The sequence below is a fragment of the Vreelandella sp. V005 genome (assembly GCF_052645115.1).
Genome location: NZ_JBQXYA010000006.1, coordinates 56,902 through 226,586 on the forward strand (window position 1 = coordinate 56,902; position 169,685 = coordinate 226,586).

Annotated in this window: 161 protein-coding genes (1 of these 161 running past the window's edge); 92 read left to right on the forward strand and 69 right to left on the reverse strand. The window is 54.0% G+C overall.

Annotation, left to right across the window (positions count from 1 at the left end; translation table 11 throughout):
* Both hemJ and ACUN8H_RS13910 read right to left on the reverse strand, forming a co-directional pair.
* Nucleotides 1-344, reverse strand: the 5' portion of a protein-coding gene (gene hemJ / locus ACUN8H_RS13905) for a protoporphyrinogen oxidase HemJ (protein WP_445532674.1). 88 nt of this gene lie to the left of the window's left edge; the window shows 344 of its 432 coding nt (coding positions 1-344); its start codon is at nucleotides 342-344; the stop codon falls past the left edge of the window.
* 18 nt (nucleotides 345-362) lie between these two features.
* Complete coding sequence (locus ACUN8H_RS13910) at nucleotides 363-2,189, reverse strand: chloride channel protein (protein WP_445532675.1); 1,827 nt, start codon at nucleotides 2,187-2,189, stop codon at nucleotides 363-365.
* A gap of 193 nt (nucleotides 2,190-2,382) precedes the next feature.
* On the opposite strand from ACUN8H_RS13910, the gene argC reads away from it, so the two are divergent.
* From argC to mgtE, 19 genes are all read left to right on the forward strand, one after another.
* Entirely contained in the window at nucleotides 2,383-3,417 is a 1,035-nt protein-coding gene (gene argC / locus ACUN8H_RS13915; RefSeq protein ID WP_445532676.1) for an N-acetyl-gamma-glutamyl-phosphate reductase, read from the forward strand.
* A gap of 103 nt (nucleotides 3,418-3,520) precedes the next feature.
* Nucleotides 3,521-3,874 carry an iron-sulfur cluster insertion protein ErpA gene (gene erpA, locus ACUN8H_RS13920; RefSeq protein WP_008959085.1) on the forward strand — a complete coding sequence of 118 codons (354 nt, stop codon included), beginning with the start codon at nucleotides 3,521-3,523 and terminating at the stop codon, nucleotides 3,872-3,874.
* A gap of 148 nt (nucleotides 3,875-4,022) precedes the next feature.
* A complete protein-coding gene (locus ACUN8H_RS13925) occupies nucleotides 4,023-4,799 on the forward strand; it encodes a transporter substrate-binding domain-containing protein (protein WP_445532677.1) in 777 nt (258 codons plus the stop codon).
* Nucleotides 4,800-4,915: 116 nt separating this feature from the next.
* Nucleotides 4,916-5,587, forward strand: coding sequence for an amino acid ABC transporter permease (locus ACUN8H_RS13930; protein WP_445532678.1), 672 nt, complete (start codon nucleotides 4,916-4,918; stop codon nucleotides 5,585-5,587).
* An 11-nt stretch (nucleotides 5,588-5,598) separates the two neighbouring features.
* Nucleotides 5,599-6,369: an amino acid ABC transporter ATP-binding protein gene (locus tag ACUN8H_RS13935; protein ID WP_445532679.1), complete on the forward strand. Its 771-nt coding sequence runs from the start codon at nucleotides 5,599-5,601 to the stop codon at nucleotides 6,367-6,369.
* Between the two features lie 578 nt (nucleotides 6,370-6,947).
* Nucleotides 6,948-8,852 carry a tRNA uridine-5-carboxymethylaminomethyl(34) synthesis enzyme MnmG gene (gene mnmG, locus ACUN8H_RS13940; RefSeq protein WP_445532680.1) on the forward strand — a complete coding sequence of 635 codons (1,905 nt, stop codon included), beginning with the start codon at nucleotides 6,948-6,950 and terminating at the stop codon, nucleotides 8,850-8,852.
* A complete protein-coding gene (gene rsmG, locus ACUN8H_RS13945) occupies nucleotides 8,849-9,508 on the forward strand; it encodes a 16S rRNA (guanine(527)-N(7))-methyltransferase RsmG (RefSeq protein WP_445532681.1) in 660 nt (219 codons plus the stop codon). The genes mnmG and rsmG overlap by 4 nt, the downstream gene beginning before the upstream one ends.
* A 27-nt stretch (nucleotides 9,509-9,535) precedes the next feature.
* The gene (locus tag ACUN8H_RS13950) at nucleotides 9,536-10,303 is read left to right on the forward strand and encodes a ParA family protein (RefSeq protein WP_445532682.1); all 768 of its coding nucleotides are present in this window, start codon (nucleotides 9,536-9,538) and stop codon (nucleotides 10,301-10,303) included.
* A gap of 60 nt (nucleotides 10,304-10,363) precedes the next feature.
* Nucleotides 10,364-11,293, forward strand: coding sequence for a ParB/RepB/Spo0J family partition protein (locus ACUN8H_RS13955; RefSeq protein ID WP_445532683.1), 930 nt, complete (start codon nucleotides 10,364-10,366; stop codon nucleotides 11,291-11,293).
* Nucleotides 11,294-11,543: 250 nt separating this feature from the next.
* Nucleotides 11,544-11,936 (forward strand): ATP synthase subunit I, encoded by a 393-nt coding sequence (locus ACUN8H_RS13960; RefSeq protein WP_445532684.1) that lies wholly within the window; start codon nucleotides 11,544-11,546, stop codon nucleotides 11,934-11,936.
* 33 nt (nucleotides 11,937-11,969) lie between these two features.
* Complete coding sequence (gene atpB, locus ACUN8H_RS13965) at nucleotides 11,970-12,797, forward strand: F0F1 ATP synthase subunit A (protein ID WP_290694021.1); 828 nt, start codon at nucleotides 11,970-11,972, stop codon at nucleotides 12,795-12,797.
* A 76-nt stretch (nucleotides 12,798-12,873) separates the two neighbouring features.
* The gene (gene atpE / locus ACUN8H_RS13970) at nucleotides 12,874-13,101 is read left to right on the forward strand and encodes a F0F1 ATP synthase subunit C (protein WP_022521051.1); all 228 of its coding nucleotides are present in this window, start codon (nucleotides 12,874-12,876) and stop codon (nucleotides 13,099-13,101) included.
* A gap of 76 nt (nucleotides 13,102-13,177) precedes the next feature.
* Complete coding sequence (locus ACUN8H_RS13975) at nucleotides 13,178-13,648, forward strand: F0F1 ATP synthase subunit B (protein ID WP_022521052.1); 471 nt, start codon at nucleotides 13,178-13,180, stop codon at nucleotides 13,646-13,648.
* A gap of 11 nt (nucleotides 13,649-13,659) precedes the next feature.
* Nucleotides 13,660-14,196: a F0F1 ATP synthase subunit delta gene (locus ACUN8H_RS13980; RefSeq protein WP_445532685.1), complete on the forward strand. Its 537-nt coding sequence runs from the start codon at nucleotides 13,660-13,662 to the stop codon at nucleotides 14,194-14,196.
* A 16-nt stretch (nucleotides 14,197-14,212) separates the two neighbouring features.
* Entirely contained in the window at nucleotides 14,213-15,757 is a 1,545-nt protein-coding gene (gene atpA, locus ACUN8H_RS13985; protein ID WP_176302935.1) for a F0F1 ATP synthase subunit alpha, read from the forward strand.
* A gap of 68 nt (nucleotides 15,758-15,825) precedes the next feature.
* Nucleotides 15,826-16,713, forward strand: a complete 888-nt coding sequence (atpG, locus tag ACUN8H_RS13990; protein ID WP_445532686.1) for a F0F1 ATP synthase subunit gamma — start codon at nucleotides 15,826-15,828, stop codon at nucleotides 16,711-16,713.
* Nucleotides 16,714-16,786: 73 nt separating this feature from the next.
* A complete protein-coding gene (gene atpD, locus ACUN8H_RS13995; protein ID WP_290694014.1) occupies nucleotides 16,787-18,166 on the forward strand; it encodes a F0F1 ATP synthase subunit beta in 1,380 nt (459 codons plus the stop codon).
* Between the two features lie 24 nt (nucleotides 18,167-18,190).
* Nucleotides 18,191-18,619, forward strand: a complete 429-nt coding sequence (locus tag ACUN8H_RS14000; RefSeq protein ID WP_445532687.1) for a F0F1 ATP synthase subunit epsilon — start codon at nucleotides 18,191-18,193, stop codon at nucleotides 18,617-18,619.
* Between the two features lie 159 nt (nucleotides 18,620-18,778).
* Entirely contained in the window at nucleotides 18,779-20,155 is a 1,377-nt protein-coding gene (gene mgtE / locus ACUN8H_RS14005; protein WP_445532688.1) for a magnesium transporter, read from the forward strand.
* Nucleotides 20,156-20,176: 21 nt separating this feature from the next.
* Here mgtE and ACUN8H_RS14010 read toward each other — a convergent pair whose 3' ends face one another.
* Nucleotides 20,177-21,370, reverse strand: coding sequence for a cation diffusion facilitator family transporter (locus tag ACUN8H_RS14010; protein WP_445532689.1), 1,194 nt, complete (start codon nucleotides 21,368-21,370; stop codon nucleotides 20,177-20,179).
* 296 nt (nucleotides 21,371-21,666) lie between these two features.
* On the opposite strand from ACUN8H_RS14010, the gene ACUN8H_RS14015 reads away from it, so the two are divergent.
* The 5 genes from ACUN8H_RS14015 (at nucleotide 21,667) to nhaD (ending at nucleotide 28,692) form a co-directional block, all read left to right on the forward strand.
* On the forward strand, nucleotides 21,667-22,467 hold the full coding sequence (locus ACUN8H_RS14015; RefSeq protein WP_445532690.1) for an undecaprenyl-diphosphate phosphatase: 801 nt from the start codon (nucleotides 21,667-21,669) through the stop codon (nucleotides 22,465-22,467).
* A 121-nt stretch (nucleotides 22,468-22,588) separates the two neighbouring features.
* Nucleotides 22,589-23,707 carry an FAD:protein FMN transferase gene (locus ACUN8H_RS14020; protein ID WP_445532691.1) on the forward strand — a complete coding sequence of 373 codons (1,119 nt, stop codon included), beginning with the start codon at nucleotides 22,589-22,591 and terminating at the stop codon, nucleotides 23,705-23,707.
* Nucleotide 23,708: 1 nt separating this feature from the next.
* On the forward strand, nucleotides 23,709-25,079 hold the full coding sequence (gene glmU, locus ACUN8H_RS14025; protein ID WP_445532692.1) for a bifunctional UDP-N-acetylglucosamine diphosphorylase/glucosamine-1-phosphate N-acetyltransferase GlmU: 1,371 nt from the start codon (nucleotides 23,709-23,711) through the stop codon (nucleotides 25,077-25,079).
* Between the two features lie 162 nt (nucleotides 25,080-25,241).
* Nucleotides 25,242-27,068, forward strand: a complete 1,827-nt coding sequence (gene glmS, locus ACUN8H_RS14030; protein ID WP_445532693.1) for a glutamine--fructose-6-phosphate transaminase (isomerizing) — start codon at nucleotides 25,242-25,244, stop codon at nucleotides 27,066-27,068.
* A gap of 157 nt (nucleotides 27,069-27,225) precedes the next feature.
* Entirely contained in the window at nucleotides 27,226-28,692 is a 1,467-nt protein-coding gene (gene nhaD / locus ACUN8H_RS14035; protein WP_445532694.1) for a sodium:proton antiporter NhaD, read from the forward strand.
* Between the two features lie 121 nt (nucleotides 28,693-28,813).
* On the opposite strand, the gene ACUN8H_RS14040 is transcribed toward nhaD, so the two are convergent.
* From ACUN8H_RS14040 to ACUN8H_RS14050, 3 genes are all read right to left on the reverse strand, one after another.
* The gene (locus ACUN8H_RS14040; protein WP_445532695.1) at nucleotides 28,814-29,413 is read right to left on the reverse strand and encodes a CBS domain-containing protein; all 600 of its coding nucleotides are present in this window, start codon (nucleotides 29,411-29,413) and stop codon (nucleotides 28,814-28,816) included.
* Nucleotides 29,414-29,534: 121 nt separating this feature from the next.
* Nucleotides 29,535-30,920 (reverse strand): ATP-binding protein, encoded by a 1,386-nt coding sequence (locus ACUN8H_RS14045; RefSeq protein ID WP_445532696.1) that lies wholly within the window; start codon nucleotides 30,918-30,920, stop codon nucleotides 29,535-29,537.
* On the reverse strand, nucleotides 30,917-31,597 hold the full coding sequence (locus ACUN8H_RS14050) for a response regulator (RefSeq protein ID WP_445532697.1): 681 nt from the start codon (nucleotides 31,595-31,597) through the stop codon (nucleotides 30,917-30,919). Before ACUN8H_RS14050 ends, ACUN8H_RS14045 begins: the two co-directional genes overlap by 4 nt.
* Before the next feature lie 143 nt (nucleotides 31,598-31,740).
* Between ACUN8H_RS14050 and ACUN8H_RS14055 the strand changes: the two genes are divergently transcribed.
* Both ACUN8H_RS14055 and ACUN8H_RS14060 read left to right on the forward strand, forming a co-directional pair.
* Nucleotides 31,741-32,691 carry a GNAT family N-acetyltransferase gene (locus ACUN8H_RS14055; RefSeq protein ID WP_445532698.1) on the forward strand — a complete coding sequence of 317 codons (951 nt, stop codon included), beginning with the start codon at nucleotides 31,741-31,743 and terminating at the stop codon, nucleotides 32,689-32,691.
* Nucleotides 32,692-32,880: 189 nt separating this feature from the next.
* A complete protein-coding gene (locus tag ACUN8H_RS14060) occupies nucleotides 32,881-33,744 on the forward strand; it encodes a c-type cytochrome (RefSeq protein WP_445532699.1) in 864 nt (287 codons plus the stop codon).
* A gap of 89 nt (nucleotides 33,745-33,833) precedes the next feature.
* Here ACUN8H_RS14060 and rep read toward each other — a convergent pair whose 3' ends face one another.
* Nucleotides 33,834-35,903, reverse strand: a complete 2,070-nt coding sequence (rep, locus tag ACUN8H_RS14065; protein ID WP_445532700.1) for a DNA helicase Rep — start codon at nucleotides 35,901-35,903, stop codon at nucleotides 33,834-33,836.
* A gap of 99 nt (nucleotides 35,904-36,002) precedes the next feature.
* Between rep and ACUN8H_RS14070 the strand changes: the two genes are divergently transcribed.
* A complete protein-coding gene (locus tag ACUN8H_RS14070; RefSeq protein ID WP_445532701.1) occupies nucleotides 36,003-36,473 on the forward strand; it encodes a tRNA (cytidine(34)-2'-O)-methyltransferase in 471 nt (156 codons plus the stop codon).
* On the opposite strand, the gene pyrE is transcribed toward ACUN8H_RS14070, so the two are convergent.
* Nucleotides 36,474-37,139 (reverse strand): orotate phosphoribosyltransferase, encoded by a 666-nt coding sequence (gene pyrE / locus ACUN8H_RS14075; RefSeq protein ID WP_445532702.1) that lies wholly within the window; start codon nucleotides 37,137-37,139, stop codon nucleotides 36,474-36,476. It abuts the gene before it with no gap.
* A 140-nt stretch (nucleotides 37,140-37,279) separates the two neighbouring features.
* Here pyrE and ACUN8H_RS14080 point away from each other — a divergent pair, with 140 nt between their 5' ends.
* Nucleotides 37,280-38,047 carry an exodeoxyribonuclease III gene (locus tag ACUN8H_RS14080; RefSeq protein ID WP_008959049.1) on the forward strand — a complete coding sequence of 256 codons (768 nt, stop codon included), beginning with the start codon at nucleotides 37,280-37,282 and terminating at the stop codon, nucleotides 38,045-38,047.
* Nucleotides 38,048-38,148: 101 nt separating this feature from the next.
* Here the strand turns inward: ACUN8H_RS14080 and rph are convergent, their stop codons facing one another.
* Entirely contained in the window at nucleotides 38,149-38,871 is a 723-nt protein-coding gene (gene rph / locus ACUN8H_RS14085) for a ribonuclease PH (RefSeq protein WP_445532816.1), read from the reverse strand.
* A gap of 159 nt (nucleotides 38,872-39,030) precedes the next feature.
* Between rph and ACUN8H_RS14090 the strand changes: the two genes are divergently transcribed.
* Together ACUN8H_RS14090 and ACUN8H_RS14095 are read left to right on the forward strand one after the other, a co-directional pair.
* Nucleotides 39,031-39,909, forward strand: a complete 879-nt coding sequence (locus ACUN8H_RS14090) for a YicC/YloC family endoribonuclease (RefSeq protein WP_445532703.1) — start codon at nucleotides 39,031-39,033, stop codon at nucleotides 39,907-39,909.
* Nucleotides 39,910-40,154: 245 nt separating this feature from the next.
* Nucleotides 40,155-41,378, forward strand: a complete 1,224-nt coding sequence (locus ACUN8H_RS14095; protein ID WP_445532704.1) for a tyrosine-type recombinase/integrase — start codon at nucleotides 40,155-40,157, stop codon at nucleotides 41,376-41,378.
* Between the two features lie 173 nt (nucleotides 41,379-41,551).
* Here ACUN8H_RS14095 and ACUN8H_RS14100 read toward each other — a convergent pair whose 3' ends face one another.
* From ACUN8H_RS14100 to ACUN8H_RS14125, 6 genes are all read right to left on the reverse strand, one after another.
* A complete protein-coding gene (locus ACUN8H_RS14100; RefSeq protein ID WP_445532705.1) occupies nucleotides 41,552-42,112 on the reverse strand; it encodes a manganese efflux pump MntP in 561 nt (186 codons plus the stop codon).
* A gap of 252 nt (nucleotides 42,113-42,364) precedes the next feature.
* Complete coding sequence (locus tag ACUN8H_RS14105) at nucleotides 42,365-42,733, reverse strand: hypothetical protein (RefSeq protein WP_445532706.1); 369 nt, start codon at nucleotides 42,731-42,733, stop codon at nucleotides 42,365-42,367.
* 75 nt (nucleotides 42,734-42,808) lie between these two features.
* A complete protein-coding gene (locus tag ACUN8H_RS14110) occupies nucleotides 42,809-44,476 on the reverse strand; it encodes a phosphoethanolamine transferase (protein ID WP_445532707.1) in 1,668 nt (555 codons plus the stop codon).
* Between the two features lie 24 nt (nucleotides 44,477-44,500).
* On the reverse strand, nucleotides 44,501-45,187 hold the full coding sequence (locus ACUN8H_RS14115) for a phosphatase PAP2 family protein (RefSeq protein ID WP_445532708.1): 687 nt from the start codon (nucleotides 45,185-45,187) through the stop codon (nucleotides 44,501-44,503).
* On the reverse strand, nucleotides 45,169-45,546 hold the full coding sequence (locus tag ACUN8H_RS14120; RefSeq protein WP_445532709.1) for a diacylglycerol kinase: 378 nt from the start codon (nucleotides 45,544-45,546) through the stop codon (nucleotides 45,169-45,171). The genes ACUN8H_RS14115 and ACUN8H_RS14120 overlap by 19 nt, the downstream gene beginning before the upstream one ends.
* A gap of 74 nt (nucleotides 45,547-45,620) precedes the next feature.
* On the reverse strand, nucleotides 45,621-46,814 hold the full coding sequence (locus ACUN8H_RS14125; protein ID WP_445532710.1) for a glycosyltransferase family 9 protein: 1,194 nt from the start codon (nucleotides 46,812-46,814) through the stop codon (nucleotides 45,621-45,623).
* 292 nt (nucleotides 46,815-47,106) lie between these two features.
* On the opposite strand from ACUN8H_RS14125, the gene ACUN8H_RS14130 reads away from it, so the two are divergent.
* From ACUN8H_RS14130 to ACUN8H_RS14165, 8 genes are all read left to right on the forward strand, one after another.
* A complete protein-coding gene (locus tag ACUN8H_RS14130; RefSeq protein WP_445532711.1) occupies nucleotides 47,107-47,769 on the forward strand; it encodes a response regulator in 663 nt (220 codons plus the stop codon).
* Nucleotides 47,766-49,166 carry an ATP-binding protein gene (locus tag ACUN8H_RS14135; RefSeq protein WP_445532712.1) on the forward strand — a complete coding sequence of 467 codons (1,401 nt, stop codon included), beginning with the start codon at nucleotides 47,766-47,768 and terminating at the stop codon, nucleotides 49,164-49,166. Before ACUN8H_RS14130 ends, ACUN8H_RS14135 begins: the two co-directional genes overlap by 4 nt.
* A gap of 263 nt (nucleotides 49,167-49,429) precedes the next feature.
* Nucleotides 49,430-50,335: a cation diffusion facilitator family transporter gene (locus tag ACUN8H_RS14140; RefSeq protein WP_445532713.1), complete on the forward strand. Its 906-nt coding sequence runs from the start codon at nucleotides 49,430-49,432 to the stop codon at nucleotides 50,333-50,335.
* A 137-nt stretch (nucleotides 50,336-50,472) separates the two neighbouring features.
* Complete coding sequence (locus ACUN8H_RS14145) at nucleotides 50,473-50,811, forward strand: hypothetical protein (RefSeq protein ID WP_445532714.1); 339 nt, start codon at nucleotides 50,473-50,475, stop codon at nucleotides 50,809-50,811.
* An 87-nt stretch (nucleotides 50,812-50,898) separates the two neighbouring features.
* Nucleotides 50,899-51,867: a DUF932 domain-containing protein gene (locus tag ACUN8H_RS14150; RefSeq protein WP_445532715.1), complete on the forward strand. Its 969-nt coding sequence runs from the start codon at nucleotides 50,899-50,901 to the stop codon at nucleotides 51,865-51,867.
* Between the two features lie 120 nt (nucleotides 51,868-51,987).
* Entirely contained in the window at nucleotides 51,988-52,158 is a 171-nt protein-coding gene (locus ACUN8H_RS14155) for a hypothetical protein (protein ID WP_445532716.1), read from the forward strand.
* A 22-nt stretch (nucleotides 52,159-52,180) separates the two neighbouring features.
* Complete coding sequence (locus ACUN8H_RS14160; protein ID WP_445532717.1) at nucleotides 52,181-52,936, forward strand: ERF family protein; 756 nt, start codon at nucleotides 52,181-52,183, stop codon at nucleotides 52,934-52,936.
* Nucleotides 52,937-52,969: 33 nt separating this feature from the next.
* The gene (locus ACUN8H_RS14165) at nucleotides 52,970-53,581 is read left to right on the forward strand and encodes a lambda exonuclease family protein (protein WP_445532718.1); all 612 of its coding nucleotides are present in this window, start codon (nucleotides 52,970-52,972) and stop codon (nucleotides 53,579-53,581) included.
* 223 nt (nucleotides 53,582-53,804) lie between these two features.
* On the opposite strand, the gene ACUN8H_RS14170 is transcribed toward ACUN8H_RS14165, so the two are convergent.
* From ACUN8H_RS14170 to ACUN8H_RS14185, 4 genes are all read right to left on the reverse strand, one after another.
* Nucleotides 53,805-54,599, reverse strand: coding sequence for a hypothetical protein (locus tag ACUN8H_RS14170; protein ID WP_445532719.1), 795 nt, complete (start codon nucleotides 54,597-54,599; stop codon nucleotides 53,805-53,807).
* Entirely contained in the window at nucleotides 54,599-56,014 is a 1,416-nt protein-coding gene (locus ACUN8H_RS14175; RefSeq protein ID WP_445532720.1) for a hypothetical protein, read from the reverse strand. Before ACUN8H_RS14175 ends, ACUN8H_RS14170 begins: the two co-directional genes overlap by 1 nt.
* Before the next feature lie 8 nt (nucleotides 56,015-56,022).
* A complete protein-coding gene (locus ACUN8H_RS14180) occupies nucleotides 56,023-57,465 on the reverse strand; it encodes an HsdM family class I SAM-dependent methyltransferase (protein WP_445532721.1) in 1,443 nt (480 codons plus the stop codon).
* A gap of 177 nt (nucleotides 57,466-57,642) precedes the next feature.
* Nucleotides 57,643-58,053 (reverse strand): type I restriction enzyme HsdR N-terminal domain-containing protein, encoded by a 411-nt coding sequence (locus ACUN8H_RS14185; protein WP_445532722.1) that lies wholly within the window; start codon nucleotides 58,051-58,053, stop codon nucleotides 57,643-57,645.
* Nucleotides 58,054-58,636: 583 nt separating this feature from the next.
* Between ACUN8H_RS14185 and ACUN8H_RS14190 the strand changes: the two genes are divergently transcribed.
* Complete coding sequence (locus ACUN8H_RS14190; RefSeq protein WP_445532723.1) at nucleotides 58,637-59,326, forward strand: hypothetical protein; 690 nt, start codon at nucleotides 58,637-58,639, stop codon at nucleotides 59,324-59,326.
* A gap of 1 nt (nucleotide 59,327) precedes the next feature.
* Complete coding sequence (locus ACUN8H_RS14195; RefSeq protein WP_445532724.1) at nucleotides 59,328-60,533, forward strand: helix-turn-helix domain-containing protein; 1,206 nt, start codon at nucleotides 59,328-59,330, stop codon at nucleotides 60,531-60,533.
* A 98-nt stretch (nucleotides 60,534-60,631) separates the two neighbouring features.
* On the opposite strand, the gene ACUN8H_RS14200 is transcribed toward ACUN8H_RS14195, so the two are convergent.
* From ACUN8H_RS14200 to ACUN8H_RS14220, 5 genes are all read right to left on the reverse strand, one after another.
* Complete coding sequence (locus ACUN8H_RS14200) at nucleotides 60,632-62,248, reverse strand: UvrD-helicase domain-containing protein (RefSeq protein WP_445532817.1); 1,617 nt, start codon at nucleotides 62,246-62,248, stop codon at nucleotides 60,632-60,634.
* 53 nt (nucleotides 62,249-62,301) lie between these two features.
* The gene (locus ACUN8H_RS14205; protein WP_445532725.1) at nucleotides 62,302-64,206 is read right to left on the reverse strand and encodes an ATP-dependent nuclease; all 1,905 of its coding nucleotides are present in this window, start codon (nucleotides 64,204-64,206) and stop codon (nucleotides 62,302-62,304) included.
* Nucleotides 64,207-64,556: 350 nt separating this feature from the next.
* Complete coding sequence (locus ACUN8H_RS14210; RefSeq protein WP_445532726.1) at nucleotides 64,557-65,210, reverse strand: inovirus Gp2 family protein; 654 nt, start codon at nucleotides 65,208-65,210, stop codon at nucleotides 64,557-64,559.
* 313 nt (nucleotides 65,211-65,523) lie between these two features.
* Nucleotides 65,524-65,721: a helix-turn-helix transcriptional regulator gene (locus ACUN8H_RS14215; protein WP_445532727.1), complete on the reverse strand. Its 198-nt coding sequence runs from the start codon at nucleotides 65,719-65,721 to the stop codon at nucleotides 65,524-65,526.
* A gap of 82 nt (nucleotides 65,722-65,803) precedes the next feature.
* Entirely contained in the window at nucleotides 65,804-67,438 is a 1,635-nt protein-coding gene (locus ACUN8H_RS14220; RefSeq protein ID WP_445532728.1) for a MarR family transcriptional regulator, read from the reverse strand.
* Nucleotides 67,439-67,651: 213 nt separating this feature from the next.
* On the opposite strand from ACUN8H_RS14220, the gene ACUN8H_RS14225 reads away from it, so the two are divergent.
* Entirely contained in the window at nucleotides 67,652-68,374 is a 723-nt protein-coding gene (locus tag ACUN8H_RS14225) for a hypothetical protein (RefSeq protein ID WP_445532729.1), read from the forward strand.
* A gap of 247 nt (nucleotides 68,375-68,621) precedes the next feature.
* Here ACUN8H_RS14225 and ACUN8H_RS14230 read toward each other — a convergent pair whose 3' ends face one another.
* Both ACUN8H_RS14230 and ACUN8H_RS14235 read right to left on the reverse strand, forming a co-directional pair.
* On the reverse strand, nucleotides 68,622-69,920 hold the full coding sequence (locus ACUN8H_RS14230; RefSeq protein ID WP_445532730.1) for a type II toxin-antitoxin system HipA family toxin: 1,299 nt from the start codon (nucleotides 69,918-69,920) through the stop codon (nucleotides 68,622-68,624).
* Nucleotides 69,921-69,939: 19 nt separating this feature from the next.
* Nucleotides 69,940-70,251, reverse strand: coding sequence for a helix-turn-helix domain-containing protein (locus ACUN8H_RS14235; protein WP_336274268.1), 312 nt, complete (start codon nucleotides 70,249-70,251; stop codon nucleotides 69,940-69,942).
* 212 nt (nucleotides 70,252-70,463) lie between these two features.
* Between ACUN8H_RS14235 and ACUN8H_RS14240 the strand changes: the two genes are divergently transcribed.
* Nucleotides 70,464-70,601, forward strand: a complete 138-nt coding sequence (locus tag ACUN8H_RS14240; RefSeq protein ID WP_445532731.1) for a hypothetical protein — start codon at nucleotides 70,464-70,466, stop codon at nucleotides 70,599-70,601.
* Nucleotide 70,602: 1 nt separating this feature from the next.
* Complete coding sequence (locus tag ACUN8H_RS14245; RefSeq protein ID WP_445532732.1) at nucleotides 70,603-71,649, forward strand: helix-turn-helix domain-containing protein; 1,047 nt, start codon at nucleotides 70,603-70,605, stop codon at nucleotides 71,647-71,649.
* A gap of 412 nt (nucleotides 71,650-72,061) precedes the next feature.
* On the opposite strand, the gene ACUN8H_RS14250 is transcribed toward ACUN8H_RS14245, so the two are convergent.
* From ACUN8H_RS14250 to ACUN8H_RS14270, 5 genes are read right to left on the reverse strand one after another with little or no spacing between them, the layout of a single operon-like run.
* Nucleotides 72,062-72,844, reverse strand: coding sequence for a DUF3800 domain-containing protein (locus ACUN8H_RS14250; RefSeq protein ID WP_445532733.1), 783 nt, complete (start codon nucleotides 72,842-72,844; stop codon nucleotides 72,062-72,064).
* Nucleotides 72,845-72,859: 15 nt separating this feature from the next.
* Nucleotides 72,860-73,552, reverse strand: a complete 693-nt coding sequence (locus ACUN8H_RS14255) for a M48 family metallopeptidase (protein WP_445532734.1) — start codon at nucleotides 73,550-73,552, stop codon at nucleotides 72,860-72,862.
* Nucleotides 73,549-76,866 (reverse strand): type I restriction endonuclease subunit R, encoded by a 3,318-nt coding sequence (locus ACUN8H_RS14260; protein ID WP_445532735.1) that lies wholly within the window; start codon nucleotides 76,864-76,866, stop codon nucleotides 73,549-73,551. Before ACUN8H_RS14260 ends, ACUN8H_RS14255 begins: the two co-directional genes overlap by 4 nt.
* Before the next feature lie 20 nt (nucleotides 76,867-76,886).
* Nucleotides 76,887-78,167: a restriction endonuclease subunit S gene (locus ACUN8H_RS14265; RefSeq protein WP_445532736.1), complete on the reverse strand. Its 1,281-nt coding sequence runs from the start codon at nucleotides 78,165-78,167 to the stop codon at nucleotides 76,887-76,889.
* On the reverse strand, nucleotides 78,157-80,673 hold the full coding sequence (locus ACUN8H_RS14270) for a type I restriction-modification system subunit M (protein WP_445532737.1): 2,517 nt from the start codon (nucleotides 80,671-80,673) through the stop codon (nucleotides 78,157-78,159). The genes ACUN8H_RS14265 and ACUN8H_RS14270 overlap by 11 nt, the downstream gene beginning before the upstream one ends.
* Before the next feature lie 280 nt (nucleotides 80,674-80,953).
* Between ACUN8H_RS14270 and ACUN8H_RS14275 the strand changes: the two genes are divergently transcribed.
* The 3 genes from ACUN8H_RS14275 (at nucleotide 80,954) to ACUN8H_RS14285 (ending at nucleotide 83,615) form a co-directional block, all read left to right on the forward strand.
* Nucleotides 80,954-81,526, forward strand: coding sequence for a histidine phosphatase family protein (locus tag ACUN8H_RS14275; RefSeq protein WP_445532738.1), 573 nt, complete (start codon nucleotides 80,954-80,956; stop codon nucleotides 81,524-81,526).
* Between the two features lie 59 nt (nucleotides 81,527-81,585).
* Nucleotides 81,586-82,626, forward strand: coding sequence for a zinc-dependent alcohol dehydrogenase family protein (locus ACUN8H_RS14280; RefSeq protein ID WP_445532739.1), 1,041 nt, complete (start codon nucleotides 81,586-81,588; stop codon nucleotides 82,624-82,626).
* 113 nt (nucleotides 82,627-82,739) lie between these two features.
* Nucleotides 82,740-83,615 (forward strand): pirin family protein, encoded by an 876-nt coding sequence (locus ACUN8H_RS14285; protein WP_445532740.1) that lies wholly within the window; start codon nucleotides 82,740-82,742, stop codon nucleotides 83,613-83,615.
* A 146-nt stretch (nucleotides 83,616-83,761) separates the two neighbouring features.
* Here the strand turns inward: ACUN8H_RS14285 and ACUN8H_RS14290 are convergent, their stop codons facing one another.
* The gene (locus ACUN8H_RS14290) at nucleotides 83,762-84,373 is read right to left on the reverse strand and encodes a DNA-3-methyladenine glycosylase family protein (RefSeq protein WP_445532741.1); all 612 of its coding nucleotides are present in this window, start codon (nucleotides 84,371-84,373) and stop codon (nucleotides 83,762-83,764) included.
* A gap of 184 nt (nucleotides 84,374-84,557) precedes the next feature.
* Between ACUN8H_RS14290 and ACUN8H_RS14295 the strand changes: the two genes are divergently transcribed.
* Both ACUN8H_RS14295 and ACUN8H_RS14300 read left to right on the forward strand, forming a co-directional pair.
* Nucleotides 84,558-85,769: an MFS transporter gene (locus tag ACUN8H_RS14295; RefSeq protein ID WP_445532742.1), complete on the forward strand. Its 1,212-nt coding sequence runs from the start codon at nucleotides 84,558-84,560 to the stop codon at nucleotides 85,767-85,769.
* 99 nt (nucleotides 85,770-85,868) lie between these two features.
* Entirely contained in the window at nucleotides 85,869-86,120 is a 252-nt protein-coding gene (locus ACUN8H_RS14300; protein WP_445532743.1) for a hypothetical protein, read from the forward strand.
* 59 nt (nucleotides 86,121-86,179) lie between these two features.
* On the opposite strand, the gene ACUN8H_RS14305 is transcribed toward ACUN8H_RS14300, so the two are convergent.
* The gene (locus tag ACUN8H_RS14305; protein ID WP_445532744.1) at nucleotides 86,180-86,875 is read right to left on the reverse strand and encodes an extensin-like domain-containing protein; all 696 of its coding nucleotides are present in this window, start codon (nucleotides 86,873-86,875) and stop codon (nucleotides 86,180-86,182) included.
* Nucleotides 86,876-87,012: 137 nt separating this feature from the next.
* Between ACUN8H_RS14305 and gmk the strand changes: the two genes are divergently transcribed.
* The 4 genes from gmk to ACUN8H_RS14325 all read left to right on the forward strand — a co-directional run bounded on the left by gmk (nucleotide 87,013) and on the right by ACUN8H_RS14325 (nucleotide 90,675).
* A complete protein-coding gene (gene gmk / locus ACUN8H_RS14310; protein WP_290701205.1) occupies nucleotides 87,013-87,645 on the forward strand; it encodes a guanylate kinase in 633 nt (210 codons plus the stop codon).
* 119 nt (nucleotides 87,646-87,764) lie between these two features.
* Nucleotides 87,765-88,022 carry a DNA-directed RNA polymerase subunit omega gene (rpoZ, locus tag ACUN8H_RS14315; RefSeq protein ID WP_290701208.1) on the forward strand — a complete coding sequence of 86 codons (258 nt, stop codon included), beginning with the start codon at nucleotides 87,765-87,767 and terminating at the stop codon, nucleotides 88,020-88,022.
* Nucleotides 88,023-88,054: 32 nt separating this feature from the next.
* A complete protein-coding gene (locus tag ACUN8H_RS14320) occupies nucleotides 88,055-90,187 on the forward strand; it encodes a RelA/SpoT family protein (RefSeq protein WP_445532745.1) in 2,133 nt (710 codons plus the stop codon).
* A 98-nt stretch (nucleotides 90,188-90,285) separates the two neighbouring features.
* The gene (locus tag ACUN8H_RS14325) at nucleotides 90,286-90,675 is read left to right on the forward strand and encodes a RidA family protein (protein WP_290701214.1); all 390 of its coding nucleotides are present in this window, start codon (nucleotides 90,286-90,288) and stop codon (nucleotides 90,673-90,675) included.
* Between the two features lie 10 nt (nucleotides 90,676-90,685).
* On the opposite strand, the gene ACUN8H_RS14330 is transcribed toward ACUN8H_RS14325, so the two are convergent.
* Entirely contained in the window at nucleotides 90,686-91,567 is an 882-nt protein-coding gene (locus ACUN8H_RS14330; RefSeq protein WP_445532746.1) for an SDR family oxidoreductase, read from the reverse strand.
* Nucleotides 91,568-91,742: 175 nt separating this feature from the next.
* On the opposite strand from ACUN8H_RS14330, the gene ACUN8H_RS14335 reads away from it, so the two are divergent.
* Both ACUN8H_RS14335 and recG read left to right on the forward strand, forming a co-directional pair.
* Nucleotides 91,743-92,672, forward strand: a complete 930-nt coding sequence (locus ACUN8H_RS14335) for a hydrogen peroxide-inducible genes activator (protein ID WP_445532747.1) — start codon at nucleotides 91,743-91,745, stop codon at nucleotides 92,670-92,672.
* Entirely contained in the window at nucleotides 92,669-94,747 is a 2,079-nt protein-coding gene (recG, locus tag ACUN8H_RS14340; RefSeq protein WP_445532748.1) for an ATP-dependent DNA helicase RecG, read from the forward strand. Before ACUN8H_RS14335 ends, recG begins: the two co-directional genes overlap by 4 nt.
* On the opposite strand, the gene yccS is transcribed toward recG, so the two are convergent.
* Nucleotides 94,738-96,948, reverse strand: coding sequence for a YccS family putative transporter (gene yccS, locus ACUN8H_RS14345; RefSeq protein ID WP_445532749.1), 2,211 nt, complete (start codon nucleotides 96,946-96,948; stop codon nucleotides 94,738-94,740). The two genes, recG and yccS, sit on opposite strands and share 10 nt — an antisense overlap.
* A gap of 171 nt (nucleotides 96,949-97,119) precedes the next feature.
* Here yccS and ACUN8H_RS14350 point away from each other — a divergent pair, with 171 nt between their 5' ends.
* From ACUN8H_RS14350 to ACUN8H_RS14370, 5 genes are all read left to right on the forward strand, one after another.
* On the forward strand, nucleotides 97,120-97,938 hold the full coding sequence (locus tag ACUN8H_RS14350) for a DUF3100 domain-containing protein (RefSeq protein WP_445532750.1): 819 nt from the start codon (nucleotides 97,120-97,122) through the stop codon (nucleotides 97,936-97,938).
* Nucleotides 97,925-98,419 carry a hypothetical protein gene (locus ACUN8H_RS14355; protein WP_445532751.1) on the forward strand — a complete coding sequence of 165 codons (495 nt, stop codon included), beginning with the start codon at nucleotides 97,925-97,927 and terminating at the stop codon, nucleotides 98,417-98,419. The genes ACUN8H_RS14350 and ACUN8H_RS14355 overlap by 14 nt, the downstream gene beginning before the upstream one ends.
* 10 nt (nucleotides 98,420-98,429) lie before the next feature.
* Complete coding sequence (locus ACUN8H_RS14360; protein ID WP_445532752.1) at nucleotides 98,430-99,587, forward strand: M20 aminoacylase family protein; 1,158 nt, start codon at nucleotides 98,430-98,432, stop codon at nucleotides 99,585-99,587.
* Between the two features lie 108 nt (nucleotides 99,588-99,695).
* Complete coding sequence (locus ACUN8H_RS14365; RefSeq protein ID WP_445532753.1) at nucleotides 99,696-100,601, forward strand: NAD(P)-dependent oxidoreductase; 906 nt, start codon at nucleotides 99,696-99,698, stop codon at nucleotides 100,599-100,601.
* Nucleotides 100,598-102,163 (forward strand): aldehyde dehydrogenase family protein, encoded by a 1,566-nt coding sequence (locus tag ACUN8H_RS14370; protein ID WP_445532754.1) that lies wholly within the window; start codon nucleotides 100,598-100,600, stop codon nucleotides 102,161-102,163. Before ACUN8H_RS14365 ends, ACUN8H_RS14370 begins: the two co-directional genes overlap by 4 nt.
* Here ACUN8H_RS14370 and ACUN8H_RS14375 read toward each other — a convergent pair.
* The 4 genes from ACUN8H_RS14375 to ACUN8H_RS14390 form a co-directional block, all read right to left on the reverse strand.
* On the reverse strand, nucleotides 102,142-103,086 hold the full coding sequence (locus tag ACUN8H_RS14375) for a LysR family transcriptional regulator (RefSeq protein WP_445532755.1): 945 nt from the start codon (nucleotides 103,084-103,086) through the stop codon (nucleotides 102,142-102,144). The genes ACUN8H_RS14370 and ACUN8H_RS14375 overlap by 22 nt on opposite strands.
* A gap of 65 nt (nucleotides 103,087-103,151) precedes the next feature.
* Nucleotides 103,152-103,508: a hypothetical protein gene (locus tag ACUN8H_RS14380; protein WP_445532756.1), complete on the reverse strand. Its 357-nt coding sequence runs from the start codon at nucleotides 103,506-103,508 to the stop codon at nucleotides 103,152-103,154.
* Nucleotides 103,508-103,780, reverse strand: coding sequence for an HU family DNA-binding protein (locus ACUN8H_RS14385; protein WP_290701245.1), 273 nt, complete (start codon nucleotides 103,778-103,780; stop codon nucleotides 103,508-103,510). The genes ACUN8H_RS14380 and ACUN8H_RS14385 overlap by 1 nt, the downstream gene beginning before the upstream one ends.
* Before the next feature lie 108 nt (nucleotides 103,781-103,888).
* Nucleotides 103,889-105,073 (reverse strand): NAD(P)/FAD-dependent oxidoreductase, encoded by a 1,185-nt coding sequence (locus ACUN8H_RS14390; protein WP_445532757.1) that lies wholly within the window; start codon nucleotides 105,071-105,073, stop codon nucleotides 103,889-103,891.
* A 128-nt stretch (nucleotides 105,074-105,201) separates the two neighbouring features.
* On the opposite strand from ACUN8H_RS14390, the gene ACUN8H_RS14395 reads away from it, so the two are divergent.
* From ACUN8H_RS14395 to ACUN8H_RS14425, 7 genes are all read left to right on the forward strand, one after another.
* A complete protein-coding gene (locus ACUN8H_RS14395) occupies nucleotides 105,202-105,777 on the forward strand; it encodes a chorismate--pyruvate lyase family protein (protein WP_445532758.1) in 576 nt (191 codons plus the stop codon).
* A 35-nt stretch (nucleotides 105,778-105,812) separates the two neighbouring features.
* On the forward strand, nucleotides 105,813-106,703 hold the full coding sequence (gene ubiA, locus ACUN8H_RS14400) for a 4-hydroxybenzoate octaprenyltransferase (protein ID WP_445532759.1): 891 nt from the start codon (nucleotides 105,813-105,815) through the stop codon (nucleotides 106,701-106,703).
* A gap of 124 nt (nucleotides 106,704-106,827) precedes the next feature.
* Entirely contained in the window at nucleotides 106,828-107,517 is a 690-nt protein-coding gene (gene phoB, locus ACUN8H_RS14405) for a phosphate regulon transcriptional regulator PhoB (protein WP_008957133.1), read from the forward strand.
* A gap of 2 nt (nucleotides 107,518-107,519) precedes the next feature.
* Nucleotides 107,520-108,803, forward strand: coding sequence for a phosphate regulon sensor histidine kinase PhoR (gene phoR / locus ACUN8H_RS14410; RefSeq protein WP_445532760.1), 1,284 nt, complete (start codon nucleotides 107,520-107,522; stop codon nucleotides 108,801-108,803).
* A gap of 309 nt (nucleotides 108,804-109,112) precedes the next feature.
* Entirely contained in the window at nucleotides 109,113-109,427 is a 315-nt protein-coding gene (locus ACUN8H_RS14415) for a hypothetical protein (RefSeq protein WP_445532761.1), read from the forward strand.
* A 690-nt stretch (nucleotides 109,428-110,117) separates the two neighbouring features.
* Nucleotides 110,118-110,420, forward strand: a complete 303-nt coding sequence (locus ACUN8H_RS14420) for a hypothetical protein (RefSeq protein ID WP_445532762.1) — start codon at nucleotides 110,118-110,120, stop codon at nucleotides 110,418-110,420.
* 571 nt (nucleotides 110,421-110,991) lie between these two features.
* Nucleotides 110,992-111,318 carry a hypothetical protein gene (locus ACUN8H_RS14425; protein WP_445532763.1) on the forward strand — a complete coding sequence of 109 codons (327 nt, stop codon included), beginning with the start codon at nucleotides 110,992-110,994 and terminating at the stop codon, nucleotides 111,316-111,318.
* Nucleotides 111,319-111,409: 91 nt separating this feature from the next.
* On the opposite strand, the gene ACUN8H_RS14430 is transcribed toward ACUN8H_RS14425, so the two are convergent.
* The 7 genes from ACUN8H_RS14430 to ACUN8H_RS14460 form a co-directional block, all read right to left on the reverse strand.
* Nucleotides 111,410-111,901 (reverse strand): copper chaperone PCu(A)C, encoded by a 492-nt coding sequence (locus tag ACUN8H_RS14430; protein ID WP_445532764.1) that lies wholly within the window; start codon nucleotides 111,899-111,901, stop codon nucleotides 111,410-111,412.
* A gap of 87 nt (nucleotides 111,902-111,988) precedes the next feature.
* A complete protein-coding gene (cysZ, locus tag ACUN8H_RS14435) occupies nucleotides 111,989-112,732 on the reverse strand; it encodes a sulfate transporter CysZ (RefSeq protein ID WP_445532765.1) in 744 nt (247 codons plus the stop codon).
* 79 nt (nucleotides 112,733-112,811) lie between these two features.
* Entirely contained in the window at nucleotides 112,812-113,537 is a 726-nt protein-coding gene (phoU, locus tag ACUN8H_RS14440) for a phosphate signaling complex protein PhoU (protein WP_445532766.1), read from the reverse strand.
* Nucleotides 113,538-113,568: 31 nt separating this feature from the next.
* Nucleotides 113,569-114,384 (reverse strand): phosphate ABC transporter ATP-binding protein PstB, encoded by an 816-nt coding sequence (gene pstB, locus ACUN8H_RS14445; RefSeq protein WP_445532767.1) that lies wholly within the window; start codon nucleotides 114,382-114,384, stop codon nucleotides 113,569-113,571.
* Complete coding sequence (pstA, locus tag ACUN8H_RS14450; protein WP_445532768.1) at nucleotides 114,378-115,802, reverse strand: phosphate ABC transporter permease PstA; 1,425 nt, start codon at nucleotides 115,800-115,802, stop codon at nucleotides 114,378-114,380. The genes pstB and pstA overlap by 7 nt, the downstream gene beginning before the upstream one ends.
* Nucleotides 115,799-116,917 carry an ABC transporter permease subunit gene (locus ACUN8H_RS14455; protein WP_445532769.1) on the reverse strand — a complete coding sequence of 373 codons (1,119 nt, stop codon included), beginning with the start codon at nucleotides 116,915-116,917 and terminating at the stop codon, nucleotides 115,799-115,801. Before ACUN8H_RS14455 ends, pstA begins: the two co-directional genes overlap by 4 nt.
* Before the next feature lie 96 nt (nucleotides 116,918-117,013).
* Nucleotides 117,014-117,919 carry a PstS family phosphate ABC transporter substrate-binding protein gene (locus tag ACUN8H_RS14460; RefSeq protein WP_445532770.1) on the reverse strand — a complete coding sequence of 302 codons (906 nt, stop codon included), beginning with the start codon at nucleotides 117,917-117,919 and terminating at the stop codon, nucleotides 117,014-117,016.
* Between the two features lie 196 nt (nucleotides 117,920-118,115).
* On the opposite strand from ACUN8H_RS14460, the gene ACUN8H_RS14465 reads away from it, so the two are divergent.
* Complete coding sequence (locus ACUN8H_RS14465) at nucleotides 118,116-118,532, forward strand: acyl-CoA thioesterase (RefSeq protein WP_445532771.1); 417 nt, start codon at nucleotides 118,116-118,118, stop codon at nucleotides 118,530-118,532.
* 86 nt (nucleotides 118,533-118,618) lie between these two features.
* Here ACUN8H_RS14465 and ACUN8H_RS14470 read toward each other — a convergent pair whose 3' ends face one another.
* The 4 genes from ACUN8H_RS14470 to hexR all read right to left on the reverse strand — a co-directional run bounded on the left by ACUN8H_RS14470 (nucleotide 118,619) and on the right by hexR (nucleotide 123,634).
* A complete protein-coding gene (locus ACUN8H_RS14470; RefSeq protein WP_445532772.1) occupies nucleotides 118,619-119,713 on the reverse strand; it encodes a TRAP transporter substrate-binding protein in 1,095 nt (364 codons plus the stop codon).
* A 106-nt stretch (nucleotides 119,714-119,819) separates the two neighbouring features.
* A complete protein-coding gene (locus ACUN8H_RS14475) occupies nucleotides 119,820-120,299 on the reverse strand; it encodes a phosphate-starvation-inducible PsiE family protein (RefSeq protein WP_445532773.1) in 480 nt (159 codons plus the stop codon).
* A 62-nt stretch (nucleotides 120,300-120,361) separates the two neighbouring features.
* A complete protein-coding gene (uvrD, locus tag ACUN8H_RS14480) occupies nucleotides 120,362-122,560 on the reverse strand; it encodes a DNA helicase II (RefSeq protein WP_445532774.1) in 2,199 nt (732 codons plus the stop codon).
* A gap of 219 nt (nucleotides 122,561-122,779) precedes the next feature.
* A complete protein-coding gene (gene hexR, locus ACUN8H_RS14485) occupies nucleotides 122,780-123,634 on the reverse strand; it encodes a transcriptional regulator HexR (protein WP_113270140.1) in 855 nt (284 codons plus the stop codon).
* 250 nt (nucleotides 123,635-123,884) lie between these two features.
* Between hexR and ACUN8H_RS14490 the strand changes: the two genes are divergently transcribed.
* Nucleotides 123,885-124,100, forward strand: coding sequence for a PA3496 family putative envelope integrity protein (locus tag ACUN8H_RS14490; RefSeq protein ID WP_008956472.1), 216 nt, complete (start codon nucleotides 123,885-123,887; stop codon nucleotides 124,098-124,100).
* Between the two features lie 48 nt (nucleotides 124,101-124,148).
* Here the strand turns inward: ACUN8H_RS14490 and ACUN8H_RS14495 are convergent, their stop codons facing one another.
* Together ACUN8H_RS14495 and ACUN8H_RS14500 are read right to left on the reverse strand one after the other, a co-directional pair.
* On the reverse strand, nucleotides 124,149-125,492 hold the full coding sequence (locus tag ACUN8H_RS14495; protein WP_445532775.1) for a sodium-dependent transporter: 1,344 nt from the start codon (nucleotides 125,490-125,492) through the stop codon (nucleotides 124,149-124,151).
* 154 nt (nucleotides 125,493-125,646) lie between these two features.
* Nucleotides 125,647-126,501, reverse strand: coding sequence for a DUF72 domain-containing protein (locus ACUN8H_RS14500; protein WP_445532776.1), 855 nt, complete (start codon nucleotides 126,499-126,501; stop codon nucleotides 125,647-125,649).
* 200 nt (nucleotides 126,502-126,701) lie between these two features.
* Between ACUN8H_RS14500 and hglS the strand changes: the two genes are divergently transcribed.
* Together hglS and aroQ are read left to right on the forward strand one after the other, a co-directional pair.
* Nucleotides 126,702-128,063, forward strand: a complete 1,362-nt coding sequence (gene hglS, locus ACUN8H_RS14505; RefSeq protein WP_445532777.1) for a 2-oxoadipate dioxygenase/decarboxylase HglS — start codon at nucleotides 126,702-126,704, stop codon at nucleotides 128,061-128,063.
* A 57-nt stretch (nucleotides 128,064-128,120) separates the two neighbouring features.
* Entirely contained in the window at nucleotides 128,121-128,564 is a 444-nt protein-coding gene (aroQ, locus tag ACUN8H_RS14510) for a type II 3-dehydroquinate dehydratase (RefSeq protein WP_445532778.1), read from the forward strand.
* On the opposite strand, the gene ACUN8H_RS14515 is transcribed toward aroQ, so the two are convergent.
* Nucleotides 128,557-129,336: an IclR family transcriptional regulator domain-containing protein gene (locus ACUN8H_RS14515; RefSeq protein WP_445532779.1), complete on the reverse strand. Its 780-nt coding sequence runs from the start codon at nucleotides 129,334-129,336 to the stop codon at nucleotides 128,557-128,559. The genes aroQ and ACUN8H_RS14515 overlap by 8 nt on opposite strands.
* A gap of 260 nt (nucleotides 129,337-129,596) precedes the next feature.
* Here ACUN8H_RS14515 and ACUN8H_RS14520 point away from each other — a divergent pair, with 260 nt between their 5' ends.
* The 4 genes from ACUN8H_RS14520 to ACUN8H_RS14535 all read left to right on the forward strand — a co-directional run bounded on the left by ACUN8H_RS14520 (nucleotide 129,597) and on the right by ACUN8H_RS14535 (nucleotide 134,026).
* Nucleotides 129,597-130,583 carry a Bug family tripartite tricarboxylate transporter substrate binding protein gene (locus ACUN8H_RS14520; protein ID WP_445532780.1) on the forward strand — a complete coding sequence of 329 codons (987 nt, stop codon included), beginning with the start codon at nucleotides 129,597-129,599 and terminating at the stop codon, nucleotides 130,581-130,583.
* Between the two features lie 73 nt (nucleotides 130,584-130,656).
* Entirely contained in the window at nucleotides 130,657-131,163 is a 507-nt protein-coding gene (locus tag ACUN8H_RS14525) for a tripartite tricarboxylate transporter TctB family protein (RefSeq protein WP_445532781.1), read from the forward strand.
* A 28-nt stretch (nucleotides 131,164-131,191) separates the two neighbouring features.
* Nucleotides 131,192-132,694 (forward strand): tripartite tricarboxylate transporter permease, encoded by a 1,503-nt coding sequence (locus ACUN8H_RS14530; protein ID WP_445532782.1) that lies wholly within the window; start codon nucleotides 131,192-131,194, stop codon nucleotides 132,692-132,694.
* A gap of 105 nt (nucleotides 132,695-132,799) precedes the next feature.
* Complete coding sequence (locus ACUN8H_RS14535) at nucleotides 132,800-134,026, forward strand: CaiB/BaiF CoA transferase family protein (protein WP_445532783.1); 1,227 nt, start codon at nucleotides 132,800-132,802, stop codon at nucleotides 134,024-134,026.
* Nucleotides 134,027-134,037: 11 nt separating this feature from the next.
* Here the strand turns inward: ACUN8H_RS14535 and ACUN8H_RS14540 are convergent, their stop codons facing one another.
* The 7 genes from ACUN8H_RS14540 to ACUN8H_RS14570 all read right to left on the reverse strand — a co-directional run bounded on the left by ACUN8H_RS14540 (nucleotide 134,038) and on the right by ACUN8H_RS14570 (nucleotide 141,524).
* Entirely contained in the window at nucleotides 134,038-134,766 is a 729-nt protein-coding gene (locus tag ACUN8H_RS14540) for an SDR family NAD(P)-dependent oxidoreductase (protein WP_445532784.1), read from the reverse strand.
* Between the two features lie 48 nt (nucleotides 134,767-134,814).
* Nucleotides 134,815-135,765: an AEC family transporter gene (locus tag ACUN8H_RS14545; protein ID WP_445532785.1), complete on the reverse strand. Its 951-nt coding sequence runs from the start codon at nucleotides 135,763-135,765 to the stop codon at nucleotides 134,815-134,817.
* A gap of 77 nt (nucleotides 135,766-135,842) precedes the next feature.
* Nucleotides 135,843-136,721 carry a shikimate dehydrogenase family protein gene (locus ACUN8H_RS14550; RefSeq protein ID WP_445532786.1) on the reverse strand — a complete coding sequence of 293 codons (879 nt, stop codon included), beginning with the start codon at nucleotides 136,719-136,721 and terminating at the stop codon, nucleotides 135,843-135,845.
* Entirely contained in the window at nucleotides 136,718-138,604 is a 1,887-nt protein-coding gene (locus ACUN8H_RS14555) for a bifunctional sugar phosphate isomerase/epimerase/4-hydroxyphenylpyruvate dioxygenase family protein (RefSeq protein WP_445532787.1), read from the reverse strand. Before ACUN8H_RS14555 ends, ACUN8H_RS14550 begins: the two co-directional genes overlap by 4 nt.
* Nucleotides 138,605-138,632: 28 nt before the next feature.
* Nucleotides 138,633-139,898, reverse strand: a complete 1,266-nt coding sequence (locus tag ACUN8H_RS14560; protein WP_445532788.1) for a TRAP transporter large permease — start codon at nucleotides 139,896-139,898, stop codon at nucleotides 138,633-138,635.
* On the reverse strand, nucleotides 139,895-140,392 hold the full coding sequence (locus tag ACUN8H_RS14565) for a TRAP transporter small permease (protein ID WP_290701350.1): 498 nt from the start codon (nucleotides 140,390-140,392) through the stop codon (nucleotides 139,895-139,897). The genes ACUN8H_RS14560 and ACUN8H_RS14565 overlap by 4 nt, the downstream gene beginning before the upstream one ends.
* 85 nt (nucleotides 140,393-140,477) lie before the next feature.
* Nucleotides 140,478-141,524 (reverse strand): DctP family TRAP transporter solute-binding subunit, encoded by a 1,047-nt coding sequence (locus ACUN8H_RS14570; RefSeq protein WP_445532789.1) that lies wholly within the window; start codon nucleotides 141,522-141,524, stop codon nucleotides 140,478-140,480.
* A 168-nt stretch (nucleotides 141,525-141,692) separates the two neighbouring features.
* On the opposite strand from ACUN8H_RS14570, the gene ACUN8H_RS14575 reads away from it, so the two are divergent.
* The 12 genes from ACUN8H_RS14575 to ACUN8H_RS14630 all read left to right on the forward strand — a co-directional run bounded on the left by ACUN8H_RS14575 (nucleotide 141,693) and on the right by ACUN8H_RS14630 (nucleotide 154,122).
* On the forward strand, nucleotides 141,693-142,376 hold the full coding sequence (locus tag ACUN8H_RS14575) for a TetR/AcrR family transcriptional regulator (RefSeq protein WP_445532790.1): 684 nt from the start codon (nucleotides 141,693-141,695) through the stop codon (nucleotides 142,374-142,376).
* Nucleotides 142,377-142,493: 117 nt separating this feature from the next.
* A complete protein-coding gene (locus tag ACUN8H_RS14580; RefSeq protein ID WP_445532791.1) occupies nucleotides 142,494-143,822 on the forward strand; it encodes a class-II fumarase/aspartase family protein in 1,329 nt (442 codons plus the stop codon).
* A 188-nt stretch (nucleotides 143,823-144,010) separates the two neighbouring features.
* The gene (locus ACUN8H_RS14585; RefSeq protein WP_445532792.1) at nucleotides 144,011-144,844 is read left to right on the forward strand and encodes a CoA transferase subunit A; all 834 of its coding nucleotides are present in this window, start codon (nucleotides 144,011-144,013) and stop codon (nucleotides 144,842-144,844) included.
* A complete protein-coding gene (locus ACUN8H_RS14590) occupies nucleotides 144,844-145,617 on the forward strand; it encodes a CoA-transferase subunit beta (protein ID WP_445532793.1) in 774 nt (257 codons plus the stop codon). The genes ACUN8H_RS14585 and ACUN8H_RS14590 overlap by 1 nt, the downstream gene beginning before the upstream one ends.
* A gap of 10 nt (nucleotides 145,618-145,627) precedes the next feature.
* Nucleotides 145,628-146,836: a 3-oxoadipyl-CoA thiolase gene (gene pcaF / locus ACUN8H_RS14595; protein WP_445532794.1), complete on the forward strand. Its 1,209-nt coding sequence runs from the start codon at nucleotides 145,628-145,630 to the stop codon at nucleotides 146,834-146,836.
* A gap of 11 nt (nucleotides 146,837-146,847) precedes the next feature.
* A complete protein-coding gene (locus tag ACUN8H_RS14600) occupies nucleotides 146,848-148,017 on the forward strand; it encodes an alpha/beta fold hydrolase (RefSeq protein WP_445532795.1) in 1,170 nt (389 codons plus the stop codon).
* Nucleotides 148,018-148,049: 32 nt separating this feature from the next.
* Nucleotides 148,050-148,796, forward strand: a complete 747-nt coding sequence (gene pcaH / locus ACUN8H_RS14605; RefSeq protein WP_445532796.1) for a protocatechuate 3,4-dioxygenase subunit beta — start codon at nucleotides 148,050-148,052, stop codon at nucleotides 148,794-148,796.
* Between the two features lie 15 nt (nucleotides 148,797-148,811).
* On the forward strand, nucleotides 148,812-149,456 hold the full coding sequence (gene pcaG, locus ACUN8H_RS14610; RefSeq protein ID WP_445532797.1) for a protocatechuate 3,4-dioxygenase subunit alpha: 645 nt from the start codon (nucleotides 148,812-148,814) through the stop codon (nucleotides 149,454-149,456).
* A 324-nt stretch (nucleotides 149,457-149,780) separates the two neighbouring features.
* Complete coding sequence (locus ACUN8H_RS14615) at nucleotides 149,781-150,812, forward strand: TRAP transporter substrate-binding protein (RefSeq protein WP_445532798.1); 1,032 nt, start codon at nucleotides 149,781-149,783, stop codon at nucleotides 150,810-150,812.
* A gap of 6 nt (nucleotides 150,813-150,818) precedes the next feature.
* Nucleotides 150,819-151,364, forward strand: a complete 546-nt coding sequence (locus ACUN8H_RS14620; protein ID WP_445532799.1) for a TRAP transporter small permease — start codon at nucleotides 150,819-150,821, stop codon at nucleotides 151,362-151,364.
* On the forward strand, nucleotides 151,354-152,643 hold the full coding sequence (locus tag ACUN8H_RS14625) for a TRAP transporter large permease (protein ID WP_445532800.1): 1,290 nt from the start codon (nucleotides 151,354-151,356) through the stop codon (nucleotides 152,641-152,643). The genes ACUN8H_RS14620 and ACUN8H_RS14625 overlap by 11 nt, the downstream gene beginning before the upstream one ends.
* 27 nt (nucleotides 152,644-152,670) lie before the next feature.
* On the forward strand, nucleotides 152,671-154,122 hold the full coding sequence (locus tag ACUN8H_RS14630; protein ID WP_445532801.1) for an aldehyde dehydrogenase: 1,452 nt from the start codon (nucleotides 152,671-152,673) through the stop codon (nucleotides 154,120-154,122).
* On the opposite strand, the gene ACUN8H_RS14635 is transcribed toward ACUN8H_RS14630, so the two are convergent.
* Nucleotides 154,115-155,041 (reverse strand): helix-turn-helix domain-containing protein, encoded by a 927-nt coding sequence (locus ACUN8H_RS14635; RefSeq protein ID WP_445532802.1) that lies wholly within the window; start codon nucleotides 155,039-155,041, stop codon nucleotides 154,115-154,117. The genes ACUN8H_RS14630 and ACUN8H_RS14635 overlap by 8 nt on opposite strands.
* 146 nt (nucleotides 155,042-155,187) lie before the next feature.
* Between ACUN8H_RS14635 and pobA the strand changes: the two genes are divergently transcribed.
* Complete coding sequence (pobA, locus tag ACUN8H_RS14640; RefSeq protein ID WP_445532803.1) at nucleotides 155,188-156,372, forward strand: 4-hydroxybenzoate 3-monooxygenase; 1,185 nt, start codon at nucleotides 155,188-155,190, stop codon at nucleotides 156,370-156,372.
* A gap of 58 nt (nucleotides 156,373-156,430) precedes the next feature.
* Here pobA and ACUN8H_RS14645 read toward each other — a convergent pair whose 3' ends face one another.
* The 7 genes from ACUN8H_RS14645 to ACUN8H_RS14675 form a co-directional block, all read right to left on the reverse strand.
* Nucleotides 156,431-157,099 (reverse strand): nitroreductase, encoded by a 669-nt coding sequence (locus ACUN8H_RS14645; protein ID WP_445532804.1) that lies wholly within the window; start codon nucleotides 157,097-157,099, stop codon nucleotides 156,431-156,433.
* A gap of 65 nt (nucleotides 157,100-157,164) precedes the next feature.
* Nucleotides 157,165-158,385 (reverse strand): ABC transporter substrate-binding protein, encoded by a 1,221-nt coding sequence (locus ACUN8H_RS14650; RefSeq protein WP_445532805.1) that lies wholly within the window; start codon nucleotides 158,383-158,385, stop codon nucleotides 157,165-157,167.
* Nucleotides 158,386-158,480: 95 nt separating this feature from the next.
* A complete protein-coding gene (locus ACUN8H_RS14655) occupies nucleotides 158,481-158,960 on the reverse strand; it encodes a MarR family winged helix-turn-helix transcriptional regulator (protein WP_113270261.1) in 480 nt (159 codons plus the stop codon).
* Nucleotides 158,961-159,031: 71 nt separating this feature from the next.
* Nucleotides 159,032-160,171, reverse strand: a complete 1,140-nt coding sequence (gene aliB / locus ACUN8H_RS14660) for a cyclohexanecarboxyl-CoA dehydrogenase (RefSeq protein ID WP_445532806.1) — start codon at nucleotides 160,169-160,171, stop codon at nucleotides 159,032-159,034.
* A gap of 70 nt (nucleotides 160,172-160,241) precedes the next feature.
* Nucleotides 160,242-161,033 carry an enoyl-CoA hydratase-related protein gene (locus ACUN8H_RS14665; protein ID WP_445532807.1) on the reverse strand — a complete coding sequence of 264 codons (792 nt, stop codon included), beginning with the start codon at nucleotides 161,031-161,033 and terminating at the stop codon, nucleotides 160,242-160,244.
* 34 nt (nucleotides 161,034-161,067) lie between these two features.
* Nucleotides 161,068-161,835, reverse strand: a complete 768-nt coding sequence (locus ACUN8H_RS14670) for an SDR family NAD(P)-dependent oxidoreductase (protein ID WP_445532808.1) — start codon at nucleotides 161,833-161,835, stop codon at nucleotides 161,068-161,070.
* 43 nt (nucleotides 161,836-161,878) lie between these two features.
* Complete coding sequence (locus tag ACUN8H_RS14675; RefSeq protein ID WP_445532809.1) at nucleotides 161,879-163,540, reverse strand: AMP-binding protein; 1,662 nt, start codon at nucleotides 163,538-163,540, stop codon at nucleotides 161,879-161,881.
* A 281-nt stretch (nucleotides 163,541-163,821) separates the two neighbouring features.
* On the opposite strand from ACUN8H_RS14675, the gene ACUN8H_RS14680 reads away from it, so the two are divergent.
* A complete protein-coding gene (locus ACUN8H_RS14680; protein ID WP_445532810.1) occupies nucleotides 163,822-164,643 on the forward strand; it encodes a 3-keto-5-aminohexanoate cleavage protein in 822 nt (273 codons plus the stop codon).
* A 39-nt stretch (nucleotides 164,644-164,682) separates the two neighbouring features.
* A complete protein-coding gene (locus tag ACUN8H_RS14685; RefSeq protein WP_445532811.1) occupies nucleotides 164,683-165,090 on the forward strand; it encodes a nuclear transport factor 2 family protein in 408 nt (135 codons plus the stop codon).
* Nucleotides 165,091-165,103: 13 nt separating this feature from the next.
* Here the strand turns inward: ACUN8H_RS14685 and ACUN8H_RS14690 are convergent, their stop codons facing one another.
* Nucleotides 165,104-166,012, reverse strand: coding sequence for a LysR family transcriptional regulator (locus ACUN8H_RS14690; RefSeq protein WP_445532812.1), 909 nt, complete (start codon nucleotides 166,010-166,012; stop codon nucleotides 165,104-165,106).
* A gap of 200 nt (nucleotides 166,013-166,212) precedes the next feature.
* On the opposite strand from ACUN8H_RS14690, the gene salA reads away from it, so the two are divergent.
* The 3 genes from salA to catC all read left to right on the forward strand — a co-directional run bounded on the left by salA (nucleotide 166,213) and on the right by catC (nucleotide 169,465).
* Entirely contained in the window at nucleotides 166,213-167,511 is a 1,299-nt protein-coding gene (salA, locus tag ACUN8H_RS14695) for a salicylate 1-monooxygenase (RefSeq protein WP_445532813.1), read from the forward strand.
* A gap of 487 nt (nucleotides 167,512-167,998) precedes the next feature.
* On the forward strand, nucleotides 167,999-169,117 hold the full coding sequence (locus tag ACUN8H_RS14700) for a muconate/chloromuconate family cycloisomerase (RefSeq protein WP_445532814.1): 1,119 nt from the start codon (nucleotides 167,999-168,001) through the stop codon (nucleotides 169,115-169,117).
* 57 nt (nucleotides 169,118-169,174) lie between these two features.
* Nucleotides 169,175-169,465, forward strand: coding sequence for a muconolactone Delta-isomerase (gene catC / locus ACUN8H_RS14705; protein ID WP_445532815.1), 291 nt, complete (start codon nucleotides 169,175-169,177; stop codon nucleotides 169,463-169,465).
* Nucleotides 169,466-169,685 lie beyond the last annotated feature (220 nt).

Below are 169,685 nucleotides of genomic sequence, written 5' to 3' on the forward strand. Positions count from 1 at the left end.
TTCGTGCACCGGTCCTGGGCAAACTGCTTCAAATAGATCAAACAAACATGGTGATAAGCGATGAGTAGCGCCACGAGCCCCAGTTTGGCGTGCATCCAACCTTGGCTAAACCATTCGGGTACCAAGTAGAGCATCCAACCACCAAACAGCAGCACCGCAATCATCGATGGCGTCATAATGCCACGGTAGAGCTTGCGCTCCATGGTTTTAAAATACGTTATCGCCTGTTCATCACCCTGGTCGCGCGCTGTCGCGTGGTAGACATACAAACGGGGCAAATAAAACAGTGCGGCAAACCAGGTCACCACTGCCATTAAGTGAATGGCCTTCACCCATAGGTACATTGTTACTCCTTAAAATGATTAATCCTTTTCGCGTGGCTCACTCGCTTGCCGATCATTGTCACGCGTGTCGGCGCCACGAGGGTCTGTGTAGTGATAATAACGCTCAATGGCGCCACGGGTGATAATACCTGAAATACGCTGCTGCTTTGGGCGATAGCCGTGCACCACGTAAAGCGCTCCCAAGGCATTATCCTGAAGTTTCAAGAACGCTTCGGAAAGCGTTGCTTGTAAACCAATCGGCGCCAGTTCTAAGCGCTGCCCAGGAATTTCCAGCAAATCTATCAATTCATCTTCAGGCGGCGCTTGGCCTTGCAGCGCTTCATCATGCTCAAGCAGCCAGCGCGCCAGTTCAACCGCCTTGAGGGCTAACACGGGTTTCTCTTCGCTGGAGCGCTCAATGACCAACCACATCGGGTTCGTTTCTAATAAAAGCCGTGCCTGATTGGGCGTAATCATCCGCTCGGTACGCACCAGTTGACGCTCCATCACCGCTGGCACCGAAACCCGCGAGAGCGCTTGCATCAAGGGTTGCTGAAGCGGGTGCAGTCCATAACGCACCGCGCTAACAAAGAATCCTTCACAGCCCGTCAATTGACGCGAGGTTAAACACGCCACCACCACCGCTAACATACCAGGCAGCATGATACTCGGCGTGTGGGTTAACTCCAAAAGCGCCATCAGCGCGGCAAGGGGGGCTTGTAACACCGCGCCCATCATCGCCGCCATGCCTAACATTGCATAAATTCCAGGATCGGCGGCTTTATCTGACCACAGCCAACCGCCTAGCAAACCAAACAACGCCCCGGTGGCAGCCCCCACGACCAGCACTGGGCCAATGATGCCAATCGGTATGCCACCCGCAACGGTCAGTGCCGTTATCAGCAGTTTGGCGATCATCAATGCCAGTAATACTTTAATTTCGAGTTGGTTATTGAGCGCCGCCGCCACGCTGTCATAACCGATTCCCTGCACCTGAGGAAACCACCACGCGACCGCCCCGGTGGCAATCCCCACTACTCCAAGGCGCAGCCAAAGCGGCCAATCCATAATTCGCTGGCTGCGTGAAATATGAATAAACAGACCGGCCAACAAGCCGATCACCAAACCCGTCAGCACGATCCAAGGCAGATTGATTAGTGACCCCAGGGCTACTTCCGGAATTCGAAATGCCGGTTCATTCCCGTAAGCCAACTGCGCCACCAGCGCACCCATGGTAGAGGCCAGAATGACGGGCATAAAGCTCATCAAGGTGTACTCCATCATTACCACTTCCATGGCAAAGATCACCCCCGCAATAGGGGTATTGAAAGAGGCGGAAATGGCCGCTGCCGTCCCGCAGGCGACGAGTACTCTTAGGCTATTATTGGGCAATCGCATCTGCTGCCCGAGCCCACTGGCTGCTGCTGCACCTAAATGTATCGCTGGTCCTTCACGGCCTGCAGAGAGGCCACCAAGCACGACCACCACCCCGACCCACCACTGGTTTAACCAGTTGCGTAATGGGAAACGGCCTTGGTGATAGGTGAGTCGCTCAATCACATGGCCAACGCCCAGCTTACGCGCTGCCGGTTTTTGCCGGTATAGCAGCACACCGACTATCGTCACCGCCGTAATAGGTAATAGGGCACGTAGCCAAGGCGCCATGCTTTCAAACGCCTCAGGGTCACCATCAGTCATGTACAGTGCGGCGCCTCCTTCCAATAGCAGCCGAAACGCCACCATCACCGCACCAGTAATGATTCCGGAGACAAGGCCCAACAAACAGAGTTGCGGAAGCGCGTCGACGTTGGCCAACTGGCGACGAAAACTCTCTAAGGTAAAATCCGAACGGGTAAAACGCGCCACAGCGATCTGCCTTGTCTTTGGTCTTAGTGTTCTTATCTATTTATCCTCTTGTGTATCATAGCCCGATACACTTCGACAGCCCGAAGCAATCCGCTTAGGCTGATAACACCGCGTGTTGTCATCGCTGGTGGTGCAAATTGTGATGAAATACCTGTTCTGAAAAATGTTTTGCGAAGCTCGCAAGGAGTGATTTGTGATTAAGGTCGGCATTGTTGGCGGTACCGGTTACACCGGCGTTGAATTATTGCGGCTACTCGCCCAGCACCCTCATGTCGAGGTAGCCGCGATTACTTCGCGCTCAGAAACTGGCGTCAAGGTAAGCGACATGTATCCCAACCTGCGCGGCCATTACGACACGCTGACCTTTAGCGAGCCGGATGCCAAACAGCTGGGCGCCATGGACGCGGTGTTCTTTGCCACGCCCCACGGTGTTGCCCACGCGCTGGCGGGCGAGCTTCTCGATAACGGCACGCGGGTGATTGATCTCTCGGCCGACTTCCGGCTGCGCGATGCCGATGAATGGAGCCGCTGGTACGATCAAGCTCACGGCGCTCCCGCACTGTTAGAAGAAGCCGTCTACGGGCTGCCGGAAATGCATCGCGAAAAAATCAAAAACGCCCGGTTAATTGCGGTGCCCGGCTGTTATCCCACGGCGGTTCAATTAGGTTATCTACCCCTGTTGGAAGCAGGCCTCATCGACCCAAGCCAGCTCATTGCTGACTGCAAATCCGGCGTCACCGGGGCTGGCCGCGGCGCTAAAGTGGGTTCACTGCTCGCAGAGGCCAGCGAATCGATGAAAGCCTACGGCGCGTCAGGTCATCGTCATCTGCCGGAAATTAGCCAAGGGCTTCGAGACATCCATCAGTCCACAGTAGGTTTGACCTTTGTACCCCACTTAACGCCGATGATCCGTGGTATTCATGCCACACTTTACAGCCAGTTGACCGCTGAACCGGGCGATCTGCAGACACTCTTTGAGCAGCGCTATGCCGATGAGCCGTTTGTCGATGTGATGCCAGCAGGGAGCCATCCCGAAACCCGCAGTGTCAAAGGTATCAACACCTGCCGCTTGGCAGTTCACCGGCCTAATAATGGCAACACCGTTATCGTGCTATCGGTCATTGATAATCTGGTTAAAGGTGCTTCAGGTCAGGCGATTCAAAACCTCAATCTAATGTTTGGCTTTGACGAGAACACCGGCCTCACCGCCCCCGCGTTAATGCCCTAAACTCTCATTAATTCCCAGCAATAGTTGACCAATTTGCTGGGAATTACCCATAATCACCCCCCAATGCCGATTTATTCGTTCTTTAAGCTCGCGGGAGGTACCCATGAGCGGTGCAGAAGCCTTTGTTCCAACCCCACTACTGCTCTCTGACAGCGCGCGCAAACGCATCAATGCGCTGATCGCAGAAGAAAACAACCCATCCCTCAAGCTACGCGTCTACGTAACCGGTGGCGGCTGTTCCGGTTTTCAATACGGCTTCGACTTTGCCGACAACGTTGCCGATGATGACACTGTGATTGAGTTCGGTGAGGCTGCGCTAGTGGTTGATCCTCTCTCCTATCAATACTTGGTAGGCTCAACCGTCGACTATGAAGAAGGCCTGGCTGGGGCGCGTTTTCGCGTTCAAAACCCCAACGCCACCACTACTTGTGGGTGTGGCGCTTCCTTTATGGTCTAAACAGCGTTGGCCCGCAGCGCTCCCCGTGACTTGACGGCCTGACGGTTTCTCGCCAAGGTTGATAGGTCAATAACGGCTTACCAGCGTGTTCGAGCGGAATATTTCGCTCTGATACTGACGACTAGCCATATAAACCACGGGGAAACTTATGAAAGTTGCATTACCCACCAGCGTTACAAAAACGACACTCGCTCTTGCACTGGGATTGGGCAGCGCTACGGCCGCCATGGCGCAAACGCCCTCGGTGAACGTGGTGACTGACCCAAGCTTTGTGCCCTTTGAGATGATGGACCAAGAAACCGGCGAAATGGTCGGCTTCGACATGGACATCATCAACGAAGTTGCCAAGCGCGCAGGCTTTGAAGTCAACCTCACCACCATGGAATTTGCCGGCATCATTCCTGCCGTGCAAACCGGTAGCCAAGAGATTGCGATTGCCGGCACTACCATTACCGAAGAGCGTGCTGAAATCGTTGATTTCTCTGACCCCTACTACGATTCCGGGTTAAAAATCATTGTTCGTGCCGACAACGACGATGTTGAAACCATCGACGACCTCGCCGATCTCTCCATCGCCACACGGATTGGTTCCACAAGCTACGACTTCCTACAGCAAGAACTGGGTGAAGACGCCGATATTACGCCTTACCCCGCCATGAGCGATATGTACATGGCGCTTCTGGGCCGTAACGTCGATGCTGTCTTTTACGATGCCCCTAACGTCTCCTACTTCGCGCAAACCCGCGGTGAAGGGCGTACAAAAGTCGTCGGCCCGCTTTATGAAGGCCAGCAGTACGGCATCGTTTTTCATAAAGGCAGCGAATGGGTAGAACCCACCAACGAAGCGCTGGCTGCGATGAAAGAAGACGGCACCTACGATGAGATTTATTCAAAATGGTTTGGTGAAGCGCCTAGCGAAGAGTAAGCCTAACCTGCTAACAGCATAACGCGATGACAGGGCCGGGCGGCCACAACCCCCGGCCCTGCTGCGTTTGTTAAATGCTTTTGCTCATCGTCTCTCTTTGATTCAGGAGTCACCGCGTGGACGTCAATTTTCAGTTTGATTGGTCGGCAGCGTTTGGGTCTATTCCCTACCTACTACCAGGGATCCCCTGGACGTTACTGATCTCTTTTGGTGGCCTCGCCATCGGTTTTTTTATCGGCATTTTCTTTGGTCTGTTGCGCATTAGCCGCCTGCGCTGGCTACGCTGGCCTGCAATTTTTTACATCGAAGTATTTCGCGGCACGCCCATCCTGGTTCAAGTGCTGTTTATTTTTTACGGTTTACCGCAGTTGATTGGATCACCGATTAATCCTCTAGTGGCCGGTATTGCCGCCATTGCGGTTAACTCAGGCGCTTATATCTCTGAAATCGTTCGAGGCGGTGTACAGTCGATTGAGCGCGGTCAAGGCGAAGCATCGCTTTCCTTAGGCCTCTCACGGACACAGTCCTTTCGCTATGTGATATGGCCCCAGGCCTTTCGCCGGATGATTCCCTCACTGGGTAACCAGGGCATTATTAGTATCAAAGACACCTCACTATTCTCAGTGATTGGCGTCGGTGAGTTGGTGCGTCAGGGGCAAATTTATATCTCCACCACTTTCACCGCTCTGGAGGTCTACTTCATGGTGGCGTTGATGTATCTAGCCATCACTTGGACACTTTCCATCATCCTTCGCCAGCTTGAAATTAGAGGCTTGGCCGGACAATAAGGACACGCGCAATGAGCGATACAATGGACAACGCAACCCAACCCATTGTGCGTATGCAGCAGCTCAATAAACACTTTGGCGCTCTGCACGTACTTAATGGCATTGATTTAAAAATTATCCCAGGCGAAGTGGTGGTGATTATTGGCGCCAGTGGTTCAGGGAAATCCACGCTAATTCGCTGTATTAATGGCCTAGAAGAGTTCCAATCAGGCAGTTTGGTGGTCGACGATAACGAGTTGCTTCCCTACGGTAAAAGTACGCAAGCGCTGCAAACGATCCGCACCGAAGTGGGCATGGTGTTTCAGCAATTCAATCTATTTCCCCATCTCAGCGTTATCGACAACGTCACCTTAGCGCCGGTTAAAGTGCGCGGTTTAAGCCTTGAAGACGCCAAGAATAACGCTAAGCGACTGCTAGACAGGGTCGGTATTGCCGACCAGGCTGATAAGTATCCTAATCAGCTCTCAGGAGGGCAGCAGCAGCGTGTGGCGTTGGCACGCGCCTTGGCCATGGAACCACGGCTAATGCTGTTTGACGAGCCCACCTCGGCGCTTGACCCAGAAATGATCGGTGAAGTGTTGGATGCCATGCGTGAGTTGGCTAAAGAGGGCATGACCATGGTCATTGTCACCCATGAAATGGGCTTTGCACGTGAAGTGGCTGACCGAGTGATATTTATCCATAAAGGCGAAATTACCGAGCAAGGACCGCCTGAAACGCTATTCGATTCACCACAACATGAACGCACCCAATCCTTCCTAGCGCGCGTGCTCAAACATTAGAACAACGGGTTCATAGCGCTATAAATTGTCTTTAAATCGTTTTTAAGTACCGGCCTGTCGACACGACAGGCTTTTTTTTGCCTGTGGATAAACTTTTTTTACTTAACGCCTCTTTACCCTTGTAAGGCTTGCCATAAGCGCCGATTGCCTTTTATAGAGCCTATGACTCGCTTGTACACAGGTGTGGTAACAACACAGGTACTGGCCAGTGGATAAGCCGTGCTTAAATGTATCTGTGGATAAAGCCCTATTCCATCCACAGGCTTAGCACTCCTTCTGCCCAGGCACTCCCGCTTTCAAACACGTAAAAGTCAACAATATAAGCTGATGAAAGTAATGGTAATAATTAGCTTATACACAGAATTTGTCCACACTAGTAGTTACAACATTTACAGAACTTCTCTTATTTTATATTTATGTTGTTATTAATAGAGGCTGTTAAGCCATTCGAAGTGTGGAAAAACCTGACGGTTACCCACAGGGGGTTTATACTTGCCGGCTCATTGATCTAAGCTGGCTACGTCAACAACTGCACTGGCCATCACATCCGTGCCGATGGGCACAAGACGAGGTGTCTTTTGAATTACCCTGACCGCTTTGACGTGATTGTCATCGGCGGTGGCCATGCGGGAACCGAAGCCGCATTGGCCTCTGCTCGCATGGGCTGTCAGACCCTGCTGCTTACCCATAACATCGAAACCCTGGGACAAATGTCGTGTAACCCCGCCATCGGCGGCATCGGCAAAAGCCATTTGGTCAAAGAGATCGATGCGCTGGGCGGCGCCATGGGACTTGCCACTGATTTGGGTGGTATCCAGTTTCGTGTGCTCAACGCCCGCAAAGGGCCAGCGGTCAGGGCAACTCGGGCCCAAGCGGACCGTATTCGCTACAAAGCTGCTATTCGCGGCATATTAGAAAATCAACCCAACTTGACGATTTTCCAGCAGGCTGCTGGTGATCTCATTGTGGATAACGACACCGTGCGTGGTGTAGTGACGGAAACCGGAATACGTTTTCACGCTCAAAGCGTCGTGCTGTGTACCGGTACTTTTTTGGGTGGTGTGATTCACATTGGTCTGGATCAAAGCAAAGGCGGTCGAGCGGGTGATCCGCCTTCCAACGCGCTGGCTGAACGTCTGCGTGCGCTGCCGTTTCGCGTTGACCGCTTAAAAACCGGCACGCCGCCGCGTATTGATGCCAAAACCGTTGATTTTTCTCAGTTGGAAGAGCAGCCAGGCGATAGCCCAACGCCGGTAATGTCCTACCTGGGATCGCGGGAGATGCATCCTCAGCAGGTCAGTTGCCACATTGCTCATACTAATCAGCAAACGCATGACCTGATTTTGGCTAACCTTGATCGCTCACCGATGTATTCCGGTGTGATCGAAGGAATTGGGCCGCGTTACTGCCCGTCAATTGAAGACAAAGTACATCGCTTTGCCGATAAATCGAGCCATCAGGTATTTATCGAGCCTGAGGGGTTGGATACCCATGAGCTTTACCCCAACGGCATCTCAACCTCACTGCCGTTTGATGTACAGATTCAAGTGGTTCGCTCAATAAAAGGCCTGGAAAACGCCCATATCACCCGGCCTGGTTACGCCATTGAGTATGATTTTTTTGATCCGCGGGATTTAAAACACTCGCTGGAAACTAAATTTATCCACAGCCTGTTTTTCGCTGGGCAGATTAATGGCACCACCGGATACGAAGAAGCCGGTGCTCAAGGGTTGTTAGCAGGCTTGAATGCGGCGCGACGCGCCCAAGAGTTAGACGCTTGGTACCCACGGCGCGACGAAGCCTACCTTGGTGTACTGGTGGATGACCTGATCACCATGGGCACCAAAGAGCCTTATCGAATGTTTACGTCGCGGGCCGAGTATCGCCTGCTGCTACGTGAAGACAATGCAGACTTGCGCTTAACCGAAGCTGGCCGCGAATTAGGCCTCGTCAATGACGAACGCTGGGCCGCGTTTAGTCAAAAACGCGAAGCCATTGAGCAAGAGAGTGCGCGTCTGGATACCATTTGGATCCAGCCTGGTACCCCGGCTGCGGCACAGGTGGCGGAAACTACCGGTGCGGCGCTCACGCGTGAATATCGTCTGAGTGATCTGCTTAAACGCCCTGAGTTGAACTATAGCGACTTGGCCAACCTGCCTGGTATCGAAGGCACGTTGGTTACCGATCCAGCGGTTGCCGAACAGGTACAAATCCAAGCCAAGTACCAAGGCTATATCAATCGCCAGCAGGATGAGATTGACAAGCTCAAGCGCCATGAAGGAACGGCGCTGCCCGCCGAGCTGGATTATTTGAAAATAGAGGGGCTATCCATCGAAATTCGCCAAAAGCTGGCGGAAGCACGACCAGAAACCCTCGCCCATGCAGCGCGTATTTCAGGGGTCACCCCCGCGGCGATTTCAATCCTGTTGGTGTACTTGAAAAAGCGCCGGTTAGTCGCTGCGGCCGATGTGGTAAACGGATGAGCTCGTTGATTCCCCTATTGAAAACGCTGCCTACGAGCGTCGCGCCACGGCTAGATCAAGGGCTTAGCCAGTTGGCTATCAACGTTGAGGACCACCAGCGCGAGCAGCTGCTAGGTTTATTAGCCCTGTTGCACAAGTGGAACCGGGCTTATAACCTCACCGCGGTGCGCGATGTGGATGACATGGTATCGCGCCACGTGCTGGATAGCGCCGTTGCGCTGCCCTATGTACAAGGGCCGAAGCTATTGGATGTGGGGGCGGGCCCAGGTTTACCCGGTTTGGTGTTGGCCATTTTGGCCCCCCAACTAGACGTCACGCTGCTGGACAGCAATGGCAAAAAAGTCCGTTTTCAACGCCAAGCGGTGATGGAATTAGGGTTAAAAAACGTAACCCCTGTTCAGGCGCGGGTAGAGCAGTTTCAAGCCGCCACGTTTGATCAGGTGATTTCGAGAGCGTTTGCCAGCTTGGTGGATTTCGTCACCTTGACTCGCCAGTTACCGAGTCCCGATGGTCAATGGCTGGCCATGAAAGGGCCGGGTGCTGACGATGAGTTACGCGAATTGCCTGCTGGTATTTGTTTACATGAGCGTCACCTGCTGGAAGTACCTTTTGAAACGGCCCAGCGGCAGCTATTAATCTTGAAAGCTGAATGTTGATTCTGACCCCAGGAAGGAGTTGAGTAAGTGAGCCAGATCATTGCCCTGACCAACCAAAAAGGCGGTGTGGGCAAGACCACCTCAGCCGTTAACCTGGCAGCTAGCCTCGCTGGACTCGATCGTCGCGTGCTGCTGGTGGATCTTGACCCCCAAGGCCATGCCAGCATGGGCAGCGGCATCGATAAATACGAGCTCGACAAAAGCGTGCTGGATGTACTGTTAGGCGAAGCAACGGCCGCTGAGACCATCGTTAAAGACCTGGCGGTGAAGTACGATGTTCTGCCGGGTAACGGTGATCTCACCGCCGCCGAAGTCGAGCTACTGGATCGTGATAAGAGCGAGAGCTGCCTAACCAACGCGCTTGCGTCGGTCTCGGGTGCTTACGACGTGGTGCTTATCGACTGCCCGCCCTCTTTGAACATGCTGACGGTCAATGCCTTGACGGCTTCCGATAGTGTGCTGATCCCTCTACAGTGTGAGTTCTATGCCCTGGAAGGATTATCGGCGCTGCTCGATACCGTTGAACAGATTAAGCAGAATGTGAATCCGGATCTAGCGATTGCGGGCATACTGCGCACCATGTACGACAAGCGCACTAGCTTGACCCGGGAAGTGGATAAGCAACTGCGTGATTACTTTGGTGACATGCTGTTAAAAACCACCATTCCCCGTAATGTAAAAGTTGCCGAAGCACCGAGCCACGGATTGCCAGTGACCCAGTATGCTCGGTTCTCCCGGGGTAGCCAGGCCTATCGTGTGTTGGCAAAAGAGATGATTCGTCGTCTTTCACTGTAACCACTCTTCACTTCAACTCTTCAATTCAAAAAAGGGGCGCTGAAAAATGAGGGAAAGCGAATGACGCGTAAACCCGCACTGGGACGTGGCCTGGATGCCCTGATTGGTGCCGGTGCCCGCCGCCGTGACAGCTTGGAACTTGCCGGTAACGGTACGTCCATGGACCTGGCGAGCGAAACAAAAAATAGCGCAGCCGAGGAAATGACCGAAGACCGCCTGGAACGGCTGCCGCTCGGTCAGTTGACCCGCGGCAAATATCAGCCACGCCGGGATATTCAGCCCGAAGCGTTGGAAGAACTCGCTGACTCTATTCGCGCCCAGGGTGTGATGCAGCCCATCGTGGTGCGGCCGATTGGCGTGGATCGCTACGAAATTATTGCTGGCGAGCGTCGCTGGCGGGCCGCCCAGCTTGCCGAGTTGGACGTTATTCCAGCCGTGATTCGCGAAGTTAGCGATGAAGTGGCGCTGGCGCTGGCATTGATAGAAAATATCCAGCGCGAAAATCTCAACGCCGTTGAAGAAGCCATGGCGCTTAAGCGGCTGGGCGAAGAATTCGAGCTGACTCAACAGCAGATAGCGGATGCAGTGGGTAAGTCCCGCACTCAGGTAGCCAATTTATTGCGTCTACTGGCACTTGACCCCGAAGTGCAAACATTACTGGAACGTGGCGATTTGGATATGGGACATGCGCGGGCATTGTTATCACTGAACAGTGCCCAGCAGCGACAAGTCGCCCATGAGGTCGTCAATAACGACATGACCGTACGCGCCACCGAAGCGCTGGTGAAAAAGGTGCAGACCAGCCAGGCGCCGATTACACCCCCTAGCCGTCAAACCAAGCAGCCCGATGTGGCCAAGCTTGAAACGCAACTTGGCGAGCTGCTTGGTGCACCTGTTTCTATTGATCATGGCCAAAAAGGCAAAGGTAAATTAACGATACGCTATACAAGTCTAGAAGAGTTAGACGGCATCTTAAATCATATTAAATAGCAGGCTATTCATTATCGCGTAAGAAGAGACCACGTTTTCCCTCTTTGGTCGCAAATCGACCCCTTAACGTACAAATTCGGTGCGACTTCGGTTGAAGGTGTGATAGCGCTTCCCTATAATCGCGCAAGATTTGTGCAAGTTGCCTGTGTTTGTCGAAGTACGCCGATTTTTTTAGGGCTGGGTATTGGCTCAAAGCGCTATTGCAAGTGCACGTTGTGAGAGTCCGTACAGAGAGCCCATATAGAGAGCTATGCAGCGATACGAAACCCAGCGGCGAAAAGCCTACATCCTTCGGCTTACGATCGTGCAGCTCTCAATGACTCTTTGCGGCATGCTGGCAGCCTATTGGGTGGATGATGTTGAAGGCATGTCATCGGTTTTTAAAGGAGCGCTAGTAGCCTTGCTCCCGCATGCTTTCTTCATCAAGCGAATGGGAGTAATGCGCGCGGGTAGGCCTTCACAGGCAGCGATGCGCTTGTTTCGCGCCGAAGCAGGCAAGTTTGGTTTGACGGTGGCACTGTTCGTTGCTGTGTTCGTGGCAGCGCCCCCTTCAAACCCTACTTTCTTTTTTTATGCTTATGTTGCGGTTGTTCTAACGCATTGGCTTACGCCTTGGTTAATGCCAAAAAACGTCAATGCCTAGAAAATTGCACAATTAAATTGAGGTGACACATCCATGGCCGCAGGAAACGAAGTCTCGACGACTTACTATATCCAGCACCACTTGCAGAACCTGACGTTTGGTAACCACCCCGTCAATGGCTGGTCGCTGGCGCACTCGGCGGAAGAAGCCAGTGAAATGGGCTTTTGGGCCATTCATCTAGACACCATGGGCTGGTCAATTGCCATGGGGCTGCTGTTTATCTGGATTTTCCGTAAAGCGGGAAAAATGGCCACCACCGGTGTCCCCGGCGGTCTGCAAAACGCAGTCGAAATGGTTGTTGAATTCATTGAAGACATGATCAAAGGGACTTTCAAAGGCCATAATCCGCTTATCGCGCCACTGGCCCTGACGCTGTTCGTGTGGATTCTGTTCATGAACACGCTAAAAATTATTCCGGTCGACTACTTCCCTGTGTTGTTCAGCAAACTAGGGGTCGACTACATGAAAATCGTGCCGACTACCGATGTGAACGCTACGCTGGGGTTAGCGTTAGGGGTCTTCGGTCTAATTCTCTACTACAGCTTTAAAGTGAAAGGCGTGGGCGGTTTTGCCAAAGAGCTCTCCCTTACCCCGTTTAATCACTGGGCCCTGATCCCCTTCAACCTACTGTTGGAAATCGTCGCGCTGCTGGTGAAACCGTTCAGCTTGGCAATGCGTCTTTTCGGCAACATGTTCGCCGGGGAAGTGATCTTCATTCTGATCGCCATGCTGCCCTTCTGGGCTATCTGGGTGCTGGATGTACCGTGGGCGATCTTCCATATCCTGATCGTCGTACTTCAGGCCTTCATTTTTACAGTGCTATCCGTGGTGTATCTAAGCGCTGCACACGAACATCACTAATCCGAGCAATGCTTGCAACACATTAACCCTTAACCTCAACCCTCGACCTTAAACTTGAAAAACTAGGAGCATTACCATGGAACTTATCTACATTGCCGCTTCCATCATGATCGGTCTCGGCGCTCTAGGTACCGGCATTGGCTTCGCTATTTTGGGCGGTAAGCTGCTGGAATCTACCGCGCGTCAGCCGGAGCTAGGCGACCAACTGCAAACCAAAACCTTCCTAATGGCAGGTCTGTTGGATGCGGTTCCGATGATCGGTGTTGGTATCGCAATGTACCTGATCTTCGTTGTTGCCGGTTAATGACAGCTCAGCCGAGCGTTAAACGCTCGGTTTTGTTTCACTCCGGTCGCCACGAACTTGTCAGAGGTACATTTCTGTGAATATCAACATGACGCTAATCGGGCAGACGATCGCCTTCGCGATCTTTGTCTGGTTTTGCTTAAAGTATGTGTGGCCTCCGATCAGCAACGCGCTTCATGAGCGTCAGAAAAAAATTGCTGATGGCTTGGACGCAGCCAGCCGCGCTAACCGCGACCTTGAGCTTGCTCAAGAGCGGGCGGAACAAACGCTGCGTGAAAGCAAGGAGCAAGCTTCTCAAATTCTCGAGCAGGCTAATAAGCGCTCTGCCCAGATAGTTGAAGAAGCCCGCGAACAGGCCCGCGCCGAAGGCGAACGCCTTGTAGCGAGCGCACGTTCCGAGATTGAGCAAGAAGTAAATCGCGCTAAAGATGAACTTCGTGCCCAGGTCTCTTATCTCGCCGTTATGGGTGCCGAGCGTGTTCTTGAAGCGTCGGTCGACGAACAAGCCCATCGCAAGTTACTTGATGAGCTTGCTGCTGAACTGTAAGGAGGTGAATCATGGCGGAACTACTGACCGTCGCTCGTCCTTACGCTAAGGCAGCGTTTGAATACGCGCGTGATCATGAGGCGCTTGATAGTTGGTCACAAGCGCTGAGTTTTTTAAGCTTTGCGGTAGCAGACGTTAACGTTCGCCATCGGTTAAGCAGTCCAAAACTAGACAGCGAGCAAAAAGTGTCGCTGCTTGTTGAGCTGATTCCTGAGCAACAAGATGACGCTTTACAGCGGTTTTTGACTGTCCTGGCTGACCAAAGCCGCCTGATGGCGCTGGCATCGATTGCTGAACAGTTCGAGCACCTGCGTGCCGAACACGAGCAGCGGGTTGAAGTGAATGTCACTTCTGCTTATCAGCTAGATAGCGAGCAAGAAACGAAGCTAGCGAACGCGCTTAAAAAACGTCTGAATCGCGAAATCTCTATTACTACTCAAGTGGACAAGTCGCTGATTGGCGGTGTCATCCTACGTGCTGGCGATACCGTTATTGACGGGTCGGTCCGTGGTCGATTGAACCGCCTTTCTGACGCGCTAACCGCTTGAGTCTGAGGGACATGGCATGCAGCAACTGAATCCTTCCGAGATCAGCGACATCATCAAGCAGCGAATTGAAAAGCTTGACGTCGCATCTGAAGCCCATAATCAGGGCACCATCGTCACTGTTTCTGACGGTATCGTGAAAATTCACGGCCTCGAAGACGCGATGTTTGGTGAAATGATTGAATTTCCCAACAGCATTTTTGGCATGGTACTCAACCTGGAGCGCGACTCCGTGGGTGCCGTGGTGCTGGGTGACTACCTGCAGCTCGAAGAGGGCATGACTGCCAAGTGTACCGGTCGTATCCTTGAAGTGCCGGTGGGCCCTGAGCTGATTGGTCGCGTGGTCGATGCGCTGGGTAACCCCATCGATGGTAAAGGCGACATCAACACCACCATGACCGACGCCGTCGAGAAAGTGGCGCCGGGCGTTATCACCCGCCAATCCGTTGATGAGCCGATTCAAACCGGTCTTAAGTCTATCGACGCCATGGTGCCGATCGGCCGTGGTCAGCGTGAGCTGATCATCGGTGACCGCCAGATTGGTAAGTCTGCCATTGCCATTGATGCCATCATCAATCAGAAAGGCAAAGGCGTTACCTGTGTCTACGTAGCGATCGGCCAGAAGCAATCCACCATCGCGAACGTGGTGCGTAAGCTGGAACAGCACGGCGCGATGGAACACACCATCGTCGTGGCTGCGGGCGCTGCCGATCCGGCACCGATGCAGTTCCTGGCACCTTACTCTGGCTGCACCATGGGCGAGTACTTCCGCGACCGCGGCGAAAACTCACTCATCGTGTATGACGACCTTTCCAAGCAGGCCGTTGCGTACCGTCAGGTATCGCTGCTGCTGCGTCGTCCGCCGGGCCGTGAAGCTTATCCTGGTGACGTTTTCTATCTACACTCGCGTCTTCTTGAGCGTGCGGCGCGTGTTAACGTCGACTACGTTGAAAAGTTCACCAACGGTGAAGTGAAAGGCAAGACCGGTTCCTTGACCGCACTGCCGATCATCGAAACCCAGGGTGGCGACGTTTCTGCGTTCGTTCCGACCAACGTCATCTCGATCACCGATGGTCAGATATTCCTGGAAACCAACCTGTTTAACTCCGGTATTCGTCCGGCGATTAACGCAGGTCTATCGGTTTCTCGTGTGGGTGGTTCGGCGCAGACTAAAATCATCAAGAAACTGGGCGGTAGTGTACGTCTGGCACTGGCTCAGTACCGTGAATTGGCGGCCTTCTCGCAGTTCGCATCTGACCTTGATGAAGCCACGCGTAAGCAGCTCGAACACGGTCAACGTGTTACCGAGTTGATGAAGCAGAACCAGTACTCGCCGATGTCGGTAGCTGAAATGGCGCTTTCGCTTTACGCCGCCAACGAAGGTTATCTGGACGATGTCGAAGTAAACAAAGTGTTGGATTTTGAGCGTGCCCTGCACGACTACATGAAGTCCGAACATGCTGATCTCCTCGACAAGATCAACCAGAGCGGCGACTACAACGGTGAGATTCAAGACAGCTTGAAGTCGGGTCTCGAGAAGTTCAAGGCGACTCAGAGCTGGTAATGTCTGGCCCGCCCCTCACGGGTGGGTTTGCATGCTTTCTGAGAGCCACGAACGAAGGGTAGATCGCTATGGCAGCTGCAAAAGAGATACGCACCCAAATCGGGAGCATTAAAAATACGCAGAAGATCACCAGCGCCATGGAAATGGTAGCTGCATCGAAAATGCGTAAAGCGCAAGATCTGATGAGAGCCAGTCAGCCTTACGCTAAGCAGATCCGTAATGTGGTTGGCCACTTAGCCAACGCAAACCCTGAGTACAAGCACGACTATATGGTCGAGCGTAGCGAGGTGAAGCGTGTTGGCTACATTGTGGTATCCACTGACCGCGGTCTGTGCGGTGGCTTGAACCACAATCTTTTCAAACTCTTGCTTAAAGACGCTGCAGGCTGGAAAAAGCAGGGTGCCGAGCAAGATTTCTGTGCGCTTGGCGCCAAGGCGAGCACCTTTTTCCGCAATTACGGCGGTAATTTGGTAGCAGCGAAAAGTGGATTAGGTGAAGCCCCGACGGTAGAAGGCTTGATTGGCAGTATTAAGGTCATGCTCGAAGCGTACGATGAAGGACGTCTCGACCGGCTGTATGTGGTGCACAACGAGTTTGTGAACACCATGACGCAAAAGCCAGTGGTTCGTCAGCTTCTTCCCCTGTCGCCTGATATGGGCGCAGGCGCTGAGCAAGACGACGAAAACGCCCGTCCCGGAAGCTGGGACTACCTGTATGAACCGGATGCCAAGGCGTTGCTCGATAGCCTGTTGGTTCGTTTCATCGAATCGCAGGTGTATCAGGCGGTAGTGGAAAATGGCGCTTGTGAACAAGCCGCTCGAATGATTGCTATGAAAAGTGCCACCGACAACGCAGGCGGCCTGATCGACGATCTGGAGATGGTTTATAACAAGGCCCGTCAGGCTGCCATTACCCAGGAAATTTCTGAGATCGTCGGCGGCGCTGCTGCCGTATAACGCCTAGGGAGCCGACGCTTTTAGCGGCTCCCGGCAGACAGGTTTCATTTGCAGGTTTTAGAGAGGAACCAAGATGAGCGGACGTATCGTACAAATCATCGGCGCGGTGATTGACGTAGAGTTTCCGCGGGACTCTGTGCCCAAGGTCTACGACGCGCTGAAGGTCTCCGATGTTGAGACCATCCTCGAAGTCCAGCAGCAGCTGGGCGACGGCGTGGTGCGCACCATCGCCATGGGCTCCACTGAGGGCTTGAAGCGTGGCATGGCAACGACCAGCACAGGTGCTGCTATTTCCGTACCGGTAGGTAAGGAAACGCTGGGCCGTATTATGAACGTACTCGGTGAGCCGATCGACGAAGCGGGACCGATCGGCGAGCAAGAGCGTATGCCGATTCACCGTAAAGCACCGAGCTATGCGGACCAAGCAGCCTCTAACGAGCTGCTGGAAACCGGTATCAAGGTTATCGACTTGGTCTGCCCGTTTGCGAAGGGTGGTAAAGTGGGCCTGTTCGGCGGTGCCGGTGTGGGTAAAACCGTTAACATGATGGAGCTTATCCGCAACATCGCCACCGAACACAGCGGCTATTCTGTCTTCGCTGGTGTCGGTGAGCGTACGCGTGAGGGTAACGACTTCTATCACGAAATGACGGAATCCAACGTTATCGATAAGGTATCGCTGGTTTACGGTCAGATGAACGAGCCCCCGGGTAACCGTCTGCGCGTGGCGCTGACTGGCCTGACTATCGCTGAGAAATTCCGTGATGAAGGCCGCGACGTACTGCTGTTCGTCGATAACATCTACCGCTATACCCTGGCAGGTACCGAAGTATCGGCACTGCTTGGCCGTATGCCGTCAGCAGTAGGTTATCAACCGACGCTAGCCGAAGAGATGGGCGTTCTGCAGGAGCGTATTACCTCGACGAAAACCGGTTCAATCACTTCCGTACAGGCCGTTTACGTGCCCGCGGATGACTTGACCGACCCGTCGCCAGCGACCACCTTCTCCCACCTGGATGCGACCGTGGTACTGGCGCGTTCTATCGCCGAACTGGGTATCTACCCGGCGATTGATCCGCTCGACTCCACCTCACGTCAGTTGGATCCGTTGGTTGTCGGTGAAGAGCACTACGCTACCGCTCGCGGTGTGCAGAACGTTCTTCAGCGCTACAAAGAGCTTAAGGATATCATCGCTATCCTAGGTATGGATGAGCTGTCGGATGAAGACAAGCTGGCCGTATCCCGGGCGCGTAAAATCCAGCGCTTCTTGTCGCAGCCGTTCTTCGTGGCTGAGGTATTTACCGGTTCACCAGGTAAGTATGTGTCGCTGAAAGACACCATTAGTGGCTTCCAGGGCATCCTTGCTGGCGAATACGACGATATGCCGGAACAGGCCTTCTACATGGTCGGTTCAATCGACGAAGCCGTCGAGAAAGCCAACCAGATGAAGAAGTAATCCCGTCCATTAGGGGGATTCGCTATGGCGAATAGCTTTACTTGCAATATCGTCAGCGCTGAAGCATCGATCTTCTCAGGTACCGTTGAGCAGGTGATTGCTTCCGGGATGATGGGTGACCTGGGCATTTTGCCGGGTCACGCTCCCCTGCTGACTGAGCTTCAGCCGGGTCCGGTTCGCGTGATCTATGATGGTGGCGCAGAAGAGAACTTTTATGTCACTGGCGGCTTCATGGAAGTTCAGCCAGATGTCGTAACGATTCTGGCTGACGCTGCATCGCGTGCCAGCGACCTCAATGAGGCTGCAGCCGAAGAAGCGCGTCAACAAGCGCTGAAAGCCTTTAACGAGAAGTCATCGGAGCTCGACTATACCCGAGCGGCCGCTGAACTTGCCGAAGCCGTTGCACAGCTAAGAACGATTCAACAGCTGCGTAGAAAGGCGGGTAAAGGCTAGTACCCACGCGTTAGGCGTGGTACAGCGCCCCTTAAGCCCGTCATCAGGGTTTAAGGGGCGTTTTTTGTTGGCTAGAAAAAAGAGTAAGAATAATGAGAAAGGCCAGTACAATTGATTAGATCGGCAGCACGGCGCTGGAAAGCGTGATGGGAGATAACCATGGCACTGAATGATGAAAGCTTGCAGCAATTAAAAGCCGAATTGCTCGACGAGTTAGCCAAGGAAGTGCCGAGTAGATCACTGCTCTCTTTGCGTTTGGCCGAAACCCGCTCAGCGGATATCGGTGAAGTGCTCGAAGAGATGATCGAAGATGACGAGGCGTTGCCTGCTGCGCTCTCGTTGCTGGATATTCTCTCTGCCGAGCGGGCTGCTAACGTATTGGGCTATTTGCCCGGCGAGAGTCAGCTTGAGGTGGTAGGTAAGCTGGATGACAGCCAGCTACTGAAACTGTTGGAGGAGATGGGCTCGGATGAACGCGCCGACCTGTTCAATCTACTCAGTGAAGATCGCCGTGAAGCGTTGCTGCGGCGCATGGCCCACCGCGAGCGTGAAGATTTAAAGCGACTTGCCAGCTACGAAGAGGGCACTGCAGGCGCCATCATGACCTCTGACTATGTGTCCATCGCCAGTGGCATGACGGTGTCTAAGGCGATGATGCGGGTACGCCAGACTGCCCCGGATGCGGAAACGGTTTACCAGCTTTATATTCTGGATAGCGATGGGCAACTGATTGGCACCATGTCGCTACGCCAACTGATGGTCGCCCGCCCCGGCGCTATTGTTGATGACATTATGATTAAAGACGTTATCAGCACCCGGGTTGATAACGCTCAGGAAGACGTTGCCCGCATCGTGGCCAAGTATGACTTACTAGCGCTGCCGGTAATTGATGCCGATGACCGCATGGTCGGCATTGTGACCCATGATGATGCAATGGATGTGGCTGAATCCGAAGCAACGGAGGATTTCCACAAGGGGATGTCGATCGGCCAGTTGGAAGACGGTGTGAGCCGTGTGAAGCTCTGGAGCCTCTACCGTAAGCGCGTGTTCTGGCTGGTCCTGTTGGTGTTTGCCAATCTGTTTTCGGGCGCCGGGATTGCCTATTTTGAAGAGACCATCGCCGCCCAGGTAGCGCTGGTGTTCTTTTTGCCGCTGTTGATCGGCAGTGGCGGTAACGCCGGTGCTCAGGCCGCCACGCTGATGGTGCGCGGTATGGCGACCGGTGATGTCGGGGTAAAAGACTGGGGCAAATTACTGGGCCGCGAAATGCTGGTAGCGGGCTCGCTGGGTATCACCATGGCTATCGCGGTAATGCCGATTGGCATTATGCGCGGTGGCGAAGCATTGGCAATTGTGGTGGCCTTTAGCATGGTCACCATCGTGCTGTTTGGCAGCCTGCTGGGCATGTGTTTGCCCTTTGTTCTAGAGCGCTTCAAGGTCGACCCGGCGACGGCTTCGGCTCCTCTGGTGACCACCTTGATCGATGCCTCTGGCGTAGTGATCTATTTCAGTATTGCCACGTTGCTGCTGTCTTAATTTTGGTGAAAGGCCCAAGGCTTAACGCATTGAGCTGCTGGCCGCGCGAGTAATAAACAGTACTTCCACATGCCCCAGCCACTCGATATCGCTAGCTAGCGCTTTTAGCTGGCTGGCAAGGCACTGGGGTGGCTGATGCACCGCATCATCAATGATAAGTGATACTGAGACCTTATCGTCTAAGTAATGCAGCTGAAGTTCATTAAGCGTGCGCCATACCGGGTGCTTATACCAGCGGGCATCGAGTGCCGCTTCCACTTCAGGGCGCAACGGCAGCCCGGGTAAGCGGCTGGGATCGCCCGCACCGGCGTCGTCTTCGGGGTCAACGTGAAAGATGACATCGGTCAGAGCGGGGAACTCGTGGCGCAAGCGGCGACTGACCTCATTGCCGATCTCATGGGCTTCGGAGACGGTAATCTTAGGCCCCACTACTACGTGTAGATCGACCATGACCCAGCCAGCGGATTGGCGCGTACGCAGGTCGTGAACACTATCCACTCCCGGCACACCGCAAGCGACGTCGTGCATTTGATTTTGGACATCCACGGGCAGTGCGGTATCGACCAGCTCGCGCGCTGACTCCCAGAGTAAGTCTAAACCTACCTTACCGACCAATAAGCCTACGATAATAGCCGCCACGGCATCGAGCCAACCTAAACCAAACTGCGCCCCAATGAGTGCCACCAGCACCACGGCGGTGGACAACGCATCGCTACGCGAGTGCCAAGCGTTGGCTTCGAGTAATTTTGACTTTACGCGTTTAGCGACGCGCATGGTGTAGCGAAAAATCCACTCTTTACTCAACAGCGCAATGACCGTAATCACAATGGCTAGCATGCCAGGCGCGTTAACGGCGGTACCGCTAAACAGACGGTCCAGGCTGGACCAGGCAATACCGCCCGCCACGAAAATCAACACGCTTCCCAATAGCAACGTGGTGAGGGTTTCGATGCGTCCGTGGCCATAATGGTGGTCTTTATCGGGTTCCTGGCGTCCGTAATGAATGGCTGCCAGCACAAAACCATCGGTGACTAAATCAGACAGTGAGTGAATGCCATCAGCAATCAGGGCCGCTGAACCGACCATAAAACCGATGGTCACTTTGACGATGCTCAGCAGGGCGTCCAGCCACGCACCAATGTAGGTGACGCGCTTGGCCTCTTGGCTAAGTCGCGCTTGGTCTTGAACCACTGGCGTTTCGATGGTCTGAGTCATGGGTACCTTACAGGCGCATGCATTCGATGGTGCCTATTGTAGCGCACTCCTTATAGCGGCTATAGCGGTCATGTGATTGAACGGCTCATTCATCACATTCGGTAGCGTCAGCATAAATCCGAAATTGCTTCACTGCGTTCGTAATGACAGCGCTTAGGTCATTGTAATGAGCTCATGGTGATGAGCGCCCCAACGCGGCAATTTCAGCAAAAGCAGTGGCGGACAAAGAATAGACGGATGTGTATCCTTAAGCGCCATTGCAACCCATCAATTGTTTTTTATGTATAGGATTTTTTATGGATTGGCTCCAGGTGGTGGTGTTAGCGGTTGTTCAGGGAATTTCAGAATTTTTACCCGTTTCAAGCTCTGCTCACCTGATTTTGGTGCCTGTGCTGACAGAGTGGCAAGATCAAGGCTTGGCATTTGATGTGGCCCTGCACTTGGGCAGCCTCTCCGCGGTGATACTCTATTTCCGGCATGAAATTTGGCAAATGGTTATCAGCAGCTTTGCCGCTTTGTGCGGCAAAGGCGTTAACGACGATGCACGGCTCGCTTTTTGGGTCATGTTAGCGACCATCCCCGTGGGTATTATTGGCTTACTGCTGCATGATGTTATTTCTCACTATATGCGTTCCACACTGATTATCGGCTTCAGTTTAATTGGTTTCGGTCTATTGTTGGGGTATGCCGATTGGCAGAAGCGCGGAACGCGTAGTGAATACCAACTGGGTTTAAAAGACGTGTTGATTATTGGTGGCGCTCAGGCGCTGGCGCTAATTCCCGGTACTTCGCGCTCAGGTATTACCATAACGGCGGCCTTAATGGTGGGCATGAGCCGAGAAGGCGCCTCGCGTTTCTCTTTTTTGCTGTCAATTCCGGTCATCGTGTTGGCCGGCGGTTTAGAGGCATTAGGGCTAATGAACGCCTCGCAGCCAATTGATTGGTCAGCGATGTTGGTAGGTACGTTATTGTCGGGAATAAGTGCGTATTTGTGTATTCACTACTTCCTGGTAATTATCAAAAAGCTGGGGATGCAGCCGTTTGTTATTTATCGCGTCCTGTTTGGCGCTTGGTTGCTATGGTTCTTTCATTTTTAAGCGCTTCACATTAAAAAAATCGTTTTTTTGAGCATCATTTTAAGGCAAGTCAGCTATGAAAAAGTCGGATCAAAAAAGGGGGGCAGGGCATGCGGTTAGGGGGGCGCGCCCGTTAGTCCTCATGAGCGTTTTGCTGTGTGCTCTTCTGGTATTACCTGGCTGTTCAGAGAGTGATCGTCCGCTGGAACCGCCTGTCCGTTTTGAAGGCAGTATTTTTGGTACCTTTTATCAGGTCACCGTTATGGACTCGCTTACTCAAGGCGAGTCGCTTGAATTGGAAGAGGGCTTCAAAGCAGAGCTAGAGAGCGTCGATCAGGCGATGTCCACTTACCGTGGCGATTCCGAACTGATCGCCTTTAACGAGGCACCCTTAGAGGAGTGGCAGCCGCTCTCCAACGAACTGATTGAAGTGTTGGCGATCAGCCAATCGGTGGCTGAAGCTAGCCACGGTGCCTTTGATATTACCGTGGGTGATTTGGTTAATTTATGGAGCTTCGGCCCTGGTGCCAGGCCTGAAGAAGTGCCTGCTGATGAGGTATTGGTCGAGGAGCTTTCCCTGGTGGGCTTCGATGCGGTAGATGTTGATACCCAAGCGATGCAGGCAAGACGTACACGAAACGTATTTGTCGACCTTTCCGGTGTGGCCAAAGGCCATGCTACGGACCGAGTGGCCGCTTACTTGGACCAGCAGGGGATCGAGCATTACTTGGTCAATCTAGGTGGCGACCTGATCGCCCGTGGCGTGCGTGATGAGGACGAACAGACGCCTTGGCGAATTGGCATTGAAGTACCCGAAGATGGCCAGCAGCGTGCTCAGCATATCATTCCGCTAGAGAGCATGTCGGTGGCGACTTCGGGTGACTACCGTCACTATTTTGAAGTGGATGGGCAGCGCTTCTCGCACACTATCGATCCACGAACAGGCCGACCGGTGACCCACCAAGTGGCGTCGGCATCGGTTTTCCACCCTTCCAACGCTTGGGCAGATGCCTGGGCCACAGCGCTGCTGGTGGTGGGTGAGCAAGAGGCCATGCAGATGGCCATCGAAAACGATCTCAAGGTACTTCTTCTGGTTCGTGATGGAGAGCAGTGGCGCAGTGTCGCCTCACCCGAATTCGTTAATTATTTTGGTGCATCGCTGGTGGATGAACTGGGCATTGAGCAATTACCAACCCCTCCCTTACCAGCCTCTAACCCGCCAGCGACCATGCCCGCCGAACAACCGGTAACAGGTGAATAAAATGCAAGAACTGGATATCGTCATTCTCGCTGCTGGCAAAGGCACGCGTATGCGTTCTCAGACCCCCAAGGTACTGCATACCCTGGCGGGTAAACCGATGGTGCAGCATGTATTGGATACTGCATCAGGGCTGCAGCCTGATCGTACCCATGTCGTCATTGGTCATGGGGCTGATCAACTGCGCGAGGCGCTGGCTGACAAAGCGGTGCAGTTTGCCGTTCAGGCCGAGCAGAAAGGCACGGGTCATGCGGTGGCTCAAGCGCTTGATCAGCTCGGTAGCGGTAAGGTGCTTATCCTCTATGGCGATGTTCCCCTGTTACAGCGTAATTCCCTGAAAGAGCTATTAGCCCAGGTGGATGAACAGCACATCGGCCTGTTAACGGTGACGCTGGATGACCCCATGGGCTATGGCCGGATCGTGCGTAATGACGCGGGCGATGCGGTGGCGATTGTCGAACAAAAAGATGCCAGCAGCGCCCAGCTAGCAATTTGTGAATGCAATACCGGCATTATGGCCATGACCAGTGCCCAGCTAAAACGCTGGTTACCGCAACTTTCCGCTGAGAATGCGCAGGGTGAGTATTACCTAACGGACGTCATTGCCATGGCGGCCGATGAAGGCATCAAGGTATGCACTGCCCAGCCGGCCACGGCGGTTGAAGTGGAAGGGGTTAATAATCGTGCCCAAATGGCCCGCCTGGAACGCGCTTATCAACAGCAGTTTGCCGACAAGCTAATGGCGCAAGGGGTGGCGCTTGCTGACCCGGCACGCTTGGATATTCGCGGACGATTAACGTGCGGCCATGATGTCTTTATCGATGTGGGCTGCGTCTTCGAAGGCGATGTAGAACTTGGCGAAGGCGTGCGAATTGGGCCTTACTGCGTGATTAAAAACAGCACCATTGGCGCTGAAAGCGTGGTAGACACCCACAGCGTCATAGAAGGCACCGTGGCGGCGGGCCTCAATCAGATCGGCCCCTTTGCACGGTTACGCCCAGGCACGCGGTTAGCGGTAAAAGCCAAAGTGGGCAACTTTGTGGAAACGAAAAATGCCGATGTGGGTGAGGGCAGTAAGATCAATCACCTAAGCTACGTTGGCGACGCGCGATTGGGGCGTGATGTGAACGTAGGTGCAGGAACGATTACCTGCAACTACGACGGCGCTAACAAGCATCACACCGACATTGGTGATAATGCCTTTATTGGCTCGAACACCGCCCTGGTGGCGCCGGTTTCGGTAGGCAAAGGCGCGACCATAGGAGCAGGCTCCACGATTGCTAAAGACGTGACTGATTACGCCCTGGCGGTAACGCGTAGTCGTCAGTTAGAAAAAATCGATTGGCTACGCCCCAGCAAGCGTAACGAACCATAGTGGGTTAATGCGTTACTAACAGCGCTTAAAGTGGTTTTTTAAATTAGTGCTAAGGATCATTAAAAAGCCGACTTTGTAATCAGTGGCCGTCGCTTTACCGTTCTGGGGTTTGGCTGGGTAGCGTCTGTGAAGTGCTCTGGTGGATCAACGAGGAGATTGATTATGTGTGGCATAGTTGCTGCCGTTGCCGAGCGCAACGTCCAAGAAATTCTGTTAGAAGGATTAAAACGCCTGGAGTACCGCGGCTACGATTCAGCCGGTATGACGGTGTTTAGCGACGGCGCACTGACCCGCCACCGGGCGCTCGGAAAGGTAGCGGCGCTGGCCGCGCAGTTAGCAGAAGCGTCACTGCCGGGGTTTTCAGGCATCGCACACACGCGCTGGGCAACCCATGGCAAACCCTCTGAAGCCAATGCACACCCGCATCATAGTGGTGACGATGTTGCCGTGGTACATAACGGTATTATCGAAAATTACGAATCCATTAAAGACCAACTGCAAGCAAGCGGCTACCGATTTACCTCGGAAACCGATACTGAAGTGATCGCTCACTTACTGGCCGAAAAGCTGGATAACGGATCGAGCTTGTTCGAAGCTACCCAGCAGATTGTCAATGGCCTCGGTGGTGCTTACGCGCTGGGCGTAATGAGTGCCAAGGCGCCTGGCGTAGTGGTGGGCGCTCGCCAGGGCAGCCCGCTGGTGGTGGGCGTGGGCATCAATGAAGCCTTTTTAGCCTCTGACCCGCTGGCGCTGCTGCCGGTCACGGATCGCTTTATTTACCTCGAAGAGGGCGATCTGGTCGAGCTGCGTGAGCAGGGCGCCGTTCGCATTGTGGATCGTCAGGGTAACGACGTTGAGCGTCCTATTCATACCTTTGAGCATGGCGACGGCGCTGCCAGCAAAGGCGAATACCGCCACTACATGCTCAAAGAGATTTTTGAACAGCCGCAAATGATCGAGGCGGTATTAGAGGGCCGGCTAAGTGCCCACAGTGTGTTAGTAGAAAGCTTTGGCCCCGATGCGCAAGCGCTTTTCCAACGTACCCGCCAAGTGCATATTATTGCCTGCGGCACCAGCTATCATGCGGGGCTGGTAGCGCGTTACTGGTTAGAGCGCTATGCCGGCGTACCGGTGCAGGTCGAAGTCGCCTCTGAATACCGCTACCGCCATCCCGTCGTGCCTGAGGGCACGCTGTTTGTGACGCTCTCACAGTCGGGTGAAACGGCTGATACGCTTGCTGCACTGCGCTTTGCGAAAACGCTGGGCTACGTGGGGTCGCTGGCGATTTGTAACGTGCCGGGTAGCTCATTGGTCCGTGAGTCGGATATGTCGCTGATGACCCGCGCCGGCCCTGAAATCGGTGTTGCTTCTACCAAGGCTTTTACTACTCAACTAGTAGCGCTCATGCTACTCACGCTTAGCGTGAGTAAAGCAAAAGGGCAGGTCGAGTATGCGGATATCATCGCCGCGCTGCGCACGCTACCCGAAGTGTGCCAGCGGGTGTTGGCGCTGGACAGCAACATCGAAGCGCTTTCCCAGGCCTTTGCTGAGAAAAACCACGCGCTTTTCTTGGGGCGTGGGGCTCACTACCCGATTGCGCTGGAAGGGGCGCTTAAACTCAAAGAGATCTCTTATATCCATGCGGAAGCCTATCCGGCCGGTGAGTTAAAGCATGGCCCGCTGGCGCTGGTGGATAGTGAAATGCCGGTGATCTCGGTCGCTCCCAACGACGACCTGCTCGAAAAGCTTAAATCCAATCTTCAGGAAGTGCGTGCCCGTGGTGGCCAACTGTTTGTGTTTGCTGACGAAAGCGTGGGTATCGAAGCGCAGAAAGATATTCGGGTATTAACGCTTCCACACGTGCATGAAGCGCTGGCGCCGCTGTTATATACGCTGCCATTGCAGTTGCTGAGTTACCACGTGGCCGTACTAAAAGGGACTGACGTTGATCAGCCGCGCAACCTAGCAAAAAGTGTGACGGTAGAGTAGTCACACTGGCAAACAATAAGTGTCATTAAGCTAATAAAATTGCTTTACAAGGTGCGGCGATACGTCGCATCTTATGCGCAACCGTTGCGTTGCAGCATGTCGTTAGGGTGCTTATGATCGTGGCGGTCTTTCTCCCTCCTGATTGGAAAACATCGCCATGAAACCACCAAACGTCCTCGCAACTCGGCATTACGCTAGCCGAGTCGCTTGGCTGTTGCTCGTCTGCTCGTTTTTACTCTTTCCTTCGCTCTCTTATGCCGCCGCTGGGCCACTTGATCTTACCCTCACGCTAACCGGTATCTCTTCTGTCGTGATCTTCGTGCTCGCCTATGCGTTGGTGATGAGTGAAGAGTTACTGCACATGCGTAAGTCTAAACCTGTGTTGGTGGCAGCTGGCCTTATCTGGGCACTCGTGGCCTGGGTTTATGTGCAAGCGGGTATGCCAGAAGAGGCGGAAACCGCCTTCCGCGAAACGCTGCTCGAATACGCCGAACTGCTGCTGTTTTTGCTAGTCGCGATGACTTACATCAATGCCATGGAAGAGCGCCGCGTGTTTGATGCGCTACGCTCTTGGCTTGTCCGCAAAGGCTTCAGCTATCGCAGTCTGTTTTGGATCACCGGTGTTATGGCGTTTGGTATTTCATCAATCGCCAACAATATGACCACCGCCATGCTGATGTGCGCCGTGGTGCTAAAAGTGGCCGAAGGCGATAACAAGTTTATCGGCCTGTGTTGTGTAAACGTGGTAGTGGCATCCAACGCTGGCGGTGCGTTCAGCCCGTTTGGCGATATCACCACGCTAATGGTGTGGCAGGCCGGCCAGATACCGTTCGAAGGTTTCTTCGTGCTGCTGATTCCTGCGATAGTCAATTTCATAGTGCCTGCGGTGATCATGAATTTCTTTATCGCGAATCGCCAGCCGGCGGCATTACAAGAGAATGTCTGGCTCAAGCGCGGCGCGCGTCGAATTATCGCGCTTTTTTTGATGACGGTGGCTATCTCCGTACTCTGTCACTCGATCCTTTACTTACCGCCTGCCATGGGCATGATGTTTGGCCTAGGCCTGCTGCAGTTCTTTGGTTACTACCTGCGTCGCAGCCTGCCACGTTCGCTGGAACGCAAGCGCGAGCGCTACTCCCGCCGTGGCGATTGGAAAAAGCTCGAACAGCTCGGTAGCGTGGTACCGTTTGATATTTTCAGCCGTATTGCGCGCTCAGAATGGGATACGTTGCTGTTCTTCTACGGGGTTGTAATGTGTGTCGGTGGCCTTGGTTTTATGGGCTATCTCAGCCTGCTTTCCGAAACGCTTTACGGTAACTGGAACCCGGTGTGGGCTAACGTGGTGTTGGGCCTGATCTCGGCGGTTGTCGATAACATCCCGGTCATGTTTGCGGTACTTTCCATGGCCCCCGATATGTCGGAAGGCAACTGGCTGTTGGTGACGTTGACGGCAGGCGTGGGCGGCAGCTTGCTTTCGATGGGCTCCGCTGCGGGCGTCGCACTGATGGGTCAGGCGCGCGGGATTTATACGTTTGCCGTGCACTTGCGCTGGGTGCCGGCCATTTTATTAGGCTATGCGGCGAGTATCGCGGCTCACCTGTGGATTAACGGGGCGATGTTCTAAGCAACACGCTTCAAAAGCACGTTTTTTACATGCGAACGCCCTTCACTGAGACATCGGTGAAGGGCGTTTCTCTTTGCAGTTAATCTGCCTAAAAGCGACGAATGCGGGCTTTGGCGTGATGCTATAAGTCGTGCCCGGTCACTACTTGGCAAATATCAGCGAAGCTCTTCGCCATCGGCACCGGATTAATCTCTTTACCGACAGCATTCTGAATATCGCTGGCAGAAATGAGCCCGCGAATTCTGAGTTCTTGATGATCGTTTTTTTCAGTGATTAACAGATGCTGGTCGGTAACGGCCTCCATCGACAGCACCAAGTCTTCAATCGTCAGCGAGGCCAATTGGGCGACAGGCATGGCGCTGAGTTTGTGCCAGGGTGTCATGATCATTTCAGCCGTGACTTCCGCTCGCGTGAGGTTACGCTGTTGCATGGCTAAGTTAATGCGCCGGGTACCAATCACTTCTTTCGAGGTAATAACGCCAATACAGTGCGCCTGTTTATCCATGACGAATAGCAGCCGTATGCCCCCATGGCGCATTTTAAGGTGTGCTTCATCGATCGACGTATCGGCATCAACGGATTGCGGCATTACCTGTGAAAAATCGGTCAGTACCGTCATGGCAGGGCTAGTGGGAAGCAGCCGCCGAGGAGCAGGCATGGCCAACAGTGGCGTTGAGCTTAACTGTACTAAGGGTTTAGGTGAAAAGGTTACTTGATTCATCAGGGAGCTCCATGTGGAGAAAGGGCGCGCCGTGGGTATCTGGCTCGCCGTGCAACCCCACACTTACATGCAATTCTTATCGCAACCTTAAGAGATACATAAAGCCCCTTAGAAAGAAAAGTTATGGCGAGTCCGTTCGAGGCAACGCAATACATACGCGTAGCCCGCCGCTGGGTGCGTCGTCTAACTGCAGCGTGCCGCCATGGCGAGTGACCAGCCGTTCAACGATGGAAAGCCCTAACCCTGAACCAGCGCTAGGGCCTGCACGCTGGAAGCGCTCGACCACTTTTTTACGCTCATTGGCTGGTATACCGGGCCCTTGGTCATCTACCAGCAGTTGGAAATCTTTTGGCGTTGCGGCTAACGTCACGCTGATGGTGCTCTGGTGAGGCGAGTGCTGGATCGCATTGCCGACCAGGTTCTGTACCAGGGTTTCGATTGCGCCCGGCTCTTCCAAGATCGACCACTCCGCCTGCTCATCTGCGTTGAGCAGCAGCTGATGTTCGCGCTCAGCGGCCAGCGGTGAAAGCTTGGCCAGAGTTTCCCGCGCTTCACTGAGTAGGTTGGCCGGGCGGTATTCAGGCTGCGACTCCTCTTCGGGCTCCAGGCGCGCTAGCGTCAACAGCTGGGTAACCAAGCGTGTGGCTCGGGCAACCCCGTCCCTCAGGTGGTTGAGCGCTTCCTGGCGGTCTTCGAGGTTATCGGCAGCCAGGGCATTCTGGGCGTGCAGATCAAGCACCGCCAAGGGGGTACGCAACTCATGAGCAGCATCGGCAATAAAGCGTTTCTCGCGCACGCGCATGAGCCGCAGGCGTTCTAAAAGCCGATTCAGCGCCCCCGAGATGGTGTCTAACTCCTGGGGCAGCGGGCTAAGCGTTAAGGGCTGCAAATTATGCGGATCGCGATTGCGTATTTGCTCCGCCATGCGCGATAGCGGCGCCAGCCCCCAGCCAATCGACCACCACAACAGAGCGGTAAGCAGCGGTAGGCCAATCAGGTCCGGCATCAGCGTGCGAAGCGCTACCGCTCTTATAATGTCGCCGCGCACGTCTTCCCGCTCGCTAACGATAATGCTTTGATTGGTGGCTCTTATTTCAAGCACATAAAGGCGCCATTGATAATTATCGATCGATTGGCTGGTGAAGCCGGGCGAGTGATCAACCAGGGGCAGCTCAGGCGCATTGGCCGAACGCAACAGCAAATTATCGGCGTTCCAGAGCTGAAAGCCCAGTTGGCTATCTTCGCGGTTTCCTGCCATGCGATGGCGGGAGCTCGCGGCGCTCCCTAGGGTATTTTCGAGACTGCTGAGTAGCACATCGCGAGACGCTTCCGGCAGCGGCGCTTGCAGTAGGCTTTCAAGTAAGCGTGCATTTTGCTCGAGGCTGGCATCGTACAGCGCTTCGATTTCATGGGCGGCGTAGCGGTAGCTGATAAAACCGATCACTAGCATACTGATGCCAAACACCAGCAGTGCAAGCCCCAGCGTGCGTTGGCGAATGGAACTCATGAATGGCCATCCTGTTCGGTTTTATCCATTACGTAACCGATGCCACGCAGTGTACGAATAAACGATGGAAAGAATTTACGACGAAGATGATGCACATGCACTTCAATGGCATTGCTCTCCACGTCTTCATCCCAGCCATACACCAACCGGGTAAGCGTATCGCGGGTGAAAACACGCCCAGGATGACTCATGAATTCTTGCAGCAGGGTCAATTCACGACGTGATAATGCCATGGGTTTACCTTGAAAGCTTACCTGCATGGTTAACGGGTCAAGGTGAATGCCGCGGCACTCCAGGGCACTGTTGACTTGGTCGTTACTACGGCGCAACAGCGCACGCAGGCGGGCTTTTAATTCAGCAACTTCAAACGGTTTGGTTAAATAATCGTCGGCGCCTGCATCGAGCCCCGCGATGCGCTCATCCACGGCGTCACGGGCGGTTAATACCAAAATGGGCACACGGTTGCCTTGCCGTCGAACGGCTTCCAATATTTGCATACCATCCATGCGCGGCAATCCCAGGTCGAGAATGACCACATCAAACGGCTCGCTCTCCTTTAACGCCGCCAGCGCGGTCACGCCATCGCTCAGGTGATCCACCGTGTAGTTCTCGGGTTTTAATGCCAAGCGAATGCCGGAGGCCAAGCTAGGATCGTCCTCTACTAACAAGATACGCATGGCAGGGTAATCACTCCTATGAAGTTGCTGGCCCTTACTGCTTCATCATTTAGTCGCTTAAAAAGTAGCGCTAGCAGGTTCAGACCGTCAGGATGGGCTGAGAATAACTTAGCATGCTTTATCACTGCGTCGGAGTTTCGTCATTGGGTAAACCGCACCAACCTCTTTCAGGCACCCGTCATGTGTCTCCCTGCCCGCCAGGCCAACGAAGAGAAGCGCTACTCTGCTTAGCCGCTGCTCATGACCCTGCCTTGCAATCAGCGCTCAGCGGGGCGGTAAAGGCTATGATGAACGCGCCAGATCAAGCCTGGGAAGGGTTATGGGTAAGTGATACCGCGGGGCAATTAACGGGCGCTATTTGGGTGCAGCCTCTGCCCATGAACATGGCCCAGCTATGGTTACCCAACGCGACAGGCGCGCATGCCCGCGCGCTGCTGCGTGCCGCCCATGCGTGGGTAGAGAAACAGCCTATTCGCCTGTGCCACCTGGAACTATCCCCTCAGGCAGCCGAAACAGAGACGCTACTGCTTGAGCACGGCATGCAGCGCTTGGTCAGCTTGGTGCATCTTATTGGCAGCACTCACTGCCGTTTAGCGATGAAGGAAGCGAGACCGTTAACACTGCAGCCGCTAGGCGCGTTTTCACAAGCGGAACAAATAAATTTACTCGCCGCGGTGGGGCATGATTCGCTAGATAGTGTTCCGCTGCGCGACGTACTCTCGGTAAACGAGTTGCTCGCCGGGTTCCACCAGCAAGACCCCCAGGCCCCGTTACACTGGTACGTCGTTTATTATCAAGACGCCCTTGTCGGTGTTTTGCTGCTGGCGCCGCGTCCGTTGTTAAACCGCTGGGAGCTTATGCTAATGGGGCTTATTCCTGAGTGGCGTGGCATTGGTTTGGGCCGCGCGTTGTTGAATAGCGCGATGGCGGTTGCTCAACAGGCAGGCGTTAAGGAAGTCATTCTAGCGGTAGATGAGGTTAATTTACCGGCCAAACGGCTCTATCAGCAGGCGGGTTTTAGGCAATATGCACAACAGCGTTTATTAGCGTGGAAAGGGGGTGGCGAAAGGAGTGAAGGCCTCATTAATGCCTAAATAGTCGTCATTGGTGGCATAGGCGCGCTTAGTAGCATTTTCTTGCGCTTTGCGTTGCCGTTATACTAGCGCTATACACGCGTCTTGGCGTCTCAGCGGTGCTTTTCAGAGATTGGCGCTGCCGCGCGCAGGGGTTAAGGCAGAAGTTAAGAACAAACGGTTGATGACAATACTCAAGAGGTGGTGAGAGTGAAAGCAAAGCTGATCATGAGCGGGCTGGCGGCCCTCGGCTTCATGGCGGGCACTTCAGGTGCTTACGCTCAAGACGCCGCACGTGATGCGATTGCCGAGCGTTTAGCGCCGGTAGGGCAACTCTGTTTACAAGGCCAAGACTGTGGAACGGCGGCCGCGCCTGCAGGCGACAGCGCTAGCAGTGGCGGTGATATCGACGGCGAAGGTATTTACGGCAACGTATGTAGTGCGTGCCATGAGTCCGGCGCGGCGGGCGCGCCCATCCGCGGCGAGGAAGAAGCCTGGGCAGCGCGTACCGAACAAGGCTTTGCGACACTCGTAGATCATGCCATTAATGGTATTGGCGCGATGCCACCGAAAGGCGGTAACGCCAGCCTTTCCGATCAAGAAGTAGAAGCGGCGGTAGCCTATATGGTTGAACCGGTCATGGAAGTGCCGGAATTAGGTGGTGGCGATGAAGCCGCACCTGAAGAGGCTGCCCCGGAAGAAGGAGCCGCCGAAGAGACCGCCGCTGCGGAAGGTGGCGAAGCCGCTGAAGAAGCAATGGCAGCCAGCGACGATGCTGCGAGTGAAGAAGACGCCTCAGCAAACGAAGAAGCGGCGAGTGGCGGTAGCGACCTGGACGGCGCTGCGCTTTACGCAAGCGTTGGGTGTGCAGCGTGTCACGATAGTGGCGTTGCCGGTGCACCAACCAAAGGTGACTCAGAAGCCTGGGCGGCGCGTTTGGAAAAGGGTGCTGATGAGCTTTACGCCAGCGCGATCAACGGCATTGGCGCTATGCCCGCCAAAGGCGGTAACCCCAATCTGTCCGACGAAGAAGTAATGGCCGTAGTTGATTACTTAATGGCAGAAGCTCAATAACCAGTCGCCAACCGCTAGCATTTAAATAACTTATCCACAGGGCGTTTTGACTACCGCCCTGTGGGCTGTTTTTTCTGTCTAATGGTCGATCACCCTAGCAGTGAGCGTAGCCCGGCAATGGCATCTTTACCACGGGCCTGCTTTTTCTCCGGGTCCTCTTTATCCGCACGGCCTTCCCACTCTAAATCCTCCGCGGGCAGCTCGTCTAAAAAGCGGCTCGGCTGGCAGTCCATCAACTCACCGTAAGCTTTACGTTGCCGCGCCAGGGTAAGCGTTAATGTTCGCCGTGCCCGGGTAATCCCCACATAGGCCAGTCGCCGCTCCTCTTCCACGGTGCCTACTTCAATGGCGTTGCGGTGGGGCAGCAGGTCTTCCTCTAACCCCATCAAATAAACATGCGGGAACTCAAGGCCTTTCGAGGCGTGCATGGTAAGCAGCTGTACTCGGTCAGAATCATCCTCTTCCGCCTGTTGCTCCAGAATATCGCGCAGTACCAAACGTGAAATGGCCGCTTCCACGCCGTCGGTTTCGGTATCGGTGGAGTCGGTACTCTCTTCCGGGTCCCGGTTAAGCGATTTCTCTAGCTGGTCGATCAAAATCCACACGTTGGCCATGCGCCGTTCAGCGACGGTAGGCGCGCTGGCATTCTGATACAGCCACGCCTCGTAATCCATGTCTCGCAGCATGTCGCGAATGGCGGCAATCGCATCGCCCTGATCCATACGTTTACGCACGCCATCAATAAAGTGGGTAAAGCGGCTTAAGCGCTCTGTCGCTCGGGTTGGCAGTACTTGTTCCAACCCAAGCTCGTGGCAGGCGGCAAACAGCGATATCGAGCGTTCGGTAGCGTAGTTGGCGAGTTTCTCTACCGTTCCTGGGCCTACTTCACGGCGCGGTACGTTAACGATGCGTAAAAAGGCGTTATCGTCGGCGGGATTAATCAACAGGCGCAGGTAGGCCATGGCGTCTTTGATTTCGTTGCGCGAGAAAAACGAGGTACCGCCCGAGAGCTTGTAAGGAATCTGATAGTGCTGAAGCTTGAGCTCTAGTAATCGCGCCTGAAAATTACCGCGATAAAGCACCGCAAAGTCGCGCCACTCGGCCTTCTCTTTGATCCTGCGCGTGAGCATTTCGCTGGCGACCCGCTCGGACTCCGCCTCTTCATGACGATTCACGATTACCCGAATGGCCGCACCATCGCCCATGTCGGACCATAGCGTCTTCTCGTAAACGTGGGGGTTATTGGCGATCAGCGTATTGGCGGCGCGCAGTATGGTGGCGGTAGAGCGGTAGTTTTGTTCCAGCTTGATGACTTTCAGGCGCGGGAAATCTTCCCCCAGGGTAATCAGGTTTTCAGGCCGAGCGCCGCGCCAGGCGTAGATCGATTGGTCATCGTCGCCCACCACGGTAAAGGTGGGACGCTCCGCCATCAGCAGCTTCACCAGCAAGTACTGGGAAACGTTGGTGTCCTGATACTCATCCACCAGCATGTAGTGGATTTTGCGCCGCCAGCGCTCTAGCGCTTCCGGATCGTTCTTGAGCAGTACCACCGGCAGCAGAATCAGGTCGTCGAAATCCACCGCGTTGTAGGCTTTTAAATGGCGTACGTAGGCTTCATACACCCGCGCGGCAAAGTGCTCATTTTCATCAGCGGCAAAGGAGAGCGCATCGCTGGGCAATACTAAATCGTTCTTCCAGGTGGAAATTTTGCTCTGCACGGCGTTGATCTGCTCGGCATCCACCTGGGCGTCTTTGTTCATCAAATCCCGTAGCAGCGCCTTGGCGTCTTCTGGGTCGAAGAGCGAAAAGCCCGGCTTGTAGCCCAGCGTTTTAAGCTCGCCACGAATAATATTCAGCCCCAGGGTATGAAAGGTGGAAACCGTCAGCCCGTGGCCCTCTTTACCGTGGAGCATCTGGCCCACACGCTCTTTCATCTCCCGGGCGGCTTTGTTGGTAAAGGTCACCGCCGCGATTTTGCGCGCGCTCATCCCGCACTCTTGCACCAAATAGGCAATTTTGGTGGTAATCACGCTGGTTTTACCGGAACCGGCGCCCGCCAATACCAAGCAAGGGCCATCGATGTAGCGCACGGCTTCCTGCTGGCGCGGGTTTAGCCCTTTAATGCGGCTAAGAATGCTCTTGGGCGTGGCAGGCGTCATGGCGTCGGTCATCCTCTACGAGAGTTGCTAGTCGGTTTCAGGTACGGTTTCAAGTACAATCAGCCGCTTGGCGAAGGCATAATAAACAGGCAGGTGGAGATGTTTGAAGTAGCGCTTTTTGAACCGCGCATGGCGCCCAATACGGGTAATATCATGCGCTTGGTCGCCAACAATGGCTGCCGTTTACACCTGATTGAGCCGCTTGGCTTCGACCTGGAAGAGAAAAAGCTGCGCCGTGCTGGGCTGGATTACCGTGATATTGACAACGTGACCCGCCACGCGGATTTTAACGCCTTTCAGCAGGCCATGCAGGGGCAGCGCATCTGGGCGATCACCACTAAAGGCACGCGCACCTACAGTGATGCCGACTTTGCTCCGGGCGATGTGCTGCTATTTGGCTCTGAAACCGCTGGGCTCTCGCCCCAAGTACACGAAGCGCTAACCGCTGAGCACAAACTGCGCCTGCCCATGCAGCCCAATAACCGTAGTCTGAACCTTTCCAACGCCGTGGCTATTGTGAGCTACGAAGCGTGGCGCCAGCAAGGTTTCACTGGCGCGCTGTCAGTCTAATCAATTGGCAATGCCGTAGCGGTCACGATACGCCCTGATGGCTTCGGCGTAGGCGAGCATTTCCCCACCGGCGTGCTCTTCAAGGTAAGTAAGCACTTGCTCTAAAGTGACGATGCTGACGACCGGCATACCGTATTGAGCCTGTACTTCCTGAATCGCACTTTGCTCGCCCTGGCCGCGCTCTTGGCGGTCTAGCGCAATGATGACGCCGGCGGCGTGAGCGCCACTCTGTTCGATCAGGCTCATCACCTCGCGAATGGCGGTACCGGCGGTGATAACGTCATCAATAATTAAAATACCGCCAGCGAGTTCGGCACCCACGATATTGCCGCCTTCACCGTGGGTTTTAGCCTCTTTGCGGTTAAAGGCATAGGGCATATCCCGGTCGTGATGGTCGGCCAGCGCTGCCGCCGTGACTGCTGCCAGCGGAATGCCCTTATACGCCGGGCCAAACAGCACATCAGCGTTTAAGGCGCTATCGTCAATGGCCTGGGCATAAAAGCGACCCAACTTGGCCAGTGCGCGCCCGGTTTGAAACAGCCCAGCGTTGAAAAAGTAGGGGCTAACACGGCCGGATTTAAGCGTAAACTCACCAAACTTAAGCACACCTTGTTCAATGGCAAAGGCAATGAAATCGCGCTGGTAGGGTTGTAAAGTGGTAGCCACGGCTTTCCTCACTAGGCGGTAGGTTTAAATCGGCACGAAAGCAACAATAAACATGGGTAAATGGCAAGTTTTAGTCGCTGCCTTTACCCAAACGTCTAAACGTCGGGTATCATACAGCAGCGACGCAAAAGGGACGATTTATGAAAATTGCCAGCATCAATGTCAATGGTATTCGTGATGCCGTTGATCGTGGCTTCCTGGACTGGCTGGCTCAGCAGGATGTCGACGTGGTCTGCGTGCAGAACATCAAGGCAAAAAGTTTTGAACTGGGTGACCACATTCTCTATCCGGAAGGCTATGAAGGCTACTTCCTGGATGCCGAAGAGGATGGTTTCTCCGGTGTGGCACTCTATTGCCGCAAAATTCCCAAGGCGATTATGTATGGCCTGGGATTTCCTCAGTGTGATCATGAAGGGCGTTTTCTGCAGGCGGATTATGAACGCTTCAGTATCGTCTCTTTTTTGATGCCCGATGGAAGTGACCAGAAAGCCAAACAGGCGTTCATGGAGCAGTACCAAGAGTACCTCACCAAGATGTCGCGCAAACGCCGCGAATACATCCTCTGTGGTACTTGGCATGTTGCCCATAAAACCGTCGATTTGGCTAACTGGTCGGACAATCAACTGACCTCAGGCTTCCGCCCGGAAGAGCGCGCCTGGATGGATCAGGTGCTTGGCCCCACCGGCTTTATCGACACCTTCCGCGAAATCAATCGCGATGCAGGTGAATATACCTGGTGGCCAAAGCTTGACCAAGATGTACCCCGTGAGCGCCAGGAAGGCTGGCGGATCGATTACCAGTTAGTCGGCCCCAACTTCCGCCGCCACGTGGTCGACGCGTGGATTGATTACGATGCGACCTTCTCCGAGTTCGCACCGCTGATCATTGAGTACGATCTGGCGCTCTAAGCGCTAGGCAACGAACTTTTCCCGCGTCGCCGTCAGTAAGTGGTAATAAGCAACAAGCCGACCCAAGGGTCGGCTTGTTGCTTTGTGGCAAGCGCTAATCTTTAGCCACGAATACCCAGCGCTTCACGCTGATGATCACGTAACGCATCGCCTGCCTTCTCGGCCAAATCGAGCATGCCGTTTAGCTCGGCACGGGTGAAGGCACCTGCTTCGGCGGTGCCCTGTACTTCGATCAGCTCGCCGCTTTCGGTCATTACCACGTTCAGGTCGGTATCGGCTTTGCTGTCTTCCGGGTAGTCCAGATCCAGCACCGGCACGCCTTTATAAATGCCCACGGAAATAGCGCTTACCAACTGCTTGAAAGGGTCGACTTTGATCTTCTTCTCGCGTTGCAGGTAACGGATCGCATCGATCAGCGCCACACAGCCCCCGGTAATCGCTGCGGTACGGGTACCGCCATCGGCCTGGATTACATCGCAATCCACGGTAATGGTGAACTCACCCAGCTTCTTCAAATTCACTGCGGCACGCAGGCTGCGGCCAATCAAGCGCTGGATTTCCAGCGTGCGGCCGCCTTGCTTGCCGCGGGTCGCTTCACGGCCACTGCGGGTGTGAGTGGCGCGGGGCAGCATACCGTACTCAGCGGTGACCCAACCTTGATTCTTACCGCGCAGCCAGCGCGGCACACCGGCTTCTACGCTGGCATTACACAGCACTTTGGTATCGCCAAACTCCACCAGCACAGAGCCTTCCGCATGACGGGTGTAATCGCGGGTCAGGCGAATATCACGGAGCTGGTCGGCTTCGCGACCGCTGGGACGCACAACATCAGGACGCTTAGCGCTGCTCACAAATAGTACCTCTCAATAAACGCACAACTAGGAAAAGCCCTCCATTGTACACGTCTGAGCGTACGCTGATTGGCCTATCGGGTAGACTGTTGGCAATGCTTTATACACCGTTGCTCACTATCAGGATCAAACATGGCCCCTCCCAGCCGCGTACACAGCATGACCGCCTTCGCCCGCACCGAGCAGGCCGCTCCTTTCGGCACCCTGCAGGTGGAAATTCGCTCGGTGAACCAGCGCTACTTAGAGCCCCATTTCCGCCTGCAAGAAAGCCTGCGTGATCTAGAGCCAGTACTGCGCGAAGCGCTGCGCACCCGTTTAGCCCGTGGCAAAGTCGAGTGCAGCGTAAGGTTTGAGAGCGCCGACACTGCGCAAGCGCCTGCGGTGAACGCCCAGCGCCTGAAAGAAATTGCCGATGCACTCGCGGCCATTCAGCAGCAAGTGCCCAGCGCGGTGCCACCCACTACACTCGCGCTGCTCAACCAGCCCGGCGTGATGGAAACCCAGCATCTCGACCCAGACGCCATCAAAGCCGCCGCCAAAGCGCTATTTAACCAAGCGCTGGATGGGCTAATTGATGCCCGCGCCCGTGAAGGCGACAAGCTCGCCGAGATGATCACCACCCGCCTAGACGCGGTGAGCGAACAAGTGACCACCGTACGCAGCCTGCTCCCGCAGATTCTGGAGCGCCAACGCGCCCAACTGCTGGAAAGGCTGGAAGTCGCCAAAACAGAACTCGACCCGCAACGCCTGGAAGCCGAACTGGTGCTGGTGGCGCAAAAAGCCGACGTGGACGAAGAGCTAGACCGCTTGGCTGCGCATATCGAAGAAGTAAGCCACCAGCTCGCCCAGAAAGGCCCCAAAGGCCGCCGCCTGGATTTCCTGATGCAGGAGCTCAACCGCGAAGCCAATACGCTTTCATCAAAATCCGTGGTGGCTGAGACGACCCGCTGCGCGGTGGAGTTGAAGGTGTTGATCGAGCAGATGCGGGAGCAGATTCAGAATATTGAGTAGTATCTATGCTTGTCTAAGAATTCATGTAAAATATTGTTTTTTATATATTTTATATCAGGCGTTGTCCATGCTTATCTACCAAGTTCCAGCTTAAGCCGCTGCCAAGTGGGTAGTAAAATGGGTAGTAAAATGCCATGCTACCCATTAATGAGGCATGATTCTGTTAAATCACTACCCATTTTTGACATAAATTATTGAAAATATTTCGTAAAATGGATAGGTATTGAAGCGTTAGCGGAGGGAGGATGGGAAGCTTTACTGCCAAGAAGGTCCAGTCATTGATCAGAGAATCTAAGCCAGGGCGCTATGGTGATGGCAACGGCTTGTACTTGATGATTCCTAAGGCAGGGGCTGCCTACTGGATGTGCCGCTATACGTTTGCGGGTAAGCGTCGTGGAATGACACTGGGTAAGTATCCCCAGCTATCTCTAGCGGAAGCCCGTGAACAAGTGGTCGAGACCCAGAAAGCTATTCGCAACGGCACCGATCCCCTTGCAGAACGTAGGCGTGATGAGCAAGTAACGATCAGCACTGTGCACGATCTATTCGATGATTGGCATCAGGAATTAGAAAAGCGACTCAAGCATCCCAATATCCCGAAACGCGTATTTGAAAGGGATATTGCCCCCTCCATCGGTTCGCTAACGCTGGATAGTGTTACCCCGATGGATGTACGTGCCATCGTCAGAAAGGTGACGAGTAGCGGTCGGCCAACCATTGCAAATGATGCCTTGATGTATTTGAAACAGCTATTTAACCACGGCATTAAGCTAGGGCTGATTACTTATAACCCTGCCTCAGCTTTTAACGTCAACGATGCGGGTGGGGTCGAAAAAAGCCGAGACAGAGCACTAAGCATCAATGAGCTCAGTAAAGCGTTTACTGTGTTCAGAGAGAACCGTATTAGCTTTACCTATGATAACTACCTAGCTTGCGCACTGCTTGTCGTTTTAGGAGTACGCAAAACAGAGCTGACAGAAGCGAAGTGGTCAGAGTTCGAACTGAACAATGCGAATTGGGATCTCCCTGGCGAACGTAGCAAATCTGGGGTTGGGATAGCGATACCTCTACCTCCCCAAGCTACCGTTTGGCTGAAGGAGCTGAAGGTGCGTGCTTGTGGATCGCCCTATGTGTTTCCTAGCCGCCGCAGCAGCAAGCAGCCCCACATGGGCAAAGACACACTGAATCGCGCCATTGCAAAGCTCTTTGGTAAGGAGCCTGGCAAGCAGAAGCAGCCTGAGAACAAAATGGGCGATCTCACCGAGTTTACCGTGCATGACCTACGGCGTACCTGTCGCAGTCTATTGGCTGAAGCAGGTGTGCCGGGGCATGTTGCTGAGCGCTGCTTGAATCACAAGATCAAAGGAGTGGAAGGTATCTATGATCGGTACGATTATTACGAAGAGCGGAAACAAGCCCTGATTAAGGTGGCAGAGCTGATAAAGTCTGCCATGAAAGTGCATTCTTGAGTAAGTGAAAGATATCATTGAGAGATTGATTTCAGCATTCACTTACGCTCATTATGAAACCCATAGTGCTATTTTAGCTACACTTTATTTTTGTTATTAACTTTAAAAGATACATTTTTTGTCACTTTTTTTTAATATTGAACAATGCAATGAATGATAACGACTTTTTTTAATCATAAGAAGATAGTATGTTCGGCTAACACGCCAAAACCGATGCCGATAAGCACTACCCCACCGATTAGTTCCGCCCAGTGACTAACGTATTTACCAAACTGGTGGCCCAATAGAGTACCAATTGATGCCATGACAGTAGTGGCTAAACCAATAGCTAAGCTGGTAGCGATGATATTGGCATCAATAAAGGCAAGGCTTGCACCAACGGCCATGGCATCAATACTCGTAGCAATAGCCGTTAATATCAATAACCATAGTGTTTGCTTTTCTTGGGCTATTTTGTCTTCTTTGCATAGGCCCGAATACACCATATGTAAACCAATAACCAATAAGATTGAGAACGCAGCCCAGTGATCCCAAGCCTGCACAAAGCGCTGCGATGCTATCCCGGCCAACCAGCCCAGCAGGGGGGTTATGGTCTCGATAGTACCAAATATCAGGCCAATGCTGATGGCGTGCCGAAACGAGGGTTTTTGTAGCTTAGCGCCTTTGCTGATGGAAGCAGCGAAGGCATCTGCCGACATGGAAAAAGCCAAAATCAATATGGTGGCAAATGTCATGGCATCTCTTGCTGAAAACCCGACGCTCTAAACCAAGTCACCCAATATGCCTGCTATACTTGAGTAAATTCGTCGGGTATTAAAAGGCTCCCAACATTATCATTTCCGGCTAGATAAACAAGTCAAAACGTTAAAAATATAGTTCGTCTTGTATAAGATACTTAGCATAGGCTAATCATGTTTCATTAATCTTTATTTTTCCTAGTTGCATTAATAAGTGAATTTTATTTTCAATATTGTACATTAAGTATGTTAACCCAATAAATATAAAATTATTAAGGTTCCAACTCCTGCAGCTCCTAATACTTCGAGCGTATCTATCAAATCATTTTCAACCATTTTCAATACACTGACAGAAAAATGGCGTTCAAGTAACTGTGATATACCATTTGACGTTACACTTAATACGCCGATGATGATCTCGATGTTTTCAATACCGGTTAGCCACAGCAGAGTCGCTAGTAAAGTAATTAAAACAACGCTGGCTCTAAAGGAAAGCCATTTAGCAGAAAGAATAGAGGTATTGACACCGCCTACCAAGCTTCCTGCTGTTGCCTTTTTTTTGGGTAGCAGCCGTCTCCAAAAACCTTGGTTGGAGTCCAATAGAAGCGATAAAACCATGTGCATACACCAGAATAATTGAGCAGAATGGAGAGCAGCTTGCCATGGAATACTTAACGATCACTTAAGCATTCATTAATTGGCGTGGCTCCGGCACGTTTGGCTAATATCTTCTGCCTGTTGATATACGTCCGTTGCTAAGCCAAGCAACCCCAGCACGCTGTGAAATAAGTTATCGTGAGAAGCGGCTTGATCAGAGACTTGCCGTAAGCACTCCGTATCGAGTCCTCGCTGCTTTGAAAATGAGTTGGAAAGCCACCAAACCATAGGCACATGAGTCTGTTCATCGGGAGCAATGGCATAGGGAAGGCCGTGCAAATATATGCCTTTTTCACCCAGTGATTCACCATGATCAGAGAGATAGATCATCGCAGTTGCGTAGTCATCCTGACGCTTTAACATCTCAATCACCTGATCCAACACAGTGTCGGTATACAGAATGGCATTGTCGTAGCTGTTGGTAATGTCGTCTCTTGAACACTTGGCTAAATCAGCGGTGGTGCAAGCGGGAACAAAACGTTCGTAGTCATCAGGGTAGCGTTGGTAATAGCTGGGGCCATGGTTACCTAGCTGATGCAGCACAACCACCTGATCAGCTGAGGTACCGCTAATTTGCGTGGTCAAGGCTTGAACCAGTGCTTCATCCAAGCATCGCCCATCTTGACACAAAGAAGCATACTCCTCTGGCGAGAGCGCTTTTGTCGTCACTCCGTCGCAGACACTTTTACAGCCTGACTGGTTATCAAACCAGGTGACATCTAACCCGGCGTGGGCTAATACGTCCAACAAGGATTCATGTTGCCGAGCATACGATTTAGCGTAATCGGCACGCCCTGGTAATGAAAACATGCAGGGTAATGAGACCGCTGTGCTTGTACCGCATGAGGAAACATCTGAAAAATTGATAACGTCAGGCTGCTGGGCAAGTTTGGGTGTGGTTTGGCGTTCATAACCATTTAATCCCCAATTCGCCGCCCGCACCGTTTCGCCCACCACGATGACGAGCAGTGTGGGTTTGTCACCCGCTTGTGAACTGATACGGGCGTCCTCACCCACCGGGAAACGCACCGTATTCGCGGATGCGTGTTGGTTGGAAAGCGCCTGCGCCATCGAAACAATATAGTTACCTGGGGTCACCAAGTAGCGAAGCTCTTTATTGTTGCGCATGAGTGACGACACTTCTTGGTAAGATAAAAGAATTGCTAACAGCAATATAGCAGTGCAGGCAAGGCAGTAAGCTAAGCGACGCAACACTGCCTTCTTCCAAGTTGACTGTGTGATTTTAACGCGCCAAATCATGATGGTTGGCAAACAGAAAAAGATCATTAAATGAATCAGTAATCCGGATGTAAGAAGCTCCTGTGCCTCGTTAGTATCCGTTTGAAGCACGTTGTCTAACATTGAAGTATCAAAATAGGTGCCGTAATAGCTAGTAAAGTAACTGACGAAAGCGGCAATCAGAAAAAGTAAGGTCAATAATGGCTTTACCAGCGTTCGAAAAGCAATGCTAATGAAGGCTAAATAGTTAAGACAGGTCATCACCAAAAACATAGTGGCAAATGTTAGCCACGTCTGGACGGCAAGAGGGTCATAGCCAGCAAAGGCTTGTTGCCAAAAAGGGACATTGTAAAAAACACTGAATATGACAACTGCCCATAAGACAAGCTGCTCCGTGCTTAATGTGGGGCGATAATGCCAAGCGGTGCCAACAACATTTGAAGGCAGTGATAGCAAAGGACGCATCGAAAGGATCTCTGAATGAAAAGATTAATGAACGCTGGGGTGTAATAAGAATCTTGAAAGGACAAAGCTTACGGTCCAACAAATCATGACGGTCCAGAGGTCGTGGGAGAGAAAGTGCGCCCCGCGGAACTGTTGAGTGATCCCATACGTAAGGCCAAGCCCTAAACCCAGCGAAAGCCCTGCCCATCGCCAATGAGGCTGTATGGCGGCAAAAAAGAAGTAGAGGGCTATCCACGTATAGCCTGCGCTGGCATGACCGGCGGGAAAGCAGGCGGATGCTGGCATTGAGGAAGGCCGTGTATTGAGCAAGCCAATAAAGTCTCGTTCCCCACCATAGCGAACTAAATCCCAAGGGCATTCCATGTTTACAAGGTGTTTAATCGTTGCGACGAGCAGCGTTGAAAGAAGCGTTGCGGAAAAAAGATATAAGAGAGGCGTGCGATACGCTTTAAGACTAGTTACCACGGTGCTTAGTATCAAAAGGAGGAGTGTGACTAAACCCATCGCTAAGCTTAGCCATTTACCGCCTTTGTGAAGAACATCTTGGGTAATCAAGGTATCTTTCCACGCCCAGGCATTACCCTGAAAGCGATATATAAAGTCAGTTATCGTAAAATCTATTTTTAAAATACTGAAGACCGACATGGCGATTAGAAATAAAAGCCATGCGGATGCTACAGGTTTGAGAACATTTAGTAGAGCAGCACGCATAGCCAGACACCCATCATCATAAAAAGGGTCATCATGACGGCGGCAGCTCCCATGTCTTTAGCACGCCCGCTAAGTTCGTTATGTTCTCGTCCGATACGGTCAATGGTGCTTTCGATGGCGGAGTTAATGAGTTCAACTATCACTACAAGGGTGAGTGAAGAAAACAGCAATGCTTTTTCTACGGAAGTGGCATTAACAAAAAATATAAAAGGGTAGAGGACGAGGCATAGCATCACTTCTTGTCTAAAAGCAGACTCATTTATCCAACAAGCTTTTAAACCCGATACTGCATTCATAGAAGCGCGGAAGATGCGTTTGACACCCGTGCCATTAGGTTTTGACGTCGTTGAAATAGGCAAGACAGTACTCTCGATAACGTAACAGTAGGGTCACTATAAAGCGCTAAACTTAACGAACAGTTATGCGCTTTAATTCAGTAGCTAGAATGCAAAGGGGCAGCGCTGGGTGGTGTTCTTACCCACTGTATTGGTTGGTTGGTTGCCGAGGCCGATTGAACGGGAGCCGTTGCGTTTTGTCCGTCAAGGTTATCTTGTATGGCTTCTACTACTGTACTGATCTCTGGGCGCCACAGGATAGTGTCATAGGGTTCTCGTGGTACAAAGGCGAGTGACTTTTTCTGACGTACCAGGGAAATGGTGGCGACATCGAGAGCTGCTGCTAAGTGCATTGGCCCTGAGTCTGGCGTCACGAGTAATTGCGCACGCTCTAGAACGGCGGCAAAATGGCGGATAGGAAGCGGCGGGCATAAGCTACCATACAGCGATGACTTCAAACGCTGCTCAATAGGTGCTAGAAGCTTAAACTCCTCCGGCCCAAGGAATACGACATAACGTATTTCGCAGGCCTCTATGGCATCTATAAGCGTTAGCCAAAATGCCAACGGCCAACGTTTATTTTGATGCCCGCCGACAAAAAGCGCAATAAAGCTAGGACCTGATGAGTGATCGCTATGAGTGCTGACTAGCTGTTGGATCTTCGTCATTGCTTGAAAGTGTTCCTGCTCCGTTAGCTGGAGCAATGGCCGATTACGGCAAGCCACACCGAGCGGGCGTGCTAAATTAACGATGGCATCGTAGGCATGTGGTGATTTCCCTTCAGCCTCAATGCTGTACCACCGCTGGTGACCTTTGTGTGAACCCATGCTGTACCTTGCCCCTATTAACCGAGTCACTATAAAGCCACTCGTTGATCCTCCGCTCACTTGTACCGCTAGGTCATAGCGTTGAGACCTTAGGCGTCGTAATAGCGCCACACACTGCCAAGGTCGAAGAATGGCGGTTCTCGACAGTAAATAAAAATGATCAATAGGACGTTGATGCAACAGTGGCCATGTTTTATCAGTCGCTAAATAGTCTATGCGCGCGGAAGGAAAACGTTCACGAAAAGCATCGATGACAGGGGTACTGATTAGCGCGTTGCCTAGACGAAAATTGGGGCGAATAATTAGAATTTTTTCTATGCCCACAAGGCTGTCAATGGTTTCTGGGGCAGGCGCTTTGAGGATATAACGTATGCCTTCCAGCAAATAACGCTTCATTCTTTTTTCTAAAAAATGAGCCATTATTTTTAAATAAGAGTTTGTTCTAATCAGCATTAGTAATTGCATGCTCTGGCGCTCTGTTCAGTTAATAGAAAATGATCTGCCCACGGCAGGCACAAGGCAGATTCAAAATGACCTCCATTGAAGGCGCTGCTTTGGCTTTGCCCATGGCGAAAGAGGTAGCTTGAGCCTAAGTAACTTAAAGAAGAGTTAAGCTGCGTAAGAGGTTTGTAAAAAAGGGTGGCTGACTTACTGGTTGAATTCAGATGCGTATGCTTTGTGGGGGATACGTTGCCGTATTTAAGAAAAGCTTAAGTTTAGGTGGCGAAGATAGCGGTTTGTAGATTGGGGGAGCAGCATGCGTGCACTGCTAATAGAAGATGATCCCTTGCTTGGGGATGGCATTAAAACGGCGCTGGAACGCGAGGGGTACACGGTCGATTGGTTTATGCTTGGCCGCGAGGCAATCAGCGCTATCGAAAGCGAGACATTCAGTGTGATTATTTTGGATCTTGGCCTGCCTGATATGGACGGCATGCAGGTACTGCATTTACTCCGTCAGCAATCCACTCTACCTATTTTGATTTTGACGGCCCGCGACGCAATGGAAGACCGTATTGGCGGTTTAGATGCGGGGGCGGATGACTATGTGCTCAAGCCTTTTAACTTGAAGGAGTTACTTGCCCGTTTGCGTGTCGTCATGCGACGCGCTGAGGGGCGCGCTTCGCAAGTATTGACACTGGGAGCGCTGAGTATTGATGAGGCGCGTCATGCGGTGAGTTGGCGGGGCAAAGACGTAAAATTGGGTCGACGCGAGTATGCTCTATTGTTAGAGCTAGCCAGGCACCCCGACAGAGTGCTGTCTCGTCCCCGTTTGGAAAATCTGCTTTATGGTTGGGGCGAAGAGGTCGAGTCCAATGCGGTGGAGGTTCACATTCATCATCTGCGTAAAAAGCTTGAAAAGCATCTGATCATTAACGTGCGCGGGATTGGCTACCGGTTGGATAGTCAAGCGCAATGATATCGATACGGCGTTATCTACTCCGCACGCTGGCCATAGCCCTGGTTGTTGCCGGGGGCGTCGCGTTTACCGCGGCCTACTTAATCACAGATCATGAGTTAGAAGAAATTCTTGATACTCAGCTCAGTCTGCATAGCCGGATTGTGGCTGGCCAACTTGATCCAGACGCGACCATTGACGACTATGCTCGCCTAGCTTCGCGCATGGGCCTTCCAGAATATCCGGCTCAGCTATATCGCGACGGTAACTCAGTGCCCGTGAGTATTTCTGAATCAGGCCCCAAGCTTTACCACGAGGAAGAGCTTAAATTAGTACTAGGTTTTTGGAATTCAGATGGCTCACCCAGGCTGTTAGGGGGCAAATGGAATGATGCAGGGCCTTTTCCCGCTCCTTTAGAGGAGGGATTTCGCTGGGAAAGCTACGATGGTCATCGTTGGCGGGTTTTTAGCATGTTCGATATTACCACCGATACCTGGATCAGCATGGGGCTGCGAGGTTCGTTTCATGATGAAGTAGTCGAGCGCATCACCTGGAATAATTTATTGCCGATGCTTTTTTTGCTACCTCTTCTTCTTTGGCTGATGAGCCGTATTATCCGGCGGGGGATTGCGCCTATCCAAGCGCTTTCTAGTCAGGTGCAAGGCCGCTCTTCCCGCGACCTAAGTAAAATCGATAATCCGGTTCCTCAAGAACTTGATGGATTACGTCAATCGCTAAACGACTTTATCGCCCGGTTGAAAGCCACGTTAGAGCGCGAGCGGCGCTTCACTGCAGATGCGGCCCATGAATTACGCACTCCCTTGGCTGCGTTGAGAATCCACCTAGATAATGCGCAGGCAGGGGAAGAGCAATCCTTGCAAAAGGCTTATGTCGGGGTTGAGCGGCTTCAACGGGTGGTAGAACAACTGCTTATTTTGGCTCGGTTGGATCAAGTGGCCACAACCTCACCTACTACTATCGATCTCTATCCTATTATTGCTGAATTAATGGCAGAACTATGGCCACTCGCTGAAGAGCGAGATCAGCACTTGAGGCTAACAGGCTTAAACCAGCTGGAGGTTCGCGCCGACGAAGTCGAGGTGGGCATTCTTTTTCGTAACCTCCTGGATAACGCCTTACGCTATACCCTGGAAGGTGGTCATGTAGAGGTAGAGTTGTCACTAGAGGAAGGAGCCCCTCAACTTATTGTGAGAGACACTGGCCCCGGACTGCCCGAGGCACTACTGGATAAAGTTACTGAACGCTTTAGGCGCGCTTCTGGGCAGAGCACCACCGGCAGCGGGTTGGGTTTATCGATTGTCTCAGAGTTAGTTCAACGCCAACGAGCAATTCTCACCCTCACGAACCGCAAGCCTAGTGGGCTTGAGGTAAGCGTGAGGTGGAAACTTCCTACTTGAACTGGCGTAAAAGATCGCATTTTTCTAGTCAATAGATACCTTGTGAACATTGACAATATTCACACTTATATTGGCGTCCGGATTTATTGAACCACTGCAAAGTTATCTTCGGTCAGCGAGAGAATGCAAATTTAGAGCAGGCCGAAGCGGTTCTGTGAAAGCTTCTTACATAAGTGTCAAAATATATCGACTTAATGGACTAATAGAGAGTGTGTCAATCGGCTAGAGATGAGTCTCGTTGTCCAATCACGAAGGAAGCATTCATGTCAGACCATAATCACAGTCATAATGGTGGCAAAACCTTGTTGTTCGCATTGGTCTTCACTACCGGTTTTGCAGTTGTCGAAGTATTCGGTGGCCTGATAGCTGATTCGCTTGCCTTGTTGTCGGACGCTGGTCACATGCTTACCGATTCACTATCGCTAGGGATAGGCGCCTTCGCAGCCTGGCTGGCCAAGAAGCCTGCATCGCGTCAGCACTCCTTTGGACTCAAGCGCGCGGAAACTCTCGGCGCCCTGTTCAACGTGCTGTTTATGTTCGGGGTGATTGTATTCATTGCCTACGAGGCAATCCGCCGCATGGCAGATACACCATCCGTTGCTGGTGGCATGGTTTTGGCGATCGGCGGGCTTGGCTTGCTAGTGAATATCGTAGTGGCTTGGGTGCTGATGCGTGGAGAACAGACCATAAACGTTCGCGGAGCGCTTCTGCACGTGATGGGAGACTTGCTTGGCTCAGTTGCTGCACTGGTTGCTGGGTCAATCATTTATCTGGGCGGTCCGCCCATTGCGGATCCGATTTTGTCTCTTTTTGTCAGCTTCTTGATTCTTGTCTCCTCCATTCGACTGCTGATTGAGGTGACGAACGTGCTGATGGAAGGCGTACCAAAAGGAGTTAATGCGCATGAAGTCAACACCGCTCTAGTCCGGATCAGCGGTGTCTGTGCTGTTCATGACCTGCATATTTGGAGCCTGTCATCAAGCAGCCAGGCTTTAGCGGCGCATATCGATGTGGAAGCCATGGAGCGATGGGAAGAAATCCTGCCGCAGCTGCAGACGATCTTGCGGGAGCGCTTCGATATTGAACACAGTACTCTACAACCCGAGAATGCCACTATCAACCAAGCTTGCGATGCCGATCCTGATTGTGGAGCTGGTGATTTAAAATAGGGAACAACCGACAGGTGGCCCTGTTTGGCTGCACTTAGCAGCAACAGTATCAAGGTCAACGCCAATTATTTTAAGATCTATATCACTCCTATGAATCCACCCCACGAATCGCTTCGTGACGCATAGGAGTATTGCCAATGCCCCCACCATGTAAACGCTGTGCCGCTACCCGCCTGGTTAATCTTGATACCGCCCAACGCATTGGCGTTGTCAGCGGGTGCCTAGTGGGCGGTGCGATTGGCGCCTTACGTGCTACCGCGGCTACCCAAACGCTTTCACTGGCAACGGCGCGTTTTCCACTCGCTAAACTCCCTGCTGCCATAGTCGGTGCGGTTGCCGGTGGGAAGTCAGGCGTCCGGGTAACGTCGTCTTTATTTGCCCAGTGGCTGCCACCCGGCGCCGGTACCCCCTGGCTGTGCCTTGCCTGTGGGCACATCTTTCGACCGTCCTATCCCCCTTTGGCCGCCGCTCACTGAGTAGCGCCTGTTTGGTTTTGCCTTTTACTTACTCACCCCATAGCGCTGGCTTTTGTCAGCGCTTTTTTTATGTTTGGAGAATTACCCATGGCTCATCTCGTTGAACAAATGGCCTACGTTGGCGCTACCCCTTGGCACGGCCTGGGGCAACAGCTATCACGTCAACAACCGTTAGAAGTCTGGCAGCAACAGGCCGGAATGGACTGGCACATTGAGGAAGCCCCGGTGCGCTTTATTGCCGAGGGTGCCAGCCACCTGGGCAGTATCCACTCGTTTCCTGAGCAGAAGGTGCTCTACCGCTCGGATACCAAGGCGCCGTTATCGGTGGTATCACAGCGTTATAAGGTGGTGCAGCCCGAGGAGATTCTGGAGTTTTACCGTGACCTGACGGAATACGCCGGGTATGAACTGGAAACCGCTGGCGTGCTGAAAGGCGGGCGTAAATTTTGGGCCCTGGCACGCAGTGCCTTAAGCACTTCCCTGAAAGGCCAAGATGAGGTCAACGACTACCTGCTGTTGGCAACGTCCTGTGACGGCACGCTGGCCACCATGGCGACACCCACCACGGTGCGTGTGGTGTGTAACAACACACTGCAGATTGCCGTGGATGGCACGTCGCATGCGGTGAAGGTACCCCACCGAACGGAGTTCGATCCTCGAGCAGTAAAAAGCCAGTTGGGTATTTCTGTTTTCCAGTGGAACGACTTTATGTACCGCATGAAGGCGTTAGCGGAACGTAAGATCGACCACCGCGAAGCTCAGCAGTATTTTCAGTCGGTGCTCTGCGGTATCGATAAACCAATAGACGATCCCTCCAAACTGCCCAATTACCGCGCACTCAACAAGGTGCAGAAGCTCTACCACGGCGAAGGCCGCGGGTCACACCTCGACACAGCCAAAGACACCGCTTGGGGCCTGCTTAATGCGGTCACCGAGTACGTGGATCACGACAAGCGTGCGCGTAGCAACGATACCCGATTGGATTCTGCGTGGTTTGGCCAGGGGGCTCAGCTGAAGCAGGAGGCATTGCAAACAGCCCTTGCCCTGGTCAGTTGACATGCTGTTTCTCATTATTTTACTGCTAATTTTCTTAGTTTTTGTCCTACCTCTCATTGGATAGCGCGATAAGCCCAGCCCCTAACAGGCTGGGCTTTTTGCTTTTACGTGGAGCACATCATGGCCTCTCTTAGCCCCGATTTAGATATCGCATTAACCCAGCTGACGGAACGGCTGCTCACTCAGGAACAAACCTATGCCGAAACCTACGTGATGGCAAAAGGACAGCTGTATCGCACCGAGCTGCACTTATGCCCCGTTCCCCCGCATGAACTTCCCGCCGATCTTTAACCCCTATTGAAGGAGCCTTGTCATGGCCACCAAAGCTAATGTGGTAAATCACGAGACGTCTGCATCCTCTTTACAAGCCGTTCCTGCAGAACCTACTCCCCACCTCACTGAGAGCACGGCTATTATCCAGGTGATTGAGCGTGCCGCACTCAACCCCGACGTCGATATCGACAAGATGGAACGCTTGCTACAGATGCAGGAACGGGTAATGGATCGCCAGGCCATGATGGCCTATAGCGCGGCCATGGCAGCCATGCAGACCGAACTCCCCAGCATTGAGGAGCGCGGGCAGGCTAACAACGGCTGCTATGCCACCTTGGAGGATATCGTCGATACCGTGCGTCCCATTATGCAGAAACACGGCTTTGCGGTGAGTTTTCGTATTCAGACGCAGGAGCGCGGCATAGAGGTGACCGGTGTGCTGATGCATAAGGATGGCCACCGTGAAGAGACCAGCATGCTGCTGCCTGCCGATATAAGCGGTAACAAGAACGCGGTGCAGGCGTTTGGCTCTTCCACCAGCTATGGCAAGCGCTACGTACTATGCGCCCTACTCAACATCACCACACGGGGCCAGGACGACAACGGTAAATCCAGTACTAAATCCGCTACCAAGCTAGTAACACCCTTTCAGGCGGGACAGATCCAGCGGCTGATTAGCCAGTGCCCTGCCACGACTCAGGAATGGTTCAGTGGTAAATACGGTTCAGCCGTGCAAGTCCCCCAGACTGACTTCGACAAGCTACGCGCCTCACTTTCTAAGCGGTCGGTTAAGTAACCAACGCTCTACCCCTTATGGCAGGAGGCATCCATGCAAGTGCTTACCATGGAGCAAGGCACCCCAGAGTGGCTGGCGGCGCGGCTAGGTCGCGTCACCATGTCGGAGCTGAAAGCATTGCTAGTGCAGGGTAAAGGCCCAGGCGGGTTGGGTACTGGGGCGATTACCTACATGCACCAGTTAATCGGTGAGCGAATTACCGGAGAACTGGTCGAGCCGTTTCAAGGCAATGCCCATACCCGGCGTGGGCATACGCTGGAAGGCGTGGCTCGTGCGCTCTACTGCGATACCACTGGCGAACCCAAGCCACACGAAGTGGGCATCATCCTTAACCACAACGTGGGTTACTCGCCTGACAGCTTGGTAGGCGCTAACGGCCTGCTAGAAATCAAAACTAAGCTACCCAAGTTCCAAATCGAAGTGCTGTTGAATGGAGAAATACCCGATGAGCACATACCTCAATGCCAGGGTGGCCTATGGGTCAGCGAGCGGGAATGGATCGACTTTGTCAGCTATTGGCCGGGCATGCCGCTGTTTATCAAACGTGCCTACCGTGACGACATCATGATTCGCACCATCGCCGAGCGGGTCGAGCGATTCCATGAAGAGATGGAACGTCGCATAAGCCAAGTAATGGCGGTATGAGGCGGTGCGTTTACAAGAAGCAGTGGTGCCCGAGAGGGCACCACTGGCAACTTATATTTTTGTCAAAGTAGGCTGCCAAGATTGGAAATTAAGTTATCCAAATATGAAACCAAATTCTCCCTCGATAACTCAGCAAAGTGCATAACTAAAGCCCTCATTAAAATTCGCTTTCAGCCACCACTTCATTGATTGATACCACGCAGAAGATTTTGCAGCGCTTTTTTCATCTAATTGACTGTAGAAAGCATGTGATGATGCGATAGGCTGGTTCGTAGCAGGCCAATACCTGTTCATCGGGATCGACTTCTCCGTGCAGTAGGGCGTTTCGCATGGCATAAAGTGTCTCGACCAGCCCAGCCAAAAGATCTTCGGTGATGCACTGAAACTGCATTGACGATATCTGCAACTGAGGACCGCTACCCTGCACTAGGTCGACCATAGGCCTTGGATTGCAGGCGTCATAGAATTCCCGCAACCGAAGCTGCTGTGCATTCGATAGGTTCGCTGTAAACTGTTGTTCTGCGTAAGCTGTAGCGGGATCATAGCGTTCTTGATGGAAATGAAACTTCACATTACCAGTGCTCAAAGACGTCACTGTGATCTCTATATGCCCGCCTTGTATCTTGCGAGCAAGGAAACGTTGCCCGTTTCGTTCACTTTGCTCGTACTGTAGATGCTTCGGTGCGATACAAACTTCCCGCAGCGATACGCGCTCAATATTGCCCTTGGGCGACACCTCCCACTGGATTGCATCAAGCTGCAACTGAAGGTCGCATATCGCCTGCTTGAGCCGCTCTGCTTCCGCAGTGGTGTTGTTGTTTTCTAGTAGAGGCAAAACCCGGCGCCGCAGACGGCTGTTATTATCATTAATAGCGAAATTGAGCATGGCGCGCTCTTTCGACTGTCCGCTGGCATGTCGATACCAAGCGTTGAACGCAGCCCACGCCTTAACGAAGGGCCCAATGTAGTCGATCTCGGCCCGTTCTAGCCATTCCTGAGCATGTGGTGGAAGAGCCATTAGTCTGCCTCCTCGGCTGCTCCGAGGAATGCCAGTGCAGTGGCTTCGCCGTCCTCAATAGCTATCTCAACGGCACGCTTTGCGGCTTCCAGAAGTTCTTTAGCGCGTCGCTCCTGATTGAAAGCTGACAGGACAGCCTCGCGAATTTCTGTCTGCACGTGATCAGGTGCGTCCCAGAACACTATTTTGGCAATATCATTCGGATAGAGCTCAATTTGCCCTGATGACCCTTTGATGTGTCGCTCGATTTGCAACTGTCCAAGTTGGCTGTTCAGGAACACAGCGAGGTAGATTGGATCGACGCGATCGGAGCGAAGAACAGTCACATGATTGTCAGGCAGAGCCCTTTGATCATGGAGATAGGCGGCGGCTCGACCAATTGTGCCGACACCTGTTCCGTTAAGTAAAACATCGCCCTTTTCGATGACCACGGGTGAGTCAGCCTCCATGGCCATACGGTTTTCATCGTCAATCATCACTTTATTGGTGCGAACGTGTTTCGAGTTAACTACTGACAACCCTTCTTCTGTATATTTTGGCTGCCGGCCTCGACTGTTGATATCTAGAATTTTGCCCAGTTTTACGGCCCTACCGGTCACTGTAAGTCGTTGTTCGACTTCATCGAACAAGGGGCGGAAATATTGTGCATCCCAGCGCCCAGCAGCGAGAGAATCGCTAGCACAGGCGGTATAGCTGAGTGGTTCCTGCGGCGTCCAGTTTTCCAGCCCAAGCGCTGCAAACAAAGTTTCTTCAGCTTTTTGTTGGAAAAAGGCTACATCGTTACCTTTCCTATCGGCATCTACAACAAGTGCGTGTACCCGCTCCTGTAGAGCAATCGAAAATAGTGGAATTCGAATTGCCTTCCCATCCTCAAGAGAAAGGTGCTGTTGTACATTACCTTGAAAACGCCGCTCCATCAGTGCGTAACCGTGACGTGTATTCAAAAAGGAAGAAATGAAGCCTGTGCGGAAATTTTTTTTACCTTCAGCATTTAGTCTAACCGCAATAGTGTCTTGGCTTGTATTGCACTCTGCAATATTTACGAATGCCGCAGCTGGGTAAGCAGTTTTTGACAGCACTAAATCGCCATACTTTAGCGCGGTTTTACGTTCCGTCTCATGTGCTAATCGGTCAATCCATGCAGTTGAAGTCTTACGAATAAGTCCATTCCTCAAGTCACCAATTCGCAAAAACTGAACTCCGCTATGGGGTTCTACATAGGTATCAGCCTTTATATCAAAGATTCCCTTCCGAAAAGTGGATGAGATTTCACCTAATTTACGGTTTGGTAATGCTTCAATCCTCCGCTCTGCAACGATAGCTATCTTTGAAAAATAACCACTGTCAATCCGTGTTTTGCCGTTGTCATGCTCGACATTTGATAAAGAAATTACTGAGGCTTCCAGCCCCTCCAACAGTGCGCTTAGACGGTCACTGTCGAAAGGGCGAGGCGAAAAAAACTGAACTCCTCCTGTGCGGCGAACTCTTGGAAGGCCTCGGCTATTCCATCTTTTGTAAAACCATCATGATTATAGAGGTCATGTGCAACGATGAAGTGTCCATGCGTGTCACGCATTGGCGATCCATCCTCGCGACGCACATAGACCTTTTCGCCCGAATTGTTAACGCTTTCGACCTGCTGTGTGGCGAAGAAGATGTTGTAGTCGTCCACCTTTGGGCAGAGTGGCCCTACGGAGGAATCGTCGTTCCACTTCTGTACGAACAGCACGCTGGTCTTGGTACCAGTGTGTGGCTTGAAGGTATTCGGGTGTAGCCCCACCACCGCAAGAACACGACAGCGTTCCATGATGAACTCGCGCAATCTCTGGTCGGTTGAGTTATTAAACCTGCCCTGCGGCAACACCACGGCCATACGCCCGCCTGGTTTCAAAAAATCCAGATTGCGCTCGACGAAGAGCAGGTCACGGCTCACCGAACGATCCTGCTTGCCCGTCTTCTTATGAGCCAGGTCGTAAGGCGATAACATTTCGGACTGTTTGATATCTCCCGCGAAAGGAGGATTGGCCATCAGGACGTCGAAGCCGAACTGCCGGTAGTCAGTCTGTCTCGCGCTAGCCCGTAGCTTGCGTAGGCGTCGCCAGCCCTCGCCATAGGTATCGGCCCATTCGTCCTGTTTCACCGTCTCGTCCCACTTGGTCCAGTCGAGGGTATTTAGGTGCAGAACGTTGGTTTCGCCATCACCCGCAATTAGATTCAAGCAGCGCGAAACACGGACTGACTTCTCATCGAAGTCAATGGCGAACACTTTACTCCGCACATAGTCTTCGCAGCGAGCAGGTTTCTGGTCCATCGTAAATAGATGGCTTTCTTGCAGCCCCATGTCGGCAATGATATTGCGCCAGACATGAAACATAGCGTGAACTGTGAAGCCTGCTGATCCGCAAGCGGTATCGATTACGGTTTCATGCTCTTGCGGATGGAGCATTTTCACACACATATCGATTACCCAACGCGGGGTGAAGTATTGACCTTTCTCGCCCTTCGAAGATTTGTTTACGAGATATTCAAAGGCGTCGTCAATTACGTCTAGGTTGGAGTTGAATAGCTTCCATTCTTCGAGTGATCCGACGCAGACTTGCAGATGATCAGGCGAAAGACGAATGCGCTCATCTTCAAGGAACACACCGGGCCATTTCAGCTTTGCTTCATCGAACAAGTCTTGTATAGAGCGCTTGAGTTGAGCAGCGGTATTGGTGTTGCGGAAGCGCAGGTATGGATGCTGGCCGCGATGAGTGGCCATTTCATCATAGAGCTTTGTAAAAATTAGCTTGAATACTTCCTCAAAAACATCAACGCCAGCATTGGCCAGCACCTCGTTTTCCATATCCTCGATCAATGCGCGCAACGAGCGAGCCTTTGTACCTTCGCGTTCCCGTTCGTTTTCATTGTCAATTAGGGTCTGAATAGTCCAAGGCTGATCGACGATATCCTCGATCGTTTGGCTCGCTCGCGGTAGATAGTGGATAGGAACGAAGTAATTGGGATTCTTTCGGTGCCAGACTTCGGCGAGGATGCCGTTGCTTCACACCGCTAAGGGCGCGCCGGTGGCGTGGGTGTAGGACCGCAGCTGTTCTTTGCCATCGCGCAGCTTACCCTGCTTCACCTCGATGATGATGTAAGGCACTGTCGGGCGATCGGCATCGAAGACCACGATATCAGCGCGCTTAGAGCTATCGCGACCGAACGTGATCGGGTATTCCACCTGAATGCGAGATGCGGAATAGCCATATTGGTCGATGAGGCGAGCAAGCCAAAGTTGCCGCGTACGCTCCTCCGGCTTCAGTTGTACGTCTTTTTTACGAGCGAGGCAATTAACGAAAACTACCGGCTTGCCTCTGACATCACGTTTAAAACTACGGTTATCAAGTGCCTGGGCTTCTTCCTCAGAAAAAAGCACGAATTCATTAAATTCTTGACCTGTGTTGATGCTCATCTATGTGCCAACCTACTCTGTATCCTGAAATCTTATTAATAGGATTTCAGATATTAGAAACCTTAATCGGTAGAAGTAGAAACAGTGCCGTTATTTTTTCTGTCGCCGCTTAGGTATAATTTTTAACGCGAAATCCGCGCATTCTAGGGCGCATGGGAAAATGCTAACTAGAATCCAGTGCGAATCGTTTCTCATAGTCCGATATCCCTTTTCCTTCTGCCAGAAACGGCCAGTTTGGCGCGTTTTGTTGTACCCACAGATGGATAAGTCGCAGTATGGTCGCGTTCCGAAGAGAAAAGATCAATGCTGATTAGTGGTGTCCCACTTGAGCACCTCAAGAAGTACCAGGCAGTGGGGTTAAATTGAGCTCTTGCCAACCGCTAATGTGCTTAATTGATAGATGACCCAATGCAATGCCCTGTTGCGGGAAGACCGGTAATGATCCAAGGTGCCGAACCTTTCATCAATCAAAGCTAGCAGTACGTACAGCTATATCCTATTGGTTATCCGCTACGGCTGCATGGATAACAGGAAAAAATGGGTCTATAATCTGCTTTACCGAAAAAGTGCCTTGGAGACATTCGTGAGCCAAAAAGAAACGAACAGAGATGAACTGTGCCGCTTTATCTGTCAGCAACTACCTCGTCATCATCTAAATCAATTGCTTGAAAGCATTGAAGTAGCTTTTCAGAATAGCAATAGTCATCTTAAAACCTTCAAGCATGTACCACTGGCCGGCCCAGGGCCGCAATTACATCACTACACGGTGCAAGAGGCGCTTCTTGGTTTGCAGAATGATGAAAGCTTCGACGTTAGCAACTACCCTACTAAACCAGTAGGCGGACACTTTGCTCTAATTAGTGCTGGTTCTCTGCGAATTACCACGAGTGTCATGACGATAGACAAGACACAGCCAAACTCGGCTAAACACCGGCGAGAGTTCAGCGCTATTAACGAAAGGCTGGAAAATCAGCATCCTGACTTATTTCAGTTAGTGACGCCACCTCTCGGACCGAATGATGACTCTCTACATGCTTTATTGCTGCCCTATACGGCTAAATGGTCAGAAAGCGATCACAGCTCCACCTTGGGAGTCGTATTAGCCGTTCCTTATAGTGACCCAAGTAATGGGTTTCACTTGCGAATTAGTACTGATGAGCTTTTACAGTATTACGATGAAATAGATGGTCTCGGTGATGTTGCTTATCCGAAGCTGCGTGCTAGCATGCGTCGCGATGAGGAACGAGACCAAAACGAAGGCGGAAGCGAGTGACATGAGAACAGGGGTTGATGGATTTCAAGGCCAGCGGCTGAGCCAGCTTCGTATGGCCCAAAATTTGACCCTCGCGGAGCTGGGGGAGCAGATTGAGCGCTCTTCCAGCACGATTTCGGCATGGGAAAAAGGTACTCAACTACCTGAGGCTGAGTCCTTTGATCGTCTTTGCCACGTGTTTAATGTTTCCCGTATGTGGTTTCTCAAGCCAATACCGCTAGCTTTTCATAGGGAGCAGCGCCCTCATTTTTTCCGATCTCAAGCATCTGCACACAAACAAGCCCGTGAGCGGTCACAGCTGCATGTGGCATGGCTTCAAGAGATTTCAGACTTCTTTCAGGATGCGATGGAGTGGCCTGAAGTCAATGTGCCTATGCTTGATGCCGATGACTGCCGCCTGATTAGTGATGAAGAAATAGAAGATATCGCGCGCGAATGTCGTGAGGCTTGGAACCTCGGCACTGCCCCAATTCCAAATGTTATCCAAGTAATGGAAAATGCCGGGATCATTTGTGCACGTACGATCCTGGGACATGTCAAAATGGATGGCGTTTCCCATGTCTCTATTTTGGATGGCCGACCATATGTGCTGATCGCTAAAGACAAAGCGAATGCAATTCGTAACCGCTTTGACGCAGCGCATGAACTGGGGCACCTAGTACTACACTCGAAAATTCCGGCTTCGCAATATGCGAAAAATGAGCTCTACGACCTTTTAGAAGGGCAGGCACACCGATTTGCCAGTGCCTTCTTGATGCCTCCGGAGAGCTTTGCGCAGGAGGTTGTATGGCCAACGCTAGATAACCTGCTGTCGCTTAAATCTCGTTGGAAGGTCTCTGTGGCATCAATGATCGTACGCTGTCGTGATCTATTACTGCTTACAGACCAGCTTGAATTAAGACTTTGGAAAGGGCGCTCTGCACGTAAATGGACGAAGGGTGAGCCAGGCGATGATACCTTTAGTTTTGAGCAGCCCAAGCTCATGATGCGGGGCGCTCATTTATTGATTGATAATGGCATATTTGAACGCGATGAGTTGGTCTACCAGCTTGGCTTGCCGCCAGAGATAATAGAGATGCTTTGTAATCTTCGACCTGGCTATCTGAGTGTACAGCCTGAGGCTAATGTCGTATCTCTCAAGCTTAAGGCCACCACTGTAAGGTCTAATCGAACTACACGAGCGGATGTTCTACCCTTCCGCCAATAGCGTAGTGAGAATTTGCCTCCATAGTGGCTCCCTTTGGTATTGTATCCATCATGACGAGTTCTAAAAATAGTTCGTCAGGCATTAAGTGAGCACTTTTCTTATCGTTGTTGCTTCACAAATGGCATGGCGTAACCAAGATATTCATTTTGAGGAGAGCGGCTAACGTCCAATCGCCCGGCTCCTACCGGCCGCTCCCGATGATCAGCGTGGGTGAGAACTAGTCGCCTCTTGGCTCGCGACACACCAACAAAATATGCGCAACGGTTTTCATCTCGGTTGCCAAAGAAAATTTCATTTTCAATAGCCATAATGATTACCGAGTCGAATTCTAACCCTTTACTTTTATGAATGGTCAGAATGCGTACCGCCTGATCGTCTGAAAAACGCTCAAGCGCTCTAGGAACGTTGGCTTCCATATTGAGTAACTCCTCAATACGTACTTTGGTAAGCCGGACTACCTCGTTGAGTCGATCACGGGATTCATAGTCTGGTGACAGGGCTACGAGAGTCTCGATACCGATTTGCTTCAAGAATGTACGAACTAATTCCCACAAGCCAGAAAAAGGAACTGCGATTAAGTTAGCAGTGGCCACCTCTTTGCGTTGTTGCTTGATTAGAAGGTAAAGATCCTTGCGTGAGTTCGACTGAATGTCCTCTTCCGCGAAGGGAACCAGCAGATTTATTAGTCGAATCCAAGCCTTAGGCTCGCGCTGGCCATAGAGGCAAGAAAGATAATCCACTATCAAGCGCGCGATTGGCTCGACTGTGATGTCTTGCATTTGTTGCTCATTGCGGAAAGGTATACCACGGGCCTCCAGTGCAACCATTAGATGGGCGGCGTAAAGATCAAGCTGTTTGGAGACGAGAACCGCAATTTCTGCAGGAGGTAGCTGTTCTGTTTTTATCCAGCCATCAATCAAATCCGCAAGGTACTCTGCTTCATTGAAGCTGTCTATGAAGTGCCAGGCGAAGACCTCTCCTTCATCGCCCGCAAGCTGGTCATCGGGCATAACGGACGCTGGATCAAGCGCACGGATGATTTCGTTTTGCAGGCGCAGCAGACGAGGCTTCGAACGAAAATTGCGATACATGTTGAGAGGTATCGCCGCGAAATCGGCAACGAATGTCTGGAAGATACCGTCCAGGGCGCCCGCCCATCCCATAATTTTTTGTTTAGTGTCGCCCACGGCGGTCAGGCGAGTGCTTGTTCCTTGAAAGGCGAGCTTTAGCAATTCGTACTGCAGATTGGTGCAATCTTGGAACTCGTCCAGAAAAACATCGCTATAGGTCTGACGAATAGCGTTACATGCCATTTGTGATTTCTGCAAAATTTGAATGGCCAACGGCACTAGGTCGGAGAACTCAATCAGGCTGCGTGAGAAGCCTGTTTTTCGATCAGCAATTTTGTACCCAACTTCCAGCGCATATTCACCAGTCAGCACTGGCCTGAAGCGGTCGATAATTCGCTTGGCGAAAGCGTGGAAAGTGTAGCTGTCAAATCGTGATGCCAGTTCAGAACCACAGCGGTGCTTAACCCGATCTTTCAGATTGCTACTTGCGTCGACCTTAAACGAGATAGCCAAAATTCTTTTGGGATAGCGACAAGTGCCTGTGCGCAAAAGGAAGTCTGCTCGCTGGGCAAGCATTTCGGTTTTACCCGCACCCGGGCCCGCCGTGAGGGCTAGGCAGTGCATCTGCTCCCTAGCTGCACGCATAGCGTTGGGTTCAAGTACTAGCCCATCAGCAGGTCGCCATGCTTCAACAGTTATCACTCGGGTACCTCAGCTAGCTTGCTGATTACGGCATCAGCCAAGCGTCTGAAAGACTCAGGCATGCTGGAGAGCAGGTCTTCATCACTTAGCTTGGCGAGAGCATCAATATGCGCTGCTGGTTTGCTGCCAAGCTTGAAGCTGCGGTGATAAGTGCTGAACAAATTCAGTTCATCCTCAGTGTATTGGTTCGCGGCATAATGGCTTTTCCCTAAAACAGCCTTTTTCGTTGCATCATCGGGTTCTTCCTTCACTACGCCGTAGGCGTTGGGGTACGCAAGCAGCATCGCAAAATCGAGGTCCATGGGAAACGAGAAATACACATCTCGCAGTTCTAGCTGAGATCTGTAGTTTTCGTATTTACGGACCTTATAAGTTTCATCATTCCATTTCGGAATAACATAGTTTGCAGGAAGTGTTTTACTTGGTTCGTGCGTTGCCAACTGATCATTGACGTACTTGATTCGTCCCCAACCGGCTTGATGGCGGGCGATATCTAGATCCAACAGCGTCAAATAGGGAATCTGTAGGGCAGACAATAGGCGCCAGAAGTGGTTGACGTGGCGCCCACCCAAAGGCGCTATCGAGACGGCCGACTCGTCAACGGGTGCACCTTTAGCTTTAAGGAGTCGAGGTAGCACTATTTCTTCGCTGTCGCCTTCTCCCAATACCACAAGGCGAGAGAAATAGACTTCCGGATAGGCCTGTACGGCCTCACGTACAAACTTGTGTGCCCCGTCAGCGGAGCTGGGTAGCTGAATATGGGTAACACACGAAATTCTTCCCTCGGATAGACGCAGGTACCGAATACGCTCGGGAGCAACTCGTCGTAGCATTGACGGGGCATGGGTAGCAATTAGGGCTTGCGCATCGCCGTTGCAAGTCATCACATTGAGAGCATTAACAATTCGGCCGAGGTAATGGGGCGAAAGACTGTTTTCCGGCTCTTCGATTGAGACCAGCGTAAAGACAGGTGGGCGCAATTTGTCGACATTGAATGATGTGTCTTCTTCAGCCAGTACAGCGCGACCAATGGTTTGTGATGAAAGCACTAGGGAAAGGTAGAGCATTGATTTCTGGCCATCGCTCAGGCGTGAGAAGTCCACCAATTGTTCATCGTGTCCCGGTGAAAAAGAAACCGACATATGCCTCAATAAGGCTTCAATCTCAGAGGCAACAAAGGTGATCTTCGGATCGATAAAAATACTGCCTTTGTGTAAAGAGCCCCATGCCGCTCTCAAGCTTGTATTAAGTGCATTAACCGATGGGTTAGAAGCGAGACTATCGCTGATTTGGTCAGTGAGCTCCTTTATGGCATCGCGCTCAACATCCCAGTTCACTGCTCGCAACATGCGCCCGAGCAGTGCATTGGCACCGTAGGCTATGTGGTCAGCTGGATCACGGCGGGCTGGCAGGTAGTGGACATGGATATGACTGCGTTCAGCCCGGGGCACTTGCGCTGTACTGAGCGGCGTGCCATCTGTATCAATATCCAAGACATAAACTAATTTTTCTTCAATGTCGCCATCCTGTCCCATGTTAGCACTAAGACGAAAACGCACACGCGGTATGCCATTTTCTTCGTCGAGGCGCATGTGGCCAAAGTGAGGAGCAACGGTGCTATTGTTTTCATCTTCCGCCAGCTCCGGGAATATGAAATCAGCTTCTATCCAGAGTTGACGTTCTTCCGGCACGTTCTCCTCATCGAAGGGGACGTGAAAATCAGACCGCAGGACTCGGCGCAGAGATGGATCAAAAGCAAACAGACGGCACAAAGCCTGGAGCGCCGCAGTCTTACCTGAGCCGTTGGGGCCAATCAGGTAAGTGATTTCTTCCAGTGCGAGCTCTGTAGCTTGTATTCCAAATGACTGGAAATTTGATAGACGAATTGACTGGAGCTGCATATAAAATTTGGATTCTATTGTGTTTATTCGGCGAATGATTTGCCGCGGGGCTCTCACGCAGCGGCTCTTTAAGTGCATCAAATTGTATTTAATATTATTTTTATTCTAGAACTCTAATGGTGATGCTGAGCCATGTAAAACCCGGTTAAAGTCTGAGTTGAGCTGCCGTATAGAAGCAATCTTGCGGCTTCCCAAAAGAAGGATTCCAGCTGTTGCATCGTAACGGTATGGCTCATTATGGGTATGGCTGATACATAGCCCCCACAAAATAGTGAGCCGAGTTTAGCGGTGTGGGGGCATGCGAGCAAAGAGCTGCTTAGCAGCCTTGCTTAATGATCATGATGAGGCTTTCAGTTACGACTGGTTCCAAACGCTCGTAAACCTAACCCGTACTGTTTTGTATCTGCTTTGCAAAGGTAAGAGGCGCGATAGAACGCCTCCTGAAAGCTATTTGGATCATTCCGGTCGATCCAATAGAACGGATGTGCAGGCACATGCACCCAGGGCTCTTGAGGGTTCCAAGCGACCCCTAGCGCGCTATACCAAGCACGTGAGATGCGGCTGATAAGGTTTTCATTGGGAGAGCATGCCTTACCAGGCATGTGATAGGCGTCACGGTTAAGCAGGAGCAATAAGTGGTAGTGCGGCTTACCGTTAATGCCGATTTCCCGGCTCCACACGTATCGCACTTTGGTATCGGGTACCCAGCCATGCTGACGTTTCCGTTCTCGGTCATGTTTGATAATGGCCTTCAAGGAGGCGATGAGCCTTTTGATAAGGCCTTTATGATCCTCTAGCGTCATTCTGCCGCTTATCCCCGTGGGGATGACGGGATCAATTCGGACGGCTAGCACACGTGGGTAGTCATTCAGGGCTTTATGCATTGTGTCGTAAAGGGCCTGAAGGTATTCACTTGCCATTGGCAGGTAGCCCTCTTGGATGCGTAGCCCTTTAAAGACAGGGGCATCGACTGAATGGAGGTTTGAGTTGAATGGATATGACATTTTATGCTCCTTGTTAGAAATGATCACCCATGGCTTCTGAGGAATGGGCGTTTATGACAGGCACAACGAATCCTCCAGCGGGTGCTGGATTCAATGCGGTGATGATGTCTTGGTGATTAGCCTTTCGTTGGCTGCTTAGGTGCGGGGCTTGATGCCCCTCCCATTACTCTTTGATTACGTTAATAATAATTAAACAAGGGTCACAAAGGTTGATGGCAGTTCGACGGATGTAGGCGGGAGCTAGCGGCAGCGAGTAGCGGCTAGTGGAGAATCAACTCTTCAATTAAATTAGCAAAGGCTAAATAGCTTGACCTTAAGCAGCGTCTTCATCTCTACGCCTAATGCTGTCGTTTATCCATGTATCGATTTCACTTTCGACCCAGGCAACGGCCCGTGTGCCCAGTTTGATTGGCTGTGGAAACTGCCCAAGGCTGATGTACTTGTAGATCGTCGATCTAGCCAGCCCTGTGCGTTCCATGACGGCTTTGATGCGGATCAGTTTCACGCTCATGACGAACTCCTGTTATTCGTTCATGACATGAGGAAGCTGAGTATTTTTTAATTGGAGAGTAGCGCTAGCGACTTGAGGCCTATTAGTCGGCAGGCTCCGCAGTGTCTGTCGCTGAGTCATCTGGCTCATCGCTGATGGCTGAAAGGCAATCCTGGTGGTGCGTTTGCCAATATGTTTTTAAATCTTCATCGACAGGGGCCCGGTATAAAATATTTTTTTGTTTATCCTTACGACCTTCAAGTTTTAACCCATACCCACGTAGCTGATACGCAAGCAGTTGCTGTTTGTCAGGTTTTTCAGCGTAAACAGGAACCATCACGTATGTCAGTGCTTCAAAATCGATATCGTCATCAGGACTAAAAGCACCTTGCAACTTTTTAGCTAAGTGATGGGACAGGGCATATATCAATATTGCCAAAGGTGAATAAGCGCTTTGTTTAGCTGGTGAGTCCGCTGTAGTAAGTTTGCTGTTTTTTTCCTCATCCTCATTGCGAGAGCTATGGGTATACTCTTCAGTGACAGCTGCTATTTCATCGGAAGGAGGTTTATCCACTTCGCCTTCAAGTGTAAGTTCTAAACGACGCGCAGCTCCTGCGATGATATCGGCTTGAGGCTGGTCGGGGCCTATCCGCCCTTCTTGCAAATCGAGCCAACATGTTGAAAGCATTAACATGGCATCTGTATGTACACTAGCCAGCAGTTTGTCAGCATTGTCGGTATTGTAGGTGTGAAGTAGCGCTTCGATCCCGCCCTGTAGGTAACGAGTGTTTGGCAACAATGTTAGAGCGCTTTGCATGATATCTTTAGTCTTGTAGTAGGCTTTGGCCAAGCTGGCAGGGTCGTCCTCTGGTGTTATTTCCTCACTAGTGCTTTTTGCCGTATCACTCTCAGCAGCCTCAATAGCATCGTATTTCTTCAGTAGTGCTTCGATTTGTCTGCTACACACCCCAGCGGCCATCACTGCATCAACTATTCCATCCACTAGCTCCGTTCTCTTGTATTTGATGCTTGAGGAGGGCGATAAAATGGATATGGATTCTCTACCTACTTTCCCCATCAATGGGTGCGCAAGATCAAGCAAATAGGTGGAGATCTTGCGAGTACCAGCCTGGGGGGAGTATTGCCCTGGCTGATGGTGAGCAATGAGTCCCAAATCGCTTAGTTTCTTTAACTGACTGGTGATGCGATAACGCGACATCCCGGTCAAACGACGTAAAGCGGATATGCTAAGGCGAGTCACGATCCCCGGCGAATCAGCATGGGCTAATAACACCATCAGCAACCAGCGATTAGATAAAAGCAATCCGGTGCTACGCCTATCAAACAGCAAAGCAATTTCATCTTTCGCAACAGGTAATCGAGTTGTTTTTGCTAGAGAGGCAATTTCTTCAGCATGGTGCTCAGAAGCCGACGGGCTCTTTTGTAATGCCTTTACAAGCTTGGCTGATAAGCGGTAGCGGGATGCTGGACGACCTCGGCCTTTGCTCGGTAGGCGCTCTATCTCAACAAGCTGCTCATGATTTTCGCCCAGTCTTTTGGTTAGTAAATCCCAAGCCCGGCGGCCCTGCGCGTAGGTCATTTTTAAGCTCACAAAGAGAGCTTTAAGAGAACCTTCGTAGCTTTGATCAAGGCCAATTTCCAATGCCCATTTCATCAGCAGCCAACGCGCTTCGGGCGTCAATTTGTCGTTGTGATAAGTGAGTAGCTTTGTGTTCATAGCAAGCAATATACGCAATTATTCAAAGGAATAAAAATCCTATTTCCTGTACTGTATTTGAAAGGATAAAATACATGGTATTTCTACATTGTATATTTACGTAGTAATGTGACAATGTAAGTATACAGGGTAAAAAATGCTCCTGCTGCTGGTTGGGCGAGCGCGTTTTACTCATCACCTTTTTAATTACTCTCTTAGCTTAGGGGGCTGCAGATGACATCGCCGTTTGGTTGGATAGAGATGAGCAATCAAGCTCAGTTGGAATGGATCGGAGAGCACTTGAAGCGTAAGTCTCTAACTAGTTCGGCGTTGTTTTTTTCAGTGAAACACCACGCCGAACATGGTTATCGAGAGATGGCTAAAAGCTTAAAAGCACTTCCGGACGAAGCGGAATATCGGGAAGCTAGCAGGCAGATGAAAGGTGCGTGGTACACGCGTCAATATCGAAAAAAACATGGCAACCCGGTGTCCCTGCAGATGCCTGCAGTCTCCATGAAACAGCTGAAGGCCCTGGCTAACAAACGTAAACAATCTCAGGTTCAAACCCTAAGCCAAATCATTAGTGGTGCCGGAGATGAACAAAAGAAAATAGAGGGACAAGAAGTTAGAAAACAGGAACCATTTTCAGGTACAGGGGAAGATGCCCAGCAAAGAGAACAGCCTTTATATCCCGGTGTTGAGAGTAAATTGCTGGATTTCTTGGCGGACGAGATCGATAGACGTTGTTCTCTTGAGGTTTTCAAAAAGAATACTTTATACCCATCTACGAGTAGCGAATTGGATAAAACGTATCTCGATTTAGTAGAAAGACGTCTTCTAGAGCTTGAGCCGGATATCGGTGATAGTGGGCTTACATTACGCAGGCGGATGGAAGAAAAAGCAAAATACAATAGCCTTGTATACCTCAATGAAGATATACCTGATGACATAATATGAAGCTATGCCGAAGGCTCCTTCTTACAGGCTGAAAGCGCTTAGCATGTTGCTTCTGTTGGTTGCTGCTTCTGTTGGTTGCTGCTTCTGTTGGTTGCTGCTTCCGCCAAGTGGGTAGTGTAGTGGGTAGTTATTTTGTATTTTTAGTATATTTAATAAAATAAAATACTGATTTTTATATCAAATATATTGATAATCAATTTTAAGATTCAGAATATTGAGTGATAATTCTCGCGGCTAACGATCATTGTTAGCCGTTAGGCAGGCGAAAGTCAGTATGTAGGCGCTTCCAATGTTCTCGAAGCGCTTGCTTATGAGGCTCATACATGGGCAACCCTATCAATGCGTTTGGCCACAGGGTGCTCGCTTTATCAAGCGTGTCATCTAGGTGAGGCTTGATTAAGCGCCAAGGAATATCGGCTTTTTTAGCCCATTGCTGAAAGTTTGCCATGGAAGTTTGATACCACGCTTTTTGGCCCGCCAAATTGAGCGCAGTAGTACGCTCGTTTTCCAGATATACGCTGGTGGTCACAATATCGTAAGCGGGTGATAACCGTGGTGTGTAGCGGTCAGCGTACAAAAGGCTCCAGTTTTTTAAGTGCGCATCGCCATTGGCTAGCAAAATATTTACCAGCAGGCGTCGGGCAAATTGCTGGGCATCCGTAATAGCATCACCGGAAAACTGGTACAAAATACGGCCGATTTGCTCATAGTTAGCCGAGCCATACTTCTCATGGGGATATTTCGCTAAGACTTGAGCAAAATCTTCCATATGAACGCGCTCGGTGCCGTGCACTCCGCTCTGACGATCGAAACGCTTGATAGCAAACGCCATAGGCTCTTCTGGTAAACGGATAGCAGGCAGATTGTCTAACGCATCAAGCGCAACCAAGCGAGTTTCGGGCATATCGATGCCTGCCAGGGCCGCCAGTTGCATTGCCGAAAATTCGTTTAAAGGAACGTAAGCATGTTGGGTGGAGGGCGTTTTGATAATCCACTCACCCAACGCCTCATGGCCATCATTTACGGCGCTATGGACTAAGTTATAACGGCCATCTTTCTCCTTCATGGAGAATTTCATCTGTACGCCAGCCAACGAGAATTTATTGCCAGGCGTTAGTATAGGTGGGTATTCAATGGTTTCAGGTCGTGCGTGTGGTAACCGAGCCAGTACTTTTGCCGGGATGTTGTCTGTGGTGAGAGGGCGAGCGATAAGGGCGCCGGGTAGGTCAAGACCAAGCCATGCTAGAAGAGAGAACTCATGGTCAATATGGGTTTTCAAACTATGCGCTAGCAGTTCACGCAGCGCACCTTCAGGCAGCAGGTTAGATAACAGGGGATGCAGCCGTTGGTGTCTTGACCAATCATTCGCTAAGAGTGTTTCAGATTTAGGGAAGTCAGGGTGCGTAATCAGGCTAAGCGTTGGCCGCTCAGGGTTGTGGCGAAACTCATCATCGAACAGCAGGATATTCTTGCCATGGGAGTAACCCGCAAGATGGCCCACCACGCTCCCATGCAGAGAGAGCTGCAGAATACTCAATCGATCCATTTAGCCCGCCTTTAAACGGTTAATCATCCCCTAATAAGCCTTTCCAAGGATTATCGATGACGCTATCGCTGGTATCTTCCTCACTGGGAGCCGCTGCGTCTGCCGTATGGCTCGCGAGTAGAGCCAACACGGCGTCGCGCTTCTCACGGGGGATCAGCATAATCTCGCTATTCAGCCCTTTAGCCACCAGCTCTAACGTGCTGAGGCGCGGGTTACCACTGGCTTCAAGCCGCTGATACTGCTGGCGCGACATTCCCACCCGCATCTGCATGTCACTCTGCTTGAAACCCAGCTCAACACGGCGCGTTTTGATCTGATCCAGTAGCGGCATAGTGATGTCGTCAAATAAGTTGCTTTTTAGTCTATAGCAACACATTAGTTGCTATTTTTTTAAAAAGCAACTTATAAGATGACATATTCTACCGAACTGATAATGAATGCTTTATTGCTACTACACACAACAAAAAGATCAGAAGTGATCAAAGTAGTCCTGTCGGTGTAACCATAGCAGTTCCCTACAGTGACCCTGGGGGAGGGTTTCATTTGTATATGAATGTAGGCCAGCTGTGGCAGTACTACAGTGAAGCAGGCGATGAGGTAGAAGATATTGCCTATCCGACCCTGCGTGATAGGGTGCGTCGCGCCGAGAGTCTGGATCAACGTGAAGGTGGAAACGAGTGACATGAGAACAGGGGTGGATGGCTTTCAAGGTCAGCGGTTGAGCCAACTGCGCATGGCCCAAAATCTGACCCTCGCGGAATTGGGAGAGCAGGTAGGGCGCTCTTCCAGCACGGTGTCGGCCTGGGAAAAAGGCTCCCAGCTACCAGAGGCTGAGTCATTTGATCGCCTTTGCCACGTGTTTAACGTTTCTCGTATGTGGTTCTTAAAACCAGTTCCTCCGGTTATTCAGGAAAGCCAACGACCTTATTTTTTCCGTTCTCAAGCCTCTGTTCATAAACAGGCACGTGAAAGATCACAGCTCTACTTAGCATGGCTACAAGAAATCTCTGACTTCTTTCAGGAGGCGATGGATTGGCCAGACGTTAACGTGCCGATGCTGGAGGCCGACGACTGCCGATTGATTAGCGATGAAGAAATAGAAGATATCGCCAGAGAGTGCCGTCAGGCTTGGAAGTTAGGTTCTGCCCCTATCCCAAATGTTATCCAGGTCATGGAAAATGCAGGAATCATATGCACACGGGCCACCCTGGGGCACGTCAAAATGGACGGTGTTTCTCACGTCTCCGTTTTAGATGGCCGACCCTACGTGTTGATCGCTGAAGACAAAGCCAATGCCATTTGTAACCGCTTTGATGCCGCGCATGAGCTAGGGCACGTGGTGCTGCACTCCAAGATACCGGCTGCGCAATACGCTAAAAAAGAGTTGTATGACTTGTTAGAAGGGCAGGCACACCGCTTCGCCAGTGCTTTCTTGATGCCACCCGAGAGCTTTGCGCAAGAGGTGATATGGCCAACGCTGGATAACCTGCTTTCGCTTAAGTCGCGCTGGAAGGTCTCGGTCGCGTCGATGATCGTTCGTTGCCGAGACTTATCGCTGCTAACGGAGCAGTTAGAGCTAAGGCTGTGGAAAGGGCGCTCGGCGCGTAAATGGACGAAGGGCGAACCAGGTGATGATGCGTTGGCTTTCGAGCAACCCAAGCTGATGATGCGCGGCGCTCACCTTCTGGTAGACAACGGCATCTTTGAGCGAACTGAACTGGTTCACTAGATTGGCCTGCCGCCAGAGACGATTGAGATGCTGTGTAATTTACGCCCAGGTTACCTAAGTATTCAGCCTGATGCTGGGGATAACGTGGTGCCTCTTAAGCTCAAGCGTGATACGGCAAGGACTGATCGATCTCGGCGGGCAGAGATTTTGCCGTTCCAAAAATAGAGATGGGTGTTTGTAATCTATGGCGCAATTTTGCCGCTATGGCTCTATCGGATGAAGTTAGGCTATTGTTATAAAGCTAATCGAACGCGTGCAGAATCAAATTCAGAATATTGAGTAATAACGGTAAAAATTGACTTTAGTGTATAGAGTATCCAAAATGTCCAACAAGTGGACTGGGAGTGCCCGGTCGGCGTCTAAACCTCGGTGAGTTTCATCGAGGTTTTTCGCTATCTGGACGATACAAAAATCAAGGGAAGTGCTTCAGCCCCCATTGATCGTAGCCATTCCCCACCGCCTGTCGTCCGCCTTCGCAGTAAAATTTTCTTCTCAATACATCGAATGCCTGATTCGGCTGCTCTGGATTAAGTACATGTCGGCCGATGGGCCGCGCTACTAAATCTGCCAACTGTAAACCTGCTGAGTTACTCGCTTTTGCAGCCATGCGGATGCTAAACGGTAAGTCTCGCTGATATTTATTATCACCATCGCAAATACGGCGAAACTCCAGTTCCAGCTCGTCGTCTTCCTTTGCACCGCGCTTCTCAACGATGACATGAGTGACGAGATCCTCCTGCTTCTTCTCTTTGACAAAATCAAAGAGCGTCTCTAGGCAGTGGCGTAGCGCCAAGTGATACGGGTTATCCTGCTCATCGCGACTACTCAGTCGATTCTTTTCGATGACGCATGAGGCGAGGATAAAATTGCTGTTATCAATTAACGTGCTTAGGCGCCCCATGAAGGCTTGTTTATCGGCCCTATTCTTAAATAGCCTGAAATCGCCTTTCTCCTTGCGAATTTCGTGTTCATGCAGAATGACTAAATCATGGCCGAAATAATCGAATTTCAGCTGTTGCAGCGCAGGCACGACGCTCGACAGATAGTGCCCCTTGTAGAAAATACAAAAGGCCAGCACGAAGACCGGATAATGGGGGTCGATATTCGCCATACCGTGGTCGCCACTTTCATCGACGTATACGACGAAGTCGCTGAACCTACGCTCTTTGCCAATGGTGGGCGGTACTTGCTTCACAGCTTCTTGTCATGACTAAATCCCTTCAACGTCCATGCCGTGTTCGGCCAGCCACTGCTTGCGGTTCTCATAATCCGGCATGGCACGTTTCAGCCGCAACCAAAACGCCTCGGAGTGATTGGGTTCATGCAGATGGACCAGCTCATGCACTACCACGTATTCAGCGATACGGGCAGGAAGCAGCATGGTTTTCCAGTGAAAATAGAGCATATCGCCCTTGCCGCAGGAGCCCCAGCGATAGCCCAGGTCCTGTACCTTGATGCCGGTGGGCTCGACCTCTAATCGCGCGGCAAACATCCGCACACGCTGCCAGAGCCAATGTTTACCGCGCTCGCTATACCAGCGGATGAAGTGATGCCGGGCATCCGGCCGTGCGTCCCGGCGCAAGTGAAAGCGCCCATGGTGCCACTGAAGCGCGGTCTCCTGTTCATCGACCAGTTTTAGCCGATGATGGCGGCCGAGATACAGAAAACCTTCGCCCTGAACATAGCGCTTTTGGCGGATCTGCTTCTGCATCAGCGCCTTTTCAGCCAGCTTCTGGTAGACCCATGCCTGCTTGCGACGGACGAAGGCTTCTAGTGTGGGCATCCCGACTCCCGGCGGCGTGCTCAATACCAGCGACTGATCGCGCTCGACGGTCAAGCGCAATGTCTTGCGCTGCGCGCTTTCGCGCACGGTAATGATCAGGTCATCCACCTCGAGCGTCATGGCTGCTCCAGCTTATAGCTGTTGGCCCTGGCCAGGTCGCGCAACTTGTCGACCAGCGGTTCTATCTGATCGAACGCCAGCAGCTCGCTATCCAAAATACGCTCGAACAGCGCCTGTTCCAGTGCCTCCTGCATCGGCCGACGGTGCGGTTCCCAGAAGCTCGGCGTTTTCACTTCGTGGCTGATGTGCGCCACCAGATGCTCGGTGAGCTGGATCAAGTCTGACTGCGTGGCGAGATCGGGTTGCGTCCCTCCGCATTTGGCCTCGCGTAGCATGCGGTAGAAGGGCAGGTAGCTCTCTGGCACATCGGGCAGGCCTTCCTCGTGTCGCGTGCTGCCACTATTGACCTCATCGATGATCGTCTGCAGGGCGGCAATCATGGCATCCCACTGGCCGGCCAAGCCTTCCAGAATATCTTTGAGCCGCTCGCTCAACTTGACGTAGTACACCGGGTCTTCGTCCAGCTTTCCGGTGACGTGGCTGCGAATGGCATGCTCCATTTCCGAGGCCACGGCTTTCTTCGCTTTGTTGCCATCCTCTGCGTTGTCGACCCCGTAATGGGCCGCCTGCTCGCGTACTTGATTGAGTTGCTGGCCGAACTGGGCATCGGTCAGGGATACCGGTGCGATCTTCGGGTCGACGCCCAGCGAGATCACATGCTCATCGATCAGTCGGCGCACCTTGGCGCCGACATCCTTGCCCAGCACGGTGCTATCCCGGTAGCGGCGCCGGGCCTGGGCGTAGATCATCGCCAGCGCCTTGGCATCCTGGGTAAACGGCAGCGCCTCCGGGCGCGGCAGCACCGTATCGAGGCTCTGCATGAAGGCCTTCAACTTGACGCCGAACTCCTGGCGCACCCGCTCGCTGTCCAGCGCCTGGACGCAGGTTTCGATATCGTTCAGATCCTCAATACCGCGCGAACGCAGCACATCCACCGCTCGCAGGTGGCGGTCACGCAGCGCCGGAATCTCATCCTTCAGGCTGCGCAGCGCGCCATCGACATCCTCGTCGCTGTAGGCCGCCAGCGCCGACTTGAGGTGATTAGCAACGCCAAAATAATCCACCACGATGCCCACCGACTTGCCGAAGCCAGTACGGTTGACGCGGGCGATGGTCTGCAACAACTCGGCTTCGCGAATCGAGCGGTCGAGATACATCACGCCCTCGATGGGCGCATCAAACCCGGTCAGCAGCATCGATTTGACGATCAGAAATGCTAGCGGATCGGTATTGGCCGTCTGCCCTTCCTTCGGTAGCAAGGGTTTCTTGAAGCGCGCGATGGCCTCGTCCTGACGGGCGCGGTCGGTGTGTGCCTGCCACTCGCTGCCGTCGTTATTGCTACCGGAGACGATCGTCGCGAACTCCAGCTGCGCCAGCAGCTCGCGGTAGCGCCCCGCCTGTACCAGTGCCTGCAGCTTGGGCGACTTGCGCGCCAATGCCTCGTCGTCCAGCGCTTTCATTTCCGGGCTGAGCCGATCGGCGGCCTGCAACAGTTCGTCCCGTGCCTCTTCGAATGCCGTCTTGTAGCGCACCGCCGCCAGACGGCTGTAGCCCACCACCTGCGCTTTGAAACCGTTGGGCAGAATGTGGGTGACGTAGTGGCGCAGCATGTCCCGCGCCTTTTCTTCGATGAGCTTCGTCGCCTCCAGCACGTTGCCTTTGGTGGCGTACTTCTGCTTGATTGCTTCCAGCTCTTCTTGGGGCCTGTCGGCAAAGAAATCCTCGAACAGCTCGTCGAGGCTGCTGCCATCCTTCACCGCGCCCTGGGCCGTCCGCCCTTCGTAAAGCACCGGCACGGTGGCGCCATCCGCCTCGGATTCACGGATGGTGTACTTGTCGATGAACTCGCCGAAAATCTCGTGGGTGCGTTTCTTCTCGCCCATGATGATCGGCGTGCCGGTAAAGCCGATGCGCGCGCAGTTGGGCAAGCCCGCCTGCAGATTGGCGTGCAGGTCCCCCGCTTGGGTGCGGTGAGCTTCATCCACCATCACCAGAATGTCCTGGCTGGTGTTGAGCTGCTCGAAGTCGCTGGCATTGGCCTTGCCCTCGGCGTCGCGGTATTTCTGGATCATCGCGAACACCAGCCCCGGCCCTTCCTGACGCAGGATCTTCTTGAGCGTGGTGGCGTTGTTGGCCACATGGACCAGATCGCCGCTCAGCGCGGCGGTGGCGGCGAGCTGCTTTTGCAGATCGGTACGGTCGGTGACGATGACGATCTTGAAGCGGCGCAGCGCCGGGTCGGTGCGCATGCGGCGCACCAGAAACATCATGGTCAGCGACTTGCCCGAGCCTTGGGTGTGCCAGATGATGCCGCCGCGCCGGTCGTGCTCACCGTCTTCGATTCGCGTTTTGCTGTGCTTGAGCCGGTCGACCGCTTTTACCACGCCGCGATACTGCTGATAGCGGCACACCCGTTTGAGGGTCTGCCCGCCGCTAGTCATGAACAGCGTGAAGTGGCGCACGATATCCAGCAGGTTTCGAGGGGCCAGCATTCCCGCCACGGTGCGCTGCTGGGGCGAAAGCGCAGTCACACCGAGCGCCTTGGCCATGTCCGACTCCTGCTGATGCGGATTCTCCGCGCTGGCCACCGTTTTCCACGGCAAATAGTGGCTGGCGCCCGCGCCAATGGTGCCCACCCGACAGTCGTCGAAGCAGGTGGCGATCAAGAGCTGATTGGTATTGAACAGAGCCGGGGCGCCTTCGTGGTCGCCTGCCTCGCCGCTGGCGAAGCGCTGGTCGCTATAGCGGCGCAGTTGGTCGATGGCCTCCGCCATCGGCTCTGCCAGGTTCGGGCTCTTGCACTCGATCACCACCAGCGGGATGCCGTTCACCAACAGCACCAGATCGGGGACGATATGCTGCTTGGCGGTGTCATGCCCCGGTGGGCACTTCACCTTGTACTGGTTGATGACCGTAAACCTGTTGTTGGCCGGAGCGTCCCAATCGATATAGCGGATCGAGCGCGAACGGCCGCCATCCCAGTCCGGCAGCCCATCGACCACGATGCCTTCGGTGAGCAGCTTGGTGGCGATCCGGTTGGCCTCGATCAGCCCCGGCGCGGCGATACGGGTAAGGGCTGATATCGCCGTGCTGATGCGCTCATCGTCCAGCCACCCGGCACGGGTGCCATCGTCTAGCAGGCGGGTGTTGATCGCCCGAAGCCGCTCGCGCAGCACCTCACGCTGCACAACCTCGGCAAAGCGCTCACGACCGGTCGCCGCCGGGTCATCCAGGCTGCCCTTGATATAGCTCCAACCCATCGCCTCGAGCTGCGCGATCAACGGCTGTTCGCTCAGTTGCCACTCCGGCCCCATCCGGCCTCTCCTTATTCTGGTTAGCTGGCTTGCTGCTGTTCGATTAGCTCGGTGACCCGTACCCGGCCGGTGAGCAGATCGTCCATTAGGCCTGCTTTTTGTTTTTTGAGTTTTTCAACTAAATTTAGCTCTTTTAAAATCCGACTCTCATGACTCTCGATCATCGCTACGCATTTTTCCTGCTCATCAAGATCAGGCTTCGGGCATAAAAGACCTGCTATTCCATCCTGAGATATTGTGGTCATCGTTACTTGCTTGGCATGCTCCATAAAATGCTTCCGCGCAAAATTGCCAACACACCATTCTTTTAAATAACGAGGAAAAACTAAACTTTTCTTAGGTCTAAGCCTCATGACATGGCACTCATACACTGCTGACTTCGCTTCAGAATTGAGATAACTAGTTTGAGCTATGCCTTCTAACTTCAGAGAGCTACGTGTGAAGAATATATCTCCTTTTCGGGCGCCATAACGCTTTACTTCACCAGGAGACGCATCAAAAAGCTCACACCCTTCTAGCGCCAACCGGTCTCCTCTATATAAATCAGCCACATTTACCAGAGGAACCCCTTTCCCCACACGTTTTGGTTCTTTAAATACGCCATTGCTCAAACCGTTTTCTGACAAAGTTGTAAGTCGTAAAACTTCCCACTCCTTCGGAATCCACCCTAACGGCGACGCCTTATACAACTCCGGCGCCTGCTCATAGGGCGGGCGAAGCTGGCCGTTTTCGTCGATACCGCGTGTGAGCAGATCGTGCAGCAAACCCTGCTTTATCTGCTGCAGCTTGGCGATAATTGCCTCGGTCTGACGGATTTGGGTGTCGAGGGTATCGAGGATGTTGGCAATTATAGTCTGTACTTTTTTATCTGGAGTTTTAATTTTAATATTACCAAAAGTATTCTTGTTGACTATTGGTATAGTTGTGGCTCCAGAAATCGCCTTCAGTTTGTTTATATTATGTTTGATGCAATAAAAAACAAATATTGGATCATTGTCTTTATTGCAAATAAGGGCATTTATTTGCTGATTGCATGAAGCTGTTTCAATACAGGATATAGCCATTTTCCCTATGGAGCCGATGCACGTAGTAAGTACTGTGCTTTTAGGAAAGGTTGGTGATATAGCAGCACCTTTACTGCTTAGAGATCTTTCTGTATTAAAAACCTGAGAGATTTCATCAGAAAAATCTGATGGACTAATGAATGGTATTTCTTCACCCCAAAAAAGAGGGTTGCTTGTCGACGGAGTGGAACCAGTTAAGACTTTTCCAAGATCAAAAATTCTTTTTTCAGCCCACATACCCTAGCTCCTTTAGATATCCGGCCAGCGTTTTCGCTGCGCTGTCCCGCGCCTGCTCTATCTCGGTGAGCGTCACCTTGTACTTATCCCACCAATTTTCCACCGCCGCGACGACCTGCTGGCGCTGGTTGCCAATATAACGCTCGACGATGGCGGTCATATCGTGATGCAAAATGGTCAGCAGCAGCTCGGCAGACTGGGCATTATCCAGCGCGTCGACCTTGCCATTCAACTCATCCGGTAGGGTGGCACGCTTGGCCTTGAATTCTTTCGCCAGCGCAGTGCGCTGCTTTTTCCAATCCTTGATCTGTTTTTCCAACTTGGCGCGTTCGATCTCGGAAAGCATCTCCTCGCCGTCGCTCTCATCATCGTCGTCGCTGCCGCCGGGCTTAGGCAACTGCTCCTCGGCGGCCTTGATCTGGCTGTCGAGTTCCGCCTGCTGCTGCTCCAGGATTTGCAGCGCTTCGAGGAAGCCGCCGAGCAGGAACTTCACCAGCTTGTGCTCCAGCGGGTCTTCCTTGTCGAGCTTGTCTTCCAGCGCCGTGACGATGCTGGTTCGCCAGGCATCGACTACGCCATGGGCATCCCGCGCCATCAGGGTGAGGAAGTCGTACTTCTGCTGGTGCCAGAAGCCCGCGATCATGCCGCTGACCTGAAAGTCGTCCAGCAGCCCTATCGGATGCAGGCTTTCGGTGAAGCTGTTGAGCAGTTCTTTCCGCAGTGCGGCGTATTCGCGGTGCTGGGCCAGCGCGGTGATGCTCTGGCGGTGGCGCTGCCACCACGTTTCGAACGCCTCGCGCAGCGCCTGCTCCTGAGCCAGTACCCCGGCGTTCTGCTCGATGGCGGGCTTGATATCAGCCTTGGTGGCGATATGGTCGCGGAACAGCCAATAACCGGGGTCACCGGGCTTGGGCGCGAATACCGCCGCTGGGTCGAGCCCCAGGGCATCGAGCAGCGGCCGTTTGGCCTCGATCTCAGCCTCGGGAATGCCACCAACCAGATGGGCGTGTACGTCGTGAGGCTCCGGCGGCGGGGCGTTGTCGGCGTAACGGCGGATATTGAGGTTGTAGCCGTTCTCTCGCAGCGTCTCGACGCTGACGATACTGGCAAAGCCGGGCACGTCCTGCCCCTGGCCGGCGGCGAACGCCTCGTAGATGGCGGCGATCTTTTCGATATGCTCCGGCATCAGATGATTCTGCGCGCGGCCTTCGAAGTACTCCCGGTCAGCATTGATGAACAGCACCTTGCCCTGGTTTTCTGGGTGCTTGCTGGCGACCTGGTGGGCACCCATGCTGTAACGATGACGCAGGATCAAAATGCAGGCGGGGATGCCGGTGCCGTAGAACAGGTTGGGCGGTAAGCCGATGACCGCTTCGAGAAGGTCATCCTCGATGATACCTTTGCGAATGTTTTTCTCTTCACCGCCACGAAACAGCACGCCGTGGGGCATGACGGTGGCGACCATACCGCCATCGGCACACACCGCCAGCATATGCTGCAGGAACATCAGGTCGGCTTTCTTCGAGCCCAGCGGCACCTCGCCGTACTTGAAACGTTCACTACGCAGTTCAGGCTGAAATACTGGCTGGCCGCTGTCGTCCGTATCTTTGCTGCCGAAGTTATAGGAGAACGGCGGATTGGTCAGAATGCGGTCGAATCGCTGCAATTCGCCGTTTTTCACGTGGCGAGGGTGCTCCAGCGTGTCCTCGTTTTCCAAGCTCGATGACGTGATACCGTGCAGCAGCATGTTCATCTTGGCGATCGACCACACGGTACCGGCGTTTTCCTGGCCGTAGCAATCCAAACGGAAGCCCTCACCGCCGTGCTCGTCGACCCACTCCTTCGAGGCGATCAGCATTCCGCCGGAACCACAGCAGGGGTCGTAAACGCGGTGGTTCTGCTGCGGGTCGAGTAGGCGCACCATCATGCGCACCACCGAGCGGGGCGTGTAGAACTCGCCGCCTTTCTTGCCGGCGGAGTCGGCGAATTCGCCGATCAGGTATTCATAGGCTGCACCGAGTAGATCGGGGAACTCGAAATCCCGGTCACGCAGGCGGTGATTGTTGAAGTGATTGATCAGCGAACGCAACTTGGCATCGGAAATCTTGCTCTGGCCGACCTTTCGGTTGAAATCAATGTGCTCCAGAACGTCCTGCAGGCTGGTATTACCCTGCTCCAGGCCACCTAGGGCGGTGTTGAGAAAATCGCCCACGTTCTTGTGGGCCTCGTTGAGCAGATAGCGCCAGCGCGAGGTTTCCGGCACGTAGAAGCTCGTCTTGTACCAGATGCGATTCTCAGCGATCTGGGTCGCATCTTCCTCGGTTTTGCCCTTGGCCATCTGATCCTTGACGACCTGCGCATAGCGCTCGTCGAACACGTCGGAGCAGCGCTTCAGGAACAGCATTCCGAAGATGTATTCCTTGAACTCGGAAGCGTCCATCTTGCCGCGCAGAATATCGGCAGCGCTGAAGAGATGGCGTTCGAGCTGGGGAAGGGTAAGGGGCATTGCGATATTCCTTAGAGATACAGCAGACTTAGCGTTAGGGCTGAATCTAATGACCGATATATAAATGCTGAATAGTCTAACGAATCACGAACACCTAAGGGGAAAAATTAAGCAGTAACAGGCAGCCATACCTACCCAATTCAAGACGCACTGCGTCGCGAATTGGAAAGCTCTGGTAAAACTGGCGCATATTGCGCAAGTTGAAGATATCAAGCCTTTGCGCAGACAATCGGCGAACGGGCGAGAGCGGTTCTTAGCCATCAATAGAGGACTCTAACCCATGCCCACCCTGCGCCACCTCGCCTTAACCTTACTGCTCACTGTGCTGGGTGCGCTCCCCATCGCTCAAGCAAACGACACAACTTGGCACGCACTCCAAGAAGGCGGCTTGGTGATTCTTATGCGCCACTCCCTGGCCCCAGGTATTGGCGACCCGACGGGTTTTGAGATTTCCCAATGTGATACCCAACGCAACCTTTCGGCCCAGGGTCGCGCCCATGCGCAAGCCGCGGGTCGTGAATTTCGTGCGCGGGATATTCCCATTACGGCCGTGTATTCGTCGCGCTGGTGCCGGGCGCTGGATACCGCGGAGCTGATGGCGCTGGGGCCTGTAACGCCTACTCCCTGGCTGGACTCGTTCTTTCGCGGGCGCGGTGATCAAGCGTCAATTACTCAAACCGCTCAAGAGCAGATCGCTGCCTGGCAGGGGCCGGGCAATTTGTTGTTGATCACTCATCAGGTGAACATCACGGCATTGGTGGGTGGCGGCGTGGGGTCGGGTGAGATGATCGTAGTGCGCCCAACGGGGAAGTCGTTTCGGGTCGTGGGGCGATTAAGCGTTAGCGGCCAGTAAGTTGCGTCTTCTCCGCAGGAGCCGTTAAAAAGTAAAAAGATTTAGGTTAGGGATTCGTTATGAAAGCCGTTGTTTTTGAGCAATTTTCCGCTCCTCCCCGCATTCAGCAATTACCTGATCCCGCCCCTGAGTCGCATGGCGTGGTGGTGAACGTCATGGCGACCGGCGTTTGCCGCAGCGACTGGCACGGCTGGGTAGGGCATGACACGGATATCCAGCTTCCCCATGTGCCGGGGCATGAGCTGGCTGGCGTTGTCGAAGCCGTGGGTAAAGACGTCAAAAAGTGGCGTATTGGTGACCGTGTGACGGTGCCCTTCGTTGGTGGGTGCGGCACTTGCCCTGAGTGCCACACGGGCAATCATCAGGTGTGCGATAGCCAGTTTCAGCCCGGTTTTACTCACTGGGGCTCCTTTGCCGAGTATGTGGGCATTCACTACGCCGACGTCAATTTGGTCGCGCTGCCGGAAACCCTCGATTTTGCCACGGCGGCGAGCTTGGGTTGCCGTTTCGTCACTTCGTTTCGGGCAGTGGTGGATCAGGGCAAAACAGCGGCAGGCCAGTGGGTGGCGGTTCACGGCTGTGGCGGTGTTGGGCTTTCTGCTGTGATGATTGCCAATGCGATTGGCGCCAACGTGGTCGCTATCGATATTTCAGAAGAGGCGCTTAAGCTGGCCCGTCAATTGGGCGCTACTGCCACCGTGAATGCCGCTAAGGTGCCCAATGTGGTGGAGGCGGTGGCGGAGATAACCCGGGGAGGCGCTCATGTATCGCTGGATGCGCTAGGCCACCCAACGACCTGCTTTAACTCCATCAGCAACCTGCGTAAACGTGGTAAGCATGTACAGGTTGGGCTGATGTTAGCCGAGAACAGCACGCCCGCCATTCCCATGAGCAAGGTGATCGCCAACGAACTTGAGATACTGGGTAGCCATGGCATGCAGACACATCGTTATGACGCCATGCTAGCGATGATCGAGTCAGGAAAGCTGGCGCCGGAAAAGCTGATCAGTAAACGGATTACTCTTGAGCAGTCGATTGATGCGCTGATGAACATGGATAAGTTCGAAGGAGCGGGGGTGACGGTGGTGACCGAGTTTTGAGAAAACCGCTCAGCTTGTTAATAACAATTTCCTGCAACGAAACGAGGCAAATTATTCGCTCCTCATCGGCGCGTTGAGGTTTTAGGCTGGTCAGTATTGATAAGGAGTTCGTTATGCCGTTAGACACTACCCCATCAGCACGCCGCGTGATCGCCCAGCATCCAGCCAAGCGCGATGATATTGGCGATTTAGTCACCCGGCGGCCGTTGCCGGGGCCGCAGTTAGAGCAACTCGATCCATTTCTGTTTTTGAATCATCACGGCCCGCAGACGTACCCGGCCAATAACCGTGGATTGCCGTTTGGCCCGCATCCGCACCGTGGGTTTGAAATGGTCACCTTTATTCTGGAAGGCTCGCTGGCGCATGCGGACAGCGCCAGCCATCAAAGCGTGATCCATGCGGGCGGTGTGCAGTGGATGACCGCGGGCAGCGGCATTGTGCATGCGGAAATCTCGCCGCCCGAGTTTCTCCGCGAAGGTGGCCCGCTGGAAATTCTGCAGCTGTGGGTCAACCTCCCAGCGCGTTTGAAAATGAGCGAGCCGCGCTATGTGGGGCTGCAACAGGCGGACATACCTGCCATTGCGCTGCCCGGCGGCGGTGAGCTGAACCTGATCGCCGGTGAGTGGCAGGATCACGTTGGCCCTATCGAGACGCTTACCGGCGTATTCATGTCGACGCTAAGGTTGCCTGCCGGCGCCCAGGAACAGCTGTCCGTTGCCCCTGGGCGGCAGGTATTTCTTTACGTTGTGAATGGTGATGTCGAAGTGGGCGGTGAGCCGGTTCAGTCCCACCGTCTGATCGAAGTGGATCGCGACGGCGATCGCCTAGATATCGAAGCCAGCAGCGATGCGCGCCTACTGTTGGGTCACGGTGATGTGATCGACGAGCCGGTCTACTCCCACGGGCCGTTTGTGATGAATACCCGCGAAGATATCGTGCAGGCGGTCGACGATTACCAGAACGGCAAATTCGGCGGGTTGGATGCCTAGGCTCTGTCTGAAAAGTAGGCGAGCGAAGGCCAGACAAGGCAAAAATCGGTGAAAAGACGGAGTTTACGTTGTGTAAATGAGTACTTTGAGCCGATTTTTAACGCCGTATGGTCGAGCGCAACCAGTTTTCAGACTGAGCCTAGTGTTTAAAGCGGCTCGCCGCGATAGTAGTGCCACAGAAACAGCGAACCCACGCTGCGCCAGGGCGCCCAGTGCTCGACTAGCTGGCGCGCCTGTTTGGGCGTGGGTTTGTCGTCCATGCCTTTAAGGCGGCCTAGCGCCACCCGCAGGGCCAGGTCATCCGCGGGGAAGATATCCGGGCGCTTGAGCGAAAACATTAGGTAGATCTCGGCGCTCCAACGTCCAAAGCCACGCAGCTGAGTGATCGCAGTAATCACTTCCTCATCGCTCAGGTGCTCAAGCCCATCGGCGCTAAAGGTGCCCGCCAGTTCCGCTTCCGCGAGGCCTTTGGCGTACTCGATCTTGCGCCAGGAGAGCCCGGCATCGCGCAGTGCTTGGCTTTCTACTTCCATGACCGCTTTGGCATGCAGCTCGGGCAGTAGTGTATTGACGCGGCCCATAATGGCGCGAGCCGCTTCGGTGGAGAGCTGCTGGCTAACGACGGTGGAAAAGAATGTGGCAAAGCCTTGGTCGCGCTGGCGTGGGCCAGGAGGCCCGACCAATGGGTAGGCGCGGGCAATATCTGGGTCGGCCTGAGCTAACCCTTGCATAGCTTGTTCAATGGTTTCGGGCGTCATCACTGCCTCACGCGTTTAGTAAAAGCCCCACACTAGCAAAGCGAGCGTAGAAGAGGGAAACCGCGGCGCTTATCTTCTTTGTCCGCTAACTTTTTGAGCGCCTTGTGTTTCTACTTTCGTCTAATCCTGCGATCATTTAACGCTAATCGAGATGCCACCAGTGCGATATCCCAAGGAGATAAGCATGCAGGATACGACAGCATCGTCGTCTCAAGGGCTGGCGCGTAACCCGCGTCTGGCCGAGTTTGTATTGGCGTTGGGTGGCTTTGGTATCGGCACCAGCGAGTTTGTCATCATGGGATTGATGAACCGCGTGGCGGGCGATTTAGCCGTGACCGTTCCCCAGGTGGGGTATGCCATCAGTAGCTACGCCCTGGGCGTGGTCGTGGGTGCACCGCTGATTTCAGCGCTGGCTGCACGGGCGCCCAGAAGGCTGCTATTGATTGTGCTGATGTTGGTATTTGCCGTGGGCAATATTGCCAGTGCCATGGCGCCGGGGTTCTGGTCATTTGTGGGCCTGCGTTTTCTGGCAGGCTTACCCCATGGGGCTTATTTTGGCATCGCGGCGCTGGTGGCGGCGGGGGCGGTGCCGGTCGACCAGCGGGCACGGGCTATCTCCCGGGTGATGATGGGCTTGACGGTGGCGATTCTGATCGGGGCGCCGCTGGGCACCTGGACCGGCAATCTATTTGGCTGGCAAATCGCGTTTGTGGGGGTCGGGGGTATTGCGCTGCTCACCGCGCTATTGATCAGGTTTTATGTGCCGGTTCAGCCGGTGGATACGTTTGCGAGCCCGCTACGCGAGCTCTCCGCACTGTTAAAGCAACGCGTGCTAGTGGCGTTGGCGCTTGCCTGCATTGGCTGTGGTGGTATGTTTGCGATTTTTAGCTACGTGATGCCGACGTTGACCCAGCAGGCGGGTATGAGCGAAGCGCTGGGGCCGCTGGTGCTGGTGATTTTTGGCCTGGGTTCCATCGCCGGTAATTTGATCGGCGGACGCATGGCGGATAAAAACCTGATGCGCGCTATTCCGCTCATCTTAGTGTGGTGTGCGGTGGTTCAGGGGCTGTTCTACTTTGCAGCCAATAACACCTGGACAGGGTTACTGTTTGTTGGGTTGGTGGGCACCAGCATGGCGTTGGCACCGTCTTTACAAACCCGCTTGATGGATGTGGCGGAAGATGCACAAACCATGGCGGCCTCACTCAACCATGCGGCCTTTAATGGGGCTAACGCCTTAGGGACGTGGCTGGCGGGGCTGGCTATCAGCGCAGGGTTTAGCTGGTCGAGCACCGGGTTGGTAGGTGCTGGATTGGCATTGTGCGGCTTAGTGATTTTTGCGGCTGGGCGCTGGTTGGAAAAGCGCACCTATGGAGCCGTGGCCCAGCGCGCTTAACGGCGGTCAATGGGGCATCGGTACCAACAGCGTAATTAAATGGCGAATACATCGAAACCTCACTAATGTGTAGAAGCAGTAACCCATAAGGAGATGACCATGCACATGCAGGTAGTGACAATGACCCGAATGATGACCCTAGGCGCAGTGATCGCGTTAACCATCGGTTTGGCAGGCTGCGGTACAACGACTGGTGAGCGCGCCTCTAGTGGCGCTGGCGTGGGTGCGGCCGTCGGCGCGGGTGCCGCTGCCATCACGGGGGGAAGTGTTGTTCAGGGCGCCGTTATTGGTGGGGGTGTGGGCGCTGCCACCGGGGCCGCGACAGATTCAGACGATATCAACCTCGAGTAAGGGCGGTTGATACGTTAGCGGTAGGTTGGTTAATGACGATTTGGTTAACCACAGTTGAGTTATCGACATAGCCGGTACCCGCGCATGCCCATGTGGAAGTGGTCGGCATGCGCGGCGTTGTATTCAGGCCCCAAGACGTTGCCAAAGGTGCCGCAGGCGCCGTCCCGCGCAGCACGCAAAAAATCCCCCATTGCGCCTTCATCATTCCAATGGTTAATCAGCGTAATACGCTGGCCACTCTCGAACTGAAACCCCACCACATCCAGCGCTTCGGCGGTGGCGTGTTCGCTGCGCCTGCCGGTTTCGCGGCCGTAGACATTACGGCAGGCAAAGCTACCCACGTGGTTGACCTGGCTTACCCGGCTGCCCATGATTTCCTCAGCGGCAGGCTGTAGCGCGTGGCGTTCGTACATGACCCACGCCAGGGCCATGGGGCAAGAGGCGACAAAGCTTTGATTAAACGTAACGCCGCTTGACTGCATGCGCACAATATTAGCAAGCGGGCAGCTCGCGGTAGGCGAATAATCGGCCAATGGCGTGTAGCGCAGCTCACCTTCGGGTACGGTAGCTAGCGCCGCTAAACACCCGGCGCGGTCATCGGCCAAGCGGCTCAACTTGAACTGCGTAATGGGCGTGATGGGGTCGTCTACGTGGAGCGGCGCCCAGGGCGCCCACTGGCGCGGTATTTCAATAATGCCTTTTTGCAGGACTACGCCCAGCGCAATAAGCCCGATAATGAAGAGTGTACCGCGCATGCCTACCTCCTTGTATGTCACCGCTAACGCTACAGTCGCAGCGATGGGTGTGCGATACTGCGCAACCTTGCTGTATTGCTGCAGTCGCTCTACTTATTTCCGTTGCCTATTTTTGCTAACTGAAGGGAAAGCGCTTCATGTCCCAAGGTACGCTTTTTATCGTTTCTGCCCCGTCCGGTGCTGGCAAGACTAGCTTGGTCCGTGAGCTAATTGAAAGCCTGGATGGCATTCAGGTCTCTGTGTCGCATACCACGCGTACCAAACGCGAGGGTGAAGTGAACGGTGTTAACTATCACTTTACCGATGTGGCTGAGTTTGAAGCGATGATCGCGCGCGGTGAGTTCTTCGAGTATGCCAACGTCTTTGATAATTACTACGGCACGTCGCGCAGAGCGGTAGAGGTGTTATTGGCCGCTGGCCAGGATGTCATACTCGAGATCGACTGGCAGGGCGCCCAGCAGGTGCGCCAGCAAATGCCCGATGCGGTATCGATTTTTATACTTCCCCCTTCCCGGGACGAGCTGGAGCGGCGCCTGGCCAGCCGCGGCACCGATGAGCATGCGGTGATTGCCCGGCGCATGCGTGATGCGATCAGCGAAATGTCGCATTATCACGAATATGATTACTTGGTAGTGAACGATGATTTCACCACGGCACTGCAAGAGCTGCAGTCATTGGTCATTAGTCGGCGCTTAAGCCGCCCCGTGATGAGCGAGCGGCATGCGCCGCTGTTAGCTGCGCTCTTGTCACAGGCGCCTGCGGTCGAGTAATCTATCCGGTTCTACTACTTTCTATTGCGTTGCACTATTTTTGTCGCACCACTTTTTTCGCTGGGTCGACCCCGTTCTCTACGGTGTCGGCCTGGTTCTGTCATAAAAGGAAGGCTCCCATGGCTCGCGTAACCGTTGAAGATTGTCTTGAGAATGTTGAAAACCGTTTCAAGCTGGTGATGATTTCCACCCAGCGCGCTCGCCAGTTGGCACGCGGCTCCCGCGATGCGCTGCTGCCATGGGAAAACGACAAGCCAACGGTCATGGCGCTGCGTGAAATTGCCGCAGGCCTAGTGGATCACACCGTACTGGACGAGCCTGTTGAAGCCGCCGTGCGTCCCCGCCCGGCGATGACGCCTACTCATATCGACGACTAACGTTTACAACGAAACCGATAGAGGCGCGGTAAATGTTTACCATTGATGACCTGGCCGACCGACTCGGCGGCTATTTACCCCCGGACGAGATCCAGCAGGTCAAACGCGCCTTTTACTACGCTGAGCAGGCACACGACGGCCAGCGCCGGCGTTCCGGCGAGCCTTACGTCACCCACCCACTAGCGGTGGCGAATATTCTTGCCAATATGCATATGGACCATCAAAGCCTGATGGCCGCCATGCTGCATGACGTTATCGAAGATACCGGCGTTTCCAAAAAGGCCCTGGTGGCCCAGTTTGGCAAACCGGTAGCCGAGTTGGTGGATGGGGTTTCCAAACTTACCCAAATCACCTTCGAAGACAAAGCCGTCGCTCAGGCGGAGAATTTCCAGAAAATGGTGCTGGCGATGTCGCGGGATATTCGCGTCATCATCGTTAAGCTGGCCGATCGGCTGCACAACATGCGCACCCTGGGTGCGCTGCGCCCGGATAAGAAGCGCCGTATTGCCCGTGAAACGCTGGAAATTTATGCCCGCATTGCCGGGCGCCTAGGTATCAATACCATCCGCGTTGAGCTTGAAGATCTCTCTTTTCAAGCGATTCACCCCATGCGTGCCGAGCGCATCAAGCGGGCGGTTGCCAAGGCGCGAGGCCATCGGCGCAGCGCCATGCGTGAAATCCAGTCATCGCTGCAAAAAAGCCTGGATGAAGATGGGCTCAATGGCACCGTGATTGGGCGGCAAAAGCATCTGCTGTCGATCTATAAGAAGATGCGCGACCAGCGTAAGCCCTTTGCCGAAATCATGGATGTGTTTGGTTTTCGCATCATCACCGAAGACGTGGCCAGCTGTTACCGTATTTTAGGCGTGGTGCATAACCTTTATAAGCCGGTGCCGGGGCGTTTTAAGGACTATATTGCGATTCCCAAGGCAAATGGTTACCAGAGCCTGCACACCACGTTGTTTGGCTCGCGCGGTATGCCTATCGAGGTGCAGATACGCACCCGTGAGATGGAAGCAATGGCCAATAACGGCATTGCCGCCCACTGGCTTTACAAAGCAGGGCAGACGTCTCACCCGATTGCCGAAGGCAGCCACGCTCGCGCTCGCGCCTGGGTTAAAGGCTTGCTGGAAATGCAGCGCCACGCTGGCGATTCGTTAGAATTCATCGAACACGTCAAAAACGATCTGTTCCCCGACGATATCTACGTGTTTACGCCCAAAGGCGACATTATGGAGCTGCCGCAAGGCGCGACCGTGATCGATTTCGCCTACACCGTGCACACGGATATCGGCAATAACTGCATTGCGTGTCGGATCGATCGCCACTTGGCACCGCTCTCGACCCGCTTAGAGAGCGGCCAGACGCTAGAAATTATTACTGCCCCCGGTGCGCGCCCGAACCTTGCCTGGCTTAATTTCGTCACCACCGCCAAGGCGCGTTCGGCGATTCGCCATGCACTGAAATACCAGCAGCAGACCGAAGCCGTCATGCTGGGTCGGCGGCTGCTCAATAAAGCCCTGGCGCCGTTTGATACCAGCCTCGAAGAGCTTGACGAGAGTACGTTAAAACGCGCCTTCAAAGAATTGGATGTGTCGTCTGAAGAGTCGCTGCTGGAGTCGCTGGGGCTGGGTAACCGCATGACCCACGTGGTGGCGCGCCGCTTGGTTGATGCCGCTCACGGCGATGAAACCTATGAACATCCTGCCGGTATTGAAGGCAGTAAAGCGGTCGTGATCAGCGGTAGTGAAGGCATGGTGACCAACTTTGCGCGCTGCTGCCACCCGCTGCCGGGCGACCCGGTGGTTGGCCATCTTTCGACGGGCAAAGGGTTGGTCGTTCACCGCGCCGAGTGTAAAAATTTTGCCGATAAAAACGACCCCGATAAGCTCTTTGCGCTGGAATGGTCCGACACGATTGATGAGGACTTCCCGGTGGCGCTGCGGATCGAAATTGAGAGCCGCCGGGGCTTGGTCGCTGAGCTTGCCGGCCTGGTCACTGACGCCGATGCCAATATCGAGCGTATTGGCATCGAAGAACGTGATGCCCACCTTTCCACCGTCAATTTAACGCTATCGGTAAAAGGGCGCGTGCACCTGGCACGCATTATTAAACGCATCCGCAATCTTCCCAACGTGGGAAAAATCACCCGACTCGCCAATTAACACTCTATATGACGCCATGCTGATAAAGCGTCGGCAGGGAACACTATTTTTTAGTATTCAAACATTAGGTACTAACCATTACAGGAGCGAGACATCGCATGAGCAATAAGGCTGTTATCAACACCAGCAAAGCCCCCGCGGCTATTGGCCCCTATTCCCAGGCTATCAAAGCGGGTAATACGGTGTATCTTTCTGGCCAGATTCCGCTGGACCCTGCGACCATGACGATTGTGTCTGATGACTTTGAAGCGCAGGCACGCCAGGTCTTCACCAACCTGCAGGCGGTATGTGAGGAAGCGGCGGGCTCACTCAGTGATATCGTCAAACTGAACCTTTACCTAGTCGACTTGGATAACTTTGCGATCGTTAACCAGGTCATGGAAGAGTTCTTCACCGCTCCTTTCCCTGCCCGTGCCGCCGTCGGTGTGAAAGCGCTGCCCAAAGGCAGCCAGGTGGAAGCCGAAGCGGTGATGGTGATTGGCGATTAAGCGGGCCGGGTTAGACGTTATTGACGGCTAAGAAGCCACCCTCTTTCAGTACCTGGGCATACCCTTCACGGTAGCTAGGAAAGCGGAACTGATAACCAGTGCTTACGATGCGCTGGTTATCGCAACGCTTGCTGGCCCGGCGACGTAGCGGTGACTGCATGGTTTCGCTGGCTTCTACTTTTAACTGCTTGGCTAGCCACATCATGACGTTATGCATGGTCACCGGCTCACAGTCGCTACCCAGATAGATATCGGCCAGCGTTTCGCCGCTCTCCTGATAGCGAATCAAGTGGGCGATAATGCCGGTGCAGTCGTCACGGTGAATGCGGTTGGAGTAAACCACAGGGGTGATTGCCGCCACACGGCCTTCAGCCACCTGATGAATAAGGCGATCACGCCCTGGACCGTAAATACCAGAAAAGCGCACGACCGTGCCGGGCAGTGAATGGTTGAGGAGTGCCTGTTCTGCTTCGCACATTAGCGTGCCAGAGAAGCTAGTCGAGTCGGTGGGGCTCTCTTCGTTAACCACTTCGCCTTCCTGCTGGCCGTGTACGCTGGTTGAAGAGACAAAAAATACCCGGCGTGGAGGCGTTTTGTGCTGCTCCATCACGCTCAACACGCGCTTTAACCCTTCTGGGTAGGCGGTTTGATAGGCGCTCTCTTCGAAACGGTCAGCGCTGACGGTATAGACGACGTAGTCGGCGTGGGGAAGGCGGTCGGCATCGGCGTCTTCGAGGTCGTTTAAATCCAGCTTCAGGGGTTTGATGCCGGTGACTTTTAGCGCCTCGACGTTGCGGCGCATGCCAATTACCTCGTGCCCTTCTGCTAGCAACTCGCGCCCAAGGTTGATCCCTATATCGCCACAGCCGATAATCAGTACGGTTAGTTTCACCGTGCTCACTCCTCTTGATTAATATTCCCTATTAGATGCAAAGTCTCTACCAACGGTGACATTGAAATGTGACCTTGTCGGATAAGAGGACGGTTGGCAGAGCTTGCGTGTCCTTTTCCATCCCGCGACAAACCCTAGTCACGAGCTGCTACGAGAGGATGCCACTGGCACCGCTATGACTTTAACAGAACTTCGCTACATCGTAACCCTCGCCCAGGAGCGTCACTTTGGCCGCGCGGCAGAACGCTGCCACGTTTCACAGCCCACGCTCTCGGTGGCAGTGAAAAAGCTCGAGGAAGAACTCGAAACGCCCCTATTCGAGCGCTCTAAATCTACCGTGCAAGTCACCCCGCTGGGCGAAAAGATCGTTGCCCAGGCGCAGCGTGTGCTGGAGCAGAGCACCCTGATTTTCGAGCTGGCCAGTAGCGGTAAAGACCAGTTGGCCAACCCCCTGCGCATTGGCGCGATATATACTATTGGCCCTTATCTATTTCCCCATTTGGTTCCTGCGCTGGCAAGCCTGGCGCCGCAGATGCCGCTGTACATTGAAGAGGGCATGACCGGTACCCTGCGCGCCAAGCTCAGAAGCGGTGAGCTAGACGTGATTATTGTGGCCCTGCCGTTTACCGAAACCGATGTGGTCACTAAACCAATCTACGACGAAGCCTTTGAAGTCCTGATGCCTGCCAATCATGCCTGGGTTTCACGCGAAGCGATCAATAAAGAGGATTTACTCGAAGAGCGCCTGCTGCTGCTGGGTGAAGGACACTGCTTTCGTGATCAGATTCTGGAAGCCTGCCCGGCGATTACCCAAAAGCTCAACAGCCCCAACAACACCTTGATTGCCGAAGGCGGCTCGCTGGAAACTATTCGCCATATGGTCGCTTCCCGGTTGGGCATTACGGTGCTGCCGCAATCGGCGCTAGGCACTAATCAGTATGAAAACGCCATGCTGGTCAGCCGTCCTTTTGTGGCGCCAGCGCCATCACGCACCGTGGCCATTGCTTGGCGGGCAAGCTTTCCACGTCCTAAAGCCATTGAGGCGCTGATTCAAGCGATCAGCCACTGCCAGCAGCCTGCTCAGGCCGTGAACAGCGCCCCATGAGCGATCTCGCCGCGCCCATCACGGCGCTGAAAGGCGTGGGTGAAGCTCTGTCGCTGAAGCTTGGCCGGTTAGGGATAGAGCGCGTCAGTGATCTGCTGTTTCACCTGCCGCTGCGCTATCAGGACCGCACGCGACTGACGCCAATAGGCTTGCTGAGATCGGGTCAAGAAGCCGTCATTGAGGGCGAAGTGACCGCCTGCGATGTGGTAAAGGGGCGCCGCCGCAGCCTGTTAGTGCGTCTGCGCGATGCCAGCGGTATTCTCAGCCTGCGCTTTTTTCACTTTTCGCCCGCTCAGCAGCAACAGATGCGCCCCGGCGCCACGGTGCGTGCCTTTGGCGAAGCGCGCGCCGGTGCCACCGGGTTAGAGATTTATCATCCCGAATACCGCCTTATTGGCGGCAGTGAAACCCCAGTCGAAGAATATTTCACGCCCATTTACCCCACCACCGAAGGCTTGAACCAACCCCGACTGCGCGCCCTGGCGCAGCAGGCGCTCGGGGTGCTGGATAACGCCCCTGAGGCGCTGCCTGATGTTATTCCCGCTACGCTGCTTCAACGCTTTCAGTTACCCGGCCTCCACGCCAGTCTTCACCTGTTACATCAGCCGCCACCCGACGTGAATATCGAACAACTGACCAGCGGCCAGCACCCGGCCACAAGGCGGCTAGCGCTGGAAGAGTTGCTGGCCCATCAGCTCAGCCTGCGCGAGGTGCGCCTGCGCATTCAGGCCGATGGCGCACCAACGCTACCGTCTGGGCGCAGCCTGCAGGCACGCTTTTTGGCTCAACTGCCGTTTGCGCTAACCGGCGCCCAGCGCCGCGTGCTGGAAGAGATCAGCCACGATTTGAGCTGCCCGGCGCCTATGCTTCGGCTGGTCCAGGGCGATGTGGGTTCGGGTAAAACTGTGGTTGCCGCCATGGCCGCGCTGAGCGCCCTGGCAGGCAATTGCCAGGCGGCGATCATGGCACCGACGGAAATCCTCGCTGAGCAGCACTACCGCTCGTTTAAAGCCTGGTTTGAGCCCCTGGGGATCGAAGTGGCGTGGCTGGCGGGCAAGCTCAAAGGCAAAGCGCGGCTGGACGCCAAAGCGGCGATTGCCGATGGGCGGGCGCGGATGGTGGTGGGCACCCACGCGCTATTTCAAGATGACGTCCACTTCCAGTGTTTAGGGCTTGCGATCATTGACGAGCAGCACCGCTTTGGCGTGCATCAGCGCTTGGCATTGCGTGAGAAAGGCGAAGCGGGTGGGCTCACTCCGCACCAGCTGATTATGACTGCCACGCCAATCCCGCGCACCCTGGCCATGAGCGCTTATGCGGACCTGGATGTCTCGGTGATCGACGAGCTACCTCCCGGCCGTACGCCGGTGAAAACCGTGGTGGTGCCCGATGAGCGTCGCCCCGAAGTGGTTGAGCGTATTCGACTGGCCTGTAGCGAAGGCCGCCAGGCCTATTGGGTCTGTACGCTGATTGACGAATCAGAGGTGTTGCAGTGCCAAGCGGCCGAGGTTACTCGTGATGAGCTAACCGTAGCGCTGCCTGAGTTGGCGGTAGGGCTGGTGCACGGGCGCATGAAGTCGAGCGAGAAAGCCGAGGTGATGACCGCCTTCAAAGCGGGCGAGCTAGATCTGCTGGTGGCTACCACGGTGATCGAGGTAGGCGTGGATGTGCCCAATGCCAGCCTGATGATTATTGAAAACCCCGAGCGCTTGGGGCTTTCGCAGCTTCATCAGTTGCGGGGCCGGGTGGGGCGGGGCAGCACCGAAAGCTTCTGCGTGCTGCTCTATCATCCGCCACTGTCGAAAAGCTCGCGCCAGCGCTTGGCCGTCATGCGCGAAACCACCGATGGCTTTCGTATTGCCGAGAAAGACCTGGAAATCCGCGGCCCCGGCGAAGTACTCGGCACTCGCCAAACCGGTTTGGCACAGATGAAAATCGCCGATCTCGAGCGCGATGCCGATCTGCTAGAGCGAGTGACCGCGTTGGCTCACACGCTGCAGAGCAATCCTGATATCACTGCCGTGCTGGTGCGTCGTTGGCTGGGTGAAGCCGCCGGGCGCTATGGTCAAGTGTGAACGCTTGAACTACTGGAAGAGGGCGCTTCGCTGCCGACTAAGCGATTGGCAGCTTCGCCTAGCGGGGCGAGCTGCCCAGCAATGAGGCGTAGTTGGCTCTGGATAGGACGATAGAGTGTCACAGCCTGCTCCGTTGCGTTCACCACACTCTGCTCATCTAACTGGGCGAGCAATGCCGAGGCTTGCTCGGTAAGCGCTGCCACCGATTGGCGTTTATCGAGCTGTTCGGCGATTTGTCCCAGCAGCTCACCAATGCGTTTGGCGACCGGCACCAGCGTGGCATCGTCTTCATCGTCTGCCAGCTGATGACGATGAGCCCCTAGTGCAGAGAGATGGCTAAGCAGGGTGTTGGAGAGCACCAGAAAACGCAGCCCGTTATCCGCATCCAGCTTCCGGTAGTGGCCCGGTTCATGGAGCATATTGGTGAGCAGGGTGGAGAGCGCCGCGTCGGCGTTATGGGCATTGCGCCGCGCTAGGCGATAGGCCAAGTCATCCTGCTTGCCTTCCTCGTACTGGTGGATAATCTCCTCCAGGTAACGGCGGTGGTTAGTCAGCGTATTGGCGGCCTCGCGGTAAAGCCTGCGCCCCTGCCAGTCGGGCAGAATAAAAAATACGGCCAAGCCCGCAATCAGCGAACCGATCAAGGTATCGAACAGGCGGGGCAAAATCAGGTTATAGCCATCGCCCACTTGGTTGAAGCTGCACAACACCAACAGCGTGATCGAAGCGGTGGCGATCACATAGTGCTTTTCGCGGTAAGCGAAGAATGATACGCCAGCAGCCACGGCGATCATGCTCTGTACCAGCGGGTGCGGGAAGAGACTAATGGATGCCCAGCCCACTACTAAGCCCAGGACGGTGCCCATCACCCGCTGCGATAGGAACCGCCGAGTGGTAGCGAAGTTGGGTCGGCAGACAAACAGCGTGGTGAGCAGAATCCAAAAGCCTTGCTCGGGGTCGATCCACTGGAGCAGCCCGTAACCTGCCATTAGTGCAATAGAGAGCCGCACCGCGTGGCGAAAAGTGGGCGAGCCGAGCGTAAAATTAAGCCGAACCCGTTTCCATGCTTCCAGCATGCTGGAGGGCGAGCGGTCATACAGTGAACTATCGCGCCGCTCATCGCTGACGCCGGGGTTATGGGCACTGGCGAGCTGGTTTTCCAAGGTGGCCAGGTTCTCTGCCAGCGCGCTGAGCGGGTAAAGCAGCGGTCGCCACTCGGGTTTGCCGCGGTCACGCAGGTTCTCAATCGAGGCGTGCAGGTCGGCCAGCGCCTCTTCGCTCTGCTGGTGGTCAAACGGGCGGTTGAGTAGCAGCGATTTGGCTAGCTGGCGGCAGGAGCGCCCCTGCTGATCCAGCAACCTTTGACAGCGAAACAGCACATCATGGTGAAAGAACGCTTTACTGAGCGCGCTGTAAGGGTAGTGGGTCGAGCTGGCGCGTTCGTGAATATCCTGGGCAATAAAGTAAATGCGCAGGTAACGGTTGAGCTTTCGATCGCCGCGCTGGCCCTCTAAGCGCCTAAAAATCATCTCTTTGGCTTGATTGAGTGCATCGACCACTTTGCCGTTCTGGCGTGCCAGCGCTACCCGACGGGCCTCCACGTCCACGCCCCGCACTGGCTCGAATAGCGCCGATTTCAGGATCAAAAACTCGCCCAGCGCTTTGTACACCCGCGCCATGCTCTGCTTGACCGGCTGGCGTGAAAACAGCGCGCACCATACCACTGAGATTAATCCGTACCAGACGGCTCCTGCCAACAACAGCAGTTGGCGTGCAGCGACGTCCTCATCCACGCCGCCGTGCTGCTCGATGTTGATCATTGAGTAGATCGACAGTATCAGCGTGCCCGAGGCAATCGTGGCGTAACGCTGTCCAATGGCGCCGAGCATAATCAGGGTAAAGGTTGAAACACCCAGGCCAATGACAAATAGCCACGGCCAGGGAAACAGCCATTGGACAATAAAAGACGCTGAGGTAAAACACACCAGGGTGACCAGCAGGGCTTGAAAACGGCCTTGCCAACTGTCGTCAGTCTCAGACAGCGCACAGGCAATGATGCCCAGAAAGAGGGGGATCACCAGCGCGACATCGCCCATTAAGCCGCTAAACAGCAGCGCACCGCTGAAGGCTATAAACACGCGCAGGCTGTAGGCGAATTTATCCAGCGTCCAAAGGCGCCGCAGCGGTAAAGAAATGGGCATAAAGGCTCTTATAGGCGTTTGTTAGACTTTAGTATAAATGCGTGAGCGTTAGATGTCGCTACCTCGTCTATCAACGGTTGAGTGTACTAAAAAATAGCGCACTAAAGCCCTATGATTGGAACGGCAACCTTTCGATACTCGGAGTGACACTAAAAAAACAGGAACATTCCAATGGATCTCAAGCTGCTGCTGGACTGGCGTCTGCACCTGACGGTGATTGTGACGTCGATGTTTGCCGAGTGGATAGGCATTGTGCGCATTCCACTCGGACCGGGAACACTGCTGTTACTACCGCTGCTTTACGCCTTTATCATTGGCGTTATTTTCAATCCCCACCTTTTTTCGGCCATGGGAAAGGTGATTCCCAAGCCGGTCAGCAATGCGGCTGGCCCTATCATCCTTATCGCCATCCTGCCGTTTATTGCCAAGTTCGGCTCTACTATCGGGCCTGCCATTGAGCAGATCATCGCCGCAGGCCCTGCGCTAATACTCCAGGAGCTGGGTAATCTCGGCACCATGTTGATCGCGCTGCCCTTTGCCGTACTGGTGCTCAAGATGGGCCGCGAAGCGATCGGTGCTACCTACTCCATCGCCCGCGAACCCAATATCGCCATTATTTCAGACCGTTACGGACTAAGAAGCGCGGAAGGTATCGGCATTATGGGTGTGTACGTGGTGGGCACCATGTTCGGTACGCTCTATTTCGCCTTGATGGCGGGCTATATCGCTTCGTTGGATATTCTCGATATCCGCGCCCTGGCCATGGCCTGCGGTGTGGGCAGCGGCAGCATGGTAGCGGCGTGTTCGGCGGCGTTGGCTGAAGCGGTACCGGCTTCCAAAGACGAACTGCTCGCCTTTGCAGGCGCCAGTAATCTGCTCACCTATGCTACCGGTTTGTATGTGTCGCTGTTTATCGCCCTACCGGTGACCGAGTGGATGTACAAGCGCTTAAAAGGCCCACGCCAGGAGGTTCGCCATGAAAACTCATGAGAATTCGGCCAATCAGTTCAACGCTGAAGCGCTTAAAGAGCTGCGTCCTGAAAACCAGTTGGGCAAAACCGCGCTGGTACTGGCAGCGGTGTGTGTGGCGGGGTGGTTTAGCAATATCGTCAACGGTTCGCCTTTATTAGACGCTCTACCCGGCATGCTGATTCTGTATGTAATGGTCATCATCGGTTTGGTGATCGGTCGGGTATGCCCTTTTTACCTGCCCAGTGTGGCCTGGGTATCGCTGATCAGCATTATCGCAACGCTGCCGTTCTTTCCTGGCAATGGGTGGATAATCGCACGGCTTGCCGAGGTGGATTTTCTAGCAGTGGTCACGCCGGTGTTGGCCTATGCAGGTCTGGCGCTGACCGGCCGTGAGTTTGCCATGTTCAAGCAGACCGGCTGGAAGCTGGTGATCGTGGCCCTGCTGGTCTTCACCGGTACCTTTATCGGCTCTGCCGTTGTCGCTCACGTAATGCTTTAAGGATAGGACGATGACTGCCTCAGTACACTTACCCGATAGCGACACATTAAAAGCGTGGCGTCACGATTTCCATCAGCACCCGGAAACGGCCTTTGAAGAGCACCGCACCAGTGCACGAATAGCAGCGCTGCTGAACGAATGGGGCTTTGAGGTCACCACCGGGATCGCTGGTACCGGTGTGGTCGCCACCTTGGATGGCCAGCAGGGTGAAGGCAAAACTATCGGCCTACGGGCCGATATCGATGCTCTGGATATTCGTGAAGAAACACAGCTGGCTTATGCCTCGCAAACACCGGGCAAAATGCATGCATGCGGTCACGATGGCCATACCACCATGCTACTGGGCGCTGCTTGGGCATTGAAGCAGCAGCCGGATTTCAAAGGCCGGGTAGTATTTATCTTTCAGCCCGCCGAAGAGAGTGCCGGTGGCGGGCGCGTCATGGTCGAAGAGGGGTTATTTGAGCGCTTCCCCATGGATGCTGTGTACGGCCTGCATAATTGGCCTGGCCTGCCGGTGGGTGAAGCGGCGGTGCATGATACCGATGTAATGGCCGCTTTCGATATTTTCACCTTAAAACTGATTGGCAAAGGCTGCCACGCCGCGATGCCACACTTGGGCATTGATACGGTACTGGCGAGCTGCCAACTGATCAGCCAGTTACAAGGGTTAGTGAGCCGCGAAACGCCGCCGGATAAATCGGCGGTGCTGAGTATTACCAGCATCCACGCCGGGGATACCTTCAATGTGATTCCCGAGCAGGTCGAGCTGCGCGGCACGCTGCGCTGCTTCGATATGACGTTTAAAGAGCAACTGGAGGCGCGCTTTAAACAGGCGATTGCCAGCCTGGCCGAGTTCCACGGTTTAAGCGTTGAGCTGGATTATCAGCGCTGCTACCCGGCCACTATCAATACCCCGGAACATGCCCAGCACTGCGCCACGGTGTTGGAGCGCTTGCTCGGTAGTGACAACGTCAAGCGCAACCCGCCACCCAGCATGGCCTCTGAAGATTTTTCGTTTCTACTGGCCGAACGACCCGGCGCCTATATCTGGATGGGCAACGGCGAAGATTCTGCCTCGCTGCACAATCCGCGCTACGACTTCAACGACGCGCTGTTGCCGCTAGGAACGCGCTACTGGGTGGAGTTAGTTAGGGCGCTGCTCGACTAACGGATCACCTTCTTCTCAACGATTAGCGATATGCGCTCTCTAATGCCCTCTGGGTAGGGGAGCGTCTACGCCGAACTTCACGTAACAGGACGTTCAAGGGGTTTTACGATGTCTTTTTCAACAGAGTCGTTATCGGTTGTGGTGATTGGCCTGGGACAGATGGGCGGCAACATGGCGCTGACGCTTAAAGCCGCCGGGTTTGCAGTCACGGGTAGCGATGTATTTGAGCAAGCGCGGTCGCGTTTGGCGGCTAAGGGCCTAGCAGTGGTAGCGCCCGATGCCCTACCTGCCAGTGACGTTTACCTGCTGTCGTTGCCCACCTCTGCCCATGTCCGTGAGGTGATCGAGCAATCCCCAGGCTTACTCACGCTGGCACCCAAAGGCAGTGTGATCGTCGATACCTCGACCAGCGACCCCGCGGTGACGCGTGAATTGGCCGAAAAAGTCACCGCCGCGGGCCTGCTATGGTTGGACGCCCCCGTCAGCGGCGGGCCTAAAGGTGCCGCCAGCGGGAAGCTGGGCATGCTGTTGGGGGGCGATGAAACCACCATTGCGCGAGTACTGCCGATGCTGGAGGCGATGTCAGCCAAGCGCACCCATGTGGGCGGCCCAGGCAGCGGCCATGTGGTGAAGCTTGCCAATAACTACCTGTGTGCAGCGCACCTGCTGACGACTGCCGAAGCGGTTGCGATGGCCGCCAAGGCGGGTGTAGCCCCTGCTGCCTGTTTGGCGGGCCTGAATAGCGGTTCAGGGCGCAGCGCGGTTAGCGAAGTCAACTTCCCCGAATGGGTGCTGAGCGAGCGCTTCGATTCTGGCTTTACCACCGGCTTGATGCGTAAGGACTTGCGCTTGGCGCGGGATGCCGCTGAGCAACTGGGCCTGCCGTTACCGCTGCTGCAAGCCGTTGTCGATGCGTGGCACGCGAACCCCGAGCAGCCCACCGATAGCGATGACTTTAACCATATCACTACGCCGATTTTAGCGCGTGGCAGCCAAACGGAGGTCAACCAATGAGCTCACTTAGCCAACATGCCTGTGATCATCTCGAACAACTACTCGAAGGTTTCGGCTTAGCCGCTGCCACACCGTTAAGTAATTGGATTGATGGCGAGTTAGTCGCGGGCGAAGGTGACGACATCACGCTTATAAACCCCGCCTCTGGAGAAACGCTGGTGCGCTACTGTGATGCAGGCGCTGCGCTAATTGAGCGTGCTACTCAAGCGGCTACGCGGGGGCAGCGTGAATGGATGGCGCTCACCGCCAGCGAGCGTGGGCGGCGCATGAACGCGGCGCTGAGTGGACTAGAAGGCCATGAAGAGGCGCTGGCGCAGTTGGAAAGCGTCGTGGCCGGTAAGCCGATTCGCGACTGCCGGGCCGAAGTAGGCAAAGTGCGCGAGATGTTCGAGTACTACGCGGGCTGGTGTGACAAACAGCATGGCGAAGTGATTCCGGTGCCTACTTCGCACCTTAACTATGTACGTCATGTGCCTTATGGCGTGGTGGGGCAGATTACCCCCTGGAACGCGCCGATGTTCACCTGCGCCTGGCAGTTGGCCCCGGCTATTGCGGCGGGTAACGGTGTCGTGCTGAAGCCTTCCGAGCTGACGCCGTTCTCATCGGTGGTGATTGCCAAGCTGCTTGAATGCTCTGGAAACGTCGGTCAGGGGCTGCCTAAAGGGCTGATCAATATCGTCAACGGGTTGGGAAAAACGACCGGCGCCGCGCTGACCGATCATCCCGCCATCAGCAAGCTGGTATTCGTCGGTTCTCCCCAGAGTGGCCGGATGATTGCCGAGGCGGGTGCCCGCAGGCTGGTACCCAGCGTGTTAGAACTGGGGGGTAAGTCGGCCAATATCGTGTTTGCCGATGCCAAGCTGGATGAAGCCGTCGCGGGTGCTCAGGCGGCTATTTTTGCTGCCGCTGGCCAGAGCTGTGTGGCGGGCTCACGGCTGTTGATTGAGCGCTCGGTGTTTGAGCAAGTCACTACTCGCTTGGCGCGGGCAGCGGAGCAGATTGTGGTGGGGTTACCTAGCGATGAAGCGACGCGCATGGGGCCACTACAGAATCGCCGCCAATTGGAGCAGGTCACCCGCATGATTGAGGCCGCCGAAGCGGCAGGCGCGAGAGTGTTAACGGGCGGCAAACGCCCTGAAGGCTTACCTGACGAAGCCCAGGGGTATTTTATCGCCCCTACCGTGCTTATCGATGTCACGCCAGACATGGAAATTGCCCAGCAGGAAGTGTTTGGACCCGTGCTGATTGCTATGGCCTTTAATGATGAAGCCGAGGCTATTCAGCTTGCCAACGAAACCCGCTTTGGTTTGGCCGGCGCCGTTTGGAGCCAGGATGTAGCGCGTGCGCATCGTGTGGCTGGGCAATTGCGTGCAGGCACGGTGTGGATCAATAGCTATAAAGCCATCAGCGTAATGTCGCCGTTTGGGGGCTTTGGCGACAGTGGTTTTGGCCGCTCTAGCGGGTTGGATGGCCTGCGTGAATACACGGTGCCGCAAAGCGTCTGGGTGGAAACGGCACCGGAAGCCAGCGTCGCCTTTGGCTACGGCAGCGGCGTGGGTTGATCGCTTGCGGAGACCGGGTCGCGAAAAGCCTGCATCCAGCGTTGTAAATGGCGTAACAATAGAATGCTGGCCTTGGGCTGTTGGCGGCCCACGCGCGTGACCATGTGGGCCTGGGAGCGCTGAAAAAGGGGATTATCTACCGGGCGCGCTACGAGCGTGCCAGCTTCCAAATCGTGCGCGACGGCAAAGGCGGGCAGTAGGGTAATGCCCATGCCGCTGCGCACATATTGCGCCAAAATTACCATCGAGTTGGTGTTCATCGCCAGGCGCGGGACGATGCGTGATTGCTGAAACGCCTGGTCGACCATTTGCCGAACGCCGTGGCTGGTGTCCCACATGGCCATGGGCTGGCCGCTAAGCTGGGTTAGCGTGAGCGGTGACGTTTGGTTGGTTAACGGGTGGTTGGGCGGCAGAATAGCCATCAGTGGCTGAGGGCTGGAGGCCCAGAAGCGCAGCTGTGGATGGGTACGCTCATGAAACATTAAACCAATATGGCTGTGATCGCCGACAATGGCGTCAATGATGCCCGAGGTACCTGCGATGTGGATGTCGAGTTGGATGCCCGCATAAAGCCGGGTAAATTCATGTAGTGGGGAGGCTACTAGGTCGCTGACAAAGCCTTCACCGACCGTCAGTGATATCTTGCCCGTTTCCAGGCGTTGGTAAGCTTCGAGAGAGGCAATAAAACCTTCATCAAGCGCGCCGCGACGTTCGCAGTATTCAAGCAACATTTCACCCACCGGGGTAGGTGAAATGCCGTCACGCTGACGCTCCATGAGGGTCGCCCCCAGGGCTTCTTCTAGCAATGAAATCTGTCGGCTAACGGCCGAAGGAGCGATATCCAAGCGCGCCGCAGCGCGGCGCACTGAACCAGATTCCAGCGTAACGCGGAAGTAAACCAAGCGTTGATGAGGTATGTCCATCGGTAGCTGTTATACCTCTGACGTGGGCTAGCTTACCCCCGCTACCCTTGGCCAATCGTGAAAGGCTACAAATACTTGAGCAGTTTCTGCAGCTTATTCATATCGGCGGAGTCGCCTACTAAACGCACGTTACCGCTCATCATGCCATCAAGGAAGGCTTGCTGAGTTGGCTTTTTGAGCACTTGTAAGGCGGTGGCTTGGTCTCGGAAACGCAGTTCAAGATCTAAATCGACGGGCAGCCCTTTACCAGTGCTGATGCCTTTTGGCGTCATCCGGTAGTGGCGGGCAATGCTTAGATCTTCCGTCGCAATCCCCCAGTCCAGACCGCGCATGCGTTCTAATTGTTCACGAAAGCGCGGCTTGCGGCGCAGGGCGCGTTTGAGCATGACGCCCAGCAGCCACAGCGTCAGCTTGAGCTTCATTAGGAAACGGCTTCCTTAAGGGCTTTGCCTGGCTTGAAGGCAACATTTTTGCTGGCGGGAATTTGCAATGGCGCACCAGTTTGCGGATTTTTACCAGTACGCGCTGCGCGCTCACGCACGGTGAAGGTGCCAAAACCAATCAAAGCGACATCTTCGCCCTTGGCAACGCTATTGGTGATCTCATCCAAAATAACGTTCAGTACTTGGCCTGCTTTATCTTTAGACAGGTCGGCGCTTTCAGCGATAGCAGCAGCGAGTTCAGGTTTGCGCATAAGGAATCTCCCATTATTAATGTGTCATACGTAAAACAAATACAGGTTGTTAGATGCGTTGCTAAGCATAGGTTAGCTTCTCTAGCCTAGCCTTGAACGCTACGAAAATCAGCCTAGCAGCGTAGGTGCTGCTCTGGAAAGCTCCACTTTCCTTCTCACGCAGCCGCCTGTCAACGCAAAACCAATCAAACGTCCGTCTTTATTTTCGGCCAAGGCACTGATATCGCCGCCTTCACCTTCAATTCGCCATCGTGCTGGCGTCTCTTTTGGCGGGTAGGCAACCACCGGTAGTAGCGGTGTTTTAACCACCACTGGCCAAGTGCCGAAGCTGACCGTTGTGGGGGTGCCCGAAAGTGTCGCCGCCAGGGCTTTGGCACTTGCTTGCAGCGGCTGTACGTACATGGCATTCACGCCATCGACGCATGCCACATCGCCCAATGCGAAGATGTTCTGGTGGGAGGTGCGTAGTTGGCGGTCAACCTTTATGCCACTAGGTGAAACGCTTAAGCCAGCGGCTTTGGCAAGCGCCGTACGCGGCGCTAGGCCGGTGGCCATGAGCACGAAATCAGCACTGATCGTCTCGCCGTTATCCAAACGTAAGACGATACTTTCCCCGTGGCTGCGTGCTATTGAATCAATGGCGCGGCCAAGGTGTAGTCCGATGCCTGCTTCGTTAAAGGCATCGCCCAGGGCGTTCCCCAGTGGCGCGGGAAGCAGGCGGGGAAGCAGTGTCGTTTCCGGCGCGATGATGCTGACGTGATGACCGCCGGCGTGCAGATCATTAGCAAATTCGCAGCCGACCAGCCCGGCGCCAATGATCGCCACCCGCGCGGGGCCTTGGCCTAACGCAGTATGGAAGCGCCGGTAGTCATCAAGGTCATTAATAGTGAAGCAGCGTGGGGCGACACTGGAATCAATACTGAACGGCATTCTGGGCGCCGCACCGGTGGCTAATACCAGGTTGTCGTAGCGAAGCTTTTCAGCGTGGGGTGCTTGTTCAGTGTCGAGCAACAGCATTTGGTTATCCACATCCATTGCCACCACAGGGGTGTGGATAACGATGCGCGCGTTCAACTCGTCGCCAAGTTCGGCAGCGCTTCGCTGTGCTAGCTGGTGGGGCGTTAGCTTTTTAGCGAAGCCGGTGGAAAGCAGAGGCTTGCTATAGTCATCACCACTGTCAGCACTAACCAGTGTCATTGAGCGTTGATCGCCTTGTCGGCGCAGGGCGCGCGCTAGCCCTATGCCTGCCATTCCGGTGCCAATAATTATCAGCTCGGCGTGAGAGGTTGACATTTTCTGCGTCGTTGAAGGTACCTGGGAGGGTGATGCGGGCATGCGGTTACCAAGGGGGTCGCTGAAACAAAAGCCTATCAGGACCCCATGTTACACTAGCCGCCCCGATTATTGTTCTGGAGAACTCGGTGACATCGCCTGCTTTCCCGCAACCCACGCTGTTTCCCTATTGGCGTCCCATTGAAGCAGTGCGGTCTGCCATGGGGATGCCCTGGTGGAGATGGGTTGCTTCGACAGATTCTTTAACCGCCCGTTTAATCGCTGCCGGGGGGGATAGGCCGTTTCGCGTACGCTTACTTTATCAGGGCGTTGGCTGGCCGCGACAGGATGAGGCCCAGGCGCTGGGCATTGGGCTCAAGCGTTATGCCTGGCTGCGGGAAGTAGCGCTATGTATTGATGAAATACCCTGGGTGGTGGCGCGCTCTGTGGCCCCTCTTACACAATTAAAGGGCCAACGAATGGAGCATTTGGGAGAGCGTTCGCTAGGGAGCTGGTTATTTCGTCAGCCAGGTTTAATTCGTGGGCCGCTAGAGGCTACCACGCATCCCCCCGCCTTTGCTCGTGCCAACGGTGTCGTGCCTAACAGCACCTGGGGCAGGCGCTCCGTTTTTCAACTGGGCACTCAGCAAGGCGGGTTAACGTTATTGGTGCAAGAGTATTTTTTGCAGGCGATGGCAGATGACCTTGATCTGCCTTCGCGCTAGGCTAGCGCCTGCATCTTATTTTTCGTGAGGTAAGCATGGATCGTTCACTGTTGCGACCAAAAGGGTTGGTTCGCGTGGCAGATTTTCTACAGCTAATGCGTTTGAATCGACCTATTGGTACGTGGCTGTTGATGTGGCCGACGCTTTGGGCGCTTTGGTTTGCGGCGGAAGGCGTGCCAGGCCGAAATACCCTGCTGATTTTTATAGCGGGTGTTTACGTTATGCGGGCTGCTGGCTGTGTGGTGAATGATTATGCGGATCGTCATTTTGATGGCCATGTAAAACGCACCAAGCATCGTCCGCTGGCGACGGGGCGTATCAGTGAAACCGAGGCCCAACTGCTATTTATTGCGCTGGTGGCCACTGCCTTTATTCTGGTACTGCTGACCAATTGGTTTACGGTGCTGCTGTCGCTGGGTGGCGTATTACTGGCGGTTATTTACCCGTTTATGAAGCGCTATACCCATTTTCCTCAAGTGGTACTCGGCGCGGCGTTTTCATGGGCCATTCCAATGGCGTTTGGCGCCGTGCTGAACCACGTGCCGCTAGAAGCATGGCTGCTTTTCTTTGCCAATGTGCTGTGGACGGTCGCGTACGACACGCAGTACGCCATGGTGGATCGTGACGATGATGTGAAAATTGGTATTAAATCAACCGCCGTGCTGTTTGGTAGTGCAGATCGCTTAATGATTGGCTTGCTGCAGGCGGCGACGCTGATGCTGTTGGCATGGGTTGGTTGGCGAGCCGGTTTAGGTGGGTTCTTCTGGCTGGGGCTTGTTGCCATGGCAGCGACTTTTTTGCACCAGCAGCATTTGATTCGCCACCGTGAGCGGGATGCCTGCTTCCAGGCGTTCCTCAACAACCACTGGTCGGGTCTGCTTGTTTTTGCCGGTATTGCGCTAAGTTGGTGGCCTGCGGTGGGCTAATAACGGCGATTGTCATGTAACTGTCATCAAGTCATGGTGTTATCGTCACTGACATGTCATTGAAGAATTGATCTTTAGACTGGCTTTCTTTGAACTGGCTTTTTGAACACCGTGAGGCTCTGGTATGACCGCCAAGACCGTTCTGATTGTCGATGATGAATCGTCGATTCGCGAGATGATCGCGGTAGCGCTGGAAATGGCTGACTACCGCGTGCTCGAAGCAGATAACGCCCAGGATGCTCATGCCATGGTCGTTGACCATCAACCGGATTTACTGCTGCTCGATTGGATGATGCCCGGCACCAGCGGTATTGAGCTGGCTAGGCGTTTGAAACGCGAAGAAGCCACGGCTGAGATCCCCATTATTATGCTGACCGCTAAAGGCGAGGAAGATAATAAAATTCAAGGGCTTGAAGCAGGCGCCGATGATTATATCACCAAACCTTTTTCTCCTCGTGAATTGGTGGCACGGCTAAAAGCAGTGCTCCGCCGCGCTACTCCTCGTGGCGTTGAAGATCCGATTGAGATTAACGGTCTCTTGCTAGACCCGGTCAGCCACCGAGTTAGTGCTCACGGCAAAGCGTTGGAAATGGGCCCCACCGAGTATCGTTTGTTGCAGTTTTTCATGACCCATCAAGAGCGTGCCTACACACGCAGCCAACTGCTTGACCAAGTGTGGGGTGGCAATGTGTATGTAGAAGAGCGTACGGTTGATGTGCATATTCGTCGCTTACGCAAAGCGTTGGGTGATGTGCATCAAAACCTGATTCAAACGGTTCGGGGCACCGGTTACCGTTTCTCTGCCCGGGTGTAAATGTGCGCCTGTGGAGCCGTGAACTGTGGCGGCTAGCGTGGCTAGCGACGCTGGGGACTTGTCTAGGTTGGCTATTGGGTTCGGCAGGGCTGGGGCTTTCGGTAGGCCTTGCAATATGCCTGTTTTATCACCTGCGACAACTGCGCGAGCTGTACCTGTGGTTAACCCTACACCCTCACGACGAGCCACCTGCTGCACGCGGTATGTGGGGCGAGCTCTTTGATCGCTTGTATCGCTATCAAAAAAGTCAGCGCATTACGCAAAGCCGACTGCGTGCTACTTTAGCACGTATTCAAGAGTCGTCCGAAGCGATGCGTGACAGTGTGGTGATGCTTGACCGGCATGGTGACTTGGAGTGGTGGAATAGTGCTGCAACCGCCATGCTGGGGCTCCAAACCGCCCATGATAGAGGGCAGCATATTACCAACCTGCTGCGTGATCCCAGTTTCATCCGCTACTTCAATGCACGTAACTATAGCGAACCGTTAACGCTCACTTCGCCTATTGATGAGCGGCGTATACTTCAATATCAAATTACGCTCTATGGCGATGATGAACGTCTCGTCATGGCACGCGACATTACCCGCTTGCATCGCCTCGAGCAGATGCGCCGTGACTTTGTTGCCAACGTCTCCCATGAACTGAGAACGCCGCTAACCGTCCTCTCCGGCTATTTGGAAACCTATAGCGACATCGCTGACCAGTTGCCCCCACGCCTTGGTAAAAGCCTTCACCAAATGCAGGAGCAAACGCAGCGAATGCAAAACCTGGTCAACGACCTCTTGCTGCTGTCTCGTTTGGAAATTGATCAGGGCGGCAAAGATCACCATCCGCTAGCGCTGGGGCCGTTGCTACACAGCATTTGTAATGATGCCCTGGCGCTGTCGCATCAGCGCCATACCATTACTGTGAAACTTGAAAGCGATGCACGCTTATTGGGCAGCGAGGAGGAAATTCGTAGCGCCATTTCTAACTTGGCCTTTAATGCTGTTCGTTATACCCCAGCAGGGAGCTACATTACGTTGCGCTGGAAAAGTAATGCTGGTGGCGGTTCAATCGATGTGGAAGATAATGGCGATGGGATCGATCCTGTTCATATTCCTCGGCTGACCGAACGTTTTTACCGTGTTGATAAAGGTCGCAGTACCGCGACCGGCGGCACGGGGTTAGGCTTAGCCATCGTAAAGCACGTATTGCTGCGCCACGACGCACAATTACAGATCGAATCCCACCCTGGCAAAGGCGCGCTATTTCGCTGTACATTTCCCGCTTCGCGGCTTGTTTAATCTTGGCAAGTGATGTCAGCGCACAACACCTGTAGAAGTGTGTCATATTGGCAGTAAGATTGGTAAAAGTTTGCTCATGTGCCATTTTTGCACACCTGATGGCGTGTAAAAAGGACTCTAGCGAGTTGGCTATTGAGCGCCTTTTGTTTTTTAAATTGTTGTTTATTATGTGTTTTATTTTCAATGTCATTTTTTTGGCACATCCGCTGCAACGTTAAGAGTAAGAAAGACGACCGCAGGAAATGCTGGTTTTTAACTAGGCCCTTCTTTCTTAAATAAGCGGTATCAAACAGCGATCGGAGGTGGAATATGATGTCCAAGGATTTTCTCAAGAAAGCTGGCATTTTAGGTGTTTCTTTTGGCCTGATGGCAAGCCCATTGGCGTTTGCCCAAACAGATGAAAATTCTGCTATTGATGAAAACCAAGGAATCACAGCTGATGAACAGCCGATGGATCCCCAAGGTTCTGATAGCACTGGTGGCAACGACACCAAAGACATGACTAATGATCTAACCCATGACGAAGGCGACAATGCTAGCGACATGGAGCCTAATTCTAGCGATCACTCAGATGATGCTGAGTATAGTGATGATGAGCTTGTCAAAGAAAACAGTGGTAGTTAAAAGCTAATTAATTTTTGATATCAAAGAATGCCTCTTCAACGGATGAAGAGGTGATCTACAGGATGTTATAAAGGCTAGGATGCTTTTTAGATTCAAGGATGAATCACTAGGAAATCAATACGTCAGTCAGGGTTAATTCCAAGGTTGGAGTCCCGCACAAGGAGTGGAAGCTGACGTTCGTCATTACCTATCGCCTATTCTGATATCGGGCCCCGCCATGGCGGGGCCTAATTTTTTGCTGTGTGTTTTTTACAAATTTAGGCCTGCCCGCTTCTGATTATCTTTTCCTCATACCTACCTACTTGGCCTTCGCATCTATGCTTGGGAGCAGCTTTTTGGTTAATGCATTTTAACCAAGTAAAACGCTTGCCCTAGCAATTACAAGAAGAACCACCCGTCACTATGCCCAGAAGGTAAAGCAATCGTAAGTGTGTCATAACGATACATACATTTTTTGCGCATGAGTCATTTGTGCACATTATTTTTGCGCTAAATATTGTTTTGCACATTAATTTTGTGCGCAATTAATAGAAAATAAATCGTTGATTTTAAATGTTTTTTCTTAATAAGAAGAAAGTTGGCACCTAATATGCTTTGACAGGGCAGTGAAGTCGCCGCAGTGAGAAGCAAGCCAACTTAACCTTCTTACTTCACTTCAGCGGTATTAACTAGTCATTAGGAGTAATTATTATGTTTAACGTTGTCGCTAAAAAAGCAGCTGTTTTAGGCCTTGCCTTCGGTTTGTTATCCAGCCCACTAGCATTTGCCCATATCTCTATTGAAGCCAATCAAGATTTAGCCGTCGATAGAGAGCCGATTCAAGCCCAATCACAGCGCTCCTCTGATCAAGCTGATTTTAGCCCCTCTGACCTGATGTACGATGAAGGTGATCGTCCTGATATTATCAAGTCAGAATCAAACCGTACTGAGGTCCAAGTGGAATATACGGCGAAAGATCTAACGCACGATGAAGGTGATGGAAACATTTGGTAACAAAAGTTTGCAATTCCGTAGAAATACATTACGATTGGGGTGTGTGTTAAACACGCAGTGTGTATCACACCGATAAGGATGCAGATCGATTCAAGGAACGAATCAAACGGCAATCAATACGTTGGTCAGGGTTAAAAATCCAAGGTTGGAGTCCCACAAAAGGAAAGGAAGCTAACGTTAGTCATTGCCTCTCTCTTGTATCCTTGGGCCCTGCTAATGCAGGGTCTAGTTTTTTGTGTATCAGCGGTTTTTAGCTTTTCTCAAGTTCGCGTTGCCTCCTGTTTGGGAGGAGTGTGCCTACCTATATCCCGCTCATTCTCTACTCCCTACTATTCATGACGTTAAACATCAGCGTTATAGGAATAAACGACACATGTGTAATTATTGCACAAGTATTTTTGACAAAATAAAGCAGCGCTAATTTGTTTTGCGCGCAAATCTATTTCATAGGCAACTGTTTTTATTGGCATGTTGCGTTTATGAAATTTTTTGGCATGCTGCGTGCATTTATAAACCTACTGGCCGTTTTATTGATGAATAAGCGGTATATAGAAATGCTGAGGAGAACGTTATGTTATTGAAAGAAATGGGTAAAAAAGCCGCTATTGTTGCTACTGCTTTTAGTTTGATCGCAAGCCCGCTGGCAATGGCGAACTCATCAATTGAGTTAAACCAAGATCGCTCTGCTGGTCAGGATGTGATCGATAAACCTGAGTCACACAAAACGTCTAATAATGAAGCCAACATTTCGGCTAATGATTTGACGCGTGATGAAGGTGATAGCTTGGATTTCTCACCCACTAGCAGCGGTTCTGATGAAGTTGAGAGCAAAGAACGTGGCGCTACCATCGATCCAGAAGAGTTGACGCGTGATGAAGGCGATAGCACTGATTGGTAAGTAATCTATTAACGGTTACTGCTAGCGTAAGAATTTTTGAAAAACCCCGCTTAAGCGGGGTTTTTTAGGTCAGGGAGCGTGACTATCGTTATTAGTGGTGGTGATGCTGATCTGCGGCATTACTACCCTCCTGAGCGCTTTGTACCCAGACTTCAATAGTCACCTCTTCTTGTTCAGCAAAGGAGAGCGTGAGGGGAAACCGGTCGCCTTCTACTAATGGCTCGGTTAATCCGACCAACATTAGGTGGAAGCCGCCACCGGGACGCATGATGGTCGTCTCCCCAGCGTTAATACGAATCTCGTTCACATGGCGCATCTGCATCATATCGCCGTCCATTCGCATTTCATGTAGTTCGACGGTGTTACTTGCCGGGCTGCTTGCACCAACCAGAGTGGCAGGGGCTGACAAGGCGGTGATATCCACATAAGCAGCGCCGTTGCTAGCCCCCGGAGGGGTTGGTATGGCGAAAGGATGCGTGATACGCATAGCCTCTGTTTGAACGTCGTGCGCGGTTGCTACCGATGCCACCATATAAAGCGTGCTGACTAAGCACGCTCCCAGCCATGCGATGGGTTTGAGCATACGTTGTTCCTTTATTGTTGATTGAATGTGACAACATGATCTAAACGTAAAAGTAGCAAAGTAGTCGAGCACAGGTAATATATGCCTCTACTGCGGCGTGATGCCACGTCCATTGCTGTGCGCGTCTCTGTAATGGTCATCCCAGAGCAGTACGGCCCCGGCGACTGCACCGGGAATCAGAAAGAGATTAGCCAGTGGGATCCAGGTAATGAGGGTGACTAATCCTCCAAAGCTGAGGCTTTGCCACCAGCGTTTCGAAAGCCGCTGGCGCATATCGGCAAACGTCACCTTGTTGTTATCCATTGGGTAGTCTAAATAAGTGATCGCCATGATCCAGGCGGAAAAGAGCGCCCACAGCAATGGGGCAGCTAAATTCAGCCCAGGGATCCAGCTAAGCACAAACAGGGCGGCTGCCCGGGGGAGGATATAGGCGAGCTTGACGAACTCGCGACCAATAGCATCAATGGCTGTTTTCGTAAGGTTACGGTCATCGATGGGTTCGTTGCCCGTGACTTGCGTTTCGACCTTGGCGGCCAAAAAACCGTAAAAAGGGGCGGCGATTAAGCTGGTGACCAGCGTGAAGGTGAAAAACACCACCACTAGCAGGCTAATCACGAACAGAGGCCAAATAAGCCAGGAGAGCCAGTCGAGCCAAGTCGGCACCATGTTCATCCAGTGGGCCAACCACCCATCGAAGCGATTAAGCACAAAGCTGAACATGCTGACATAAACAAGCAGGTTGACCAGAATGGGCAGAAACACATAGCGACGCATACCCGATTGATATACACAGCGTGTGCCTCGGCTAAGCGCAGTGACAGCATCCAGCATGATGGGGAGACTCCTTGTGATTCAAACGTCCAGTCCGCTCAGCGGCCTGGACGTATTGCAGGAGGAAACCCCTTTCAGGTCAAGACTTTTTTAGTACCTGCGGGTCAAGGTTGCCGGGGTCGCTATGGCGAATATCCAACCCTTTGACAAGATAAACCACGTACTCGGCAAGGTTATCAGCATGGTCACCGACGCGCTCGAGTGCGCGCAGAACCCACATGATACTGAGTACAGAGGTAATGGAGCGTGAATCTTCCATCATAAACGTCATAAGTGAGCGCATTGCGCTGCTGTACTCGTCGTCCACCAATTCATCTTCACGCACTACCTGCATGGCCAAGTCGGTGTCAAAGCGGGCAAAGGCGGTGAGTGCATCGCGAAGCATTTTACGCACATGCTCGCTGATGTGCCGCACTTCCACCAAGCCGCGAATGGTGCTGGTGCTTTCACTCAGCAGCAGGGCGTTACGGGCGATTTTACTGGCCTCATCGCCAATGCGCTCAAGATCAGACGTGGCACGGATAACGGCAAGCACCAGGCGTAGGTCGGACGCCGCAGGCTGACGCCGCGCCAGGACGCGTGTGCACTCGTCGTCAATTTGCAGCTGCAGATCGTTGACCTGGCGGTCATTGTCACGCACTTGCTCAGCCAAGCGAGTGTCGCCTTCCAGCAAGGCAAAGACGGCATCCTGTACCTGCTTTTCTACCAGCCCGCCCATGGCCATCAGGTGGGTTTTCAGCTCTTCCAGCTCCTGGTTGAACTGGCGAGAGATATGCTGGCTGTGGGTATCGCTCGTAATATCCATGGAGCACTCCTGACGTTTCAGTCGGTTAGGCCTAGGTGATGCGGCCGGTGATGTAGTTTTCGGTGCGTTGCAAACGGGGATTCGTAAAGACCTGATCGGTAGGCCCGTATTCGATTAGCTCACCTTGATGCAAAAAGGCGGTGTAATCCGATACACGTGCCGCTTGTTGCATATTGTGAGTGACCAGAACGAGCGTCAGCTCTGACTTGAGGTTACGAATCAACTCCTCAATTTTGAGCGTTGAAATGGGGTCTAGCGCTGAGGCCGGTTCATCCAACAGCAGTACGTCGGGCTGTACGGCTAACGTGCGGGCGATGACGAGACGCTGCTGCTGACCACCCGAAAGCTGCCAGGCGGAGCGGTGCAGACGGTCTTTAACCTCATCCCAAAGCGCGGCGGAGGTCAATGCCCACTCGATAATGTCATCCCTCTTGCGCTTGGGAAGGCGCTGCTGCAAGCGCAGCCCAAAGGCAACGTTTTCATAGATCGACATAGGAAAGGGATTGGGCGTTTGAAAAACCATCCCCACTCGCCGTCGCAGTTCGGTCACATTCGTTTGCGGGGCGTGAATATCTTGCCCTTCCAGCGTGATTTTACCGCTATGCGTTACCGATTCATTCAGGTCGTGGAGGCGATTAATGGCTCTTAACAAGGTTGATTTACCGCACCCTGAGGGGCCGATAAAAGCCGTTACACGATGACGAGGAACGCTAAGGGTTAAGTCGCGCAACGCCTCTTTCCCCGCATAGGCGAGGCTCAAGTGATCGATGCTCAGGCAGCTGCTGTCGACTGAAAAGTGCGCCACTGGTGCCTGAGAGGTATTGATTGAATGTGATGGTGCTAGCATTCGCTTCCCCGTTGACGCCTAAGATAATGACGCAGAAATATGGCAGTTAGATTAAGCATCAGCACAATCAACACTAAAAGTAGCGCTGTGGCATAAACTAGCGGTATGGCAGCCTGCACATCTTCACCGTGAAAGGCGGTATCAAATAAATGATAGCCAAGGTGCATGAACTTGCGCTCTAAATGCAGGTAGGGAAAGTCGCCATCAATGGGCATTTGTGGCGCTAGCTTGGCAACGCCTACGAGCATCAGGGGGGCAACCTCGCCGGCAGCGCGGGCAACCGCCAAAATGACGCCAGTCAGCATGGCGGGCGCCGCCATGGGCAGCACGATGCGAGTAAGCATCTCCAAGCGAGTGGCGCCGAGTGCTACGGCGCCTTCACGCTGGGCTTCAGGAATACGCGCCAGCCCCTCCTCGGTTGCCACAATCACAACGGGCAGAGTGAGCAGGGCGAGAGTTAATGAGGCCCATAGCAGGCCGCCGGTTCCGAAGGTGGGCGAGGGCAGCGTGTCACTGAAAAACCATTCATCCAGCGAGCCACCAATGCCATACACGAACACGCCTAAGCCGAAGACGCCGTATACAATGGAAGGCACGCCAGCAAGGTTACGCACACCAATGCGTACCAGGCGGGTCAGCCGACCTTGGTGAGCAATTTCGTTTAAGTAGATGGCCGCCAGCACTCCGAACGGAGTGACAAGAACCGACATCAAAATTACCATCAGCACCGTACCAAAAATCGCTGGCCACACCCCGCCGTGGGTGTTAGCGGCGCGTGGTCCTTCACTGAGAAAGCGCCATACCCCACTGCTCCAGGTGGTGGCTTTCTGCCACCACGGCATGGCGTTGGGCATCTGAGCACTGATCACATTGGCTAACGGTTGACGCAAGGTTTGGCCGTCTACGGTCGTGAGCAGCAGATCGCTCACCTGACGTTGGCTGGCAGGCAGCGCCAAAAGCGTCGTTAGCCGTTGCCAAGCGGCGTCGCCCTCCCAGCGCTGATCGTTTTCCTCGATGGCGACCAAACGGCCGATAAAATCACTCCAGGGACTTCGCTCCAGGCGAATCAAGTCGTCAGGCTGCAAACGCTCGGCAATCTCATCCACGGTCACCCAACGCCAACGCACTCCCGCGATGTCCTGATTGCCGGTAAAGTAGAGGCGTTCATCCCCCGCCTGCTGCGGTAGCGCCACATCACGTACGGCTTCGCCTGCCAAGGTCTCGCCTGAACGGAGCGTCACCTCTTCAAGCGCAGCGGGCCAGAAGTGACCCAGCCCACGTGCTAGCAGTAGCGCCAGTAGCGCACCGAGCATTAATAGGGAAAGCGCCACGCTGGCGGCACATAGCCAGGGCCAAACGTCATTGAGCCAGTGGAAACGAGCGTGGCGAGAGGCGGTGCTAGCGGCGCCAGAGGTCATGACGTGCCTCCCATCTGGCGGTAACGTCGGCGTAAGCGTTGGCGAACTACCTCGGCCAGCGTGTTGACTAGGAACGTGAAAATAAACAGCACCAGGGCAGCCAAAATCAGTAAATGATAGGTGAGCCCACCAGGTGACGCTTCAGGTAACTCAATGGCGATAGCAGCGGCCATGGAACGCATACCCTCGAAGGGGCTGGCGCTAAACAGGGCGGTGTTACCACTCGCCATTAGCACAATCATGGTTTCGCCCACCGCGCGTCCCGCACCGATCATGACCGCTGAGAAAACACCCGGGCCTGCTGCTGCCAAAGCGACTTTCCACAGCGCTTGCCAGCGGCTGGCCCCCAGCGCTTGAGCGCCTTCTATTAAAGTGGCGGGGACATCGGCCAGGGCATCCTCTGCCAAAGAGTAAATGCTGGGGATAACGGCAAAGCCCATGGCAAAGCCCACAATCAGCGCGTTGCGTGTGGCGTAATCCAGACCAAAGCGTTCATCGAGCAACTGGCGTAAATCGCCACCCAGCCACTGTTGCTCGATCCAGGGGGCGAGCCATAGTACGACCGCCACCATCAACGCGAGCCAGGGCACTAGCCAGACACCTGCCCAGGAGAGCGGCAAACGACGGCGCAGGCGTGTTTTGGCCAACTGCCAAAGCCAACCGGCTAGTGCGGCACTTAGTGGCAGCCAAACGATCAGCATTAAAGCGCTGGTGAGATGGCGTTCTACCCAAGGGGCCAAAATGAGCCCAGCAATAAAGCCCACCACTACGCCAGGGATCGCCTCCATCATTTCGAGCGCTGGCTTGATTCGCGCGCGTAGCTTTGCCGACATAAACATCGTGGAGTAGGCAGCCGCACCTAATGCAACGGGAATAGCGAAGAGCAGTGCAGCAAGTGCGGCTTTGAGTGTGCCCCACGCCAGGGGAGAGAGCTTGGCCAGGGCCAAGGTATCGCCAATGGCCAGCAGCGGAAGAGTTTCCCACACCAAAAAGATGCCGATAGCGAGAATTGCCAGCAGCACGCCGACGCCGCCCGCGGTAATTAAACCGGTGGCCACGCGATCTTGCAGCAGCCGGAGCGGCTGCCGAGAAGAGGTTAACCGAGGAGGGGTCATGTCGCTATCATGGCAAAACCAGGGTGGTCACAAAACTGACCAGTGTGCGTAGAACAATGTACATACAGTGATTGCATACTCTAAGACAATAATGTGTCAATTAGATGACAGCCTTTGCTGTGCGTTCAGTGTGTTCTGCGCTAGAGGAACAAAGCCGGACGCGCGCGCTATCTGTTGGCCTTCCTCAGACATAATGAGTGTTAACAGTGCCTGCTCGGCGGCGGGTAATGTCTCGCCAGGCGGTAGGTTTACGTAGAGGTACAGGTAGCGTGATAGCGGATAATCACCGCTCTGTATCGCTGCTTCACCGGGCGCTATCGCGGTGCCATTATCGTTATAAAGACTAACCGCGTGTACGGCGGGGGTGAGGTGGTTAAACCCCGCATAACCCATCGCATTGGCGGATTCACCTACTGCGGCGACCACCGCCGATGAGCCAGGGTGCTCGCTAATGTCGTGGCGAAAGAGCCCTCCGCACAAGGCTCGTTTTTGAAATAGTCCATGGGTGCCCGAGGCAAGGTTGCGCCCATGTAGCGCAATCCTGCCAAATGCCCAGTCCTGTGTAGGTGGTAGCTGATCCCAGCGCCTGATGGGCGCATCGGCACCACAGGTACGCGTGGTTGAGAAGATGGCATCAACCTGCTGGCGGGTGAGTGCACGTAATGGATTATGCCGGTGGACGACAACGATGAGGGCATCACGGGCAACCTTTAGTTCCAGCGGCGGGTAGCCGTAGCGCTCAATAAAGTTACCTCGTTCTTCGGGGGTCATCGGACGCGACATCGGTCCAAGCCGAGTCGTACCGGCCATTAGGGCGGTGGGCGCGCTGGCAGAGCCGCTGGCTTGAAATTGCAGCTTAACGTCTGGGTAGCGGGCGGTCAGCGTTTCACCCCAACGCAGCATTAGCCCTGCCATAGTGTCAGAACCGACAGCCCCTAACGTGCCGCTTATCGGCGGTGATTGCGCCCAAGTAAGCGGCGACACCAGCAGCAATAACGCCATCACCCCCCTTCTCAAAGCGCGCTGTAGCGGTAAGAGGGAGCGCTGATAAGGCGAAAGAGTATGCACAGGAGTATTCAAACAAGCGTCCTCTTATGGTTAACTGAATCCATTCACTTGTGTTGCGATGCAGCAACGCTCCTTGGCAATGTGCCTCACTGCAACGTTTACAACAATAAACTGACTAAGCGACTAACTCATGACTCTTCTGGAAACCGATTTGGATGACGTACCGGCCCCGCAAGGGCAGCTGACTTTAAAATTACTGGCTTCCCGCCAAGATACCAATCTTTACGGCGACATACCCGGCGGATGGCTAGTCAATCAAATGGATCAGGCCGCTGAGCTGGCAGCCTGCCGCGAAGCGGGTGGACGAACGGCCACCGTGGCCATCGAGGCCATGGATTTTTTAAGCCCTGTCCGCGTGGGCTCAATGGTAAGTGTTTACACTCAGGTCCAGGAGATCGGACATAGTTCTATCAAAATCGATGTGGAAGTGTGGGTACGTGCGCCCCATGGGCAGCGGATAGAGGAGCGCCAAAAAGTCACTGAGGCGCGTTTCGTCATGGTCGCCTTAGACGATAATGGACGTATAAGAGCTGTTCATAGCGATTAGCCGCAGTTAAGCGATCCCAGCCTAAAATAGCAAAAGGGCGCTAAGTGCGCCCTTTTGCCGTTACTGCCGCTTATTTGCCTAAATGATTAGGCACGTACGTTGTCCCGGTTCTTGAGATAAGCGTATTCGCCGACATCACTAAACGGACGCACGAGTTTCTGAAACGCTGAGTAGGACTCATACACACGACGAGACTCCTCATCGCTATCGACCTGGCGCTGAATGGCTTCCTGGGAAGAGGTATACAGCGCGGCCATCACGTCTTCAGGGAAGGTGCGCAGCTGCACGCCGTGCTCATCGACCAGCGCTTCCAACGCCTGAGCGTTGCGGAAAGCGAATTCACTGATCATGGCAAGGTTAGAGGCACGCGCGGCTTCGCGGATCACGTCCTGAAGGTCTTCGGGCAGCGCGTTCCACGCGTCCAGGTTGATTGTGCCTTCCAGCACAGCCGTTGGCTCGTTCCACGCCGATGTGTAGTAGTAGTCAGCCACCTGATGCAGGCCGAACGCCAAATCGTTATACGGCCCGACCCAGTCCGCGGCATCCAAAGCGCCGGTTTGCAGCGAGGTGAAAATCTCGGATCCTGGCATGTTGACGGTGCTGACGCCGATACCGTTCATGGCTTCACCCGCAAGCCCTGGCAGGCGTAATTTCAGCCCCTGCATATCTTCCAGCGAGTTGATCTCTTTCTTGAACCAGCCAGCCATTTGCGTGCCGGTATTGCCGACGGCGAAGGGCTTGAGGTTGTGGTTGGCGTAGATTTCATCCCACAGTTCCTGACCGCCGCCATTATATAACCAAGCGTTCATTTCGGTGGTGTTCATGCCGAAGGGTACGGCAGTGAAAAACTGCGAGGCAGCGACTTTGCCGCGCCAGTAATAAGACGCAGAGTGACCCATCTCAGCAGTTCCTGCCGCCACGGCGTCAAACACTTCAAGCGCGGGAACCAGCTCACCCGCACCGTGTACGCGAATCTGCATACGCCCATTGGAGAGCTGCTCGACCCGGCGGGCGAAGTCATTCGCGCCAGTGCCCAGAGCGGGGAAGTTTTTTGGCCACGACGTGACCATGTCCCAGGTATAGGTCTCTTGAGCGCGCGCGCTAGAGGTGGTTACAAAGGGGGCAGCAGCGACACCAGCGGCACCTAGGCCAACGGTTTTGAGGAAGTTACGGCGTTGCATGTAAGCAAAACTCCAGAAGTAATCATACTGTTGTTATAGGGCGCTGAGTGCGCCATGTTCGCTTGTTAGTATGCTTTATAGCGAATTTCGCCCGCAAGCCTTCTGATCAATCATCCGATGCGTCTTTCATGCTATTGCCGTGGCGTACCAGCCAATAGCAGCCGCCTAACGCCAATACCGCTATCGATAGCGCACCAATTTGCCACGGATCAATAACCTCCATATCCAGTACCATAAACTTGCGTACTAGCGCCATAATAGCGATTAGCACCACAATTTCGACGTGGATAAAGCCTTTTCCACTGGTCATCGTGCGAATGATTGAGTTATTGAATTCCATGGCAATCAAGACGGTAAGAATCATATCGAATAGCGCTTGAAAGACACGGTAATCGAAGGGATCACGGCTTTGAATAAATAACAGTTGTACCACGTGAATCACCAGATAATACATGGCCACTAGCACGGCTCCGCCGATGGCTAAAGTGAGCACCATCGAAATTAAACGTTCAAAGCGCTGATAGCCGCTCAATGTTTGCCAGCCATTACTCACTTCGGGAAATAGGCGTTTAAAGCGTTGTTTCATAATGCCTCTCAAAGGCGCCTGAGCGCACAAGCAGGGGTAACTAAGTGAAAGGGGAGGCTTGCTTACAGAGGTGTTAGCTTAGCAAAGCCAAGTACCAACCATTTGACCCCTTCGCCTTCAAAGCTCACTTGCACGCGAGCGCGGGCGCCTTCGCCTTCCGCGTTGAGAATGATCCCTTCGCCGAATACTGGATGTTCAACCCCTTGGCCAACGTGCAGGCTAGGCAGATCGCCGCTGCTCTCGACGCTTTGCTGGGCAAAGGAGGTACGTGAGGCGGTCACCGGGCGTGAAATATGCCCGCGCAAGCGCACTTCTTCCAGCAAATGCGGCGGTAGCTCGCGCAAGAAGCGCGAAGGGCGTGGAAACACCTCTTTGCCGTGCAGGCGGCGGGTTTCCGCGTGGGTCAGGTAGAGTTTCTGCATGGCACGAGTAACGCCCACGTAGCAGAGCCGACGCTCCTCTTCGAGCCTGCCAGGTTCCTCGATAGACATCTTGTGCGGAAACAGCCCCTCTTCAACACCAGCAATGAATACTATCGGAAATTCCAGCCCTTTGGCGGAGTGCAGCGTCATCAACTGCACGCTGTCCTCGAACTCTTCGGCTTCATGGTCGCCTGCGTTAAGGGCGGCTTCTGAGAGGAACGCCTCCAACGCCGCCATGCCTTCGCCCGCTTCAGGAGCTTCAAAGACATCGCCCTGAGTGAAGGCGCGGGCAGCGGTGACGAGCTCTTCCAGGTTTTCGACCCGTGCCTGGCCTTTCTCGCCGCGCTCACTTTTGTGGTGCTCTATCAAACCGGTGTGAACAGTAACGTGATCGATAATTTCATGCAGCGCCATACCCGAGGCATCGTTATCGAGCTGCTCGATCAAGTTGGCAAACGTTTGCACCGCATTGGCCGCGCGGCCTTTCAAGGTACCGTCGTTAATCGCATCGTGGAGCGCCTGCCACAGCGGAATGCCTTGCTCACGGGCGCGCAAGCGCACTATCTCTACCGTGCGGGTACCAATACCGCGAGTGGGGACGTTAATGACCCGCTCCAACGAGGCATCGTCATCGCGGTTGAGCATCAGGCGCAGGTAGGCCAGGGCATTCTTGATTTCCAGGCGCTCGTAGAAGCGGTGACCGCCGTAAATACGGTAGGGCATGCCTTGACGAATCAGCGTTTCTTCGAGCAGCCGCGACTGGGCATTGGAGCGGTAGAGAATGGCAATATCGCGGCGGTTAAAGCCTTCGTCGACCTTCTCTTTGATCGTATCGACGATATAGCGCGCTTCTTCCAAGTCGTTAAACCCGGCATAAATCGAGATCGGCTCGCCTTCGATGCCGTCAGTCCACAGGTTTTTGCCCATCCGCTCGCTGTTGTGGCTGATCAGCGTGTTGGCGGCTTCAAGAATCGCGCTGGTAGAGCGATAGTTCTGCTCTAGACGCACGGTATGGGTTTGCGGGAATTCCTGCTCAAAGCGGCTGATATTCTCCACTTTTGCGCCGCGCCAGCCGTAGATCGACTGGTCGTCATCACCGACGGCGGTCATCGGCGTCTGCATGCCGGTGAGCAGTTTTAGCCAGGCGTATTGCAGGGTATTGGTGTCCTGAAACTCATCCACCAGGACGTGTCCAAAGCGCTCTTGGTAGTGCTTCAAAAGCGCTGGGTTATCGCGCAGCAGCTCAAGGCTTCGCAGCAGCAATTCACCGAAATCGACCAAGCCGCCGCGCTCGCAGGTGAGCTGGTAGCGCTCGTAGAGCTCGACCATTTGGCCCATGTAGCCATCGCCATCGACATTGACTTGATGTGGGCGCAAGCCCTCCTCTTTGCAGCCGGAAATAAAATGCTGCACTTGGCGGGGCGGATAGCGTTCGTCGTCGATCGAGTAATCTTTCAACAGCCTCTTGACCAGGCGCAGCTGATCGTCGGAGTCGATAATCTGAAAATGTTGCGGCAGTCGGGCATCTTGCCAGTGGGTACGCAGCAGGCGATGGGCGATGGAGTGAAAGGTGCCCACCCAAACATGACGCATCGAGAGGCTGAGCAGCGCTTCAAGGCGGGTACGCATCTCTTTGGCAGCTTTATTGGTAAATGTAACCGCCAGCAGTGCGTAGGGAGACAGCCCTTCCGCCTGCATCATCCAGGCGATGCGATGGACCAACACGCGAGTCTTGCCGGAGCCTGCGCCTGCGAGCACCAATAGATTGCCTTGGGGGGCGCTCACTGCTTCGCGCTGGGCGGAGTTGAGCTGATCGAGAATCGCCGTGACGTCGTCCATAGTAGCCGCTGCCGGATCAAAAAATAGGCGGCTAGTCTAGCACAGCCAGCGAACTGGCTGTGTATACAGGTATGGCAATCTTCACGCCTGTGCGTCGAGGGCAGGTTTACGCGAGGGCGCTGTGAACCCATCCGTGGGCGCTACTTTTGACATCCCTGTCAAAAGACCCTCGCTTCAACCTGCCCTCGCTCCCGGCCACTGGGAACGTGTAGGTAAAGACTAAGACTCTTCAGGAAAGCGCAGCGTATTAAGGCTCTTTTTAACCGCTTTGAGCTGTTCAGCGAGTTTCGGGCCGCGGGTTTTGGCCACGCCGACAGCGAGTACGTCAATGAGCACCAGATGGGCGATGCGTGAGCTAAGCGGGGTGTAAATCTCAGTGTCCTCGTGAACATCGATATACAGCGGCAGGCTGACCTCTTCAGCAAGCGGCGAGCCGCTGGGGCATAGCCCAATGACGGTAGCGCCTGCTTCACGGGCCAAGCGCACGCTGGCCACCAGCGCTTTAGTGCGGCCGGTTTGTGAAATCGCTACGACGACATCGCCCTCTTTTAAGGTCACCGCCGACATATTCTGCATATGCGGATCGGCGTAGGCAGAGGTGGAAATTTGCAGCCGGAAAAACTTGTGCTGGGCATCGAAAGCCACCGCACCAGACGCACCAAAACCGTAGAATTCCACACGGTTAGCCATTGCCAGTGCATTCACCGCACGCCCTAGGGATTCATTATCCAGCCGGTCTCGCACCGAGAGCAGCGTACCCACTGTAGAGTCAAAGATGCTATGCGAAAACTCAGCAACAGAGTCGCTATCGTTCATGGAAAACTGAGCGAACTGGCTGCCGCTAGCCAGCATTTGCGCTAGCTGTAGCTTGAAATCTTGAAAGCCGTTGCACCCCAGCGCGCGGCAAAAACGCACCACCGTGGGTTCGCTCACGGTGGCTTCGGTGGCCAAATCCACAATACGCATGTGGATGACCTCTTCGGGGTTGCGCAGTACAAACCGCGCCACTTTTTGCTCGGAGCGTCGGAAGTGCTCCATGCGGCGTCTCATCTCATCGAACAGGGCGCGACTCACGTTCAGCTCCTTGGCTCTCAAACTCACACTTGGCTAGTTCTAGCATTTCGACAGTATGCCTGACTGATAGCGCAAATGGGCATGGAAAGCGGTGTAGGGATTAACGTTTAAAGGCCGTTAGCCCCTTTTTTTAAGATTCGTCATCATTTTGTCAAGTAGGTTATAGTAATAAGTGAAGTGCCGCACTGCATCATACAGTCGTCACGGGTGCAGGTGGACGAAGGCATATTCACCTGGAGGAACGTCGATTATGAGAAACGTCGAACGAATCACCTCGGTTAAAAGCGAATTGCTCGATATCTTTATGAGCATGCAAGTGGATGAGCATGCTCAGCGCCAGCGTAGCGCTGCCCAGCGCAGCTTAAGAGCACGCCGCGGTATTGAGTTGCATCGGGAGTTTCAGAAACTATCGCGGGACATCGCCCCCTTGCCCGACGAAGATCGACAAGAGAGCGAATTGCACTGAGATTAGCTGAAATAAGGTTAGTAAGCAGCGGACCAGTGACGGCTTAGCTTAAATAAGCCCAGTCACGAATACGGCAATAACGCCAGCGGGCGCTAAATAGCGCGCGATGATGTTCCATACGCTCTTGCCGGTCGCGGAAAGGCCTAGTTCGGCTTCGACACTGTTGCGCTCTAAGCACCAAGCGGTGAAGAGAATCGCACCTAGCCCGGTTAGCGGCAGCATGATTTTGCTGGTCAGCGTATCAAGCAAATCAAACACCCCCAGCCCAAACATGAGCGGCTCGCTCCATACGTTGAACGATAGCAGCGCTGCAATCCCGAGCAACCAAGCTCCCACACCTGCCACAACCGTTGCCATAACACGGCTTAACGGCGTGCGCTCTTCAACGAACTCAACCACCGGCTCAAGCAGTGAAATCGCGGAGGTTAGCGCGGCAAACGTGAGCAACAAGAAGAACATCAAGCCTAGGATTAGGCCGCCATCCATATTGCCAAACGCCAAGGGCAGCGTGACGAAAATCAGCCCAGGGCCTGAAGCAAGATCCAGGTTATTGGCAAATACAATCGGGAAAATGGCTAGCCCAGCGCCAAGGGCAATGACGGTATCCATGATGATAACCGTACGGGCGGTTTGCAGCAGGTTGATGTCTTTGCCCAGATACGAGCCGTAAGCCATCATGATGCCCATACCCAAAGAGAGGGTAAAGAAGGCGTGACCTAGGGCGGCTAGCACGGTTTCAGCGCTGAGTTTGCTCCAGTCGGGGTTGAACATATAGGTCAATGCTTCGCCAAAGTGCCCAGTCGACATGCCGTAACCGATCAGCACGACGAGCAGCAGGGCGAGCACCGGCATCAAAATGCGTACGGCACCCTCAAGGCCCTTCGTAACACCACGGGCGACAATGCCAATCACTAGCAGCATAAAGACGGAGTGGCCCAGCAGCAGTAGGCCTGGGTTGCTCAGCATGCCGTTAAACAGTGCGCCAATGCCGTCAGCGTCTTGGCCACTAAAGGCACCGCTCACCGAGTTGACCGTGTAGTAGAGCGACCATCCGCCAATGACGCTGTAGAACGACAGAATTAAAAAGGCGCCGATGATGCCACTAATGCCTACGATGGCCCATGCTTTTGGCTTGTTCGCTCCACGCGCCAGCTCTGACATGGTGCTGGCTGGGTTCTTCTGGCCACGCCGCCCGAGTAGCCATTCAGACACCAGAATGGGTAAGCCAATCAGCGCGATACAGAGTAGATAGACAAAGACGAAAGCAGCACCACCGCTTTCGCCCACCATGTAAGGGAATTTCCAGATATTTCCCAGGCCAACCGCTGAACCAGCGGCAGCCAGCACAAAGGTCATTCGCGATGACCATTGCGCGTGTGCGAGCTTCGCCATACATCACCCATTAAGTCGATTATTGTGTCAGTCAAAGCGTGTTGTTCACGCTAGTTTTCGAAAACAGCGTCATTGCTAGCGTCTTTTTTCGAAAGTAAGCGCAATTTATCTGATCGACTGCAAGCATGCCAGTTAGCTGACCTAAAAAGACCGGCTAAAATAGCTGGCTTTGCTTTTCACCCGCGAAAGGCGCTAGCGGAGGTAATGGCGTCGCTTCACCCAGCGCATTGTAAAGTAAGCGAGCCATGTGGGGAGACTCGCGGTTATCCGCAGTATGCACAAATAAGAAAGGGGTTTTCCCCTGACTTATCCACAGCTTTAGGCGAGCCTTCCAGGCGTTGAAGTAGTCACTGTTTATGGTTTTGTCAATATGGCCAATGAAGCGTATTACCGGATAATTTGCCGTGGAAAGCACGTGTAGTGGCAGTTTCGGCTTTTCTTGCTGGGCTTGGGCCAGCCCCATATGGCCGTTAGCGGGTGTTGAAAACACCGGGCGAACATCGAGCATCACGCGGTTAGCCGAATAAGTTATCAACAGGCGGTTAAGAGCAATTTCAGCGGCCCCTTTGTGGAAAAACTCGGGATGACGTACCTCTACCGCACATGGTAAATGGTGTGGCCAGTCCGCAAGCAACGCCTCAAGCTGAGGGAGCTCTTGTGGCCCAAAATCACGTGGTAGTTGAACCATCGTTGGGCCAAGCTGGTGGTGCAGTGGTTCAAGGGCGGCCAAAAAGGCCCATGCATCTTCTAAATGCGTTAACCGTTGATCGTGGGTGACGCTTGCCGGTAATTTAAAGCAAAAACGAAAGTGAGGCGGTGCTTGGCTTGCCCAAGCGGCGACAGTTTCCGGCTTAGGGATCCCGCTATAAAACGTCGTATTGCCTTCAACACACGAAAAGACGGCTGCATAATCGTTTAATAATGCTGTTTTGGCATGGCGCGGATAAAGGCTGCCGAGCCAGTGCTGATTGGCCCACATGGGCAAACCTAAATAAAGCGGAAGCGTCATGGGTGGCGTGCCTATGTGCATAAGGTCAAATACTAATGTAACAGTTTAAAATAGCTGCTCGTTAAGGTGATGGCAGCTTTTATAGGGTTTTTCGGTGTAGCCAGGCGCGGAAAAAGTGAAATTGTTCAGCCGCCGATAGCGCTACTATGTAGGTATAGCCCTTATGGGCAGGTACAGCCGTTAATAAACAGGACGATTCCATGAGTTCAGCGTACGTTAGCAGTGATGAAATCCGCGATCAGTTTTCCAGTGCGATGTCGGCGATGTATCAGCAGGAGGTACCACAATACGGCACCTTATTGTCGCTGGTCGAGGCAGTCAATCGAGAGGTGCTAGCGGCGCAACCTGCCCTTAACAATGCACTTCAGGAGAGCGACGAGCTAGCGCGCATCAATGTGGAACGCCACGGCGCGATTCGGGTGGGCAGTGCCGACGAGCTTGCCATGCTTCGGCGTATGTTTGCGGTGATGGGGATGGCGCCGGTGGGCTATTATGACCTGGCCGCGGCGGGGGTGCCGGTGCACTCGACGGCGTTTCGACCGTTTGCCGATCAGGCACTCAAGCGTAATCCCTTTCGTGTCTTTACCTCGCTGCTGCGCCTTGAACTCATCGAGAAGGTTGAGCTCCGCGAACAGGCAAGTGCCATTTTAAGCTCACGAGATATTTTTACGGCTAATGTGAAAACGCTTATTGAACGCTTCGAGCAGCAGGGTGGGCTTAGCGCCGCCGATGCCGAGCAATTCGTTCAGGAAGCGCTGGAAACGTTCCGCTGGCATGACAACGCCACGGTCGATTTGGCGACATATGACCGTTTGCATAATGAGCATCGGCTAATTGCCGACGTGGTCTGTTTTCGTGGCCCCCACATTAACCACCTAACCCCGCGAACGCTGGATATCGATGAAGTGCAGCGGCGTATGCCGAGCGTGGGTATTGATCCCAAAGCTACCATTGAAGGCCCGCCCCGCCGCGACTGCCCGATACTCTTGCGCCAGACCAGTTTCAAAGCGTTGGAGGAGACTATCGCTTTCGCAGATGCCGCCGAGGGCAAGCACACCGCTCGCTTTGGTGAAATTGAGCAGCGTGGTATTGCGTTAACTAAAAAGGGACGCGAGCTTTATGATCGCCTGCTAGCGACGGCGCGGGAAAGCGCGCCCAAGAGTGCAGATAATGACACTCATCAAGCCCATTTGGCGGAGGTATTCACCGCGTTCCCCGATGATTACGCCACCCTACGTAGTGAAGCGCTAGCTTTCTTTCATTACCACGCGGTGAAGGGCGTGCCGGTGCAAGGGCCAGTGTCAGCAGCGCAAGTCGATCAACTGATCGAGCAGGGCGCCCTGTCAGTCACACCGATGATTTATGAAGATTTCTTACCGGTGAGCGCGGCGGGTATTTTTCAGTCCAATTTGGGCGAAAGCAGCCACGATAACTACGGCAGTAGCGCCAGCCAACAGCAGTTCGAGCAGGACTTAGGCGCTACGGTCATTGATGAGATTGAGCTTTACACTCAGCGCCAACAAGCATCGCTTGATCAGGCGCTGGCGCAGTTAGTGAGTTGAGCGATAGAGCAACCATTATTATTGATATGTTCAATACAAGTAGGGCAGTAAAACGTTATGAGTAAAGGAAAGGTATTAGTATTACATGGACCTAATTTAAATTTGTTAGGTAGTCGTCAACCTGAGATCTATGGTTACACGACGTTAGATGATGTGAATAACATGCTGCGAGAGAAAGCAGTAATGGCCGATTGGGACATAGCATGTTTGCAAAGTAATCATGAAGGCGCCCTGATCGATGCTATCCATGCCGCTCGTCTGGATGGCACCCAAGCAATTATTATCAACCCCGCTGCCTACACCCATACCTCCGTGGCCATTCTTGATGCCCTTAATGCTTTCGATGGAACAGTAATTGAGGTGCATTTATCTAATGTGCACAAGCGAGAAGCTTTCCGGCATCACTCCTATGTCTCGCTGCGTGCCGATGGAGTAATCGCCGGGCTAGGGGTTCAAGGCTACAAAGCTGCGTTAGAAGCGGTGGTGGTGGCGACTAATTAATATGTAATCGTATTTGCTCTACTTTATTTTTTAAAACAGGTAGGTACACATTGATCAAAGTGTCGAGATCGACCCGAGCAGCGTTGGTACTGATATTGATCGCGCCCATTAAATGCTGCTTGGCGTCGTAGACGGGCACCGCAATGGAACGAAGACCGGAGTCTAGCTCCTGATCAGAAACAGCATAACCCTGCTGTCGTGCTGTCATTATCTGGCTTCGGAGTTCATCAACGTCGGTCACCGTTTTATCGGTGTAGGCCTCAAGCACTATCGATGATAAGAAGTGATCAAGGTCAGTATCGCTGAGTTGGGCTAGAAGTATACGCCCCATGGAAGTATGCGCGGCAGGCAGCCTTGTCCCCACTGATAGGGTAATTGCCATTAAACGGTGTTTCGCTGCCGAGCGGGCGAGGTAAATAACGTCATTTCCCTCTAGCACGCCAAGCGACGAAGACTCCCCCGTTTCAGCGGTTATATCTTCCAAATAGTGTTGAATAACGTCTCTATAATTGTTAGCCGATAAAAAAGCATACCCTAACTGAAGTACTCTGGGCGCTAATTCAAAATAGCGCTGCTGCTTACGGACATACCCGAGCGCATGAAGAGTGAGTAAGAAACGCCTGGCTTTTGCTCGGTTCATCCCTGTACGCGTAGCAACTTCGCTTAGTGTCATTCGCGGATGTTCATGGTCGAATGCCTGTATCACCTCCAAGCCGCTGGCTAATGCTGTTACAAAATCACGGCTATCTTCACTCAGCATCTCTTCCTGCATTTTTATCGTCCATTACCTCAATGTTTACTAGGGGAAGGTTAACGCAAAAATGTTCGCATTGCGAACTTATGCCTTTGTAAAGACGCGGTGACGAGATTCTGCCGACGCTACAAATCGGTGCCTAGCATGCCCTGCTACTAAAGTTGTGTTTTTTAATAGGTTGGCAACAAAGTAATCTCAGCTATCAAGTTACGAATATATGTACGTATTACGAACAATAATTAAGCATGATAATGACTTAATCACGCACAGGAAGAAAAATGAACAAACTCCTTAGCTCTGCTTACTTGGCTGCCTGCACTAGCGCTCTGGCGCTTGGTCTCACTGTTTCCTCTGCCAGCGCTGATGAATGGCCGACTAACGATGTGCGCTTAGTCGTGCCTTATGCGCCAGGCGGCACTACCGATGTGTTATCGCGTCGCGTTGCCGATCTGCTTCAGCAAGAGCTTGACGCCAACGTCATTGTGGAAAATCGCCCCGGCGCTGGTTCTACGGTAGGTACTGGTCGTCTCGCTCGTGGTGGGCGTGATGCCGATCACACGATTTTAATGGCCTCCCCGGGCCACACCATCGGCGCCGCGATCTACCCTGATCTCACTTATGACCCGGTAGAAGACTTTGTTTTTCTACAAAACATGATCGATATTCCCAATGTCATGGTGGTGCCGGCAGACAGTCCTTACGAAAGCGTGGTTGAGTTTGTTGAAGCCGCAAAAGACGAGAACATGACCTTTAGTCACAGTGGAGTGGGCAGTTCCATCCACATGTCTGGCGAATTGTTTAAGACATTGACTGAGACCAACATGACCGCGGTGCCTTTTGCGGGCAGTGGCGCGGCACTCCCAGCGTTGTTGGGTGGCGATGTGGATGTGTCGTTTGAGAATATGCCAACGGTACTTTCACATATTCGTTCCGGCGATCTACGCGCGCTTGCGGTCACTTCTGCCGAGCGCTCTGAATATCTTCCTGATGTCTCCACACTGTCAGAAATTGGTGAATACAACCTAGACCAGTTCATCACGACCGCTTGGTTTGGCCTGATTGCTCATAGCTCTTTCCCTGAAGAAGCGCAGACTAAAATGCGAGAAGCACTCGCCAACGTGATGGAACGTGAAGAGTTTTTGGATTTCGCTGAGCAGTTAGGCGCTGAGCCAGGCCAAGTGGCTGGTGATGAATTTAAGCAGTTCATTGCCGATGACCTGCAGCGTTGGGAAGAGGTTGCCCAACAAGCCGGCATCAGCCAATAAGCCAAGTAGCTACCCATGAGTAAAGGCGAGGGCTTCGGCCCTCGCCTGACTTATTTCTATGGAGAAGGCAGCGATGACGACATCGGATCCCAAGCGCAGGGTGAAGATAAAGGACATGGGTGATGTGATAGCGGGGGTCGTCCTTCTTGTTTTTGCCCTTGTGCTGGTCTTTTACTTGGTACCCAACTACATCAACGAACCGCCTATTCTGCAGAATCCGATGATGTCGCCCCAGTGGCTGCCACGTATCGTGGGCTGGTTAATCGTGCTGTTTTCTATATTGCTTATCGGCCAGGGACTACTGATATCAGGTCCTAGCGAGGATGACGAGCGCTCGATTGAAAAAGGCTCGCCGCGGCGGTTTTTTATGATGGTCGTGGCTTTAGTGATTTATGTTGCCTTGTTTGAATCAATGGGCGCGGTGTTCAGCGGCATTTTGGCCACACTGGTGCTATTCGTGGCACACCCCGTTCGCACGTGGTGGGTATATAGCATGGCGTTCCTGTTTCCGATCGTCGTGGCACTCTTGTTTGTTGAAGTGATGAATGTGCCGCTTCCGATGCTGCCTTTTTGGCTCTGAGTGACTGTTTATTCTTTCTAGGTGAGCTATGGAAAATTTTTCGGAAGTCATACAGCTATTCGTGAGCCTGGAGAACTTTCTGGCGATTGCGGTGGGGGTCGTCATTGGGGTGGTGGTTGGTTCGATCCCCGGGTTAACGGCCACCATGGCGGTGGCGCTAGCCCTGCCGTTTACTTTCTCAATGCAGCCAATCGCCGCCATTTTGCTGTTAGTCGGGATTTACAAGGGCGGCATGTATGGTGGCTCGATTACAGCGATCTTGATAAGGACACCAGGCTCGCCCGCTTCTGCCTGTACACTGCTCGATGGCTACCCCATGGCTCAGCAAGGGCATGCGAAGAAAGCACTTAAAGCCGCTCTCTACGCTTCTGTGATCGCTGATTTTATCTCTAATATTGCGTTGATCTTCTTTGCCGCTTATTTGGCTAAAATCGCGCTTAATTTCGGCGCGCCTGAGTTTTTCTGGCTGATCTGCTTCTCTCTCACCATCATTATTTCTCTCGCCAGTGGCTCCATGATCAAAGGGTTGATGGCCGCCCTGCTGGGCATACTGCTTTCCATGGTGGGGCTGGACGATGTCTTCGGCTCGCAGCGTTTGACCTTTGGCAACTACAACCTAATGGACAGCATCTCCTTTATTCCGCTGTTGATTGGCCTGTTCGCCATTCCGGAAATTATCGAGTTTTATCGTAAGAAAGCGGTGCCCCACATCAAGGCCAAGGCGAGCGGGGCAGGCTTGGCTTTCTCTGAACTTAAACGCTGCATGAAAAGTATCGTGCGTGGCAGTTTAATCGGGGTCATTATCGGGGCCATCCCCGGTACCGGGGCCACTGCCGCGGCTTTTATCTCCTATAGCGATGCCCGTCGACGCTCTCCTAACAAAGCCAATTTCGGTAAAGGCGAAGTTGAGGGGGTGGCGGCGGCTGAAGCCGGCAATAACGGCGTTGCTGGCGCTACGATGATCCCGCTGCTGTCATTAGGCATTCCTGGCGATGTGATCACGGCGATTATTCTCGGCGCCTTTATGGTGCACGGGTTAACGCCTGGCCCGCTAATGTTTCAAGAGAACCTGTCACTCATCTATGCGCTCTTCATGGGCATCATGCTGAGCTCGGTTATCCTGCTGGTGGTGGGCAATGTCGCCATCAAGTACTTCTCACTGATTGCTGACATACCCAAACCGATTCTGTTTCCGATTGTGCTGATGTTTTGTGTTTATGGCGCCTATGCCGTCAATAATGACACTTTCGATGTGGGGTTGATGCTGGCTTTCGGGGTGTTGGGGTATATCTTTAACCGGGCGGCCATTCCCGCCGCACCTTTTCTCATTGGTTTTATTCTGGGGCCGATGTTTGAAGATAACCTGCGTCGCTCGCTTTTAATTGGCTCCAACGATCTGTCTATCTTTGTGCGTGGTCCTATCACCTGGTTCTTTATCGCCCTGACAGTGGGTTCTCTTGCCTTGGCGTTTTATCGCTTTTTGGAGGGACGTCGAAAGGCCCGCCAGACCGATATGGTGTCGAAGGTCTGAGTAGATTCGCGAGCGCCGCTCCTGTTACTGGCCTGGAGCGAGGGGCGCTGGCGAAGCGATATTGATTGAAGCGGTCCAACCACACTCTGAAGGGGAGATGATGCGATGGCGGGTCCGTTGGCAGGCTTGCGCGTACTGGATCTAAGCCGGGTAATGGCGGGGCCTTGGTGTACCCAGATACTGGCGGATATGGGCGCTGAGGTCATCAAGATCGAACACCCCACACTTGGTGATGATACCCGTCACTGGGGGCCTCCCTGGTTAAAAGACCGGGAGGGCAACGACACCGCGGAATCGGCCTATTACCTTTCCGCCAATCGCGGCAAACATTCGGTGACCGTGGATATCGGCCAGCCTGAAGGTCAGGCGCTGGTGCGTGAACTGGCAGCTGAAAGCGATATTCTGGTAGAGAACTTCAAAAGCGGTGGTTTGGCAAGAAAAGGGCTCGACTACGCGACATTAGAGGCGATCAATCCGCGACTGATTTACTGCTCGATTACCGGATTTGGCCAGACGGGGCCAATGGCCTCCATGGCAGGTTACGACTATCTGATTCAAGCACAAGCCGGATTAATGAGCATTACCGGAGCCGCCGATGGAGAACCGGGTGCTGGGCCACAGCGGGTAGGCATGGCCGTTTCAGACCTGACCACCGGGATGAACGCTACCATCGCTATTCTTGGCGCATTGCACCACCGGCACCAGACGGGGGAGGGCCAATATATCGATATGGCGCTGCTGGATGTTCAGGTGAGCTGGCTGGCGAACCAAGCGATGAACTACTTTTGCAGTGGCACCCCACCGACCCGGACGGGCGAATACCATCCTAACCTAGTGCCCTACCAGCCGTTTCCGACGGCGGACGGTGAAAAGGTCATCATTGCGATCGGTAACGATGGGCAGTTCAGGCGCTTCTGTGAGGCCGTCGGGCGACCTGATTTGGCAAGCGATCCCCGGTTCAGCACTAACCCTGAACGCGTCAAGCATCGGCTTGATCTAATCCCGCAGATGGTCACCATCACCCAAGGGCGCTCAAGCCGTGAGTGGATTGAGGTACTCAGCGCCATCAGCGTTCCCTGTGGGCCGATTCAGAATATTGCTCAGGTCTTTGATGATCCGCAGGTGAAAGCGCGAAACATGCAGGTTGCGCTGGAGACCGAAAAGGGCTCAATACCGGGGGTGGCCAATCCGATCAAATACTCCAAAACTCCCTTGGCGTATCGTAAGCCGCCGCCACGCTTGGGCGAGGACACGGATAGCGTGTTAGCGCGCTTATTGCACAAAGGCGCTGAGGAAATCAGCACCCTGCGTGAAAAAGGGGTCGTGAAGTAGCTTCACTACCCCTAGCCGACGGTCACCCCGCCACATACGAACAGCGTCTGGCCAGTAATAAATCCACTGCGCTCATCACAGTAGAAGCTAACGGCCTGAGCGACATCCTCGGGCTGGCCCATGCGTTTTAGCGGAATATTGTCGACGATGCGCCGGGCGCGCTCAGAATCGGGTGGGTTGTTTTGCCAGAAAGCGCTGGTCGCAATGGGGCCAGGCGCAACGCAATTAACCGTAATATTGTGTTCGGCAAGTTCCAGTGCCCATGTGCGCGCCATGGATTGCAGTGCGCCTTTGGTGGCGCTATAGATCGTACGTGCCTCTTTGCCAAGTACCACTCGGCTGGTGTTCAGAACGATACGCCCCATGCCACTGGCCTTCATGCTGGGGAGCAGCGCCTGGGTGCAGATCAGCGCAGAGCGTACGTTCAGATGCATTAATTTATCGAAGTCCTCAAGCTGCGCCTCTTCAATCAGTGCGGGCGCAACAATGCCTACGTTATTGACCAGCCGTGTTACGGCATGGTGTTCGGCGATTTCTGCCATGACGCGGCGAGTAGCGTCTGCATCAGCCAGATCGATCTGATAAGCATCGGCTTGCAGGGTCGGCGCTTCGGGTTCGACGATATCCACCACGACCACGCGATAGCCATCTTGCTGTAAGCGCAGGGCGATGGCTTGACCAATGTTTCTCGCGCCACCGGTCACGACGGCGCAGGGCTGTTGATCAGCAGGTTGGCTCATTTTGTTATCCTTGGCTGCGAAAGTTTTATCTTTGTTTGCGTTCGTGGTTTAAAACGTTATTAGTCCTGACAGCGTCATTAGCCAGATGATCAGGCTGAGCGTGAAGAAAGAAGCGATCGTCCCCACTAGCATGGCGGTGGCGCTAACCCCGCCTAAGCCGTAGCGCTGGCCGAATAGCGGATAAATACTAATCATTGGCGAGGCAGCGAATAAGAGCGCACCGGCAAAGTAGATCAGTTCGATATCCGGAATCAGCAGGAACGCGACCAGGATGGCGAGGGGGTGAATGAGCAGCTTGCCGATCACGATTTGCCCCACATCACGCATCATGCCCTTAACGTGAAGGCCAAATAGCGACCCCCCGATAACGAACAGCGCCGCTGGCCCCGCCGCATCCGCCAGCATATCGATCACTTTCTCAACTGGGCCGGGTATGGCGACGCCTGTTACTGCAATCACTATACCCACCGTGAGCCCGATGAGTACCGGATTTTTGGCCAGATTGAGCGCCGTTTGGCGAACGGTTTTCCATACGCTTGATCCATGCTGGTTACCCATTTCAGCCAGGATCAGTGCGGTGGGAATTACAAGCAGGTTCTCAATGAGCATGTTGAGCGCCAAGAGCACCGCCGCCGGCGAACCGATGACCATTGCCGCCACCGGATAGCCAACGAAACCACTGTTGGATGCGGCCATCCCCAGCGCTTGCATCGCACTGGCGTTAAGGGGCTGGCGCTGCAGCTTTAAGCAAAGCACCAACCCGGCCCCTAACACCGCTATCGAACCAAGCCCGTACGCCACCAGATAGTGAGGTTGTAAAATCGCCTCCAAAGGCTGCTGGTTTAGCGCGCGAATAACCAGGGCAGGCAGGGCGCAATACAGCACAAAAATACCGACGCCTTGCAACTGCTCACGCTGCATCACACCACTCCACCGAGCCACATAACCAATACCGATTAACAGGAAAATAGGAGTGGTAATCGCGAGTATTGCGAGCATAGCAGCCTCTTCAGCGCTTCATGGTAGTCAATAGCGTAGTTCGAATGGCGAATTATTGTACGCTACTTGCAGAGGCATTATGGCTTACTTTGCGCGCTTGGCGAGACAAGCTGTTCAATATAGTGAGTACGCAGCGGTATCACATGAGGGTCGATTTGCTCAGTAGCGATGCGATCATGTGTGAAAAAGCGAAACGCATCCACGCCTTGAAACACAAACAGATCAACGCCCGAGAGCGTTTTAGCACCGGCTTGCTGGGCGGCCTTCAAAAGCTCGGTATGGGCGGGAATGTAGACAGCATCAAACACCCAGTGCTGGGCGCCTAGCCCAGCAGTATCGATCGGGCAACCTGGGTGATTGATATGGCCGATCGGCGAGCAATTGACCACGCCTTGCCACTGGGATAGCTCGTGCTGCGCCTGCTCGGGGGTGATGCATTGTGCGGTGATGCCCATGCTGTTGAGGTCATGGCTAAGGTTTTGCGCGCGACGCTCATCGTGCTCAAGAATATGGACACAGCTGACCGAGAGCGCTCCTAGTGCGCATGCTACCGCCCGGCCCACGCCCCCAGCGCCGATCAATAAGACCTCCCCCGCAGGCTGGTCACCGAACGAGTGGCGGTAGGCGCTGATAAAACCGGTGTAATCCGTATTTTCAGCGCGTAAACCCGCCTCATCGAACAGTAATGTATTGGCGGTGCCAACGCGCTTCACACCTTCACCGCGGATATCGGCCAGCTGCGCGGCTTTCTCTTTAAAAGGGAAGGTGACATTGGTGCCGCGGTAACCCTCCTCACGCAGACTTTGAATGGCGTTGGGAAAATCAAAATCCACGACGCCCAGGCTGTCGACTAAATCGTAGCGCACCGGTACGCCCAAGGATGCCCCCAAGCGCTCATGCAGGTCGGGAGATTGCGATTTGGCGATGCCTTCGCCTACCAGTCCCAGCTTGATCATGCTTGTTTCTCCCCTGCGTCATGGTCGGGTGCGTCTTGCGTAATACCGTCAATGGCAGCTTCCAGGCGCTGCTGCGCGGTGACGCGTACAAAGGCGTTCGGTGCACCGAGCCCTTGGTAGCCGTCACGCTGCACCAGTTCAAAGAAAAACGCTTTGCTGCCGGGCTGCGTATACAGCTGATGGAAGTCACCGCTACTGTCTTGATCAAAGAGGATATGGTGCTCCTGCATCCACGCATGCGTTTGTGCCGGAAGGTCAAAGCGTGCGGCCAGGTCGCGGTAATAGTTGCCTGGAATCGGCAGTACCGGTATGCCCGCCTGTTGGAGTGCTGCGCTGGTATCGCGCATAGCGCTGGTGCGTAGGGCGACATGATGAATTCCCGAGCCGCCGTACTGGCGCACAAAGCGATTACTGGCAGTATCCGGCGAGGCGCTGGCATTAAGCGCCAAGCGAAAACGGCCGTTATGATTCTGTAGCACTTGGCTCTGGATCAAACCGCGAGGGTCGGTGACATCGAAAGAGGGCGTGGGCTCCAACTGGAAAATGGCACGGTACTGCAGCATCAACGAGAGATAGTCGTGGTAGGAGAGCGCCACGCTAATGTGGTCGATATCCACCAGTGCCCCCTGAGGAACGGGCTTAACATCGACAGGGAACTCGCGGTCCCAGGTACGGCTTAGCTGTGAATCATCAATAATATAGGAGAGGCTGCCATCCACATTGCGAAGCGCGCTCATGCGGTGGCTAGCACCGACCTCTTCGGGTTCGACGATATCGTATCCGAGCTTATCGGCGCGCTTGAATGCTTCATAAGCGTTGCCTACGCGCAGGCCGATGGCGGTGACCGCAGTGGCATCGCGCCCCGGCACACGGCCGGTAAAGCTCGATTCGGTGTTGAGCACCAAATTAACGTCACCGGCGGCCCAGCGCTCGGCATTCAGCGTATGGTGGCGCCCAACGCAGGCCATGCCCAGTGCGCTGAGTAGCTCTCGCAGCGACGCTAAATCTGCAGGCTCAACGGCGATCTCCAGAAAGGCGACCGACTCGATCGGCTGCGGCGCGGGAATTCCGCTGTCACTCTGCATACTGCGCAGCAAATGGTACGAGCGCAGCCCATCGCGGGCGGTCTGGTCGCTATGACCCATGCGAAAGACATCGTTAAAAATCTCGTGGGAGAGCGGGCCGTCGTAGCGGGTCTCTTCCAACATGGCCATAAAGCTGTCCATCTGTAGCTCACCCTGGCCAGGGAAGCAGCGGTAGTGGCGGCTCCACGATAGATGATCCATGGAAAGACGCGGCGCATCGGCAGTCTGTACCAGGAAGATGCGATCCCCCGGAATTCGCCCGATGGTGCCCAGCTCCGTCTGGCGGGAAAAGATGTGGAAGGTATCCAGCACTAAGCCAACATTAGGATGCGCGGCACGGCGCACTACCTCCCAACTATCGCGGTAATCGTGAATATGCCGCCCCCACGCCAGCGCTTCATAGGCGACGCGCAAATGGCGCCGCGCTGCACGCTCGCCGAGCTCATAATAGTCATCGGCGGCGCGGCTTAACCCCGGTAAGGAATCAGGGTGGACGGTACTGCAGGCCATTAGCAGATCCGTACCCAGCTCTTCCATGAGGTCGAACTTGTGCTCGGCGCGGTCAAACGCTCGCTCTCGCGCGCGCCCCTGTAGCCCCTCAAAGTCACGAAAGGGCTGGAGAGTGACCAGCTTAAGCCCACGGGAGCGAATCAGCTCACCTGCCTCACGGGGCGTGCCGGTGAACGCCGTGAGGTCGTTTTCAAAAAGCTCAAGGCCTTCGAAGCCAGCTTCGGCAATGGCGTCTACCTTCTCTTCCAACGAGCCGCTTAGGCAAACCGTGGCAATAGATGAGTACATGGCGTCATGCTCCTTATAGTGCGTTGAATCAGTAGCCCGCCAAGCGTGGCAGGAAGGTGACCAGCTCAGGCACAAAGGTAATCAGCAGCAAGATCAAAAACTGCACGCCCAGCATGGGTAGAATGCGGCGAATAATCGGCCCCATCCCCACCCCGGAGACAGACTCTGCAACAAATAGACAGAGCCCCATGGGTGGCGTGATCAGCCCCATCATCAGGTTGAAAATCACTACGATGCCGAAGTGCAGGGGGTCGATACCTAGCGCCATGGCAATGGGGTGAAGAATGGGCACGAGTACCAAAATGGCCGCGATGCCTTCCAAAAACAGCCCTACCACCAGTAATAGAAGAATGACGGCAATCAGGAAGGTCCACTGGGTATCGATACTCATCAGCGCCCAGTCAGTCAGCATGTTGGGCACACGTTCGAACGTTAGCACCCAGTTGGCGGCGGCAACCGCCCCCATGATGACCATGATCACCGCACTATCGCGCATGGCACGAGCGAAGATACCCGGCAGGTTGACCAGCTTGATGTTGCGGTAGAGCACGACGCCCAAAATTAACGCATAGACCACGGCAAAGGCCGCCGCCTCGGTGGGTGTCACAATACCGGCGAGAATCGCCCCAACGACAAAAACGGGCATCAGTGCGGGTAGTAAGCCGTGCAGAAGCGCGTGGCGCCGTGACTGCTGCTTGGTCTTTGAGGTGACCATGTCGCCAGCAAAAAAGTAGACGTAAATCGAAAGCCCTAGCGCCAGCAGAAAACCCGGCACAATACCGGCCAAAAAGAGCCCGGGTACCGACACGCCAGACACCGTGAGCGCATAGATAATCACTGGAATGCTGGGGGGAATAATGGGCCCAATTACCGAGGATGCAGCCGTCAGCGCAGCGGCAAAATCACGCGGATAACCCTCTTTTTCCATAGCGGGGATAAATACCCGCCCTAGCGCCGAGGTATCCGCTATCGCCGATCCTGAAAGCCCGGCAAAAATGACCGACGCCCAGATATTAACGTGTGCCAAGCCAGCTTTAAGACGGCCGACAATGGCGCTGGCCAGATTAATAATACGGTGAGTGATGCCCGCTTCGTTCATCAGCTCGCCAGCCAGAATAAACAGCGGAATCGCCAACAGCGGGAAAGACTCCATACCGCCGAAAAACTGCTGCGACACAATGCGAATGTGGTAGGGCAAATCGCCGGTGCTCATGAGCACCGTCAGCGAACCGAGGATGGCAAAGGCAAACGGCACCCCGAGTAATACGAGCGCTAAAAGCAGTATGAAAATCATGGCGAAGCCTCCTCACCAAGCTGCTCGTTCCAACGCAGCGCGCCCATCACCAGGGCAGAGAGACTGAGCAAGCCGCCGCCCATCAACATAGAAGCCTGAAACAGCCACATCGGCATCCCAGTACTGGACGAGGTGCGCCCGCCACGTGCGGCGATAAACTCAACCGCCGACACCATCAAACCAATCCCCACTACGAAGACGACCAGATCGACGAGCACGGCTTGCCAGCGCACCCAGCGCGGCGGCAGCAAGCGTCGAATAAGGTCAAAACCGATGTGCTTGTCTTGTAGATATGCCCAGGACATACCGAACATCAGGCCGTAAATCATCAGGTAGATGGCGGTGTCTTCTCCCCAGCTAATGGAACCGCCATAGGTGTAGCGGGCAAAGGCATTGCCCGCGACCAGCAAAAATATCAGCATCATGGCAAGCCCTGCCAAGCTGCCATTGAACAGGATCAGACCACGATGTAGCCGGGTGAGAAGAGCAGGCATAGGAGCACCTTCAATCAATAGTCAGGCACGCAGGTTGGCGGATGAACCACTGATGGTTCACCCGCAAGCGTTTGAACAGGTGGGATTAAAAGTTCGCGGAGGCCTCTTCGACGGCCGATGAGAGGCGGTCAATCCACTCGGCATCATCGCCAAGTTCGTCGCGTAGGTACGCTTGTACCGGCGGTTGTGCCGCTTCGCGGAAAGTGTCCATATGTTCAGCAGTGGGCTGGGTCACTTCCATGCCCTCTTCTTCCAGCTTGGTGATTCCCTGCGCCGAGTTGAACTGCTGGATAGCACGTCCAGTGGTGCCAGCAACGACAGCGGCACGTTTTACAGCAGCTTGCTCTTCTTCAGAGAGAGACTGGAATATCTCATCGTTGACCAGGATGTGATCAACGCCATAAACGTGGCGATCAAGCGTGAGGTAGTCTTGGAACTCGTAGAAGTTATTGCCGTAGATCACCGAGATAGGGTTCTCTTGGCCATCAACGACACCCGTGGCAAGCGCTGTCGGTACTTCACCCCAAGCGATGCCCTGGGGCTCGCCACCCAACGCGCTGACCATTTCCAGGTAGAGCGGAATGGTTTGTACGCGGAATTTCAGGCCTTCCATATCTTCGGGCGAGTTGATGGGGCGCACGGAGTTGGTGAAGTGCCGAAAGCCAGTCTCGCCGTAGGCTAATGTACGCAGGCCGGTTTGCTGTAAGCAGTGCTCCGCAAGTGCGGCGCCAAATTCGCCGTCCAATACTTGCCATGCCACTGGCGCCGACGGGAACGTGTAAGGGATATCCGTCACGGCCACCGCTGGGCAGAAATTGGCGTAGGCGCCGGAAACCATGGCGATGCTAATCGTGCCATCCTGGGCGCCTTCGATTAGCTCAGTTTCGCCGCCGAGAGAGCCGGCAGGGTAGAGTTCCACGGTGAGGTCAGTTTCAGCCTCGACAAGGTTTTTGAATACCTGGCCCGCCGCGCCTTTTTTCGACGTCGTCCAGTCATCTGGATCCACATGGGCAAAGCGCAGCGTTTGTGCGGAAGCGGTGGCGGCGGATGCTAGCGCGGCGGCAGCGATAGCCGCCGTCAAGGCGCGTTTTACGGAGGTAGGTTTTGATGCAAACAGTGGGCGTAAAGACATTGTTATTGTCCTCTTATTGGGCCGTTGTCAGGGGGTTGAAAAGACCTCTAGCAGTGGCGTGCGTGGCCTTTTAACCCTTTCCCGAGCAACAATGTACGAAATGGTACGTTCAGTCAAGCTATGGCATACTAGACAAAAGACGACCACGACAATAAAAGAGCATGCTCTATGACAGCCACTTCTACTAAAGCCAGCCCTCCTGCCACGCGGCGGCGTCGCAAAAACGATCCCGAATCCGTGCGCGCCGATATTCTCGCCGTGGCTACTCGTGAGTTCTCAGAAAAAGGCCTCTCTGGGGCAAGGATTGATGAGATCGCCGAGAAAACCCGTGCCTCCAAGCGGATGATTTATTACTACTTCAGTGATAAAGAGACACTTTATTTACATACCCTGGAGGCGGCTTACCAGAAAGTGCGCCTTCAAGAGGCCGAGTTGGATCTTGACCACCTGGCCCCGCTTGAAGCACTTAGCCGACTAGTGCGCTTTACCTTCTGTCATCACGCCAAGAATCCCGATTTTATTCGCCTGGTCATGATCGAAAATATTCACCATGGGCGCTTTATCGCGCAGTCAGCGCTGATTCAATCGCTCAATGCTGGGGTGATTGATGTGCTTACCAATGTGTATGCGCGAGGTGTCGAGGCTGGCTGCTTTCGTGAGGGTTTAGACCCAAGGGAGTTACACTGGCTGATTAGTGCGCTGTCGTTTTTCAATGTCTCCAACCAGCACACGTTCTCGCGAATTTTCGATTGGAAGCAAGCTGCGCCCGAGAACCAGAGTAAGTTAGAAGATCATGTAACTGAGATGGTGCTGCGTTATGTGGTCACGGATGCCACGCTATCCCAGTCATAAGTAAAGGCTTGGTTAGCGTTAGTTCGAATGGCGAACAACCGTACAATTATTTCCTGAGTCGTGCCTTTTTCAGTTACTTTGCTGGTTTGAGCAACGTTAATAGGAGGCTTGGCACCCATGCCTGCTGGATTTTTAAAACACCCTTTTATGAGTCAGCGTGCGGTCGCAGCTTGCGATGAAGACGCGATGGTGAACACCATGCTGGCCTTTGAGCTAGCGCTGGCCGAGGTTCAAGAAGCCAGCGGTGCTGTCCCCGTTGGCGTTAGCCAGCAAATGCGCCACCAATTGGAAATCGCGACGTTTAGTATCGCCGATATTGCCGAAGGCATTGCCAGCGGCGGTAATGCGGCCATCCCCTTCGTCAAGCAGGGCCGGGGACTGCTGGCCGATGAGCTCAAGCGCTACTGGCACCAGGGCGCGACCAGCCAGGATGTGGTCGACTCCGCGCTGATGCTGCTGCTTAAACCGCGCTTGGCGGCGCTGGATGAGTTACTGCTGCGCTGCCGTTCGGCGGCAACAGCGCTGATGGATGCTCATATCGACACGCCCATGGTCGGGCGTACGCTAATGCAGCAGGCGCTGCCGATCACCTTTGGCGTCAAGGTGGCCCACTGGGCGATCGGCCTTGAGCAGAGCCGCCGGCGGTTAAGCCACATTGAGCTCCCCGTTCAGTTCGGCGGTGCGGTGGGCGTGCACTCGGGTTGGGATAACGTTGGGCTTGAATGGATGGATGCGTTGGCCGAGCGGTTAGGCTTGGCAGCGCCGGTACTGCCCTGGCATACCGACCGCTACCCGATCCATGCTCTTGGCACCGCGTTAGATGCCGTGGCGGGCGCGGCTGAAAAAATCGCGCTGGATGTGTCGCTATTGACGCAAACCGAAGTCGGCGAAGTAGCGGAACCCTCGGCGCCCGGGATGGGGGAGTCCTCTTCTATGCCTCATAAGCGCAATCCGGTACGAAGCGCGCTGATTCGCGGTGCGGCGCGACAAGTGCATGGCCACACCAGCGTATTGGTCAACGCTGCCGCCCAGCCTCTTGAGCGAGGGCTAGGGGAGTGGCACGCGGAGTGGGCACCACTGATGGAAAGCGTTCTACTGGTGGAAGGCGCGCTGGAACAAGTGGCGGTGCTATTGGAAGGGCTCGAGGTCTACCCTGAACATATGCAGCGAAACTTGTCAGCCACCGGCGGCGGCATTATGGCCGAGCCCGCTGCTCGGTTACTGGCGCCTGCGCTAGGCACGGACAGAGCCAAGGCCGTTAGCGCAGAAGCAGCAGAAACCGCTCGTCAGGAAGCGCGCGCTTATGCAGAAGTGCTCTTAACCCATCCTGACGTAAAAGGGATTATTGACCCCGAGTCACTGCGTAAGGCTTGCGACCCCGCTTTATACCTTGGTAGCAGCATTGATCAGGTTCTGCGTACCCAAAAGTGGCTTAGAATAAGCTAATTACTTGAAAAGTAATATTTTTTAAAAAGCCTGTTAAGCGAGAGGTGATTCAAGGTTCACTGCTCAGCAGCACGGCAGGGTTTGACCCTAAAAGCGTTCGGCAGTAACTTGTTCGTATAGAGAATCTATGTTCGATTGACGAACAAGTATCGATAAGTACGCCAACGACCTGCTAAGAGGCACCCATCATGGCCGAGTTTTTGAGCTTGCATGACGCGGTAGCGCGCTACGTCCAAGACGGCGCCACCGTGGCCATGGAAGGCTTTACCCACCTGATTCCGTTTGCTGCGGGTCATGAAGTGATCCGTCAGAAAAAGCGCGACCTGACGCTGATCCGCATGACCCCCGATATCATCTATGACCAGATGATTGGCGCGGGCTGTGCCAAAAAGGTGATCTTCTCATGGGGTGGTAACCCTGGTGTGGGATCGTTACACCGCCTGCGTGATGCGGTCGAGAAAGGCTGGCCGTGCAAGATCGAGATTCTTGAGCATAGCCATGCCGCTATGGCCTGCGCCTTTGAAGCAGGCGCGGCGGGATTACCGATGGCGGTATTTCGCGGCTATATCGGTAGCGAGCTACCCAGCGTCAACGACCAAATCAAATTCATCGAGTGCCCGTTTACCGGCGAGCGCCTGGCGGCTGTACCGTCGGTGCGTCCGGATGTCTCGATCATCCACGCCCAACGGGCGGATCGCCAGGGGAACGTGCTGGTGGAAGGTATCGTTGGCGTACAGAAAGAGGCGGTGCTGGCGGCCAAGCACAGTATCGTCACGGTGGAGGAGATCGTCGATGACCTCAACGCCCACCCCAATGCCTGTGTGATTCCCAGCTGGGCGATCAGCGCCATTGCGGTGGCCGAAAAAGGCGCGCTTCCCTCGTACACCCATGGCTATTACGGTCGCAGCAACCTCTTCTACAAGGAGTGGGATGCCATCGCCCGAGATCGAGACACCTTCACCCGGTGGCTCGACGACAACGTCTTTAACGCTGTCCAAAATCATGTAGGGGAGAATATCTAATGAGTCTCGAATATACCTCTTCTGAAATGATGTCGGTGACCGCCGCACGGGCGTTGGAAAACGGCATGACCTGTTTTGTAGGTATCGGGCTGCCCTCGGAAGCCGCCAATCTCGCGCGTCTGACCCATGCCCCCGATGTGGTGCTGATTTATGAGTCCGGCACGCTGCAAACCAAGCCCGACATTCTGCCGCTCTCCATCGGCGACGGTGAGTTGTGCGAATCCGCGTTAACCACTGTGGCGGTGCCGGAGATGTTCCGCTACTGGCTGCAGGGCGGCAAGGTGGATGTGGGCTTTTTAGGCACCGCGCAAATCGACCGTTTTGCTAATCTAAACACCACGCTGATTGGCGATTACAAAGCGCCCAAGGTGCGTCTTCCGGGTGGCGGTGGTGCGCCGGAAATAGCCACCAACGCCGGTGAAGTCTTTATCACCCTGAAGCACTCAAAGCGCGCTTTCGTGAAAGATGTCGACTTTGTGACTACCTTGGGCTTTGGCCGCGACGGTAAAGGGCGCGATAACGTGCCTAATATCGGCAAAGGACCTACCCGCGTGATTACCGATCTGTGCGTGATGAAGCCCGACTCGGACACTAAAGAGTTGGTCGTGGTATCGCTACACCCTGGCGTGAGTCGCGAAGATGTGATTGAAGCCACCGGCTGGGAAGTTCGCTTTGCTGAACAGCTTGAAAGCACCCCTGAGCCCAGCGAGAAAGAGCTGATCATCCTGCGCGAATTAAAAGCGCGCACCGAGCGTGCCCACGCTGGCGAATAAGGAGATTGTTATGAGCGAGAAAGACGTCTATCTCTGTCATCCCCGCCGCACGGCCGTGGGGCGCTTCGGCGGCACCCTGGCCAGCGTGCGCCCGGATGATTTTGCCGCGACGATTTTTAAAGCCGTCCTGGCAGAAGCACCCGATCTCGATCCGGCCGCCATTGAAGAAGTCTTCATGGGCTGCGCCAACCAGGCCGGTGAAGATAACCGCAATGTGGCGCGCATGTCGTCGCTGCTGGCAGGCATTCCTACTTCGGTACCCGGCACGACCATGAACCGCCTGTGTGGTTCGGGTATGGACGCGGTCGGCACGGCGTTTCGTGCCATTAAAGCCGGCGAAATGGAGCTGGCGCTGGCAGGCGGCGTGGAGTCCATGTCCCGCGCACCCTACGTGATGGGCAAGGCCGACAGCGCTTTCGCCCGCAGTCAAAAACTCGAAGACACCACCATTGGCTGGCGTTTGGTCAACCCGCTGATGAAGAAAGCCTACGGCATTGATTCCATGCCGGAAACGGCGGAAAACGTCGCCGAGCAGTTCAATATCTCTCGCGAAGATCAGGATGCTTTTGCCCTGCGCTCCCAGCAGAAAGCCGCTGCCGCTCAACAGGCCGGACGCTTTGCCCAAGAAATTACTGCCATCGAGATCCCTCGGCGTAAGCAAGAGCCGCTGATTTTCGACCAGGACGAGCACCTGCGTGAAACCACGCTGGAGAAGCTCGCGGGCCTGCCGACGCCTTTCCGTGAGGGCGGCAGTGTAACCGCAGGCAACGCCTCCGGCGTCAACGACGGCGCAGCCGCCATGCTGGTGGCCAGTGAAGCAGCCGTCAAACAGCACGGCCTGAAGCCCATGGCGAAAATCATCGGTATGGCCACGGCTGGCGTTGAGCCGCGCATCATGGGCTATGGGCCGGTACCGGCCGTGCAGAAACTACTCAAGCGCACTGGTATCGCCATGGATGATATCGATGTGTTTGAGTTTAACGAAGCGTTTGCCGCCCAGGCGTTAGCCTGTATGCGCGATTTAGGGCTGGCCGACGATGACCCACGCGTTAATCCGAACGGCGGCGCGATTGCCTTGGGGCACCCGCTGGGTATGTCCGGTTCGCGTCTATTGTTGACTGCCGCCCATGAGTTGCAGAACAGCGGTAAGCGCTACGCGCTTTGCACCATGTGCGTTGGCGTAGGGCAGGGTATCGCCACGCTGATCGAACGGGTTTAACGGAGGCAGACATGGCGTTTCATACCATCAATGACCGTAGCGTGGCTTATCGGCTGCTCGGTGCGAAAGCTAATCCCCTCGTGGTGCTGGCGCACCCCTTGGGCATGACCCAGGCGGTTTGGGACGACGTGATCCCCGCGCTGTTGCCACGCTATCGAGTGCTGACCTGGGATCTTCCCGGCCATGGCTCTAGCCAGGCGGTTAGCGGCGAGAAGATCACGCCCGCTGATCTGGCCGCTGAGGCTCTTGAATTGGCAGAACTGGCGAGCGCTGAGCGCTTTCACTTTGCCGGTACGTCCATTGGCGGTGTCGTCGGCCAGCAGTTGATTGCCGCGCATAGCGACCGCTTGCTCTCCGTCACGCTAACCAATACCGGTGCGGTGATTGGCAATCCGGATCTCTGGAACACCCGTGCAGGCCGCGTGCGTCAGGAAGGCTTGGCGGCAATGTCTGAAGAGATCGTGCCGCGGTGGTTTGCCCCGGCAGCGTTTGAGGCTAGCCCCGCGCTGAAAGCAGGCTGGTGCGTGCAAATGGGCCGTGGCGATGATGAATCCTACGCTCAGCTGTGTGAGATGCTTGGCCGCGATACATTCACTGAAAAGCTCTCAGGTAAGAAAACGAAGGTACAGCTGTTTGGCGGCAGTGAAGATATGGCCACGCCGCCTGCCACGCTGGAAGCTCTGGCAGCGGAAATCGATGGTGCACCGCTGGAGATTTTTAACGGCATTGGCCACGTGCCTGCGGTAGAAGCCCCGGCGCTGTTCGCGCAAAAGCTCCTCGCGGTGCTGGCAACGGATCTGGACGATGTGGCCAACCACGGCGTGGCGTACGCCACTGGCCTGGAAACCCGCAAGCAGGTATTGGGAGAAGAGCATGTAGCGCGCTCGACCGCCAACGCCAACAGCCTGGATGCGCCCTTCCAGCAGATGATTACCCGCTTAGCCTGGGGTGAGCTGTGGAGCAACGACGACCTTACGCGCCGCGAGCGCAGCATGATCACCACCGGCATCCTTGCCGCGCTTGGCCGTGAAGAGTTAACGCTACACTTAAAAACCGCCAAGCGTATTGGCCTAACGGAAGCCGAGCTGCGCCAAGTGCTGATGCACGTGGCGATTTACGGCGGCGTTCCAGCGGCCAATCACGCCTTTGCGCTGGCCAAAGAGTTGGGCTGGGGCGAGTAGCGCGTCTAAATAATGGATGAGAGGTAAGGGTGATGACCCAGGATAACAAACGCTTTGTGGCCCGTGATCGCAACTGGCATCCGCCTGCCTTTGCGCCGGGCTATAAAACCTCGGTAGCGCGCTCGCCCCAGCAGGCGCTGGTGAGCATGCAGCAGCCGACCGTCTCTGAACTAACCGGACCGGACTTTAGCCACCTGCGCATGGGGCCACACGACAACGACCTGCTAATGAACTTCCGCCAAGAGGTGAGCCAGGGAGTTACTCAAGGTCAGGGGCTGCCCCAGGGCGAGCGGATCATTATGTTTGGCCGAGTCGTCGACCAGTTCGGCAAGCCCGTGCCGCACACCCTCGTTGAGATGTGGCAAGCGAATGCGGGTGGGCGCTACCGCCACAAAAACGACAAATACCTGGCGCCGTTGGATCCGAACTTCGGTGGCGTGGGGCGCTGCCTGACAGATGAGCAAGGTGTTTATCGTTTCCGCACCATTAAGCCCGGTCCTTACCCATGGCCGAATGACATGAACAGCTGGCGGCCTGCGCATATCCACGTTTCAGTGACCGGGCCCTCTATCTCCTCCCGGTTAATCACCCAAATGTACTTTGAAGGTGACCCACTGATTCCGCTATGTCCGATCGTGCATACGCTGAAAGACCCTGAGGCTGTTGAAACCATGATCGGCCGGTTGGACATGGCCAATAGCAAGCCGATGGACTGCTTGGCCTATCGTTTTGATATCGTGGTACGCGGCGAGCTGCAAACCTACTTTGAAAACCAATAAGGGCGAGGAGACATCATGAAACAGCCTTCTATTCAGCCCAACAGCCAGCCGACAAGCGAACTGATGCTGCGTGAAACCGCCTCGCAAACCGCTGGCCCCTACGTGCACATTGGTCTTGCTCTCGCTGCGGCGGGCAACCCCGTACGGGATGAAGAGATCTGGAGCGAGATGGCCAAGCCCGAGGCCGAGGGCGAGCACATCGAAGTGGTTGGTATTGTCATCGACGGCAACGGCGACTTGGTGCGCGATGCCTTTCTAGAAGCATGGCAGGCCGATGCTAACGGTGACTACCAGGCAGATTACGACCTCAGCAAGCCGTTCAATAGTTTCGGGCGTACCGCGACGACGTTCGATCACGGTAGCGAGTGGTCGTTAACCACCATCAAGCCCGGCGCGGTGAAACATCCCAGTGGCCAACCAATGGCCCCGCATATCAACCTGACGCTGTTTGCTCGCGGGGTGAATATCCACCTGCAAACGCGGCTCTATTTTGACGACGAAGCGGAAGCGAACGCTCAGTGCCCGGTGCTATCGCGCATCGAGTCGCCGGCGCGTCGCCAAACCTTAATCGCCAAGCGGGAAGAGGTGGATGGTAAGGTGCGTTATCGTTTGGATATTCGCCTGCAAGGAGAAGGCGAGACGGTGTTTTTCGATTTCTAGTCCCGTAGTCTGCAAGTTTGTGAATAAAAACCAAAAAGCGTTGCTTATCCGTAAGCAGCGCTTTTTTTGTTTGGGTTCGACCTTGGTCGGGCATTGATCTTGTAAAAATCCAACTTTTACCTGTCATTGTACCTTTTGGAGTCGGCGTAAAAGCAGCAACACTGGTGATTCGAGGCAGAAAGCTGAAAAGGCCGGATGACATAGCCTGAACATAGACGAATGTCGATTAGCCCTACGCCTCATAGTGAATTAATGTGAATACTTAAAGCGAACTACTATTCGCTATACGAACTTACAATAATCCAAAAAGTCCTGGAGGCTCCAATGAAAATGTCCCTATCCCGTTGTGTGTTGGCGGCAGCGATTGCTGGCCTTGCTGTTAGCTCGGCCCAGGCAGAAACTACGCTGCGTATGGCGCACTTTTGGCCTGGCCCTTCAGGCGTTAACCAAGATGTGTTGCAAGCGTGGGCCGATACCATTGAAGAAGAGTCCAATGGCGATCTAACCATTCAAATGTTCCCCGCCGGTACCTTAGCCAAACCGGATTCCATTTATGAAGCCGCTGCCAACGGCATCGCCGATATTGGTGCCACGGCACAGGGTTACACGGCTGGTCGTTTCCCGCTGTCGCAAATTGTCGAATTGCCCGGTGTAGCCTCAACGGCAACGCAAGGGGCGTGTGTGCTGCAAACGCTCTATGATGACGGCCATTTGGATAGCGAATACGAAGATACCCGCCCGCTGTTTATGTTTACCACCGGCCCCGGTGGTATCCACACCATCGACACCGATGTGCAAACCCCTGCCGACCTGGAAGGCCTGCGCATTCGCCGCCCCACTGCCGTGGCGGGTGAGATGCTGGAAAATATGGGTGCAAGCCCGGTGGGTATGCCAGCGCCAGACATTTACACCTCCATGCAGCGGGGCGTGATCGAGGGCTTGAGCTTTCCTTGGGAGGGGCTGAAAGGTTTCCGCGTTAATGAGCTAGTCAATTATCACACCGAAGTGCCGTTCTATACGCTGATCTTTGTTGCCACCATGAACCAGCGTGCCTACGACGGCCTGACCCCGGAGCAGCAAGCGGTCATTGATAGTAACTCAGGCATGAAATGGGCTGAAAACGCCGGTGCAGTGTTTGATCGCCTGGATGTGGAAGGTAAGCAAGAAGCGGTTGATGCGGGCCACACCATCCGTGAAATTGAAAACCCGCTTCAGCACCCTGATTGGCAAGAGCCGCTCGAAACCGGTATCGAAAACTACCTAACGCAGTTGGAAGAGCGTGGTTTGAGCCAAGCTCGTGAGGTGTATGAGGCTGCACTGGCCGCTAGCGAGTCTTGTGGTACCCAAGAGGGGTAAGTTTTCATGCACTCTACTCTCTCTTTTCAACAACTCCTCTATCGGGCCAGCCATTGGCTGGCCCTTGTTTGCCGCTTGGTGGCGGGTGTCGCACTGATCGGGCTATTGGCGGTGACCATTGCCGATGTCAGTACTCGCTATCTTTCCCGACTAACGGAAGGCGCCATTGCGTTGCGTGTTTCCGGCAGCGTTGAGTTGGTTAGCTATTTGATGCTGTTCGCGTTATTGGCGGCGATGGCCGCGAATGTCGAGAAAAGCCAAGTGGTGGTGGAAGCTTTCTCGCACCGTCTACCCCAGGCGATAAAAAATCGTATCCAAGGTCTATTTTTGCTGGGCTTTACGGCGCTGGGGCTGATCCTGTTTGTGGGGTTACTGGATTCTGCTGCTGCTGCCACGCAGTACGGAGAAATCACACAAGACCTTCGCTTACCCATGGGCCCGATTTTCCAATTGGCGGCGGTGCTCAGCTTACTGCTGGGATTACGAAGTTTTATTCATTCGTTACTGGGCATGATTTATGCCACAGGTGAGGAGGCGCCTCATGGGGAGTGAAGCGATTGGCGCCATTGGGCTAGGGCTTTTATTGGTATTGATGATTCTGCGTGTGCCGGTTGCTCTCACGATGCTGATCGTGGGCGTGGTGGGGTTTGCGCAAATCATTAGTTGGGACGCGGCCGTTGCACAGTTAAAAACGGTGCCGGTAGAAGTGCTCTCGAACTACAGCTTTAGCGCCGTACCCATGTTTATCTTAATGGGCGTGCTGGCGGCCCATTCGGGTATGGCTGGTAAGCTGTTTGATTCAACGCGGGTCATTTGTGGTGGCTGGAAGGGCGGCTTGGCGATTGCGGCGGTGGGCTCTTGCGGTATCTTCTCGGCGATTTCCGGTTCCTCATTGGCGACAGCCAGTACCATGACCCGAGTAGCGCTGCCGGAGATGGAGCGCTATGGCTATAACCGTGGCTTGGCCACTGGGGCGCTTGCTGCAGGCGGCACGCTGGGCATTATGATTCCGCCCAGTATTGCGCTACTTATCTACGCCATTCTTACTGAACAGTCCGTGGGCGATATGTTCATGGCGGGCTTGATCCCCGGCCTACTGGGGCTGCTGATGTATTCCCTGACCATTACCGTGGTGATGTGGCTGCGCCCCTCACTTGCGGTGGCCGGTGAGCCTACGGCTTGGAAAGAGAAGCTGCTCTCGCTGACCGGCTTAGTGCCGTTCTTTGGCGTTTTCCTGGTGATGATTTTAGGCATCTATTTTGGTGCCTTTACACCGACGGAAGGCGCTAGTGTAGGTGCGTTCGCCACGCTGCTTTACGCCCTGGTAAAAGGTATGCGCGGTGCGCAGCTTTGGGCCAGCGTCCAAGAGACTCTGGCGCTCTCTGCCGTGGTGTTCTTTATGCTGGTGGGGGCTGAGACGCTGGGTTACTTCATCTCCGTCTCGCGCATCTCGTTCTCCATTACCGATGTGCTCTACGGCATGGATCTCACGCCACTCGTTGTCGTGCTGTGCATCCTGGCGCTCTACTTTGTGTTGGGCATGTTTATGGACTCCATCGCGATGCTGGTAATCACCGTGCCGGTGGTTTATCCGATTATTCAGGCGATGGGTATCGACCCGGTATGGTTCGGTATTTTGACCGTACTGACCGTTGAGCTGGGACTCATGACCCCGCCGGTGGGGATGAATGTGTTTGTGATTAAAGCGATGGCACCACATGTGGGGTTAGGTGAGATTTTTAAAGGGGTCGCGCCGTTTGTTGTCTCTGACTTACTACGCCTTGCACTGCTCATCGCTTTTCCTATTTTGAGCACTATGTTTCTGCTGTAAGCTGTTTTATTACAAGGAGTTAATGCCATGTTCAATACTCAGCTATTGTCGGCGGGCCAATCAACCGCTGCCGAGCAAACCGCCACCTTTACCCGTGCGAATCCTTTAAGCGGTGAGGCGGTCACCACCGCTGCGGCGGCAAGTGTCGGTGATGCGAACACGGCAGCGGACGCCGCAGGCCGAGCATTTGAAGCATGTTCGAAAACGGGCCCAGGGGAGCGGCGCGCCAAACTGCTCAAGGCGGCTGAACTAATGGAAGCACGTCAGGGGGATTTCATCGATCGAATGGTGGAAGAGACCGGTGCCACGCTAGGCTGGGCAGGTTTTAACGTCAAAGTGGCGGCCGATGTATTGCGTGAGGCGGCGGCGTTAACGACGCAAATCCAAGGCGATATCATTCCCTCGAACGTACCTGACAGTATGGCGATGGGGGTGCGTGCACCCTGTGGTGTCGTGGTGGGTATCGCGCCCTGGAATGCACCGATCATTCTGGGTACGCGGGCCATCGCCACACCTTTGGCCTGCGGCAATAGCGTTATTTTGAAAGCTTCAGAGCAGTGCCCGGCGACGCATCATTTGATTGGTGAAGTATTGCAGGAAGCGGGGTTTGGCGACGGTATCGTCAATGTGATTACTAATGCACCGGATAACGCCGCTGATGTAGTGAGCGCGCTGATTGCCCACCCAGCCGTACGGCGGGTCAATTTCACTGGCTCCACCGGTGTAGGCAAAATCATTGCCGAGCAAGCGGCTAAACATTTAAAGCCTGTGCTGCTTGAACTAGGTGGCAAGGCGCCGTTTTTGGTATTGGATGATGCAGACATAGACGCGGCCGTGGACGCAGCGATTTTTGGCGCGTTCTTTAATCAAGGCCAGATCTGCATGTCTACGGAGCGAGTGATTGTCGATAACTACGTGGCGGATGCTTTTGTAGAGAAATTTTCCGCAAGGGCTCAGGCGCTAAAAGCAGGGGACCCGCGTGATGAAAGCAACACGCTCGGCACGTTAATCAATGCGCAGTCAGGTGAAAAGCTAAATAGCTTAATTGATGACGCCGTGGCTCAAGGCGCGCGCTTAGTCGCGGGTGGCAAAGCCGAGGGCGTGGTCATGCAGGCCACGATCATCGATGATGTGACCAGTGCTATGCGGCTCTATAGCGAAGAATCGTTTGGCCCGATCGTGGCGGTGATCCGCGTTAACGGTGAAGAAGAGGCAGTGCGCATCGCTAACGATAGCGAGTACGGACTCTCATCGGCGGTGTTCAGCCGCGATAGCGCACGCGCCATGAAAGTGGCAGGCCGCTTAAAAACGGGTATTTGCCATATCAACGCCCCCACGGTACACGATGAGCCACAAATGCCGTTTGGTGGTGTGAAATCCAGCGGCTACGGGCGCTTTGGCGGTAAAGCAGGCATCGAAGAGTTCACCGAGCTGCGCTGGATGACGATGCAGCTAGGGCCAAGGCATTATCCTATTTAGCGATCTCGTTAACCGCCGTTTGACGCAGCCGAAATTCACGCGGCGAAAGCGCTGTATTGCGCTTAAAAAAGCGCGTGAAGTAGGCGGGTTCAGAGAAGCCTAAGCTGTCAGAGACTTGGCCAATGGTCATATTGGTATAGGTGAGCTGGCGCTTGGCTTCTAGCTGTAGGCGCTCATGCAGCAATTGCAGGGCGCTGCGACCGGCGATTTGGCGACACAGCATATTCAAGTGCGCGCTACTCACCCCTACCTGCTCGGCTAACGCTTCAATACTGGGCTGCTCACGGTAGTGTGCTTCGACCAGCGCCTGATAATGCTCTATATGCTGCCGGCCTTTATCGCTTTGGCGTGGGCCGTAACGTTTCGCAGGATTGCCAACGGCACTAAGACGCGACAGCTCGACTACCAAGGCTTGTATCAGAGCTTCGAGCAGCCTATCGCGGCCGGGGGCCGGTTGGCGGTACTCCTGGTCGATCTGCGACACCAGCGTGGCAATGCGCGCTGGCTGGTTTTCCCCCCTTTGGCTCGAAAGGGAGAGGCGATAAAAGTCGGCTTTTTTAAGCGCACTGCTCTCACCTATGAGGCTATGTAAGTGGTCTGCCAGCGGTTTGGCCAGGGTAATAATGTGCCCTTGTACATCGGATGAGAAGCGGAAACCGTGAATCGCCATCGCGGGCACAATAATGGCGACGATACCCTTTAAGTGATGGCTCGTTCCTTCTAGTGCTAACTCAACGCTTCCTTGGCTAATAAACAGAATATGTACCAAGTCGGCGTGACGATGTGGGCGGATAATCCAGTTATGCAGTTGGCTGCGCTCGGGAATCGATTCGCAGTGGAGCAAGTCGGGCGTGGGCCAATGCTGGGTCTCGCCATAGAGTTTAAATACTGGAACGGAGGTTGCCGATGAGGCTGCCATCTCCTGCATCTCCTTTACGACTAAGGTGGGGTAATAAAGCGCTAAATGTCCAATAATTGACCTAGATCATGCCTTATTATGCGGCGTGTTTCATTGAAAAATACAACTTATAAGTTTTAGATAATGACAATGATGAGGCACCTTCTATGAAAACACAGGTCGCGATTATTGGCGCAGGACCTTCCGGCTTACTGCTTGGCCAGCTACTGCATCGCCAAGGCATCGACAACGTGATTGTTGAGCGGCGTAGCGGTGAGTATGTATTGAGCCGTATCCGCGCCGGTGTGCTGGAACAGGGCATGGTGGACTTGCTGCGCGAGGCGGGTGTTGACCAGCGCATGGATAAAGAAGGCTTACCCCACGACGGCTTTGAGCTGGTTTTCGACAACCGCCGTGTGCGAGTCGCCCTGGACGAGCTAACCGGCGGCAGTAAAGTGATGGTGTACGGCCAAACCGAGGTAACGCGGGATCTAATGGAGGCGCGCGAAGCCGCTGGTGCAACCACGCTTTATGAAGCAGAAAACGTGCAGCCCTTCGACCTGGAGAGTGATAGCCCCTATCTCACCTTTGAGCACAACGGCGAAACGGTCAGGCTCGACTGCGACTACATCGCCGGGTGCGATGGCTATCATGGCGTATCCCGCCAGGTGATTCCTCAAGACCGCATCAAAGAGTTTGAAAAGGTTTACCCCTTTGGCTGGCTGGGCATGCTCTCGGATACGCCGCCGGTTTCTGATGAGCTGATTTACGCAAGCCACAAGCGTGGTTTCAGCCTATGTAGCATGCGCTCCGCCACCCGCAGCCGTTACTACCTTCAAGTACCGCTGGATGAAAAGGTAGAAGATTGGTCTGACGAACGTTTTTGGGAAGAGCTGAAGCGCCGCCTGCCTGACGACGTTGCCGCAAAGCTGGTGACTGGGCCTTCGATTGAGAAGAGCATCGCACCGCTGCGCAGCTATGTGGTCGAACCCATGCAGTACGGGCGATTGTTCCTCGTCGGCGATGCGGCGCATATTGTCCCACCTACTGGCGCCAAGGGGCTCAACCTAGCGGCTAGCGATGTGAACACGCTTTATCGATTAATGATGAAAGTCTACCAAGAGGGACGCACAGATTTGATCGAGCGCTATTCGCAAACCTGCCTGAAACGCATCTGGAAGGCGGAGCGTTTCTCCTGGTGGATGACCTCCATGCTGCACAACTTCTCTGATGAAGAGGATTTCAACAGCCGCATGCAGTTGGCCGAGTTGGACTACGTCACCAGCTCTAAAGCTGGGCTGACGACTATTGCTGAAAACTATGTGGGTTTGCCCTATGAGCCGCTTGAGTAGTGCTAGCCCTTCTCGTTATTTCTTCGTTGCCCAAGCGCCTGCTCGGGCTTTTTTATGCTTAAACGCCATGAAATATCGTGAAATTCTCGACACTTTCACGCTCAGTTATAAAACTGTTCTCAGGTGCTTGAGGGTCTTCGTAACCTAGCGCTATGCCACACAGCAGTAGCGAGTCCTCATCCAGCTTAAGCGCGTCGCGAATAAGCGTGTGGTACCAGGCAAAGGCAGCCTGGGGGCAGGTATGCAGCCCTTGGCCACGGGCGGCCAGCATGATGCTTTGGATAAACATGCCGCAATCCATAAAACTGCCGGTTTCCAGGCGACGATCCATGGTGATGAAAAGCCCCACGGGCGCATCGAAAAAGTGAAAATTCCGCCGCGCCTGGGCCTCGCGTTTGGCTCTGTCTTCGCGGCCAATGCCGAGCGTGGCATAGAGCCCAAAGCCACAGCGGCGGCGGCGTTCCAGGTAGGGTTCAAACCAGTTCTGCGGGTAGTAGTGGTACTCTGGAGGATCGCTTTTGCCGTGATCAACGGCGTCTAACAGCCGCTGACACAGCTGCTCTTTGGCGGCACCCGCCACCACATGGACTCTCCAGGGCTGGATATTACTACCGCTGGGCGCACGGCTCGCAATCTGCAATATGTGCATCACCGTTGCGCGATCAACGGGGGCGTCGAGAAATCGGCGCACCGATTTGCGGCTGGTGATGGCGGTATCTACATGCATGCGAGCACTCCCTAAAAAGTCGCGCGGCGCTTTCCCGCTAGCATGCCGCGCGTATTGGAATAAGGTTATTGGGCGACCAAGGGGCAGCGGCTATCTTCCAGCGATTGGAAGGCCTCTTCACCCGGGATCGTGCGCACTATTTCGTAAAGATCCCACTCGTTAGTGGAGGCGTCAGGCGCTTTTACCTTGGCCAGGTACATATCATGCACCATACGCCCATCATCACGAATGTAGCCGTTGGTGGCGAACATGTCGTTAATGGGGGTGTCTTGCATCATGGCGCGAACGGTGGCGGAGTCGTCCGTGCCGCTCGCTTCGACGGCATTCAAGTAGTGCATAACGCTGGAGTAAACGCCTGCCTGTACCATGGTGGGCATCCGGCCGGTGCGTGCTTGATAACGCTCTGCCCAGGCCCGTGAAGCCGCATTCAAATCCCAGTACCAGCCGGTCGTTAGCTGCATGCCTTGGGTGCTCTCTAAGCCCAGCGCATGAATATCGTTTAAAAACACCATCAGTCCAGCAAGCGATTGGCCGGACTGTGCCAGGCCAAATTGTCCCGCTGTACTAATCGCATTAACGGTGTCGGCCCCCGCATTCGCCAGCCCTACGATCTTGGCGCCTGAGCTTTGCGCTTGCAGCACATAGGAGGAGAAGTCGCTGGTATTTAGCGGATGGCGCACGCTCCCCAGTACCTTGCCACCATGTGCTTCCACGACGGCGGTCACGTCGTTTTCCAGCGAGTGACCAAAGGCGTAGTCAGCGGTAATCATGTACCAGCTATCACCCCCCTCTTCGAGTATCGCTTTAGCGGCACCATTAGACATGGCGTAAGTGTCATAGACCCACTGCACATGGTTGGGGGTACAGTACTCGTTGGTGATACTCAGTGCTGCGGCACCCGCCACCATGGCAAGCTTATCGTTTTCAGCCAGAAGCTGAGTAGCAGCGATCGTCACCGACGAGGCCACCATGCCGGCGACCATATCGACATTACGCTGGTCGATCCATTCACGGACGGTGTTGGCTCCCACATCAGCGCTGTTTCGATCATCACCACTGAAGACCACAATTGGTGCGCCGTTAATCTCACCGCCGTGATCTTCGACCGCCATATTGAGCGCTTCCAAACCGCCTGGGCCTGCCAAGTCGCGGTAGGGCCCTGACATATCGGATAAGTAGCCAATGCGAATTTCATTATCGCTGATGCTTGCCTGAGCGCTGCTGAACGCACTGGCAAGCGCGATGCCTAACGCCATGACTAATGGTTGTTTATTTAGAGCAGACATAGAACCCCCAACCCCGCGCAAGACGAGGCAGATTGTTGTTATCGGTATGGGTAGTAACGCTGGGTGCACTGCAACAGCGCCGCTAGTTAGGTTGGTTAACGTGTTTCGGTCGTTTCCTCCTTGGCGCTTGGCGCGGTATGTTCTAAATCGTGCTGAAGCTTATTGAGGTAGTGCAGCAGGCTGACGGTTTCATCGAAAGAGAAGCTGCCCAGCCCATCGCGGTAAAACTCATGAATACGGGGCTGTAAACTCTCCCAAAAGGCGCGACCTTGGCGGGTCAGTAAAATAATCCGCGCGCGCTTGTCATCGGGATGAGGGATACGTTCGACATGGGCATCGCGCTCCAAACGCTTAAGCACGCCGTCCAGGCTTTGACGGCTAACCACCAAATACTCGGTAAGCGCATTAAACGAAATCCCCTCTTCAAAGCCTTGGCGTGAAAGCGCCCCCAATACTGCCCACTGCACAGTCGTCAGGCCTACTTCACTTATCGTCTGCTTTTGCAGAATATTGCTAACCTGAAAAAGGCGAAAAAATAGTCGGTTGGCCACGCTTTTGTCGTCTTCACTCGCCATCGGCATATCCTTGACTGGGTCGATAGAATCAGCGCCCAGGCGATCAGGTGAGACAAGCAAAAAGCCAGCGTTCACGCAGAGACCGACTGACGCGCAATAATATTTTTCATAATCTGAGCCGTGCCATCACCAATCTGCAGCCCGAGTACATCGCGCATGCGCTGGGAAAACGGCAAATCTTCCCCCCAGCCCGTATGCCCATGGGCCAGCATGCACTGTTTGATCACATCAAAGGCTAGCTTCGGCCCCCACCACTTATTCATGGCGGCTTCAGCGGTATGCGGGCGCTGGTTGTCTTTTAGCCACAGCGCGTAATAACACTGCAATCGCGCTGCTTGTACGTAGGTCTGGTATTCCGCCAGTGGATGGGTCAAGCCCTGGAAGGCGGCTAACGGCTGGCCAAAGGCTTCACGCTGGGTGAGCCACTGCCAGGTTTCATCCAACGACTGCTGAGCAACGGCCAAACACTGTAAACCAATCAGCGCACGGCTATAGTCAAACCCCTGCATCACCTGCTTAAAGCCCTGCCCTTCGATGCCTAGCATGTGGTCGGCAGGCACGCGCACATTGTCGAAGAAAATAGAGCCGCGGCCAATGGCTCGTTGGCCTGAATCCTCAAAGCGACTGGTCGAAATACCCGGACTCTCCATGGGCACTAAAAAGGCGCTGATGCCGCTGGCGCGCTGCTCTTGTGTGCCGGTACGCGCAAAGACCACCGCGACATCCGCCTGATCGGCCATGGAAATAGAGGTTTTTTCGCCTTTTAACAGAAAGCTATCGCCGTCACGGGTTGCTTTGAGCTTAAGGTTGGCCGCATCTGAGCCGCCGTGGGGCTCGGTAAGCGCAATACAGCAGATCTTACGGCCAGCCGTCATGCCGGATAACCACTCTTGGGCCAATTCAGGCCGGGCGTGATGGGCGATAATTTGACCATTAAGAGAGGCGAGCAGGGGCAAGTAGCCGACGTTAAAGTCGCCCTTGGCGATCTCTTCTACAATCACCCCAGTGGTAACGCAGTCCAGCCCGCTGCCTCCCAACGCTTCGGGTAGCTCACCGCCCAGGCAGCCCATCTGGCCTAACTCGGCGACGATTTCGCGCTCAATGCATGCCGCCTGCTCACGCTGGCGGTAGCGAGGCGCCAATCGCTCGCTGGCAAACCGCGCGATGGTGGCGCGAATGGCTTCTTGCTGTTCGGTAAATGCAAAATTCATGACGCTTCACTCGCTCTCTTAAGACTGCCCTTTGTACCGGGGAGCAACGTTTATAACGGATGTTCGATAGCTAATAATATTTACGAAATTCGGGCTTACGCTTCTCTTTAAACGCGGCAACGCCTTCCTGCGACTCCTTGGTGGCGTAGTAGAGGCTGAGGGCCTGCATACCAAGCGCTCCAATACCGGCGATATTTTCGCTGTCTGCATTGAACGAGCGCTTGGCGATGGAGAGAGCCGTGGGGCTTTTTTCAAGAATTTCGTCGCACCATTTACGCACCTCCTCGTCGAGCTGTTCAGGCGGCACCACTGCATTGAGCAGCCCCCAATCCAGCGCTTGCTGAGCGGTATATTTTCGGCACAGGTACCAGATTTCACGGGCTCGTTTTTCGCCAATCACGCGGGCGAGATAAGCGGTGCCAAAGCCAGGGTCAACCGAGCCCACTTTTGGGCCCACCTGGCCGAAAATGGCTGTTTCTGACGCAATGCTAAGATCACACACCACGTGTAAAACATGCCCGCCGCCAATGGCGAACCCATTCACGCGCGCAATGACCGGTTTAGGCACTTGGCGGATCAGCGTTTGCAGCTCCTCTACCGGTAGACCGATGATGCCGCGGCCATCGTATTGGCCTTCATGGGCACCCTGGTCGCCCCCGGTACAGAATGCCCTGTCCCCCGCACCGGTGAGCACAATGACGCCAATCGATTTATCCCAGCCAGCACGGTTGAAGGCATCCAGCAGCTCCATACAGGTTTGCCCGCGGAAGGCGTTATAGCGCTCGGGTCGGTTAATAGTGATCGTCGCGACGCCGTCGTTTACCTCATACAAGATGTCTTCGTAGTGAGTGGTATGGCTCATGATGCAGCTCCTTGTCGTTGTAAGTGGCTGGGTGTTAACCCGCCATGGTCAGCCCGCCGGAGACGCTAATCACCTGCCCGGTAATAAAATTGGCTTCATCGCTCGCGAGCATGACGATAATTCCGGGGTAATCTTCCGGTTGGCCAATACGGCGCATAGGCACGGCGTTGCGGAAGGCTTCCAATAACTTCTCTGGGTCGCGGGAGGTATCGGCCACGCCTTTTAGAAGGGCGGTATCGGTAGGGCCAGGACAGACGACGTTGACGGTAATATTTTTGGTGGCCAGCTCCCGGGCGAGGGTTTTACTTAAGCCGAGCAGCCCGGCCTTGCAGGCGGCATAAACGGCTTCACCGGAAGAGCCCACCCGGGCTGCGTCAGAAGCAATGTTGACCACCTTGCCACCACCCGCCTCAACCATTCCTGGCAGTACGATGTGGTGCATATTGAGCGCGCCGGTCAGGTTGACGGCAATCAGTGACTCCCACATCGCAGGGTCGGTTTTAAGAAACGGCATAAAGCGGTCGAAGCCCGCGTTATTAATCAAAATAGTGGGCCTGCCAAGCTCTGCTTCAATGCGCTCAACGGTCGCTTTGATAGCGCGGTAATCGGTGATATCTGCAGCGTAAGCGCGGGCGTTACCGCCTGCGTCAATAATGCTATCAACGCTGGTTTGGGCAGCGTGCTCGTCGCGGTCAAGCACAGCGACCAGCGCGCCTTCCTGAGCAAAACGTTGACACACCGCGCGGCCAATGCCGCCACCGCCGCCGGTCACGATGACGGTTTTTCCAGTTAAACCTTGCATATAGTTTTCCCACTACGGGTCATTTGAGGCGCCTAATGACACATCAAGCGCGTGAATCGGCATGCATAGCCGCTTGGTCGCGAAGCTTAAATTTCTGAATTTTTCCAGAGGGCGTGCGTGGCAACTCCTCCAGCACTTGAAGAAACTCCGGATGGTATTGACGCGTGACATGCCGCTCGGTAAGAAACTGTGTGATCTCTTCAAGGTTCAGGCTGGCGTAGCCCTCTTTGAGTACGACGTAAGCAACCAACCGCTCTCCCAAACGCTCGTCAGGCCGCCCAACAAGCGCCAGTGCCTGGATAGCAGGATGCTGATAGAGGGTATTTTCGATATCCACAATGGGGATATTCTCGCCGCCACGAATAACCACATCCTTGGAGCGCCCGGTGATTCGCACATAGCCCGCTTCATTCAGGCGTGCTAAATCCCCCGTTGGGAACCAGCCTTCCTCATCTACGCCGTAAAGCTCAGGCTGCTTGAAGTAGCCAACGAACAGACTGGCACCGCGCACCCATAAGCTGCCTTCCTGGTTAGGCGGCAAGGGGTTGCCCTCAATATCCGTTACCTTGAGTTCCATAAAGGGTAGGGGGACGCCATCGGTTTCGACTGAACATGAGGGTGCGTCATCCAAGCGGGTAGTGGTAACGGCGCCGTTCTCGGTCATGCCCCAGGCGGAGATGATTTTAGTGGGTAAATTACGCGCCGCTTTCTCTACCAGCGGGCTGGGTATCGGGGCGCCCGCACATAGAAATAGCTTCAATGACTGCAGATCGCTTCCGTGAGCAATCGCTTGCTCGGCGATATCGGCCAAAAAGGGGGTAGAGCCCAGCATCAGAGTGGGCTGTTCAAGGCGTACGATATTGACGGCTTCAGCGGGTAACCACGTGTCTTGTAGAACGGCCGTGGCCTGCAAGTAGATCGGCATCATCAGGCCGTAAAGGAAGCCTAACTGATGGGCCAGAGGCGAAGGCATCAAGGTGGTATCAGTAGCCTTCAGCGCTAAGCGTTCGGCAAGGGGGCGAATATGGCTAAGCAGCGTATTGGATGTGTGCATTACCCCTTTCGGCTTACCCGTAGTACCCGATGTGTAAAGCAGTTGCACAACATCATCGCCAGATGGGCGACGCTGCTTAAACAGGGCAGCCGCATCGTGCGTCTGCTCCTCGCCATGGTTAAGCAGCCGTGCTTCAAAGCTGTATTCTCCATTACCTTCATCGCCAATCACTAGCACGTGGGTTAGCGATGCCAATTCTGCCTTCAGCGTGATTGCCATGGCAGCATGGTCAAAACCGCGAAACACGCCGGGTACGACGAGCAGCTTACTTTCGGCTTGGGCGAGCATAAAACGTAACTCATGCTCGCGAAAAATGGGCATAAGCGGGTTAAGTACCGCGCCAATGCGTACGCACGCTAAGTGGAGCGCGGTCATTTGCCACCAATTAGGCAATTGGCAAGACACCACATCCCCCACCTGAATACCAAGCGAGACAAGCCCAACGGCTATTTGAGTGACCCGCTCATTGAGTTCGCGATAGCTAAGCTGCGTGCGCTCTCCTGTGGCCATGGTGTAGGTGACAATGGCTGGTTTGTCAGGCACTTGCGCTGCCGCTTTGTCAAGGTAGTCTGTAATGAGCATGTCATTCCAGGCGCCTGACTGCTTCATGGCATTACGACGGTCTATTGTCATATTGGTAGTAATAGACATTCCTTAAGCTCCAGAAATTACTATTAATTTTGTTTTTATAGGGTCTAGATATAAAATCTAGTGGTTCACCTCGTTAACCTAGAAATTAGGTTAGCTTCAAAATTATGTCAAGTACTTGTCATTTATTTTAGGTTGGAAGGCGTAATTTCGGAAAGTGAATTCGCCTCACAGCCGAAAACCGCTCTTGAGCCTTGAGGAATTAAATTTGACGCTTGGGAGGAGGTGAACTAATTTGTTCGTAATACAAATTAGTGTTCGCAATAAGAACAAAAGAGGTGTCCATGGCTCAGCCCTGCATAATTTGCGTCGCCATTACCGGCAGTCTGCCGCGCAAAGAGAACAACCCTGCCGTGCCCATCACGGTGGAGGAGCAGATTGAAAGTACCCAGGCAGCGTTCGAGGCGGGCGCTACGATTGCTCACTGCCATGTGCGCAACGATGACCAAACACCTTCATCCGACCCAGAGAAGTTTGGTCGGCTGATGGAAGGGCTTAAGAAGCACTGCCCTGGCATGATTATTCAGCTTTCTACCGGTGGGCGTTCCGGCGCTGGAGAAGCGCGTGGCGGGATGCTGCTGCTCAAGCCTGATATGGCCAGCCTCTCAGTAGGCTCCAATAACTTCCCCAATCGCGTTTACGAGAACCCGCCGCAGCTAGTGGATTGGCTTGCCGATGAGATGCTTAAGTACGGCGTTAAGCCCGAAATCGAAGCGTTTGATCTGTCGCATATCCACCAAGCAGTGAACCTTACCAAGCAAGGCAAGCTAAAAACGCCGCTCTATGTTCAGTTTGTCATGGGGGTTAAAAACGCGATGCCAGCGGACAAGCCAACGTTTGATTTCTATATCGAGACGCTCAAGCGCCTGGCGCCGGAGGCTCAGTGGTGCGGTGCGGGTATTGGCGCCAATCAATACCTGCTTAACGAGTGGTCGATTGCGGCTGGCGGTCATACCCGTACCGGTCTTGAAGATAACGTTCGCCTGGATAGCAAAACGCTGGCGCCCTCTAATGCCGCGCTGGTCGCGCGTACCGTCGCCTTATGTGAAAAATATCAGCGCCCCGTGGCTACGTGGCAGCAGGCCCGTGAGGTGCTTGGGTTATAAACAGTACAAAAATAGCAATTAATAAGCAGGAGTAAAAAGATGACGAATATCCCTGTTGTGGGCGATGCACCCGAGATCGATGAGATCAAACGGGTTGTGCAGCTATATGTGGATGGCTTTCAAGGCGGTATGGAAAAGCTTCAGGAGGCATTTCATAAAGAGGCGTGGATTTTTGCTCTGGACGCTGAGGGCGCCTTGGCAACTGACTTGATCAGCAACCGCTTCGAGCGCTGGGCGAATAGCCAGCGAGCGGTGAAGAGCCGTTTTATTGCCATCACCCAGGCCGGAGAGGTCGCCAGCGTTCTACTAGGCTTTGATAATAGTGAAAACCTTGAGGACTCTTGGGTCGATGTGATTGCCTTGGTGAAGGTTGACGGCAGCTGGAAAATTACCAATAAAACGGCAGCCCATAGCACCCGCGCCGCGTGGGCGAAGCCGAATTCCTAGGCGTTAATGACCCCTATTCAGAGAACAGAGAAAACATCAGCCCACGCAGCCAGCGGTTGCCTGGGTCCTGATGAAAGCGACGATGCCAGAAAAGATTAATCGGGATTTCTGGGAACGTTAGGGGGTGCTCACGAATGGCTAACCCGAAACGTGTTCGCGTTGCCTCGGCTAACTTATCGGTGACCGTCACTACGAGGTCGCTGTTGCTGACGATATAGGGAACCGCCGCGAAATGCAGCAGTGTTAACCGAACTGGGCGCACGACCCCAGCGTGCGCAAGCTGCTCTTCGATAATGCCATGCCCGGTCCCCCGGGCAACCACCACCGCGTGATGCGCTGCGCGAAACGCCTCAAGGCTAAATTCTCTAGCGGCGAGCGGATGATGCTCGCGCATTAGGCAAACGTAGCGTTGCACAAACAGTCGCTGCTGGTAGAAGCCTGCCCCAAGTTGCGGGATCAGGCCAACTGCCAAATCAATCTCTCCCTCCTCCATCTCGTTTTTCAGGTCATTATGGTGGCTGCGCACGGTATTGAGTGAAATCCCCGGCGCATGGTGGGAAAGATATTGCAGCAGGCGTGGAAGGAACACGATTTCACCGATATCGGTCATGTTGATATGGAAAGTGCGCTCACTGTTAGCGGGATTGAAATCGTCGCATAGGTTCAGCGTTTCGTTCATTCGCGACAATGCATCCGCAATGCCGGGGTGAAGTCGACTGGCACGGGGCGTAGGTTGCAAACCTTGCGACGTGCGCTCGAAAAGTTCGTCCTCCAGCAAGTGGCGTAAGCGTTTCAGTGCGTGACTCACCGCCGGTTGGGTGATACCCAAGCGCAGCGCCACCCGTTGTGTATTTTGTTCCTGGTACAACAAGTCAAAAACGACCAGTAGATTCAGGTCAATGTTGGCCAGCTTCTCCATCATCTTGCGCCTCGCCACGTATTCCACGATGGTCGAATGCAGCCGTTAGAGAGGTTTTTAACTGATTGATTCATCTTGTTATTAGCGCCGCTTATAGTCTGAATGAAGGAGGCTGTGTGGTGACAGTTGACGCTTCCGAATAGCGTAAGGGGAGAGCGTAACGCTCAACATATAACGATAGGTCCCCTGAGCAGAGTTAAATCATGATCGCTAACAGCACAGTAGCAAATACACAGCCAAAACGTCTTTCGATTGGCATCATCGGGGGTGGTATCGGAGGCGTCGCTTTCGCCGTTGCATTATCCCGTGATAGCCAGCTTGATGTTCAGCTTTTCGAAGCGGCTCCTCAGTTCTCAGAAATTGGTGCGGGTGTCTCCTTTGGCCCCAATGCGGTAAAAGCCATTCAGCTATTGGGGTTGGAAAACGCTTATCAGCGTATTGCCGACTCCTCACCAGCGCCCTTTGAGGATGTCTGGTTCGAGTGGCGCCGAGGCAGCGATGATACCTACTTAACGGCCAGCCTGGCGCCAGGTGTGGGCCAATCCTCGGTACATCGTGCCGATTTTCTTGCTGCGATTGTTGCCCATCTGCCTGAAGGCATCGCCCATTTCGGCAAACGCTGTATAGACGTTAAGCAAGACGCCGACAGCGCCACCGCCAGCTTCGACGATGGCACTCACTTTACGGGGGATGTGATCATCGGATTTGACGGCATTAAGTCGGCGGTACGCCCCCATGTGCTACCCCCGGAGCAGTACGGCGAAATTACGCCGTTCTGGAGTGGCACTTATGCTTATCGTGGCATGATTCCCACCAGGGAACTAGAGGCTGCTCTCGAGGCTAAAGGCAGCGAGAAACGCCTGGCATGGGTGCCTCAAATGTATCTTGGCAAAGATCGCCATATTTTGACCTTCCCGGTTAAGCAGTCGCAACTGGTTAACGTTGTGGCCTTCATTACCGATCGTTCGATACCGAACCCTAAACTGTCCGAAGGTGAAGCGTGGGTTCAAGCCGTCAGCCAGGCAGAAATGTTAGACGTATTTGCAGGTTGGAGCCCGGCTTGCCAAGCCATTCTTGGGTGCATTGCTGAGCCAACGCGCTGGGCGCTGCATGAGTTGCCTGAGCTTGCCCGCTACCAGCGCGACCGCGTACTGATCGTTGGCGATGCCGCCCATGCGTTAGTGCCTCACCAGGGGGCGGGGGCCGGTCAGGCGCTGGAGGACGCTTATGTGCTGGCGACCCTGTTGGTGGATGCCAGTTGCCATCGTCACAACGTCAGCGATGTTCTTGCTACCTTCGAACAGGTACGCCATGCACGCACCTGCAAGGTGCAGCGCACTTCTCATGAGGCGGGCGACGTATACGAGTATGCGGGCGTGGGTATTGGCAGTGATGAGGCCAAGCTCATCGAGAACCTGGAGAAACGCTTCGATTGGCTCTGGAACCATGATCCCCATGATGACGTATTGTCAGCAAGGAAGGCATTAGGACTAGACAACTAGTCTGAGTTTCCCGTTTGGCGATGAGATAGCGACGATTTGCCAGCGTCGACTTATTCTTTTGTCGCAAGAGTCGCCTGTTTCAGTGCGCTTCGGTGAATGCGGTGGAACGCTATAAATAGCGGCTGGACATAGGGTTTAGCGCTAGTGCATTGCATAATAGTGAGTAACTGGTATGGGTAACACGCGCCTGTCATGGGTTCACATAAGCATTGTCACCCAATGGGTGATGATACTTGACTCATAGCCGTACTAATTTTCCAAGCATTTGAAATAAATATAAAAAAATTATCCATAAGAGAGTAATGGATATAGCTATAGGAAAAGTTTAGATGCCCAATTCAGCTTGGCTGTCAGCTAAATCGGCAGGATTGTCCGCTTATTGGTGATACCTCCTCGGTATGACCCAGCACCTAAACAATATTGGTTCCCTCTACTTCGCGCCATCAAACTGACCTCAAGTCAACGATTGCCAGACGCTGGAGCCTGCATGTCAACCGTCATCCAACATATTGAGACGCTATTGGTCGACCTACCGACCATCCGTCCTCACAAACTCTCCATGGCTACCATGGCTTGCCAAACCATGGTGATTGTACGCATGCGCCACTCCGACGGTATCGAAGGGCTGGGCGAAGGCACCACCATTGGCGGCCTGGCCTACGGACCAGAGAGCCCGGAGAGCATTAAGCGCAATATTGATACTTATCTAGCTCCGCTGCTGGTCGGTCAGCCCTCCAACAATGTTCACCAGTTGCGTGCTCGGCTTAACCGCCATGCCCGCGGCAATATGATCGCCAAGTCTGCATTAGAAACGGCGCTGTTGGATGCCCAGGGCAAACGCTTGGGATTGAGCGTCGCCGAGCTGCTGGGCGGCGCACGCCAGGATCACTTGCCCGTGTTATGGACGCTAGCCAGCGGTGATACCGCCAAAGATATCGATGAGGCGCTGCTGCGTTTAGAACAGCGTCGCCACTGCGACTTCAAATTGAAAATTGGTGCTAACCCGGTCGATCAAGACGTGCGCCATGTGGCGGCGATAAAAGCGGCGCTGGGTGACCGTGCCAGCGTACGCGTTGACGTTAATCAGGCCTGGGATGAATCCACCGCCGTTCGCGGTATTCAGGCGCTGCAGGATGCCGGTATTGAGCTAATTGAGCAGCCTATTGGCGCTCGTGAACATGCCGGTTTAGTTCGCTTGGCGAATCGTTTCAACGTGCCCATGCTCGCCGATGAAGCGGTGCAGGATGCCCGCGATGGGCTAGATCTTATTTGTGGCGGTTTTAGTGGCGCCTTCGCGCTGAAGATTGCCAAATCAGGCGGCATTCATGGCGCTTTGGAGCTTGCCCATGTCGCCCAAGCAGCTGGGGTGGGCTTATATGGCGGCACCCTATTGGAAGGCACCATTGGTACTGCCGCCTCACTTCACGCCTGGGCAACGCTGCCCGAGATGGCCTGGGGCACCGAAATGTTCGGCCCGCTGCTGCTGAAAGATGACATTGTCGCAGAGCCTCTCCAATACACCGAGTTTGGCGTAGAAGTGCCGTCAGGTACGGGACTGGGCATCAAATTAGATGAAGATAAGTTGGCGCACTACTCACGTAAGTAAACGCCACGCAAACAAAACCATCGTTTGCATCCGCCCGCGATGAAAGAGGAGAGCCATATGCTGTTTCAAGTTGAGATGACCGTTAAGTTACCGCCCGACATGCCAGCCGAGCAGGCCGCCAAGATCAAGGCAACGGAAAAAGCGTACTCCCAAGACCTACAGCGTCAGGGCAAATGGCGACATTTGTGGCGGGTAGCGGGCAGCTACTCGAACGTCAGTATCTTTGACGTGGAAGACAACGCCGAACTGCAAGAGTTGGTCAGCAATCTGCCGCTCTTCCCCTACATGGAGATCCGCGTCAAACCGCTGTGCCGTCATCCCTCTTCAGTGCGCGACGACGACAGCTAATTATCGATAGAACACGCCAGTTCTTTTTATAAAACAAAAGCCTATAAAAATAGAGGTTTCATCATGACCGTGAAGATATTCGATACTCCCGACGTTCAAGACTTCATCAAAACCGTCGCCGGCTTTGACCAGTCAGGCGGTAACGACCGCGCCAAGCAGATCGTGCACCGCCTAGTCGGCGACCTATTCAAGCTGATCGATGACTTCGACGTCACCGAGG

What these genes read in the sequence shown, in the direction of transcription:
- ACUN8H_RS14095 (WP_445532704.1), top strand. Translation starts at nt 40,155, where the DNA reads ATGGGAAGCTTTACTGCCAAGAAGGTCCAGTCATTGATCAGAGAATCT.
- pcaF (WP_445532794.1), top strand. Translation starts at nt 145,628, where the DNA reads ATGAGCGAGAAAGACGTCTATCTCTGTCATCCCCGCCGCACGGCCGTG.
- ACUN8H_RS14540 (WP_445532784.1), bottom strand. Translation starts at nt 134,766, where the DNA reads ATGAGCCAACCTGCTGATCAACAGCCCTGCGCCGTCGTGACCGGTGGC.
- ACUN8H_RS14040 (WP_445532695.1), bottom strand. Translation starts at nt 29,413, where the DNA reads ATGAATCAAGTAACCTTTTCACCTAAACCCTTAGTACAGTTAAGCTCA.
- ACUN8H_RS14390 (WP_445532757.1), bottom strand. Translation starts at nt 105,073, where the DNA reads ATGTCAACCTCTCACGCCGAGCTGATAATTATTGGCACCGGAATGGCA.
- ACUN8H_RS14210 (WP_445532726.1), bottom strand. Translation starts at nt 65,210, where the DNA reads ATGTCATATCCATTCAACTCAAACCTCCATTCAGTCGATGCCCCTGTC.
- pobA (WP_445532803.1), top strand. Translation starts at nt 155,188, where the DNA reads ATGAAAACACAGGTCGCGATTATTGGCGCAGGACCTTCCGGCTTACTG.
- ACUN8H_RS14255 (WP_445532734.1), bottom strand. Translation starts at nt 73,552, where the DNA reads ATGACGCTCGAGGTGGATGACCTGATCATTACCGTGCGCGAAAGCGCG.
- ACUN8H_RS14590 (WP_445532793.1), top strand. Translation starts at nt 144,844, where the DNA reads ATGAGTCTCGAATATACCTCTTCTGAAATGATGTCGGTGACCGCCGCA.
- ACUN8H_RS13955 (WP_445532683.1), top strand. Translation starts at nt 10,364, where the DNA reads ATGACGCGTAAACCCGCACTGGGACGTGGCCTGGATGCCCTGATTGGT.
- ACUN8H_RS14145 (WP_445532714.1), top strand. Translation starts at nt 50,473, where the DNA reads ATGCCCCCACCATGTAAACGCTGTGCCGCTACCCGCCTGGTTAATCTT.
- ACUN8H_RS14530 (WP_445532782.1), top strand. Translation starts at nt 131,192, where the DNA reads ATGGAAAATTTTTCGGAAGTCATACAGCTATTCGTGAGCCTGGAGAAC.
- nhaD (WP_445532694.1), top strand. Translation starts at nt 27,226, where the DNA reads ATGAAACCACCAAACGTCCTCGCAACTCGGCATTACGCTAGCCGAGTC.
- ACUN8H_RS14010 (WP_445532689.1), bottom strand. Translation starts at nt 21,370, where the DNA reads ATGACTCAGACCATCGAAACGCCAGTGGTTCAAGACCAAGCGCGACTT.
- uvrD (WP_445532774.1), bottom strand. Translation starts at nt 122,560, where the DNA reads ATGGACGACGTCACGGCGATTCTCGATCAGCTCAACTCCGCCCAGCGC.
- ACUN8H_RS14520 (WP_445532780.1), top strand. Translation starts at nt 129,597, where the DNA reads ATGAACAAACTCCTTAGCTCTGCTTACTTGGCTGCCTGCACTAGCGCT.
- ACUN8H_RS14420 (WP_445532762.1), top strand. Translation starts at nt 110,118, where the DNA reads ATGTTTAACGTTGTCGCTAAAAAAGCAGCTGTTTTAGGCCTTGCCTTC.
- ACUN8H_RS14670 (WP_445532808.1), bottom strand. Translation starts at nt 161,835, where the DNA reads ATGCAAGGTTTAACTGGAAAAACCGTCATCGTGACCGGCGGCGGTGGC.
- ACUN8H_RS13980 (WP_445532685.1), top strand. Translation starts at nt 13,660, where the DNA reads ATGGCGGAACTACTGACCGTCGCTCGTCCTTACGCTAAGGCAGCGTTT.
- ACUN8H_RS14360 (WP_445532752.1), top strand. Translation starts at nt 98,430, where the DNA reads ATGACTGCCTCAGTACACTTACCCGATAGCGACACATTAAAAGCGTGG.
- ACUN8H_RS14515 (WP_445532779.1), bottom strand. Translation starts at nt 129,336, where the DNA reads ATGCAGGAAGAGATGCTGAGTGAAGATAGCCGTGATTTTGTAACAGCA.
- glmU (WP_445532692.1), top strand. Translation starts at nt 23,709, where the DNA reads ATGCAAGAACTGGATATCGTCATTCTCGCTGCTGGCAAAGGCACGCGT.
- ACUN8H_RS14245 (WP_445532732.1), top strand. Translation starts at nt 70,603, where the DNA reads ATGAGAACAGGGGTGGATGGCTTTCAAGGTCAGCGGTTGAGCCAACTG.
- phoB (WP_008957133.1), top strand. Translation starts at nt 106,828, where the DNA reads ATGACCGCCAAGACCGTTCTGATTGTCGATGATGAATCGTCGATTCGC.
- ACUN8H_RS14130 (WP_445532711.1), top strand. Translation starts at nt 47,107, where the DNA reads ATGCGTGCACTGCTAATAGAAGATGATCCCTTGCTTGGGGATGGCATT.
- ACUN8H_RS14050 (WP_445532697.1), bottom strand. Translation starts at nt 31,597, where the DNA reads ATGCGTATCTTGTTAGTAGAGGACGATCCTAGCTTGGCCTCCGGCATT.
- rsmG (WP_445532681.1), top strand. Translation starts at nt 8,849, where the DNA reads ATGAGCTCGTTGATTCCCCTATTGAAAACGCTGCCTACGAGCGTCGCG.
- ACUN8H_RS14535 (WP_445532783.1), top strand. Translation starts at nt 132,800, where the DNA reads ATGGCGGGTCCGTTGGCAGGCTTGCGCGTACTGGATCTAAGCCGGGTA.
- rpoZ (WP_290701208.1), top strand. Translation starts at nt 87,765, where the DNA reads ATGGCTCGCGTAACCGTTGAAGATTGTCTTGAGAATGTTGAAAACCGT.
- ACUN8H_RS14490 (WP_008956472.1), top strand. Translation starts at nt 123,885, where the DNA reads ATGAGAAACGTCGAACGAATCACCTCGGTTAAAAGCGAATTGCTCGAT.
- ACUN8H_RS14185 (WP_445532722.1), bottom strand. Translation starts at nt 58,053, where the DNA reads ATGAGCATCAACACAGGTCAAGAATTTAATGAATTCGTGCTTTTTTCT.
- salA (WP_445532813.1), top strand. Translation starts at nt 166,213, where the DNA reads ATGATCGCTAACAGCACAGTAGCAAATACACAGCCAAAACGTCTTTCG.
- ACUN8H_RS14620 (WP_445532799.1), top strand. Translation starts at nt 150,819, where the DNA reads ATGCACTCTACTCTCTCTTTTCAACAACTCCTCTATCGGGCCAGCCAT.
- ACUN8H_RS14135 (WP_445532712.1), top strand. Translation starts at nt 47,766, where the DNA reads ATGATATCGATACGGCGTTATCTACTCCGCACGCTGGCCATAGCCCTG.
- ACUN8H_RS14680 (WP_445532810.1), top strand. Translation starts at nt 163,822, where the DNA reads ATGGCTCAGCCCTGCATAATTTGCGTCGCCATTACCGGCAGTCTGCCG.
- ACUN8H_RS14290 (WP_445532741.1), bottom strand. Translation starts at nt 84,373, where the DNA reads ATGACGCCCGAAACCATTGAACAAGCTATGCAAGGGTTAGCTCAGGCC.
- ACUN8H_RS14650 (WP_445532805.1), bottom strand. Translation starts at nt 158,385, where the DNA reads ATGTCTGCTCTAAATAAACAACCATTAGTCATGGCGTTAGGCATCGCG.
- ACUN8H_RS14560 (WP_445532788.1), bottom strand. Translation starts at nt 139,898, where the DNA reads ATGATTTTCATACTGCTTTTAGCGCTCGTATTACTCGGGGTGCCGTTT.
- ACUN8H_RS14270 (WP_445532737.1), bottom strand. Translation starts at nt 80,673, where the DNA reads ATGCCCCTTACCCTTCCCCAGCTCGAACGCCATCTCTTCAGCGCTGCC.
- gmk (WP_290701205.1), top strand. Translation starts at nt 87,013, where the DNA reads ATGTCCCAAGGTACGCTTTTTATCGTTTCTGCCCCGTCCGGTGCTGGC.
- glmS (WP_445532693.1), top strand. Translation starts at nt 25,242, where the DNA reads ATGTGTGGCATAGTTGCTGCCGTTGCCGAGCGCAACGTCCAAGAAATT.
- ACUN8H_RS14015 (WP_445532690.1), top strand. Translation starts at nt 21,667, where the DNA reads ATGGATTGGCTCCAGGTGGTGGTGTTAGCGGTTGTTCAGGGAATTTCA.
- ACUN8H_RS14575 (WP_445532790.1), top strand. Translation starts at nt 141,693, where the DNA reads ATGACAGCCACTTCTACTAAAGCCAGCCCTCCTGCCACGCGGCGGCGT.
- ACUN8H_RS14125 (WP_445532710.1), bottom strand. Translation starts at nt 46,814, where the DNA reads ATGCAATTACTAATGCTGATTAGAACAAACTCTTATTTAAAAATAATG.
- ACUN8H_RS14700 (WP_445532814.1), top strand. Translation starts at nt 167,999, where the DNA reads ATGTCAACCGTCATCCAACATATTGAGACGCTATTGGTCGACCTACCG.
- ACUN8H_RS14325 (WP_290701214.1), top strand. Translation starts at nt 90,286, where the DNA reads ATGAGCAATAAGGCTGTTATCAACACCAGCAAAGCCCCCGCGGCTATT.
- ACUN8H_RS14675 (WP_445532809.1), bottom strand. Translation starts at nt 163,540, where the DNA reads ATGTCTATTACTACCAATATGACAATAGACCGTCGTAATGCCATGAAG.
- ACUN8H_RS13935 (WP_445532679.1), top strand. Translation starts at nt 5,599, where the DNA reads ATGAGCGATACAATGGACAACGCAACCCAACCCATTGTGCGTATGCAG.
- ACUN8H_RS14455 (WP_445532769.1), bottom strand. Translation starts at nt 116,917, where the DNA reads ATGACCCCTCCTCGGTTAACCTCTTCTCGGCAGCCGCTCCGGCTGCTG.
- ACUN8H_RS14160 (WP_445532717.1), top strand. Translation starts at nt 52,181, where the DNA reads ATGGCCACCAAAGCTAATGTGGTAAATCACGAGACGTCTGCATCCTCT.
- ACUN8H_RS14295 (WP_445532742.1), top strand. Translation starts at nt 84,558, where the DNA reads ATGCAGGATACGACAGCATCGTCGTCTCAAGGGCTGGCGCGTAACCCG.
- ACUN8H_RS14100 (WP_445532705.1), bottom strand. Translation starts at nt 42,112, where the DNA reads ATGACATTTGCCACCATATTGATTTTGGCTTTTTCCATGTCGGCAGAT.
- ACUN8H_RS14630 (WP_445532801.1), top strand. Translation starts at nt 152,671, where the DNA reads ATGTTCAATACTCAGCTATTGTCGGCGGGCCAATCAACCGCTGCCGAG.
- ACUN8H_RS14665 (WP_445532807.1), bottom strand. Translation starts at nt 161,033, where the DNA reads ATGAGCCATACCACTCACTACGAAGACATCTTGTATGAGGTAAACGAC.
- ACUN8H_RS14305 (WP_445532744.1), bottom strand. Translation starts at nt 86,875, where the DNA reads ATGCGCGGTACACTCTTCATTATCGGGCTTATTGCGCTGGGCGTAGTC.
- ACUN8H_RS14205 (WP_445532725.1), bottom strand. Translation starts at nt 64,206, where the DNA reads ATGCAGCTCCAGTCAATTCGTCTATCAAATTTCCAGTCATTTGGAATA.
- ACUN8H_RS14320 (WP_445532745.1), top strand. Translation starts at nt 88,055, where the DNA reads ATGTTTACCATTGATGACCTGGCCGACCGACTCGGCGGCTATTTACCC.
- phoU (WP_445532766.1), bottom strand. Translation starts at nt 113,537, where the DNA reads ATGGATATTACGAGCGATACCCACAGCCAGCATATCTCTCGCCAGTTC.
- ACUN8H_RS14105 (WP_445532706.1), bottom strand. Translation starts at nt 42,733, where the DNA reads ATGGTTTTATCGCTTCTATTGGACTCCAACCAAGGTTTTTGGAGACGG.
- ACUN8H_RS14685 (WP_445532811.1), top strand. Translation starts at nt 164,683, where the DNA reads ATGACGAATATCCCTGTTGTGGGCGATGCACCCGAGATCGATGAGATC.
- yccS (WP_445532749.1), bottom strand. Translation starts at nt 96,948, where the DNA reads ATGCCCATTTCTTTACCGCTGCGGCGCCTTTGGACGCTGGATAAATTC.
- ACUN8H_RS14690 (WP_445532812.1), bottom strand. Translation starts at nt 166,012, where the DNA reads ATGATGGAGAAGCTGGCCAACATTGACCTGAATCTACTGGTCGTTTTT.
- atpA (WP_176302935.1), top strand. Translation starts at nt 14,213, where the DNA reads ATGCAGCAACTGAATCCTTCCGAGATCAGCGACATCATCAAGCAGCGA.
- ACUN8H_RS14500 (WP_445532776.1), bottom strand. Translation starts at nt 126,501, where the DNA reads ATGACGCTTCCGCTTTATTTAGGTTTGCCCATGTGGGCCAATCAGCAC.
- ACUN8H_RS14080 (WP_008959049.1), top strand. Translation starts at nt 37,280, where the DNA reads ATGAAAATTGCCAGCATCAATGTCAATGGTATTCGTGATGCCGTTGAT.
- ACUN8H_RS14470 (WP_445532772.1), bottom strand. Translation starts at nt 119,713, where the DNA reads ATGCAACGCCGTAACTTCCTCAAAACCGTTGGCCTAGGTGCCGCTGGT.
- ACUN8H_RS14425 (WP_445532763.1), top strand. Translation starts at nt 110,992, where the DNA reads ATGTTATTGAAAGAAATGGGTAAAAAAGCCGCTATTGTTGCTACTGCT.
- ACUN8H_RS14115 (WP_445532708.1), bottom strand. Translation starts at nt 45,187, where the DNA reads ATGCGTGCTGCTCTACTAAATGTTCTCAAACCTGTAGCATCCGCATGG.
- ACUN8H_RS14140 (WP_445532713.1), top strand. Translation starts at nt 49,430, where the DNA reads ATGTCAGACCATAATCACAGTCATAATGGTGGCAAAACCTTGTTGTTC.
- ACUN8H_RS14375 (WP_445532755.1), bottom strand. Translation starts at nt 103,086, where the DNA reads ATGGACATACCTCATCAACGCTTGGTTTACTTCCGCGTTACGCTGGAA.
- ACUN8H_RS14555 (WP_445532787.1), bottom strand. Translation starts at nt 138,604, where the DNA reads ATGTACTCATCTATTGCCACGGTTTGCCTAAGCGGCTCGTTGGAAGAG.
- ACUN8H_RS14580 (WP_445532791.1), top strand. Translation starts at nt 142,494, where the DNA reads ATGCCTGCTGGATTTTTAAAACACCCTTTTATGAGTCAGCGTGCGGTC.
- mgtE (WP_445532688.1), top strand. Translation starts at nt 18,779, where the DNA reads ATGGCACTGAATGATGAAAGCTTGCAGCAATTAAAAGCCGAATTGCTC.
- ACUN8H_RS14430 (WP_445532764.1), bottom strand. Translation starts at nt 111,901, where the DNA reads ATGCTCAAACCCATCGCATGGCTGGGAGCGTGCTTAGTCAGCACGCTT.
- ACUN8H_RS14370 (WP_445532754.1), top strand. Translation starts at nt 100,598, where the DNA reads ATGAGCTCACTTAGCCAACATGCCTGTGATCATCTCGAACAACTACTC.
- ACUN8H_RS14300 (WP_445532743.1), top strand. Translation starts at nt 85,869, where the DNA reads ATGCACATGCAGGTAGTGACAATGACCCGAATGATGACCCTAGGCGCA.
- ACUN8H_RS14355 (WP_445532751.1), top strand. Translation starts at nt 97,925, where the DNA reads ATGAAAACTCATGAGAATTCGGCCAATCAGTTCAACGCTGAAGCGCTT.
- ACUN8H_RS14220 (WP_445532728.1), bottom strand. Translation starts at nt 67,438, where the DNA reads ATGAACACAAAGCTACTCACTTATCACAACGACAAATTGACGCCCGAA.
- ACUN8H_RS14365 (WP_445532753.1), top strand. Translation starts at nt 99,696, where the DNA reads ATGTCTTTTTCAACAGAGTCGTTATCGGTTGTGGTGATTGGCCTGGGA.
- ACUN8H_RS14615 (WP_445532798.1), top strand. Translation starts at nt 149,781, where the DNA reads ATGAAAATGTCCCTATCCCGTTGTGTGTTGGCGGCAGCGATTGCTGGC.
- erpA (WP_008959085.1), top strand. Translation starts at nt 3,521, where the DNA reads ATGAGCGGTGCAGAAGCCTTTGTTCCAACCCCACTACTGCTCTCTGAC.
- atpG (WP_445532686.1), top strand. Translation starts at nt 15,826, where the DNA reads ATGGCAGCTGCAAAAGAGATACGCACCCAAATCGGGAGCATTAAAAAT.
- ACUN8H_RS14550 (WP_445532786.1), bottom strand. Translation starts at nt 136,721, where the DNA reads ATGATCAAGCTGGGACTGGTAGGCGAAGGCATCGCCAAATCGCAATCT.
- cysZ (WP_445532765.1), bottom strand. Translation starts at nt 112,732, where the DNA reads ATGCTGGATGCTGTCACTGCGCTTAGCCGAGGCACACGCTGTGTATAT.
- ACUN8H_RS14380 (WP_445532756.1), bottom strand. Translation starts at nt 103,508, where the DNA reads ATGAAGCTCAAGCTGACGCTGTGGCTGCTGGGCGTCATGCTCAAACGC.
- recG (WP_445532748.1), top strand. Translation starts at nt 92,669, where the DNA reads ATGAGCGATCTCGCCGCGCCCATCACGGCGCTGAAAGGCGTGGGTGAA.
- ACUN8H_RS14525 (WP_445532781.1), top strand. Translation starts at nt 130,657, where the DNA reads ATGACGACATCGGATCCCAAGCGCAGGGTGAAGATAAAGGACATGGGT.
- ACUN8H_RS14045 (WP_445532696.1), bottom strand. Translation starts at nt 30,920, where the DNA reads ATGAGTTCCATTCGCCAACGCACGCTGGGGCTTGCACTGCTGGTGTTT.
- ACUN8H_RS14655 (WP_113270261.1), bottom strand. Translation starts at nt 158,960, where the DNA reads ATGGCGAGTGAAGACGACAAAAGCGTGGCCAACCGACTATTTTTTCGC.
- ACUN8H_RS14230 (WP_445532730.1), bottom strand. Translation starts at nt 69,920, where the DNA reads ATGGATCGATTGAGTATTCTGCAGCTCTCTCTGCATGGGAGCGTGGTG.
- ACUN8H_RS14235 (WP_336274268.1), bottom strand. Translation starts at nt 70,251, where the DNA reads ATGCCGCTACTGGATCAGATCAAAACGCGCCGTGTTGAGCTGGGTTTC.
- ACUN8H_RS14475 (WP_445532773.1), bottom strand. Translation starts at nt 120,299, where the DNA reads ATGAAACAACGCTTTAAACGCCTATTTCCCGAAGTGAGTAATGGCTGG.
- hglS (WP_445532777.1), top strand. Translation starts at nt 126,702, where the DNA reads ATGAGTTCAGCGTACGTTAGCAGTGATGAAATCCGCGATCAGTTTTCC.
- pcaG (WP_445532797.1), top strand. Translation starts at nt 148,812, where the DNA reads ATGAAACAGCCTTCTATTCAGCCCAACAGCCAGCCGACAAGCGAACTG.
- atpE (WP_022521051.1), top strand. Translation starts at nt 12,874, where the DNA reads ATGGAACTTATCTACATTGCCGCTTCCATCATGATCGGTCTCGGCGCT.
- ACUN8H_RS14000 (WP_445532687.1), top strand. Translation starts at nt 18,191, where the DNA reads ATGGCGAATAGCTTTACTTGCAATATCGTCAGCGCTGAAGCATCGATC.
- ACUN8H_RS14465 (WP_445532771.1), top strand. Translation starts at nt 118,116, where the DNA reads ATGACTCTTCTGGAAACCGATTTGGATGACGTACCGGCCCCGCAAGGG.
- ACUN8H_RS14110 (WP_445532707.1), bottom strand. Translation starts at nt 44,476, where the DNA reads ATGCGTCCTTTGCTATCACTGCCTTCAAATGTTGTTGGCACCGCTTGG.
- pstB (WP_445532767.1), bottom strand. Translation starts at nt 114,384, where the DNA reads ATGCTAGCACCATCACATTCAATCAATACCTCTCAGGCACCAGTGGCG.
- aroQ (WP_445532778.1), top strand. Translation starts at nt 128,121, where the DNA reads ATGAGTAAAGGAAAGGTATTAGTATTACATGGACCTAATTTAAATTTG.
- ACUN8H_RS14260 (WP_445532735.1), bottom strand. Translation starts at nt 76,866, where the DNA reads ATGGGGCCGGAGTGGCAACTGAGCGAACAGCCGTTGATCGCGCAGCTC.
- ACUN8H_RS14275 (WP_445532738.1), top strand. Translation starts at nt 80,954, where the DNA reads ATGCCCACCCTGCGCCACCTCGCCTTAACCTTACTGCTCACTGTGCTG.
- ACUN8H_RS14335 (WP_445532747.1), top strand. Translation starts at nt 91,743, where the DNA reads ATGACTTTAACAGAACTTCGCTACATCGTAACCCTCGCCCAGGAGCGT.
- ACUN8H_RS14645 (WP_445532804.1), bottom strand. Translation starts at nt 157,099, where the DNA reads ATGCATGTAGATACCGCCATCACCAGCCGCAAATCGGTGCGCCGATTT.
- ACUN8H_RS14570 (WP_445532789.1), bottom strand. Translation starts at nt 141,524, where the DNA reads ATGTCTTTACGCCCACTGTTTGCATCAAAACCTACCTCCGTAAAACGC.
- ACUN8H_RS14495 (WP_445532775.1), bottom strand. Translation starts at nt 125,492, where the DNA reads ATGGCGAAGCTCGCACACGCGCAATGGTCATCGCGAATGACCTTTGTG.
- rep (WP_445532700.1), bottom strand. Translation starts at nt 35,903, where the DNA reads ATGACGCCTGCCACGCCCAAGAGCATTCTTAGCCGCATTAAAGGGCTA.
- ACUN8H_RS13925 (WP_445532677.1), top strand. Translation starts at nt 4,023, where the DNA reads ATGAAAGTTGCATTACCCACCAGCGTTACAAAAACGACACTCGCTCTT.
- ACUN8H_RS14170 (WP_445532719.1), bottom strand. Translation starts at nt 54,599, where the DNA reads ATGGCTCTTCCACCACATGCTCAGGAATGGCTAGAACGGGCCGAGATC.
- ACUN8H_RS14545 (WP_445532785.1), bottom strand. Translation starts at nt 135,765, where the DNA reads ATGCTCGCAATACTCGCGATTACCACTCCTATTTTCCTGTTAATCGGT.
- ACUN8H_RS13960 (WP_445532684.1), top strand. Translation starts at nt 11,544, where the DNA reads ATGCAGCGATACGAAACCCAGCGGCGAAAAGCCTACATCCTTCGGCTT.
- pstA (WP_445532768.1), bottom strand. Translation starts at nt 115,802, where the DNA reads ATGACCTCTGGCGCCGCTAGCACCGCCTCTCGCCACGCTCGTTTCCAC.
- ACUN8H_RS14165 (WP_445532718.1), top strand. Translation starts at nt 52,970, where the DNA reads ATGCAAGTGCTTACCATGGAGCAAGGCACCCCAGAGTGGCTGGCGGCG.
- ACUN8H_RS14350 (WP_445532750.1), top strand. Translation starts at nt 97,120, where the DNA reads ATGGATCTCAAGCTGCTGCTGGACTGGCGTCTGCACCTGACGGTGATT.
- ACUN8H_RS14415 (WP_445532761.1), top strand. Translation starts at nt 109,113, where the DNA reads ATGATGTCCAAGGATTTTCTCAAGAAAGCTGGCATTTTAGGTGTTTCT.
- ACUN8H_RS14585 (WP_445532792.1), top strand. Translation starts at nt 144,011, where the DNA reads ATGGCCGAGTTTTTGAGCTTGCATGACGCGGTAGCGCGCTACGTCCAA.
- ACUN8H_RS14090 (WP_445532703.1), top strand. Translation starts at nt 39,031, where the DNA reads ATGGCCCCTCCCAGCCGCGTACACAGCATGACCGCCTTCGCCCGCACC.
- ACUN8H_RS14150 (WP_445532715.1), top strand. Translation starts at nt 50,899, where the DNA reads ATGGCTCATCTCGTTGAACAAATGGCCTACGTTGGCGCTACCCCTTGG.
- pcaH (WP_445532796.1), top strand. Translation starts at nt 148,050, where the DNA reads ATGACCCAGGATAACAAACGCTTTGTGGCCCGTGATCGCAACTGGCAT.
- ACUN8H_RS14625 (WP_445532800.1), top strand. Translation starts at nt 151,354, where the DNA reads ATGGGGAGTGAAGCGATTGGCGCCATTGGGCTAGGGCTTTTATTGGTA.
- ACUN8H_RS14460 (WP_445532770.1), bottom strand. Translation starts at nt 117,919, where the DNA reads ATGGCGTTATTGCTGCTGGTGTCGCCGCTTACTTGGGCGCAATCACCG.
- atpD (WP_290694014.1), top strand. Translation starts at nt 16,787, where the DNA reads ATGAGCGGACGTATCGTACAAATCATCGGCGCGGTGATTGACGTAGAG.
- aliB (WP_445532806.1), bottom strand. Translation starts at nt 160,171, where the DNA reads ATGAATTTTGCATTTACCGAACAGCAAGAAGCCATTCGCGCCACCATC.
- ACUN8H_RS14195 (WP_445532724.1), top strand. Translation starts at nt 59,328, where the DNA reads ATGAGAACAGGGGTTGATGGATTTCAAGGCCAGCGGCTGAGCCAGCTT.
- ACUN8H_RS14215 (WP_445532727.1), bottom strand. Translation starts at nt 65,721, where the DNA reads ATGAGCGTGAAACTGATCCGCATCAAAGCCGTCATGGAACGCACAGGG.
- ACUN8H_RS14070 (WP_445532701.1), top strand. Translation starts at nt 36,003, where the DNA reads ATGTTTGAAGTAGCGCTTTTTGAACCGCGCATGGCGCCCAATACGGGT.
- ACUN8H_RS14565 (WP_290701350.1), bottom strand. Translation starts at nt 140,392, where the DNA reads ATGCCTGCTCTTCTCACCCGGCTACATCGTGGTCTGATCCTGTTCAAT.
- ubiA (WP_445532759.1), top strand. Translation starts at nt 105,813, where the DNA reads ATGGATCGTTCACTGTTGCGACCAAAAGGGTTGGTTCGCGTGGCAGAT.
- ACUN8H_RS14225 (WP_445532729.1), top strand. Translation starts at nt 67,652, where the DNA reads ATGACATCGCCGTTTGGTTGGATAGAGATGAGCAATCAAGCTCAGTTG.
- ACUN8H_RS14285 (WP_445532740.1), top strand. Translation starts at nt 82,740, where the DNA reads ATGCCGTTAGACACTACCCCATCAGCACGCCGCGTGATCGCCCAGCAT.
- ACUN8H_RS14600 (WP_445532795.1), top strand. Translation starts at nt 146,848, where the DNA reads ATGGCGTTTCATACCATCAATGACCGTAGCGTGGCTTATCGGCTGCTC.
- ACUN8H_RS14280 (WP_445532739.1), top strand. Translation starts at nt 81,586, where the DNA reads ATGAAAGCCGTTGTTTTTGAGCAATTTTCCGCTCCTCCCCGCATTCAG.
- ACUN8H_RS14265 (WP_445532736.1), bottom strand. Translation starts at nt 78,167, where the DNA reads ATGTGGGCTGAAAAAAGAATTTTTGATCTTGGAAAAGTCTTAACTGGT.
- ACUN8H_RS14385 (WP_290701245.1), bottom strand. Translation starts at nt 103,780, where the DNA reads ATGCGCAAACCTGAACTCGCTGCTGCTATCGCTGAAAGCGCCGACCTG.
- atpB (WP_290694021.1), top strand. Translation starts at nt 11,970, where the DNA reads ATGGCCGCAGGAAACGAAGTCTCGACGACTTACTATATCCAGCACCAC.
- ACUN8H_RS14020 (WP_445532691.1), top strand. Translation starts at nt 22,589, where the DNA reads ATGAGCGTTTTGCTGTGTGCTCTTCTGGTATTACCTGGCTGTTCAGAG.
- ACUN8H_RS14200 (WP_445532817.1), bottom strand. Translation starts at nt 62,248, where the DNA reads ATGCGTGCAGCTAGGGAGCAGATGCACTGCCTAGCCCTCACGGCGGGC.
- catC (WP_445532815.1), top strand. Translation starts at nt 169,175, where the DNA reads ATGCTGTTTCAAGTTGAGATGACCGTTAAGTTACCGCCCGACATGCCA.
- ACUN8H_RS14155 (WP_445532716.1), top strand. Translation starts at nt 51,988, where the DNA reads ATGGCCTCTCTTAGCCCCGATTTAGATATCGCATTAACCCAGCTGACG.
- ACUN8H_RS14635 (WP_445532802.1), bottom strand. Translation starts at nt 155,041, where the DNA reads ATGGCAGCCTCATCGGCAACCTCCGTTCCAGTATTTAAACTCTATGGC.